At 50.1% G+C, this 230,686-nt stretch carries 170 protein-coding genes, 1 tRNA gene and 1 pseudogene (1 of these 172 cut by a window edge); 108 read left to right on the top strand and 64 right to left on the bottom strand.

What is annotated here, in order from left to right:
- Positions 1-197 precede the first annotated feature (197 nt).
- From HWI92_RS15310 to HWI92_RS15300, 3 genes are all read left to right on the top strand, one after another.
- A complete protein-coding gene (locus HWI92_RS15310) occupies positions 198-1,157 on the top strand; it encodes a YjgN family protein (RefSeq protein WP_204656834.1) in 960 nt (319 codons plus the stop codon).
- A 15-nt stretch (positions 1,158-1,172) separates the two neighbouring features.
- A complete protein-coding gene (locus HWI92_RS15305; protein ID WP_204656832.1) occupies positions 1,173-2,258 on the top strand; it encodes a M48 family metallopeptidase in 1,086 nt (361 codons plus the stop codon).
- A gap of 67 nt (positions 2,259-2,325) precedes the next feature.
- The gene (locus tag HWI92_RS15300) at positions 2,326-3,078 is read left to right on the top strand and encodes an SHOCT domain-containing protein (RefSeq protein WP_204656830.1); all 753 of its coding nucleotides are present in this window, start codon (positions 2,326-2,328) and stop codon (positions 3,076-3,078) included.
- Positions 3,079-3,200: 122 nt separating this feature from the next.
- Here the strand turns inward: HWI92_RS15300 and ahcY are convergent, their stop codons facing one another.
- Positions 3,201-4,517: an adenosylhomocysteinase gene (ahcY, locus tag HWI92_RS15295; protein ID WP_204656828.1), complete on the bottom strand. Its 1,317-nt coding sequence runs from the start codon at positions 4,515-4,517 to the stop codon at positions 3,201-3,203.
- Between the two features lie 367 nt (positions 4,518-4,884).
- On the opposite strand from ahcY, the gene HWI92_RS15290 reads away from it, so the two are divergent.
- The 5 genes from HWI92_RS15290 to HWI92_RS15270 all read left to right on the top strand — a co-directional run bounded on the left by HWI92_RS15290 (position 4,885) and on the right by HWI92_RS15270 (position 8,106).
- Positions 4,885-5,982: a sensor histidine kinase gene (locus HWI92_RS15290; RefSeq protein WP_204656826.1), complete on the top strand. Its 1,098-nt coding sequence runs from the start codon at positions 4,885-4,887 to the stop codon at positions 5,980-5,982.
- Between the two features lie 2 nt (positions 5,983-5,984).
- Positions 5,985-6,707 (top strand): LytR/AlgR family response regulator transcription factor, encoded by a 723-nt coding sequence (locus HWI92_RS15285; protein WP_204656824.1) that lies wholly within the window; start codon positions 5,985-5,987, stop codon positions 6,705-6,707.
- A 144-nt stretch (positions 6,708-6,851) separates the two neighbouring features.
- Positions 6,852-7,064, top strand: a complete 213-nt coding sequence (locus HWI92_RS15280; protein WP_204656822.1) for a hypothetical protein — start codon at positions 6,852-6,854, stop codon at positions 7,062-7,064.
- 2 nt (positions 7,065-7,066) lie between these two features.
- Positions 7,067-7,792 carry a hypothetical protein gene (locus HWI92_RS15275; RefSeq protein ID WP_204656820.1) on the top strand — a complete coding sequence of 242 codons (726 nt, stop codon included), beginning with the start codon at positions 7,067-7,069 and terminating at the stop codon, positions 7,790-7,792.
- Positions 7,789-8,106, top strand: coding sequence for a hypothetical protein (locus HWI92_RS15270; RefSeq protein WP_204656818.1), 318 nt, complete (start codon positions 7,789-7,791; stop codon positions 8,104-8,106). Before HWI92_RS15275 ends, HWI92_RS15270 begins: the two co-directional genes overlap by 4 nt.
- Positions 8,107-8,214: 108 nt before the next feature.
- Here the strand turns inward: HWI92_RS15270 and HWI92_RS15265 are convergent, their stop codons facing one another.
- The 3 genes from HWI92_RS15265 to HWI92_RS15255 form a co-directional block, all read right to left on the bottom strand.
- Entirely contained in the window at positions 8,215-8,805 is a 591-nt protein-coding gene (locus tag HWI92_RS15265; RefSeq protein WP_204656816.1) for a carboxymuconolactone decarboxylase family protein, read from the bottom strand.
- A 100-nt stretch (positions 8,806-8,905) separates the two neighbouring features.
- Positions 8,906-9,457 carry a peroxiredoxin gene (locus HWI92_RS15260; protein WP_204656807.1) on the bottom strand — a complete coding sequence of 184 codons (552 nt, stop codon included), beginning with the start codon at positions 9,455-9,457 and terminating at the stop codon, positions 8,906-8,908.
- 219 nt (positions 9,458-9,676) lie between these two features.
- Positions 9,677-10,981: a UDP-N-acetylmuramoyl-tripeptide--D-alanyl-D-alanine ligase gene (locus tag HWI92_RS15255; RefSeq protein WP_204656805.1), complete on the bottom strand. Its 1,305-nt coding sequence runs from the start codon at positions 10,979-10,981 to the stop codon at positions 9,677-9,679.
- Positions 10,982-11,088: 107 nt separating this feature from the next.
- On the opposite strand from HWI92_RS15255, the gene HWI92_RS15250 reads away from it, so the two are divergent.
- The 21 genes from HWI92_RS15250 to HWI92_RS15150 all read left to right on the top strand — a co-directional run bounded on the left by HWI92_RS15250 (position 11,089) and on the right by HWI92_RS15150 (position 47,129).
- Positions 11,089-13,311 carry a T9SS type A sorting domain-containing protein gene (locus HWI92_RS15250; protein WP_229248050.1) on the top strand — a complete coding sequence of 741 codons (2,223 nt, stop codon included), beginning with the start codon at positions 11,089-11,091 and terminating at the stop codon, positions 13,309-13,311.
- A 145-nt stretch (positions 13,312-13,456) separates the two neighbouring features.
- On the top strand, positions 13,457-14,539 hold the full coding sequence (gene rhaT, locus HWI92_RS15245; protein WP_204656801.1) for an L-rhamnose/proton symporter RhaT: 1,083 nt from the start codon (positions 13,457-13,459) through the stop codon (positions 14,537-14,539).
- Positions 14,540-14,713: 174 nt separating this feature from the next.
- Positions 14,714-15,964, top strand: a complete 1,251-nt coding sequence (locus tag HWI92_RS15240; RefSeq protein WP_204656799.1) for a DUF6786 family protein — start codon at positions 14,714-14,716, stop codon at positions 15,962-15,964.
- Between the two features lie 122 nt (positions 15,965-16,086).
- Positions 16,087-16,692, top strand: a complete 606-nt coding sequence (locus HWI92_RS15235) for an RNA polymerase sigma factor (protein WP_204656797.1) — start codon at positions 16,087-16,089, stop codon at positions 16,690-16,692.
- A 79-nt stretch (positions 16,693-16,771) separates the two neighbouring features.
- On the top strand, positions 16,772-17,848 hold the full coding sequence (locus HWI92_RS15230) for a FecR family protein (RefSeq protein ID WP_204656794.1): 1,077 nt from the start codon (positions 16,772-16,774) through the stop codon (positions 17,846-17,848).
- 51 nt (positions 17,849-17,899) lie between these two features.
- On the top strand, positions 17,900-21,391 hold the full coding sequence (locus HWI92_RS15225; protein ID WP_204656792.1) for a TonB-dependent receptor: 3,492 nt from the start codon (positions 17,900-17,902) through the stop codon (positions 21,389-21,391).
- Between the two features lie 16 nt (positions 21,392-21,407).
- On the top strand, positions 21,408-23,306 hold the full coding sequence (locus tag HWI92_RS15220; protein WP_204656790.1) for a RagB/SusD family nutrient uptake outer membrane protein: 1,899 nt from the start codon (positions 21,408-21,410) through the stop codon (positions 23,304-23,306).
- 32 nt (positions 23,307-23,338) lie between these two features.
- Positions 23,339-26,446, top strand: coding sequence for a SusC/RagA family TonB-linked outer membrane protein (locus tag HWI92_RS15215; protein WP_204656788.1), 3,108 nt, complete (start codon positions 23,339-23,341; stop codon positions 26,444-26,446).
- A 31-nt stretch (positions 26,447-26,477) separates the two neighbouring features.
- Entirely contained in the window at positions 26,478-28,247 is a 1,770-nt protein-coding gene (locus HWI92_RS15210; RefSeq protein ID WP_204656779.1) for a RagB/SusD family nutrient uptake outer membrane protein, read from the top strand.
- Between the two features lie 111 nt (positions 28,248-28,358).
- Positions 28,359-30,086, top strand: coding sequence for a hypothetical protein (locus HWI92_RS15205; RefSeq protein ID WP_204656777.1), 1,728 nt, complete (start codon positions 28,359-28,361; stop codon positions 30,084-30,086).
- A gap of 289 nt (positions 30,087-30,375) precedes the next feature.
- On the top strand, positions 30,376-32,154 hold the full coding sequence (locus HWI92_RS15200) for a hypothetical protein (protein WP_204656775.1): 1,779 nt from the start codon (positions 30,376-30,378) through the stop codon (positions 32,152-32,154).
- On the top strand, positions 32,151-33,203 hold the full coding sequence (locus HWI92_RS15195) for a glycoside hydrolase family protein (RefSeq protein ID WP_204656774.1): 1,053 nt from the start codon (positions 32,151-32,153) through the stop codon (positions 33,201-33,203). The genes HWI92_RS15200 and HWI92_RS15195 overlap by 4 nt, the downstream gene beginning before the upstream one ends.
- A gap of 123 nt (positions 33,204-33,326) precedes the next feature.
- A complete protein-coding gene (locus HWI92_RS15190; protein WP_204656771.1) occupies positions 33,327-33,644 on the top strand; it encodes an OmpH/Skp family outer membrane protein in 318 nt (105 codons plus the stop codon).
- A gap of 12 nt (positions 33,645-33,656) precedes the next feature.
- On the top strand, positions 33,657-34,646 hold the full coding sequence (locus tag HWI92_RS15185) for a T9SS type A sorting domain-containing protein (protein ID WP_204656769.1): 990 nt from the start codon (positions 33,657-33,659) through the stop codon (positions 34,644-34,646).
- Between the two features lie 169 nt (positions 34,647-34,815).
- Positions 34,816-38,379 carry a PVC-type heme-binding CxxCH protein gene (locus HWI92_RS15180; RefSeq protein ID WP_204656766.1) on the top strand — a complete coding sequence of 1,188 codons (3,564 nt, stop codon included), beginning with the start codon at positions 34,816-34,818 and terminating at the stop codon, positions 38,377-38,379.
- A 37-nt stretch (positions 38,380-38,416) separates the two neighbouring features.
- Entirely contained in the window at positions 38,417-39,607 is a 1,191-nt protein-coding gene (locus HWI92_RS15175) for an FG-GAP repeat domain-containing protein (RefSeq protein WP_204656764.1), read from the top strand.
- Between the two features lie 17 nt (positions 39,608-39,624).
- A complete protein-coding gene (locus tag HWI92_RS15170; RefSeq protein WP_204656762.1) occupies positions 39,625-40,473 on the top strand; it encodes a sugar phosphate isomerase/epimerase family protein in 849 nt (282 codons plus the stop codon).
- Positions 40,474-40,553: 80 nt separating this feature from the next.
- Complete coding sequence (locus HWI92_RS15165; RefSeq protein ID WP_204656759.1) at positions 40,554-40,760, top strand: hypothetical protein; 207 nt, start codon at positions 40,554-40,556, stop codon at positions 40,758-40,760.
- 53 nt (positions 40,761-40,813) lie between these two features.
- On the top strand, positions 40,814-44,158 hold the full coding sequence (locus HWI92_RS15160; RefSeq protein ID WP_229248048.1) for a SusC/RagA family TonB-linked outer membrane protein: 3,345 nt from the start codon (positions 40,814-40,816) through the stop codon (positions 44,156-44,158).
- A 12-nt stretch (positions 44,159-44,170) separates the two neighbouring features.
- Entirely contained in the window at positions 44,171-45,814 is a 1,644-nt protein-coding gene (locus HWI92_RS15155; RefSeq protein ID WP_204656747.1) for a SusD/RagB family nutrient-binding outer membrane lipoprotein, read from the top strand.
- 82 nt (positions 45,815-45,896) lie between these two features.
- Entirely contained in the window at positions 45,897-47,129 is a 1,233-nt protein-coding gene (locus HWI92_RS15150) for a DegT/DnrJ/EryC1/StrS family aminotransferase (RefSeq protein WP_204656745.1), read from the top strand.
- 2 nt (positions 47,130-47,131) lie between these two features.
- Here the strand turns inward: HWI92_RS15150 and HWI92_RS15145 are convergent, their stop codons facing one another.
- On the bottom strand, positions 47,132-53,116 hold the full coding sequence (locus HWI92_RS15145; protein WP_229248031.1) for an alpha-2-macroglobulin family protein: 5,985 nt from the start codon (positions 53,114-53,116) through the stop codon (positions 47,132-47,134).
- 315 nt (positions 53,117-53,431) lie between these two features.
- Between HWI92_RS15145 and HWI92_RS15140 the strand changes: the two genes are divergently transcribed.
- Together HWI92_RS15140 and HWI92_RS15135 are read left to right on the top strand one after the other, a co-directional pair.
- Positions 53,432-54,493 carry an efflux RND transporter periplasmic adaptor subunit gene (locus HWI92_RS15140; RefSeq protein WP_204656741.1) on the top strand — a complete coding sequence of 354 codons (1,062 nt, stop codon included), beginning with the start codon at positions 53,432-53,434 and terminating at the stop codon, positions 54,491-54,493.
- 50 nt (positions 54,494-54,543) lie between these two features.
- Positions 54,544-57,663 (top strand): efflux RND transporter permease subunit, encoded by a 3,120-nt coding sequence (locus tag HWI92_RS15135; RefSeq protein WP_204656739.1) that lies wholly within the window; start codon positions 54,544-54,546, stop codon positions 57,661-57,663.
- A gap of 64 nt (positions 57,664-57,727) precedes the next feature.
- Here the strand turns inward: HWI92_RS15135 and metK are convergent, their stop codons facing one another.
- The 3 genes from metK to HWI92_RS15120 all read right to left on the bottom strand — a co-directional run bounded on the left by metK (position 57,728) and on the right by HWI92_RS15120 (position 61,067).
- Positions 57,728-59,008: a methionine adenosyltransferase gene (gene metK / locus HWI92_RS15130; RefSeq protein ID WP_204656737.1), complete on the bottom strand. Its 1,281-nt coding sequence runs from the start codon at positions 59,006-59,008 to the stop codon at positions 57,728-57,730.
- Positions 59,009-59,358: 350 nt separating this feature from the next.
- Entirely contained in the window at positions 59,359-60,237 is an 879-nt protein-coding gene (lipA, locus tag HWI92_RS15125) for a lipoyl synthase (protein ID WP_204656735.1), read from the bottom strand.
- Between the two features lie 59 nt (positions 60,238-60,296).
- A complete protein-coding gene (locus HWI92_RS15120) occupies positions 60,297-61,067 on the bottom strand; it encodes a hypothetical protein (RefSeq protein ID WP_204656726.1) in 771 nt (256 codons plus the stop codon).
- A gap of 213 nt (positions 61,068-61,280) precedes the next feature.
- Between HWI92_RS15120 and HWI92_RS15115 the strand changes: the two genes are divergently transcribed.
- The gene (locus tag HWI92_RS15115) at positions 61,281-62,537 is read left to right on the top strand and encodes a 3-deoxy-D-manno-octulosonic acid transferase (protein WP_204656724.1); all 1,257 of its coding nucleotides are present in this window, start codon (positions 61,281-61,283) and stop codon (positions 62,535-62,537) included.
- A 5-nt stretch (positions 62,538-62,542) separates the two neighbouring features.
- Here HWI92_RS15115 and HWI92_RS15110 read toward each other — a convergent pair whose 3' ends face one another.
- Entirely contained in the window at positions 62,543-63,766 is a 1,224-nt protein-coding gene (locus HWI92_RS15110) for an ROK family transcriptional regulator (RefSeq protein ID WP_204656721.1), read from the bottom strand.
- A gap of 343 nt (positions 63,767-64,109) precedes the next feature.
- Here HWI92_RS15110 and rsgA point away from each other — a divergent pair, with 343 nt between their 5' ends.
- Positions 64,110-65,045 carry a ribosome small subunit-dependent GTPase A gene (rsgA, locus tag HWI92_RS15105; protein WP_204656719.1) on the top strand — a complete coding sequence of 312 codons (936 nt, stop codon included), beginning with the start codon at positions 64,110-64,112 and terminating at the stop codon, positions 65,043-65,045.
- Between the two features lie 115 nt (positions 65,046-65,160).
- On the top strand, positions 65,161-65,907 hold the full coding sequence (locus HWI92_RS15100) for a hypothetical protein (protein WP_204656704.1): 747 nt from the start codon (positions 65,161-65,163) through the stop codon (positions 65,905-65,907).
- 12 nt (positions 65,908-65,919) lie between these two features.
- Here HWI92_RS15100 and tamL read toward each other — a convergent pair whose 3' ends face one another.
- The 4 genes from tamL to HWI92_RS15080 all read right to left on the bottom strand — a co-directional run bounded on the left by tamL (position 65,920) and on the right by HWI92_RS15080 (position 76,835).
- Positions 65,920-68,361, bottom strand: a complete 2,442-nt coding sequence (tamL, locus tag HWI92_RS15095; protein ID WP_204656702.1) for a translocation and assembly module lipoprotein TamL — start codon at positions 68,359-68,361, stop codon at positions 65,920-65,922.
- A complete protein-coding gene (locus HWI92_RS15090) occupies positions 68,351-73,297 on the bottom strand; it encodes a translocation/assembly module TamB domain-containing protein (RefSeq protein WP_204656694.1) in 4,947 nt (1,648 codons plus the stop codon). Before HWI92_RS15090 ends, tamL begins: the two co-directional genes overlap by 11 nt.
- Before the next feature lie 109 nt (positions 73,298-73,406).
- Positions 73,407-74,120, bottom strand: coding sequence for a hypothetical protein (locus HWI92_RS15085; RefSeq protein WP_204656685.1), 714 nt, complete (start codon positions 74,118-74,120; stop codon positions 73,407-73,409).
- 282 nt (positions 74,121-74,402) lie between these two features.
- Positions 74,403-76,835 (bottom strand): TonB-dependent receptor, encoded by a 2,433-nt coding sequence (locus HWI92_RS15080; RefSeq protein WP_229248029.1) that lies wholly within the window; start codon positions 76,833-76,835, stop codon positions 74,403-74,405.
- A gap of 487 nt (positions 76,836-77,322) precedes the next feature.
- On the opposite strand from HWI92_RS15080, the gene HWI92_RS15075 reads away from it, so the two are divergent.
- From HWI92_RS15075 to lolA1, 4 genes are all read left to right on the top strand, one after another.
- A complete protein-coding gene (locus tag HWI92_RS15075) occupies positions 77,323-77,811 on the top strand; it encodes a hypothetical protein (protein WP_204656683.1) in 489 nt (162 codons plus the stop codon).
- An 82-nt stretch (positions 77,812-77,893) separates the two neighbouring features.
- Entirely contained in the window at positions 77,894-78,925 is a 1,032-nt protein-coding gene (locus tag HWI92_RS15070) for a quinone-dependent dihydroorotate dehydrogenase (protein ID WP_204656681.1), read from the top strand.
- Positions 78,926-78,980: 55 nt separating this feature from the next.
- Positions 78,981-81,542: an FtsK/SpoIIIE family DNA translocase gene (locus HWI92_RS15065; protein ID WP_204656679.1), complete on the top strand. Its 2,562-nt coding sequence runs from the start codon at positions 78,981-78,983 to the stop codon at positions 81,540-81,542.
- 126 nt (positions 81,543-81,668) lie between these two features.
- The gene (lolA1, locus tag HWI92_RS15060; protein WP_310589477.1) at positions 81,669-82,319 is read left to right on the top strand and encodes an outer membrane lipoprotein periplasmic chaperone LolA1; all 651 of its coding nucleotides are present in this window, start codon (positions 81,669-81,671) and stop codon (positions 82,317-82,319) included.
- 76 nt (positions 82,320-82,395) lie between these two features.
- On the opposite strand, the gene HWI92_RS15055 is transcribed toward lolA1, so the two are convergent.
- The 5 genes from HWI92_RS15055 to HWI92_RS15035 all read right to left on the bottom strand — a co-directional run bounded on the left by HWI92_RS15055 (position 82,396) and on the right by HWI92_RS15035 (position 87,696).
- Positions 82,396-82,866 carry a ferritin-like domain-containing protein gene (locus HWI92_RS15055; protein ID WP_204656677.1) on the bottom strand — a complete coding sequence of 157 codons (471 nt, stop codon included), beginning with the start codon at positions 82,864-82,866 and terminating at the stop codon, positions 82,396-82,398.
- A 173-nt stretch (positions 82,867-83,039) separates the two neighbouring features.
- Positions 83,040-84,131 carry a DNA topoisomerase IB gene (locus HWI92_RS15050; RefSeq protein ID WP_204656675.1) on the bottom strand — a complete coding sequence of 364 codons (1,092 nt, stop codon included), beginning with the start codon at positions 84,129-84,131 and terminating at the stop codon, positions 83,040-83,042.
- A gap of 191 nt (positions 84,132-84,322) precedes the next feature.
- Complete coding sequence (locus tag HWI92_RS15045; protein WP_204656673.1) at positions 84,323-86,605, bottom strand: ATP-binding protein; 2,283 nt, start codon at positions 86,603-86,605, stop codon at positions 84,323-84,325.
- Complete coding sequence (locus HWI92_RS15040) at positions 86,602-87,225, bottom strand: biliverdin-producing heme oxygenase (RefSeq protein ID WP_204656664.1); 624 nt, start codon at positions 87,223-87,225, stop codon at positions 86,602-86,604. Before HWI92_RS15040 ends, HWI92_RS15045 begins: the two co-directional genes overlap by 4 nt.
- Before the next feature lie 27 nt (positions 87,226-87,252).
- Positions 87,253-87,696: a response regulator gene (locus HWI92_RS15035; RefSeq protein ID WP_204656662.1), complete on the bottom strand. Its 444-nt coding sequence runs from the start codon at positions 87,694-87,696 to the stop codon at positions 87,253-87,255.
- Between the two features lie 243 nt (positions 87,697-87,939).
- On the opposite strand from HWI92_RS15035, the gene HWI92_RS15030 reads away from it, so the two are divergent.
- The 20 genes from HWI92_RS15030 (at position 87,940) to HWI92_RS14935 (ending at position 109,464) form a co-directional block, all read left to right on the top strand.
- Complete coding sequence (locus tag HWI92_RS15030) at positions 87,940-88,503, top strand: DUF4142 domain-containing protein (RefSeq protein ID WP_204656660.1); 564 nt, start codon at positions 87,940-87,942, stop codon at positions 88,501-88,503.
- A 126-nt stretch (positions 88,504-88,629) separates the two neighbouring features.
- Positions 88,630-90,180 carry a sulfatase family protein gene (locus HWI92_RS15025; RefSeq protein WP_204664591.1) on the top strand — a complete coding sequence of 517 codons (1,551 nt, stop codon included), beginning with the start codon at positions 88,630-88,632 and terminating at the stop codon, positions 90,178-90,180.
- A 14-nt stretch (positions 90,181-90,194) separates the two neighbouring features.
- Positions 90,195-91,658 carry a phytoene desaturase family protein gene (locus tag HWI92_RS15020; RefSeq protein ID WP_204656658.1) on the top strand — a complete coding sequence of 488 codons (1,464 nt, stop codon included), beginning with the start codon at positions 90,195-90,197 and terminating at the stop codon, positions 91,656-91,658.
- Positions 91,655-92,743: a formylglycine-generating enzyme family protein gene (locus HWI92_RS15015; protein WP_204656656.1), complete on the top strand. Its 1,089-nt coding sequence runs from the start codon at positions 91,655-91,657 to the stop codon at positions 92,741-92,743. Before HWI92_RS15020 ends, HWI92_RS15015 begins: the two co-directional genes overlap by 4 nt.
- Positions 92,744-92,764: 21 nt before the next feature.
- The gene (locus tag HWI92_RS15010; RefSeq protein ID WP_204656654.1) at positions 92,765-93,322 is read left to right on the top strand and encodes an RBBP9/YdeN family alpha/beta hydrolase; all 558 of its coding nucleotides are present in this window, start codon (positions 92,765-92,767) and stop codon (positions 93,320-93,322) included.
- Between the two features lie 55 nt (positions 93,323-93,377).
- Positions 93,378-93,983, top strand: a complete 606-nt coding sequence (locus tag HWI92_RS15005) for a YceI family protein (protein ID WP_229248026.1) — start codon at positions 93,378-93,380, stop codon at positions 93,981-93,983.
- Between the two features lie 141 nt (positions 93,984-94,124).
- Positions 94,125-95,270: a beta-1,2-mannosidase gene (locus HWI92_RS15000; RefSeq protein ID WP_204656651.1), complete on the top strand. Its 1,146-nt coding sequence runs from the start codon at positions 94,125-94,127 to the stop codon at positions 95,268-95,270.
- Between the two features lie 119 nt (positions 95,271-95,389).
- On the top strand, positions 95,390-95,947 hold the full coding sequence (locus tag HWI92_RS14995; RefSeq protein ID WP_204656649.1) for a fasciclin domain-containing protein: 558 nt from the start codon (positions 95,390-95,392) through the stop codon (positions 95,945-95,947).
- A gap of 307 nt (positions 95,948-96,254) precedes the next feature.
- On the top strand, positions 96,255-96,992 hold the full coding sequence (locus HWI92_RS14990; RefSeq protein WP_229249392.1) for a 3-keto-disaccharide hydrolase: 738 nt from the start codon (positions 96,255-96,257) through the stop codon (positions 96,990-96,992).
- A gap of 77 nt (positions 96,993-97,069) precedes the next feature.
- Entirely contained in the window at positions 97,070-97,921 is an 852-nt protein-coding gene (locus HWI92_RS14985; protein ID WP_204656645.1) for a sugar phosphate isomerase/epimerase family protein, read from the top strand.
- Between the two features lie 29 nt (positions 97,922-97,950).
- Positions 97,951-98,997, top strand: coding sequence for a ThuA domain-containing protein (locus tag HWI92_RS14980; protein ID WP_204656636.1), 1,047 nt, complete (start codon positions 97,951-97,953; stop codon positions 98,995-98,997).
- Positions 98,998-99,022: 25 nt separating this feature from the next.
- The gene (locus HWI92_RS14975) at positions 99,023-99,850 is read left to right on the top strand and encodes a sugar phosphate isomerase/epimerase family protein (protein WP_204656634.1); all 828 of its coding nucleotides are present in this window, start codon (positions 99,023-99,025) and stop codon (positions 99,848-99,850) included.
- A 148-nt stretch (positions 99,851-99,998) separates the two neighbouring features.
- On the top strand, positions 99,999-100,802 hold the full coding sequence (locus HWI92_RS14970) for an alpha/beta fold hydrolase (RefSeq protein WP_204656632.1): 804 nt from the start codon (positions 99,999-100,001) through the stop codon (positions 100,800-100,802).
- A 95-nt stretch (positions 100,803-100,897) separates the two neighbouring features.
- Positions 100,898-101,980: an aldose 1-epimerase family protein gene (locus HWI92_RS14965; protein WP_204656630.1), complete on the top strand. Its 1,083-nt coding sequence runs from the start codon at positions 100,898-100,900 to the stop codon at positions 101,978-101,980.
- Positions 101,981-102,229: 249 nt separating this feature from the next.
- Positions 102,230-103,444, top strand: a complete 1,215-nt coding sequence (locus tag HWI92_RS14960) for a hypothetical protein (RefSeq protein WP_204656629.1) — start codon at positions 102,230-102,232, stop codon at positions 103,442-103,444.
- Positions 103,445-103,616: 172 nt separating this feature from the next.
- Positions 103,617-104,672: a sugar phosphate isomerase/epimerase family protein gene (locus HWI92_RS14955; RefSeq protein ID WP_204656628.1), complete on the top strand. Its 1,056-nt coding sequence runs from the start codon at positions 103,617-103,619 to the stop codon at positions 104,670-104,672.
- Between the two features lie 19 nt (positions 104,673-104,691).
- On the top strand, positions 104,692-105,855 hold the full coding sequence (locus tag HWI92_RS14950) for a Gfo/Idh/MocA family protein (RefSeq protein WP_204656627.1): 1,164 nt from the start codon (positions 104,692-104,694) through the stop codon (positions 105,853-105,855).
- Between the two features lie 49 nt (positions 105,856-105,904).
- A complete protein-coding gene (locus HWI92_RS14945; RefSeq protein WP_204656626.1) occupies positions 105,905-107,395 on the top strand; it encodes a sugar ABC transporter ATP-binding protein in 1,491 nt (496 codons plus the stop codon).
- 170 nt (positions 107,396-107,565) lie between these two features.
- Positions 107,566-108,507, top strand: coding sequence for an ABC transporter permease (locus HWI92_RS14940; RefSeq protein ID WP_204656625.1), 942 nt, complete (start codon positions 107,566-107,568; stop codon positions 108,505-108,507).
- Positions 108,508-108,546: 39 nt separating this feature from the next.
- On the top strand, positions 108,547-109,464 hold the full coding sequence (locus HWI92_RS14935; protein ID WP_204656624.1) for a sugar ABC transporter substrate-binding protein: 918 nt from the start codon (positions 108,547-108,549) through the stop codon (positions 109,462-109,464).
- A 125-nt stretch (positions 109,465-109,589) separates the two neighbouring features.
- Here HWI92_RS14935 and HWI92_RS14930 read toward each other — a convergent pair whose 3' ends face one another.
- A complete protein-coding gene (locus HWI92_RS14930; protein WP_204656623.1) occupies positions 109,590-110,069 on the bottom strand; it encodes a DUF6934 family protein in 480 nt (159 codons plus the stop codon).
- Between the two features lie 170 nt (positions 110,070-110,239).
- Between HWI92_RS14930 and HWI92_RS14925 the strand changes: the two genes are divergently transcribed.
- Both HWI92_RS14925 and HWI92_RS14920 read left to right on the top strand, forming a co-directional pair.
- On the top strand, positions 110,240-111,607 hold the full coding sequence (locus HWI92_RS14925) for a Gfo/Idh/MocA family protein (RefSeq protein ID WP_204656622.1): 1,368 nt from the start codon (positions 110,240-110,242) through the stop codon (positions 111,605-111,607).
- A 160-nt stretch (positions 111,608-111,767) separates the two neighbouring features.
- A complete protein-coding gene (locus HWI92_RS14920; protein ID WP_204656620.1) occupies positions 111,768-112,343 on the top strand; it encodes a DUF4136 domain-containing protein in 576 nt (191 codons plus the stop codon).
- A 136-nt stretch (positions 112,344-112,479) separates the two neighbouring features.
- Here the strand turns inward: HWI92_RS14920 and HWI92_RS14915 are convergent, their stop codons facing one another.
- The 4 genes from HWI92_RS14915 to HWI92_RS14900 form a co-directional block, all read right to left on the bottom strand.
- On the bottom strand, positions 112,480-112,854 hold the full coding sequence (locus HWI92_RS14915; RefSeq protein WP_204656618.1) for a helix-turn-helix domain-containing protein: 375 nt from the start codon (positions 112,852-112,854) through the stop codon (positions 112,480-112,482).
- Between the two features lies 1 nt (position 112,855).
- Complete coding sequence (locus HWI92_RS14910; protein WP_204656615.1) at positions 112,856-113,152, bottom strand: type II toxin-antitoxin system HigB family toxin; 297 nt, start codon at positions 113,150-113,152, stop codon at positions 112,856-112,858.
- Positions 113,153-113,225: 73 nt separating this feature from the next.
- Positions 113,226-117,578: an efflux RND transporter permease subunit gene (locus tag HWI92_RS14905; protein ID WP_204656613.1), complete on the bottom strand. Its 4,353-nt coding sequence runs from the start codon at positions 117,576-117,578 to the stop codon at positions 113,226-113,228.
- Positions 117,579-117,838: 260 nt separating this feature from the next.
- Entirely contained in the window at positions 117,839-119,272 is a 1,434-nt protein-coding gene (locus HWI92_RS14900; protein ID WP_204656611.1) for a TolC family protein, read from the bottom strand.
- Positions 119,273-119,441: 169 nt separating this feature from the next.
- Between HWI92_RS14900 and HWI92_RS14895 the strand changes: the two genes are divergently transcribed.
- Positions 119,442-120,119 (top strand): response regulator transcription factor, encoded by a 678-nt coding sequence (locus tag HWI92_RS14895; protein WP_204656609.1) that lies wholly within the window; start codon positions 119,442-119,444, stop codon positions 120,117-120,119.
- On the top strand, positions 120,116-121,384 hold the full coding sequence (locus HWI92_RS14890; RefSeq protein ID WP_204656607.1) for a sensor histidine kinase: 1,269 nt from the start codon (positions 120,116-120,118) through the stop codon (positions 121,382-121,384). The genes HWI92_RS14895 and HWI92_RS14890 overlap by 4 nt, the downstream gene beginning before the upstream one ends.
- Positions 121,385-121,388: 4 nt before the next feature.
- Here the strand turns inward: HWI92_RS14890 and HWI92_RS14885 are convergent, their stop codons facing one another.
- Complete coding sequence (locus HWI92_RS14885) at positions 121,389-122,846, bottom strand: thioredoxin domain-containing protein (protein WP_204656605.1); 1,458 nt, start codon at positions 122,844-122,846, stop codon at positions 121,389-121,391.
- A gap of 126 nt (positions 122,847-122,972) precedes the next feature.
- Between HWI92_RS14885 and HWI92_RS14880 the strand changes: the two genes are divergently transcribed.
- Entirely contained in the window at positions 122,973-125,945 is a 2,973-nt protein-coding gene (locus HWI92_RS14880) for an FAD-binding and (Fe-S)-binding domain-containing protein (RefSeq protein WP_204656603.1), read from the top strand.
- A gap of 1 nt (position 125,946) precedes the next feature.
- Here the strand turns inward: HWI92_RS14880 and HWI92_RS25335 are convergent, their stop codons facing one another.
- Positions 125,947-126,354, bottom strand: a complete 408-nt coding sequence (locus tag HWI92_RS25335) for a hypothetical protein (RefSeq protein WP_229248024.1) — start codon at positions 126,352-126,354, stop codon at positions 125,947-125,949.
- Between the two features lie 61 nt (positions 126,355-126,415).
- Here HWI92_RS25335 and HWI92_RS14870 point away from each other — a divergent pair, with 61 nt between their 5' ends.
- The 6 genes from HWI92_RS14870 to HWI92_RS14845 all read left to right on the top strand — a co-directional run bounded on the left by HWI92_RS14870 (position 126,416) and on the right by HWI92_RS14845 (position 132,648).
- Entirely contained in the window at positions 126,416-127,156 is a 741-nt protein-coding gene (locus HWI92_RS14870; protein WP_204656594.1) for a hypothetical protein, read from the top strand.
- A 142-nt stretch (positions 127,157-127,298) separates the two neighbouring features.
- Complete coding sequence (thrA, locus tag HWI92_RS14865) at positions 127,299-129,755, top strand: bifunctional aspartate kinase/homoserine dehydrogenase I (protein WP_204656580.1); 2,457 nt, start codon at positions 127,299-127,301, stop codon at positions 129,753-129,755.
- Between the two features lie 84 nt (positions 129,756-129,839).
- Positions 129,840-130,232, top strand: a complete 393-nt coding sequence (locus HWI92_RS14860) for a HEPN domain-containing protein (RefSeq protein WP_204656572.1) — start codon at positions 129,840-129,842, stop codon at positions 130,230-130,232.
- Positions 130,229-131,164 (top strand): homoserine kinase, encoded by a 936-nt coding sequence (locus HWI92_RS14855; RefSeq protein ID WP_204656564.1) that lies wholly within the window; start codon positions 130,229-130,231, stop codon positions 131,162-131,164. The genes HWI92_RS14860 and HWI92_RS14855 overlap by 4 nt, the downstream gene beginning before the upstream one ends.
- 83 nt (positions 131,165-131,247) lie before the next feature.
- Positions 131,248-131,574: a HesB/IscA family protein gene (locus HWI92_RS14850; protein WP_204656562.1), complete on the top strand. Its 327-nt coding sequence runs from the start codon at positions 131,248-131,250 to the stop codon at positions 131,572-131,574.
- Between the two features lie 177 nt (positions 131,575-131,751).
- The gene (locus HWI92_RS14845) at positions 131,752-132,648 is read left to right on the top strand and encodes a nucleotidyltransferase family protein (protein ID WP_204656560.1); all 897 of its coding nucleotides are present in this window, start codon (positions 131,752-131,754) and stop codon (positions 132,646-132,648) included.
- 682 nt (positions 132,649-133,330) lie between these two features.
- Here HWI92_RS14845 and HWI92_RS14840 read toward each other — a convergent pair.
- The 4 genes from HWI92_RS14840 to modA form a co-directional block, all read right to left on the bottom strand.
- A complete protein-coding gene (locus HWI92_RS14840; protein ID WP_204656558.1) occupies positions 133,331-134,011 on the bottom strand; it encodes an SGNH/GDSL hydrolase family protein in 681 nt (226 codons plus the stop codon).
- Between the two features lie 66 nt (positions 134,012-134,077).
- On the bottom strand, positions 134,078-134,971 hold the full coding sequence (locus tag HWI92_RS14835) for a sulfate/molybdate ABC transporter ATP-binding protein (RefSeq protein ID WP_229248022.1): 894 nt from the start codon (positions 134,969-134,971) through the stop codon (positions 134,078-134,080).
- Positions 134,952-135,626, bottom strand: a complete 675-nt coding sequence (gene modB / locus HWI92_RS14830; RefSeq protein WP_204656556.1) for a molybdate ABC transporter permease subunit — start codon at positions 135,624-135,626, stop codon at positions 134,952-134,954. The genes HWI92_RS14835 and modB overlap by 20 nt, the downstream gene beginning before the upstream one ends.
- 180 nt (positions 135,627-135,806) lie before the next feature.
- Positions 135,807-136,562 carry a molybdate ABC transporter substrate-binding protein gene (gene modA / locus HWI92_RS14825; protein WP_204656548.1) on the bottom strand — a complete coding sequence of 252 codons (756 nt, stop codon included), beginning with the start codon at positions 136,560-136,562 and terminating at the stop codon, positions 135,807-135,809.
- Positions 136,563-136,678: 116 nt separating this feature from the next.
- Between modA and HWI92_RS14820 the strand changes: the two genes are divergently transcribed.
- The 3 genes from HWI92_RS14820 to HWI92_RS14810 all read left to right on the top strand — a co-directional run bounded on the left by HWI92_RS14820 (position 136,679) and on the right by HWI92_RS14810 (position 139,713).
- Positions 136,679-137,836, top strand: coding sequence for a pyridoxal phosphate-dependent aminotransferase (locus HWI92_RS14820; protein WP_204656546.1), 1,158 nt, complete (start codon positions 136,679-136,681; stop codon positions 137,834-137,836).
- Between the two features lie 18 nt (positions 137,837-137,854).
- Positions 137,855-138,712 (top strand): prephenate dehydrogenase, encoded by an 858-nt coding sequence (locus HWI92_RS14815; RefSeq protein ID WP_204664586.1) that lies wholly within the window; start codon positions 137,855-137,857, stop codon positions 138,710-138,712.
- Between the two features lie 203 nt (positions 138,713-138,915).
- Complete coding sequence (locus tag HWI92_RS14810; protein WP_204656538.1) at positions 138,916-139,713, top strand: murein L,D-transpeptidase catalytic domain family protein; 798 nt, start codon at positions 138,916-138,918, stop codon at positions 139,711-139,713.
- On the opposite strand, the gene HWI92_RS14805 is transcribed toward HWI92_RS14810, so the two are convergent.
- The 5 genes from HWI92_RS14805 to hflX form a co-directional block, all read right to left on the bottom strand.
- Positions 139,671-140,867 (bottom strand): L,D-transpeptidase family protein, encoded by a 1,197-nt coding sequence (locus HWI92_RS14805; protein ID WP_204656536.1) that lies wholly within the window; start codon positions 140,865-140,867, stop codon positions 139,671-139,673. The genes HWI92_RS14810 and HWI92_RS14805 overlap by 43 nt on opposite strands.
- 199 nt (positions 140,868-141,066) lie before the next feature.
- Positions 141,067-143,736, bottom strand: coding sequence for a permease prefix domain 2-containing transporter (locus tag HWI92_RS14800; RefSeq protein WP_229247993.1), 2,670 nt, complete (start codon positions 143,734-143,736; stop codon positions 141,067-141,069).
- Between the two features lie 18 nt (positions 143,737-143,754).
- A complete protein-coding gene (locus HWI92_RS14795; RefSeq protein ID WP_204656534.1) occupies positions 143,755-144,102 on the bottom strand; it encodes a PadR family transcriptional regulator in 348 nt (115 codons plus the stop codon).
- Between the two features lie 449 nt (positions 144,103-144,551).
- Positions 144,552-144,623: transfer RNA gene (locus HWI92_RS14790), tRNA-Arg, on the bottom strand.
- 166 nt (positions 144,624-144,789) lie between these two features.
- Positions 144,790-146,025 carry a GTPase HflX gene (gene hflX, locus HWI92_RS14785; protein ID WP_204656532.1) on the bottom strand — a complete coding sequence of 412 codons (1,236 nt, stop codon included), beginning with the start codon at positions 146,023-146,025 and terminating at the stop codon, positions 144,790-144,792.
- A 233-nt stretch (positions 146,026-146,258) separates the two neighbouring features.
- Between hflX and HWI92_RS14780 the strand changes: the two genes are divergently transcribed.
- Positions 146,259-147,665 carry an MBL fold metallo-hydrolase gene (locus tag HWI92_RS14780; RefSeq protein WP_204656524.1) on the top strand — a complete coding sequence of 469 codons (1,407 nt, stop codon included), beginning with the start codon at positions 146,259-146,261 and terminating at the stop codon, positions 147,663-147,665.
- A gap of 98 nt (positions 147,666-147,763) precedes the next feature.
- On the opposite strand, the gene HWI92_RS14775 is transcribed toward HWI92_RS14780, so the two are convergent.
- The 8 genes from HWI92_RS14775 to HWI92_RS14740 form a co-directional block, all read right to left on the bottom strand.
- Positions 147,764-148,507 (bottom strand): class I SAM-dependent methyltransferase, encoded by a 744-nt coding sequence (locus HWI92_RS14775; protein ID WP_204656522.1) that lies wholly within the window; start codon positions 148,505-148,507, stop codon positions 147,764-147,766.
- Positions 148,508-148,568: 61 nt separating this feature from the next.
- On the bottom strand, positions 148,569-148,910 hold the full coding sequence (locus tag HWI92_RS14770; protein ID WP_204656520.1) for a heavy-metal-associated domain-containing protein: 342 nt from the start codon (positions 148,908-148,910) through the stop codon (positions 148,569-148,571).
- 4 nt (positions 148,911-148,914) lie between these two features.
- Positions 148,915-149,148 carry a heavy metal-binding domain-containing protein gene (locus HWI92_RS14765; RefSeq protein WP_204656518.1) on the bottom strand — a complete coding sequence of 78 codons (234 nt, stop codon included), beginning with the start codon at positions 149,146-149,148 and terminating at the stop codon, positions 148,915-148,917.
- A 30-nt stretch (positions 149,149-149,178) separates the two neighbouring features.
- Positions 149,179-149,751: a helix-turn-helix domain-containing protein gene (locus HWI92_RS14760; RefSeq protein WP_204656516.1), complete on the bottom strand. Its 573-nt coding sequence runs from the start codon at positions 149,749-149,751 to the stop codon at positions 149,179-149,181.
- Positions 149,752-149,786: 35 nt separating this feature from the next.
- A complete protein-coding gene (locus HWI92_RS14755; protein WP_204656514.1) occupies positions 149,787-152,015 on the bottom strand; it encodes a TonB-dependent receptor in 2,229 nt (742 codons plus the stop codon).
- Positions 152,016-152,100: 85 nt separating this feature from the next.
- Entirely contained in the window at positions 152,101-152,550 is a 450-nt protein-coding gene (locus HWI92_RS14750; protein ID WP_204656512.1) for an HYC_CC_PP family protein, read from the bottom strand.
- A 43-nt stretch (positions 152,551-152,593) separates the two neighbouring features.
- A complete protein-coding gene (locus HWI92_RS14745) occupies positions 152,594-152,803 on the bottom strand; it encodes a heavy-metal-associated domain-containing protein (protein WP_204656511.1) in 210 nt (69 codons plus the stop codon).
- Between the two features lie 112 nt (positions 152,804-152,915).
- Positions 152,916-155,159 carry a heavy metal translocating P-type ATPase gene (locus HWI92_RS14740; RefSeq protein WP_229247991.1) on the bottom strand — a complete coding sequence of 748 codons (2,244 nt, stop codon included), beginning with the start codon at positions 155,157-155,159 and terminating at the stop codon, positions 152,916-152,918.
- Positions 155,160-155,305: 146 nt separating this feature from the next.
- Between HWI92_RS14740 and HWI92_RS14735 the strand changes: the two genes are divergently transcribed.
- A complete protein-coding gene (locus HWI92_RS14735; protein ID WP_204656509.1) occupies positions 155,306-156,406 on the top strand; it encodes a lactonase family protein in 1,101 nt (366 codons plus the stop codon).
- Between the two features lie 18 nt (positions 156,407-156,424).
- Here the strand turns inward: HWI92_RS14735 and HWI92_RS14730 are convergent, their stop codons facing one another.
- On the bottom strand, positions 156,425-157,828 hold the full coding sequence (locus HWI92_RS14730; RefSeq protein ID WP_204656507.1) for a TlpA family protein disulfide reductase: 1,404 nt from the start codon (positions 157,826-157,828) through the stop codon (positions 156,425-156,427).
- A 103-nt stretch (positions 157,829-157,931) separates the two neighbouring features.
- On the opposite strand from HWI92_RS14730, the gene HWI92_RS14725 reads away from it, so the two are divergent.
- On the top strand, positions 157,932-158,708 hold the full coding sequence (locus tag HWI92_RS14725) for a YdcF family protein (protein WP_204656505.1): 777 nt from the start codon (positions 157,932-157,934) through the stop codon (positions 158,706-158,708).
- Positions 158,709-158,710: 2 nt separating this feature from the next.
- On the opposite strand, the gene pfkA is transcribed toward HWI92_RS14725, so the two are convergent.
- Positions 158,711-159,685, bottom strand: a complete 975-nt coding sequence (gene pfkA, locus HWI92_RS14720) for a 6-phosphofructokinase (RefSeq protein WP_204656503.1) — start codon at positions 159,683-159,685, stop codon at positions 158,711-158,713.
- Positions 159,686-160,003: 318 nt separating this feature from the next.
- Between pfkA and HWI92_RS14715 the strand changes: the two genes are divergently transcribed.
- From HWI92_RS14715 to HWI92_RS14695, 6 genes and pseudogenes are all read left to right on the top strand, one after another.
- Positions 160,004-162,490 carry a glycosyltransferase family protein gene (locus HWI92_RS14715; RefSeq protein ID WP_204656494.1) on the top strand — a complete coding sequence of 829 codons (2,487 nt, stop codon included), beginning with the start codon at positions 160,004-160,006 and terminating at the stop codon, positions 162,488-162,490.
- Entirely contained in the window at positions 162,483-163,010 is a 528-nt protein-coding gene (locus tag HWI92_RS14710) for a DinB family protein (RefSeq protein WP_204656492.1), read from the top strand. The genes HWI92_RS14715 and HWI92_RS14710 overlap by 8 nt, the downstream gene beginning before the upstream one ends.
- Position 163,011: 1 nt before the next feature.
- Entirely contained in the window at positions 163,012-163,239 is a 228-nt protein-coding gene (locus tag HWI92_RS14705; protein WP_204656491.1) for a DUF2905 domain-containing protein, read from the top strand.
- A 97-nt stretch (positions 163,240-163,336) separates the two neighbouring features.
- Positions 163,337-163,417 (top strand): annotated as a pseudogene (locus HWI92_RS25640) (Crp/Fnr family transcriptional regulator); the annotation flags it as partial.
- Between the two features lie 97 nt (positions 163,418-163,514).
- The gene (locus tag HWI92_RS14700; protein ID WP_510186000.1) at positions 163,515-163,889 is read left to right on the top strand and encodes a DUF8737 domain-containing protein; all 375 of its coding nucleotides are present in this window, start codon (positions 163,515-163,517) and stop codon (positions 163,887-163,889) included.
- A 77-nt stretch (positions 163,890-163,966) separates the two neighbouring features.
- Positions 163,967-164,725 (top strand): GDSL-type esterase/lipase family protein, encoded by a 759-nt coding sequence (locus HWI92_RS14695; protein WP_204656487.1) that lies wholly within the window; start codon positions 163,967-163,969, stop codon positions 164,723-164,725.
- On the opposite strand, the gene HWI92_RS14690 is transcribed toward HWI92_RS14695, so the two are convergent.
- Both HWI92_RS14690 and HWI92_RS14685 read right to left on the bottom strand, forming a co-directional pair.
- Entirely contained in the window at positions 164,718-165,821 is a 1,104-nt protein-coding gene (locus HWI92_RS14690) for a Fic family protein (RefSeq protein WP_204656485.1), read from the bottom strand. The genes HWI92_RS14695 and HWI92_RS14690 overlap by 8 nt on opposite strands.
- Positions 165,822-165,888: 67 nt before the next feature.
- A complete protein-coding gene (locus HWI92_RS14685; protein WP_204656483.1) occupies positions 165,889-166,386 on the bottom strand; it encodes a hypothetical protein in 498 nt (165 codons plus the stop codon).
- A gap of 108 nt (positions 166,387-166,494) precedes the next feature.
- Here HWI92_RS14685 and HWI92_RS14680 point away from each other — a divergent pair, with 108 nt between their 5' ends.
- The 3 genes from HWI92_RS14680 to HWI92_RS14670 are packed head-to-tail and all read left to right on the top strand — an operon-like array spanning position 166,495 to position 167,567.
- On the top strand, positions 166,495-166,860 hold the full coding sequence (locus HWI92_RS14680; protein ID WP_229247989.1) for a hypothetical protein: 366 nt from the start codon (positions 166,495-166,497) through the stop codon (positions 166,858-166,860).
- Between the two features lie 31 nt (positions 166,861-166,891).
- Positions 166,892-167,380 (top strand): DUF6934 family protein, encoded by a 489-nt coding sequence (locus tag HWI92_RS14675; protein ID WP_204656481.1) that lies wholly within the window; start codon positions 166,892-166,894, stop codon positions 167,378-167,380.
- Between the two features lie 28 nt (positions 167,381-167,408).
- Positions 167,409-167,567 carry a hypothetical protein gene (locus HWI92_RS14670; protein WP_204656479.1) on the top strand — a complete coding sequence of 53 codons (159 nt, stop codon included), beginning with the start codon at positions 167,409-167,411 and terminating at the stop codon, positions 167,565-167,567.
- A 22-nt stretch (positions 167,568-167,589) separates the two neighbouring features.
- On the opposite strand, the gene HWI92_RS14665 is transcribed toward HWI92_RS14670, so the two are convergent.
- From HWI92_RS14665 to HWI92_RS14645, 5 genes are all read right to left on the bottom strand, one after another.
- Positions 167,590-167,799 carry a helix-turn-helix transcriptional regulator gene (locus HWI92_RS14665; protein ID WP_204656477.1) on the bottom strand — a complete coding sequence of 70 codons (210 nt, stop codon included), beginning with the start codon at positions 167,797-167,799 and terminating at the stop codon, positions 167,590-167,592.
- Positions 167,800-168,041: 242 nt separating this feature from the next.
- Positions 168,042-169,808, bottom strand: a complete 1,767-nt coding sequence (locus tag HWI92_RS14660) for a RagB/SusD family nutrient uptake outer membrane protein (RefSeq protein ID WP_374757876.1) — start codon at positions 169,806-169,808, stop codon at positions 168,042-168,044.
- Positions 169,809-169,833: 25 nt separating this feature from the next.
- Positions 169,834-173,352: a SusC/RagA family TonB-linked outer membrane protein gene (locus HWI92_RS14655; protein ID WP_204656473.1), complete on the bottom strand. Its 3,519-nt coding sequence runs from the start codon at positions 173,350-173,352 to the stop codon at positions 169,834-169,836.
- Positions 173,353-173,565: 213 nt separating this feature from the next.
- Positions 173,566-174,531: a FecR family protein gene (locus HWI92_RS14650; RefSeq protein WP_204656471.1), complete on the bottom strand. Its 966-nt coding sequence runs from the start codon at positions 174,529-174,531 to the stop codon at positions 173,566-173,568.
- Between the two features lie 95 nt (positions 174,532-174,626).
- Positions 174,627-175,205, bottom strand: coding sequence for a sigma-70 family RNA polymerase sigma factor (locus HWI92_RS14645; protein WP_204656469.1), 579 nt, complete (start codon positions 175,203-175,205; stop codon positions 174,627-174,629).
- Between the two features lie 1,386 nt (positions 175,206-176,591).
- Here HWI92_RS14645 and HWI92_RS14640 point away from each other — a divergent pair.
- The 9 genes from HWI92_RS14640 (at position 176,592) to nhaA (ending at position 189,956) form a co-directional block, all read left to right on the top strand.
- Positions 176,592-177,170 (top strand): helix-turn-helix domain-containing protein, encoded by a 579-nt coding sequence (locus tag HWI92_RS14640; RefSeq protein WP_204656467.1) that lies wholly within the window; start codon positions 176,592-176,594, stop codon positions 177,168-177,170.
- Between the two features lie 298 nt (positions 177,171-177,468).
- Positions 177,469-178,176, top strand: a complete 708-nt coding sequence (locus HWI92_RS14635) for an HAD-IA family hydrolase (protein ID WP_204656465.1) — start codon at positions 177,469-177,471, stop codon at positions 178,174-178,176.
- Between the two features lie 20 nt (positions 178,177-178,196).
- A complete protein-coding gene (locus HWI92_RS14630; RefSeq protein ID WP_204656463.1) occupies positions 178,197-179,324 on the top strand; it encodes a TIGR03364 family FAD-dependent oxidoreductase in 1,128 nt (375 codons plus the stop codon).
- A 132-nt stretch (positions 179,325-179,456) separates the two neighbouring features.
- A complete protein-coding gene (locus tag HWI92_RS14625) occupies positions 179,457-182,834 on the top strand; it encodes a SusC/RagA family TonB-linked outer membrane protein (protein ID WP_204656461.1) in 3,378 nt (1,125 codons plus the stop codon).
- An 11-nt stretch (positions 182,835-182,845) separates the two neighbouring features.
- Positions 182,846-184,390, top strand: coding sequence for a SusD/RagB family nutrient-binding outer membrane lipoprotein (locus HWI92_RS14620; RefSeq protein WP_204656453.1), 1,545 nt, complete (start codon positions 182,846-182,848; stop codon positions 184,388-184,390).
- 14 nt (positions 184,391-184,404) lie between these two features.
- Positions 184,405-186,075 (top strand): alkaline phosphatase family protein, encoded by a 1,671-nt coding sequence (locus HWI92_RS14615; RefSeq protein ID WP_204656451.1) that lies wholly within the window; start codon positions 184,405-184,407, stop codon positions 186,073-186,075.
- A complete protein-coding gene (locus HWI92_RS14610) occupies positions 186,072-187,421 on the top strand; it encodes an aspartate aminotransferase family protein (RefSeq protein ID WP_204656442.1) in 1,350 nt (449 codons plus the stop codon). The genes HWI92_RS14615 and HWI92_RS14610 overlap by 4 nt, the downstream gene beginning before the upstream one ends.
- Before the next feature lie 21 nt (positions 187,422-187,442).
- Positions 187,443-188,744: a DUF5690 family protein gene (locus HWI92_RS14605; protein WP_204656441.1), complete on the top strand. Its 1,302-nt coding sequence runs from the start codon at positions 187,443-187,445 to the stop codon at positions 188,742-188,744.
- A gap of 33 nt (positions 188,745-188,777) precedes the next feature.
- Complete coding sequence (gene nhaA, locus HWI92_RS14600) at positions 188,778-189,956, top strand: Na+/H+ antiporter NhaA (RefSeq protein ID WP_204656439.1); 1,179 nt, start codon at positions 188,778-188,780, stop codon at positions 189,954-189,956.
- Here the strand turns inward: nhaA and HWI92_RS14595 are convergent, their stop codons facing one another.
- Entirely contained in the window at positions 189,957-190,463 is a 507-nt protein-coding gene (locus tag HWI92_RS14595; protein ID WP_204656437.1) for a hypothetical protein, read from the bottom strand.
- A 61-nt stretch (positions 190,464-190,524) separates the two neighbouring features.
- Between HWI92_RS14595 and nfi the strand changes: the two genes are divergently transcribed.
- Entirely contained in the window at positions 190,525-191,265 is a 741-nt protein-coding gene (gene nfi / locus HWI92_RS14590) for a deoxyribonuclease V (RefSeq protein WP_229247987.1), read from the top strand.
- Here the strand turns inward: nfi and HWI92_RS14585 are convergent.
- From HWI92_RS14585 to HWI92_RS14555, 7 genes are all read right to left on the bottom strand, one after another.
- Positions 191,252-192,424, bottom strand: a complete 1,173-nt coding sequence (locus tag HWI92_RS14585; RefSeq protein ID WP_204656435.1) for a glycoside hydrolase family 18 protein — start codon at positions 192,422-192,424, stop codon at positions 191,252-191,254. The two genes, nfi and HWI92_RS14585, sit on opposite strands and share 14 nt — an antisense overlap.
- A gap of 68 nt (positions 192,425-192,492) precedes the next feature.
- Positions 192,493-193,392, bottom strand: coding sequence for a non-homologous end-joining DNA ligase (gene ligD, locus HWI92_RS14580; RefSeq protein WP_204656433.1), 900 nt, complete (start codon positions 193,390-193,392; stop codon positions 192,493-192,495).
- 23 nt (positions 193,393-193,415) lie between these two features.
- A complete protein-coding gene (gene ku, locus HWI92_RS14575; protein WP_204656431.1) occupies positions 193,416-194,189 on the bottom strand; it encodes a non-homologous end joining protein Ku in 774 nt (257 codons plus the stop codon).
- A 50-nt stretch (positions 194,190-194,239) separates the two neighbouring features.
- Positions 194,240-194,992 carry a LytR/AlgR family response regulator transcription factor gene (locus HWI92_RS14570; protein ID WP_204656417.1) on the bottom strand — a complete coding sequence of 251 codons (753 nt, stop codon included), beginning with the start codon at positions 194,990-194,992 and terminating at the stop codon, positions 194,240-194,242.
- Complete coding sequence (locus tag HWI92_RS14565) at positions 194,989-196,077, bottom strand: sensor histidine kinase (RefSeq protein WP_229247978.1); 1,089 nt, start codon at positions 196,075-196,077, stop codon at positions 194,989-194,991. Before HWI92_RS14565 ends, HWI92_RS14570 begins: the two co-directional genes overlap by 4 nt.
- A gap of 15 nt (positions 196,078-196,092) precedes the next feature.
- Entirely contained in the window at positions 196,093-196,746 is a 654-nt protein-coding gene (locus HWI92_RS14560) for a hypothetical protein (RefSeq protein ID WP_204656415.1), read from the bottom strand.
- Between the two features lie 22 nt (positions 196,747-196,768).
- Complete coding sequence (locus tag HWI92_RS14555) at positions 196,769-198,934, bottom strand: TonB-dependent receptor (RefSeq protein ID WP_204656413.1); 2,166 nt, start codon at positions 198,932-198,934, stop codon at positions 196,769-196,771.
- 380 nt (positions 198,935-199,314) lie between these two features.
- Here HWI92_RS14555 and HWI92_RS14550 point away from each other — a divergent pair, with 380 nt between their 5' ends.
- The 5 genes from HWI92_RS14550 to HWI92_RS14530 all read left to right on the top strand — a co-directional run bounded on the left by HWI92_RS14550 (position 199,315) and on the right by HWI92_RS14530 (position 205,891).
- Positions 199,315-199,527: a hypothetical protein gene (locus tag HWI92_RS14550; protein ID WP_204656411.1), complete on the top strand. Its 213-nt coding sequence runs from the start codon at positions 199,315-199,317 to the stop codon at positions 199,525-199,527.
- 15 nt (positions 199,528-199,542) lie between these two features.
- A complete protein-coding gene (locus HWI92_RS14545; RefSeq protein WP_204656409.1) occupies positions 199,543-199,746 on the top strand; it encodes a hypothetical protein in 204 nt (67 codons plus the stop codon).
- A gap of 151 nt (positions 199,747-199,897) precedes the next feature.
- A complete protein-coding gene (locus tag HWI92_RS14540; RefSeq protein ID WP_204656407.1) occupies positions 199,898-201,127 on the top strand; it encodes a multidrug effflux MFS transporter in 1,230 nt (409 codons plus the stop codon).
- A gap of 14 nt (positions 201,128-201,141) precedes the next feature.
- Complete coding sequence (locus HWI92_RS14535; RefSeq protein WP_204656405.1) at positions 201,142-203,055, top strand: AAA domain-containing protein; 1,914 nt, start codon at positions 201,142-201,144, stop codon at positions 203,053-203,055.
- A gap of 100 nt (positions 203,056-203,155) precedes the next feature.
- On the top strand, positions 203,156-205,891 hold the full coding sequence (locus HWI92_RS14530) for a DUF5686 and carboxypeptidase regulatory-like domain-containing protein (protein ID WP_204656403.1): 2,736 nt from the start codon (positions 203,156-203,158) through the stop codon (positions 205,889-205,891).
- Between the two features lies 1 nt (position 205,892).
- Here HWI92_RS14530 and HWI92_RS14525 read toward each other — a convergent pair whose 3' ends face one another.
- Positions 205,893-206,909 carry a PDDEXK nuclease domain-containing protein gene (locus HWI92_RS14525; protein WP_204656401.1) on the bottom strand — a complete coding sequence of 339 codons (1,017 nt, stop codon included), beginning with the start codon at positions 206,907-206,909 and terminating at the stop codon, positions 205,893-205,895.
- Between the two features lie 168 nt (positions 206,910-207,077).
- Between HWI92_RS14525 and HWI92_RS14520 the strand changes: the two genes are divergently transcribed.
- Positions 207,078-207,725: an NAD(P)-dependent oxidoreductase gene (locus HWI92_RS14520; RefSeq protein WP_204656393.1), complete on the top strand. Its 648-nt coding sequence runs from the start codon at positions 207,078-207,080 to the stop codon at positions 207,723-207,725.
- A 699-nt stretch (positions 207,726-208,424) separates the two neighbouring features.
- Here HWI92_RS14520 and HWI92_RS14515 read toward each other — a convergent pair.
- Complete coding sequence (locus HWI92_RS14515) at positions 208,425-211,388, bottom strand: FAD-binding and (Fe-S)-binding domain-containing protein (protein ID WP_204656391.1); 2,964 nt, start codon at positions 211,386-211,388, stop codon at positions 208,425-208,427.
- A 403-nt stretch (positions 211,389-211,791) separates the two neighbouring features.
- On the opposite strand from HWI92_RS14515, the gene HWI92_RS14510 reads away from it, so the two are divergent.
- The 5 genes from HWI92_RS14510 to HWI92_RS14490 all read left to right on the top strand — a co-directional run bounded on the left by HWI92_RS14510 (position 211,792) and on the right by HWI92_RS14490 (position 223,731).
- Complete coding sequence (locus tag HWI92_RS14510) at positions 211,792-214,875, top strand: SusC/RagA family TonB-linked outer membrane protein (protein WP_229247970.1); 3,084 nt, start codon at positions 211,792-211,794, stop codon at positions 214,873-214,875.
- A 149-nt stretch (positions 214,876-215,024) separates the two neighbouring features.
- A complete protein-coding gene (locus HWI92_RS14505) occupies positions 215,025-216,368 on the top strand; it encodes a RagB/SusD family nutrient uptake outer membrane protein (RefSeq protein WP_229247968.1) in 1,344 nt (447 codons plus the stop codon).
- A gap of 64 nt (positions 216,369-216,432) precedes the next feature.
- A complete protein-coding gene (locus HWI92_RS14500; RefSeq protein ID WP_204656373.1) occupies positions 216,433-217,026 on the top strand; it encodes a hypothetical protein in 594 nt (197 codons plus the stop codon).
- Positions 217,027-217,071: 45 nt separating this feature from the next.
- Positions 217,072-220,368, top strand: a complete 3,297-nt coding sequence (locus tag HWI92_RS14495; RefSeq protein WP_374757903.1) for a VCBS repeat-containing protein — start codon at positions 217,072-217,074, stop codon at positions 220,366-220,368.
- A 24-nt stretch (positions 220,369-220,392) separates the two neighbouring features.
- The gene (locus HWI92_RS14490; RefSeq protein ID WP_204656362.1) at positions 220,393-223,731 is read left to right on the top strand and encodes a VCBS repeat-containing protein; all 3,339 of its coding nucleotides are present in this window, start codon (positions 220,393-220,395) and stop codon (positions 223,729-223,731) included.
- Positions 223,732-223,763: 32 nt separating this feature from the next.
- Here HWI92_RS14490 and HWI92_RS14485 read toward each other — a convergent pair whose 3' ends face one another.
- Both HWI92_RS14485 and HWI92_RS14480 read right to left on the bottom strand, forming a co-directional pair.
- A complete protein-coding gene (locus HWI92_RS14485) occupies positions 223,764-225,062 on the bottom strand; it encodes a hypothetical protein (RefSeq protein WP_204656360.1) in 1,299 nt (432 codons plus the stop codon).
- 70 nt (positions 225,063-225,132) lie between these two features.
- The gene (locus tag HWI92_RS14480) at positions 225,133-225,921 is read right to left on the bottom strand and encodes an SDR family oxidoreductase (RefSeq protein ID WP_204664579.1); all 789 of its coding nucleotides are present in this window, start codon (positions 225,919-225,921) and stop codon (positions 225,133-225,135) included.
- A gap of 151 nt (positions 225,922-226,072) precedes the next feature.
- On the opposite strand from HWI92_RS14480, the gene purH reads away from it, so the two are divergent.
- The 3 genes from purH to HWI92_RS14465 all read left to right on the top strand — a co-directional run bounded on the left by purH (position 226,073) and on the right by HWI92_RS14465 (position 230,343).
- Positions 226,073-227,608: a bifunctional phosphoribosylaminoimidazolecarboxamide formyltransferase/IMP cyclohydrolase gene (gene purH, locus HWI92_RS14475; RefSeq protein ID WP_204656358.1), complete on the top strand. Its 1,536-nt coding sequence runs from the start codon at positions 226,073-226,075 to the stop codon at positions 227,606-227,608.
- An 82-nt stretch (positions 227,609-227,690) separates the two neighbouring features.
- On the top strand, positions 227,691-228,563 hold the full coding sequence (locus HWI92_RS14470; protein ID WP_204656356.1) for a hypothetical protein: 873 nt from the start codon (positions 227,691-227,693) through the stop codon (positions 228,561-228,563).
- A gap of 160 nt (positions 228,564-228,723) precedes the next feature.
- Complete coding sequence (locus HWI92_RS14465) at positions 228,724-230,343, top strand: sodium/sugar symporter (RefSeq protein ID WP_204656354.1); 1,620 nt, start codon at positions 228,724-228,726, stop codon at positions 230,341-230,343.
- Positions 230,344-230,411: 68 nt separating this feature from the next.
- On the opposite strand, the gene HWI92_RS14460 is transcribed toward HWI92_RS14465, so the two are convergent.
- Positions 230,412-230,686: the 3' portion of a peptidylprolyl isomerase gene (locus HWI92_RS14460; RefSeq protein ID WP_204656352.1), read on the bottom strand. 169 nt of this gene lie beyond the right edge of the window; the window shows 275 of its 444 coding nt (coding positions 170-444); the start codon falls outside the window, past its right edge; the stop codon is at positions 230,412-230,414.

Genomic DNA, 230,686 nt, shown 5'->3' with positions numbered 1-230,686 from the left:
CAATTGTGCCGCCGGAACCCGACGATGGCCAGGAGCAGTCTTCCTTCCTGATCCGGGATCATGCCGTGTAACACTGAGCCGCTTAATAAGAAGTTTCCCCCTCAGAATAATCAACAGGCATATCAGCGGTTACATCTGTCCTTAAAGGCAGCATAAAAAATTATATTTGACCGACTTACATCCAAACCAACTTTTTTATGGAAGAAAATTATACGCAGCACCGGCAGGTTACCTTTTATGGAGAAGGCATGAAGCTGCTCGGGATTTATCTTGTGAATGCATTGCTGACCATCGCTACGCTGGGCCTCTACTATCCCTGGGCAAAAGCGGCCTTGCTCCGGTACCTGTATGAAGAATCTGAGTTTGAAGGCAGCAGGTTCACATTCCATGGTACAGGTCGTGAAATGTTCATCGGCTTCATCAAGGCCATCGGTATTTTCATCGTCATCTATGGCGTGCTGGTTGCCTGCATGCTTTCAAAAAATATGACGCTCACGATCATTGGCTTGCTCTTCTTTTACGGGGCATTGCTGCTGCTTATTCCGGTGGCTGTACATGGCTCCCTGCGGTACCGGCTTTCCCGTTCTTCCTGGCGCGGGGTGCGTTTCGGGTACCGGGGCGATCTCAAAGAGTTTATGCGCTTTTTTGTAAAAGGCTCCATTCTCACGATCCTCACCTTAGGTATTTATTCTTTCTGGTTTATCATTGATATCCGCCGGTATGTCATGAAAAATGTGCGTTTTGGCAATGTTACGTTTTCGTATAAAGGCAATGGGTCCGATTTCTTTGTGCTTAACCTGAAAGGTTATCTGCTTTCTCTCGTCACGCTGGGAATTTACTCGTTCTGGTATTTCAGGGATCTTTTTAATTATTACATTGACAATATCCGCATGTACCAGGATGATCACAGGCTGGTTTTCCGGTCTACGGCTACCGCGGGCGGGTTTTTCAGACTGCTGGCGGGCAATTTCCTGATCATCCTGTTTACATTGGGCATTGGTACGCCCTGGGCAATCTGCCGCAGCCTGCGGTTTGTATTTAACAACTCGATCATAGAAGGTACCCTGGACACGGAATCGATCCGCCAGACAGAGGAAAATTACAAGGACGCAACCGGCGAAGACCTGGCCGATATGATCGATATTGGTCTCGTTTAGCAGTAACTTTAATATATGAAGTCTTTCAGGGTCAGGTATTACAATGGGAAAACGTCGGCCATATTCGACGCGATGCTGGAACTGCTGCCTGACCACTGGGTGATTACCTACACCGACCAGGACGGTGCGTTACAGGTATCCCGCTGGTCGCTGGCAGGTATACAGGCCGATCAGAATTTCACAAACATCCGGGTATTCAGGTACGGCGATTTTCCGGAAGAGGTTTTTGAAACCAATGATGACAGTTTGCTGCATGCGATCAGAACGGAATATCCGGACAGGAAATACTTCAGAAGCAGCATCTTCGACAAGCCGGCGGGCCGGAACATGCTCATAGCAGGTCTGATCATAGGTACCCTGGCGCTGATCCTGGCCGGGTACTTTTACATCCTGCCTTTCGCAGCCGAGAAAACCGCCACGGTTGTTCCCGCAAGCGTCGAGGAGCAGATCGGGGAAACCCTGCATGAAAATATCATCAGTGAGGAAAAGGTTAACAAAGAACTATCCGATGTATTAACCGACTTTGCCGCCGTGGTCAGTCCCGGTGAAATGAAGTACCCCGTACAAGTAACTGTGATCCGGAAAAACGAGATGAATGCATTCGCGCTTCCCGGCGGGTACATCGTCGTATATGATCAGATTTTAACAAAAATGAAAACGAAGGAGGAGCTTGCCGCCCTGCTTTCGCACGAAATTGCGCATATCCATTACCGGCATTCACTCAAAAGCCTCTTTCGCAGTCTGGGGTCCTACATGTTTGTTTCGCTGCTGCTTAATGATATCAATGGCATTGTAGCCGTACTGGCCGAAAACTCCAATATGCTCCTGAACCTCACCTACTCGCGCGACCTGGAAACCGAAGCCGACGAGAGGGCAATTGCCTACATGGAGCAGAAGCATGTGGATCTGAAAGGCTTCACCGGATTATTTAACCTTCTCAAACAAAACGTGGCACTACCCGCACAGCTCAAAATATTGAGTACACACCCGCTCACCGACGAGCGCCTGGAATATGCCGGCCAAAAGGTGAAGGCACAAACCGGCATACAGCCGCAGCCCGAGCTGGACAGGCTATGGCAAAAGGTGCTCAATGCCAGGTAGTACGCATTGCATCAGCCTCCATGATGGCACTGTTTTTTTGGTGTTGACGTAAAACAGAATCAGTACCATGAAAACACTCACAAATGAAGGTCGGCAGTATGTTGAAGAGACTGCTGCAAAATATAAGGTAAGTACCGATACAGTAGAAAGCCTGCTCAAGGCCATCGTCAGCGGTGGAGGTACGGCGGCACAGTTCAACATACCTGAGCTTGGCGGCGCGGGTCAGTGGATGCGCGGCGGAATGGTGATGGTAGGGGATATGTTTAACAGCGCTTTGCGTACGCATGTTGAAGAGCTTTGCAATGAACTGGCTGCCAAAGTAAGTACTTCGGTGTTGTTTGAGGAAAACGGTGAAGCTGAGCTGCCACAAAAGCATGCAGGCAACAATGCGGGTAGCTGGCCTGCTATATTCGGAACACCTACCTCAACAGGCTCCCAAAACAATTTCAGATATGCCTACTTTGCACCTGCGCGCAGGCTGGTGATTGAAGAGGATGGCAGACGTACCATTTACGACACCAAGCACCATGAAATATCGGGTGTTTCGCAGCAGCAGGGTTACGGCCAGTCGCACCGGTTTACCAGCCAGGATGGGCCGGTAGACCTGGGCAGCCTTTCGGTGGTATCTGCACCGGGCGAAAAGATGCAGCCTACGCCCGAGATTGCCTACGATGTTACTTCCAATGCAGACCTGCGCTCCTCGGATTCCAGCGATGCCATCATTTCAACCATTGAGAAAATCAATGCGCTTTATGAAAAGGGGCACATTACTGAAGAAGAATTCAGGTCTAAAAAACAGGAACTGCTTGCCAGGCTGTAACCATTGGCCAAAGAGGCCGAAAAGGATGGTTATTGTCAGCTGCTTTTTTTGAAGTAGAGAGACCAGTAACAAGAAAAAGGCTGCCTTTGGGCAGCCTTTTTCGTTTGCATACTACACTGTGCTTAATAGCGGTACGTTTCTGCTTTGAACGGACCTTGAGGCGTTACGCCGATGTAAGCGGCTTGTTCGTCTGTCAGCGTGTCCAGCTTGGCGCCTACGTGGGCCAGGTGCAGGGCTGCTACTTTTTCATCCAATGCTTTTGGCAGCACGTATACTTTCTTCTCGTAGCTCGCAGTATTGGTCCATAGCTCAATTTGTGCGAGCGTCTGGTTAGAGAATGAGCACGACATTACAAATGAAGGGTGACCCATCGCGCAGCCCAGGTTTACCAGACGGCCTTCTGCCAGTACGATAATGTCTTTTCCTTCTACATTGTAAATGTCAACCTGCGGTTTAACCTGAGATTTTGTATGGCCATATGCGCCGTTCAGCCACGCCATATCAATTTCATTATCAAAGTGTCCGATGTTACAAACCACAGCCTTGTCGCGCATTTTGCGGAAATGGTTCTCTGTGATGATCTTGTAATTTCCGGTTGCAGTTACAAAAATATTGGCACGGCTGGCAGCTTCGTCCATGGTAACTACTTCATATCCGTCCATAGCAGCCTGCAATGCGCAGATAGGATCGATCTCGGTTACGAGCACGCGGCAGCCTGCACCTCTCAGGGATTCAGCAGAACCTTTACCTACGTCACCATAACCGGCTACTACTGCCACTTTACCAGCCAGCATCAGGTCGGTAGCGCGGCGGATCGAGTCAACCAGTGACTCGCGGCAGCCGTATTTATTATCAAATTTCGATTTGGTCACCGAGTCGTTTACGTTAATGGACGGCAGGTGCAATGTGCCGTTTTTGTAACGCTCGTAAAGGCGGTGAACGCCTGTGGTTGTTTCTTCCGAAAGTCCGCGGATACCACCGATCAGCTCAGGATATTCGTCAAAAACCATATTGGTAAGATCTCCACCGTCATCAAGGATCATATTCAGCGGCTGGCGGTCTTCACCGAAAAACAGTGTTTGCTCGATACACCAGTTGAACTCTTCCTCGTTCATGCCTTTCCATGCATAAACCGGGATACCGGCAGCGGCAATGGCAGCAGCAGCGTGATCCTGGGTAGAGAAGATGTTGCATGATGACCAGGTTACCTCAGCGCCCAGTGCCGTCAAAGTTTCGATCAGCACGGCAGTCTGGATCGTCATGTGCAGACAGCCTGCAACACGTGCTCCTGCCAGCGGCTGAGACGGTCCGTACTCGGTACGGATAGCCATCAGGCCCGGCATTTCTGCTTCTGCCAGTGTAATTTCTTTCCGGCCCCATTCTGCCAGTGTGATGTCCTTTACTTTGTAAGGAATGTACGTTTCAGTTGATGTTGCCATGCTAAAAACAGTTTTGTTCATTTCATTTGGAATGTACAAAAGTACTCAGAAAAACCACGGAGCCGAAGAAAAGCAGATACAAGTTGTGACTTCGGGCTTTGATTTGGATAAAATATCTTTTTCCCCTGGCTGCTTGCGGGTTATGCGTGTTGACAATGCTTTATTCTCAGGTACTTGCAGATATTTTGTCGCGGGCCGCAGTTAGTAATATAACCAAGTCATTCTGCCTGAGTCCTGCACAGTCTTGTGGCTCCTGCACCGGGCGACGATTCACCTTTCTCAAATGCATTTTGTCGACGCAAGTCCGCCGTATGTCTTCAAAAACACCGCGTCTCCCAATCGACCCATGAAATAATTACTTTTGTACATGCACCTTATTGCCACCCTGTCAGCCCGTTTTTCCGAAAAAAAGGTCGTCCGGCACCTGGCCTTCTGGCTGTTTATCCTTTGTGTGCTCACCTTTGTGTACGGCGCCGGATTGCCGGGGTACTGGTTTGCGATGGGGATTGTAGCCATGTTTATGCCGGTACATGCGCTCTATTTTTATTCGATTGCCTATTTTATCATTCCACGGTATTTCAATGGGGGACGGTATGTTGTTTTCTTCATCTGCCTGTTTCTGTGCGTCGTACTTTCCACCGTGGCATTCCGGCTGATCGAGATTTTTATTGCAGATCCATTGATCTACCGGGCAGTCCTGAAAACCGATCCTGCTTTCATCTGGCACAAGCTCGATGGCACGCCCGGCGAGCAGTTTGCGAGACCTACCTACCTGATCAGTGCATTTGAGCAAACCAACATCTTTGTATGGATTGCCTTGTCGGTAAAGTTTTTTAAAATGTGGTTTGAGCGAAAACAGGCGGCTACCGAGGCGGAGCTGAATTTTCTGAAAGGACAGCTTCATCCGCATTTTTTGTTCAATACCCTCAACAACCTCTATGCCCTCACCCTCAACCAGTCGCCCCAGTCTCCGGCTGTGGTCATGGGGTTGGCCGAGATCCTGCGGTATATGCTGTATGAGGCCAATACGGGGGTAGTAAGTCTGGAAAGGGACATCCGCATTGTTGAAAGCTACATTGCACTGGAAAAAATACGGTACGACGAGCGGCTTGACATTACTTTCAGTATACACGGAAGCTTGTCGGAGCATCGCATCGTACCGCTGCTCATCCTTCCGCTCGTCGAAAATGCGTTCAAGCACGGAGCCAGTGAGCAGGTAGGCCAGGCGTGGATCAACATGGACCTGCGTGTAAAGGACCAGCTGCTCAAATTTAAAATATCAAACAGCAGGCCGGAGTTGCCGGCCCACCCCGATCTGCGGCCTCATCATGTGAGCATCGGATTAGCCAATGTGCGTAAAAGGCTGGAAATCCTGTACCCGCAGGCACACCAGCTGAGGATCTTTGAAGAACCGGAAGTCTTTGCCGTAATTCTCGAAATTGAGCTGAAAAAAACCGAGATCTGACCATGGAAATGAACGTACTCCTGGTAGACGATGAGCCGCATGCGCTCGAAGTCCTGGACAATTATCTGGCTAATTTTGGTCAGGTAAAAATCATTGCGCGCTGTCACCATGCGATCCAGGCATTCCAGGTTTTGCAGCAGCAGAAGGTGGATCTGATGTTCCTGGATGTCAAGATGCCCGGCCTCAAAGGCACCGACCTCCTGCGCAGCCTGAAACATCCGCCCAGAGTTATTTTCACGACTGCCTACCAGGACTATGCCGTAGAGGGGTTTGACCTGAATGCATTGGACTACCTGCTTAAACCCATTCCTTTTGAGCGTTTTCTGCGGGCTATGGACAAGGCATTTGCGGCTTTGCAGATTGAGAAACAGCAGCCCGAGCAAACAGCCGCCGCCGCACCCGGCTCAAACGACGCTTTTCTGTACCTCAAAGTGGACCGCAAGATGGTGAAGGTCAACGTAGAGGAAATTCTCTGGATCGAAAGCATTCGTGATTACGTGAAGGTGGTATTGCGGGATAAGGTGCTTATTTCAAAACAAAAGATCAGCCTCCTGGAAGAGTTGTTGTCCGAAGAGCATTTTGTGCGGGTACACCGCTCATTTATTGTGGCGGTTAACAAGGTAGAAAGCTACCATTCCTACAAAGTCGGGATTGCGGGCAAGGAGCTGCCCATCGGGCGCAACTTTCGCAACGATTGCCAGAAGCGTTTCAGGCAGGCATTCTGAACCTTTTACAGGTGATTCGTCGATAAAAAATGCTGTTTATCGACAGTCGTCTGCCTCCCTGCATATAGCATGCTGATTACCTGTAAAATTGCAGCGCAACCGTCGGAAACGCGGTTTGCAGCCTAATCCATCATTTAATCAGCCATGTTAAAAAGAAAGAAAACCCTCGCAGCTGCGTTGTTCCCGGCGCTGCTGCTGCCCAGCTGCAAAGATGCAGAAAACCCGTCCCGGCCCGGTACCCGCCCGGCCAAACGCCACCCGGATATAAAAGCAGGAAGCTGCATTTACGGTCAGGTCCCTGAAATGCGGGGCGCCGTTGCGGGCAGCACTGCGGAAGGTAACTGGTACAAAGCATAATTATGGACGAACTGATGATACACATCAGCCTGATGTTTGGGCTGGTGGTACTTCTGTGCGCCTTTACTTTTTACAAGGCTACCCATGATTCCTGCATTTATGCGTGGGTTGTTACAGGCTGGATCGTTTTGCAGAGTGCAGTTTCCGTGTCAGGTTTTTACCAGCATACAGAAGGCCCTTTTCCAAGGATCATCCTGGTTGCCGTGCCGCCGATGGCAGTGCTCGCCGGACTGTTTTTTACCAGTCGCGGAAGGACATTCGTTGATACGCTCGATACACATTTACTGACGGTCATTCATGTTGTTCGCGGGCCTGTGGAGCTGGTGCTGTACTGGCTTTTCCTGTGCCGGCTGGTGCCGCATGAAATTACCTTGGGTGGAGGTAACCTGGATATCTTTTCGGGGCTGACGACCCTCCTAGTGTACTATTGGGGCGTATTGAAGGAAAAACTGCACTGGCAGGTACAGGCAGGCTGGCATATTGTATGTACGGGCCTGCTGCTCCATGTTTATTTCAAGCTGCTGTTTTCGGCTCCTTCCTGTTTTCAAATAACCGGGTACGAGTATCCCAATGTAGCGATCCTCCGGTTTCCATTCGTGTTTTTGCCGGGCCTGGTGGTTCCGCTGCTGCTGTGTTCCCACATTGTCCTGCTCCGCAGCCTGCTGAAAGTTCATTCCATAATCCGGCCGCGGGCCGTCAAGTCATTGGTACAAACTGATATTTCATGAACCGTTTTCTATTCATGCTGGCTGCTGCCTGGGTAACGGTCAGCAACCCCGCCGTTGCGCAGCGGGGCCGGCCGGTGCGCCAGCCTTTTCCGGAGCAAGGTTTTTGGGTGGCGCATACGAGCTCCGGGCAACAGGGTACGGTGGTGCGCTACTACGCCAACAGCATTACGCAGGTAAGCGAAGTGCATTACAGCCGTACCCTGAACGTGTCACGCCTTTCAGCCAGGCGTTTTCTGAACCGCCGGCTCAAAGCCGAACTGTGCAGGAGCTCATCCTGCCCCAGAGAGCCGCCGCTTTACCAAATGGACCCATGATGCAGGGTACACCGGTCAATCCAATGCTTTATAAAACAAAAGGTGCCCGGTTTCGCGGGCACCTTTTAAAAGTGAGAACAACCTGCTGCGAGGCATCTCTCTTTGGTTTTATATCAAAACAGAAAAGCTTTTGAAAATTGCGCCTACGCGAACTGCATCGAATATACGCGCCTGTGTGCCGCCATGGTTCAGTACGGATTGTTCGTGAGAGGTCACACACATTTCGCATCCGTTGAGGGACGAAATCACAAGGCTCAGCAATTCAAAAAACTCTTTTCCCAGCACGGGGTTCATCATAATACTCATTTTGATGCCCGCCGGTGCATTGTCATAAAATTCCTTGTGCATGAAGTGACGGAAACGATAGAACACATTGTTTGCATTCATTAACGACACACAAGCTGCCAGCTCAGCCACTTCCTTTTCGTCCGCGCCTTCTGCTGCTGCCAGCTGCTCCAGTGCAGCAATCAGGGCTGCATTTTTTTCATTAATGGCCGTCGCCAGTCCGATCAGCAAAGATTCTTTACGGCTCAAAGTTTGTGTTTTGAGCACATTGCTGATATTGATTTTCAGATCTTTCAGGTAACGGTGGTCGAGCGCTGCAAGCTTGTTGATCAGCACGCTTTCAAACTCAGCGGGCAGGTTAACCTCTTTATACAGCGATTCCTTTGTATTTCCGGTGGAAGTAAATGGGTACATGTTTTATTGAAATTGAATGGGAGCATATCCCGGTGTGTAAAAAAAAACAGTTCACAGGAGGCAAAAGCCCGGGCTGTGAACTGCTGGTGTGCTCAGGAGATTACGCCAGGGTAGCTTCTCCTTTTTGCCAGTTGCAAGGGCAAAGCTCGTCTGTCTGAAGTGCGTCCAGTACACGGATTACTTCACTTACATTACGGCCTACTGAAAGGTCGTTCAGGCTTACCCAGCGAATAATGCCTTGCGGATCAACAATGTAAGTCACGCGGTATGCTACTTTTTCGTTAGCTTCCAGGATGCCCAGTTCTTCAGCCAGTGACTTCGAAGTGTCAGCCAGCATCGGGAAGTGCAGGTCGCGCAGGTCGTCATGGTTTTTACGCCATGCAAGGTGAACAAACTCGCTGTCAGTAGAAGCACCGATCAGGATCGCATCGCGGTCAGCAAAATCTTCGTTGTGTTTGTTAAACTCGGCAATTTCGGTAGGACAAACGAAAGTGAAATCTTTGGGCCACCAGAACATCACCATCCATTTGCCGGCAGCTTTGTGATCTTCGGAAGTAATGTCATAAAACTCATTACCTTTTTCCAGAGATACAACAGATGTTTTCTTGAATTCGGGGAAAGTCGATCCCACAGAAAGGATTCTATTAGCCATGATCGTTCGGTTGTTTAACAATTGTATTTTTTTGTGTTACAAATCTACAACCCGACCTACATGGACACAACCGGTGACATAGCACTATCTCAGGAAAGACTTATCCTAAATGAATGAATTTGGTTTAATTTATCCAATCGGAGTCTTTATAAATACTGTCAATAACCTCATAAATGCAGCCGATAGAATTATACTTACAATTTAGATAATTATACTATTTCATGCTGGTATCAGGTTCACAACTGATTCCAGCGCCATGCCCCGCGAACCTTTTACCAGTATGGTTGTATGATCCTGCGGGTTATCCATCACCCAGTTATGTAATGAAAACTTGTCGGGAAAGTAGTAGGCTTTCGGTAACGCCGGCAGTGCATGCTGCATAAGCTGCCCTGCAAGCAATACCACGTCAAACGGGTAAGTGGCAATGAGCCTGCCCAGGGCCAGGTGCTCCTCTGCCGCCGCATCACCCAGCTCAAACATGTCGCCCAGGATCAGCATTTTCCGCGGTGCTTCCATAGCGGCAAAGTTGGCGATCGCAGCAGCCATGGACGAGGGATTGGCATTGTAGGCATCCATGATGATGGTATTGCTCCCCTTCCGCATCACCTGCGACCGGTTGTTATCGGGCTGGTAGGCGGCCACTGCTTCGCAGGCATCCGCATCCGTAACACCGAAGTGCCTGCCCACAGCCAGCGCCGCACAGATGTTGTCGAAGTTGTAGCTTCCCGGCAGGTAGGTCTCCACCAGCCTTTCCCCGAGCCTGAAAGTGACCAGCGGATTTTCACGGACAAGCACGGGGTTGTCGGCGGCACTTTCCGACTGGTAAAAGATTATGTCACCAAATGCCCGGCGCTTACTGACCATCTCCATAATGGTTTCGTTCTGCGCATTGACAAAGACGGTTCCTTTTGTTTTGGAAAGAAAATCAAAAAGCTCACCCTTCCCGGCGATGATCCCTTTTACTCCCCCGAAACCTTCCAGGTGTGCTTTGCCGATGTTGGTGATGAGGCCGTGAGTAGGCTGGGCAATGCTGCTCAGCAGGGCAATCTCTTCCTGGTGGTTGGCGCCCATTTCCACCACAGCCATCTCATGGCGGGCAGGATCAACGGAGAGTAATGTGAGGGGTACGCCTATGTGGTTATTCAGGTTTCCTTTTGTAGCGTAAGTATTGTATTTCATGGAGAGTACCTTGGCGATCAGCTCCTTGGTTGTCGTTTTTCCATTGGAACCCGTGAGTGCGATCACCGGAAAGCCGAAGGTCTTGCGGTGATGCCGCGCCAGTTCCTGCAATGCGGCAAGTACATTTTCAACCAGCAGAAAACGCTCGCCTGCTACTGCTTCCGGCTCATCCACGATAGCGTATGCGGCCCCTTTCTGCAGCGCTTCGGCCGCATACAGGTTACCATTGAACTTGTCACCTTTCAATGCAAAAAACAAACAGCCCTCCGTGATCTGGCGGGTGTCTGTGGATACCTTGGGGTTGCTTGTAAAGTGCTGGTAAAGTGTTTCGGTAGAAGTGTACATGGAATTATGCAGGCATTATAAGGTAATAGGCGCGTGATTCGTTAGGTTTAAAGATTCAAAAAACGCCCTTTACGTACAAAGTAATAGATTATTCATCACAGATGCGCATGAAATTTACCTCCCTCACCGTGATCGTTTTCTGCCTGCTGGCGCAAAGTGCGATGGCGCAGCAGTCCTGGTTTCGTACCGACTCGCTCACGGGTCTCACCATAAACGGAACGAAGCTCGCCAATCCCTGGGCCGGCGGGCTGAATGCCTCCCAGTTTCTGAAAATGGACCTCGACGGGGATGGTGTGGAGGATCTTGTGGTATATGATCGTACCAACAGCAAGGTGTCGGCCTTTGTAGCGGATGCTGCGCGGAAGGTGTATGTGCATGCTCCTTTTTACGAAACCCTTTTTCCCCAAACTGACAACTGGATGGTACTGGCGGACTACGATGGGGACGGGCTCAAAGATCTTTTTGCAAGTACTTCACTCGGTATCAGCCTGTACCGGCAGGTCAAAAACGGCACGGCCTGGCATTGGGAGCTGATGCGCGAGGTACTTTATACCAAAGGATTTTCAGGAAACATCAACCTGCAGGTTTCCGGGACGGATATTCCGGGCATCGTGGATATTGACAATGACGGTGATCTTGACCTGCTTACTTTCGACTTCTCGGGGACCTACATAGAGCTGCACCAGAACCTGAGCATGGAAAAATATGGCCGGGCTGATAGTCTCGGAACATCTGCCAATCCCGTGTTCCAGCGCAATGGTGATTGCTGGGGTAATTTCCATAAAGGTGATAATGAAGGTTTTGTGTTTGGCGTACCCTGTGGCGTAGTGGAAAATGCCGGCGGAAAGATCATGCATGCGGGCAATTCTATTTTGCTCCACGACCTCAATGGCGACGGCAAGCGCGATCTGCTTGCAGGACACGTCAGCAATGAACACATCTCTTTTTTGACCAACTCGGCTGCCGGGCTGGTGGCTGATTTTACATCCTATTCCAACAATTACCCCGCGGCCGATCCCGTACTGATGCACATTTTTCCTGCGGCATTCATGGAGGATATTGATTTTGATGGTGTAAAAGACCTGCTTATCGCCCCCAATATTCCGTCCAACGATGCCAATTTCACCAACTTCAAAACTTCGGTCTGGTACTATCACAATGCGGGTACCAGTGATAATCCCGTATTTCAGCTGCGTCAGAAGGATTTTCTGCAAAGCCAGATGCTGGACACAGGCGAAAATGCAGCCCCGGCCTTCTTTGATGTGGACGGCGACGGCGACCTGGATATGGTCGTAGGAACAGGAGGGATGCCGCGGAGCAATGGTTTCCGGGGAAGTATGTACCTGCTGAGAAACAATGGAAGCGCGGCCGTGGCAGACTTTACACTCGAAACCGAGGATTACCTTGGCCTCGCCGGGCAGCTCGGCCTCTACAACATCAGGCCGCAATGGGCTGATTTCAATGGAGACGGCGTGCCTGACCTGGGTTTTGCCGGAACCTCAACTTCCACAATCAAACTCGAATACCGCTACATTCCCAATAAAGCTGTCCAGGGCGCGCCGGCCCAGCTGAACCTGGCCGATGCTGTGCAAATTGCTCTTCCGGCCGAGCTGCAGGCGGGAGACTCGCCCTACTTTTACGATGGCGACCGCGACGGTGACCTAGACCTGCTGGTGGGCAAGTCGCAGGGAAATATTTTTTATTATGTCAACAGCGGCAAGGGCTCACAGTATACATTCAGCCTGCAGACAGATGCATTTGCAGGAGTTTCCATCAATTTTACCGGCCGTTTTCCGCAGCTGGCAGTTGCTGACGCGGATCTTGACGGTCGTCCCGATCTGCTAACGGTAGACCATACCGGCAACCTCCGTATTTTTCATTCTGCCGCCTGGGGTGCCTGGACAGAACGTGAAAGTGCACTTGTTGAAATCAATAAACAGCCGGGTGCGCCTGTTTTCGGAAATTACCTCGCGCTGGCTGTGGGCGACTACAATGGCGACAAAAAGCCCGACGTCGCCATAGGCACCAATGCCGGCGGAGTCCGGCTTTTGACCAATATCCTGCCCGTCACCATCACCGGCGTGGAACCCGTACAGCCGGAGGATGTGCGCGTGTACCCAAATCCAGCAGCCGGGTACCTCCGGGTAAGCGCATCCCGGAGCGGAACATTCCGCGTTTACAATGCAGGCGGCACTCAGCTCACCGGCAGTATCCGCACAGAAGCCAACGTGGAAAAAGAACTGCACACCCGTAGCTGGCCTGCGGGCTTGTACGTGGTGGAATGGGAAAATGGGAGCAGCAAGGTAAGCCGTAAAATCGTGGTGCGATAGGAAGTAACCGGGCGGGCAAAACGTGTGACAGCCTTGGAGTAGATACTGCCCTAACTTCCTTTAAGAAATATTGCCCTTTGTATTTCTTAAACCAACGCCCGGACCTGCCCAGGTCCGCTGCGACCTTTTTTACCATCCTGAATCCATGCAAGCTCTTCTAGGCGTCATTTTTCACTTTATCGGAGGCTTTGCGTCCGGTAGTTTTTACATTCCTTACAAGCGGGTCAGAGGCTGGGCCTGGGAGTCGTACTGGATTGTCGGCGGACTTTTTTCATGGCTGATCGTACCTCCGCTGGCAGCCTACCTGACCATTCCCGGATTCACGGATATCATTGCCCATACCGATAGCAGAATTTTATTTTTTACCTATTTTTTTGGCGTGCTCTGGGGGATCGGAGGTCTTACCTATGGCCTGGGTGTGCATTATCTGGGCGTGTCGCTGGGAAGTTCCATTATCCTCGGACTGAGCTCCGTATTCGGTTCGCTAATCCCTTCCATTTACTACCAGTTCAATCCGACGCCGGGCAAGGATACCATTTCCGAGCTGCTGACGAACACCTGGGGGCAAATGGTACTGCTGGGACTGGCCGTGTGCGTACTGGGCATTATGATATGCGGCAGGGCCGGCATGATGAAGGATGCCGACCTGAAAAAACGGGGTGCAGCGTCGCCCGGCGCCAATGAGTTCAAGATCGGGATCGGGCTTACAGTTTCGATCATTTCGGGGGTGCTCAGCGCCTGTTTTGCATTTGGTATAGATGCAGGTAAAGTGATGGCGGAGGAGGCCAATACCGTCTGGAAAGCTGTAAATGCGGATCAGGGCGAGTTTTTGTTCCAAAACAATGTAACCTACGTGGTGATCCTGCTGGGCGGACTTACCACCAACCTCATCTGGTGTATGATCCTGAATGCGCGCAATAAAACGTTTGGCAATTATACCGATACCACAAAGCCTTTACTGGCCAACTACATCTTTTCGGCCCTGGCAGGTATCACGTGGTTTATGCAATTCTTTTTTTATGGAATGGGAGAAAGTAAGCTGGGCAATGGTCCGAGCTCCTGGATCCTGCACATGGCGTTCATCATCCTGGTTGCCAACTCCTGGGGACTTGCACTGAAAGAGTGGTCCGGTGTAACACGCAAGACGCTGAGGACAATTGTGATCGGGATACTGGTGATCATTCTCTCTATTCTTATTGTCGGATACGGCAACTATCTCCGTGAATAGCAATGCAGTAGCATTGTTGTAAGTTTTTTATTAATTTTTACAAGATTATATTGTAAAGTACCGAAGCTTCGGGCAATTTTAGTGCCCGGCAATACCGACCCGGTCTTTCGGGACCACTATTTTTGAAGTTTGACCACTCAACGGCCTTTCAGGCAGACATGACCATTTACAGTAATGAAAAGCTACCCATTAATCCTGGTACTGCTATCTGTTTTTCTGGCTTCAGGCTGCCGTAAGAAATCATTCAGCACAGAAACGACTACCGTGGAACTACATCCGGGCAGTTTTCCAAAAGGTACCTTCGGGTACGACCTCGCTTTTTTGAAAAAGCACATTACGCCCATTATCCTCACCGCACCCGATAATGCCAGCGCCAAGCTCATCGTAATTCCCGAGTACCAGGGGCGTGTGATGACCAGTACAGCAGCGGGCGACGGCGGCAACAGTTATGGCTGGATCAACTATGACCTCATTTCCAGCGGTCGCAAAAATCCCCATATTAATGCATACGGAGGCGAAGACCGGCTGTGGCTTTCGCCGGAAGGCGGCCAGTTTTCGGTGTATTTCAGTAAAGGGGATAGTTTTACCTACCACAACTGGCAAACTCCCGCCCTCATTGACTCTGAGCCTTTTGAAGTCGTAAGTACCGATTCTGTATCGGCTTCTTTCCGGAAAAAAGGATCACTGGAAAATTATTCAGGTACCAAAATGAAGTTCCTGATCGAGCGGAAGGTTACCATGCTAACCCGGCGTGAAATCCAGGAGCTGCTTTCGATCCGATCACTTGAAGATGTAAAAGCGACGGGCTATGCGTCCGAAAATACGCTTACCAATACCGGCCCGGAATGGGAACGTGAAAAAGGGGCTATCGGCCTGTGGATCCTGGGTATGTTTACGCCGGGAGAGAAAACCACCATTGTAGCGCCGCTGTCGAGCCACTACCAGGGAAAGCCGCAGCTTACTGCTGATTATTTTGGTAAAATCCCGGATGACAGGCTGGTGGTACATGATACGGCTGTGTTTCTGAAAGCCGATGGCCGGTACCGCAGTAAAATCGGTCTGGCGCCACTTTCTGCGAAGCCCGTAGCCGGCAGCTACGATGCCGAAAAAAACATTCTAACCGTAGTGCAGTACGATCTCAACATGCAGGGCGAGTACCTCAAATCGGCCTGGAAGCTGCATGAAGAGCCTTTTAAAGGTGACGCATTCAATGCCTACAATGATGGTCCGCTACCCGACGGTACGCAGATGGGCCCTTTTTACGAGCTCGAATCCAGTTCGTCCGTCCGGATACTGGGACATAATGATAAGCTGTCACATACCCACCGCACCTTCCATTTCGAAGGCGACAAAACGATCCTGAACCGCATAGCCGAAAAGCTTTTTGGAATGGATATTGATCAAATCGGAGAAATTTTTAAATAAAAGCATGATAGCGCAGGACAGTTGAGGCACGGAGGTCATACATATTTACATACCGATAATAAGAAATAATTGGATGTAATGAAGTAGGATGACCGACAAACGTAACGAGTGCCTCAGCTTCCGTGAAACATTCCGACCCCTTAGCCGAACCTTATCTGTTTAACCGCTGGCAGCAGTGCTGTGAGGGCGACAAAAGCGCCTTTGCCGAAATTACCGAGCTCAACTATGCAGCCCTGTATCACTACGGTACCCGCTTCACCCAGGACCGCGACCTGATCAAGGATTGCATCCAGGACCTTTTCCTGAATATCTGGGAAAAGCGCGCGCGGCTTTCGCACATCAGTGCATTGCGTCCTTACCTGTTTCAATCGCTGCGCAACAATCTGATACACCGCCTTCGCCGGCAGTCGTTGTTTTCAGATATTGATAACGCTGCCAGTGAGCCGCCCGACGATGTGTCTCCCGAAGCGGACTGGATATTTCAGGAAACGGACCAGCTTAATGCAACCCGCCTCCGCAGTGCCCTCGATACCCTGCCCAAGCGCCAGCGGGAGGCATTATACCTCAGGTACTACGAAAATCTCTCCTACGAAGAAATTGCGGTGATCATGGGATTGCAGCGTCAGGCGGTTGCCAATTACCTGCAGTACGGTATCCAGAAGCTCCGTGAATACTGGCAGCATGCAGCTGTGTCTTTCCTGTTTTTATTTGATTTTTTCCCGAAATAAAAAAAGTTTTCTGCTTCATGGGTACTATCTGCCGGAACGATACTCATCGTATTACCTGGTGAATAGTTAAAATAAATCCATGAATAATTATACGGATTACGAACTGGCAGATTGGCTCGAAGATGCTGCATTCCAGGACTGGGTGTACCATCATGAAAGGGATATCTTCTGGCAGCACTATCTGAATGACCATCCCGGCCAGCGCCCGGTCATGGAGCAGGCGCGTACGATCCTGCTTTCTGTGCGTGGTGAGCTGGACGTGCTTTCGGCTGCGGAAGTTCAGGCAAGGGTAGGAGACATCATGCGTCAGATTTCTGATGAACCTGCACGCCAGTCCGCCCCGTGGTGGGCTGCCGGATGGTTGCGCTCCGCTGCCATGCTCATCCTGGTTGCGGCTCTCGGCCTGGCTGTTTGGAAAATGCAGGACAAGCTTGTCAGGCTGGCTTCCGGTACGGCTTTCTTTTCCCAGTCCGCCACCACAGCACACAGGGAAATCCGGAACGACAACCAGCCCATCAAGCTGGTGAACCTGCCCGACGGCAGCTCGGTCATCCTGAAAAAGCATGCAAGAATTTCGTTTCCGGCTCAATTTGAAAAAAGCAGGCGCGAAGTGAGCATGTCCGGGGAAGCATTTTTTGAAGTGGTCAAAAATCCTGCTCAGCCCTTTTACGTTTATGCCGGCTCCATGGTCACCAAAGTAAAAGGTACCAGTTTCAGCATCAAGGCAAATGAGGGAGAAGATGAAGTCAATCTGGTGGTAAAAACCGGGATCGTGGAAGTTTCTGCCGCAAACAGAAAGCTAAATGGCCCGGTTAATAAGCTGATCCTCACTCCCAACAAGCAGGTAACCTTTCACCAGAAAAGTATGCGGATGATCACCAGAAGTCTGCAGAAGCCAGTGCTGCTCGATATTCCGGCGGAAAAGCAGGACCTTTCATTTAAACGCACCCCGCTGACAGAAGTTTTTACAGCCCTGGAACAAACCTACGGCGTGGATATCCTTTTTGACAAATCTGCCCTGGCGCATTGCACCATTACGGCCCGGCTCGGCGATGAGCCCATATCCGAGAAGCTGGACATGATATGCGCCGTCGTCAATGCAAAGTATGAAGAGCGCGGCGGTGCTATCCATATTGTGGCTGCCGGCTGCGAATAATCGCCACACACACTGCTCAGCATAATCCCGAATTCCTAAACCCCATAACCTATGCAAATACATCGACGTAGCCGAAAGTTTGTACTTCAAATAGCAGGCTGGGCGACCTGGTTGCTGTTGCCTGCCCTGTTATCTGTGCAGGTCTGCCGGGCAGAAGACCAGCGCGTGCAGGAAGTTTTGAGTCAGCGTATATCCATCACAGTTAATGATCTGGATGTAGAAAAAGTTTTAGAGAAGATCGAAGATCAGACGAAAGTCCGCTTTGTGTACAGCGCCGAAATCATCCGCGCCGACCGCCGGGTTTCGGTTGAAATGGTAAATCAGCGGCTGGATACCGTCCTCGAAAACCTGCTGAACCCGCTGGGCATTGAGTACCGTGTTTCCAAAAGAACCATTCTGCTGAAACGGAATGGCGAAAAGAAGCCTGCCGGCATGACCGAGCCTGCCGAAAAAACTGAGGTGACCGAAAAGAACATCACCGGAAAAATTACCGATGAAAAAGGGGACGGGATTCCGGGGGTAAGTGTAGTGGTAAAAGGGACCACCCAGGGAACTTCCACCAACATCGACGGAAATTACCAGCTTTCCGTGCCGGATAATGGTACTGTATTGATTTTCAGCTTCGTTGGTTATATTAGTCAGGAAAGGGAAGTAGGCAGTGCCGCCACGATCGACATACGCCTGGCTGTGGACGAGAAGGCCCTGGATGAGGTAGTGGTAGTCGGATTCGGAGAGCAGAAAAAAGTATCTGTGACAGGGGCCGTGTCGTCGGTTACCTCGGAAGTTTTACAACAAAATTCATCAGCAAGCCTGGCCAATGCCCTCTCGGGGCGCCTTCCCGGTCTGACTTCTATCCAGTCAGCCGGAGGCCAGCCGGGGCGGGACGATCCTACCATGTACCTGCGCGGGGCTGCCACCACCAATGGCCGCAGCCCGCTGATCCTGATAGACGGCGTGCCGCGGGACAATATCCGGACCATTGATGCCAATGAAGTAGCCTCCGTTTCTATCCTGAAAGATGCTTCCGCCACGGCGGTTTTTGGTGTGCGTGGTGCCAATGGTGTCATTTTAATTACGACAAAAAGAGGTACAGCCGGGAAAACCGACCTGACCATCAATGCCGAGCAAAGCTACTCATCCTTTACCCGTGAGCCCGAGCGCCTGCACTCGCTCGATTACATGGCCCTGCGCAATGAAGCCTCAGCCAATGATGGCATCACTCCACTGCCTTTTACCCGGGAACAAATGGACAAGTATGCGAATCCGCTGGCCGGCCTCGACCCCAATGATCCTGAGTATGCCCGCAAGGCTGAGCTGCGCCGCTACATGTACCCCGATCATGACTACTACCGGGAATACATTTCACGGTATGCACCCCAGACCCGTGTCAATATGAACGTCACCGGCGGTACCGACAAGGTTTCATACTTTGTCAATGGTGCTTTCCTGCACCAGGGAGGGAACCTCAAAACGGAACCGAAATCAGTCCTGGGGTACGATCCTTCTTCCAAAATGGACCGGTATAATTTCCGCGCAAACCTGGACTATAAGATCACCAATTCCCTTAAAAGTTTTCTGAACATCGGGAGCTACATTGAGCGTGTGAACATGCCCGCAGCCTGGCTTTACGGGAACGATACCAACTGGATGATGCGCGACCTGCTTTACCAGGCACAAACAATCCTGCCTATCACACCCGGCCCTACCACCATCGACGGGTTCGGGGTTGCACCCGGGCAGATCGTCGATCCGGGCTATATGGACCGTTCCGCCTTTGAGATCATGAACCGCTTTGGCTACCGCAACGAAGTGCGCTCCAACCTGAATGCTTCTTTCGGGATGGAATGGGACCTGAGCAACACGGTGACCAAAGGACTGAGTGTCCGCGGCATGATTTCCTATGACAGCAAAGCGACTACCGCCATGCAGGGCAACAAGTCCGAGCGCCTGTACCTGGCCGAAGTCAATGCAGCCACGGATATGCTGTCCTATGCCGTAAAACGTTCGGATGAGAGCCTGCTGCGGCTTGAAAAAGCGGCTGACTCGCGCTACAACATCAATATGCAGGGAGCTATCAACTACGCCCGCACATTTGGAAAGCACGATCTGGGCGGAATGATCCTGGCACAGCGCGATACCTGGGAAACTATTTACGGAGAAATTCCCTACAACGTACTGGGCGTGGCTGCCCGTGCCACTTACGGTTTTGATGAACGTTACCTGGCTGAGGTGAATATGGGCTACAATGGTTCGGAGCAGTTTGCACCGGGACACCGGTACGGCTTTTTCCCGGCTGTATCCGCAGGCTGGGTAGTGAGTAATGAGCGTTTTCTTAAAAACAATCCGTTTGTCTCCAACCTGAAACTGCGTGCTTCTTACGGAAAGGTAGGAAACGACAAAATGGGTAATTCCCGGTTTTTGTACCAAAGCGATATTACAATCGGCGGGGGACCTCTGGGTAGTCTGGGGCTGGGCCAGGGCGTAAACCAGGGGCTGCTGGGCAACCCCAACATTACATGGGAAGTGGCCCGAAAGCAGAACTACGGTATGGATTTGCAGATCTTCCGCGACCTCACCCTGAACTTCGACTATTTTATTGAAAAAAGGAGCAGTATCCTGATTTCCCGGGGTACTGTCCCCGAGTTTCAGGGTGTAAACCTCAGCAATGTGCCAAAGGTGAACATGGGGAGGGTGGATAATAAGGGGTACGAGATTGAGCTAACCTATAACAAAGCCATCGCCAAGGGTTTCAATATCATGATCCGGGGAAATTACGGCTACAATCATAATGTGGTTAAATTTCTGGATGAGTCGGTCAGGGATGAAACGTATGCACACCGGTACCGCAGCACCGGGTACTCGCTTAACCAGTCGTGGGGGTACAAGATTGATTACAGCAATGGAAACGGCTTTTTCAACTCCAAGGAAGAGCTGGATACGTATTTGTCCAAAACAACCTACGGCTTTGGTGAGCCGCGGGTGGGCGACTTCAAGTATGTGGATCTTAATGGGGATGGTGTAATCAACGACAAGGACCAGGCGCCAATCAAGTACTCCAACATTCCGCGCGTGACCTATGGCCTCTCACTTACTGCAGAGTACAAGGGGTTTGACCTGACCGCATTTTTTCAGGGTGTAGGTAAATACAGCAGCAACTACTCCCAGCAGGGTGTATACGAATACATTATCCGCGGCACCTACTTTGGCTACCACAAACAGGCCTGGACACCAGAACGGTTTGCAAACGGCGACAAAATCACGTATCCGGCCCTGAGTACGCACAGCAACACCAATCATACAGCCAATGATTTCTTTGTGATGGACCGCTCTTTCACGCGGCTGAAAAACATGGTGATCGGTTACACGCTTCCCACCGGTTCACTGAAAGTGGTAGGGGTGCAAAAGCTGCGCATTTACGCCAGCGGTCAGAACCTCTTCACCTGGGACCATCTGAAAATGAACCACCTTGATCCTGAAAACGACGATTCTCTCGGCTACCCGGTTACGCGCATGATGAACCTGGGCGTAAACATCACATTCTAATTCCTGAACCCGCAATATGAAATTAAGAACACTACTTCTCACCCTGCTGACCGTCATCCTCTCGCTGGGATCGTGCAGGAATGTGCTTGATATGGCACCCGACGGCAAGCTGACAATGGATCAGATCTTTTCCGAAAATGACCGGGTAGGGGCTTTCCTCAATACGTGCTACGCCAATATTCCTGTAAAAGGTACCCGCTACTTCTTCTGGAGTCGCGGACCCGTGAACTGGAGTGATGAGTCGTGGGATACGGATGCGGAGGCCGAGTCGTGGATTATGTCGGGCCGGATGTACAATGGGGATGCATCCGCCGGCAACCACCCGGTCACCAACATCAGCGCTGATGCAGGCAATGGTAACTACTGGGCCAGCTACTGGAGTGCAATCCGGAACTGTACGATTTTCCTCAGCCGCATTGATAAGGCTACCGTCAAAAACCCTGCTGACCGCGCCCGGTGGAAAGCCGAAGCACATCTGCTCAGGGCCTACTACTATTCCGAACTTCTCAAATGGTTTGGCGCGGTACTTCCCATTGAGCGCGAAGCCTTTGAGTTTTCCGACGATTTTTCCACGGTGACCAAGGCAAGCTACTACGAAGTGGTGAAGTTTATCATGGAGGACTGCGACGCTGCACTGGCCACTGCGGAGCTGCCGTGGCGCATTACTACAGCCAGCGAAGCGGGGCGTGTGCATAAGGCCATGGCCGAGGCGATCAAATCCAAAATGATCCTTTTTGCGGCAAGTCCGCTGAACAATAACGGGCAGAGCCTCTGGCAGGAGGCTTATCAGGTAAATAAGACTTCACTCGAAAACCTGCGTGCCAATGGCTATGAGCTGTACAATCGCGTGAACCTGCCACAGACCTACCTGTCGGACGTAGCGTTTATTGGTCCTGATAAAAATGAAAAGTCTGCCCTGTACAACGAGTATTTTACGCAGACCATGGCCTACTCCGCCAATCCGGTAGATAAGGAGACCATTTACCAGAGCCGGGAGGGCCAGGGCAATATCTGGGATATCGACGGTATCGGTTCACAGGACGGGTACAAGTCAGGTACCTGCCCCACCCAGGAGCTGGTGGATGCATATGAAACCTCGGATGGCCAGCCGATCCTTGATCTCGACAAGCCTTACCTGGACGACCAGCATCTGCAGCCCAACTACAATGCAGCCAACAAGTTGTACAATCCCAATGATCCCTACAAAAACCGCGACCCGCGTTTTTACGCTTCCATTTACTACAATGGTTCAAAAAGGAAGGCGATGTGGAACTTTGCAGAGGCACCTGAATCGGTTGAAAACTATCCTGCACCCATCGGCAACCGCACCAGGATCATTGCAACCTACATCAACGAGCCACAGACGGGCATTCACCCGACCGTACGGCGTGCTACCCGCACGGGCTACTATGAGCGGAAGTTCCTGCATCCCAACTCCGGCAATGATAATCCTATCGGCGGGGCCAACTGGAAGCTTTTCAGGCTGGGAGAGGTGATCCTCAATTTTGCGGAAGCTGCCGCCGAAGCCGGGCAGCTTGCTGATGCGGTAAAAGCCGTGAATGAGATCCGTACCCGGGCCGGTATGCCTGTTTTGCCTGCTTCCCTCGGTCAGGCAGACCTCGTCAAGCGCATCCGTGCCGAGCGGAGGGTTGAGCTTGCCATGGAAGAGAACCGGTACTTCGACGTGCGCCGCTGGTCGAAACCCACCGACGATCTTGCCAAAACCGACCGCTGGATTACCGCTATGGAAATCACCCGTAATGCCGATGGAACATTCAGTTACAAACGCAGGAACGTACGCGGGACAGAGCGAAAAAACTACACCCAGAAATTCATCTGGGTCCCCATTCCGCTGGATGAAGCCAACCGCCTGCGCTCCATCACAGGGGCCGACTGGCAGAACTTCGGCTGGTAATCAGGTTCAAACCGAATTAGACGATCTTTAACATGAAACATATTTTGGTTAAAACCATACAAATGCTGCTGCTGAGCCTGGTAATACTTACCGGCCGGGAAGCTGCTGCTCAGGACCTTGCCGCCACGATCAATGGCTCCGTCACCGACGACCAGGGCAAACCGCTTGCCGGTGTGGCCATCACCTCAGCAAATGGCCGGAACGGTACCAGTACCAATGGCAAAGGCGAGTTTGCAATGAGCATTGACGATGCGAGCAGCACACTAGTCTTTTCGCTCTATGGATTTCAGGATGTGAGGCTTTCCGTAACCGACAAGCAGGACCTCAATGTGCGCCTGCTGCGTGACCCGCACAGAAAGGACGAAGTGATACAGCTGGGCTACACCAGCCAGAAACGCAGTGAGATTACAGGCTCAGTGGCGACGGTGAAAGGAGACGAGCTGGAACGGGCACCCGTAGCCAACCTCACCCAGACCCTGCCCGGCCGCCTGGCGGGACTCGCTACTTACGAATCGTTTTCGGAACTGTCGCGGGCCACTACCGAGCTGAACATACGCGGACTTTCGGTAGGGCGGCAGAGCGGCCCACTGGTGATGATTGATGGTATTATCAATTCCTACAACAGCGCGCAGACCCTGGAATATATCACTGCCAACGAGATCGAGAGCATTACCCTGCTCAAAGATGCCTCCACCCAGGCATTGTACGGCATACAGGGTACCAATGGTCTTTTGGTGGTAACCACCAAACGCGGCCGCAAGGGACCTTTGCAGATCAAAACACGATTTGACGAGTCGGTACAGCAGGTGACAACCACTCCTGCATTTTACAGCTCGGCCGATTATGCCGCCATGCGGAACCAGGCGGCGCTGAATGACGGACACGGACCCAACTACCTTTTCAGTCCGGCGCAGATAGAAGGGTACCGCTCCGGGAGCAACCCTGAACTTTATCCCAATAACAACTGGTACAAGCATTTCATGAAGGACTTTGCGACCATGCAGCGCGCCAGTATGAACGTGACCGGCGGTAACGACAAAGTGCAGTTTTATTCCAATATCAACTTCATGCACCAGGGAGGGCAGTTCAAAACTGACCAGACGCGCTACAATGCAAATGCAAACAACATCTGGGTCAACTACCGCTCCAATGTGGACATGAACCTCAACCGCTACCTGAAAGCATTTGTGCGGCTGAGCGGAAATGTAAAACGTGAGCGTACACCCGGGGCCGGCAATGCAGAGATTTACGGCAGCATTTTTCAGCTTCCGCCTACGATGTATGGTCCCGTAACCCAGCCGGTTATGGATGCCTCGGGCGAAGTAGTGGATGCGGGCGGCCAGGTAATTACAACCGAGCGCGTCGCTTCCCCCACGTATGGGCTGCTCAACCGGACCGGCTACGTGCGCCATACGGTGACTAATATTACCTCCCAGTTTGGTCTTGACCTGGATATGGGTTTCCTGACGAAAGGATTGAACCTGACGGGTCTTTTTGCTTACCAGACCAACTCCGTAGGGAGCCTTGCTACCCGGCAGGACTATGAGCGGTGGATCCGCACCAATGATTCGACCTCGGTTTCATTTGTGAAAAAAGGCGCACAGAACAACACGCCGCTGGCTTACAGCAAAGGACACTCGTACTATTACCATTTGACATACAACATAGCCGCCAATTACCGGCGCGACTTTGGCCGGCACAGGATAGGGGCGATGGCCTATATGTTTTACCAGAATCTGACCAAGGCAGAAACCGACTCCGCCCGAATGCTGCCGTACAACCGGGTAAGTTCAGGATTTGAGGCTACTTACAGCTTTGACAGCCGCTACCTCCTCAAATTTGACCTCGGTTACTCAGGCTCAGAGCAGTATGCACGCGGCAGCCGGTATACTGCCACACCGGCCATCTCGGCGGGCTGGGTGGTTTCCAATGAATCTTTTTTAAAAAACAATGTCTTGGTGACCTTCCTGAAACTCAGGGCATCGTATGGCAAAACCGCCAATGATATGAGCAGTCTGGCCCGCTTTGCTTACCTGGACAATGTAACCGTAGCGGGTGGCGGACCGCTTGCTTATCTCCAATATGTAGTAAAAGAAGGTCAGGTAGGTAATCCCAACATCCGGGCGGAAGTATCCATGAAGCAGAACTATGGCCTGGACCTGGGTATCGGCAATGCACTTACCATTTCGGCAGATGTGTTCAAGGAACGCATGAGCAACATGATTATCAGTGCTTTGTCAACAATTCCCGAGTACCAGGGCATCCCGCTGGAAAACTACCCGCGCCTCAATACCGGGACTTTTGAAAACAAAGGGGTGGACCTTACCGTCAATTACAGCAGGACGCTCGGCAAAGACCTGAGCTTTCACGTGGGTGGATTGCTGGGATACGCCAGGAATAAGGTTGTCAACTGGAACGAAGCTCTGCGCACCGCAGACTATGCTTACCGTAAATGGGAGGAGGGTTATTCCTTCGGGCAGGAGTTTGGCTACCTGGTTGATTACAGCAATGGAAACGGCTTCTTTAACTCACAGGCTGACATCGATAACGCCGGCCTGGCTTATAACTTCGGTACCCCGCGCCCCGGCGATCTCAGATACCGCGACCTGAATGCTGACGGCAAGATCGACGAGCGCGATAAGGCCCCTATCGGCAACGGAATGCCGCGCACCAGCTACGGGATATCAGGGGGTATTACTTACAGGGCATTGGAGCTCAACGTGCTTTTTCAGGGAGTGGGCAAATACATGACGATTGAAAGAGGACAGGGTGTTTATGAAACCGACTACGACGGCGTGTTCGGCGAGCTGCACCGCAATGCCTGGACACCTGAGCGGTATGCAGCGGGTGAAAAGATCACTTCGCCGGCACTTTCGCTGGGTCGTACCGTGAACCACGAAGCCAGTGACTTTTACGCCTCCAACCGTTCCTACCTGCGGCTGAAAAACGTAGAGCTGGCCTACACGCTCCCATTGAGCCTTTCGAAAGTAATCCTGGCCGAAAAGATCCGCATACTTCTCAGCGGCCAGAACCTGATTACCTGGGATAAAATGAAATCCAGCGACTACGGACCCGAGGGTACTTACGCCACGTTTCCCGTGTACAGGGTGTTCAATGCCGGTATCAGCGTGATTTTCTGATGATTTTCCATTTACCTGAACCTTTACGTTTATGAAAAAATATAATGCTTTGTTCCTTACCGGAGCCCTGGCTGCCATGCTGCTCTCCTGCAACGAGCAGCTGGACCTTCCTTCTGACGGCAGGATCACGATGGACCAGGTTTTCAGTGATTATAACCGCACCCGGGGTTACCTAAACTCCTGCTATGGATATTGTCCCAAACCTTACATGGACCGCGCCTCCTACACGGACGAAGCGCAGGATGCGGATGATGTGACGCCGGCATCAAAATACATTGTATGGTATGGCGGAAATGTGACTTCACTCACTTACGGCGACATTTCGGCCGACGGCAGTCCGTGGGGTGACCTGTATGAGGGTATCCGTAAATGCAATGTGTTTATACAAAATATAGCTACGGCCACGCTGTACGCTCCTGAGGGTGAAAAGGCTTCCTGGACAGCGCAGGCACATGCTTTGCGTGCATTGTACTACCTGCAGCTGATCAAGCGGTACGGCGGGGTGCCCATTTTTGACAAGCCTTTGGAAATCGGGCATGATTTCGCGAAAGACGAGCGGGCAACCTTCTCGGAGGTAGTCACTTTTATCCTGGCAGATTGTGACAAAGCATTGTCTTATCCGGCCACCCGCGACGGTTTGTCCTGGGATATTTACGACAACCAGTACGGCATCATGACCCGGGCAGTGGCTTATGCAATCAAGTCGCAGGCGGTTACGTATGCTGCCAGTCCGCTTTGGTCGGACGGGACTTATACCTGGCAAAAGGCCGTGCAGATCAATGCGGAGGCACTGGGCCAGTGCCTTGCAAATGGTTATAAGCTTTTTGATGAAAAGCCGGCCGCCTCTATCGCGCAGAATGCGTATGCACTTTACTTTTTTACAAGCTCCAATGATCAGCGTGCTACGGACAAGGAGACGATTTATCATGTAGGGGATGCCATGCAGGTATGGCGGTTTGCAGGTATGCCTACCAATCCGGGTATGGAAAGGACAGGCCCTTGCCCCACGCAGGACCTGGTGGATGCCTATGAAATGGCAAACGGCCAGGCGCCGGTTACCGGCTATTCCGATGCCAACCGCACCGTTCCCGTAATCAATGCGGCTTCGGGGTATAAAGAGGCGGATCCCTATGCCGGTCGCGATCCGCGGTTTTATGCGTCGGTTTACTACAATGGAGCTGTCAGGAACCTGGATCAGCCTGAGGGTAAAAAGGTCGAGACTTTTGTGGGCGGAGCCGAGGAGATTTCGGATATCAACAGGAAGTTTACGCGGACAGGGTATTATTTGCGAAAATTCAACAACTATAAATCCGGTCAGAACAATGATGCTGACGGTGCTATCAGGCTTTTCAGGCTGGCAGAGCTTTATTTGAACTTCGCGGAGTCGGCCTACCAGGCATCAGGAGCCGACGTACCTGTGCCGGTAGGATCGCAGACGCTGAGCGCGCGCGAGGCGGTGAATGTAGTACGGGCGAGGGCCGGGATGCCGGGATTTGCTGCGGGCCTGTCCAAAGATGCATTTGAAAAAAAATACCGCAATGAGCGCCGCATTGAGCTGGCATTTGAAGAGCACCGCTTTTTCGACGTGCGCCGCTGGAAAATCCTTCCCGAAACGGACCGGTTTGTAACAGGTATGCGGATCACAAAAAATGGCAATGCATGGGTTTACAAACGTTTCAAATTCACAAATCGCAACAGCTTTCAGGACAAATACCTGATGTATCCCATTGATCAGCGCGAGGTCAACAAGGTCATCGGGCTGTCGGGCTCCGACTGGCAGAACCCGGGATGGCTGGAATAATTCTCCGGCTGCCTGGCATCCAGCGGCATGGTAGTGCTTCGGCCGGCAGCCCAGAAGCATTTCCATGCTATTATCCCACTGTAAGCCACCATCAATCCAAACCCAACCACAATGCTGAAACCCCTGATCCTGCTACTCACCTTAATTACCACCACCTCCCTCGCACAGCCGCTGGCAGGTACCGATGACCTCGGCCGGACGCTGCCGCTGAACGATGCCGTGGGCAATCCCAAACCAAACCGGCAGGTGGGAATTTTTTACTTTCTCTGGCATGATACGGCGCCAGCCCGCCACTGGGACCTGCACGAAATCGTAAGCAAACACCCCGAAGTACTCGAAGACTTCGACCATCCCGAGTGGGGCGGCGATCCGAAAAGCGGGAGCGTGGGCATGTACTACTGGGGCCAGCCGATTTACGGTTATTACAAGGCTGATGATTATTGGGTACATCTCCGCAGCATGCAGCTCCTTACCGACGCCGGGGTAGACTTTGTGGTCATTGACGCCACCAACCGTCTGACTTACGGAAAGCAGGCCGATGTGCTTATGCAAGCCATGGATGCCGTGCGTGCGCAGGGCAAAAATCCTCCGAAAATTGTTTTTTATACCAACACACAGTCGGGTGAGACGATGCAGGAGGCTTATGATATTTTTTACAAAAACAACGCGCCCTACCGGCATCCCGAATGCTGGTACCAGCTCGACGGCAAGCCGCTCATCATAGGGATTTCCAAAGAGGCCGGGGGTAAGGACTTTCAGCAGTTTTTTACATTCCGGGAATCACAGTGGCCGACCGAAGGTCAGAAAAAGAACGGCTGGCCCTGGATATCTTTTACCCGCCCTCAGAAGGTACATTATAATCTGCAAGGTGAGCCTGAGATCATCAACGTGTCGGTAGCCCAGCACCCCAATCCGACCGCGGGAATGGGCGGTTCGGCTTTTTACGGGAACAAAGACAACTGGGGCCGCAGCTACCGCCAGGGCACGATGGGAAATCCGGAGACGGATATGCTTAAGGGTTATAACATTCAGGAACAATGGGACTATGCCATTCAGCAAAACACACCTTTTATTTACATCACCGGCTGGAATGAATGGATCGCGGGCAAGTTTGAAACTCACGACAAAAACCCGGAACACTCCTGGTTCTGCGACCAGGCGAGCCCGGAGTACAGCCGGGATATCGAACCTACGCTGACGGCCGGCCTTAAAGACCATTATTATATGCAAATGGTCGCCAACATCCGGCGGTACAAAGGCATTGAATCCAATCCCTCTCCCGGACAGGCAAAAACCATCCGGCAGCTGGACGATTGGAAGGACGTTGCATTGACCTACCGCGACTACACCGGAGATACCCGGGAAAGGAACCATCCCGGTGCCCAGACTGAACCTGCCATGATGTACGTCAACAAAACCGGCCGCAATGATTTTGATATCCTGAAAGTGGCGCGGGATGGTAAACACCTTTACTTCTATGCGCAGACTGCTGCCGGCATTTCGCCCAATACCGACAACAAATGGATGCGCCTCTACCTTGATACCGACCGCAAACCTTCCACCGGCTGGAAAGGCTATGACTATCGCGTGGTAAGCGGCAGCACATTGCAGGAGTACCGCGGCAATCAGTGGCGCGATGCAGGAAAGGTAACGCACCAGGTACAGGGCAACCGCATGATGATCTCCATCCCGCGCAGCAGCCTGAAAAACCTGAACACACCCCTCAACCTGGAATTCAAATGGTCCGACAACATGCAAGCCGACGACGAACCCCTGGACTGGTACGTAAACGGCGACGCAGCGCCGGGAGGGAGGTTTAACTTTTTAATGATTGAATGATTGAATGATCGAATGGGAGTGGGGAATTGGTTCAGTTGTGAGTGAGTGCCCTTCGACTCCGCTCAGGGTGACAAGGAGACTTGCTAACTTCTTGATAAGGGGTCTTGGCAGTGCTAACTTTTTGACAAAGCCCTTGGCAATGCTACCTATTTGAGAAGGCACCACTCACCTTTGTCACCCTGAGCGCAGTCGAAGGGCAGATGCGGCCACCAGGAGCTCCCAGGGACAACGCTTCTCACCAGCAAACTGAACGGACCAACCATTCATCAAAACGCCTAAATTGTACCAAATGAAGTACTTACTACTATTCCTGACAACCCTGATCACCACCCACCTCCGGGCTCAAAGCTACTCTGGGGACATAACCGCTACGGATGCCGTAGGTCGGAAGCTGCCTGGTCACCAGCAGGTCGGGCCGCTGAAAAAGGACAAATTTGTGGGCCTTTTTTACTGGACCTGGCACACGCAGCAGGCCAAAAACAATCCTGCGCTGAATGTCACCGAATACCTGGCACGTGATCCTAAGGCAGTTCATGACTATAACAACCCCATTTGGCCGGCACGGAAAAGTCCGTGGTTCTGGGCTGAGCCGCTGTTTGGTTACTACGTAGATACCGATGCCTGGGTGCTGCGCAAACATGCCGAAATGTTGGCCGATGCAGGCGTAGATATGATCATCTTTGATTGTACCAATGGAAATATCACCTGGAAGGAATCTTACATGAAACTCTGCGAGGTGTTCAGCCAGGCCAGGAAAGATGGTGTAAAAACCCCGCAGATTGCTTTTATGCTGCCTTTTTGGGTTAGTGACGGCGGGAAGGAAATTCTGCGCGAAATTTATACAGACCTGTACAAGCCCGGAAAATACAAAGATCTCTGGTTCAACTGGAAAGGCAAGCCGCTGATCATGGGCTCGCCGGATTTTGCGACTGCATTGAAAGACAAACCGGCGAATGCCGCATTGGAAAAGGAGTTGAAAGAATTTTTCACATTCCGTCCCGGCCAGCCGGTGTACAACAAAGGCCCTGAAATACCGGATCACTGGGGCTGGCTTGAAATTCATCCGCAGCATGGCTTTAAGAAGAATCCGGACGGCAGCTTTGAGCAGGCGACTGTGGGCGTAGCTCAAAACTGGACCAAAGAGCGGGGGCTTACTGCATTGAATGCGACGGGTTCGTTCGGACGGAGCTATACGAACAAGAATGGACAGATTACAGAGCCGGGTGCGGTTAACTACGGCTACAATTTTCAGGAACAGTTTGACAGGGCTATGGAGATCAATCCCGAGCTGATTTTTATTACCGGATGGAACGAGTGGATCGCCGGCCGGTACGATGTGTGGCAGCAGCAAACCAACGCATTCCCCGACGAGTTTGATCAGGAAGGCAGCCGCGACATCGAGCCCATGAAGGGAGGGCATGGCGATAATTATTACTACCAGATGGCTGCCAATATCCGGCGCTTCAAAGGACTGCCGGCTCCGGCCCCCGTGTCGCCTCCGGCAACGATCGCGATGGACGGCAAATTTGGCGAGTGGGAGCAAGTCACGCCGGCATTCAGGGCCTACAAGGGAAATACCCTCCCGCGCAACAGTCCGGGCTGGGGTAGTCTGGTGTATCAGGACAAAACAGGCCGCAACGATATTGTGCTATCCAAAGTCGCCCGTGACCAGGACTATATTTATTTCTATGCAGAGACTGCCGCGCCCCTCACGCCGAAAACGGATCCGGGTTGGATGCGGCTTTTTATTGATACGGATAAAAATAAAAACACCGGCTGGGAAGGCTATGACGTGGTGGTTAACCGCCTGAGTCCGGCTCAGAAAAGCATTATTGAAAAGACGGATGCTGCCTGGAACTGGCAAAAGGCAGGGGAGGCGGACTATGCCGTACAAGGTAACAAACTCGAAATAAGGATTCCGAAGTCGCTGCTGGGTATTACCGGTGAACCGGATTTTGAGTTTAAGTGGAGCGACAATATGCAGGAGCAGGGCAACATTATGGATTTCTGGCTGCATGGAGATACGGCTCCGGCTGGACGTGCCAATTATATTTATCGCGCTCAATGAAAAAGGCCTGCATCGTATCCGCATTGATGTTAATATTTCAATGCAGTCTTGCTTTTGCGCAGACGTATATAGACGGCCGGCCCGGCGTCACCCGCCGCGTCGCGTGCATGGAAGAAGGCATTGTGCTGATGTACCGGGATGGTCCCGACAGCTGCGATACATACGGGGCGCGGGAAGCAGTGCTTAATCGTGAGGGCGATACGTGGTACCTGTTTTATGACGGAGCCGGCAAAGATGGCTGGGTCGCCTGCCTGGCTGAAAGCAAGGATTTGATCAACTGGGAGAAAAAAGGTCCGATCCTTTCACTCGGCGCACCGGGCAGTAACGATGCAAAAAGCGCCTCCTCACCCTGGGTGATCCGCGACGGTAAATACTGGCATATGTTCTACGTCGGTACACCCAATACGACCCCGCCGCCCTACCGCATTCCGGCATTTCCATATCTGACGATGAAAGCGCGGGCAAAATCCCTCCGGGGACCGTGGGAAAAGCAATACGATGTGGTCGCATTTCCACCTAAAAAAGACAGCTACTATACAGTTACATCCAGCCCCGGCTATGTGGTTAAGCATCAAGGTACGTTTATCCAGTTTTTCAGTGCGGCGACCGAAGATGCAACCGGCATCAAAAGGACACTTGGCATGGCACGTACCAAAGATCTGAATGCATCCTGGGAAGTATCGGAAAAGCCGATTTTCCCGCTGAGCGAGCAGGTGGAAAACTCATCTGTGTTTTTTGATAAAAATAATAAAACCTGGTACCTCTTCACCAACCACATCGGCATCAACGACAAGCGGCAGGAGTACACCGATGCGATCTGGGTATACTGGACTAAGGATGTCAACCATTGGAATGCCGCCGACAAAGCCGTTGTCATGGATGCAAAAGCTTCGTCCTGGGCCAAAGGAGCGATCGGAATGCCGACAGTTGCGCAGGTGGGTAGCCGCCTGGCCCTGCTGTACGACGCCGCCGAAGGTACCAGCATTGACCACATGTACCGCAGCATCGGCCTGGCCTGGATCGACCTCCCGATCCGGATTTCAGAGTAGTCATCGGTGCATGTTTCCTGTAAATAAAAAGCGCTAGCCACTCATTCATTCATTTTGCAGAATTCGGTTGATCCGGAGCAGATTCGAAAGGTTTATCGATTCACGAATCTTTCCCGGATCAAAATGAAAACAAAACTTCAATTCCACTTTCCCAAGCCGCTGGTGATCGCCTTGCGGCTTTTTAGTTTTTCCGCTCTGCTGTGTTTAGGGTCTGCGGCTTTTGCGCAGGTAGGCATCGGTACACAATCGCCCGAGGCACGGCTGTATGTGTATGATGGGTTTATCCTTGGCACGACCGCCTGCCGGAATTTAAAAATGGAAGAACTGCAACGCACCAACACTGATCTGCTAATCGAGGTAGCGACATTGAAGCAGCAGGTAGCGGCGATGGACAAAGACAGTTTTCGTAAAAAAAGACGCACTCTTTTAGGTAAAAAATAACACACACGATTTATGAAAAAGTCACTCATTTTCTTCGGAACGTTACTCTATTTTTCGTTCCAGACATCGCTGGCGCAGCTGGTCGCCAACAATCATTTCTATATCAAAAGCGGTACCATTGTGTCCATGAATGGACTGGTGATGACGCCGTCTGCTAATCTGAACCTGATCGGAAATACGTTGCAGGTCTCCAGTCAGCCAGCTGCCGGCGCGCCCGTCCAGACCATCAAGCGCGTGTACACTTTCACTAATCCGGTCGCATTTTCGGGTTCAATGGGGGTGCAGTATCTGCCTGCCGAGCTGAATGGAATTAATGAAAACAATTTACAGGTTGGCTACTCGTCCACGCTCAATGCCAACATCGGCGCGGATGCTGCAAGCGTCAGGGATTTGCCCAATCATTTTGTTTCCGTAAACCTGGCCGGTAAAAACGTACGCGTCGTTTCGCTGGTAAATGGTCAGGGTGCATTGCCCGTGAAGCTCGCCGACTTCCGGGCGGCTGCAAAGGAAAACAGCATTGCATTGGACTGGACAACCACGTCGGAGATCAATGCGGATCACTTTGAAATCGAGCGTGCGGCGGACGGAAAAACATGGTCGCAGATCGGCAGCGTGGCCGCAAACGGAAGCGGGCATTCTCTGGAAAAATATCAGTATCCGGATAGTCGCCCACTGAGCGGAGCCAATTTTTACCGCCTCAAAATGGTCGATCAGGACGGTACATTTGCATTCAGCCAGATCCGGCAGGTAAGGTGGGAAGGGTCAGATGTTTTCCATGTTTTTCCAAATCCGTTTGTCAGCGAACTTTCGATTCATCCCGCGATCGTTCCTGACATTCGATCCGTCAGTCTGGTTGATGCGCAGGGCAAAGAGGTGGTTGTGACGCGTGATGTGGACCGGAATGGCGTAATGCATTTGTCACGTTTTTCTGCCGGGATTTATGTGGTAAAGCTGACACTACAGGATGGTTCGGTCAGAACTTTCAAGGTGGTTAAAAATTAGAAAAGTCTTCTTTCCAGTTTTGACCCCGGATAGGCATATCCGGGGTTTTTTTATGAACAAACATTGTCAATGCGCAGTAAAAACACTGGTTTTGACGGTTTTAACTCTGATGCATTTGCACAATGCATTTTCCTGAACCTTGAAAAAATCAAAAAACCTTTCGTCATGTATGTTCACATCCAACACGGTTAGAAGGTCCGGTGCAGCATTGGTTGCCGCTTCGTTATTACTCTACGCCCAGGGTTGCAGCTCGCCGCGGAATCCGTCCGCAAAGCAAGCTTCGGCCACCGGCACAACGTCCGACATTTATGCTGAACACATTCGTACAAGTCAGTTCAGAACCCCGGAAGAGGAGCGGCAGGCGTTCAAAGTTCCGCCGGGATTTGAAGTCACCCTTTTCGCCTCCGAGCCCGACATTACCAAGCCCATCAACATGGAGTTCGACGACCGCGGCCGGCTTTGGGTCACGCAGTCATCGGAGTACCCGGTGGCGGCGGGAGAGGGGGAGGGCAAAGACCGGATTACCATTCTGGAAGACAAAAACGGGGATGGCAGGGCAGATACCTTTACGCATTTTGATGACAGCCTGAATATTCCCATCGGCATCATGCCGGTTGCTGACGGCGCCATCGCATACAGTATTCCCAATTTGTACCATATCAAAGATAAAAATGGCGATAGCAAGGCAGACAGCCGCAAGGTACTCGTCGCCAATTTCGGGCATAAGGATACGCACGGCATGGTCAACAACCTCGTGCGCGGATATGACGGCTGGTTGCATCTTTGTCACGGATTTTCCAACACTTCCAATGTAGCCGGGGCCGATGGCGACACGATCAGGATGGTGTCAGGGAATACGTTCAGGATGAGAACGGATGGGAGTCACGTGGAGCAGACGACCTTCGGGCGTGTCAATCCGTTTGGTTATGCATATGATGAAAAAGGCTTCCTGTACTCGGTAGACTGTCATACGAAGCCCATTACACAACTGATTTTCGGAGGTGAGTACCCGCATTTTGGTAAAAAGTCACCTGTCGGGCTGGGATTTGCACCGACCATGATGAGCTATGACCTCGGCTCCACAGCACTGGCAGGGCTCGTGTATTATACAGGTACCCAATACCCTGAAAAGTACCGCCAAAGTTTCTTTACCGGAGACGTGGTTACCTGCCGCATTGACCGGAATACCATCACCTATACCGGCTCCACGCCGGTTTCTTCCAAACAGGAGCCGCTGCTCGTAAGCAACGATCCGTGGTTCAGGCCGGTGGATGTGAAGCTCGGACCGGACGGTGCATTGTACGTCGCCGATTTCTACAATCGCATCATCGGACATTATGAAGTGGCATTGAACCACCCTGGCCGTGACCGGATCAGCGGTCGGATTTGGAAAATTACCTACAAAGGCACCGAGCCTCACCAGGATATGCCCGTCACCGATTGGTCAAAGGCCGATCTGCCTGCACTTTTGAAAGGACTTACGCATCCGCAGCTAAATACCCGCCTCAAAGTAGCCGACCGGATCGTCGATACGTGGCAACAAAAGGCGATCGGGCCTGTGAAGGATCTGCTCGCGTCAAACCCTGCCGAAGCGCCGGTGTATGTGCATGGCCTGTGGGTATTGCACAGACTTAATGCATTGGACGACGAAACCTTGGCTGGCGCATTTACGCACAAGGAAAGAGATGTGCGCATGCATGCGTTCAGGATTTTACGTGAAAAAGAAAAGCTGACCGACGCTCACCGCACACTGGCGATCCATGCGCTGGAAGATCCCGATCCATTTATCCGGCGCACCGCTGCCGAAGTGCTCGACCGCTTTCCGGCCGCAGCCAACCTGGCTCCACTGATGGCATTGTACGAAAAAACAGATCCGCAGGACACGCATTTGCACTACACGGCCATGCTGGCCGTCCGCAATAATCTTCGGGATAAAAGTGTGATGTGGCGGCTGCCGGGCATGAAATGGAATGACGCCCAGCTGGGATTGCTCACCCGCGCACTGCTCGATGCGCCGTCGCCTGCGGCAGCTTCGTTTGTGCTGAACTACACGCTGACGCACGATTTGCCGGCGGATATGCTCGTCGATAATCTCGAATACATTGGCCGGTACGCGTCGCCTTACCAGATGGACAACATCATTGACCTCATCAACCGCAAGTTTCCCGACCAGCCGGCTACGCAGCTTTCCCTTTTCAAAACCATTCAGGTTGGCATCAGGCAGAGCGGCGCGGAGCCGGGACCGAAAATGAAAGAATGGGGACAAAAACTGGCTTCGCATTTCCTTTCGGACATTTCGGAGCAGACGGAAATATGGAAAAATAAGCCAGTAGGTAAAAGTGCTGATGCTGGAAATACCTGGACCGTTTCCGAAAGTTTTCTGACGGAAATCATGCCGGCATTCCGCATTGTGCTGAGCGAGGGCGCAGGTTATCTTCCGCAGGCGGCGCTGTATTCGGTACCGTTCAAACTGCCTGCATCGCTGAGCATGCATGTGTTTGATAATGATATTGAGAATGCACCCTCGAAAAAAGGCACTTCCCGTAATGCGGTGCGCATTAAACTGGCTGATAGTAACCAGACAGTTGGGGAGTACCGCCTGAATCAGACCGAAACGAGCGAATTCAAAGATCTGATCAAAAACACCACGTTTAATCTCGGAAAATACGCCGGACAAATGGGCTATATTGAAGTGGTGGACAGCTCGGCGACCGGCTCGATGGGTATCGGCAAGCTGGAACCCGCGGTGGTGGAGATCCCGCCAGTGGCACCGGCATTGGTTGCAGACCAGCGCATGGCGGCTGCGGACATCGCAGGAGCATATCAGCTGCATGTATTGGAGCCTGAGCTAACCAAAGTGTTGAAAACCAAGTGGATGGATTATAAAGTACGCAGTGCGACCGCCGGGGCATTGATGAATATGGATGCAAAAAAGCACGTGGCTGATCTGGAACAAGTGTTCAGCGATCCGTCGGAACTGCCTTTGCTGCGTGAAAAACTGGCGGTTTTCATGGGCCAGGCTGCGTCGCCGCCGGTATACGAAGTGCTGAAAAAACAGCTGGCGAGCGGGGCAAGGAACCTGCAAATTGTGATTGCTACGGTGCTCGCCAATACTTCACAGGGCATTGATTATCTGCTGAGTGCATTCAAAGATGAGGCGGCCAGTCCGGAAATTGCCAGTGAAATTCCCGTGCGGGAGCGGTTTGCGATCAATGCGACGCCTACGCAGCAAAAACAGATGGACGGATTCATGGCCAATGGTGCCGATGAACGTTTGGAAAGACAAAAACTGATCGATAACCGTCTATCGGCATTCAAGCCGGATATTGCCAATACGCCAGCCGGGGAAGCGATTTTCAGCCAAAATTGCAGCACCTGCCACCAGATTCAGGGCCAGGGCGGCATGGTAGGTCCGCAGCTCGACGGGATTGGAAACTGGGGTCCAAAAGCATTGACCCAAAAAATTCTCGATCCGAACAGGAATATAACCGAGGCCTTCCGGACTTATAACATTACCCTCAAAAATGATAAAACAATGACCGGTCTTTACCGCCGGGCTGAGGGTGAAACCATTGTTTTTGCAGATCTTACCGGTCAGGAGTTTTCTGTTTTAAAAAGTGACCTGAAAGAATACAGGGCGTCCAAATACACAGTGATGCCCGATCAATTCAGGAATATCCTGCCGGAGAAGGATTTTTATGCATTGCTGGATTATCTGCTCGGTGTAAAGTAAAATGTTGTTTTCTAAGAAAAAATCTAAATCCTTGATAATGAAATTTATTGTAAAACAAGTACTTGCAGGAAGTTTGCTAATGCTTGCGCTGGTTAGCCCCGCGATGTCGCAGACCAAAAAGGGACGTGCGGTAACATTCAAAAAAACGGAGCTCACCAAAAAGTTTATAGCGGAAGGTGCCGCTATGGGAGATGTAAATAAAGATGGTAAGAAAGACGTGCTTTCCGGTGCATACTGGTTTGAGGCGCCCGACTGGAAGGCGCACGAGCTTGCCAAGCCCGACTCTTTTATTGTAAACGGAAGTTACAGCGACTCTTTCCTGGACTTTGCCATGGATGTAAACCAGGACGGCTGGATAGACCTGATCCGCATTGACTGGCCGGGAAAAGCAGCCATGTGGCATGAAAATCCAAAGAACAAGGCCGGCCACTGGCAGACGCACCTCATCCACGCCTCGGTAGGAAACGAGTCTCCGCGGCTCCTGGATATGGACGGCGACGGCCGCATGGACCTGCTTTGCAATGATCCGACGGCCAAAAAGGTGATCTGGCTGAAATCGCCCGGTAAAGGTGAAGCCCAGTGGACACAGTACCTGATCAGCAGCGATGAGAAAAATTCAACCCATATGTATACGCACGGACTGGGTTACGGAGACGTAAATGGCGATGGCCGTAAAGATGTACTTGTGAGAAGCGGCTGGTGGGAAGGTCCGGCCGGAGGTGCCGGCAAGCACCCGAAGGATGCCGACTGGAAATTTCATGCGGCCGACCTGGGTAAGGATTGCTCGCAGATGTATGTGATGGATCTCAATGGTGACGGCCTCAACGACGTGCTGAGCGCGTCTGCGCATAATTATGGCATCTGGTGGCATGAGCAAACGAAAGATGCGCAGGGCAATGCAAGCTGGACACACCATGATATTGACACTACTTTTTCACAAACCCACGGCCTGGAAATGGCTGATATCAATGGAGACGGGAATCTGGATTTTGTGACGGGCAAACGTTATTTCGCCCACAATGGCAACGACCCGGGTGAGTTTGAGCCCGCGGTGATCGTGTGGTATGAATACAAACCCGGCAAAACACCTTCCTGGACCAGACATGACATCGACAATGATTCAGGAGTAGGATTGCATGTGACCGTGGAGGATATCAATAAAGACGGTTTGCCCGATATTGTGACGGGAAACAAAAAAGGCGTACGAATTTTTACACAGCAGCGCTGACAAAATCCGGGTTCTTTATGCAGTTTGGTATCAACACGTATCTGTTTTCATCCCCGTTTACAAACGAAAGCGTCTCTTACTTTCCGAAGTTCAGGGAATGGGGTTTTGATTTTGTTGAAATTGCACTGGAAGATCCGGACCACATTGATCCTGCTTTTATCAGAAAATCACTGGATGAGAGCGGATTGACCTGCCGGTCGGTATGTGCCGCTACCGGTCCGGGCCGTGACCTGCGCGGAACCCGGAAAGACCAGCTCACAAGTCTCCGCTACGTAGAAGCCCTAATCGACATTGCACCTGTACTCGGCAGCCGCCTGGTTGCGGGGCCGGTATATTCCGCAGTAGGCCGGGCCGACCTGGTGCCTGAAGATGAAAAGGTGCGGCAGTATGCAATGGTTGTTGAAAACCTGAAAATACTGGGAGATTATGCGTCGTCGCGGGGCGTAAAGCTGGCCCTGGAACCGCTGAACCGCTATGAGACCGATTTTGTAAACACCTGCGCACAGGCGCTGCGCCTGATTGATGATACAGGCAGTGAAGCCCTGCAGGTGCACCTGGATACGTTTCACATGAATGTGGAAGAGAAAGATCCGGCCGAAGCCATCCGCCTGGCTGGTCATCGCCTCGGTCTGCTCCATGCCTCCGGAAGCGACAGGGGCACGCCCGGCAAAGACCAGATCAACTGGGCCAGGATCATGGAAGCATTAAGGAGCATTTCCTATGGAGGAGATATTGTGATTGAATCATTTACCCCGGACGTGAAAGTTATCGCCAAAGCCGCTTCTATCTGGCGGCAGGTGGAACCCTCGCGCGAATCCATTGCCATTGAAGGCCTGCGTTTTTTGAAATCGCAGGCTTATTCATGATCTTACCAAAAAAATATTGCAGACAGTAGCCTGAACCAGTATGCCGAAAGTATCCTAGGCATACCAAACCAGCTACTAAAATGCCACTTTCCCGCGCTGAAACCCTGATTCATAAACTGATCAGCAACAAATTGAGCGCGGAAGAACTGTCTGAACTCCTGGAAGGTATCGCCAGCGGGGAAGAGCAGCAAAATTACTCCGACGTCCTCGAAAATTACTTTAATCGCCTGCTTGAAGCACATCAACCGAATGGTCGTGGTACCACCGGGAAAGATGCTGATTTGTAACCCTGTTCCATATTAACCGTTACCCATCGATAAGTATGAATTCAAACTTTACAATGCACAAATCCGTAAAGCGCCTCCTGCTGGCCATGATCATGGTCGGGGCCTTTATCTGTCATGCCTCGGCTCAGGGCGTCGTCAGGGGAAAAATCATTTCCAGGGAAGACGGCCAGGTGATGCCGGGCGTAAACGTTCTCATCAAGGGTACCCAGTCTGGTACTACTTCCAATGTTGCCGGCGAGTACTCCATCGATGTGGCGTCCCCGGATGCCGTACTGGTGTTTTCATTTGTTGGCTACGAGCAGCTGGAAGAAGCCGTGAATGGAAGGAGTATTATTGATGCGACGATCAGCCCGAGCGCTGAAAACCTGAAAGAAGTAGTGGTAACAGCCCTCGGCATTACCCGCGAATCGCGTAAGCTGGCATATTCCGTGAGTGATATCAAGAATGAGGAGCTGGTAAAAGCCGGTAATCCCAACCTCATGAAGGCGCTGGACGGAAAAGTGAGCGGGGTTAACCTCACCAGCCTCAGCAGTGACCCTACTTCGTCCGTACTGGTAAATATCCGGGGTACCACCGCGATGCCCACAACAGGCGATGCCAATGTGGCGATCAAAGGTCAGCCACTCTATGTAATCGACGGTATACCTGTTGGTACACAAACATTTACCTCCAAAGATGGTGTTGATTTCGGGAACATTCTCTCTCAGCTCAACCCCAATGACGTGGCTTCCATCACGATCCTCAAAGGTGGAAGTGCCGGGGCTCTTTATGGCGCCGAGGGCGGAAACGGAGTGGTTATGATCACAACGAAGTCAGGCAAAGGCGCGCGAAAAGGGCTGGGGGTATCATTTTCAACCATGGCGAGTGTTGAAAAACCTTACCAGTTCATAGACAGTCAAATGGAGTTTGGCCAGGGCGAACGTGCTTATGAGTGGCAGTACGACAATACAGATACCTGGGGCCCGAAACTCGACGGATCTTACACGGCAGATTACTGGGATGTTAAAAATAAAACCTGGGCAAACGGCCCCATGCGCTCGTCCAATGAAAACCGCGTGAAGGCCTACCTGACTACGGGTAGTACCATCACCAACAACATCGGCGTCACGGGTAACTATGACAAGGGTGCGTTCCGGTTATCGCTTTCCAATATGACCAATAAAGGCGTCATGCCGAATACCAAAACCCAGCAGAAGTCGGTCAATTTCAATTCACAATACAACATCACAAACCGCCTGTCGGTGTCGGTTAATGCGAGCTACATTAACACTTACAATCCCAACAAGGCCAATACAACAGGCTCCAACAGCGTGCTGAACAGTTTGTTGTTCAACATTCCCAGCAATCTTCAGCCACTGGGCGATATGAAAAATTACTGGCTTGACGGCTTTGAGGGTGCCCTGCAAAATGGCGCGATCATGAAGGATAATGGTGTGGATGTTTCGGAAAATAACCCCTGGTGGACGACTTACGAGAAGATCCACCGGTTTGGCCGCGACAACTTTTTTGGAAAGCTGCAGCTCAACTGGCAGCTGGGCGAGAACTTCGCACTTTTACTCCGTACAGGTATGGAAAACGTGAAGGAAAACTATGAGCTGCGCAAGTCCTGGGGTGAAAAAGGTGATCCGCTGGGGCAGTATGTATCGGGTAATAACAGCAGTATTGAGGCGAACACCGACGCGATTTTAACCTATAATAAAAACTTCGGTAAAGTATCCCTGTCCGTAGCAGGTGGTGGTAATTACAGGTACACCAATACGGCAAGTATGGAAATTGCCGGCGGCGACCTCAATTCACCTTCTTTGTTTAATCTTGCCAACATCAAGGCAGGTACCATGACGGTAGCCGGCAGTCCGTTCACAACTGGCCAATCGTTCAGCGCGTATGGTACGGCTACGGTAGGATGGGATGAAAAAGTGTTTCTCGACGTAACCGGACGGAACGACTGGAAGGGCATTCTCAACGAGGAAAAAATCCATTATTTTTATCCTTCTGCCTCCCTGAGCTGGCTGGCTTCGGAGACTTTCAGGATGCCTGAAACTTTCAGCCTTCTGAAGTTCCGCCTGGGCCTTGCTGATGTCGGAAACGGACTAACACGCAGGCGCTCCATTGATACCTACAGCTATGATCCCAGTCCATGGGGAGCGATCAACACGGTAAGTCTTAATGCTACCATTGTTGACCCAAACCTCAAAGCGCAGCATTCCGTGACGCAGGAGGCAGGGGTGGACATATGGCTTTTCCGGAACCGTTTGAAGTTTGATTTTACATATTTTATCAAAGATCAGAAAAACCAAATCGACAACATTCCGTTGGTACAGGGTACCGGCTACTCGGGACTGCTCACCAACATCGGCGATGTGCGGAGCAAGGGTTTTGAATGGGGACTGAACTTTTCACCCATAAAAACCAGAGATTTCTCCTGGGATGTTTCGGCCAGCTTTACGCATTACAAAGCAACCATCACGCGCCTGTCGGACAGCTTTGCTCCCAACGGATATGTGTTTGCAAGCTATGATGGAAAAACCAAAGTGAAAATTGCGGAAGGGGAAACCATTGGTAACATTTATGAAGAAAACCCGATACTCCGCGTTAAATCCGGGCAATATGCAGGCATGCCTTTGCTGGATAGTGAAGAGGGTAAAATCCAGAAATCAGCTGACGAGCGCGACCGCGGCCAGCTGGGCAACTTCAATCCCGACTTTATTCTTGGATTAAATACGACCCTGCGCTACAAAGGTTTCTCTCTCAACATGGTCGGCAGCCTTCGCGCCGGCGGCAAGTACATTTCGGTCAACCAGCAGTACCTGGAGTCGAACGGCCGGGCGATCAGTACCCTGGGATCAGGCGAAAACAATACCTGGTGGGTAGGTGGCCGGGATGCTGACCATGGCGGTATGGTATGGCCGGCCGCCGGTGCAAGCCAGTACGATGCCATCAACAGCAACAACGACGGCAAGCGGTCCGATTTCCAGGATGCGAGCTATGTAAAGGGTGTTTTTCTCAATCCCAATTACGAAGGTAACCCCGAGGATGCCAAGGATTCGGATTACATCGTAAATGGTGCCGATCCGAAAAATACGTTTTACGACTTTCCGTACAATGGTTATGGCGATGTTATATGGAACTTTACAGCAACGCGTACTTACGACGCAACCAACTTTAAAATGCGCGAGATCTCATTTTCATATACTTTGCCGATCGGTTTGACCAGAATGTACAAGCTGAACAATGTAACCTTGGGGCTGGTAGCGAGAAACCTTTTCCAGTGGAATAAATCGGGCCGGCATGAAGATCCCGAATCGGCATTTTCGGGTGTGGGTTCCAGCCAGGGCGTCCTGCGTGCGACTTTACCCAGCATCCGCTCATACGGTTTCAAACTTTCCCTCGACTTTTAACATCTACCCGATATGAAATTACGTCTAAAAATATGTACCCTGGTTGCTCTTGCCGGACTATGCTCGTGCAGCGACGACGAACTCAGGACCTACGATTCCCTTCAGCAGAAAAATGCGGTGGAGTCTGTGAATGATCCTTACCTGCTGGCCTCGATCATTAAAAAGACCACGCTGTTTTACCAGAAAATGGGTTTTGACAACCGCATGCTGCCGGGTGCCGTGCAGCATATGGAAAGTAACTACCAGAGCGGCGATAATTTTTATTCAAACTTCAAATCGCCGGTGACGGATATGTACACGGCCATGGATATCCTGAAACTGATCGACGGCTCCATCGGGCTGGCGGAAGGAAGGAACTCCAAAACGCATCAGGGAATCTTTAAGATTTTCCGGGTGCTTCTCTTTTCCTACATGACTGACTTTTACGGAGATGTATATTACTCCGAGGCATTGAAGGCGCGCGAAGGGATTCTTTATCCCAAATATGACAAGCAGCAGGATATTTACAACGGACTGCTTGCGGAGCTGGATGAGGCCAATGTACTGATGGATGCGGGTACTGAACCCATTTCGGAAAGCTACGACCTGATGTTTGCGGGTGACCGTACCAAATGGAGGAAGTTTTCGAATTCACTGAGGCTGAGGCTGCTCATGCATGTGTCTGCTAAAATGGCGGATGCGGGAGCGAAGCTTTCCGCGGTGGCCGGCCAGCTGCTCCTGACCGAGGCTGCTGAAAATGCTTCTATTGAATATGTGGGCACAACCGCTGAAAACTCCTGGACAGGCGGACCGCTGAGCTGGGGTACGATTGATAATTTTGACACGCGCCGCCCCTGCAAAACGCTTGTAGACAGGCTTGCGTCCCTGAGCGACCCGCGCATGCAGGTATGGTTTGCCCCGGTAGAACAGCCATGGACAAGTGATCCTGCCAAAAACGGCGTTTCCTTTAATACCACTGATCCCAATGGTTACACGTATACTTCTACCTGGGAGTATATCAACCGGAAAAACGCGGACATAGCCCAGTACGCGACCAAAGATGTGCTGCTTGATTCTAATAAGGTATATGTGGGCTTTGTAGCCGGTATGCTCTCCGACTGGAAAAATGGGAATGGTCACTATAATGTGGCTGCCGGAGGTACGGTAGGAAACTTCAAGGTATCGAAATTTTCAAAACTGTTCCGTGAAAACAAGCATCCATTATTGAGAGCGATGATCATGAACAGTGACGAGGTACAGTTCAATCTGGCGGAAGCTGCTGCAAAAGGACTGATCACCGGCAGCGCGGACACCTACTACCGCAAAGGAGTTGCCAACTCACTCCTTCGCTGGGGTGTAAGCCAGGCAGAAGTGGACAAGTACCTTGCCCAGGCAGCTGTAAAATTACCGGCCGATAAAGCTGGGCAGCTCACTAAAATCGCCGAACAAAAATGGATTGCCCTGTTCCTGGTTTCTTCCGAAGGTTACCTCGACCTGCGCCGGACAAGGCTGCCGGATATTTTTGCCAACGGTCGTCTGGGCGGGTTTCAGTTTCCTGAACGTTACCGCTATCCGGGCAATGAGCTTGGACAAAACAAGTCGGCTTATGACGCGGGCGTCGGTTCGCTTACTCCGGCTGTGGACGACCAGTTTTCTAAAATGTGGCTCATTAAATAGCTTGTTGCTCAACGTTTGTTTCCCAGGGAAAGGTCCGGCCGGACCTTCCCCTGTTTTCATCCAAAGCAAATAATGTACACGCATGCAACCTACCAACCCAGCCGCCACGCTGGCCCTTCACGGCGGACCCAAAACAGTCACCAGAACATTTCCCTGGTCGATTTACGATGAAGCCGAGACTGAGGCAGTGGCCCGGATTGTACAAAGTGGCAAATGGGGTAACCCGGATTGTGGTGACGAGATTGAGCGCTTTGAGCAGGCATTTGCATCCTATTGCGGCAGCAAATATGCGATCACGTGTGTAAATGGTTCGGTATCGCTGCGGCTTGCCCTGATGGCGTGCGGCGTGAAGCCGGGCGACGAGGTGATTGTGCCGCCATATACTTTTATTACCACTGCCACGTCCGTCATTGAATGCAACTGCGTTCCGGTTTTTGTTGACATTGATCCGGATACCTACAACATCAGTCCGGCGGCTATTGAAGCTGCTATAACGCCACACACCAAAGTGATCATTCCCGTGCATTTTGGCGGGCTGGCCTGTGATATGGACGCGATCATGGACATCGCAACCCGGCACGGCTTGAAAGTGATTGAAGACGCTGCGCATGCCCACGGTGCTGAGTACAAAGGCAAAAAACTGGGCTCTATCGGTCATGCAGGGAGTTTTAGTTTTCAGTCTTCTAAAAATCTGACTTCCGGCGAAGGTGGCATTGTAATTACGGACGACGACGATTTGTATGCGATGATACATTCGCTGAGAAATGTGGGCCGCGTGGAAGGCGGGCAATGGTACGATCATTACAATCCGGGCTGCAACTACCGGATCACGCAAATGCAGGCGGTACTACTCTCGGAACAACTCAAAAGGCTGGACGCCCAAACCCGGAAGAGAAATGAAAATGGCTTGTACCTGAATCAGTTGCTGGCAGAAGTGAACGGTATTACGCCACTATCCCGGAGCGGGGACATTACGCTGCATTGCTATCATATCTACATTTTCAAATACGACGCAGCCCATTTCGGAGGTTTATCCAAAACCGAATTTGCCGACATGCTGGCGGCCGAAGGCGTACCGAGTTTCCGGGGCTACCCGCACCCGCTCTACAAGCAGCCGCTTTTTCAAAACAAAAACTTTATGTGCTACGCCATCCCGGAAACGGCAGATTACAGCCAGACCCTCTGCCCGGTGGCAGAACAAGCCTGCGCGACAGATGCGGTCTGGATTCTGCAGCACGCCATGCTGGGAGAAAAGGAGGATATGGAAGCTTTCGTGCGTGCGATTTTGAAGATTCAGGAGGCGGTGAATGCCTGAAATCATCTATCCACCGTCACCCTCACTCCCTCACTATGCGCCGTGAACTCAGGCGCGTACATGCATTGGATCGTCGTTATACCATTGCTGAATTCACCTTCATGCGCCACAAAAAGCGGGTATTCAAACACGTAAGTGCCTTTCCGGAGGGAGCTGAAAAAGAAGTTGGTGCTGGCGTCTTTGGTACTTTCATAATATCCGAGTCCATCCTGCCATTTGTAGCCGCTGAGTACATTGACAGGTTCCAAGCTTGAGGCGCGCATGTCTTTCATATGCACATACTCCATGTCGCGGTCGGCACGGAGCTCAATGCGGACGATCACCTTATTGCCAATGTGGAGTGCATGACCTTCATCCACCGGAACCAGTACAGGTCCCTGGTCTGAATTCTGCTCGATAAACAACTTTTTGGCTAGTTTCAGCGGGGTTTCTGCGAAGGTAATTTTATCCAGATCTTCAAAATACTGCCAGTACACCGCTCCCCAGCCAGGATTACCGGCATTGCTGCCGGCTGTATTAACCGTGATATTGCCCAATTCAGGTTTTACATCTTTCCCCGGAATCGTTTTGCTGAAATACCCGGTGCCTGCTTCGGGGCTTTCCTGATCCGCTGCAACACTTACGTCTCCCATTTTTATACTTACCTGCTGGTCAGCCGCAACCCAGTTGCTGCCGCTCATCAGCAATACATAGCAAGCCTCGGCTGTTGCCCGGGTACTTTCCCAGCGATTGGTCTGCTTGTTTTTCAGCAGCCAGCGTTTTAGCGCATCCACAGTTTGGGGGTCGCCGTTGATCTCCTGAAAAGCTTCCGCCAGCAATGCCTGACGTTCAATGGGAGCTTCGTGCCATCGCCATCCATACTGGTTGTCTTTCCAGTACATGCCCGTCTCTGCATTTCTGACAGCACTTTCTGCCAGCGATTTCAGGATTGCTTTTGGCGTCTGGTTGTCTCCCGACCGGTGCAGGGCTAATGCAGTAAGCCCCTGCAGGTACTTCGATTGTGACAGCCATGTTTTTGCGGCTCTCTGAAGAAAAAACCGGTATGCCTTTTCCGATTTATCTGGTATTGGATCGGTACTGAAAAAACCCCGCATGTACAGGTATTGCAGCTGAACAGGGCCCGGAACGTACTTTTCCAGGTTTGTTTTATCTTTTAGCAGTACATCATAATCCATCCGCAGCTGCGCATCAAGAAATTGTAAAGCAGGCCCTACAATGCTGTTCAGACTTTCGGAATGTACCCGGTCACTTCCTGCAAGTTTACGCAAATGCCCCATGCCCGAGAGTATGTACTGCGTGATATACCGGTCGTTTGGGCCACCTTTAAACCAGGCGAATCCACCCGACGCACTTTGCATTTCGGCTAGTTTGCGGGCATTGGCGGAAAGTTCTTCCGACATGCTGGTAAGATCAAACAGCAGGGCGATATTCTTTTTTTGCTCCGTTTCAGACTTTGCAGCCAGTACCCAGGGCGTTTCTTCCAGGATAACGGATTTAAGCTCCTCATTCTTCAGCAGGTTACTCACCAGCGCAGCGGTATCTGTTGTTTTCCAGCTTTCGAAAACTTTCGCGATCCGTGGTGAGCCAGCAATCACGTGCGAAGCCAGGGCATTGGCGTAATACCGGTTCCAGGTTTGCTCCGCACATTCATAGGGATACTCCATCAGATATGGCAGCGCCTGCACTGCATACCATCCCGGATTGGATGAAAATTCCACCGTAAGCGCATGGTTCGCCAGGGTGGAAGAGGCACGTGACGTCAATAGTTTTTCAAAACGATAGGTCTTGTTTTCACTTCCATCGGTATCCAGTGGCAGGCTCTCGGTCACCAGCATTCGGTTGGACAGGACAGGTAATGTGTTTTCCTCACCGTCGGCCAGGTCTCCCGCTTTTGCAATGGTACGCCAGGTAATGGTTTTGGTAAAATGATCGGGTACCTGCATTGCGAACAGTACCGTCGTACTCTCTTTTGCTTCGATAGAAAACGGTTTTTCACGATCCGCCTGCAACAGTGCACTAATATTTTCTCCCGTGTCCGTATCTGCCAGCTCCAATGCAGCCATACCGGAGAGCGGCCTGTCCGTGAGGTTAACAATTTTCATAGGGAAAACAAAATGATCTTTTTCGCGCAGAAACCGTGGCGGATTGGGCTGTACCATCAGGTCCTTTTGGGTAACAATATCCCGTGAACTATAACTAAACGCCAGCTCAGCGGTATGCGCCAGTGCCTGAAACTTCCAGCGTGTAAGTGCCTCGGGCATGTCAAAGGAGAAGGTTATGTCACCATTTTTACCGGTTTGAAGGTCCGGAAAGAAAAAGGCAGTCTCATTGAGATGGGTACGCAGGGAGGAGCCGCCTCTTTGCAAAGGTTTTTCTTCGGGTAAAATGATACTGTCAGTAGCTAATTCCTGAGCTTCCCGGTCGTATTTGACCTGATCAGCAACTACTGCTTCCTTAATTTCTTCCATGCCACCTCCCGAAAATTGAGCTTCCATTGGCATTTCGACGGTCATCCCTTTCTTAAATACAGACCTGTTCCGGTAACGGCGTGACCGTGTAAAAAAGCCATCAATTTCATCATAGCTTTTTTCGAAAACCCGGTAGGTACCCTCCGATACCGTGCGGCCGATTGCCTGGTCGGCGAAGAAGTTCCGGGCAGTGTTCCATGCCGTGACCTCGTTCCGCATCGACCAGATGGCCGGTTTTTGCCAGGGTTCGGCATAAAACTGGTCAAGGGAGGCGTCGTACATCCCAGCGAGCATCTCTGCTGCTATACTTTCTTTTTTACTTCCCGAGATCCGCACGGTCCATTTTTCCCTGCTGCCCGGCAAAGTCTTATCGCGAAAGCTGAGGTACTCCACTCTTAGCTCCTTGTTGGTCCAGGGTACCTCGATCTGCTCGCGATGGTGGTAAATGCGGTTGTTTTTTACAAACATAAACTCTACCCAATACCCGCCGCGATCCGCCTCGGTAGCATTGAAATGGAATGTCCCCGGCGAGCTGCCCAATGATTCGTACGTAAATGCGCCGGACTTCCGGGGCACATTCCTGATTACAAACACATCCGGTGCCGAGGATGCAATACGGATGCTGGTCGATTCGCCAGGCTCTATGGGCTTGGTTCCTGCCACCCACAGGTACTGGGGACGCAAAGGTCCGGGGCCGGCAGGATCGGTGAGTTCAATGTAGCGTATGTCCTTGATCTCTTCACCGTTCGGGTCCGTGGTGCTGATCTCAATTTTATAATAGCCCGGCTCAAACCGGCCCGGCAATGGAAATGCCTCCTGGCCTGTCATTCTGCGCGTACCTTCAAAAACCATTTTGTTCACAGGCCAGCTTTCCGGCATGGTTTCGTCATGGTAGGGATCGTTCGGGAAGGCGGTAATAAATTCTTCCTTTGGCATGACAAACACATCCGGGCGCTCCCAATAGCGGCTCCGGAGCAGGCGGAGCTCAGCCCTGAGGATTGAAACCGTGACTTTCACATCTGCAGCAACATGCGCTCCATTCATGTTTTCGGCATGAACGTCAAGCTTCCTCAGGCTGTCGGCAGGAAGCTGGCCGGGGATGGAAGCTTTGATGACAATGGATTTGTACCCAACCGAAACCTGCATTTCACCGCTTCGGGTTTCTCCATTACTATCAGTGATGTCTGCATATATGGTAAAATCAAATGCAGGGTCCAGCTTTTTGTCGATTTTCAGGTCAGGTATGGCTTCAAATGTGATCGTAAATTCACCGGCAGTGTCGGTAACTGTTTCGCCGTGTGTAATTTCCATCGTGGAACTTGCTGGCATCCACCAGCGCTTGGCTAGCCAGGGATAGATAAACCGGGGCGTACGCGAAACCCGGTAGGTCACTTTCGCACTCCCGATCGCATTACCTGCATAGGCAAGTACCCGGCCGGTAGCCCGTACCATATCATGAACCTGGTAGGGGTTTTTCAGGGTATCAAAAGTTACCTCAAACTTGGGCCGCTTGTACTCTTCTACGCGGAAATCTGACTGTCCGCCACTCGATGCAGCGATGCGGAAGGTCCCATTGAGCATGTTGCGTGGCAGCTGGAACTTGCCTGAAAAACTTCCGTATGCATTCGTCTTGTGAGCTGCCGAGTCTGTCTTTTCACCGTTTGCATTGAAAAGGATTACGTAAAAATCGGTTTTAGAATTTGCCAGCACATTTTTACCGGAAGCGACAATGCCTTTGTAGTACACTGTCTGTCCGGGCCTGTAAATGCTGCGATCCGTGAAAACAAATGTTTGTACTGCAGGCTTTTCGGGTTCGGCCGGGTCGAGATAGTATGTAATGATATGCTGGTTCATGGCCAGGCTGTCATTTCCTGCCGTAATTGCAAGCACCTCGTTTGTCACGCGTTCCACTTTCAGCTGGTTGGGTCTCCTGAAATGTCCGTTTTTGTCGGTCTTGTAAGTTCTTAAATCAGTCTTTTTAGGTATTGAAGGCCCATAGTTGTCATGTACGTTGAAGACTTTAACCACTGCATCGACAACAGGCTGGCCGGTTTCGCGGTGGAGGACAAAATAGTCGTCGCCCTTTATGGCGTAGCTGAGGTTGGAAACATACAGGCTGCGGGCGGCCAGTACATTGTTCCTTTCGATAAAATCAACCGTCGTGCTTAGCAGGATAATGTATTCACCCACCGGCAATGCTGCCATTTTAATCTCCACACGATGTTCCTGCCGGTCTTTGGTATCCGGAAGGGATTGTACCCAGCTTTGCAGCGGGCGGGTCTGCCGTGCCTGTGCCCAGAACTTCGCATCCGTATGATAATCTATTTTAGCCTTCAGTGCGGGTGTAGCCGGAAGTATGCGGATGTACAGGTTGCTGACATTACGGTAAGTAGCAAGCGCCAGGAAGGGTTTGCCGGGAATGGTCACATTTTCGGTTGTGAAGCGTAATGACTTCTGCCGGATGGTCAGCAGCAGGTTCGCAGCATGAATGCCTCCTTCGGATGCCGGGTTTGCAGCCACTGTTTTTTCACAGATTTCCTCCGCTTTGATTCTGAAAAAACGGGTCGTGGTGTCTTCAAGCGGGCGGTACGTACTGGCTTGCTGATCGTACCAGGCGGCAGCCAGGTACCAGGCTTCGGCAGCTGCGGGGGTACTTTCGTACTGGTGTGCAACATGATTGACAGCCTGAAAGTACAGTTCATCCGCCTGCGGGTGCACCGATTTTTGTTTTACATATTGCAGCCTGAGCAAGTCAGCGTCGATCAATGCATCGGGTTGGGGATCGTTGAGGTGAAATGCGATGAGTTTCTGGTATAGCAGCAATGCCAGGTACTCGTTGGAAGTGGTATCCTGCGTTTCAAATTTTCTGTGAACAAAGTCGGCTGCCGGATCAAAGGCTGCGGCCTGCGTGATCTCGAATGCATAAGCGGGCCTGATCGTAGGTACTTCATCCTGAGAAAAATACCTGAGTGCCTGGTGCACCAGCAGGTCGAACAGGGTAGGTCGCAGGTTCCGCGTGTTTCCTTTGGTGATAATCGCATCAAAATCTTTCAGTTTGGTCGCTTTCAGCAACTTTTCATCCTGAATGGCGTGCAGCAGCAGGCCGGTAATCTCCTGATGAAAATCGGCCGCATTCCACGTGGTCATATCATCGCTTTTGGCTGCCTGCACAGTAGTACGCTCGTACAACTGCCATCTTACCTGTTCAAAATAGCTGGTGTAAAACCTGGCCAGCAAACTTTGCAGAACAGCTTTGGCTGCACCGGAATGCTCGCTGATCTCTTTCTTTAACTCCTGCGCTGACAGTACTTCATTGTTTTCGCGGGTGTCGTCCTGCAAATTGATCATATAGACGACGGCCTTGATCAGCTCGGCCTGCTGCTTTTCTTTTTTTGCCAGATTGTAAATCTTCCTGACTTCTTCATGGGCTGTGGCAGGCAATCCTTTTTGCAAGGCATTTTCAACGGCTTTCCATTCATTAGCATACGTTTTGGAGGGTACTTGTCCGTGGGTTTTCATGGGTGTGTATAGGATAAGGGATATATAAATGAAGATGAAAGAGCTGAAATTTTTCATAGCGAGATCAGGTATCGTATAGGCGAGCGCAGCAGTTGCCTGGCAAGTTCCGGATGCGGAGTACGTGGTGATAAGTTTTGAAGAAAGTCGCAGCTTTCCAACAATCCAGGTCCCGTAACCATGAATTTAAACGTTTAATAAAAGTATAAAATGGGCAAATTGCCGCTTTGGACAATATGAAGTATCTTCAATCAGACACCTTGTGAAATAGAATTAATCATTATTTAAGTTGAACAAAATATACTTTACAACTGAGTTATGCGTACAATAATGCTGGTTGGCGTGGTCATCGTCGCGCTGGTACTTGGAAAGCTTTTTATCTTTTCAAAGCCTGGCGACAAGGTAGGGGATGGTAAGAAAGATACCGGTGCATCCAAAAGCGGAGCTGGCGGAGTACCTGTGAATGTGTATGTAGTGAGACGTGAATCCATTGAAAACCAGATTTTCGCGGCGGGTACCGTGCTTCCCAATGAAGAAGTAAACCTCATGTCGGAAATATCGGGCAGGCTTGTGAAGCTGGATATCCGGGAGGGCGCATCGGTGCGGAAAGGACAGCTCATTGCCAAGATCAATGACCGGGAACTGAGAGCGCAGCTGCAAAAAGTCGCCTACAACCAGGATCTCAGCCAGAAAATCGAAGCACGTCAAAAGAAGCTCCTGAATGTGGAAGCGATTAACCTGGAAGAGTATGACGTAACTTCCAACAATATACGCCTGCTCGATGCGGAAAAGGAGGTGATTGAAGCACAGCTGGAAAAAACGGAAATCCGTGCGCCTTTTGATGGCAGGATCGGGTTGAAATACATCAGTGAAGGTGCATATATGGCTCCGGGTACGCCCATCGTGACCATCGTTCAAAGCAATCCGGTCAAAATTGATTTTACCGTACCCGAAAAGTACACGCCCAACATGCGCATCGGGAACGTAGTCAAGTTCAGCCTCGACGGCGATCCTTCCACGTACCATGCCAGAATCCTCGCAGTAGATCCCAAAGTGGACGAAAACCTGCGCACATTGAAGGTGCGGGCCATTGCACAGAATCCTTACAGCCGCTTTGTACCAGGTATGTTTGTGAAGGTACTCGCCGATCTGGATGCCGATAAAGCCGCTATGATGATCCCGACCGAGGCAATTGTGCCGGTTTTGAAAGGTAAAAAGGTTTTTGTAGTTAAAAATGGAAAAGCGCAGGAGAAGATGGTTACGACCGGCCTGCGTACCGACAAGAAGATCCAGGTAATTGATGGTTTGCAGCCCGGCGACTCGCTGATCACGTCGGGTATCATTGCAGTGAAGCCCAATAGTGCGGTCAAAGTAAACTGAGGGGGCGGTAATTTTTGACATTCATTCCTGCCTGATTTTACATTACAACTATGAGTATATCTACACTCTCGATCAAGCGGCCCGTTCTGGCCATTGTGATGAACCTGCTGATCATCCTGTTCGGTTTTCTGGGCTACAAGTTCCTGGGCATGCGGGAATTCCCCTCCATTGACCCGCCTGTCGTATCGATCCGCACAAGCTATACCGGCGCCAATGCCGATATTATTGAGTCGCAGATTACAGAGCCGCTCGAAAAACAGCTCAACAGTATCGAAGGTATCAAATCCATCAGTTCCACGAGCAGTCAGGGTACCAGTCAGATTACCGTCGAATTTGATATCGGCGTGGATATGGAGCGGGCTGCGAATGATGTCCGTGACAAGGTAGGCTCGGCCTCGCGTACGCTGCCGCTGGATATAGACGGTCCGCCGGTGGTAGCCAAGGCAGATGCCAACTCCGAGCCGATCATTGTCCTCACCTTTAAAAGTAATACCCGCTCACACCTGGAAGTAAGTGACTATGCCGAAAACGTAATTGCCCAGCGCCTGCAAACCATTGAGGGTGTGAGTGAGATCCGGATTTTTGGTCAGAAGAAATATGCCATGCGCATCTGGATGGACCCGGTAAAAATGGCTTCGCTCGGGATTACCACGCAGGATGTAAAGATCGCGCTTGACAAGGAAAATGTAGAACTTCCCAGCGGCAAGCTCGCCGGTGACAATACCGAGCTCACCGTCAAAACGGTCGGGCGCTTTCGTACGGAGGAGGACTTCAATGAAATGATCGTAAAGAATGCGGCAACCCAGACGATCCATTTGAAGGATATCGGTTTTGCCCAGCTGGGTCCGGAGAACGAGGAAACAATCCTCCGCCTCGACAATGAACCGATGATCGGACTGGCGATTTCGCCTATGCCCGGCGCCAACTACCTGGCGATTGCCGAGGAGGTCAATAAGCGCATGGCCGATATCAAGAAGGAGCTGCCGAAAGATTATACGCTGGATACGCTGATCGACAATACGGTTTTTGTGGAGCGCTCCATTGAGGAGGTAGGCGAGACGCTGCTGATCGCCATCGTGCTCGTGGTGATTATCATTTACCTGTTTTTCCGTGACTGGCTCATCGCATTCCGGCCGCTGATCGACATACCGGTTTCGCTGATCGGTACATTCTTCATCATGTACATAATGGGGTTTTCTATCAATGTACTTACGCTGCTGGCGATCGTACTGGCCACCGGACTGGTGGTGGATGACGGAATTGTGGTGACGGAGAATATTTTTAAGAAGATAGAGCAGGGTATGAGCCCCATTGAAGCCGCGATCAAAGGCTCCAATGAAATTATTTTTGCAGTACTGTCCACTTCCATCACGCTGGCGTCTGTGTTTTTGCCGGTGATCTTTATGGAGGGTTTTGTAGGTAAACTTTTCAGGGAGTTCGGGATCGTGATCTCTGCTGCGGTACTGATCTCCGCATTCGTTTCCCTCACGCTTACTCCCATGCTGAATGCCTATCTGGTGCGTAAAACACATAAGAGAAGCTGGTTTTATGAAAAGACCGAGCCATTTTTTGAAAAGATTACCAATGATTACGGTACCGCACTGGGCAAGTTCCTGAAAATGCGCTGGGTGGCTGCACCACTGGTAATTGCGACAGTTGCGATGATATGGTTTTTTGGAAAAGGATTACAATCCGAGCTGGCGCCCCTTGACGACCGCAACTGGTTTCGCCTTACCATTACAGCGCCCGAGGGATCTTCCTATGAATTTACGGATCGCTATGTGCAGCAGGTAGGACAAATGCTGATGGATTCCATGCCCGGCAGAAAAGGCCTGATGCTCATTACTTCGCCCGGCAACTCGGGCCTTGGTGCGGCCAATACCGGCAGCGGGCGCATTGCATTGGTGGACAAGAAGTTGAGGAAAGAGACACAGCAGGAAATTGCAGAGTACATCAACCAAAAGCTGAAACAAATGCCGGATGCAAAATCATTTGTGGTTCAGCAGCAGACAATTTCTGTGGATTCCCGCGGCGGGTTGCCGATCCAGTATGTGATCCAGGCACCGGACTTTGCAAAGCTGCGCGAGTACCTTCCCCGGTTCATGGAAGAGGTATCAGCCGATCCTACGTTTGCGATCACCGATGTTAACCTCAAATTCAGCAAACCTGAAATCCAGATTACCATTGACCGTGAAAAAGCCAAATCACTGGGGGTGTCTGTACAGGATGTTGCGCAAACCATGCAGCTGGCATTTGCAGGCCAACGTTTCGGGTATTTTACAATGAATGGCCGCCAATACCAGGTCATCGGTCAGTATGACCGCATGAACCGCGACGAGCCGCTGGATCTGAAAAGTATGTTTGTAAAAACAAATACAGGCGCGCTGGTGCAGCTGGACAACATTGTGAAGGCTGAGGAAGAGAGTAGCCCGCCCCAGCTGTTTCACTACAACCGCTACATGAGCGCCACCGTGCAGGCGGCACTCGCTCCGGGCAAAACCGTTGGTGATGGGATTGCTGCCATGGATAAAATCCGTGATAAGCTGCATGACGAGGCGATCCAGACTGCATTGAGCGGGTCGTCCCGTGACTATGCCGAAAGTTCATCCAATACCATGTTCTCGTTTTTCCTTGCATTGTTGCTCATTTACTTCATTCTGGCTGCGCAGTTTGAAAGCTTTGTGGATCCGTTTATCATCATGTTTACGGTTCCGCTGGCGATCGGCGGGGCTGTGTTCTCGCTCTGGTTGTTTGATCAGACGCTGAACATATTCAGTCAGATCGGAATGATTATGCTGATCGGGCTGGTGACCAAAAACGGTATTCTTATCGTAGAGTTTGCCAACCAGCTTCGTGAGCAGGGGAGGAGTATCCAGGAGGCAGTACTGGAAGCCGCTACCCTGCGTTTCCGCCCTATTCTGATGACCAGTCTGGCTACAATCCTGGGGGCACTCCCGATAGCGATGGCGCTGGGATCCGCTGGCCGCAGCCGCATGTCGATGGGGATTGTGATTATGGGCGGACTGCTTTTCTCGCTGGTACTTACCCTGTATGTGATCCCGGCGATTTACACCTTCTTTTCAAGATCCAGAAATTACGAGAAAATGAGAATGATCGACCGTGTCGCCAGGGATAGTGAGCTGGAAGAATCAGCGCATGGAGTTGTGTAGTAACTTGCTACAAACGACAAAAACCGGCCTCAGGCCGGTTTTTGTCGTTTAAAGTACTAAAATATCAGATTGCGAACTTCTCTTTGATCGCGTCAACGAAGTCCAGTTTTTCCCAGGTGAAAAGCTCTACTTCTACTTCTTTTTCCTCGCCGTTTGCACCTTTGAAGGATTTCTTCACAACCTCATTCTTGCGCCCCATATGGCCGTAAGCAGCTGTTTCAGAGTAGATTGGATTTCTCAGTTTTAAACGTTGTTCGATCGCATATGGGCGAAGGTCAAATACCTCTGCTATTTTGGCCGCAATTGCTCCATCATTGTCACCCACTTTGGCAGTTCCGTAAGTATTTACGTACAAGCCGCAAGGCTCAGCCACACCGATCGCGTAAGAAACCTGTACCAGCACTTCGTCGCACAAGCCCGAGGCCACCATATTTTTGGCAATATGCCGCGTAGCGTAGGCCGCAGAGCGGTCTACTTTGGAAGGATCTTTACCTGAGAATGCGCCACCGCCGTGTGCACCTTTGCCACCATAAGTATCCACAATGATCTTGCGGCCTGTAAGACCAGTATCACCATGTGGCCCGCCGATTACGAATTTTCCGGTCGGGTTAATGTGGAAAGTGATTTCTCCCGTAAACAGCTTCTGAAGCTCAGGCGTAAGTTTTTCTTTAACCCGAGGAATTACGATGTTAATGATATCTTCCTTGATCTTCGCGAGCATGGTTTCTTCAGAATCAAAGTCGTCATGCTGTGTGGACACTACGATCGTGTCGATACGCAAAGGCACATTCTCGTCACTGTACTCGATCGTCACCTGTGATTTTGCATCCGGGCGAAGGTAAGGGATCAGGGACAACTCATGATTCCGGATGTACGACATTTCCTGCAGGATCTTATGGGCAAGGTCCAGTGCGAGTGGCATATAGTTTTCAGTCTCACGCGTAGCGTAACCAAACATCATACCCTGGTCACCTGCTCCCTGTGCATTTGCTTTTTCTTCAAAGCTGCTGGAAGAAACTGCCCGGTCAACACCCTGGTTGATATCGGCACTCTGGTCATGGATGGCTGACAAAATACCGCATGAATTTGCTTCAAACATGTATTCGCTCTTGGTGTAGCCTATTTTCCGGATTACCTCGCGGGTAATTTTTTGAACATCCAGGTAAGTATTCGTTTTAACTTCCCCTGCCAAAACAACCTGTCCGGTTGTTACCAGCGTTTCACAGGCAACTTTGCTGTCGGTATCCCACGCAAGAAAATTATCAATCAGGGCATCTGATATCTGGTCGGCTACCTTGTCCGGGTGTCCTTCCGATACGGACTCCGAAGTGAATAAGTATGGCATTTTGTTGAAATAAGGTTTAAAAAACGGTATGCGGATTATCTGTGCTCTTTATAAAACTTCCTGCTTTCTTTCTTTTGGCAAAAATAGGTAATCATTTATAAAATGGCTTTCGAAGTGTACTGTGCTGCCATAAATATTAAGTACCGGATCAGGCTGTACAAAGATGCCGGAGACCAGGATCAGTACATGAACAGCTATAAAATGCGTCCGCTAAACCTACATAAATTTGTCCGATCAATCAAAAAGGATTTTCCTGTGGCAGAAAAAAATGGGATAGCGGAAAGTCTGCCATAAATGAGAAAAGACAGGCGCTGCGCCTGTCTTTTCTCATTTATCATTTCTGCAAAGCCTCAGATGGGAACATTCACGTGGCGCTCCGCATGGTAGCTTGAACGCACCAGCGGGCCTGATTCCACGTATTTCAATCCTCTCTTCAAACCTTCTTCCCTGTACTGGTCAAACATATCGGGCGTAATCCATTCGATTACTTCATGGTGCATCTTGGTCGGCTGCAGGTACTGGCCCAGGGTCAGGATATCCAGTCCGTTTTCGGCCAGGTCGTCCATGGCTTTATGTACTTCATCCCTGGTTTCACCCAGTCCGAGCATAATACCCGACTTCGTACGCTGACCGTAGTTCTTGGTGCGGCGGATCTGTTCAAGGCTGCGGGCGTATTTGGCCTGTGGCCTCACGGACCGGTACAGTCGCTCTACAGTTTCCATATTGTGCGAAACCACTTCCTGACCACCCTCGATCATGCGGGTCAGGGCATCCCAGTTGTTTTTGACATCAGGGATCAGCGTTTCAATGGTAGTTTCGGGTGTATTCTGCTTTACCTGCACCACCGTCTGATACCAGATCTCGGCACCGCGGTCTTTCAGCTCGTCCCGGTTTACCGAAGTGATTACGGCATGTTTTACCTGCATCAGCTTGATTGCTTCGGCAACCCTGCGGGGTTCATCGGCATCGTATTCATTGGGCCTGCCCGTCGCTACCGCACAAAAACTGCAGCTGCGCGTACATACATTACCCAGTATCATAAATGTAGCAGTGCCCGCTCCCCAGCATTCGCCCATGTTCGGGCAGCTGCCGCTTTCGCAGATGGTGTGAAGCTTATAGTTGTCCACAAGTTGCCTTACTTTCCGGAACTCGGGACCTGCGGGAAGTTTAACTCTCAGCCAGTCAGGGCGTTTTTTTCTTTCCGAAGGAATAACCGGTAATTCAATCATAGGATTTGTAATCAGTGGAGGACCGGCGTAATTGCCAGCTTGCTCAACATAACAGTAAATTATCGCTTTTTGCTCCCGAAATATAAGGTCAGAAAGCCTGAAGTAAATACACTCCGGTTTTCAGCAAAAGCCATGATCTGTGTTTTTCTGGTAAAAGCTTCCGCCAGAAACCCGATCTCGACGCCTGTTACATTGTCACGGAATGCACTCAGCTCGAAGCTCATAGCTGTTTTGATGTGAATGCCGGGAACGATCTTGGACTTTCCGAAACCCTGAAAAAAGCTGCCTGCGCCGATCACGCCTTCGCTCTGGGAACCGCCGGTATGTTTTACAGGATCAAAAGGTACGGTAGCCACGCGGCCGTCAGAAGTTTGGTACTGCACCATATAAGGCTTTTCGATGCCGATGGATGGACCTGCGGCCACAATCGCGCTCACGGCAATGCCTTCGTCGTCCTGGCGGCTGAAAAGATTCAGCTCTCTGCCGTATTCGGGCCGGAGTACAAACAGGTAGTTCTGTTTACCCCAGACCAGCCTTGCGCCGGTCATAAAATCCTGCTGGGAGAGCTCTTTGGGATGCTTCACATTGACAAGTTCAAGGGCCAGGTAGCGGTATTGGTTTTTGCCGAACAGCTTGGACGAAATGGCAGAAGATTGGCGGAACACTGCGCCACCCAGGATACCGGAATTGGTATTGGTTGTAATGCCTACTGAGGTAAAAGTCTTGTAGCTTTCTTCCTTTTCCTCGTTTTTGGCGCGGCGCTGCGCATATATTTCGGTCGTCAATGACAACAGAATCGCTACTGATAGTAAAAGTCTTGCAGGGATCATGAATTATAGAATTCTTTAAATAGCTATGTGTTGCAGGAAAAGTGAAAGTACAAAATATTAGTGGAAGCTGATGTATGCCCGGAGCACTTTCCCTGATTTTTGTACATTTATAATCTTTAAACGAATAAAGTGAACAAATAGCTTGCCAGTTCCCCTTTTTGAGCCTGGTACCTGCACAATTTATTTTTTGTAACCTGCTTTTAATCAGAAACCTTGCCGGAATTTTTTTACCAGATCGTGATCAGTGTGGCGGCATTTGCTTTCCGGATCGCAGCCCTGTTCAGTCCTAAAATCAAGCTGGGCCTGGAAGGTCGCAGGAATGTTTTCTCACAGCTTGAAAATGCCCTCCGCAACAAGCCCGCCGCCCGCCCGGTAGCCTGGTTCCACGCAGCTTCTCTGGGGGAATTTGAGCAGGGCAGGCCCGTGATCGAAGCATTACGCCAGTCTTACCCCGATTATTTTATTGTACTCACCTTTTTCTCGCCCTCGGGTTATGAAGTCAGGAAGCATTACAGCGGGGCCGACCATATTTGCTACCTGCCGCTTGACACCCGGGCCAATGCAATGCAATTTGTGAAAATCGTGAACCCCCGGATTGCATTTTTTATTAAATATGAATTCTGGTTCAACTACCTGAAAGCGCTCCGTGAAAATGGGTCGAGGATCATTTCTTTTTCCGCCAAATTTCGTCCCGGCCAGATCTTCTTCAAACCTTACGGCGGTTTTTTCAGAAAGATACTCCGGTACTTCGATCAGCTTTTTGTACAAAATCAGGAGTCGGTGGATCTCTTGCAGCAGGCGGGGATTATGCATTCCCATATAGCCGGCGACACCCGTTTTGACCGCGTCAAAATGATTGCTGCTCAGGCACCGGATCTGGCTGAGATGCGTTTTTTTGTCCAACATAAACCCTGCCTGGTGGCAGGATCCGTATGGGAGGCGGATATGCAGGTGCTGATCCCGGTACTCAATCAACTGGGCGGTTCCCTGCAGGCGATTATTGCGCCCCACGAAATTCATCCGGAAGAGATCAGGCAGTGGCGGCAGAAGCTCACAGGAACCTCGGTCCTGTACTCGGAGCTGCGGCATGCACAGGAGCTGGTCCAGGCAGATTATCTGATCGTGGATAACATCGGGCTGCTCTCGGCACTTTACCGTTACGGAAGCATGGCGTACATCGGCGGTTCTTTCGGAACTGGTTTGCACAATATTCTGGAAGCAGCCACCTTCGGGCTTCCGATTGCATTCGGCAACAGAAAGTACAGTAAGTTCCAGGAAGCTGCTGACCTTACTGAGCAGGGTGGGGCGGTAGCCGTAGCGGACGCGCGGGAGTTATCCCAAGTACTGGATAAATGGGTAAGGTACCCCCAGGCAGCTTTCGAAACAGGCGCTGTCAACAAAAGCTATGTAGCATCCGGCGCAGGCTCCACGGAGCTGATCATGCAGACAGTGCGCCAGATGCTCGCCTGACTATTTCAGGGAAATTCCTTGGCAATCAGGTGTTCAAACAAATGTGCCTGTGTACCCAGCAGCCTGGCTTTTGCACCCAGCTTGGAAATGTGGATAGAAAGGGAATTTTTAAAATCCGACAGGCAGTACTTGTTAATCGCCTGCTCAATGGGGTTTGAAATAAAAGGCCCTGCCTCTGCCAGCAAGCCACCCACAATAATCACTTCCGGATTAAACAGGTGAACAGCCGTTGCCAGTCCTTTACCCAGCTCAGTCCCTACGGTGCTCAGCAGATCAATGGAGAACTCGTCACCAGCGTGTACCGCCTCGATGATATGCGATGTATCCAGCTTTTCAAGATCATTGTTGACGATCTGCGAGAGGATTGTGGCCTTACCCGCAGCAATGCCCGCTTTGGCCTGGCGGATCAATGCGATGGCGGAGGTAATCGTATCCAGGCAGCCTACCTTCCCGCAGTGGCACAGCATACCATCGGGTTTGACCTGAATGTGTCCCAGTTCACCAGCAAAGCCGGACGCACCATTAAAAACTTCTCCTTTGATAATAATGCCCAAACCTACACCCCAGTCGATATTAATGGTCAGTACCTGCGATTTGTCAACCGCAAATCCAAACCGGTGCTCACCGATGGTTGTGGCCTTGGTATCATTAAAAAGGCATACCGTTAACCCGAAGTGTTTCCGGAGGTACGTCACCAGCGGCATATCCGGCGGGGTAAGATTGGGGTAGGTCAGGTTAATGCCCTGCGAGGTATTGATCAGTCCGGGCATGGACACACCAATGCCCCAGAGCTTGTCTTTATCAATATCATTGCTTGCCAGGAAGTCGTCCGTAGCGGCAAAAAGTGCTTCCAGGTAATCATTGGAATCATCCAGCCGGAGGTCAACCCTTTTTTTCAGTACGATCTGGTTATGCAGATTAAAAATGACGAGTTGCGTATCGTGGCGGTTGATGTCCATGATGAGGGTCATGTACTTTCTGGCATTGCGGCCGTAGAGTACGGGAGGTCTGCCAGCCCGTGCAGGACCCGTGCCGGTTTCGGTAATCCAGCCTTCCCGGATCAGCTCGTTGACAATGCCCGTGGCCGATGGAATGGAGGCATGAAAGAGCCTCGCCATTTTGTTGATCGAAGTGTCTCCTGATTGATACAGGTGAAGCAGTAACTGACTACGGATCCGGTTTTTTCGGATATCAATCACCGAACTCGGCTCTTCTACAACAATGTCCATCTTGCGGAGGTATAGTAAATGTTAGGAGATATATTAAGAATCTTTAATAATACGGGGTACTAATATATGCAATATCGACTTAAAGGCGTAGCGATATTAAAATATATTAGGATGTGGGTGTAATAATCAAAGCAATATTTCGTAACGCTATACTTGCTTATGGCCCGGTTTGCAGCAGGAAGTGCAGATATTATGCAGGGTGCCGGGGAAAATCTATATTTGGAATAAAAACACGTCAAAGAAAAAACTACTTGATTGGCAAAAACGAATTTAGCGAACGCTCATGGGGGAACGTACTTCCCCCGAACCGCTGAATTTGCATTAACGATCTGACTTTTACACGATGATTTTAGCAAAAGGTTTGGTTCTTCGTTCTACCGGCTCGTGGTATGATGTGAGGGATAGTGAGGATGGGCATGTATGGCAGTGCCGGCTCAAGGGAAAGTTCAAAAATCTAGGCCTGAAGGTTACCAATCCGATTGCGGTAGGTGATTATGTCCGGTTTGAGGTAGAGGATGAGGGGGAGAATTTCGGGATCATCCATGAAATTCTTCCGCGCGAAAACTATGTAGTGCGGAGGTCGGTCCATAAAACAGCCCATGCACACCTGATTGCTGCGAATGTGGACCAGGCGATTCTGATCGCTACGCTCGTATTCCCCCGGACTTCGCTGGGGTTTATAGACCGTTTTCTTGTGGCGATTGAGTCCTTCCGCATTCCCGGCGTGCTGGTGTTCAACAAGCAGGATTTGCTGAGTGAGGAATTTGTCGGCTTCCAGGATGAGCTGATGGAATTATATGAAGGCTTGGGTTACCGCTGTCTGGCTACTACGGCCCTGGATGCAGACAGCCTGCATGAGTTTGCTGCCTTGCTGAAAGGCAAAGTTTCGCTCCTTTCCGGACATTCGGGAGTAGGTAAATCGACACTGGTAAATGCAATTGCGCCCAACCTGGACCTGAAAACACAGGAGGTATCCACATTTGCAAACAAGGGTGTGCATACGACCACATTTGCCGAAATGTTTGAGCTGGAAGCGGGTACTTTCATCATCGACTCGCCGGGGATCAAGGAGCTCGGACTGGCGGATATAGCGCCGGAAGAGATCAGTCACTATTTTCCCGAAATGCGGGACCTGCTCAACCAATGCCGGTTTAACAATTGCCAGCATATCAACGAGCCCGGCTGTGCCGTGAAAGATGCTGTAAGCGAGGGAAGACTTGCATTGAGCCGGTACGAAAGCTACCTCAGCATGGTAGGAGGTGGGGATAACAGGCGGTGATGTCGCTAGAAATGTATGTTGACCTTTTGATAAATGCTTCTTAACCGTCGGGTAATTGTAAAAAGAAGATTGCAAATATCATTTTAGAATTAGCATAAACTAAAATGGTATTCAAATGAAAAAAGCATTTTTACTAGCAATTGCACCGTTCTGCTTCCTTTTGTCCTGCCAGTCTGAGGACATCGTTTTGAAAGAGGGGGCCGCTTCCTCAAGATCTGGTCTTGTATCCGAGGGTGACGCTTCTTTGCCAGCTCAGGCAGTTGGTTCAGATCCGAATTTCATAGAACCCATTGATCCGGAAGGTGGTGGGGGCGCTGGTGGAGATATAAACTTTATTTTACCTACTTCGCCAACCATTGACAATGGAAATCCTCTGATAATAGGGGGCAAAGCAGGAGCTGCATTTACGCAATCAGGTAGTCCTGATGGTGAAATGATTTTATTTGCAACAGCTGAGCCATCAATACCCAGGCCTCTTACAATTATGTCTAATGCAAGAGGTCTTAAAATGGGTGTTAGTTTTATATATAATGGACTTCGTCATATTGTCAGATTCTACCACTCAGTAGCTACGTATAATGGAGGAATCTATTTCTGGACAGAGGCTCAACCAGTTCAAGTGTTAATAGGTACTTTACAAAACCTACCAAAATGGCAACCTTCTGTGTGGAGTAACTCAGGTCAACTAGTCAAGCCAAGTCAATGGGCACTTTACAATGGTCCAGTTGGCGAATCTAATGGGCAATTGGCTATTTCAGAACTTAGCGTTAATGCTCAAGGTAAGGTTACGCTAAAAGCAGTATTAACAATGCCCGGTAAAACTATTCCAATCAACTATGTTAATTGGAATAGGTGGGAGTAGACATCTATAGAACTAGAAAGGTAATCCTACTGCAATATTCAGGATCAGATTCTCTCTCCGCCAGGCTTTGCTGCCAAAATCAATTTCCTTAAACACCCAAGGGTTCCGGGTTTTGGTGGGGTCATCAGGCGTATTGGGATCAGACAGAGTAGTGTACCAGGGCTTTCTGAACGGTGTGGCTAAGTCAAGACGGAAGACGAGGTAAGAAAAGTCAAGCCGAAGACCAATACCACCGCCTACTGCAATTTGCTTAGTGAAGTTCTTGCTGATCAAACCCCGTTTATCATATCCAGCCCGGAGTGTATCACCAAATGCCCAGATATTACCGGCATCCACAAATACAGCTCCATTTATAATTTTAGTGAAAATAAAGCGCAACTCAGAGTTAATTTCCATACGGATATCGGCAAATTGCTGATATCCGTAGAGATTAACCTGAGCTGTATCAGGTGGAATGGAACCAGGTCCCAAGGCACGTGCCCTGAATGCCCTGATGCCTGTGCTACCTCCCGCAAAATATTGCTTGAACTGCGGAGTTTGCATTGTGATAGAGTTTCCGTATGGACGAATTGCACCCAGAAGCAATCTATTTGCCCATTTGATACTGGAAGAAATATCCCGGTAATATCTTAGGTCTCCATCAACCTTTACGTACTGAAAAACTGGAACACCTAGGAATTCCTTTGGCAGGGTATCCTGAGCAGGCCGTTTTGCAAAAAGGCTCAACAGGTTACCACCATAATCAATCCCACCGGTAATTGCGAACTGATTTCTGCTGAACGGGCGCTTTGTAGGCCGATATGATATGTTGTAGTTCGTTCCTGCAATAAGATACTTCTGCTGAAGAAGATCCAGATAACGCTTCGAATCAAGCGGGTTCGTGTTTGGATTGAAGATAATGTCAGTTAAGGTCTCGCTATTTACATTTGATGGTTGAATAAAGTTTATAGAAATAGGTGTTAAAGTATGTTCAACTTCCCTGTTTCTGCTCCATATGTAAGACCATTCTCCCCTTATTGATGTAGTAGTGAAAAAGTTGCGTTGAACTCTGTTCTCATATATCAGGGAAGCTACTGTCTTTGGCAATACCTGGCTTTTTTCTGGTCTGATTGTGACAAATGGAATAATGAACCTTGGAAATGACAGATCCGCGCGGGCACCATAACGGACAAACTCGTTTCCGATTTTAGTTACATTTACATCTCTCTCCCGGTTACCTCCAATTTGAACGTCAAATCCGAAAAACGCATTGACTGAGAGCATTTCTGCTCCCTTGAAGAGGTTTCGGTTGCGCCAAGTGACATCAACCTGCGAGCCGCCAAGGTTGTTGGACTTGGTGCTGGCACTGATCGTGGTCTGGATCGACTTCTTTTTCAATGGGGCAAGCTGATAATGTACATCCAGCAAAGCCGAGTCGGAGCGGGGCACGAGGTCAAACCGGTTTCTGACGAACTTGAAGTTCTGCAAATTCACCAGCCGCGAAAGCGATACCTGATGCATGGTATTAGTATACATATTTCCCCTCCTGAAACCAATCGCGTCGTAGAATATCCGTTTCCGGTATAGTCTGCCCGGATCAGTAATATTGATACCCCGGCGTACAGGACCTTTTTGTACCGATACCGTATCAGCCAGCAGGCTTTCCTCTGTTCCGGTGTTTACATAAATACCATTGATGAAATACTGCTTCAGGGAAGTCTGCGCAGTTTCGGGTTTTACCTGTAAATAAAGGTTTACCTGCTGCGGTACCATCGTGGAGTCCGCCCGGCCAATGGTCGAATCCACTTTGATGATCAGGTAATCGGGATTGAAGAAATAGTACCCTTTCCCTTTCAGCTCCTGGTCTATGCGTATCCTTTCGGATGAAATGACATCCAGCCGCACCGGATCACCTTTTCGCAACAATGTTTTTTGCTGCGCCATCACGAGGTCGCGGTTAAAGAGCGAGCTGTCGCCCACGACATATTTTACCTCATTGATCACATAGCGCGGCATGATGTAAGCATCAAACTCATAAATAGCCGAGCGACGCTTCTTCTTTTTGGTAGGTACCACCTTACCATCGACGGACGACCTGTAATAACCTTCATTATCCAGGTACGATACCATATTGGCCGCATTAATATCCGCCACACGCTCCGTAGCAAAGCGCGGAGGTTCGCCGAGCTTGTTGCGGAACCAGCTTCTCAGACCACCCTCATCCTTAGGCTCGCCGATCCAGTAGTAGAACCAGACTTTGTAAGGAAACCCGAAAAGGGTTTTGTTGGGTGGTGGCTTTACAATGCTTTCCAGTTGGCTGTCCATCCCTTTTACCTTGGGCTTCGCCACGCTATCCGGAGTAACATTGACTTTGCTGCCTACATACAGGCTTTGTCCTTCCGGCACATACTTGTTGACCGAACAACTGCCCAGGAACATTGAAACTGCCAATATGACCAATAAACTATTCTTCATTTCTTCTTTTTTGGAAAATTTCACGGAACAGGTCGTAGTCCGCAGTGATGATAAAGCTGACACCGGTTTCAATGATAAAACCTTCAAGAATGGACTGGTACTGGTTTTTGCGGTAACCGCGGAACAGGTACCTGCCGTCAGGCGTGATCGAGTAGTCGAGTGCAATGTTGTCTACCACTTCCGTAGAACTTGGCGTGTTGCCCTGGTTTTCGATCTCAAAGTTTTTACCTACTGATATTTTCAGCCTGTCGTTCAGGAATGCTTTGCTGAGACCTACATTCAGGTCGGTGCGGGCGCCGGTAGTCTGGTCAGCGGTGGAGTTAAGGCCAATGTTGAGGTCAACGCCTTTAATGAGGTCAGATGCAAGATTGTTGAGCTGGTCAGTCAGCAGCTGGCTCACACTCTGGCGGGCTACGGCTTCTGCGCTGGCACCCAGGTCAAACCCGCCCGACGAGGATTGATCTGTGATAAACTTACCGGTGATCAGCAATGCAAATGCCTGCTTGTTCATCTCGGAAGGATTGTTCTGCATATCCGACCAGAATGTCTGCGCCGTAATGTCGCTTTTTACCTGCTCGTCAATGCCTGATCCCGGTACAATGTTGAATGTAATATTGGGAGTAGTCAGGTTGCCTGTGATAATCACCTGAACCTGAATCGGTACTTTGCTTGCTCCCTGGAATTTGGACGCAATCGAACCCGGGTCTACCTCTACGGTATAGCCCGCAGTAAGGTTCAGATCTGCCTTCATCGGGTCACCTGTCCAGATCAGGTTACTGCCTTTCAGGATTTCAAACTGACGTTTCAGGATTTGCAGGGTGAGGTCGTAGGAACCTTCCGTCAGGTCGTAGGAGCCCAGCAGGAAGAGCTGACCATTGGGCGCGATCCCTGTATTGAGCTGCGCATTTCCTTTCAGGCGGATGTTGTCCCCGTTCAGCTCATCAATCACTACCTTGAATTCAGACTGGTCGTCCACAGAGATATCCATCGAGATCTCAGAGGCAAAACCCATGTTGATGCCCTGCGGAGTGGCGATGGTATCCATTTTCACGAGGCGGGTAGAGTCGCTCATGTCCACAAACTCGATGATGCCTTTGGAAGCATCGCCGGCTTCTGTAGCATCGTTAGGCAGCACGACGGTAATGTTGCTGCCTGGATCCACTTTCAGATTTCCATTGACCACGGAGTTGGCACCCTGTCCTTTTACAGAAATGTTGGCATCAATATTCGCTTTCCCGAAAAACAGCTCATTCTGTTTCTGGGTTGAGTTAAGTACATTGAAGTTCTTTGCATTGATGGTCAGGTTATAGCCTACATCGGGAATCTGCGCGATGTTTACATTACCGTCGATTTTCATTTGCTGGTTCAGCGAATCGGCGATGACGAAGTTGTTGAAAACAATGTTCTGGTCGTTAAACTGTATTTTCTGGTTGGCCAGTGAATACCGCGAGCCCAGCTGGGTTGCATTGAATGCCACGCCGTCAAAGTTGATGGCACCATTTAGCCGCGGACTGGTAGTGGATCCGGTAATGGCCACCTGGCCGGTCAGGTTGCCTTCTGCCCGTTGCAGTTGCCCCATACTGAATGCCTCCACGGTTTTGCCGCTGAGCTTTTTCAGGTCAAGGGTGAAATCCATAGGCGAGTCGGATTTTAGGTTGTAGCTGCCGTCCACATTTACTTCATTCACGCCACTCACGAGTGCCATATCCACTCTGATGAGGTTTTCAGTTTCGTTAGTGGATTTCAATGAAAGATTTCCAACCGGAATCTGGGTAAGCGCAAGACTGTCAATGGTAAGTTCGCCGGTATAAACAGGCGCAACCATGTAGTTACTTAGCAGGATTTTTCCATTCAGGGTACCCGAAGCCATGGTCGAGTCCTGGATCGCGATCGCCGCCATTTCACTGATGTTGATATTGGCCAGGGCTATATCCAGAGGACTGTTCGGTGCCTCGCTGGTGGAGTTGACAGTAAGCGACTGTTCGCGGCTTTTGATTACAAAATCTTTGATATACAAACTGTCGGGCGCATAGCTGATGTACCCCGCAGTATCTGTTTCCCACTGGCGGTAATCGAGCAGCAATCCCTCACGCAGGTTCAGGCGGTATCTATTACCAAGCATTGCCAGCTGCGCTTTTATGGCATGGCGGTCGGTGTTCACGGAATCTCTGACTACAAAGTCAAACTTCACATTGTTGTCCACCATTTTGCTTTGTAAGGAAGCATTCTGCACCACAAAGCCGCCGGTATTCACGGAACCCACAAACGCATTTAATGAAACATTGTCTTCCACATTACTGAAGTCGACAAGTACCCGCTCCGTACGGATGCTGTCAAAATCCACCACGGGTACCGTCAGCTTTGCCACAATAGACGAATCCTTTTGGTTGTCCATTTCGGCGTGCAGTGTTACCGGATTCAGCTCGCGAAGCTGCGGAACGAACGTCTGGATCAGCGGATGGTTGGTGAGCGTAGCGTCAAAGGTAAAGTTGACAGGCTTCGTAACTTCTTTATAGGTCAGCGCGGGAGACTTAAAGTGCTTGCCTACCTCGGTGAGCACAGCGTCGCCCAGCTCGGTATACACGTAGTTGCCTTCCATTCTGGCTTTCAGGAAAGGCGCATTGATGGTAGCTTGTTTGAGATTGTTTGAGTCCGTAAGTGCCACGGTCATATCCGGAATGTCCATGGGCCGGCGGTGATGCGTAATACGCAAACCGTTTACCGTGACGGTACCCAGCGGATTCGCAGGATTTGTGGAAGGCATGTCCACCGCAATGTTCCCCTTGATCTGCAAAGAGTCCTGGTAAAGCTTCAATGCATTCAGGTCCAGGTTATCGATGGAAACATTCGCCTTTACCGATGGGAATTCTTTGGACAGGTCAGCCTGGGCAGTGAGGTTGAGGTCAATGTTCTGATCTGCAATATCTGCGCTGATGTTGGCATTTCCGTGATCTACATCCCCTTTTAGGCGCAGGTTGTTGTACACATAGCCTTTGATATCAGCACTGGCGATGGTACCATCCAGGCGGGCCTTCATAGAGGAAGGCGCATAGCCTACACCCTGCAGGTCTGTACGCAATGTCAGTTTACCCATTTCAGCAGGCGACTGCTTCGTCAGTTTACCCAGGTCAAAATCATTGAAGGCCAGCGTACCATTGTACTGCGCCCGAAGGCTGTCTGTAATGTTTTTGAGAGTACCCGAGAATGTTCCGGTTCCGAATGAAGTATTAATCGTAGTGGTCAGTGTCACGTTTTCCATGGACCCTTTGACCTTGCCTGTAATTTTAAGGTTTTCGGGCAGCTCAATGGAGGCAGGTACGGCGCTGTCCGGCAACATTTTCATCAGGTCCCTTTTGGTAGACGAAATTTCGTTGATGGTCAGGTCCATGTTCAGCTTATTGGGGTCGGGCAGGCCTTGTACGCGGCCACTGGCAGCCAGTATCGTTCCGCTGAGCATACTGAAACGCGCATTCTGGATCAGCATGTCGTCTACCGATCCTGTGATGGTTCCCGAGCCTTTCAATACTCCATTGGGTTCCGTGTCGAAAGGCGGAGTCTTGGCCAGGTCGGGTGCCAGCAGCAGTACATCTGCAAATGCAACCCGGCTGTCCGTCAGTCTGAGTTTAAGTTTAACTTTTGCTATGTTTTTGGTCAGGTCGTCGAGGCTGTTGTAGCGGAGGCTCAGCTCGTCGCGCAGGGTAGTGCCGGGCGTACGTACCAGCAGGTTACGCAGGTAGGTTTCTTTTTCACCATAGGCAAAATTGGTATGAAATTCTTCCAGCTTAAAGCCGCTTTTCTCACTGAAAGAACCCGAAGTAAGTGCTCCTGCAATGTTTTCAGGAGAAAAAAGGAAATTCTGTAAAGCAATGTTGAGGTCTTTGATATTTAAATGCGCGAAGTCCATCCCTTTGGGCAGAGCCGGACTGTTAAAATCGTCGTAACGGATATCGTTGTTAACCAGCCTGATGTCGCCCACCTTAACATGCCATCCCGGATCCGTGGCAGCAGCAGCGACCGTGTCTTTAATGGCTTCTTTAGGGCCTTCTTTTGCTTTTTTTGCAAACTCGGCATACAGCTGCATGTTTTCAAGCGCCAGGTTTTTTACATCCACCTGCTGGCTTTCCATGAACAACTGATTGATATGTCCGGCCAGTTTGCCTACTGTAATGCCATTTTTCAATCCCGAAGTTTCGTCTGTAAATTCCCATTTGAAGCCCTGAATATCTATATCGCCCAGTTTCAGGTCGAGTGAATCGGAAGTTTCAGGCTCGGGAGGAGGTGCTGCGGCAGCTACCTTCAATGCATTGTACATCCGCACCTTAGCCTGGCTGTTCAGCAGCGCCACTGTAGTAGGATGGTATTGAGATTTGGAAGGATTAAACTTGTCAAACTTCACTACGGCCGAATCAATGTTGGCAGCAGCATCGGTACCAATTACCGCATCACGGTATGAGAGTCTTACGTTTTTGAGGGAAATCCGGTCCAGCCGCATTTCCATATCGGAGGTGGTAGTGTCTGCTACGGTCGTGGTGTCGGTTCCGGCAAATGCATCCACGATAAACTGGAAATTAAAGGTAGTGTCCGGAAGTACCCTGTTGATATTGGCAACTACACCCTCCACCTCGATCTTGTTGATACCCACATTTCCCTTGATGAGTGAAAACATATCCAGATCCACGTACAACCGCTTTCCTGCTACCAGGGTGTCGCCGTGCTGGTCTTCAAAGTAGACGCCTTCGAGCAGTACCCAGTCGGGAATGTCGAAGCGTACCTTTTCAATATTGACCTTGGTTTTGAGTTTTTTCCGCAGGAAGCTGTTGGCCTGGGTAGTAAGGAAGTTTTGGCCGAAGGGCGTGGTAATACCCCATATCAATACCCCCACCAGTATCAGCAGGGTCAGAATAACAATGGCAAATACTTTTAGTGCTTTCTTCATCCCGGGCATTTGATACTGCTTGGCAAGCAGCAGATGTTAATAATTGTGAGGTTGTCGGAAAAGCCGGGCAGCTCTCTGAACTGCCCGGTAAGTAATAAATTACTGTATACTAGCGCTGAAACAAAGCTGCGCTCACCTGCTCATTCACGGTCATGGTTGACTGGATGGTTACAGGCTTTTTATCAATACTGTTGGTTTCCACGATTTTGGCCGGGTACATGATGCCATACGCAGACTTTGCATAGTTGGAGTAGTCTGCCACGGTTTCAACACCTGCCAGTACATTTTTCTGGCGCAGCAGCAGGCCGGATTTTGCATCAAAGTACAGGTTGTACCGGATACCCTGTCCCTGCAGCTCCACATTGTTGACCTGTGTACCATTCAATGTTTCGGTACCGACCGTGGTGGCAATCAGTCCGCGGTTTTTGTAGTCTGCAAAAGGTACAAGTGCTTCATATACTTCAAAGCGCATCTTCTGCTGCTCGGCGGAACTCAGATCTTTTACATCCATTTTACCGCCGATCGGTACTTTGATCCAGCCCTGGTTGCCCTTTACTGCGTATACGAAGCTGCGCTTCATGATGGTTTTGTTCTTGTAAATGGACTTGTCAGGCACGGAGACCGTAATATCGGCCGTGTAAGGAGCGGCGGATGCAGCTGTGTAGCTGCGTTTGAGATTGACGGACTTAACGCCCTCCCATAGTTCCTTGCCGCCGGTAGCCTTGTAAAAACTGGCGAAAATGCTATCAGCAGGTAATTTCTGTCCAAAGGAAGCTGCTGAGATGAGCAGCATAGCGCAAACGGCTTTCAAACACTTTTTCATTTCAAATTTGGGTTTTATGTTACAACCTTGTACTGCCCGGAAAAACCGGGATGTTCTTCCTGCATTAGATATGGTTGGCAGTGTGAGGTTTAATCGTGGCGTATATACGCAACCAGACGTGTTTATGGCAAAAACCATTCCATACCCGGGTAATTGCCTCACCATATACGTTGGAATAGGCGCTTTTGAGGCAGGTTTCTGGTACTTTGTAAAAGAGGAAATAAAAAAGGGAAGGATACTTGTCGTACCCTTCCCTTTGTCTTTCAAGCTTTTTAGCTTCTTTTATGCATCATCCCCGCCACCGGCAGATATCTTCCCGAATCTGTACTGAAAAGTAAGGTTAACCAGTCTGTTGGTTTGCTGCCACAGTGAATTTTGGGTGTAGGTAGCGGTAGCCAGCTGGCTTTTGTATGCACGTGAAAGGAATATGTCCTGCACGTTGAACGAAATTGTAGCTTTTTTTTCCAGCAATTCTTTCCGTATTCCCATATTGGCGATAAACACCCCTTCACGCGTACCCTGCGCAATTGCACGTGGTCCTTCATAGTTTACATAGGCCGACGCCCGGAAATCGAGGGGCAAAGTCACAAACGCATTCAGGTTGCCGGAGTAGCTCCATGTACGGTTGTCGATCTGGGCTACGGTGGATACTACCTCACTGCGGTAAACGCGGCCGCTGCCGTTAACTTTCAGCACGTCACCAAAAAACTTTTGGGTGAAATCCGTTTCAAAACCGTAGGAAAGCTCCCGGCCCACATTGTCAAAACGGGTAAGTGATACGCCCGTCTCATCAATGGTACGGATGCGGGTGATTGCATTATTGGAGTAATCCATAAACAGGGACGGGCCCCAGCCACCATTGGCTTCGTAGTTGGAATAGCCCATTTCAGCCTTGTGGGTAAATTCCGGACGCAGGTTCGGGTTACCTGATTGTATGTTACGCGGGTCGGAAACATCCGTGTATGGATTGAGCCAGTCGGCTTCCGGGCGCTGTACGCGGCGGCTGTAATTGAGCTTTACCTGCGAGGTCTCACCCAGCTTGCGGGTAAGTGCCAGGGTAGGCACGAGCGTCAGGAAGTGTACGCCGAATGCCTTGTTGATGCTGATCTGATTGATGTCCTGATTGTAGTCTGTAACGCGGAGTCCCGCACGCATTCCCCAGAGATCCGTTTTTTGTGAGAAAGTCATGAAACCCGTGTAGGTAGCATCCTTATAGCCGAAAACATTACTGATGCTCGGGTTGAACGTGTAGCTGCCGGTTTCCCGGTTCAGGTCGTAAAATGCATTGGTATTATCATTCGAGCTCATCCGCGAGCGCAAGCCCACTTCCAGCGTCGACTTGTCGGTGATAGGCCAGGTATAATCTGAATTGAGGTAGAGGGAGTGGCGCTTGTTGTCGCGGAAATTTTGCTGGTTGCGCAGCAGGCTGTCGATCACGCTTTCCTGGTTATAGTACGACTCACCATCCGAGCCTCCCAGGGAGTAGCTGGAATTGAAGTTGAGCTGGTGATCCTTTTCTGCAAATTTTTTACGAAAATCCAGACTGAAATTCACGTTGTCGCCCGATCCTTTGCTATTGTTGAGGCGTGTAAATTCTTCCAGTACGATACCCTGCAAACCACTAGTTCGGTTGAGGAGGTTGCTGAGATTGCTGCTCTGGTCACGCGAGTAGTTTACACCGGCTTCCAGTGAATTTTTTTCGTTAAAATCATAATTGACACCCACCCTGCCAAACAGGTTTCTTCCTTTATTACCGCCTGTGCCATTTTGTTCCAGTACAGATGCATTCTCGGAGATCAGGTTCTGACGGGTAAGATTTCTTTTCCAGATCATGTTGCGGTTTTGCCCGCTTACAGATGCATTCACGCCCAGCTTACCCGCGCGGTAGCTGATATTGCCCGAAGCATTATGGTTATTTCGGTTACCCAGCGACAGGCGCATACCACCATTGGTGCCCCGGATCCTGGTCTTTTTTGTAATAATATCAATAACCCCCGACGCGCCTTCCCCCTCGTACTTGGCCGATGGCGTGGTCATAACATCAATGCGCTCGATGAGGTTGGCGGGAAATGACTGCAGAATAGTTGGGAGGTCGGAGCCGTACAGGTTGGAAGGCTTGCCATCGATCAGCACCACAACATTGCCCTTGCCGCGTACCTGCGGGTTACCATTTTCGTCCAGGGACACTGCCGGTACCTTTTCGAGCAGGTCGCTTACATTGTTGCTGGTAGCCAGCATATCTTTGCCGATGTTGACGATCTTCTTGTCGATATCGTCCACAATCATGCTCTTTTCTCCTTTGATCGTCACCTCGTTGAGCTTCTGCGCCTCAGGCTTGATCACGATGTTGCCGAGGTCAGTCATGTTTGCCTCCGTAGCTACGCGTATGTTGGGCATATAGCGGGTTTCGTACCCCATGTTGGTGACCCGCATGATGTAATTCCCCGGGGTAACATTGGCAATGGTAAATACGCCGTTTTCATCGGCTACGGCACCACTGGCCAAGCTGGAATCCCTGGCCGCAAGCAGCGCCACGGTAGCAAAGCTGACGCCCGCAGCACCAGGGCCTTCCACTACTTTTCCTACCAGTTTCCCTCCTTCGGCAAACCTTGGATTTGGGATATTTTCGGGAAAAGAAATGGCTGCATAAGAGGCAGGGGCAATGGTAATGGCAGAGACAAGCGCAAGCAGGTTAAGAAAAAAGGTGCCTTTCACGGGTATAGGTTTTAGGAAATTGTTAGGAGTTGATTGTTTACACGATTAAGCCTGAACAACATACGGAGCAAAATGAATTTTGGATCAAATATTTCCGTCAACGTGCCCGTAAGTAGGGACAACGCGAGCCGGCTTTGAATAATTACATAAAATTATAAAAAAATAAGGATCGGGAATATGAAAGTTTATATCTGCCGACTGCCACAGGAGTTTCGATGGCTATACCCAGATCGTACTTCAGAGGGAGTTTTGCAATGGAGCTTTTGTTATATTTGTTCAGGAACAGACTATAAGATATGAAGAAGCGAATTCAAATTTTCAGAAGTTTTGAAGAATTGGAAGAAGAAAACTTTCGCAGCAATACAGAGGCTACTCTGCAAGAGCGTTGGGACACTTTTTGGAAATTGAAGCGACAGCACAGGTCCATTTTCTACTCACAACCAGAATCCAGCCAAATTAAGAAACGTATTACAATCAGCAAGCCTTCATGGATTTAGAAAATTCCGAGTTTCTAAAATTCGTAAAAGCTGCCGGGGATAACAATCTCGAATACTTGCTGATCGGCGGCCTGGCCCTCGCAATGCATGGTATCATCCGCTATACGCAGGATGCCGACATTTGGGTGAAGCCAACAAACGAGAATCGAGATAATCTGATCAAAACACTCAGCGCGCTGGACTATGAAGACGACGATTACAGAGAAATTGCTAATCTCGATTTTAGAGAGCCTCAGATCGTCCGGCTGGAAGGTCCAATTGACATTTTGACGAGGGTACATTTTCGCATGGGATTTGACGAGTGTATGGCAAGAGCCCGGGAGTTTACGTCCTCAATCGGATACAAACTTTATTTTGTACATATCAATGATCTCAGAGAATTCAAAGTCTGGGCACGCAGGCCGAAGGATCTTAATGATATTCTGATGATTGATGAGCTCATAGAAAAGATAAATCAGCAAGATTCCGAGAAGTCTTAGCTCTATCAAAGTGCATTCCGTTATTAAAATAAAAATCCCCCCTTGCTCCCCCGGCTCCTGCTAATCCTTCTATTTTTGCAGCATGTACAAGATTCTGATCTCCCCGCTGCTTTTTTTGTTTGACGCCGAAAAGGTGCATCATTTTGTTTGCGAAATACTTCATCTGGGCTTTAAAATCCCGTTTGTACCGCAGCTGGTCCGGTCAGTCTATACCTTTGAACATCCCGACCTGGTACAGGAAGCAGCCGGACTGCGGTTTCGGAATCCCGTGGGCATGGCCGCCGGGTTTGATAAAAATGCGGAGCTTGTCGATGAGCTGGAAGCATTGGGCTTCGGGTACATTGAAATTGGTACCGTCACGCCCCGCCCTCAGCCGGGAAATGATAAGCCGCGCCTGTTCCGCCTGAAAAAAGACAAAGCGCTGATCAACCGCATGGGTTTCAACAACAAGGGTGCGACCGTGGCGGCTGCCAAGCTGCGTCACCGCAAGTCGAGGATTCTGGTAGGAGGGAATATTGGTAAAAACAAGGATACACCCAACGATCAGGCATTGAACGACTATCTGATCTGCTTCCGCGAGCTGTTTGATGTCGTCGATTACTTTGTGGTCAATGTAAGCTCGCCCAACACGCCGGGTCTGCGCGATTTACAGGAAAAAGAACCCCTCACCAGGCTGCTGCTCTCTTTGCAGGAAAATAACCGGTTGAAAAGTAATCCAAAACCTATATTTTTAAAGATTGCTCCTGATCTGACGGAGACGCAGCTGGACGATATCGTGGACATTGTGCAGCATGCGGGCATAGCCGGTGTTATTGCTACCAATACCACCATCAGCCGTGCCAACCTGCGCTCAGATGCGGCCGAAATCGCGCAATACGGTGCCGGAGGACTGAGCGGGGCACCCCTCAGAAGCAGGTCAACTGAAGTAATTCGTTACCTTTGCGAGAAGTCGGGAAATGCTTTTCCCGTCATTGCCGTAGGCGGTATCGACTCTCCGGAGGCAGCCATCGAAAAGCGGAATGCAGGAGCAGGATTAGTCCAGCTGTATACCGGGTTTATCTATGAAGGCCCGGGGATCGTCAAACGGATCTGCAAGGCACTCGTGAAACAGTAAACGAGAGGGCGGGTCCGGTCAGGAATATATATCACGCATCTCTGAAATATTATAAATGTCAGTTAACAAACCGAGAGCAAACGCACCGCGCCCGAAAGAAACAGAGGAGAAAAGACCGCGATTCCGTGTTTCTCTGGACTGGGAGCATATTTTTAAAAGTCCCAAAAACACCCTCTCGTGGGGTACGTTCTTCATCATTCTCAGCATTATTCTCGAAGTATCTTTCTTCTCACACATTGTTACGGGTCTTTCCGACCAGAGTGTTATTGATAGTCTGGGCAACGAGTCCATCCGCGATGCAGGCCGCCAGACGCGCAACTTCTTCGGGGTACTGGGGGCTGTACTTTCCCATTTCTTTGTGTACCGGTGGTTTGGGATCGGTGCACTGCTGATTCCCGTAGTCCCTTTTATGGCGGGCTGGAAAATGGCTTTCGGCAAGGAGCTGCTCCCGCTCGGGAAAGTGACCAAAGAGGTTATTTTCTTTGCATTGTGGACCAGCCTGCTCATGGGCTATGTAATCCTGATGAGCAATACGGAGAGTAATCTGAGCTTCATGGCCGGTGGAATTGGTTACATCAGCAACATCTACCTGTTTGACTGGCTGAAATGGGGAAGCATTATACCCATCATTTTCGCACTCTTCGTTTTCTCAGTTTCCTTTTACAATGTAAAATCGGTGATCGATACCTGGCAGCAGAATAAGGCAGCCAGAGAGCCGGAGCCGGTGGAGCAGCAGGAAGAGATCCCGGAAGTGGAAGTACCCGCCGAAGCAGAGATAGAACCTGTGCATGAAAGCAGCATTGTCGCAGTCGTAAATGATACGTATGACGATGACGACGAAGAAACGGAGGAGGAGGCAGGAGAGCTAGTGGAGGCCGAAGCGGCCGAAATGAAGGTGACCATGCTTGCGGCATCGGAGCGGAAAGAAGTTGCAATGCCCCTGGAGATGGCTGTAAAGTCGGACCCTGTCATTCCGGTACTGCAGGCCGCAGGACCACCTTCGCTTGAACTGGAACTGGAAGATACCACCCATGCGGAGTCAGCACCTGCCGAAGACCTGGAAGATGAAGATGTGAATGCGACGATCCTGCGTGAGTTCGGCCAGTATGACCCGCAGCTGGACCTGCCTTCTTACCAGTTCCCGAACATCGGGTTGCTGAATGATGCGATCGATAACCAGCATGAAAAGGTTACCCAGGAAGAGCTGGAAAGCAACAAGATCAGGATTGTGGAAACCCTGGGCAGCTATGGTATCAACATTTCCAAGATCAAGGCGACCATTGGCCCTACGGTAACATTGTACGAGATCATTCCGGAGGCGGGGGTACGTATTTCAAAAATCAAAAACCTGGAAGGTGACATTGCCCTCAGCCTCGCGGCACTGGGTATCAGGATCATCGCACCGATGCCAGGCCGCGGAACCATCGGGATTGAAGTGCCGAACAAGAACCGCGAGACGGTGTTTATCCGCTCGGTACTTTCCAATGAACGTTTCCTGAAAGCCAATTACGACCTGCCGGTAGTACTCGGGAAAACGATTTCTAACGACATTCACATTGCCGATCTGGCCAAGATGCCGCACTTGCTCATGGCAGGGGCCACCGGTCAGGGTAAGTCGGTGGGGCTGAACGTAATCCTGGCTTCCCTCATTTATAAAAAGCACCCTGCTGAGCTGAAGTTTGTACTGGTAGATCCCAAGAAAGTAGAGCTGACCCTTTTTAACAAGCTGGAAAGACACTTCTTGGCCAAGCTTCCCAACTCTGAGGAGGCGATCATCACCGATACCAAAAAAGTGATCTTTACCCTGAATTCCCTTTGTATAGAAATGGATTCACGGTACGACCTGCTGAAAGAAGCCGCCGTCCGGAATTTAAAAGAATACAATGCAAAGTTCGCCCAGCGCCGGCTAAACCCCGAAAAAGGCCACCGGTTCCTGCCTTATATTGTGCTGGTGATTGATGAGCTTGCCGATCTGATGATGACTGCGGGTAAAGAGGTGGAAACACCCATCGCACGTCTGGCGCAGCTGGCACGGGCTGTCGGTATCCACCTCGTGGTCGCTACGCAGCGTCCCTCGGTGAAGGTAATTACCGGTCTAATCAAGGCCAACTTCCCGGCACGGCTTTCGTTCCGGGTTACGTCCAGCATCGACTCCCGTACGATCCTGGACATGGGTGGAGCAGAGCAGCTGGTAGGACAGGGGGATATGCTGCTGGCGATCAACTCGGAAGTGATCAGGCTGCAATGCCCTTTTATTGATACCCGTGAAATTGAGGACGTTTGCGATTACATCGGCGGGCAGCGCGGCTACGACGAGGCCTATGCATTGCCGGAATATGAAGGTGAGGATGCCGCAGAAGGCCGCGGCGAGCTGAATCCCGATGACTTTGATGGTTTGTTGCCCGACGCTGCCAGACTGATCGTGACGCACCAGCAGGGTAGTACCTCACTCATTCAGCGCAAGATGAAGCTGGGTTACAACCGCGCCGGCCGCATTATGGATCAGCTGGAAGTACTTGGCGTAGTAGGACCCTTTACAGGCAGCAAGGCGCGGGACGTGATGTTCCACGATCTGAGCGGACTGGAAGAACATCTGCGGGTAATGGGTATTTCCTAGCCGCAGCTTTATGGGATGTTTTTCAATTTCTGCAAACCTGTTTTCGTTATCCAGCTTTATTTGCGCCCCCGGGCATTTATCAACAGAACCAAGTCAGTAACTCACTAAAAACCAAACTCCGGAAACATGCTGAATTTCAAAACCAATGTACTTCGTTTGTCCTTTATGCTGGTGGCTTCACTTTGCTGCATAGACGCCAGCGCGCAGGGCGATAAAAAATCCTCAGAGATCCTGGAAGCCATGAGCGCCCGGTACCAGAAAATCAAATCGTTCAAAGCGGTATTTACCTATAAACCCACAGGCGAGAAGCCGCTGAAAGGGGAAGCTACCGTAAAAGGCACCAAATTTCGCCTGAAAATGGCCGGTCAGGAAATCTTCAATGATGGCAAGCTGATGGCAACCTACATTAAGGAAACGAATGAAGTGAACCTGCAGGATTTTGACCCGACACAAACCGGTGACCTGGATCCTACCAAGATTTATTCAGCTTATAAAAAAGGATTTAAATACAAATATCTGCAGGAAAAGAAAGAGGGAGCCAAAACGCTGGATGTGGTAGAACTGACATCCACCAATAAGAACAGCCAGGTGGATAAAGTGCAGATTGAAGTTGAAAAAGCCACCAGGGCTATCAGCAGCTGGAAAATTTTCCAGAAAAACGGGCAGCAGGTTACCTATAAAGTGGACCAGTTTCAGCCTGACGTAAAAGTTGCCGACAGCTACTTTGCATTCAATACCAAAGATTACCCCGGTGTGGAAGTGGTCGATTTGCGATAAGTGCAATATTCTGCATGACTCAAATAAAAAGGGAAGTAACATGGTTACTTCCCTTTTTATTTGAGGTAGTGTGTGTTTACCGGCTTACTTCCTGGTGCAGGTCACGGTATTTTTTAATCAGGTTATGCGATTCAAGCAGTTCTGCTTTTTGATTGGCGATCAGCTGACGAATGCCTACGGGCAGGTCTACATCGGTAGCCAGTGCATCGTCATAGGCTTCCTGTGCGGCATCTTCCCCATACTCACAGCTTTCCAGGGCCGAAGTCCTGTCGTGACCTGTGAAGGTAGCCTTGATATCCATCCAAACTCTGTAGATCTTGCCCGATCCGGTAGTTCCGGAGGCTACTTCACCACCCAGGCTGCGGATTTCGGCACTTAATTCACTTATATTTTCACGGCTCTCATTGGCCATTTTCTGGAAAATTCCTCTCAGATCAATATCAATGTCTTCTACTTCGGTGAGTGCTCTTTCATAACCTTCAATCCGGTCATTGTTAATCCTGACAAGGTCGTTCAGTACCTCCACGAGATTTTCATTGGTTTCCATAACGAGTTTTTCTAGTTTGATGATGTTTGTAATCTGACACTCGTTCTGCAGTTAAAATCCTGTGCCATGCGACGCGAATGCAGTTGCAGGTACATCAGCATTGTAAGGTATGACGTATATGTAGCAGATTTTTCCCCAACCTTTCGGGCCTGCTGCCTGTGGAAATAATAAGCTTACGTTTGATGCGACAGCAGGTATTTCACCCGCTGCTCGCTGGGTGAGAAGTACGTCAGTTCTTCCACATCCCGTCCTGCAAGGCGCGTGATCTTGCCGCTTTCGTATGACCGGAATACGGCAGGATGCACATAGTACTTTTTACAAACAGTGCGCGTATTGCCGAGGTGGGCCGCAACAACGTCCAGGCAGGTATTCAGCGTGCGTGTAAGCTGGCGCTTGGTGGTATATTTTTCCTGAACCGACAGGTACTCGAATGCCGTCACTGTTCCCATCCAGGTCCTGAAATCCTTGGCCGAAAAGTGTGCTCCCGTATGTTCCTTGATGTAGTCATTGACCTGGTGTGCATTCAGCGAGCATTTAACCCCGTGATCAGAGTAGTATTGAAAAAGCCTTTTACCCGGCATTTCCTTATATGTTTTAACCAGTCGGGCCAGCTGTGTATCGCGGAGGGATATATCCTGTTTTACCCCTTTTTTTCCGGTAAAAACAAAACGGATCCTGCTGCCTGTAACGGTGGCAGCGCGCGCGTCCAGCGTGGTAATTCCTGAGGAACCGTGTTTTAGCTTGTAGCGCTGGTTACCCACGCGGATGCAGGTTTTGTCCATAAGCTTTATCACCAGTGCTATTACTTTCTGCAGGTCGTATTCCTTGTGCCTGAGGTCACGCTCTACCTGCTCGCGCAGCAGCGGCAGGGCTTCCGAAAACGTCAGGAGGCGATAGTACTTGGTTTGATTGCGGATCAGGTTCCAGTGCGGATGGTACCGGTACTGTTTGCGGCCAGCCTCGTCAATGCCCGTAGCCTGTAAATGGCCCTCAGTATCCTCACTGACCCACACTTCTTTCCAGGCTGGCGGCAGTACCAGCGCCCGGATCCTTGCAATAACACTTTTGTCACGTACGCGCTCGCCCTGAGAGTCCAGGTAAAAGAAGCGGGGCGACTTGCCTTTGCGGGTATAGCCTGGTGCACCGGCTGTGATATAGTTCAATCCCACTGCAGCCGCTGTGGCCGCAGGGTCTTTTTTCAGTTTTTTAATTTGCCTTGCTGAAATGATTGGTTCTTCCGTCCCGATAACTGATACTTCGGACATATTCTGATTTGTTAAACACTGTGAGTGCTCTTTATAACAAACCAGTACCAGCATGTTTTTTCAGGAAAATGGAATCAAACACTGGTGAAAAGTGCCTTGCGGCTATGTTCACGCGTCTTCCTTAAAATGAAAATCCTCAGCATGGCTGCCATGCTGAGGAACATTCTACTCATGACCAAAGCCATGCGTGCCTATGCTACCGGGAAGTACAGGCTGAAAATGGCGCCTTGTTCGAGCTGACCTTCTGCCTTGATATATCCCCGGTGGTTTTCCATGATTTTCTTGCAAATGGCGAGTCCTATGCCGGTACCGGGGTACTTGTGTGCTGGGTTCAGCCTTTGGAAAATGTCGAAAATCCGGGTTTCGTATTCTTTTTCAAACCCAATTCCATTGTCTTCAAATGTGATCCGGTAATAAAGTCCGTCCTGCTGGATTTTCTCCGTTCCCGCATCCGAGCCTGTCACGGAGAGCAGACGTATCTTTACGCTGGGAGCTACACCCGCCTTCGAAAATTTGATGGCATTCCCGAGCAGGTTTACAAATAGCTGATGTATCTGGAATGGAATCACCTGAAGTTCGGGAAGTCTGTCTGCCTCCACAGTTACCTGTTTTTCCCGGATCTCATCGGCCATCTCGGTCAGCACATTCTCGAGGATAATGTTCAGGTCTTTTACTTCAAAGCTTTTCTCCATGTTCCCGGCTTTGGAGTAGGAGAGTATATCTTCGATCAGCAGCTGCATCTTCTCGGCTGCAAAGCGCATTCTTTCAACGGAATCTTTGACCTGCAGCGAAAGGTCGGGATCTTCCCGGTCGAGCACTTTGGATGCAAAGATCTGGATCTTGCGCAGCGGCTCTTTCAAGTCGTGTGTGCTGATCCAGTTCAGGTTTGCCAGTTCCTTGTTGGCGGTTTTCAGTTCTTCGTTCAGGATGCGGTTACGATCTTCCTGCCTGCGTATCACCTGAAAGTTGATATGGCGCTGCAATGCATAGGAAAAGCTGGATGCTGCATTCAGCTCGGATTTTTTCCATTTCCGGCTTTTACCTTTTACAACCTCTCTCCAGAGTTCAAAGGACTTGCGCGGCGACAGGCGGAAACCATCTTCGTTTTGTAAAATAGCTTTATCTGGATTTCCTGCCCAGTTAATGGTCTCTATCTGTTCATTCCGAAACCAGAGAATAGCATTGGAGGTACCGGAAAGGATCCGGTGATAAATAATCCCCGCAGCATGGCGGGAAAGATTTTCACGGTCATAAACCGATGCGAGAAAGTCGGTTTCAAGGCTTTCGGCGCGGTACTCCTCACCCAGGAAATGCACCAGTGCCAGGAGCTCGTCTTCCGGAGGCACAGCCCCGGAGGTGTAAAGCCGCCGGTTGTAATAAATAGCCATTCCGGTAGCATTGGCCAGTTCCAGGAGCAAAGGTGATATGTGGCAGGCTCCGATGAAGTCTTCATGCTGATGCAAAAGTTCAAGGGAGCTTACCAGCGCTTTGTCCACATGCTGTCCTACCTCGAACTCTTCCGATACTTCGCGCACTGCAATCTGGGAAGTAAGGAAATGCCCCTGCAGCAAAGCCGACAGGCGGGTATAATGCGGTAAAACTTTGGGTGAATAGTGATGGCACGCAATCAGTCCCCAGAGCTTCTGATTCTGAAGGAGTGAAATGGTCAGTGTGGCACCCACACCCATATTTTTCATATACTCGATATGAATGGGCGATACACTCCGTAAAATGGAGAGACTAAGATCCAGAGATTGGTTGCTTTTGTTACCAGCCTGGTCCAGCGCAAGCAGCGGTACCGGCTCGTAATGTATATCAGCGATCATACGCAGCTGATTTCGGATGTAAAGCTCACGCGCCTGCACCGGTATGTCGCTGTGCGGATATTTTTGTCCTGAAAACGAGTTCAGATCCTCACGCCTGCTCTCGGCGATGACTTCCCCGTTATAATCATCGTCAAACCGATAAATCATGACCCGGTCGTAGCCGGTAATATAGCGGGTCTCCGTAGCAATATCCTGGCAAAGGTCGAGCAGGTAGCTCGACTTTTCCATAATGGAAACAAACTTCCGTGTTTGGTTATAAAGATTGGGCAGGTTAAGTGTGCCGTCGGGGAATGGTTCCAGCTCAAGAATAAAGGTATTCCCGCTCTTGTGTACCGTCGTATTGAAAGGAGTATCGTTGATCTCAAAAACGAAAGGCTTTGCAGTGTCGATTTCTGCAGTAGCGTACGCGTGGAACTGCCCGGCAAGTTCATCCGTAAATATTTCTGACAACCTTTTCCCCAACACCTGCTCAGGAGGAAGTGCTGTATAATCAGCCGTATTCTGGCTGCAGTATTCAATGAGGTAATCGGGCTGGGTGACACCTAGCAGAAATCCATGTGGCTGAATGCTGCCCGGGATATGGATTGGCTCACTTTCACAGTTTGTAAGATTAACAATCTCACGGTTTACGATATTCCTGATATTCATCTTTTGCTTTCAATAACTGCTTCGCTGAGCCAATTGTCAATAAGGGTGAAAGTTTGTGTTGCGCTTTCGATGATTTTACCGGCTTTTTCCGGGCTGTCAGCATAGGCAGTAAGGCGGGAAACAAAGGCTTTCCACATTGAGCCGGTCTGTGGACCGTACCCGCAAAAGTAGGAAGCGCCATGCTCGCACGTCAGGCCGAGATGCTGCTGAACGTGCTTGTAAATCACTCTGCCGCCCAGTGTTGATCCTTCCAGCACATACATGACACCAGCCGCACCGGCCTGTCCGGTGAAAGGCAGTTCTGGGACCGGGATATTATCCACTTCTTCTGCTGAAAATCCGGTTACAATGAGGTCATTCTTGATCCGTGCTGCACGGTACCTTTCCGCCAGGTCGGGGAAGATGGTTGCTATGGCAGGAAATACATGGGTTTCGCAGCCAAGCGTAATACTGTACAATCGGGAAAGATAGGTCTGGTAATCTGCAAGCGATACTTCGGGCAACAGCAATGCTTTTGATAGCATATTTTCTTCCAGTTGCTGATGGCTTTCCGATGTCTGCGTTCTCAGTTCATTAATAAATGTGTTTGGGTCTATCCCTAAACCTGTACTATCCTGCATAAATTCGTGTTAAGGAGGTGACCAGTTTCAGGTCGTTAACAAAAATTGTTCCACGGCTGTCTGCCTGGTCAGTTCCGACTTCTGGCTAAGGCATTTTTGAAGGATATCCACAAGGGCAATAAAGCTGTTCGGCTTTTGTACGTACAGGTTTGCACCACCTTTATAGGCGGATTCCCAGAGATATTTGGCAACGGAAGTGGAGAGTATGACTACGGGCGTATCGCCGAATTTTTTGGAATTGCGGATTTCTTCCAGGCATTCCAGCCCGTTTTTTACCGGCATGTTCATATCCAGAAAAATCAGGTCGGGAGCCTCTTCTGAACTGTAAAGCAGATCCATCAGCTTCATTCCATTATCTGCGATCCTCAACTCGGTATTTAGCGGGACTTGTTCAAGCGCCTCCTGAAATAGAAAGGTATCATCATCATCGTCGTCAGCGAGAAGGATCCTAAACGGTTTTTCCTGATTCATTCTATTTTTTAAAACGGACTTAATCCGTTGGTCTGATAGTTTGTTGAGCGAAGTAGGCAGTCAGAGGAACTGAGCAAAAAGCGCAACGCCATGAAAAACAAAAATAACAGAACTTTTCATGAAACCAGCAAATGATAAAAAAACAAGAAATACAGCAAATACCGATTCAATGGTAAATTATCAGCTTTATTGCAGGGTTTGGCACGCTTTTTTCTTCTTCAACAATAAAAAATGAAATTGATTATGAAAAAGATGATATTGAGTGCCATGCTTCTGAGCTCCGCACTGATGTTTTCAGCCTGTAACACCAACAAAACGGAGGATTCTACCGAAGTAGCGGAAGAACAGAATGAACAGAAATTAGATTCTACCGATATGGACGATGACGCGGAGTTTGCCGTGGCAGCTGCCGACGGCGGACTTATGGAGGTGAAGCTCGGAGAGCTCGCGCAAACCAACGCAGCGGATCCCAAAGTAAAGGAATTTGGCAAGAACATGATCACAGACCATGGTAAAGCTGGTGAAGAACTGCATGCTGCGGCCACCAAGAAAAATATTACGCTGCCTACCGGGCTGAGCGACGAAAAACAGAAGAAGTACGATGAACTTGCTGCAAAAAAAGGCGCCGAATTTGATAAGGCATATGTCTCTTTCATGGTAGATGACCATAAGGATGACATCAGTGAGTTTGAAAAAGCAGCAAAGGAATGCAAGGATCCCGACCTGAAAACCTGGGCGGAAGGTAAATTACCTACATTAAGGCACCATCTTGAAATGGCACAGAGCTTGGACGAAACGAAGAAATAAACCGTAATCCTCCATTCTTGGCAGCCAGGCCGGTATTCCGAAAGGGATACCGGCTTTTTTGTTGAATAAATTTGCGAATCCGTACGAACCTAAGTTAATTTGTCTACCAGTTTAATAGAGTATTCCATGACGCGCCTTAAAGTCCGACCCCTGCTTTCATCCTTCCTTTTGTGTTTTCTGCTGCATACCAGCGTTGTTGTACTGGCTCAAAGGCCCAATATCATCTTCATTTTTTCTGACGATCATGCCTACCAGGGCATTGGCGCTTATGGGAACAAGCTTGTCAAAACACCAAATATTGACCGGATTGCCAGGGAAGGTGCTTTGCTGACCAATAACCTGGTCACCAATTCCATTTGCGGCCCGAGCCGTGCGACCCTGCTGACCGGCAAGTACAGCCACCTGAATGGATATAAACGAAATGACCGTACCCGGTTTGATACCGGCCAGACACTTTTGTCGGAAACGCTCCGCAAAGGAGAATACCAGACTGCCTGGGTCGGGAAAATGCACCTCAACAGCCTGCCTGCCGGCTTCGATTATTGGAAAGTACTGCCCGATCAGGGGCATTATTACAATCCGCAGTTTATCGGTCAGCCCAATGATACCACCGCATACACCGGCTACGTATCCGACCTGATTACCCAATTTTCAACAGAGTGGCTGGAAAAGCGCGACCAGTCCAAACCATTTTTTCTGATCGTAGGACATAAAGCTACCCACCGCGAGTGGATGCCCGATCTGCAGGATCTCGGCGCTTATGACAATGTAGACTTTCCGCTGCCTAAAACCTTCTGGGACGACTATAAAGGTCGCGTGGCAGCAGGTCAGCAGGATATGACCATTGATAAAACCATGCGCATGAAGCTTGACCTTAAAATGGGTATCGACTATGACAAGGATTTTGGTTACCGCCGTCTGAATGCAGAGCAGCGAAAAGTATTTAAAGCTTATTATGATAAAGTTGAGAAAGACCTTGCAGCTAAAAACCTGAGCGGAAAAGCATTGATAGAATGGAAGTATCAACGTTACCTGCGCGACTATTTTTCAGTCGCTAATTCGCTGGACAGAAACATCGGGAAGTTGCTCGACTATCTTGACAAATCAGGTCTGGCCAAAAATACCGTGGTGATTTATGCCTCTGACCAGGGATTTTATCTGGGCGAGCACGGTTGGTTTGACAAGCGTTTTATTTATGAACAATCACTCAAAACACCTTTTGTGATCCGGTATCCCGGTGCTATCAAACCAGGTACGCGGGTGGAGGAGCTGATTACGAACATCGACTGGGCACCCACCGTGCTGAATATTGCCGGTGTGAAAGTACCTGCCGATATGCAGGGAAAATCGTTTCTGCCGTTGCTGAAACCGGGTACTACCGCTGCTGTACCCTGGCGCAAGGAGGCATATTACCATTACTACGAGTTTCCGGAGCCTCACCATGTTTATCCGCATTTCGGGGTGCGTACAAGCCGGTACAAGCTGGCGTATTTCTACGGCGGAGCCGATTCCTGGGAGTTGTATGATCTTGAAAAAGACCCTGACGAAGTAGCAAACCTGTACGGTACCAAAGGCACCGAAGCGCTCACTGCAGACCTCAAACAAAAGCTGAAAGGCCTGATGCAGTCGTACAAGGATGAAGAGGCATTGAAGATACTGGCAACAGCTAAAAAATAACCATTTCTGAAAAAGTGCGGCAGACAAAATTCGACGCGGTGGTGGTAGGCTCAGGCCCGAACGGGCTTGCGGCTGGCATTACCATGCAGCGCGCCGGCTTGTCGGTACTGATTGTGGAAGGAAAAGAAACCATCGGCGGCGGCATGCGCTCGCTGGAACTTACATTGCCGGGTTTTGTCCATGATGTTTGCTCGGCTATCCATCCGTTCGTGCAGCTGTCCCCGTTTTTCCGGTCGCTCCCTTTACAGGATTTCGGGCTGAAGATGATCCGGCCCGGCCTTTCCGCTGCGCATCCGTTTGAACATGGCGGGGCTGCTGTCCTTGATGGTACAGTGGCCGCCACTGCAGCGAGGCTCGGCAGGGATGCTGACCGGTACACCGCATTGATGCAGCCCGTTGTGGACATGCTACCGGGCTTGCTTCCCCAGCTGCTCGGACCATTTTCGTTAAAAGGCAATCTTGCTGACCTGCTCAGGTTTGGTTTGAAAGCCCTGCCGTCTGCATTATCTGCGGGTGAAAAATTTGTGACGGCAGAAGCCCGCGGTTTGTGGGCCGGAATGGCCGCACATGCCATGCAGCCGCTGCAAAATGTCGCAACATCGGCCTTTGCCCTGATGCTCATGGCAACTGCTCATCTGGGAGGCTGGCCGGTAGCCGCAGGAGGAAGTCAGTCCATAGCGGATGCGATGGCTGCTTATTTTAAATCTTTGGGCGGAACCATTGAAACCGGCCACATGGTAACCGATCTGCGGGAACTTCCGTCAGCGAACGTGGTGCTGCTGGATGTTACGCCCCGCCAGTTGCTGAGCCTGGCCGGCGATCGTTTGGGTAGTTTTTACCGGAGCCGGCTGCAGCGCTACCGTTACGGGATGGGTACTTTCAAGATAGACTGGGCGCTGGAAGCTCCCGCTCCCTTTGAAGCTCAGGAGTGTCGCAGGGCTGGTACCGTGCATCTTGGCAATACTTTAGAGGAAATCGCACAATACGAAAAAAGTGCATTTCGGGGTCAGGAAGCAGACAAACCCTTTGTACTCTATACACAAAGCAGCGTCTTTGATCCGTCGCGGACACCTGATGCCCGCCACACGGCCTGGGCATACTGCCACGTGCCGCATGGCTCTACCCGAGATATGACCACGGCAATAGAAAGTCAGGTGGAACGGTTTGCGCCCGGTTTCAGGGACCTGATCATCGACCGCCATACCATGAACACCGCTGCATTGGAACAGTACAATCCCAATTATATCGGTGGTGATATCAACGGAGGTTTGCAGGATATTTTTCAGTTATATACGCGGCCGCTCATGCAGTTTTCACCTTACCGCACCTCGGCACCTGACATTTTTCTGTGCTCATCGGCGACACCGCCCGGGGGAGGCGTGCACGGAATGTGCGGCTACCATGCAGCGAAGCAGGCGTTAAAGGATGTTTTCAAAATCAATAGCAGCGACGCTATCGTCAATAGTTTAATGATATGAGTTTTTATCAAAATAAAATAAAGCGTGCACTGGTGTGCGTACTGGCCGGAGCAGCCCTGCTGGCTTGTGAAAAAAAACAGACCGCTGAGCAAAAAACAGCCGACAGCCTGGCCATGTGCATGGCCGACGGCATGCCATCCCGTGCGGCGGCCATCCGCAATGCGAGCTTTGAGCCGGGCAAAAAAGACGATACTACCGGTATGGTCTGGATCAATGGCGGCCGGTTTCTGATGGGTGCAGACGAATTTCCCGATTCGCGCCCGTTGCACAATGTAACCGTAGGCGGTTTTTTTATGGACGAGCACGAGGTCACCAATGCCGAATTTGCGGCATTTGTAAAAGCTACTAATTACAAAACCATTGCTGAGCGTCCACTGAACCCGGCCGATTATCCGGGCGTCCCGGCCGACAAGCTGGTACCCGGCTCGGCAGTGTTTACGCCTACCACTACACCTGTTTCGCTCGACAATCCGCTGCAATGGTGGAATTATGTGCCCGGAGCCAGCTGGTCGCACCCTGAGGGGCCGACGAGCTCCATCAAAGGCCGTGAAAATTTTCCCGTAACACACGTGTCATACGAAGATGCTGCTGCCTATGCCTCCTGGGCGGGCAAGCGGCTTCCTACCGAAGCGGAGTGGGAGTTTGCAGCCCAGGGCGGCAAAGGCAATCATACTTACTACTGGGGCGATGAGCTCAAACCCGGCAATAAATGGGTAGCCAATATTTACCAGGGCAGTTTTCCTGATAAAAACACGCGGGAAGACGGCTACCTTACCGCCGCACCCGTCAAATCCTTTCCGGCCAATCCATATGGTTTGTACGATCTGGACGGTAATGTGTGGGAATGGTGCGAAGATCTTTACCGACCGGACTATTATGCCAAAAGCCCTGGTGCAAACCCAAAAGGTCCCTCGGACAGCTATGACCCGGACGAGCCCGGTGCCGTAAAGCGCGTACAGCGTGGAGGATCTTTCCTGTGCAGTGACGATTATTGCATTCGTTACAAGGCAGGCAGCCGCGGAAAAGGCGAAGTAACCAGCGGCAGCAACAATCTTGGCTTTCGTTGTGTAATGGATAAAAAATGATTGCCGCTATCTTTAAGCATCATGAACGTGCACTTTTTAACCGTACCCGGACTCGCAAGCTCAGGCCCGCAGCATTGGCAGACCATCTGGGAAAAGCATTACCCTGATACTTTCAGCCGTGTGCAGCAGCATAACTGGGATTGGCCCGTCAAAGACGACTGGGTTGGCCAGCTGCAAAAGCAGGTAGCAGAACTTGCACAGCCAACAGTACTTGTGGCGCATAGTATGGGCTGCATTACTGTGGCACACTGGGCGCAGGAATATGCGCCCGGGCAGGTAGTCGGTGCATTGCTGGTAGCTCCTGCCGATGCGGAACAGTCGAAGCGGTTAAGTTTTGTGGTTGGTTTTTCACCGATTCCGCTTAAAACGTTACCTTTCAAAAGCATTGTCGTCGCAAGTACCAATGACCGTTATGCTACCCTCAGCCGGTCGAAGCATTTTGCAGATCATTGGGGAAGCGAGTTTATTAATCTTGGTAAAAAAGGGCATATCAACGCCGTTTCAGGGTTGGGTGACTGGCCCGAGGGCAAGGAGATCCTGCAAAAGCTGGGCAGTGTTACACCCGCAGCAAGCTTCTGAACCAGGTTGTTATTCATTTTCAGCGTAATTGTTTCACTTAAATCAATACAGGATTATGAAAAAAATGTTCGTTTACTCGGTTGCAGCCTTGTTCTTCAATGTAGCCGCAATTGCTGGCCCGGGAAAGGCCGCCGCTGACAAGACCCTGCCGGTTGACACGAAAAGCAGCACGGTTACCTGGGGTGCCAAAAAGGTGACAGGCACGCATGCCGGTACCGTACCCCTGGAAAGCGGTTCGCTGATCGTGGACAATGACAAGCTGAAAGGAGGAAACTTTGTAGTGGATGTGAAATCACTGGTAGTTACCGATCTTACCGACAAGGAAATGAATGGAAAACTGACCGGTCACCTGAAAAGTGATGATTTCTTTTCCGTTGAAAAGCACCCGCAGGCTAAGCTCGTGATCACTTCTGTGACACCCAAAGGTGCCAATGCTTACGATGTGACGGGTAAACTGACGATCAAAGGCATTACCGAGGAAGTTAAGTTTCCCGCTACGGTGAAGGCTGATGCCAAGAAAGTGGTGGCTAATGCAAAAGTTACGGTCGACCGCACCAAGTATGATATTAAGTTCCGGTCTACCAACTTTTTTGAAAACCTGGGAGATAAGGCTATTGACAATGACTTTACGCTGGATGTGAACCTGGTAGCAAACAAGTAAGAAGTAGAGACACTGGATTAAAAAGCCCGACCTGCATGCAGGTTGGGCTTTTTGGTACCACCGTATTCCTGTAAATGATACAGATATGCCATACCAGTGACAAAATCCTATATTTGGGTTTTAAAACATCTCAGAAAATTTATGAAAAAACAGATATTGCTGCTGGCCTTCTTCACTGTAATGCTCTCCCGCATGGCGGCTGCCCAAACTGTCAACAAGCTCCCGGACTGGGCATTCGGCGGATTTGTGAGGCCTGCGGGGCTCAATCCGGTGATCTCACCCGACAGTACATCTACTTTTTTTTGCCCGATGAACCAGAAGCAGGTCGACTGGGAATCTAATGATACCTTCAACCCCGCTGCGACCATCAAGGATGGAAAGGTCGTTGTACTGTACCGCGCCGAGGATAAAGCCGGCAAGGCAATCGGCAAGCGTACCTCGCGCCTAGGCTATGCTGAAAGTGAGGACGGATTTCATTTCAAAAGGCGGAAAGAGCCGGTGCTGTACCCGGCTGATGATAGCCAGAAAAGCAATGAATGGCCCGGTGGCTGCGAGGACCCGCGCCTTGCCGTGACGGAGGATGGGCTTTATGTCATCATCTACACCCAGTGGAACCAGGATAAGGCACGTCTTGGTGTGGCAACTTCCCGCGATCTGGTGCATTGGGAGAAAACAGGCCCGGCTTTTAAAAAGGCTTACAATGGAAAATTCAACCAGATCTGGACCAAATCGGGGTCAATGGTGACGAAGCTTGTCAATGGAAAACAGGTACTTGCCCGGATCAATGGCAAGTACTGGCTGTACTTTGGTGAAAACCATGTAAATGTGGCAACCTCCACGGACCTGACCAACTGGGAGCCGGTAGTGGATGCCAAAGGAGAGCTGATCAACCTCATTTCGCCCCGTAAAGGTTTTTTTGACAGTAACCTTACCGAGTGCGGCCCGCCTGCGATCCTGACCGACAAAGGGATTGTGCTGATGTACAATGGCAAGAACGACAAAGGCGAGGATGGCGATAAGCGGTTTACACCCAACAGCTACTGTGCGGGGCAGGTATTGTTTGACAAAAATGACCCTACCAAACTACTCGCCCGCATGGACGTTCCTTTTTTCAGGCCGATGGAAAGTTTTGAAAAGAGCGGACAGTATGCGGCAGGCACTGTCTTTATTGAAGGAATGGTTTATTTCAAAGAAAAATGGCTGCTCTACTATGGCTGTGCAGACTCCCGGGTAGGGGTAGCTGTATTTGATCCCCGTAAAAAGACACCGGGAGATCCTTTACCCTGAAAAAAATAAACCATCTCTCAGGGTCTGATTGGGGGTTTTCAGCATTTATTTTTTGCGGATCAATCCAAAGCGAAATTCAGCGGCGTATATCGGAACACAGGACAAATTTAAATCCGGATATGAAAACGACGATGAAATTCAAAGGTTTACTGGTTGCGGCTATGTTGTTGACCGTAAGTGCATTTGCACAGAAAGAAAAGACAGTAATGGTAGGCGGAGCAGCGATGTACCCCTCTAAAAACATTATTGAAAATGCCGTAAATTCCAAAGACCACACTACGCTCGTAGCAGCCGTAAAAGCTGCCGGCCTTGTGGAGACACTTTCGGGAACAGGTCCGTTCACAGTGTTCGCTCCGGTGAACTCGGCATTTGATGCACTGCCTGCCGGTACCGTGGACAATCTGCTGAAACCTGAAAACAAGTCGACGCTTAGCTCGGTACTTACTTACCACGTGATCCCGGGTAAAGTGGATTCCAAATCCGTTGCAAAAATGATCAAGGACGGCAACGGTAAAGCAATGGCCAAAACTGTTCAGGGTGAGGAGCTTACTTTCTCAATGAAAGGCAAAGACCTGATCGTAACGGATTCAAAAGGAAATATGGCGAAGGTGACAACTGCAGACGTGTACCAGTCGAACGGCGTGATCCACGTGATTGACAAAGTGCTGATGCCATAATGATTTAGTGTGCAGGAATGGACGTGGAGCGGGAGCTCAGAAGATGAAGCGCAGAACGGATGTTCTGCGCTTTTTTCATGCCCCGCGTGGCTGATCTTTTCTGTTTACATGAAAATCATTTTATTGTACCGGCAGGCAAGTACAGGACAGTCGCCCGGATATTTTTAGGAATTTTTGGATATTATTTTCATCTTTTTCGAGAGTATTAAGCTGAAAAGTCCCGCTTGTTGTAAGGGAAACCTTTTTGTCAAAAGTCACTAAACCTGTAAATACCGCTCAAATGAATTGCAGAATAATACCCGCCGGCATGCTGCTGGCCCTAAGCCTGACTTTCGCTACACCATCGCACGTCAATGCCCAGAAGAGTGAAAAAGGATTTGTAAGTATTTTCGACGGTAAGACGCTCAAAGGCTGGGATGGGGATCCCAAGTACTGGAAAGTCGAAAATGGCAGTCTGGTAGGGCAGATCACCCCCGAAACCCTTCTTAAAACCAATAGTTTCATTATCTGGCAGGGTGGTGAGCCCGGTGATTTCGAGCTCAGGGGATCTTTCAAAATTGCCAAAGACGGCAACTCCGGCATTAACTACCGCAGCGAGCAGCTGACCGATGTTCCCTATGCCCTGAAAGGCTACCAGGCAGACATTGACGGTAAAAACAACTATACCGGCCAGAACTATGAGGAAAGGAAACGGACAACCCTTGCTTACCGCGGGCAGAAAACGGTAATCAAAGAATATACAGGTGACAAAACGCCTGACGCAATCCGCGCCAATGTGAAGAACAATGCCTGGACAGGCTTTGAGGTAACCGGCTCGCTCGGTAGTTCCGATTCGCTGAAAACACTCATCAAAAGTGAAGACTGGAATACCTTCCGCCTCGTAGTGCGCGGCAATCACCTGCAGCATTATATCAATGATGTGCTCATGAGCGATGTTACCGATAATGATACCTACAATGGTGCGAAAAAAGGCAAGCTGGGCGTGCAGGTACATGTGGGTCCGCCTATGAAGGTAGAGTACAAGGATTTGAGAATCAAACAGTAACTGGCAGTCGGCTATCAGCAGTCAGCTTTCGGTTTTGAAAAAAACGGCTGCCGATAGCCGACAGCCCTACATCAACTATGAACAAAATCGGATTCAACGTATTGGCATGGACGGCAGCAGTGTCGGACGAGGTTTTTCCCATTGTCGAAAGGCTGAAAACCATTGGGTATGATGGCGTCGAATTTTACCTGGGTACCCCGGAAGCTGAGCCTTACCAGCGCATGGGCAGCTTTACCCGGGATCTGGGGCTCGAAACAACTGCCGTAGTTACGCTGGGAAAAGATGAAAACCCCGTCAGTGAGTCGGTGCAGGTGCGGGAAAAAGCTTTGGAAAAAATCAAATGGGCCGTGGACCGCGCGCACCAGCTGAATGCAAAGATCATTTGCGGACCTTTTCATTCGGCCCATACCATTTTTGTAAACCGGCCTGCTGAGGACTGGGAGTATGCATTGGCCGGAGAAGTACTGAACGCTGCAGGTGACTATGCCGCCCAGGCAGGCATTACCTTCGCGCTCGAAGCCCTGAACCGCTTTGAATGTTACCTCTGCAACACAGCCGTGCAGCTGCACAAGCTGGTGAAAGCCGCAGACCATCCCCATGTTCAGGCCATGTTTGATACACACCACGCCAACATTGAGGAAAAAAAATACAGCACTGCCATCCAGACCCTCGCTCCGGTACTTGCCCATGTACACATCAGCGAGAACGACCGCGGCACACCCGGCGACGGGCAGGTGTTGTGGAACGATGCATTTTCGTCCCTGGCAGCAGCAGGATACGGAGGCTGGCTAACCATCGAGGCATTTTCGCGCAATGACCCTGCATTTGCCAATGCAATCGGTGTGTGGCGGGAGTTTTCCGATCCTTGGGACATAGCCGAAAAAGGATACACTTTTATCCGTGATATGAGCCTGAAACACGGCCTGTGAACATGCACACCAATTTTTCAACCCGATTTATGAAGCATTCAGTCAAGCTCATACTGGCGTTCGGCGTCCTGCTCCTGTCGTGGACGAGCAAAGCAGATGATCACAGCAGGTACCGCGTTGTTTACAAAGGCGATAAAGGTCCGGGTGTGGGCAAAAACATTGTTTTCATTGCTACCGACCATGAGTACCGGAGCGAAGAATCACTGCCTGCCCTGGCGCGGATCATGGCCAAACGTTACGGGTTTACCTGTACCGTGGTATATGCACTGGATGATGAAGGCTACATTTTGCCGGGAAGCTCCAATCTGAAAGGACTTGATATATTGAAAAAAGCAGACTTGCTGGTCATGTTTATGCGGTTTGCACATCCTGAAGATCAGGAAATGCAGCATATTGATGATTATGTAAAAAGAGGCGGTCCAATCGTGGCATTCCGTACTTCCACGCATGCATTTGAGATTAAAAATGATCCTAAGTGGGAGCACTATACCTGGGACTACAAAGGGCCGAAAACAGCCTGGAAAGACGGCTTTGGCGAATATGTGCTGGGTGAAACCTGGGTATCTCATTATGGTACGAACCACAAGCAATCCTCCAAGCTCGTGATTGAACCTGCTCAGGCAAATAACCCCGTCATGACCGGCGCCAAAGACATATGGGTGCAATCCGGAGGTTATACGGCAGAGCCCAAAGGTACGGTAATCGCCAGGGGACAGGTTCTGAACGGCATGACTTCCGACTCCAAACCCGACCCGACCAAAGAACTCCTGCCGGTAGCATGGACAAGGGAGTACCGGATAGAAGGCGGCAAACCCGGACGTGCATTTGTAACCACGCACGGTGCGGCCGAAGATCTGCTCAATGATGGTTTCAGAAGAATGGCGCTCAATGCCATGTTCTGGGGAATGGGTATGGAGAAAAATATTAAGGCAGACAACGACATTGCATTCGTGGGACCTTACAAGCCTACGACCTTCAATTTCAGCGGATACAAGGCACATGTAAAACCTTCGGATCTCGCAGGTTGGGATTCGGTGATCATGCCGGGCGAAGTCGTCAAAAAGAAAGCAGAGTAAACATTTTTACACAACAAAAATTAAAATGGCTGAGCAGCTTCCATTTCGTTTCGGGTCAGAGGTGTACACCTGGTTTATGAGTAATAATGGCAAAACCCATGAAGGGCGCCTGGGACATATGATCGAGGTAATTGCCAAATCGGGCTTTACAGGCATTCAGCCGATATTTACCTGGATGGGCGACCTGATCGATCCCGGCAAGCTGAGGGCTAAGCTGGATGAGCAGGGCATAGAGCTCGCCGCACTCGCACTTGCACTCGAATGGAACGGAACGGAAGAAACCGAGCAGGAACGTGCCACAGCGGATCATGCAATCAGCGTTTTGCAGCAATTTCCCGGCGCTGTCCTGAATACGGTACAATATCCCACAGGTCGCCACGACCTGGCGGAGCGTCAGAGAAGGCTCGTCAATATTGTGAATACGGTGTCAAGAAGGGCAGCTGAAAAAGGTATTCCATGCAGTTTTCACCCTAATTCACCGCACGTGTCGATCATTCGCACGGAGGAGGACTATAAAGTAGTGCTTGAATCGCTGGACATCTCCGCTACCGGCTGGACACCCGATGTGGGGCACATCATCAATGGAGGTATGGACCCGCTCGCCAAAATGAAGGAGTACCAGCCGCTGATCAACCATGTTCATTTCAAGGACTGGGACGGTGCGCCGGAATTCACATTGATGGGGAAAGGCAGGGTAGACCTGCCGGGTGTCACGCAGTGGTTAAAAGATATAGGTTATAAAGGCTGGATTATCTGTGAAGATGAAGGGGCCGAAGCGCTTGATGACCCTGATTTTGTCACCATGCACGATGGTAAGTGGATCCGGGAAACGCTGGTGCCGGGATTGAAGTGACTTTGGGGGCGGCAGTCGGCAGTCGGCTTTCGGCGATCAGCTTTCGGCAGTCGGCAATTTACTTTAAGCTGGTGCGATACCATTTTCATTTTCAAAGTCAATAATTAAATAAAAAAGGCCGACAGCTGACGGCCGAAAGCCCAAAGCCATGCCCTTCACCAAAACCAACGGAATCAACCTCTACTATGAAGAGCGCGGCTCGGGTGAGCCGTTACTGCTGATCATGGGCATTACCGCGCCGGGAACCGTATGGAATGTACACCTGGCCGATTGGAAACATCATTTTCGCTGCATTGCCGGGGATAACCGGGGCGTGGGTCAGACCGACAAGCCTTCGGGGCCATATACCACGGAACAAATGGCGGACGACTATGCCGGCCTGCTCGACTCCCTTGGATTGGATCAGGTAAGGGTGGTGGGTTGCTCCATGGGCAGTACCATTGCCCAGCAGCTGGCGATCCGGCATCCGCAAAAAGTAAAGTCACTGGTACTGATGTGTCCCTGGGCGCGGTGCGACAATTATGCAAAAGGCCTTTTTCAGCATATCATGAATGCCAAAGCAAGGTTCAGGCCCGAAGAGTTCAGCCTGTACATACAGCTTTTAATTTTTTCAAAATCGTCGTGGGATGATCCCGAGCAGCATCAAAGTCTGGAAAACGGACGTATGCAGGATGCATTCGGTCCTTATCCGCAGCCACTTCACGGACTGGAAGGACAGGCTGCTGCGTGCATAAATCACAATGCATTGTCAGACTTGAATAAGATCCGGAAGCCTGTGCTGGTGATCGGCGGACGGGAGGATATTTTTACGCCGGTGTGGATGGCCGAGGAGGTTGCGGGAGCGATTCCGGGTGCCGAACTCTTTCTTTACGAAAAGCTCGGGCATGCTTTCCACTTTGAAAATACTGCTGATTTCAATGTAAGGGTCCGTGACTGGCTGCTGGCTAACTAAGCAGCAGAAAACGGATTTTTGCATGCAAATACATTAAAAACGGGCTTTCTGCGCCTTTTTCTGATTTAGACAATGGAAAGTTTAAATACTAAATAATGGAGAGTACGGATTCAGTAAGCCAGGATTGGAAAGAAAAGGTATCGCATCATCAGCAGGTAGGCGGGATTGAAACATCAGTCCTGGACAACGGACCCGGCCGCGGAACACGCATTGCATGGGTCAATACCGGTACCGGCCTGCGCTTTAAAGTCGTGCTGGACCGTGCGATGGACATAGCCGACGCTTTTTTCAATCAGCATAGCCTGGCGTGGATCAGTCATACAGGTACCACATATCCGCAGCCATTTTCAGACAAAGGCATCGACTGGCTCCGCACTTTCGGTGGGGGGCTGCTTACCACCTGCGGACTGTCGCACGTGGGCGGACCCGAATCCGATAACTTCGGCGACCGCGGACTGCACGGGTTGATCAGTAATACACCCGCAGAAATCATTTCCATTGTTCAGCCCGACCTCCGTGCCGGCAAGCTCGAAATGAGTATTACCGGTATCATGCGCGAAACCAAACCGTTCGGCCCGAGCCTGGAATTGAAAAGGACGATCTCTGCCACCCTGGGACAACCCGGCCTGCGCATTCACGACGAAGTGACAAACAAAGCCAATACGCCCGCTCCGCATATGCTGCTCTACCACTTTAACTTTGGCTGGCCGCTGGCTGACGAGGGCACGGACATTCTCTGGAATGGAAAGTGGTTTCCAAGGCACGGGGAGGAGAATGCAAAAATTTTTAAAGAAGGAAATAGTTTTAAAAAGTGTCCGACCCCGCTGGACGATCACCTGGGTACGGGCGAGGAGGTAGTATTGGTGGATATAGATGCAGATATCTTCGGGGACAGTATTTGCGGGCTGCACAATGAGAAACTGGGGCTTGCCGTGATGATGAAGTTTAAAAAAGAGCAGCTGCCCTGGTTTGCCAACTGGCAGCACTGGGGTAAAGGCGAATACGTAACCGGCCTCGAACCCAGCACGCACCCGCTCACAGGCCAGGCAAAAGCACGTGAGGATAAAACGCTGATTTTCATTGAACCGGAAGAGGTGAAATCATACGATCTGGAACTGAACGTACTAACCAGAAAAGAAGACATCGACGAGCTTGTGCTGAGTGTTAAGGTGGTGTAAAACCACTGCCCCTGTCACCCTGAGCCGAGCGACCTTTGTCACCCTGAGCGCAGTCGAAGGGGAGAATAAGGAAATGCGTCTTTTTTATGCAGTAAAAAGCTTTGATTGAGCAAGTAAGTGCATTTTGGTGGCCGCGTCGGCCCTTCGACTCCGCTCAGGGTGACAAAAGAGGGGAGTGCCGGCTTTTTAGACAAAGACATCAAAAATTTTTTTTCAAGTAATCATCTAAACCACTTTTTGATAAAAACAATGGGACTTTCAAGTATCGCTGAGAAGGCATTAGAGCAGGGAAAAGGGATTTTGAGGCTTGCGCCAACGTGGGTGCCGCGCTCATTTTGCGTTCCTGGTCGCAGGATCAAATTGCACCCCGACGATTATTATATACTGGGTGGCGAGCGTGGCGGGATCGATGAGCGTTGGTTGTCGTCCACAACTCCTGCGGAAAACGGGCCGCTGACAGGCGAAAATGAAGGTTTGAGCCAAATCGTTCTGGAAGATGAATCAGGAGTTCAGAAAGTAACATTGCGCGATGCGGTAGAAGAGCTGAAAGGTCAGATCATTGGCGACAGGCTTTGGGACCAATACAAAAGCTGGCCGATGTACTCCAAGTTTTTTGACAATATGGGGCCGCTTCCACATCATATTCACCACCGGGATGAGCACGCCGCCATGGTGGGCCAGAACGGCAAGCCCGAAGCCTACTACTTTCCGCCCCAGCTGAACAATCACGGCGGCGATTTTCCATACACTTTTATTGGTATCGCTCCCGGCACTTCAAAAGAGCAGATCAAGGAGTGCCTGATGAACTTCACCAAGGGCGACAACAAGATTACCAACTACTCTCAGGCATTTCGCCTGGAACCGGGAACGGGCTGGGACGTGCCTCCCGGCATGCTGCATGCGCCGGGCAGCTTGTGTACTTACGAGCCTCAGAAAGCATCCGATATTTTTGCAATGTACCAGTCGCTTGTAAATGAGGCGGTAATTCCGGAAGAGTTGCTCTGGAAGGGAACGCCGAAAGACAGGATCGGCGATTACGACCTGCTGATGGAGGTGATCGACTGGGATTTGAATGTAAATCCTAACCTGATGGAAAAACATTTCATGCGTCCCAAACCGGTGAAGGATGTTGCAGAGATGGAAGCAGAAGGATATAGTGAAAACTGGATCTGTTATAAAAACGAGGCTTACAGTGCCAAGGAACTGACCGTATTTCCCGGACAAACCGTCACCATCAAAGATGCCGCAGCTTATGGAATGATCGTTATGCAGGGCCACGGCAAGTTGGGTGAATGGGATATCGAAACTCCCGCACTGATCCGCTACGGACAGCTGACCAATGACGAATATTTTGTAAGTGAAAAAGCAGCCGTTGAAGGCGTCGTCATCACCAATCCATCCAAAACCGACCCAATCGTTATATTAAAGCATTTCGGACCGGGAAATCCGGATCTGGTTTTATAGGCAGTCGGCAGTCGGCTGTCGGCCGTCGGCTTTTTAATATTTAATCTGTTGATGCCGGTAGTGTGAATTAATGGCTTCAACTGACAAAAGCCGAAAGCCGAAGTAATCTTAATAAAAAGCCGACAGCCAATTGCTGAAAGCCGAAGTATTCACTTATAACATTTCTTAAACCATGCCAGAAAATAATTATCCCAAACTGCACAATGCCACTTGGCCGGGTATTGTGGGAAAAGGCCCGGACTCGGAGCCTGTGATTTCTTTTGATACCATGCTGGAAAAAACGGCCTCAGCCGAAGTGAACGGCGTGAAGTTCGATGGTGTTGATCTGGGCCTTTTTGATCCGCACATCGATCTGGATATGAGTGACGACGGCATTAAAAGGCTGGTGGACAAATTAGGCGGGCTCGGACTGGAAGTAGGCTCCCTGGTAGCGCCCATCTGGGGCGGACCGGCCATGGGCAGCAAGGAGGAACGTGATACTTTTGTGGAGATGGTTCGTAAATCATGCATTTTCGGTCAGAAGCTGAGAGAGCACGGCATTCGTCCCAATGGTGTGGTGCGCATTGACTCCGCCAGTAAGCCCGATCTCTGGGAACTGGACCCGATCAACAATACCAAACTGATTGCCGATACTTTCAGGAGAGCCTGCGATGTAGCGGCAGATTATGGTGAAAAACTCGCAGCTGAAGGTGAAATCTGCTGGGGTGGTATGCACAGCTGGAAAACGATGATCGACACCATGGAAGCAGTAGATCGTCCGAATATGGGCTTCCAGGCTGACATGTCGCATACGTTCCTGTATTTGCTGGGTTACAACCGCCCCGAAGACAGGGTACTTCCCGAAGATTTTCAATGGAGCGACCGGGCTGCCCTGGAAGAAGGTTTGAAAAAAATGACAGCTGCATTGCGCCCGTACACCATCGATTTCCACGTTGCGCAAAATGATGGTACCGTACACGGAACCGGCTCTCATGATAAAACCGGCCGGCACTGCCTTGCTACCGACCCGAACGGACGGCTGGACATCGTTCACGATGCCGGATACTGGCTGCGCGATGAACATGGTAACCTCACCAAAGCATTCCGCCACATCTGCTGGGACGGATGCATGTTCCCGAACTCAGTCATGGAAAACCAGCAAACCTGGAACGATATCCTGGCTGCAATGATCAAGGTGCGCCAGGCGCATGGCTGGTACCAGGAAGAGAAAGTGTCAGCCAATTTCTAAACCCGTATTTAAAAGTAACATGTCAGACAAGAAATTAATCAGGATCGGATTGATTGGTACCGGTTTGATGGGCCGCACGCATTCCAATGGTTATAAAAGAATAGGAGACTTTTTTCCGGACCTCGAATACCGCCCTGTATTGCAGGCCGTGTGCTCCCGCAATCCCGAAAAAGTCCAGGCATTTGCTGAACAATGGGGCTATGCCTCGGTGGAGACAGACTGGAGAAAGATCATTGAGCGTGACGATATCGATGCAGTTGATATTTGTACCCCCAATGATTCCCACGCCGAGATAGCGATCGCAGCCGCAGCAGCAGGTAAAATGATTCTTTGCGAAAAACCACTCGCCAGAACACTGGAAGAAGCCAAAAGCATGGTGGAAGCCATTGAAAAAGCAGGCGTGCAGAATACGGTTTGGTACAACTACCGCCGTGTACCGGCTGTGACGCTGGCCAAGCAAATTGTTGATTCCGGCAAGCTGGGCAAGATTTTTCATTATCGTGCCAACTTTTTGCAGGACTGGACCATCAGCCCGGACGTACCGCAGGGCGGTGCTGCTACCTGGCGGCTTGACGTGGATGCGGCTGGCTCCGGCGTAACCGGCGATTTGCTGGCGCATTGCATTGACACTGCGATGTGGATTAACGGAGGCATCAAAGATGTGTCGGCAGTTACAGAGACTTTCATCAAAGAGCGCGTGCACCAGGGTAGCGGTGAGGTGAAAAGGGTGGGCATCGACGATGCCTGTATCTTCCACTGCCATTTTGATAATGGTTCGCTGGGATTGTTTGAATCTACCCGCTATGCCCGCGGCCACAAAGCCCTTTATACTTTCGAGATCAATGGCGAGCATGCTTCCATCCGCTGGAACCTGCACGACCTGAACAGGCTGGAATACTTTGACCATGGCGACGAGTCCGTCGTACGCGGCTGGCGCTCCATCCTTGTGACCGACAGTGATCAGCCTTACATGAAAAGATGGTGGATACCGGGCACCAGCATCGGATATGAGCATTCATTTATCCATCAGGCAGCCGACTTTTTTGAAAGTCTGCAAACCGGCGAGCCTTGCCAGCCTACTTTCCGGGACGCCTACGAAACCCAGAAAGTGTGCGAGGCTGTACTGGAATCCGCTTCGTCCCGCAGCTGGAAAGATACCGGCGTCGTGTGGGAAGGAAACTAACACTTGCGATAGCAGTCTGGCGACGGGCTGCTATCTTTTTTTAAACCGTATGTCCGATTTTATTCTCAATGTCCGTCAGCTTTCCAAATCCTTTTCCGGTGTAAAAGCACTGGACCAGGTACAATTTGATCTCAAAAAAGGCGAAGTACACGCATTGATGGGTGAAAATGGCGCAGGGAAGTCGACATTCATGAAAATACTGGTTGGGCTGCTGGCGCCTGATGCCGGGGAAATTATTTTTGACGGCGAGGCTGGGATCAGCCGGAAATCGCGCCAGCGTGGGATCTCCATGATCCACCAGGAAATGCTGATTGTCCCCGGCCTTACAGTAGCCCAGAACATTTTCCTGGGCCGGGAAAAGGAATTTACGGTGGGTAAAATGTTCAGGAGCTGGCTTGATGATGCAGCGATGAACCGGCAGGCAGCACAGTTGCTGGATCAGATGGGCGTTGCTATTGCGGCTGACGCCAAAATGAAAGACCTGAGTGTAGCGCAGATGCAAATGGTGGAAATTGCCAAAGCCATTTCAAATGATGCCCGTGTGATGATCATGGACGAGCCTACTTCGGCCATTTCGGATCGGGAGGTAGCAATATTGTTCAGGATAATCCGGGAGCTGAAAGCCAAAGGGGTGGGCATCATCTACATCTCGCACAAAATGGACGAAATTTTCCGTATTGCGGATATGGTCACCGTGCTGCGCGACGGCCGATACATCAGCACCGATCCCATATCAGTCATGGATCAGGCCGGACTGATCAGCAGGATGGTCGGACGGGAGATCGGACAGATGTTCCCGGAACGTAGCGTGAATTTGGGTGAAACAAGGCTTAGCGTAAGAGGTTTGGGTAAAAAGGGAAAGTTTGAGGGGATTGATTTTCAGGTACGGGCAGGAGAGATCCTGGGACTGGCAGGTCTGATGGGCGCCGGACGCACCGAAGTCGCGAGAACAATCTTCGGACTGGACCAGCCGGATGAGGGTGAAATGGAGATAAATGGGCAAATCTGCTTTTTGAAAACCCCAAAAGAAGCCATTGCAAGAGGCATTGGTTACGTAAGTGAAGACCGGAAAGCATTGGGGTTTGTCCCCAAAATGTCTGTGAGGGAGAACCTGACCCTTTCCAGTATACATACACACAAAAAAGGTTTTTTTATCAATGATAAAAGTGAAGATGAAACAGCCGCACGCATGATCCATGAGCTGCACATCAAGGCTTCCGGTCAGGAGCAGGCCGTAACTTACCTGAGCGGCGGCAACCAGCAGAAAGTGGTTATCGGTAAAATGCTGCTTGCCTCGCCTAGCATTCTCGTACTCGATGAGCCTACCCGCGGTGTAGATGTTGGTGCCAAGTTTGAAATATACAAGCTGATCACCCAACTGGCCGAACGCGGCATTGCTATCCTGATCATCTCTTCCGAGCTCCCCGAAATTCTTGGGTTAAGCGACCGGATCGTGGTATTGTCAAAAGGGAGGCAAACAGCCCTGCTGAGCCGGCAGGAAGCAACCCAGGAGCTGATTATGAAGTGGGCGGTGGCTTAGGGCTGTCGGCTGTCGGCAATCGGCAGTCGGCTTTTGAGCGGGTGTTTTACGGTATGTTTGATTAATAAATCGCATTTGTTTTTTGTATATAAAATTTAAGATTAACTAAAACAGTCTACAAAGCAACCGTCCAAAGCTGATTGCCAACGGCCGACTGCCGAGAGCCTCCCATGAACTCCCTACCCACTGCCCGCTTTTCCCGATACGGTATTTTTATCGCTTTTGCGGCTATCTGCCTGATATTGTCGCTGAGTACGCCACGGTTTTTCACGGTAGGTAACCTGCTGATCATCGGTACCCAGGTGTCGATCAATGCCCTGCTGGCATTCGGTGTAACTTTTGTGATCATTACCGGCGGCATAGACCTTTCACTGGGTTCCATGGTTGCTGTAACAGGCGTGGTGGCGGCTACTTTCGCACATCCTGATACTTACCCGCTGGCAGTACCGATCCTGGCAGGGCTTGGTACCGGTCTGCTCCTCGGCGCATTCAATGGATTGGTGATTACAAAAAGTAAGGTACCTCCATTTATCGTTACACTGGGCACCATGACCATCGGCCGCGGACTTGCATTGATCCTCAGCAAAGGGCGGCCTGTTTCAAATCTGTCGGACACTTTCAATTTTATTGGGGGCGGAAACGTGCTGGGCATACCCGTGCCCATACTTATTTTGCTGGTTGCTTTTGTGATATGCAGCATGCTCCTGAAAAAAACCATCCTGGGCCGGTACATGTATGCGGTAGGTGGCAATGAGCCCGCTGCCCGTGCTTCGGGAATCAATGTTGCCAGCGTAAAAATGTGGGTTTACATGATTTCCGGCTTGCTTTCGGCTTTGGGAGGTATTGTGCTTACAGCACGCATCACGACCGGGCAGCCCAATGCAGGTGCCGGTTTTGAGCTGGACGCGATTGCGGCTGCGATCATTGGTGGTACCAGCACTTCGGGCGGCACCGGCACGATGACAGGAACGATGATTGGTGCGCTGCTGATCGGCGTGATCAGCAACAGCCTCGACCTCCTGAATGTGACTTCGTACTATCAGCAGGTGGTGATGGGTGTCATCATTATCGGAGCTGTGGTACTAGACGGTTTGGGTAAAAAGACAGAATGAAATTTTCCAGTTGAACCAGCAGTAACATTTATGATCAATATGAAATCAATATATGCATTGGCATTGGCCGCCTTGCTGGCAGGTTGCGGTCAGGGTAGCTCCGATGGTGAAAAAAAGCTGGTGATCGGCGCGACGATGCTGAGCATGCAGAATGAATTTGTGGTGAGCGTGGCAGACGAGATGGAGGCAAAAGCCAAAGCTGCCGGTATAGAGCTGATCGTGGTAGATGCGGAACGGTCTGCGCTCAAACAGGTGGAGCAGGTAGAAAGCTTTATTGCACAGGGTGTTGATGCAATCATTGTGAATCCGTGCGAAGTGGAGGCAAGCTCTCCGGCTGTACAAGCGGCGCTGAACGCTAAGATTCCGGTGATCAATGTGAATTCTGAAACAACCGTGAAGCCAACCTCTTTTGTAGGTTCCGACGATGTGGAATCAGCCCGTATTGCGATGCGATATCTGGCCGAAAAGCTCGGCGGAAAAGGAAATGTGCTGATGATGCATGGTTTTATGGGGCAGGCTGCCCAGATCAAGCGCGATAAAGGAGCCAGGGAAATCCTGAAAGCAAACCCAGGACTTAAGTTGCTGGCGGAGCAGTCGGGCGAGTGGGACAGGGCCAAAGCCATGTCACTGACCGAAAACTGGATACAATCCTATGGGTCTCAGATCCATGCTATTTTCGCCCAAAATGATGAAATGGGCATGGGCGCAGTAAAAGCCCTGGAAGCTGCCGGTCTGAAAGATAAGGTGATTGTGGTGAGCGTGGATGCGATACCTGATGCATTACAGGCAGTAAAAAAAGGAACGTTGAATGCTACTGTTTTTCAGAATGCGAGGGAGCAGGGCAACAAAGCCATAGAAACTGCAGTGGCCGCCATTCAGAAAAAACCATTTGAAAAAGAAGTACTTATTCCTTTTCAGCTGGTGACGAAGGAGAATGTGGGGACTTTTTTGAAGTAGCAGTACCACTTTTTTCTTTTAAAAAACTCAGGTCCACACCTTCAAGCGACTTACGGGCAAACTCAAGATGTGCTTGTACAAGTGCTTCCATGGAAGGATAGGTTGTTTTTTCTCTTGGTCTTCTTCTAACACTCTTGTCTCTTGTTGTTTCCATCATGTACGTTAATTAATTTTTTAATAATGAATGCCCGGTATTCCTTTCCCGGAATATAAATCTCCGGTTCGAGATCTTCAACTCCATAAATCTCATAATATTTCTTCAATTCTGCCAGTTTACGGTTTATAATTATTCTGTAAAGTCTCGTTTTAGCCCGGCTGTTTCCTGCAAGATATACAGATGCATTTTGGTGTTTGGCAAGCATTTTCAGAAGGGTTCTTATCACTGTTGCTATCACCTTCGGCATGTCCCCGTTGTTAGTGATGACCTCATCATCAAAGTCGTTGCCATCCTCAGAATCGCCCAATGCAAGATTGTAGAGAGGAGGGTCTTTGGTAAGCAGGGTATATACGACCAGTTTTTGTACGGTTTTTCCTTTTCCTACACTCTCAAAGCAGAACCGGGTCTTTCCGGCATTCGTAATGAATGGATAATGCGCGTCTTTCATTATTCGTATGGGTTCTTTTTTAGACGGCAGGAGCAGGTAAAGGTCATCATGCACGAAAGTCTTTGATGAAGAAAACAGCTGTCCTGCTAGTATAGGAGCCTGGTGTAATCCTTTTCAAAGCGTCCGCACAGGGAGCACTTTAGATTTTTTCCAAAACAAACATTTCACGCATGAACAGTTTCAATATCAACCGGCGTAACTTTCTTTATGGTGCCACAGCCACCATGGCCTTGTCTGCTTTCGGCGCGCAGGGTATGGACCTGATTTATCCCGATAAAATCTGGAAAGTGGGGCTGATCGGTACAGGCTGGTATGGAAAGAGCGACTTGTTCAGGCTGATACAGGTAGCGCCAGTGGAAGTAGTTGCCTTGTGCGACGTTGACCAGAACCAGCTGAGTGAAGCCGGAAAGCTGGTGAGTCAGCGACAAAAGTCGGGTAAGACTCCCAGGCTCTACGCCGATTACCAGAAAATGCTGTCGGAAAACGAAATGGACATTGTCCTCATCGGTACACCCGACCACTGGCATGCATTGCAGATGATCGATGCCGTAAAGGCCGGCGCGCACGTGTATGTGCAAAAGCCGATCAGTGTGGACGTACTGGAAGGGGAAGCCATGGTGGCCGCCGCCCGCAAATACAAGAAAGTAGTACAGGTAGGAACCCAGCGCAAGAGCACCCCCCACCTCATTGATGCGAAAAAGAACATTGTGGATGCCGGATTACTCGGTAAGATTTCCCACGTGGAAATGTGCTGCTACTTTCACATGCGTAACAACGGAAATCCACCTGTGGAGGCAGTTCCTGCATTTCTCGATTATGAGAAATGGACAGGACCGGCTCCGCTGCGGCCTTACGACGGCTTACCGCATGTACGCTGGTGGCGCACGTTTATGGAGTATGGAAACGGGATTACGGGTGATATGTGTGTCCATATGTTTGATACGGTACGCTGGATGCTGAACCTGGGCTGGCCCAAAAAGATCAGCTCGACCGGCGGTATTTACGTACAAAAAGAAGGTAAATCAAATATCTCCGACACGCAGACAGCCGTTTTTGAATATGACGGGCTCAATTGCGTGTGGCAGCACCGAAGCTGGGGTACGCCCAATAATCCGGATTATCCCTGGTCATTCACCCTGTACGGCGAAAAAGGTACTTTATGGGGCAGTACGATGGCTTACGACTTCATACCGGCAGGAAAGGGCGAGAAAATCCATAAGGATGTTGTTTACGAAAAAGAAAAATATCCGGAGGATCTTAAAGAAGACAAAATTGAGCTGAATGCAGCACCCGCCACCCGCCTGCATATGCTGGATTTTCTGAAAGCAATCGACAACAACAGCCGGCCTGTGGCTGATATAGAGCAGGGGCACATTTCTACCGCAAGCTGCATTCTGGCCAATGTTTCCATGAAGCTGGGCAGGGCAGTGGTATATGATCCGGTGAAGAAAGAGGTTGTCGGTGACCGGGAGGCCAATGCATTACTTGCCCGCTCGTACCGTGCACCTTACAAGCATCCCGATTATAAAAGTGTTTAGAATGGGCTATGTGATGGCACGATAATTTGCCAGTCGCCGGAATTTTGCAGGTGATATACGAATGGCGTTTGTTTACCAGTTAAATAGATGTTTTCGCAGTCGTTTAAACCATTTGCCTGCGTAAACTGTCAGATAACCAGATAACCAAACGTTCAAACAAATGAAAAGGATAGTGAAGATGATAAAAACCACCTGCCTGGTGGTGGCGGCGGGAATGCTTGTGCTGGCTTGCAGCCAGGCTTTGCAGGTAAATTATGATTATGATTCATCGGTAAATCTTAAACAGTTCAAAACCTTCAAAGTAGAGGCTGAACATAAGATCGAAGAAGATCCCTTGCTGGGCAGCGAGCTCAACAGAAGGCGCCTGGGTGATGCGGTAGTGGAAGTAATGGAGTCAAAAGGGTATAAGTTTGACCAGAACAATCCCGAGATTATCGTACGCTTTATGACCGATGTAAAGGAACGTCAGCAAGTACGTTCCAACAACATGTATTCGCCTTATATGTGGTGGTACGGCGGTGGAAACAACATTTCCACCTATAACTACCAGGAGAGCCGGTTTATCCTGAACATCTATCAGAAAACCAGTGACAAGATGGTGTGGCAGGGATGGGCCTCCGGAAAAGTAAAGGCACCGAGCAAAAAGGATGATCGCGAAAGCATGGTAAAAAACACCATTTCCGACATCCTGCGCACTTTTCCGGAAGCTACTGCGGATACGTACAGCAGGAAGTAGCAGGTACAAAAAGCCCGCTGTGTAGTAAAATCAGAAGGCCTCCGGCCGAGAGCAGTTCAAGCTTTCAGTCGGAGGCCTTTTTAGTAAAATATATACAAAGCCAACTTTGCCGACCTTGCCTGCTATTGCATTGCAATCAGGCTGTATTAAGATTTTTCGGTTCTGCAATGAGTACTTCCAAAGGAAATCCCAGGCCCTTATTCAACTTTCTGATCATATCAATGGATAGGCCGCGCTTCCTGTTCAGGACTTTGGAAACATTGCCTTTATTACCCATGTAAGGTACAAGGTCACTCGCAGTAAGCCCCATTTCCTCCATTCTGATCTTGATGTATTCAATGGGATCAGGTTCGTCAATCGGGAAATTCTCTTCTTCATATTTATTGACGAGCAGTGAGAGCACTTCCAGCTCCTTGGCTTCCTGGCTCCCCGGCCGGGCGTCAAATACTTCATCAATGCGTTTGATGGCCTTGTTATAGTCCTGCTCGGTTTCTATCAGCTGTATTTCCATATCATTCAACATTTACCGCATCTATTTTGTCGTATTCAGCATGTGTGCCCAGCCATTTGATCATAAGCCTTTTGTGCTCATAGCTAATCCTCGCAATCAGTCTGTAATGATTTCCTTTTATGTTGAAAATTAATCGGCTATCGCCCACCATGTCTACGGTCCGGAAATCCTTTTTTACCGCATTAAAATCTTTCCAGCTTGCCCTTTTCACTGTTTTAAACCACGCTGTCAGGTAAGTCTTTGCATCAGGATGTACCTCATAGAAATCCCGTATTTTCTTGAAGCTGATCACATTCATGTGTGTAGGTTTTTACAAAAGTAAGAAGGGGTTGTCGAATTGACAACCCCTTTCTGCCAGAACTTTGTACGAACTACAAATTCTGCCCGTTCCGCACTTCTTCCGAAGCCTTCTTCACAATGGCGTCGCCTTCGTGCAGGTTTCCGAATACCTCTACCAGCGTGTCAACCACATTGCCGGTCTTGACTGTCACCCATTCCGCCTTTTTGTTTTTATCCCGGATCACAAAAACCTGCTCGCTGCTGCTTACTACGGCAGTAGTGGGTACAAAGAGCGTTTTGGAGCTGCGCTCCGTATTCAGCCGGACCTGCGCGTACATGCCGGCTTTGAGCTCGTGGCTGCGGTTGTCTACATCAAACTCTGTCATCATCGACCGATTTTCTTCCGAAAGTGTCCGGGAACTTCTTGCGAAAACCGCCTTGTAAATCTTTTCAGGACTGGCTGAAACCGTGAAGTTGATCATGCCTTTCGCAGGTACCGTGCCCGACAGGTTTTCCGGGATGGCCAGCGTAAGGCGCAACTTTGTGTTGTCTTCCAGGATAAACAAAGGCTTTGCACCACTTTCGCCAGGGCCCACCAGTGCTCCCGGACTAATGTTCCGCTCCGTAATAATCCCGTCAAAAGGTGCTGTGACCGTGAGGTACCTGGCCAGTTCCGACTTTGTTTCCATGAATGATTTCGCTGCCTCCACGTTTCCCTGCGCCACGGCCATCGCAGAACTGTCGGCCTGTGCTTTGGCACGGGATACATCAAGCTCATTCAGCGACACAGCGCCTTCAGTATGATTGGTACGTACCATCCTGTTGTAGGTGGAGGTACTTACTTTGTAGCGGGTCGTTGTTTGCTGCAAGGCCGCCTGTGCGGCAATCAGCTGCGCTTTGGCCTGGCTGAGTTCCGACATGACTTCGGGCGCTTCGAGCATTGCCAGTACCTGTCCTTTCCGTACCATGCTGCCACGGTCTACATGCAGGTGTTTTACAAAACCTTTGACCTTGGGGTAAATAAAAACCTTGTTCCATGGCTTCAACTCGCCGGGCAGCGCGACCTCTTTGGCTGGCTGTAAACTTTGCACATAGGCAAGCTCCGTCACAGCGGGAGCATCCGGCTTTGATTCGGCGGTTTCGCGGGCTTCGGAGCTGCACGACATCATGCCTGCGGCTGCTGCAAGCATGATAAAAAGGGATTTGACGGTATTCATGGAGACGGATGTTTGAAATTTTTGACGAAAGAAGTTGCTCTCGGGATCTTCCGGATCCATGGAGAGGGAGTGTATGGAAGCTTTTTTCTGCATCAGCATAAATACTGCAGGCAGGATCAGCAGGGATGCAAGCGTAGAGGCAATCAGTCCGCCGATTACCGCCTGACCGAGCGGTGCAATCTGGTCGCCGCCTTCACCCAGGCCCGAGGCCATCGGCACCATACCCGCAATCATGGCAATACTCGTCATCAGAATCGGGCGGATCCGGCTTCCGGCTGCCATGATTACCGCCTCACGGGCATTATCAAGTTTTAGACGCAGGTTTTCGGCATTGGTCACCATTAAAATTGCATTGGCCACTGATACCCCCACAGACATAATGAGGCCCATATAGGATTGCAGGTTTAGCGTAGCGCCGGTAAGCAGCAGCATGCCGATCGAGCCGAGTACCACCGCCGGAATGGTGGATAGTACCACAAGCGACAGTTTGAAAGACTGATAGGTAGCCGCCAGAAGAAGGAACATAATTACCACTGCAATCAGAAGACCCGCCTGAAGGCTCGTCAATGTCTCGGTCAGGAGGTCGGTTTGTCCTTTGAGTTCCACGAGCACGCCGCGCGGAGGTTCTCCCGCATTTTTGATCGCCTGCTGAACCGACGTACTCGCCGCGCCCAGGTCTTTGTTGAAAATATTGGCAGTGACTGTCACCAACCGGTTCGGACCAGCCCGGTCGTATTCTCCGGGGGCGGTTTTTTGTGAAAAAGTGGCAACATCCGAAAGCAGCGGGTTGCTGGCGCCTGTTTTCAGGGGTATTGTACCAATATCCTGCACGGAGGTCATGCGGTATTCGGGAATCTGCACCTGTACCTGGTAGGCAAGCCCTTTGGCATCGTCCAGCCACAGGTTTTTATCCGTAAACCGGCTTGATGAAGTTGCCGCCACCATGGAGCGTGCGACCTGCGTTGAAGTAATCCCCAGCTGCCCAGCTCTTTCACGGTCAATATCCACTTTCAGGATAGGATATGCGAGTGGCTGCGCGATTTGAACATCACGCAAAAACGCGATTTTCTCCATCTCCTTCTGGATCCTGCGTGCAAAACGACCGGCTTCCTCCACATCCTTGGCCGCCACGCTCACCTCAATGGGCGTGGAAGCACCCTGGCTCATGATTTTGTCCACCAGCTCGATCGGCTCAAACGATATCCGCAGTGAAGGCATTTCCTTCGAGATCCTGGCCCGCAAAGTCTCTTTCAGGCCGTCCATTCTCACGGGATAATCCTCATGCAGGGATACCTGCAATACAGCTTCGTGCGGCCCGCTGTTGAACACGAAAATATTGGAAGTACCATAGCTCGAAGGCACTGTACCCACGTAGGCTGATGATATTTCCACATTTTTTCCGCCTACTTCCCGCCTGATCAGGTCCAGTACTTTAAGGGTTGCCTCTTCTGTACGTTCTACCCTCGTACCATCCGGCACGCGCAGCCGCATCTGGAACTGGTGACTGTTGGCTTTAGGTAAAATGTCGGTACCGATGAGCAGGAACCCGCCCGCAATCAGGGCAACCGCAATAATAAGGTAGGCAGGTACTACCAGCCGCCCACGTGCCATAATGCCCGTTAATGCCCGCACATAGCGTTTTTTGAATTTTTCAAAACTACTGTCAGGCACACTTGGGTGAGCCGACTCTGCAATCACATCCTTTACTTCCTGATTGTCAAGTGCGAGGGTAGGAGCTTCGTGGTGCGGATGGTTTTTGAGCAGCCAGTTGGCGAGTACCGGTACCAGGGTCTGCGAAAGCAAAAAGGAGGCGATCATGGCAAAGCCTACTGCCAGCGAAAGCGGCAGAAACATGGATCTTGGAATGCCGTTCATGACGAACGAAGGTGCAAAAACCGCAAGAATGGCAAGCAGGATCAGGAACTCCGGAAATGCAATTTCCTTGCACGCATCCCAGATCGCCTGCTCCTTGGGCTTACCCATTTCCTGGTGCTGATGAATGTTTTCAATGGTCACCGTGGCCTGGTCTACCAGTACACCGATGGCCAGTGCAAGTCCGCTAAGGGTCATGATGTTGATGGTTTGCCCAAACAAATTCATCAGGATCACAGCCGACAGAATGGAAATCGGAATGGTGACGATCACAATGATCACGCTCCGCCAGTCGCGCAGGAAAAGAAGTACCATTAACCCGGTGAGCAATGCACCCAGGATACCCTCGGTGATCAGACTTTTCAGCGAGTTGGTTACATACACCGACTGATCAAATTCGTAGGAAATTTTTACATCTTCCGGTACCGCATTGCGCAGCTGAGGGAGGGCCGCCCGGATGTTGTTGACCACATCCAGCGTGGAGGCATCCGATTTTTTTACTACCGGAATGTATACAGCCCGTCGCCCGTTTATCAGCGCGTAGCTTACCGTCACGTCGGCCCCGTCTTCTACAACACCCACATCCCGGATAAACACGGTAGGGCCCGCACCTACCCGGATCGGAATGTTCAGGAAGTCTTCTGGTTTGCTGATGAGCGAGTTTACGGGTGTCATCAGCGTTTTGTCACCCATGCGGATGTTACCGGCCGGCGAAGGCTGGTTGTTGGTGACAATGGATTTGATAATTTCTTCGGGCGTAAGATGATAGCTGCGAATGCGCTCAGGATCCACGCGGATCACGATGGTACGCTGGTTACCGCCAAATGGCGGCGGGCTCGACACTCCCTCAATACGGCTGAACATGGGCCGGATGCGGGACGACGCAAAATCCTGGATTTCATTTAGAGAGCGGGACGCGCTTTCAAAAACCATTTGTCCGATCGGTACCGAGCTCGCGTCAAAGCGGACTACCTGGGGCGGTACGGTTCCCTCGGGCATGTAAGCCTTGGCCCGCGATACGTTATTGGCGACTTCGGCGGCGGCCTGGGCCATGTCTGTGCCCGGATAAAAGGATAGTTTGATCAGCGAAAGTCCCTGAATGGTTTTTACATCGACATCACGGATCCCCGACACGTACAGGAAGTGGTCCTGGTAGCGGGTCGCAATAAAACCATCCATCTGGTCCGGCGCCATACCCCCGTAAGGCTGCACAACATAGATCGTCGGCAGGTCGAGGTTCGGAAAAATATCGACAGGAATACTCCGGATCGACAGTACGGAGAAGAACAGGATACCGATCACCACCACCACAATAGAAATGGGTTGCCGGAGTGCAGTTCTGATGAGTTGATACATGAGTATGTTTTATTTTTTGTTTGTTAAATGGGGTTGCTGATTGCGGGTATGATGCTTTTGCTTTTTCTGGATTGTAATGCGGGCGCTGCTCACCTTTGTCACCCTGAGCGAATCGGACCGGCGGGCGAAGGGCAGATGCGGCAGGTAAAGCGTCGTTCCGGCGACCTCCTTGCTTCGACTGCGCTCAGCATGACAAAGGTGAGAGGGCTCCTCGCCTCTGTCACCGTGAGCATACCGGGCCGCCGGGTGCTCGAAGCGAACTACCGCTCCGCCTCGTTCAAAAACATCGAAAGATCACCCGCCGCCGCGGCTTTCATCAGCAGTGAGCGCCAAACGTTTCCGTTGGTGATAAAACGGTCAATTTCTGCCCTGTTGAGTGTATTGACACTTTGCGCCAGTGTAAAGAGATCGGTCATGCCGCTTTGGTAACGTGCCTCCGCCTGCCCGAAAGCCCGCCGGGCAGCGCCGAGCTGCACGGGCGTGAGCCGGGCCTGTTCGAGGCTGAGCTGTAACTGCATGTCAGCTTCACGCGCCTGCCGGTCCAGCTGAAGTTTTTGTGTCTGGTAAATAGCCTTGAAGCGTTCCGCCTGGAACTGCTCGCTTTTATAATCATTGCGGACGCGCACGATGGAAGTCAGGTTCCAGCGGGTGGAAATACCGATGAGGTAGTTATAAACCTGGTAGTTGACGCCGCTGGCAAAGTCGGTACGGAAGCTGTCGTCGCGGTTGGACACGCCCGATCCGCGAGCCCAGCCTGCACCTACAATGGAAACAGATGGCAGGAATGCGCGCCGGATGGCCAGGCTCCTGGCTTGCGAGGCATCAATCTGCGTCTGGGCCAGGCGCAATGCAGGGTTTTTCAAAAAAGAAGTTTCACCCAAAGTAGATGCCGGCAATCTGGAATAAAAATCGAGCGTATCCACCTGAATGCTGTCGCGGAGCTCGCCGGTCAGTTCGGAAAGCCTTAGCCGCTGTGCTTTTTCAGTCCGCTGACTTTCCAGCAGCAGCAGCCGGGCTTTGGCATATTCGGCGGCGGCGAGGGAGCTGTCTACTCCCGGGCGCATGCCTGAGCTTACCGCAGCATCCGTGACACGTTTGAAGACCAAGGCTCTCTGAAGGTTCTGCCGCTGGGCTTCCACCAGTTTCTGATTGATCAGCAGAAGCAGGTAGGCATCTATGGTCCTGACCTGATGCTGAAAGAGCTCATTGTCGAAATCAGCCTGACTGCGGCTTACCTCGGCTTTGGCAGATTTTACATTTGCTTTTATTTTACCAAAATTAAAAACCTTCCAATCGACCATCAGGGTAGTAAAGCTGCCGAAAACACCTGTATAAATGTTGTCAGGCCTGATCCCGCCGGAAGGCGACAGGGCACTTCCTTCATTGGGAAGAAAAGCACCGGCAACACTGTTATTGGTGGAAAAGGTGTACTGATCCTGAACGATCAGGGAGGGCAGGTAATCGGATTTGACGGATCTGACGCGCTGCTCGGCACTGCGTACTTCGGCCTGTTTGGATTTTAGGAAAGGAAAGTTGCGCGTACCTTCATCCAGCACCTGCTGCAGGCTGACGGTCTGGGCACTGCTCTTTAAACAGGGAAAAAAAGCAATCAGCAGGAGCAATAAGCAGAACGTCCTGATACGAAAACGCCGGTAACTGCCGGGCGGATATTTCGGAAGAATTGAACGAAACATAAAATGTCAGATGTGATTTCAATGATGGGATCTGACAGCGAAAGTAGAGGCCAATTCTGGAAACATTTGGGAAAACGATTGTGGAAAGGGCTTGGAGCAGAATTTCTTACCTTCCAGAATGTTTCCAGTTTCTCCTCCTAATTTTGTCCCGCATTCTGAATAGCAAAGCATGAAAATATTAGTAGTGGAAGACGAAAAGGGCCTTGCGGAAAGCATTGTGGACTACCTTTCAAGGGAGGGCTTTGTGTGTGAGGTCGCAAACACGTTCTGGCAGGCAGATGAGAAGATCAGCCTGTACCAGTACGACTGTACCATTGTAGACCTTACCTTGCCTGATGGTGACGGGTTTAACATCATCCAGACCCTGAAAAAGATTGCGGCGGCTACGGGGATAATCATTATTTCAGCACGTAACACATTGGAAGACAAGATCAGGGGCCTGGAAATCGGGTCCGATGATTACATGACCAAGCCTTTCCATTTGTCGGAGCTCAATGCGCGCCTCAAATCGCTCATCCGCCGCAGGAACTTTGGCGGGAATAATGATATGATCTGGAAGGAATTCAGGGTTCAGTTGCAGGCCAGGAAGGTTTTTGTGGGGGAAAAAGAGACAGTGCTCTCGCGGAAGGAATATGACTTACTGCTTTATTTTTTAGCCAATATTGATGTCGTACTGACCAAGGAATCGATTGCCGAGCATCTCTGGGGCGACCATATGGACTCTTCCGATTCGCTGGATATGGTGTATTCACACATCAAAAACCTGCGACGCAAGATCGTGGAAAAAGGAGGAAAAGACTACATACAGTCCATTTACGGAATCGGATACAAATTCACGACACCTTGAAGCTGCTCGAAAAAACCAGCCGTATTTACCTCATTGTTTCGCTGATCACCTACCTGGCAGCGGGCTTCGCTTTTTACTGGCTGATCAAATACATGATCTACGACGAGGTCGAAAGCCGCCTGATGGTCGAAAAACGGGATTTTGAAACCTATGTGCGAAGTCACGATACCTGGTCAAACAACAGTTATTTTGTAGAAAACAAGATTGAGGTTGTGCCGGTATATGGCACTTACAGCAAGCAGGTTACCTTTACGGATACGCTCATTTACGACCGGTACCAGGAGGATATGGATCCATTCCGCCAGCTGACCTTCAATACCATCATCGGCGGAGCACCTTTTAAGGTAGAAATACGTAAGTCGATGATCGAAACCTATAAGCTGATTGAGGCGATTTCGGCGGTAATGGTTACTTTTCTTGCGCTGCTGATGATCATCATGTTCTTTTTTCAGCGTAGTCTTTCGGGTAAATTGTGGCGGCCGTTTTATGATGCATTGTCCCGCATCAAGGATTTTGACTGGACAAAAGATAAGAAGCTGGAACTCGCCCCGAGCGAGATTACGGAGTTCAACGAGCTTCGGGATGTAATGGTCAAAATGGCTTTCAAAATGCAGCACGACTATAAAAGTCTGCGCGAATTCACTGAAAATGCCTCCCACGAAATCCAGACGCCCCTTGCCCTGATCAATGCCAGGGTGGAACAATTTATACAGGCCAAAAACCTGGATCAGGAGCATACCTACTGGATCGAGGAAATTTACCATGCCGCACGCCGTATGTCGCGGCTCCACCAGGGACTGCTGCTGCTTGCCAAAATTGAAAATCAGCAGTTTACGGCTCAGGAGGAGCTCAACCTGTCGGAGCTTGCTCGTAGTAAAGCCGGCGATTTCGAGGATATTTTATCTCACAAACAAATCCGGGTTGAGTTCCGGCACAAGGGTGATTTTCTGAAAACCATGTCGCCCGCGCTGGCTGATATCCTGCTCACCAACCTGATCAGCAATGCCATCAGGCATAACCGGCCAGAAGGCCGGATCGAGATCACAGCTGATGCCGAGTCTCTGCAAATCAGCAATACAGGAGCACCGCTGAAGGTTGATCCTGAGCGATTATTTGAACGTTTCAAAAAAGATTCTGCTGTCGCCGAGTCGCTCGGACTTGGGCTGGCTATCGTCAAGCAGATCTGTGATAATTACGGATTGCAGATCCGGTACGAAAATGCGGGTTCCCTGCATAGTATCCATATTACCCTGCGCGGCAGCTAATCGCCTATTTAGCGGCTTTTTGCAATGCAGCATCGAGCGATCGATTGTTTGGAAATTCCTGCGGAATGTAACGTTCCACAATTTTTCCCGATGCATCCGCTACCAGAAAAGGATAGCGGATATCAATTGCGTATTTTTCCTTCAATGTCTCAATGGTTTCATCAGAAGCCCAGAGATGCTTTCCATTGGGACGGTCTTTGGCGTAGGTTTTCCAGGTAGAAAGCGGAATTCCGGGTGCTACGGATACATACACAAAGCTTACTTTTCCCGCATATTTATCTTCCAGCACTTTCAGCCCTGGCTCATGCTGACCAATGCTGAATGAGAAAATCATGCAGAAAGGTTTGCCTTTGAAGGTACTTACCGCTACTACCGAACTGTCGGGAGCCAGCAGCTTCACATCAGACAACGCTGCGCCGGGCTGCAATGCTTCCTTGGTGGCGAGCAGCTTCGTGAGGTACTCGGTATATGGCGATTGGGGAAAAGTTGTTTTGTAGTCTGCCAGCAGGGTTTTTCCTGTTTCAATGGTTGGAATGGCAGTGATGGCGTAGTTGAGCCAGTAAGTCAGCAGGTACTCTTTCTGGCGGGGGTAGGAGGCCAGCTTTTCCTTGCTTGACGCATATACTTCCTTCAATGCATCCGGGCTGATCTCGTACCGGCTTTGTGCATCCAACGGAAACTTGCGGGTTGCCGGAATCAAAACCCAGTTGCGCAGCTCGTCCCGGTAGGCCTGGCTCAGCAATGCATCGTCGGGGAACAGTTTGAATTCTGCAAGTGTAAAGTCTTCCAGCTCTTTCCGCTGTGCGGCATCCAGCTTCATAACCCGGTTGCGGCGCATGATTTTTTCCTGTATCAGCCTCCTGATCAGCATCGGCTCTGTGGCAGTGGTAGCCAGTACATAGGCTTCAAATGCCGGGTTCGCCGGATTGGCACTTTTGAATTTTTGGTATGCATTAATACGTGTCTGCCGAAGGCTGTCGCTTTGCTGTACTACGCTCTGATTTTCTATTTGTGAGGGTTTGTAACCAAAAACTGGCAGATACTGATAATGGTTTTCAAGAAAGTAGTTTTTCAAAAAAGTCTGGTAACCCGCATTTTTGCCTGAAAAACTCACCTCCATTTGATCTCCGAAGCTGGCCGTCAGGTCATCGCCAGGCTGGACAAACAGCATCCAGGTTTTACCCGCCCCATCTCCATTGTATTGCAGCCGCAGGATAGTAGGTTTTGTCAGCTGCAAAACCACCTTCTCAGACTGGGTTTCTGCGAAGTTTACAGTTCCTGCCGGATCAAGCTTCACATCGGCCAGACCGGCTCCCAGATTGGGATGAAAATGAACATCTTCCTGCACGAGCGTGACCGACGCTTGGCTTTTTGCCGGGGCCGTCAGGGTGATGGTGGCGGTGTTTTGTGCAAATGTTTCCAATGCACTCACAAGCCATAGCAGCAGGATCAATCGTTTCATTTTTGTGTATCTGTAAGTTGGAGAACTGTGTTGGGTTTGTAAAAAGTATGCCAATATACGTTCCCCGCAGCTACCATAACTCTCCCGGTCTTTCTAACTTAGCCTTTCCAATTCTGACTATTCCGGATGAGCCGCATCACCCCGTTACAATTTAATGCCCTGCGTTCACAGTTTGAAGGTGAGCTGTATTTTGATGATTCAACCCTTCATGCCGCCCAGAAGGCGGTTTATGCTACCGACGCTTCTGTGTACCAGGAGATGCCCGCAGCCGTGGCACTGCCCCGCAGCGAAGCGGATCTGCGCAAACTGATCACCTTTGCGCGTGAGCGAAAGGTCACCCTCATTCCCCGAGCGGCCGGCACTTCGCTGGCAGGGCAGGTAGTAGGTAGCGGCATTGTAGTAGATATTTCAAAGCATTTCGGTAAGCTGCTGGAAGTCAATGCGGCAGAAAAGTGGGCGCGGGTGCAGCCTGGCATCATCCGCGATGATCTTAACAAACATCTTGCGCCCTATGGTTTGCTTTTCGGTCCCGAAACATCTACGGCCAACCGGGCAATGATCGGTGGAATGATCGGCAACAATTCCTGCGGGCTGCATTCCATTACCTGGGGTGATACGCGCGGGAACCTGCTGGAAGTAAAAGCATTGCTCTCGGATGGTACCGTGGCGACATTCCGGAATGAGCCGGTCGCTGAGTATATCTCGGGCATGAGCAGCAGCAAAGACAAAGGTCAGCGCGAGCAGGCTGTCCGGGCAGGCATGTTCGGGCTCGTGTCCAACCCGGTAGACCAGGCGTTAATCCGCAAAAAGTTTCCCAAGGCAACGGTCACCCGCCGCAATTCGGGCTACGCGCTGGATGCCCTGGTCGGTAAGTTTGAAGAAGGCAATATCAACCTTTGCCATCTCATAGCCGGTTCGGAAGGCACATTGTGCTTTGTACTGGAAGCAAAGATTGCACTCGTCGATGTACCTCCTGCGGCAGTCGGTGTGGTTTGCGTCCATACCTCGTCCGTGGCTGAGGCGCTGCATGCCAACAGGGTGGCCATGCAGTTCAGGCCCAAAGCTTCCGAGCTCGTAGACAAGTACATCATGGATTTTACCAAAGACCATACCGTATATTCCCACAACCGTTTCTTCATGCAGGGCGACCCGGCTGCCATGCTGATGGTCGAGTTCTGGGGAGAGGAGCAGGCAGTAGTTACCGGGCAGGCTGAGCGACTTACAGCTGCATTGCAGGCTGAAAACCTGGGCTATGCCTACCCGCTGTTGTTCGGGGATGATGCAGCCAAAGCCTGGGACATTCGCAAAGCCGGACTCGGGCTGATCCGGAACCTGCCGGGCGATACCCAGCCTGTAAATCTCATTGAAGACTGTGCGGTAGCCCCGGAAGATCTGCCTGCGTACATTGCCGAGCTTGAACAACTTCTGAGAAAACACGACCTCCATGCTTCCTATTATGCCCATGCGGGAGCGGGTGAGCTGCATGTGGAGCCCATGATCAACCTCAAAACCACCGACGGAAAGGCACTTTTCAGACAGGTACTGGCCGAAACTGCGGCTTTGGTGAGGAAATATGACGGGGCATTGTCCGGGGAGCACGGCGACGGGCGGCTCCGGGGTGAATTTATCCCTTATATGATGGGGGAGGAAGTGTATGAAATGTTCAGGCAGGTCAAACGGATCTGGGACCCGGAAGGTATTTTCAACGCGGGCAAAATTGTGGATACGCCGCCTATGAATGAGTTTTTGCGGTATGAGCAGGACAAGGTACAGCCAGTGATTCCTACCACCTTTGACTTTTCGAAGCAGGAAGGAATGCTCCGGCTGGCTGAGAAATGCAGCGGCTCAGGCGACTGCCGCAAAACCCAGCTGACCGGCGGTACCATGTGCCCGAGCTATATGGCCACAGGCCGTGAGCGTGATACTACCCGCGCCCGTGCCAATATTTTACGCCAATACCTGACCGCGCCATCGGTAAGAAACGAACCCGCACCGACGCAGGAGATGGTCAAAGAAATTCTGGACCTGTGCATTTCCTGCAAAGGCTGCAAGTCGGAGTGCCCTTCGAGCGTGGACATCGGCAAGATGAAGGCGGAGTTTACCCAGCAGTATTACGAAACACACGGTGTACCGGTCCGAAGCCGGCTGATTGCCAATTTTTCAAAACAAATGAAAATGGCTTCCCTTGCACCGTGGGCATTTAATGGGATATTCGGCAATACCGCTTTACGGAAAGTTGCCAACAAAATAGCCGGTTTCCATCCTGAAAGGTCTATGCCTTTTTTGCATTCGGAGACTTTGGAGCAGTGGTGGAAGAGGAGGAGTAGGGAAAAGGGAGGAATGGAGGAAGGGAGTAGGGGGGATAGGAGGAGGGTTTATTTGTTTTGTGACGAGTTTACCAATTATAATGATGTTGAAATTGGTAAAACGGCCGTGCAGCTGCTTGAAAAGCTGGGCTATGAGGTGATCATACCGGAACATACCGAATCGGGACGTTCGTACCTTTCCAAGGGTTTTGTAAAAGAGGCACAGAAGCTGGCGATCAAAAATGTAGAGCTGTTGCAGGATATCATCACACACGATACGCCGCTGATCGGCATTGAGCCAAGTGCTGTTTTGTCTTTCCGGGACGAGTACCTCGACCTGGTACCGCAGCATCTGCAGGCGGGTGCCCGCCGCATTGCAGACCATGCATTGCTTTTTGAGGAGTTTATCGCCCGTGAAATAGATGACAAGCGTATTGACCGCTCTATATTTACACAAAAAAAGCAGCATATCAAGCTGCACGGACATTGTCACCAGAAAGCATTATCAACACTTACCGCTTCGAAAAAAGCATTATCGCTGCCTGTCAACTACCAGGTACAGTTAATCCCCTCGGGCTGCTGCGGTATGGCAGGTTCATTCGGGTATGAGGCCGAGCACTACGATGTTTCCATGCAGATCGGTGAGCTGGTACTGTTTCCTGCGGTCCGGCAGCAGCCCGAAGATGTTATTATCGCAGCTTCGGGGACCAGTTGCCGCCATCAGATTAAAGATGGGACAGGACGTAAATCGAAACATCCTGTCGAGATCTTGTGGGATGCGCTGCTCCGGTAAATTACTCAGTGCCGCGCACGTGCTCCATGGTGGAGTCTGTATGTAGTTCCATAATAGTATCCGATGCACTGGAGTCAGCTACTCCTGCCGCACTTTCAGATGGTGTTTCTGACTGACGGAACCTTTCATCATGGTTGAAAAATCCGCCGAGCCAGGCAACAAGTGAAAGGACAATTCCGACTCCTAGAATCCATTTCCAGACATTGCCTATGTTTTTGGTCGCTCTGGCTTCGTGATCTGTTTCTTCCCTATTCATTTGGTTCAGTGATTTAGTTTCAGAAAAGAGTACTACCATTTTTATACCAAACCCAAAAGCCGGTTCCTGCCGGTGTTCGTATAACATTGTGTTGATAAAATTTCCCCAAATCAAGTACGTGGCCGAAAATGTAATAAACCGGGTAAGATTCATGTTACCTTTGATGAAATGTTGTTCGGCGAAATCTGCTGAGCGCTGTTATTAGGCCAGAATCATGAAACTCACATCCCTACGTTCCATTTCGTTACTTGTACTTTTCTTATTTGCCTGCATTTCCGCAGAGGCACAGAATACCCGCAACTTTTTTTCCGTGACAGGAGGTTACAGCCTGCCGGTAGGCGAAATGGCCCGGGAAAAACTTGATGATCCTTTTGCCGGTATAGCCGGCTCGGGTTACTATGGGCAGGTTAATTATGACTTCCGGATTGCACGCTGGCTGGGTTTGCGGGCATCAGGGAGCATGAACAGGAACAAAACCAACTCGCAGCCGATTGTGGACAAAGCTTCAAAGTATGCCAAAATCCTGGGCGAACAATATAACTGGGAAAGCAGTGTATCGCGGTGGACTTTGGACGCCGTCCTGGTGGGCCCTGCCCTGTATATCAATATGAACCGCGTGCAGCTGGAACTGCATGCGCAGGCGGGCAAAGTCTGGGCCGAAACGCCTGCGGTAAGCCTGGTAGGTAACTCGGAAACCGGCGGCGCACCGATTCATGTCGATTTGCGGCCGGTTTCAACCAGCGCATTTGGTATTGCAGGAGGCATGAGCCTGCGTTTACCGCTTGCAGGCAGCCTGTTTTTTCAGTTGACCGGCGATGTGATCGGGGCTGAGGCGGAGTTGAAAGATGTTGCCATAAAGGCTGTCAGAGGAAGTTATGATCTTTCTGAGCGGATTAATGAGAAGCGCTTTATCGGCGTGGTGAACGTAGGCGCAGGGCTCGGCATCGCATTCTGACATAAATATATCGGGTAAAAGGCCGGGAGAATCGCTCTTCCGGCCTTTTTTGTGACTGCCGGGCGTTTGAATCCTTATATTTGCAACCATTAAAAAAGAAGGACTTAAAATCCTCCCTGTACAGCATTCGAATATAGCTTCAATGAAGGTTCTTAAATTTGGTGGCACCTCAGTCGGAACGGCCGACAGCATCAGGACGGTGATCGGTATTATTGAAAATAACCTCACGTCCGGTGAGCAGATCGCCGTGGTATTTTCAGCCATGGGCGGCGTCACGAACCGCCTGATCGAAATTGGCAAAATGGCCGCTGCCGGCAATACCGAGTACATCGAGTTCCTGAAAGGCGTTGAGGAGCGCCACTTTGCCGTAGTACGCAGCCTCATCCCTGTTAAAAATCAGAGCAGCACATTTGCAGCCGTCAGGGGGCTTTTCAATGAGCTGGAAGATATTCTCCGCGGTGTTTCGTGGATCAAAGAGCTTTCCGAACGTACGCTCGACCTGGTCATGAGCTTTGGAGAGCGGCTGTCGACCCTGGTGATTACGGAAATCCTGAAAAGCCGCAATGTGCATGCCGAGTTCTGTGATGCACGCCAGATCATTCATACCAATGCTACATACGGCATGGGCGACGTCAACTTTGAGATTACCAACCGCCAGATCCTTGAACATTTTGCAAAAACAGCTGCATTGCAATGTGTAACCGGGTTTATCGCCTCCACAGCCGAAGGTATCACCACCACGCTTGGCCGCGGCGGCTCGGATTATACGGCTTCCATCATCGCAGCTGCGCTTGATGCGGAGGTGATCGAAATATGGACGGATGTGGACGGGATGATGACGGCGGATCCGCGCAAGGTGGCCAATGCATTCACGATTCCCTCCATTTCGTATGCAGAAGCTATGGAACTGTCGCATTTTGGCGCAAAGGTGATTTATCCGCCAAGTCTGCAGCCTGCATTTGCCAAAAATATCACACTCAAAGTACTGAATACCTTTAATGTAAACTTTGAGGGAACATTTGTACAAAAAGCGGCAAATGGAAAAGATTACGCCATCACGGGGATTTCGTCCATTGATGAGATCGTGCTGGTCAATATCCAGGGTAGCGGGATGATCGGTGTGGCCGGTATTTCGGGCCGGCTGTTTACGGCTTTGTCCAACAATGCGATCAGTGTCATCCTCATTTCACAGGCATCCTCAGAGCATTCGATCTGTTTTTCCATTGATCCGAAAAATGCTGTAAAAGCCCGCGAAGTGCTTGAAAAAGAGTTTGCCGTGGAGATCGGGCTCGGGCACATTGATCATATTGCCATTGAAAAAAGCCTTTCCATTATCGCGATCGTGGGTGAAGGCATGAAAAAGAGCACCGGGGTTTCGGGCAAGCTGTTTTCTGTTTTGGGTAAAAACGGGATCAACGTGGTGGCTACGGCACAAGGCTCTTCGGAGCTGAACATTTCCGTAGTAATCGCAAAAAGTGACCTTTCCAAAGCGCTCAATGCAATTCACGGCGTCTTTTTCCAGTCGGAAACACGCTCGCTGAACCTTTTTATCGTGGGCGTGGGACTGATTGGCGGTACCCTGCTTGAACAGGTAAGAAACCAGGCCGGATACCTGCGGGAGGAAAAGCTCCTTAACCTGAATATCGCCGGTCTTACCAATACCAAGAAAATGCTGCTGGCACCGGAAGGTATCAAGCCCGAAGGCTGGCGCGACCGGGTCATGGATGAAGGCGTAAAAACCAGTCTCCCGGCATTTGTACAGCGCATTATCGAGCTCAACCTGCCCAACAGTGTTTTCATCGATTGTACTTCGGACAAAGACATTGTACAGTACTACCACGTGCTCCTCGATGCGAGCATTTCGGTGGTGACACCCAATAAAGTGGCCAATTCGGGCTCCTACTCGGAGTATATTTCATTGCAGCGCACGGCTTTGCAGCGGGGTGTCAAATTTTTGTACGAGACGAATGTAGGGGCGGGTCTGCCAATCATCAATACCATCCAGGGACTGATTGCCAGCGGCGACAAGTTCCTTAAAATCGAGGCGATCCTTTCAGGCACGCTATCCTATATTTTCAACAACTTCGGGCCGGGTGTCAGGTTTGCGGACGTTGTGCGCGAAGCCAAGGCCAAAGGATTTACCGAGCCCGACCCGCGCGATGACCTGAGCGGAGCCGACGTCGGCCGGAAAATACTGATCCTTGCCCGGGAAGTAGGCGTCCCCCTGGAACCCGAAGAAATCAGGATTGCGAAAATTTTGCCTGAAAACTGTCTGGCAGCAGCTACTGTGGATGCATTTTTTGCAGAACTGGAGATTTCGGACAGCTATTTTGCCGGAATACAGGCCGAGGCCGAAGCCAGGGGTGAAAAGCTCAGGTACATTGCCACGCTTGAAAACGGCAGGGCCAGTATTGAGCTGAAAACCGTAGGGCCGCAGCATCCTTTTTACACACTTTCAGGCAGCGATAACATTGTGTCCTTTACCACGGAGCGCTACAAAGACCGCCCGCTGGTGATCAAAGGCCCCGGCGCCGGCGCCGAGGTGACAGCATCCGGCGTGTTTGCGGATATTATGAGCATTAGTAGCTATTTGGGGTGATGCCAGTTGCCGCAACATTTCAGTGCATTAATTTAAAATACTCACGTTCCTTGGTCGATTTATCAAATCAATCCATGGACCTCAATGAAAAAAGTCGGAGTACGAGACATCTTAGCAAAGTCACTAAGATTTTTGACGGATGCGCAGAACGCACTGGAAAGGGATCGATATGATTTTGCCATAAACCGGTCATATTATTCGATGTTTCACAGTGTGCAGGCGCTGCTTTTTACAAAAAGTATACAAACCAGAGCGTATGGAAAAGCGCACAATGCTTTTAATAAAAAACTAGTTTTCACTGGTGAAATGAGTGGGGATCTGGGAGCAATTTTGAAGAAAACATTCAAGAAAAGTCAGCAAGCTGATTATAGTTATGCCAAAATGGAAAAGGCAGATGCGATGGAGGCATTTGCAAATGCAGAAATCTTTTTTTGTGCTACCGTTCAATATTTGATAGCCAACAACCATTTACAGTGAATTCAATAAAAGCTTTTGCGCCTGCAACCGTGGCTAATGTAGCCTGCGGCTTCGATATTTTTGGTTTTGCAATTGAAGAGCCCGGGGATGTGGTGGAACTGCGCAGGCGCGACGAGCCGGGCATTGTGATTACCAACATTACTGGTGACGAAGGCCGGCTCCCACGAAATCCGGAGAAAAACTCCGTGACGGGCGTAATGTTGCATTTGCTTAAACATCTGGACATTAAAGACTTCGGTTACGAAGTCATTTTACATAAAAATATGCCCTTGGGCAGCGGAATGGGATCCAGTGCCGCCAGCGCTGTAGCCGGCGTAGTGGCTATGAACGAGCTGCTGGGTAACCCGCTTACGCGCCAGGAACTCCTGCCTTTTGCGATGGAAGGCGAGCGCATTGCATCCGGCTCGGCGCATGCCGATAACGTGGGGCCTTCCTTGCTGGGGGGGTTTGTGGTGATCCGCAGTTACCATCCGCTCGATATTTTCACCATTCCGGTGCCCGACGATCTGTACTGTACGCTGGTACATCCTGATATTGAGATTAATACCAAAGATGCACGCTACATTCTTCGCAATGAGGTTTCGCTCAAAAATACCATTGCGCAGATGGGCAATGTGGCCGGGCTGGTAGCCGGACTGATGAAAGCCGATTACGATCTGATTAGCCGCTCCATGGTGGATGTGATCATTGAGCCCGTACGCTCCATTCTGATTCCCGAGTTCAAGGAAGTGAAGACTGCTGCGATCTCAAACGGTGCATTGGGTTGCAGCATTTCGGGTTCGGGACCATCGATGTTTGCATTAAGCCGGGGCAGGGACAATGCGATCGCCGCCGGACAAGCCATGCAGGCCAGGTTTGCCGAAGCGGGGATTGACTCGGCCCTGCATATCTCAGGCATTAACAAAGGGGGCGCCAAGATATTGGAGCATTAAAAGGCAATGCAATTTGCCCCCAGGCGTGAACTTTCTGGCACCTGCGGGGCGTTTATGAAAAAGTATAAACAAGTAAGAAGATCATGGTAACAGTTAGTGACTCCGCCAAAAATAAAATCGTAGAGCTCCGCCAGGCAGACGGATTTGTAGATGACTTTCAGATCAGGGTAGGGGTTTTGGGAGGTGGTTGTTCCGGGTTGACCTACAACCTTGAATTCAATTCCGATTCCAAGCCTAACGACATGATCTTTGAAGATAAAGGCGTAAAAATTATTGTAGACAGGAAAAGCCTGCTCTACCTCGCCGGTACCACGCTCGACTTCACGGATGGGCTTAATGGTAAAGGTTTTCAGTTTATCAACCCCAATGCAACCCGTACCTGCGGATGCGGTGAGAGCTTTGCGGTGTAGGTTTAGCCGGCATATTTTATTTTAAGAAACGCGTTCCTAAAAAGGGAGCGCGTTTTTTTTATCGTAACAGATGGTTTTACTTTGCCACCGGATAATACAGATTTTTATACCAGAAATTACTTAAATCACCGGAATCCTGCGCATTACTTTACAGGCCAGGATACCCTAACATTTTCCATGAAACCAACGCTTTTAATTTTAGCAGCCGGCATAGGCAGCCGCTACGGCGGTATTAAGCAGCTCGACCAGTTCGGGCCGCATGGTGAAACGATCATCGATTATTCCCTCTACGATGCCATCCGCAGCGGGTTCGGCAAAGTGGTTTTTATTGTCAGAGAAGAAATCAGGGAAAGTGCGGAAGCGATTTTTGCGCCGAAACTGACCGGTAAGATTGATTTTGATTTTGCAATTCAGGGTATTCAGTCCTATGTGCCCGAAGATCTGGGGACGGTTGAGCGTACGAAGCCCTGGGGTACCGGCCATGCCACACTTTGCGCCTGGAAACATACGGAGACGCCTTTTGCGGTGATCAATGCAGACGATTTTTACGGGGCAGATGCCTTTGCAACCATGTCGCAGTTTCTGCAGACCGACCAGAATGATAATCAGCATGCGATGATCGGGTACGAGCTAAAACGTACTTTGTCTGAAAACGGTACGGTTTCGCGCGGCATTTGCGTGGAGCGCGAAGACCATAACCTGGAATCGGTCGTGGAGCGTACCAAGATTTTTGAAGAAAACGGAGTGATCTATTTTGAAGAAGACGGTCAGCGTACACCACTTGCGCCTGAAACACCGGTTTCTATGAACTTCTGGGGTTTCAAGCCATCGATGTTCCCGATCACCGCAGAGTTGTTCAAAACATACGCAAGAGAAAATATCAACACTCCCAAAGCCGAATTCTATATCCCGACCGTGATGACGCACATCATCAAAAGCGGCCTGGGCGACTGCCGCGTATTTCGCAGTTCATCGGATTGGTTTGGAGTGACTTACCCAGAGGATAAGCCAAAAGTGCAGGCGTCACTGAATGCACTGCATGAGAGTGGGGAGTACCCGGGGAAGTTGTGGTAGTTTGATATTATAAATTAAAAGCCTTCTGAATCAATAGATGCAGAAGGCTTTGTCTTTTTACTATTTACAGGAAAATTACCTTTTCAACTTATCAGAGTCTTCCGGTTTAATGCTTACAATTTCGTTAGGTCTATATTTTGAAGCCAAAAGAACACTAACAGTTAATAGAGGTGTGTAGCTCATGCTTGTCGCCATAAACCACTTTTAGCGTTCAACCTTTGTCATGTTTGGATATTTAACCTTTGTCATGCTGAGCGCAGTCGAAGCACGAGGTCGCCATGAAGCACTTTTTAGTGGCCGCATTCGCCCTTCGACCGCCCGGCGGCCCGGTCCGCTTAGGGTGACAAAAACAAAAGTGGTAAGCAATTGATTCTGTTGCCAAAAAGCACTTTTGGCCCTTCAACCTTTGTCATGCTTGGGCAACCAACCTTTGTCGTGCTGAGCGGAGTCGAAGCACTAAGTCGCCGTAACGCCGCTTTACCTGCCGCATCGGCCCTTCGACTCCGCTCAGGGTGACAGAGGAGTGAGTAGGTAACTGCCGCTGTCGCAATAAAGTACTTTTGACCAACCAACCTTTGTCATGCTGAGCGCAGTCGAAGCACGAGGTCGCCGTGACGTACTGTTCACCTGCCGCATCGGCCCTTCGACTCCGCTCAGGGTGACAGAGGTAAGGGTACCACCCCTACTTCTGCTCCAAAGCCTCCAACATCCGTTCCGCCAAAAACTTATTCCCCTCCTCCGTCAAATGCACCCGGTCGCTGGTGAGAATGCCTTTTTCGACATTCTGGGGGTTGTTTTTTAGTAGATAATCCTGAAACTGCTTGCGAAGGTCGAGGAGTTGCAGGTTGTTTTTGGTGGCAATTTCACGGATGAGGTTGCTGTACAGGTTGAGGTCGCCATCCTGCGGATTGGAATTATCGTTGCGCTCGCCGATCACCGTGGGCGTACATACGATTACGCGGATGTTCTGCGCCTTCATTTTCCGGATCAGTGCTTCGTAAAATCTCACGTATTTGTCGGGATCTGTTCCGGTACCATAGGACGATTTGTGCCATACGTCGTTGATTCCCACATAGATGAATACCACGTCAGGCTTTTTAGACAGTACATCGTCTTCAAGCCTGAGGTACAGGTCATACACTTTGTTTCCACCGATTCCGGCACCGGCAAGTTCATAATCGACGTCTTTTCCTTTGGCTTTCAGCATTTCGCCTACTTTGGTGATGTAGCCCGTCGGACTTACGCCCGCCTGGGTGATTGAGTCGCCGAAGAAGATCACCTTCAATGGTTTATCCTGCCGCATCGCAAGGAGAGGAAGTGCGATTACCGCAATCTGAATGCATTTAAGTACAAATCTGGTCATGTTTTTTATCAAATGTTTTCTTTAAAAAGACGATGAAACGGTAAAGCTACCGTCGTATAACAGCGGCTAACTTTCAGGAAAACGCAGGCTTGTCACAATGCCGTCGTGTAAAAGCACAAACTGAGTGCCGGGTACAAGCTTTCCGGCATAGTCCAGCGGCAGCCGCAGGGTTTTTACCTGATGGTCAATCAGGGCCTTTACCAGCAGGGTTTCGGATAATATGGTACATTCCAATACTTTTCCCAGTATTTCCAGTCCCGGCTGCGATTTCACGATACCGGCATATACCTCTGCGGGCGTCCCTGAACTGATTATTTGCCCTTGGTCGAGTACAAGTACCCGGTTGGCAAGCCTGAAAATCTCAGCCAGGTCATGTGTGACGATGATGATCGTAAAGCCATAGCGCGTATGAAACTCCAGCAGCAGATCCTGAATTTGCCGGCGCATCCGCGAATCGAGTGCATTGAAGGGCTCATCAAGCAATAATAGGTCGGGTTTGCGTACCAAAGCCCGCGCCAGCGCCACGCGCTGCTGCTGGCCGCCCGAAAGCTGGTAGGGCCGGCGATCTGCCAGCTGGTCCAGGCCGGTAGCCTCAAGTAGTTCAGTCGTGACGGATGCATCCGCTCCTTTCGGGAGGGCATACCTGAGATTTTCCAGGATTGTCATGTTGGGAAACAGCGCATAGTCCTGAAACACAAAGCCCGCATTTCTTTGCTGAGGAGGCAGATGGATGTGCAATGCCGTATCCACCCATGTTTGTCCCCCGACTTTAATGCGCCCATACTCAGGATTCGCCAGGCCGGCTATTTGTCGCAAAAGTGTTGTTTTACCTGCCCCCGATGGTCCGGTAAGCGCAGTAATGCCTCCCAGCGGAATGTGCAGCAATACCTCCATGGCCGCCACACCGGTGGCAGTTTTCAGCATATGCCGGATTTCTATTTCAAGCTGGTTGTCGGGCACGGAGCAGGCTATGGTTGACGGAGTACACCACCAGCAAAATAGCGAATGTAATCGCAAAAAGTACCATGGCGTATTGATTGGCAGCAGGGTAGTTCAAGGCTTCCACCTCGTTGTAAATCGCAACCGATGCTACTTTGGTAACACCCGGAATATTCCCGCCAATCATCAGTACTACCCCGAATTCGCCCACGGTATGCGCAAAAGTCAGGACGAAGGCGGTCAGGATTGCAGGCTTGCAGTTAGGCAGCAAAACTTTAAAGAATGTCTCTGCTGCACCTTTACCCAGTGTAAATGAAGCCTCCCGCAAAGTAGGAGGCAGGGACTGCAGACCGGCCCGGATCGGATAAACCGTGAATGGCAGGCTGTATAAAACAGAAGCAATTACCAGCCCGGGAAATGAAAATACCAGCCGCAGTCCGAATGTGTGCTCGACCCAGCTTCCAAACCAGTAGGAGGGGCTGAATGCCAGCAAAAGGTAAAACCCGATCACGGAGGGCGGCAGCACCAGCGGCATCCCGATCAATGCTTCTACCACACCTTTTCCGCGGAACCTGCTGTAAGCCAGCCAATAGGCAACCGGCATCGCCAGCACCAGCAGCAGCGCCGACGTGATCGTCGCAAGCCGGAAAGTGAGAAAAAGCGGTTGGGGGTCCATGGGGAGGTAGTTGGTGGTGAGTTAGTGAGTTAGTGAGTGAGTGAGTGAGTGAGTGAGTGAGTGGAGGGATGATTGAATGATTGAATGATTGAATGACTGAATGACTGAATATTTTTACTATAAATGACCCAATGACCTAATGACCCAATGACTAATAATCCACTGACCCACTGACTTTCCCTACCTATACCCATATTTCCTGAAAATCGCCTTCGCTTTTTCGGAATAGAGGAAGTTGTAGAATTTTTCGCTGATGGATTTTTTTGGGGAGGTGTTGGTGTGTTTCAGGAGGAGGGCGGCTTGTTGTATGGGGTGGTGGAGGGAGTCGCTGATGATGGTGTAGTTGCCTTTTTGTTTTGTTTCGGGAGCCAACACGATGGATAATGCATTGAAACCTGCTTCCACGGAGCCGGAGGTGATGTATTGTGCGGTTTGGGCGATGCTTTCTCCGTACACAAGCTTTGATTTTACTTTTTCAAAAACATTTGCGGCTTTCAATGCTTCTATGGCCGCGCGTCCGTAAGGCGCTGTTTCGGGATTTGGGATGGCTATTTTTCTGATTTTTTCGTCGGCAAGCATGGCCAATGTGAGCTCGTTTTCAGAAATGTTCTTTGACCAGAGGATGAGCGTTCCTGAGGCATATACTTTCGGTTTCTCTTCTGCACCGCCATTTTTGAAAATCTCTTCCGGGTACCTGGTGTCGGCAGACACAAACACGTCAAATGGCGCGCCTTCGCGGATCTGGCTGGTCAGCTTGCCCGACGAAGCAACCACGATGTGGATGCTGTCCGTTGATCCCTTTTCAAATTCAGCCTGAATTTCCTTCATAACATACTGCACGTTGGCGGCAGTGGCCACGATAATCTTGTCGGAAGGCTTGGAGCAGCCAGCCAGCAGGATGAATAATAGAAAGGTGAGCGGACGAAGGAACTGCATAGACGGGAAAGGGATGGTGCTTGGAAGTTACAAAACAAACATCTTTCAGGGCGCGTAAAAAGAGGCACTGCCAAATTAATCGTAAATTGCGCCCCATTTTGTAAATAACCATATAAATGATCATCGAAACTGCCCTGCGCACCCGGCAAACCTCCGAGTACTACTTCTCGGTGAAGCTGGCGGAAGTGCGCAAACTAATTGCCGAAGGGCACGATGTAATCAATCTGGGAATCGGAAACCCGGACATGATGCCTTCGGAGGAAACATTACAGGCTTTGTCACAGGCTGCATTGAAGCCCCAGGCTCATGGTTATCAGCCTTACGTGGGTACAATCGCCTTCCGGAATGCAATTGCACGTTTTTACGATCATACTTATGGTGTCAAACTGGATGCCAATACTGAAATATTGCCCCTGATCGGCTCGAAAGAAGGGATTACCCATATCTCACTTACTTTCCTCGATCCGGGGGATGAAGTACTCGTACCCGAACTGGGCTACCCGGCTTACCGGGCCGTGAGCCAGATGGTGGGCGCGGTCGTTAAAGAATATCCGCTGCGTGAGGACCACGGCTGGCAACCCGACTGGCAGGCTATGGAGTCGCTGGTGACGCCCCGTACCAAACTGTTGTGGCTCAATTATCCGCACATGCCTACCGGCGCGCCGGCCACGCTCGCCTTGTTTGAAGAAGCCGTGGCATTTGCCCGCCGTAACCGGATATTGCTGTGCCATGACAATCCGTACAGCCTTGTTCTCAACAAACAGGCTCCGCTCAGCCTGCTCTCGGTACCGGGTGCGATGGATTTGGCAATCGAGCTGAATTCCATGAGCAAGTCGCATAATATGGCGGGATGGCGCCTGGGCTGGGTGGCGGCTGCAAAGCCTTATATTACAGCTATACTTACTATTAAAAGCAATGTGGATTCGGGCATGTTCTGGGCCATGCAGGAAGCAGCTGTGGCAGCACTCGGTAACTCTGACGACTGGCACCGTGCCAGAAACGAGGTGTATCAGGGCCGGCTGGATGCTGCTCAGGCGTTTTTACAGGCATTGGGCTGTACCTGGGACAAAACACAGGAAGGCATGTTCCTCTGGGGCAAGCTGCCCGACAGCGTGGAGTCGGCGGAATCACTGGTCAACAGGCTGCTGCTGGAAAAGCACGTTTTTATTGCCCCCGGCTTTATTTTCGGGCCCAAAGGTCAACGCTACATCCGCCTCTCACTATGCATGCCGAAAGAGCGCATCTGGGAAGCCGTGGAAAGAATCAGAAGTTAGAACATCATTTGCATGGCTATGATCATCAGTGTAACAGGCATTGGATTGCTGGGCGGCTCGCTGGCGCTCAGTCTCCGTGAAAAATATCCCAATGTGCGCTTTGTGGGGGTGGATACCTCGGTTGTAAACCAGAAAATTGCCCTGGCCAAAGGTATCGTGGATGAAATTGTATCGCTGGAAGAAGCCCTGGAAATTGCGGAGCTCAACGTGCTTGCCACGCCCGTGGACGCCATTCAGAAGCTTCTGCCTATCATGCTGGACGCCATTCCGGAAGGACGCACGATCATGGACCTGGGCTCTACCAAGGAGCTGATCTGCAAAGCAGCGGATCAGCATCCGAAGCGCGGGCAGTTTGTAGCGGTACATCCGATGGCAGGTACAGAAAATTCCGGCCCGGGTGCAGCTTTCAAGGAACTGCTCGGCAATAAGAATGTGATTATTTGTGACAGGGATAAAAGCAACTCCGACTCACTGGCACTCGTGGAAACCTTCCTGAGAGATGCAGGGATGAAAATTCACTACATGAGGCCTGTTGAGCACGATCTTCACCTTGCATATGTATCTCATTTGAGCCACATCAGCTCATTTGCGCTCGGGCTGACCGTGCTGGACAAGGAACAGGACGAACAAACGATCTTCGACATGGCGAGTACCGGATTTTCTTCTACCGTCAGGTTAGCCAAAAGTTCTCCGCAAATGTGGGCGCCGATTTTTGATCAGAACAAAACCAATGTTTCAAAGGCCCTGGGTGACTATATTGAGCTGCTTAAAAAGTTTAAAGACGCTATCGATAACAAAGACCTCGATACCAGTCTTTCTTTCATGACAAGAGCAAATGAAATCGGAAGGATTCTTGCCGGGATTGAAAAGAAGTGATGTTTTTATGTATGCTAAGTTGCTTATTGCTAATTAGTTGCAAGCGTCTTGTTTGCTTTTAGGAACCAAAGCAATCAGGCAGGCTGTTTAACTTTCACTTGCAACAACAACGAATACTCTTTTTAGAAACGCCCGTTTCAGGCTCTGTTTTCTCCCGGATTTATCCATCAGTCTAAACGGATTCTTCATTTAAACGATTCGAAATGACAAAAGCTCAGGCGGTAATTGCAGCGGTTTTAGTGACGCTTAGTGTTTCCCTCGGATTCAGACAAATCAATCCATTTACAGCGCTTTCAGCTACCCAGAACCTTTCAGTCAAAGCTGACTCTGTCGTTCCCAAACCCGAGTGGGTAGCCTTGTATGACTCACTTGACCTGAAAAATCAGGGACTGTCAGAAAAAGCTTTTTTCTATGCCTGGTATGGCTTCCAGAAAATGAAGTCGACCAACCAGGTACTGGCGATTGCTGATTTCAGCCAGTCATCGCGTAACAAACGCTTGTATGTGATCGATTTGCTGAAAAAGAAAATGCTGCTTAATACTTACGTTGCGCACGGTCGCAATTCCGGCCAGGAGTTTGCAGAGCGTTTTTCAAATGATAACTCTTCTTTCCAGTCCAGTCTTGGTTTTTACAAAACATTGGGCACCTACCAGGGTAAGCACGGGTTGTCTCTTCGCCTTGAAGGACTCGAAAAAGGCATCAATGACCGCGCGTTGCAGCGAGCCATTGTTATGCACGGAGCGGATTATGTCAGCGAAGCCTTTATCAAAAATACCGGCCGCTTAGGCCGCAGCCTTGGCTGTCCCGCTGTTTCCATTGCCGATTCGCGCAAGCTCATCAGCCTGATGTGCAATGGTGCCGGATTATTTATTTTCTCCAAAGATCAGCGGTACGAAAAAGCTTCCAGCATGCTGGCAGGCCTTTCTTTCGACCATGAAGCCAAACTTGCTGCCGCGCCTCAGGCGTCGGGTGAGCCTTTGCTGTACACATCCGGAAAATAAAGCAGCTCGCCTTTTTCATTACAGTCTGCTCCCAGGTAAAAAAGGAATACCGGAATACGAACCTGCAATTTGTGCCATTTTGGTGGTACAGATACGGTGTCTGGCTCGGTCAGAAAGTCGCTGCTGAGCAGTTCTGTACCCGCCATGTAGTTCGCCAGGTCGGTAGGTCGTTGTACGCGCACACAGCCGTGGCTCCTCCAGCGCTGGTCGAGGTTGAACAGGTAGCGTGCATTGGTGTCGTGCAGGTATATCGCCAATGGATTTTTAATTTCCACTTTCAGCAGCCCCAATGAGTTATCGCCACCCGTCTCCTGCCTGAATCGGTATGGGAAACGGTCAGCTGTATACTCTTCCCAATCCACATCTTCAGGATCCACAGCCTCGCCTTTTTGATTAATCAGCTCAATGCGGTTTTTGGCAAGGTACTCGGGATCGCCCGCAGCCTTGGGAAATATCTCTTTGATCGCAATGCTTTTGGGCACATTCCAGTACGGGTGTGTTACAATACTGGTAGCATACGTATCAATAGTAGGTGTCTGCGTATCACTTTTCCCGACAACCGTGCGCATGGTCAGCACGTTTTTACCAACAGAGTCCATTGCTGTAAGGTAAGCACCGCGAATGTTGACCATGACAAAACGGGGAGCGCCTTTGGCCTGGCGGTGAATCCAGCGATAGGCATTCAGCGCATCAGCCACGTAGGCAGCACTGTCTTTCTGGCTGGCTTTGGTCAGGCGGGCGTAATGTTTTTTCAGGTTTGTATAAACAGGAAAAGCAGGTTCCAGTTTTTCAAGCACCCCACTGGCAGCTTCGTCATTGTATAACATTTCCGCAGCATGACGGATAACCGACGTATCCGCTTTTACGACCTTCTGGATATAGCGGAGCCTGGGCTTGTGCCCAAAGCCAATTTCTTCCAATAATGCAAAAACATGGGCCGGATCACCCGTCTGATTAAACTTTGAAATATCGATCCCGGCTTCGGAAGATAGTTTCAGTAATTCTTTATAACTATCCTTTCCGACAATCCCCTCGGCTAATTCCTGGTTGTTCAGTTCTTCCGCTTTTTTATTGCAGGATTGAAGGAGAGCAAGGGTTAAAATGGGTATTAAAAAAAGGTATTTGGAGCGGCCGCGGCCAGACAAGATTCGCATTGAACATTCATTTTAGTACTGAATGCATAGAGACAATTGCTGTGCTAGGCAGTCCTGACTTTTTCGGGATAGTACAAGTATTTGATTGTTAATGTTTTGAATAAAAAGGTGTGTTCAGGCTGCATGGTTGTGAGTACAGGCGGTGGGGAATTTCGGTGTCAATATTTTGCAGCAAAACTCCCCTCAAAGGCCGCAGGTTTCATTCATTCCGCAAGCTTTTAACCGGATTACTCAAAGCAGTGCGGGCAGCTTGTACGCCCACGGTAAGGACGGTAATGAATAATGCGCCGGCACCTGTCACTGCAAAGATCCACCAGTGGAGCTGCGTGCGATAGGGATACCGTTCAAGCCAGTTTTGTAAAGTATACCATCCTACCGGTGTAGCCAGCAGGATCGCAAATACGACCAGCCGCACGAAGTCTTTGGTCAGTAACGTAACGATCCCCGTTACCGAAGCACCCAGTACCTTGCGGATGCTCATTTCCTTGGAGCGTTGCTCACCTGCCTGCACAACCAGACCGAAAATGCCTAATGCAGACAAGAACATGGTAAGTCCGCTGAAAAACAGGAAAAGCTGCCGTAGTCGTCCTTCGGCTTCGTATTGTTTGCTGAGGAGCTCTTCCACCGGGTTTATCGTGAGCATTTTGGCCGGGTAAAATTTTTTCCAGAGACTTCTGATTGCGCGAGTCGTTTGCTTTTCTGTGCCGGGAGTGATCCGTATGAACATACCGCCATATTGTACATCCCGGTGCCCGACAATGATCGTGGGCTTGATCGGCTCATACAGCGACTCATTATTAAAGTCGTCGATCATTCCCACAGGTACCGTTTTAGCAGACGGGATCATTCTGTTCAGTGTTTTAATATTCAGGATACGGGCTGCGGAACGGGTGATCAGGGAACTTTGGCGGGTTGCAGCTTGCTCAAATGCGCCGAAGTCGGCGCGCTGCATAGAGTCCGCATTGATTGCGTCGGCACCAAAACCGGGGCTCAGCAGCCGGCCGCCGGAAAGGCGCAGACCCAGCGTTTCAGCCAGGTCCAGGTCGCCGGCAATAAACCATACCCTGATCCTGCTTTTGGTATCAGCCGGGTCATCCACCTCTTTGGACATGTAGCCGCCGCCATCCGTAGGCCGCCAGAGCGAAATACTCGCACGCTGCGCACCGGCAATCCGGAGCAGCTCACTTTTAAAAGCAGCCCCTTTACCGTCCCAGGATACCTGATCGATGCTGAGCAGGTTTTTCTTATCATATCCTAAATCCTTATGCTCCATGAGGCTGAGCTGCCGCCAAACCACGATCGTTGCCAGCAGTACCACAATGGAAATGGAAAACTGCATGACTACCAGGCCTTTTCTTAGCGTGTTTAATCCGAAAGTATGGCTGAGCAGGCCGCGCAAAGTGTGGGAAGGTTTGAAACCCGAAATCAGCCAGGCAGGATAAATGCCCGTGAACAATGCCGTGATCAGCACCAGGAGCACAGCCCATGCAGCGAGGTGGGTGTGCGTAGTGAATGTTTGTACCAGATGATGACCCAGAAAGCCCTCCACTTCCTGCAAAGAAAAGAAGTACGCGATCATGGCGATTGCTACTGCAACTGCAAAAATGGTCAGCGTTTCGGCCAGTGATTGCATGATCAGCTGCATACGCGAGCCGCTCAGGATCTTGCGCACACTTGCTTCCTTGATTCTCGTGAAAGCGCGTGCAGTACTGAGGTTTACAAAATTGACGCACGCAATAAAAAGCAGCAAGGCCGCTACTCCCATGAAAATGTAAATGCTGTTCGCATCAGCCCTGACAGACTGCCCTTCGGCAAAATCAGAATGCAGGTAAACGTCTTTGACCGGCTGGAACTCAAACCCGGAAAGGTCATTTCCTTTCATGAAACCGGTATACCATTTGTTTACTTTCCGGGCAAGGCTGGCTGCATTGGTCCGGGGGTGAAGCAGGATATAGTTGCGCTCAAACGACATATAGCCCGTATTGCTCAGCACCTGCGGTTTGGTCTGGTTCAAATGGATCGCGTCCGTACGCAGGTGACTATTGTAGGGCAGGTCTTCAATCAGCGCTGTGACCTGGTAGGCATTCGCTTTGTCGCCGTACTTGGGTATTTGCCACAAGGTCCGGCCAATGGCATCCTGACCGGGAAACAGTTTTCCGGCAACTGAGCGGGTTAGTGCAAGATTATTACCATCCGTGCGCAGGCTGCCTGCCACCACCTTAATGCCGAGCATTCCTACAATGCCCGAGTCAGCAGAAAGTACGTGCGTGGTATGCCCGGCCGGATCATCGGGATGTACTTTAAAATAATAATCATATCCGTTCACGGAAGACCAGGAAACTACTTCCGGAAATAATTTCTGCATTTCCGCCGGCAGTGCGGCAGGTGACGATGTGGAGCGTTCGAGCAGTCCTTCGCCCATTTTCCGGACATGAATCACCCTGTAAATATCATCGGCATGCGTCCATTGCCGGTCATACGACAGGCTGTCGATCACCACCGTTGCCACGATCATACACGCCCAGAGTCCAAGTGCGAGCCCGGTAAGGTGAATGAGGGTGTATCCACGGTTTTTGATCAGCACCCGTCGTCCGATCCGAAAGTAGTTGCGCAGCATCCGGAAATGGTAGGCCGGGGCAAAGCCTGCGCTCTGGCGACGGACAATGCACCAGCGGACTAACCCCAGCGTTTCCCGGGCAAACAGCAGGCGTGCTTTCGGCCCACCATACTTGCTGACATACACCGTAAACCGTTCATGCATGTCGCCGATCAGCTCTTCGCGCAGGTGAGGAGCACAAATGGCGGTGGCCAGGCGGACGAGCCAGTTGGGCGGGTGTGGTTGCCGGGGCAGGTTTTGATTTTTCATCATAAAACGAAAAGGTAGAGGTTAGGAAAAGCGCAATTCTGTATCAGTGAGTGCACTGGCGTCAATGCGGTTCCAGAAATGGTCACGAACGGTCCTGACATCCTGAAGAACTTTGAGGCCGTAGGGGGTTACTGTAAATATTCGCTTTCGCCTGCCGCCACGTTCGGCAGTGGGCTCACCCATGGATGACCGCAGGTAACCTTTCTGTTCCATACGTTGCAAGGCAGCATGCACCGCCCCGATGCTGACCGCATGTCCGGTTTGCTTTTCCAGCTCTTCGGCTATGGGTACCGAGTAAGCGAGCGGGCTCATCGCCGCCACAGCCAGCAGTACAATTTCTTCAAACTCACCCAGATCGCTTCGTCTCATCAGGTTCAGATTTATTATATCTATTTCCGTATATCAAATACTTTGCCTGAGACAAAATGGGCTATTACGTTCAATCTGGCTGCATTTGTAAGTAAAACAACGTTCAAAACCGAACACTGTCCGGCCAGTGTTTAGGCCGGGGTCGCGTTCGACAACTCCTGTTCTATCCGTTGAACCAGGCTGCATATGAAAAAAAGGCCAGACATACATCTGACCTCTCAGTGACCGCGACGGGAATCGAAGTTGTACGCAACCCCGGCCATATCTAGTGTTTAGGCCGGGGTCGCGTCCGACAACTCCTGTTCTATCCGTTGAGCCAGGCTGCATATGAAAAAAGGCCAGACATACATCTGACCTCTCAGTGACCGCGACGGGAATCGAAGTTGTACGCAACCCCGGCCATATCTGGTGTTTATGAAAAAAGGCCAGACATACATCTGACCTTTCAGTGACCGCGACGGGAATCGAACCCATATCTAGAGTTTAGGAAACTCCTATTCTATCCGTTGAACTACGCAGTCAATAATTCATTAGAAATTGCGACCGCGTCGGGAATCAAGTCGGACGCGACTCTGCCCATATCCGGAGTTTAGGAAACTCCTATGGGGCGGCGATCCGCTCTATCCGTTGAACTACGCAGTCCAATTGGGCTGCAAAGCTGGCAAAAAATCAGGCGAAATACAAAAATTACTCCTCTGATTTTACGGCCGTGTAGCCCAGATCCAGCCAGTTCGGATAAATTGAGAAGTGTTTTTCCTTCACCAGTGAAAAGAGTACATTTTTGAGCTCGTCCATGTTTTCTTTCTTTTCAGCTGATATAAAGACCACATGCTCGGCCTTGTCGGCTACGTAGCTATTTTTAAGCTGCTCCAAGATATCATCGGGAGTGGCTGCGGGTTCCTCCTCCGTTTCTTCGTTATTAAAAGCAGGTTTGTACAAGTCTATCTTGTTGAACACAAGTATGGTAGGCTTGTCGGCAGCACCAATTTCCACCAGCGTTTTATTGACAATATCCACATGCTCTTCAAACGAAGCATGCGCAATATCGACTACATGCAGCAGTATATCAGCCTCGCGCACCTCATCCAAAGTCGATTTGAATGACTCAATCAGCGTAGTAGGCAGCTTGCGGATAAATCCAACCGTATCTGTAAGAAGAAAGGGGATATTTTCCATATTCACCTTCCGCACCGTAGAGTCAACCGTGGCAAAAAGCTTGTTCTCGGCAAATACATCGGCTTTGGAGAGTCCGCGCATAAGGGTAGACTTGCCTACATTGGTATAACCCACCAGGGCCACCCGCACAAGGCGGTCGCGTTCCTTGCGGCGCGTCATACTCTGGCGGTCCACCTTGTCGAGCTTTTCTTTCAGGAATGCAATGCGGTCTTTTACAATCCGGCGGTCAGTTTCGAGCTCAGTTTCACCGGGACCACGCATACCCACCCCGATACCCGATTGCCGGCTTAAGTGCGTCCACATGCGCGTCAGCCGAGGATAAAGATATTGGTATTGGGCAAGCTCAACCTGTAATTTGGCCTGAGCCGTCTGGGCGCGCATTGCAAAAATATCGAGGATCAGCAAGCTCCTGTCTATCACTTTTATTTCCTTGAAAACAGCTTCCAGGTTTCTGACCTGCGAAGGCGTCAGATCGTCGTCATAAATGATCATATCCACCGGGTTGGCCGTCACAAACGTGACGATCTCATCCAGCTTGCCTTTGCCGGTGTAGGTGCGTATATCTGCTCTTTCCAGGTTCTGAGTAAATGTTCTTACCGTTTCCACCCCCAGCGTTGTTGCCAGAAAAGCGAGTTCGTCAAGGTACTCACGTGTTTTTTCGGCAGACTGCTTTTGTGTACTCACCGCAACAAGCACGGCAGTTTCCACTTTGGCAGCAGTAGAGTGTAATTTCTTTTTATCAATCATGCATTCAAATTTTGGTGTATGGGCGGCACATTGAGCAACAATCATGCCGCCGCTTCTCAAAAGAAGTAGAAAGTCAACGGATTAACAGACCCAAAAGTTCAAAAAGCAAAGCGGCATAGGCATACGGTAGTGGTTATATGCGATGAGTTGCTTCTCTGCGGGAGGTTTGCGATTTTAGTACAAGAACTAAAACCCGGTTTATCGCCTTATTGATTAGAACCATTTTAACAAAGATGAAAATAGAACAGCTATATACCGGTTGCCTGGCTCAGGGAGCCTATTTTATTGTTTCCAACAATGAAGCGGCCGTCATTGATCCCCTGCGTGAAGTAAGTACTTACATGGCCAAGGCAGAGAAGATCGGGGCAAAGATCCGGTATGTATTTGAAACCCATTTTCATGCTGACTTCGTGTCGGGGCACCTCGACCTGGCAGCCAAAACCGGTGCGAAGATCGTCTATGGTCCTGGTGCAAAAACGGCTTTTGAAGCCTACAATGCCGTAGACGGAGAGGAATTCAGCCTCGGAAATGTATCCATCCGCGCATTGCATACGCCGGGCCACACTCTGGAATCCACCAGCTACCTGCTGCTTGATGAAGCCCGGAAGCCCGTAGCACTTTTCAGCGGGGACACCCTGTTTATCGGCGATGTGGGCCGCCCTGATCTTGCGCAGCAAGGCGACCTGGATAGGGAGGACCTTGCCGGAATCCTGTTTGACAGCCTTCGTACCAAAATTATGACCCTGCCTGATGACGTGATCGTGTATCCCGCGCATGGGGCAGGATCGGCCTGCGGGAAGAATATGAGCAAGGAAACCTCCGATACATTGGGCAACCAGAAGCTGTTCAACTATGCGCTCCGGGCAGATATGAGCTGGGAGAAGTTTGTCCGCGAGGTAACTGCCGGTCTGGCGGAGCCGCCGCAGTATTTTCCTGAAAATGTAAAAATGAATCGCGACGGGTATGAAAGCATTGACGAAGTGCTGGAACGTGCCGATGAAGCACTCTCACCGCAAGCATTCGAGGCCAGGGCCACCCAAACCGGTGCACTGGTGCTGGATACCCGCAAGACCGCTGACTTTACGAAAGGTTTTATCCCGAACAGCATTAACATTGGGATTGACGGCAGTTTTGCACCCTGGGTAGGTGCATTGATACCTGACCTGAAACAAAATATACTGCTGGTAACCGAGCCTGGAAGGGAGCAGGAGGTAGCCACGCGGCTCGCCAGGGTAGGATACGATCATGCGATCGGGTACCTGGATCGCGGATATGCCTCCTGGCCGGAAAGCGGCATGGAGGCCGATGCAATTGAGTCGGTATCGCCGCAGGAGTTTGCGCAGCGTTTTGCGGAAGGACAATTGGAAATCATCGATGTAAGAAAGCCCGGCGAATACGAAGCAGGCCACATTGAGGGAGCTAAAAACCTGCCGCTGGATTATATCAATGATTTGATGCCTGAATTTTCCCGGGACAAAATGCTCTATGTGCATTGTGCGGGCGGGTACCGCTCCATGATCGCCGCGTCGATCCTCAAATCACGTGGTTTTGAGCAGGTAGTGAACGTGGAAGGAGGCTACGCCGAAGTTGCAAAAACCAGCGTACCAGTGGTACAGGAATCAGATCAGCAGGCACATTGATAGGTAAAAGCCGAAATTATTTCATGATTCCGCACTCAGGAGCTGGCTTCATTTCACATGTACGGCGTGATTGACTCTGGCCGCGTCGCCGGCATTGATCAGCGCTTGCGGGCAAGCAGGTACAGGTGTTCGTCGCCCAGCTGAAAAGGGTCTGCTTCAATGTTGGCAAAAGTACCGGTCACCTCGAAGCCCGCATTTTCCAGCATAAAACACAACTCCGCCAGGGTATAAATGTGCTGGTGCACGGTGTGGGTCACTTTTTCTTTACCCGAAATAAATGTTTGCTCCGACTCAATGTAACCCTCCAGGGGCTGGTACACATTCTCTGCCAGATAAATGATATCATCTTGTACGGGCATCCAGTTGCGGCCCTGAAAGTTCGGCAGAATGCTTTCGGCCAGGTTCTCGGTATGCAGGGAAAACATACCGCCGCTTTTTAATGCACGACTGATATTCTCCAAAAACCGCTGTAAGTCGGGCCGTGGAAAAAAGCTGAAGCTGTTGCCAAAACAGTAAGCAGCATCAAATGTATTTTCCGGGTAAACATGCGACAGCACATCCGCGCATACCACCGTCACAGGCAACTTTTTGCGGCCTGCCGCAGCGGTAAGTTCCTCACAATATTCCTCCGAAATGTCGATACACGTAAGCTGAGCCCCACTAGCAGCCAGTGGCAGGGCATGCCGGCCATATCCCGCCAGCACGTCCAGTACCTGGTCACCTGGCTTTATTTCAAGGACATCCTGAAGGAAGTCCACTTCAAATTCCGTATGCTCATCGTCCTGGTGAAGCTTCCAGGCGCGCTGAGGGAGTCCCTTAAAATAGGAATGATACCAGGCCACAGTTGTAATGTTTAGATGCGGCAAAGCTAAACAAAAGCATTTACAAGGCAGTTTTTCAAGATCAATGCGCAGCGGCAGTCTTGCGGCAGCACTCCGGCAGCTTATCGTGGGCCTTCTGGCTGGCTGGCTGCTCATCGGCGTCGTAGCCGGTGTTGCGGATGGTTGCCTTGATGGCTTCCGGGGTGGTTTTGTCCGGATTGTACTTCACGGTCACCACTTTGTTGTTCAGGTCCAGGGTGGATTCCTTCACGCCTTTGGACAGGCCCAGGTTACGCTCTATCCGCGCCTTGCACATTTCGCATATGGCCGAAGTTTTGATCTTTACTTCTTTGGTACCGTCTGCAAACGTGAACTGCACGGTCAGCAGCATGGCTGTGAGAGTCAATAGGATGGTCTTTTTCATTGTCTTAATGATTATGTTGGGTTGAATCTGTATCGTTCAGGGCTACTTCCTGCAAGTCCATTTTACAGATGGGGCACTTGCCGGCCTGTGCATAGGTTTTTTCGCCCTCGCAATGCATGGGGCATGCATAGGTTTTGGCTGCTGTATTTTCCACTTCCGTCACTGTTTCTGTTTCCTCTTGTTTCGTGTTACAGCCCGCAGCAAACAGGATAAGGCAGGCAAGCAGTAATTTGTTCATTTTCATCGAAGGTTTATAGATGTAACATATTCAGCTTCCTACCTGGTCGAGGGCTTTGCGGAGGCTAGGATGGTTTTTGCGGAATTCGCCGGGCGTCATGCCCGTCACCTTTTTAAACTGGTTGCTCAGGTGCGCCGAGCTGCTGTACGAAAGCCGCCACGCCATCTCAGACAGGGTAAGCTCGTTGTAGGTCAGCCATTCTTTTACTTTTTCCACTTTCTGGGCAATGATGTACTGCTCAATGGTCTGCCCGGTTTCGGATGAAAACAGGCTGCTCAGGTAGGAGTACTCATATCCCGTTTTTTCAGACAGGTAATCGGAAAAGTTCATCGCCGCGGGCTTGCTGCCTTTCAGGTTCTGCACTTCTTCTATCACCAGCGTTTTTATATGTTCTACCAGGGCCAGCCGGCGGTCGTCCAGCAATTCAAAACCGTTTTTCAGGAGTACTTCCCTCACGGTTGTAAGCTGCTCCGGCCCTACTTCGTCCACCGTCTCAACACTTCCCAGCCCTACATGCTGCAATGTGATGCCCAATGCTTCCAGCTCGTCACGGACGACCTTCTTGCACCGGTCACAAACCATATTTTTGATATCTAATTTCATCGTCGGGTTGTTCTTAAAGCATGTACCAGGAATGCTTAGCGTACAATCTTATAACGTATTCCGGCGTAAATCATTCGGCCTGTCACCGGGCCCCATGCCATACCTGCATCAAAATGGTCTCCAAAAGGCTCATTTGCACCCATTATAGGATTTTTCTGGCGAAAGTCAGTGAGGTTTTCTCCGCCCAGGTATATATCCCATTTAGGAAAAGTACGCGTAACCTGCGCATTCAGATTGTAGAAAGAAGGCGAGTAGGTCAGTCCGGCATTTTCGGGCAGGTGCTGCTCGTGGACGGGCTCCATATAGGGTAGTCGGCGTTTTCCATTCCATTGCACAGTGGCATCAAACTTCCATTTATCATAGGGGAGCGCATACCCGGCATTGAACAGGATACGGTCGCGGCTCACCATCGTACGCGGCAGGAGCACATTCTCGCCGTAAAGGTTTTGAATGTTTTGTTTTACGTCAAAAAGGCGGTAGGCCAGTTTAAGATCAAACCGCTTTACAGGCGTCAGGTTAGCCTCAGCCTGGAAACTGTTGGCAAAAGCTTTTCCTTCCAGGTTTGAAAAGCGGATGTAGCGGGGATCTTCAAAATTGGCAACCAGCTGGTTTTCAAAATAAGTCCTGTAAAAATCGACTACAAAACTGCCCCGCATGCTACCCAGCTGATACTCCTGGGTAAGGCTTGCGCCCATATTCCAGGATATTTCGGGCCGCAGGCTTTCGGTAAAAACAACACGCCGCGCACTCACCAGGTTGCCGTAGTACTCTGCCAGCGGATTGGCCACCCGGAAGCCGCGGCCTACGGATGCCCGCAGGGTTGTTTCACCGGTCAGGTTATATTTCAGATGCAGGCGCGGAGTCCATTGGGTACCATACAGGTTATGCAGGTCAACCCTTCCGCCCGCTACCAGCACAAACTTGTCGAGCTGGTTGTAGGTATATTCAACAAATGCACCCGGGACCGACTCATTCCTCCTCCGCAGACTTTGTGCATACTGCTCATCGTAGTTGTCGAGCAGGTAGCTCAGTCCCGTTTTAAAAGTATGGTTCGTATTGCCGATGATCGACTGGTAGATCAGATTTCCATACAGCGTTTTCTGACGGCCATTGTAAACGGTTTGCCCGAAAAAGGATCTGGAATCGTACAATGAGGCATTGACGATCAGCCCGAGTCCCTTGTAGGGCTTGTCAGGAAAGAGGCGCGCCAGCTTGGAAAAGAATTCGTACTGGCCCACTCTGGCTCCGAAACCATACACCTGGTCTGAGCCTTTCATGTTGCGGGTAAATTGTTGCTGCCCGCCAAGCCGGTCTTCGTACAAAGCCTTCACACCAAACTGTGCCATAAACCTCTCACCCTGGTATTTCCAGCGGTTCAGCCCGTTGAACTGTGTGTACAGCGGAAGGTCAAGAAAACCGTCATGATTTTTGTCAAACCGGTTACGGAGCGTACTTGAATGTGTCAGCAGCCCTGTACTCCATTTTTTGCTGAGCTGGTGCGCCAGGTTGAGGTTCACCTCAGCCCGCCCGAAACTGTTGACGTAGGTATTGAGCAGCAGCTTTTCCCGGATGTCCGGTTTTTGCAGCTCCACGTTGATCTGCCCGGTCATGGACTCGTACCCGTTTACCACCGAGCCGGCACCCTTGCCGATGTCGATAGACTGGATCCACGTGCCCGGCACGAAGTTAAGTCCGAAGGTAGATGCCAACCCGCGGATCGAAGGAATGTTTTCGACGTTTGTCTGGATATAGGTCCCGCTGAGCCCAAGCATCTGGATCTGCCGGGCACCTGTCACGGCATCGCTGTACGAAACCGAAACGGATGCATTGGTTTCAAAACTTTCAGAGAGATTGCAGCAGGCAGCTTTGGCCAGTGTGCGGGTCGTGATCACTTCGGTTTGGTGCGGCGACAGCCGGTCGATGGACGACGCCTGCTCACGAACGGTTACTTCATGAAGTGTTTGCTCATTACGCAGGATGATCTGCAGTTCACTTTCGCCGCCGATCTGGATCGTATCGTTTGTATATCCCACAAAGCTCACCACCAGCCGCTGCGACTGTGCGCTGCGTGGGATGCTGAAATGTCCTGAGGTGTCGGTGGCAGCGGTGAGGCCGGTACCGAGCCAGTACACATTGGCTCCCGGCAGGGGAGCTGGCTTGGTGGCACCCGCAGGCTGCTCGTATACATGTCCGCTGAGCCGCTGGGCTGCCGCAGGCAGTACCAGCAGTAGGATGGCTGCGGAAAGCAGAATTCTGATTGTCATGATCTTGAAACTTTGATAAAAGAAAATTACCCGGCATACCACTGCCAAAGGCAGCGAATGCACGTCATTCAGCTTTAATCAAGGTTCAGATAAGAAATGACTGGATATGAGCGAGCATACTTCGCCCGTGAAAAAGTGAAGAAAACGATTGATCCGGTTTTGCAGGCCTGTCCGGCGGCAGTATTCTTTCTGCATTCAGAAACAGGAAGGAAACCGATGTCCACACAGTGCCGTGTGCCAGCGCCTTGAACGATTTCGCAAGCATTTGCGAAAACGAGGCTACTTTGAGATTTTCAAACCGCTGGGTTTCCTTGCAGCAGTCTGTCTTTTTAAAAAAAGTACCCTTTCCTTCCCTGGCTGCCTTCGCACGGGCGCAGCAGGATGACCCTTCTTTTTTGTTTTTCTGTTGTGCCACAAGCTGCACCGAGGTCCCGCGCACCAGGCATTGGTGCTCCACGAAAGCAAACCCCGTACTGCTCAGCAGTACGAGCACGGCCATCGTTACGGTCAGAAATCGGTGCAGTTTGTTTTTCATTGTATTACCGGCATGGCCGGATCTTATTTCAAAGATAACCCAATCAATTAAGTTCCTGAGCCGTATACCCGGCTTTTTTCAGAATACCGGTCACCTCGGCAGCTGAATGCGTGGTTTCTACCTGTAATACCCGGTCCGGACTTTTCAGGTCTACCACCCAATTTTTTATGGCTTCATCCTGGTTGAGAAAAGGGGAGATGGTGTCCACGCAGCCCCCGCATTTGATATTGGTCTTGAATTTAAGTGTTTCCATTGTTCAGCCGGGCTGTCTGCCCATTGTTTTATCTTTTACAAATATCGCTTCCACTAGCCTGCGGTGCATTACATAATTCCCGGAATGTTTTACAGAGTTTTGGTAAAATCATTTACAGACGCGCACTTTTCAGGCGCAGACTGTTCATGACAACCGATACCGAACTCAGCGCCATGGCAGCTCCCGCAATCATGGGATCGAGCAGGAAACCATTCACCGGGTACAAAATACCTGCCGCGACCGGAATGCCGATGATGTTGTAAATAAATGCCCAGAACAGGTTTTGCCGGATGGTCTTCACTGTGCGGGACGAAAGTTTCAGTGCCTTGGGCAAGGCCAGAAGGTCAGAGGTGATGAGGGTCATTTTGGCTACGTCCATGGCAATATCCGACCCGCGGCCCATCGCCACGCTTACGTCTGCCTGCGCCAGTGCCTGGGAATCATTAATCCCGTCGCCCACCATTGCTACGGTCTTACCCTCGTGCTGTAATTTTTTAACAAACGCCATTTTATCCGCAGGTTTTACGTGCGCCTCAAAAGACTCAATGCCGGTCTGCCCGGCCACGGTACGTGCGGTTTCCAGGTTATCACCGGTGAGCATGTACACTTCAATACCCTGCCTCTTGAGCCTGGCCACCGCTTCCCGGGAAGTTGGTTTGAGCTGGTCGGCAATCGCGATTATACCAATGTGCTGCCCGTTTGCTGCAATGTGAACCACTGTTTTGGCCGCACTCTGCAGGTGTGCCGCATGGTCTTTCAGTTCCTGGTTCCAAAGTACATTTTCCTGTTCAAGAAAAACGGCTGTTCCAACCAGGTAGTCCTTTCCTGCGACGCGCCCGCGTATTCCCATCCCCGTCACCGAGCTGAACGTTTCAATCGTGGCCGGATCAGAAGATCCGGTATGGGCGATAATTGCCTGAGCGAGGGGATGCTCGGACCGGCTTTCGAGTGCTTGTACTGCCGCTGTGTGGAAGAGTGTATTTTCAAGATTTTTTTTCCAGATCCACTCACTTACCGTGGGTTTGCCCTCGGTGAGGGTTCCGGTTTTGTCAAGCACTACGGCATTCACTTTATAGGCTTTTTCAAGACTTTCGGCATCACGGATCAGGATGTTGTTTTCGGCCCCTTTTCCCATGCCCACCATCATAGCCGTAGGAGTAGCCAGGCCAAGTGCACAGGGGCAGGCAATCACCAGTACCGACACGGCGGCGAGCAATGCGTGGGTGAGTGCGTTTTCGCCTCCCAAAACAAGCCAGGCCAGGAAAGTTGCCAATGCAATGCCAATCACCACCGGCACAAACACGCCCGCAACCCGGTCTACCAGCTGCTGCACCGGCGCCTTACTGCCCTGCGCGGCCTGGACAGTTTTGATGATCTGACCCAGTACCGTGTTTTTGCCAACCTTTTCAGCAATAAATGTAAAGCTCCCCTGCTGGTTAATGGTGCCGGCATATACGGCATCCCCGGCCTTTTTTTTCGCAGGCAACGGCTCACCGGTCATGAGGCTTTCGTCCACGTAGGAGCTGCCGCTCACCGCTTTTCCATCAACCGGGATCTTTTCTCCCGGGCGGATCACCACTTCCATTCCGGCTTTTACTTCCCGGACCGGCAGCTCGGTTTCAAAGCCGTCCTGTACAATACGCACGGTTTTTACTTGGAGCCCCATGAGTTTCCGGAGGGCTCCAGAGGTGTTGCTCTTGGCGCGTTCTTCCAGCGTTTTTCCAAGAAGAACAAAGAAAACGATGATTGCAGCGGCTTCAAAATACACATGCGGCATAAGTCCGCGTGCATGCCAGAACTCCGGAAAAAACGTGTTGAAGGTACTGAAACCAAAGGCTACACCTGTGCTGAGTGCTACCAGCGTATCCATGTTGGCTTTCCGGTGTGTGGCCTGTTTCCATGCGTTGATAAAAAAGTTCCGGCCGAAGACAAAGAGTACCGGGGCTGTCAGCACGAGCATGATATAGTTGGCAAAGGGAAGGGGAGTATCCGCGTGAGCAGAGAAAAACATTCCGATCACCATCACCGGCACGGAAAGGACGCCGGCGCGGATGGTGTTGCTGGTAAGCGCGCGAAGGTGTTCCGCCTGCATTTTTTCCTGCCCGGCGAGCGCATCTTCTTCGTCGTCCTCTATAATCAGCCCATACCCAACGTTCTGCAGTACTTCATCCAGTTTTTCGGGCGAGGTAATGTGCGGATCGTAGGCCAGGGACACGGTCTGGCTAGCGAAGTTGACAGCCGCATTTTCCACACCTTCAACCTGTTTCAGGGTCGACTCCACGCTGGCAGCACAGGCAGCACACGACATGCCTGTAACCGGAAGATTTGCTTGTTGTGTATCGGCAAGGATGTTCATGATTTCCAATTTTTTACAATACAAAAATACAGGTACACGCCGGTGGAGCTGTTACACAATTATGGCTGTACTATGCAGGATTTTTTGCTGAGGGTAAAATCAGCTCCGTTTTTGACTTTTACAGGCAAACCGAACAGTCCAGCTATATGATCAAGACAATTTCTGCCGCGCTTTTGCTCCTGCTGAATGCATTTTCAGCTTTCGCATTTCAGGATAAGGTTGCATTTTATGTCGGGTCGCAGGATAAGGATCCGCAGGCTTCCATTACCCTCGCCGAGCTGGACCTGTCCACCGGCGGCATCACGGTCGTGGATACTTTCAGTCATGGAGCCGGCCCGGGCTACCTGGCCATCTCGCCCAACCGGAAGAACCTGTATGCAGTGTCAAGTGAAAACAAGCTGATGTCTTTTTCCATTGGTACTGATAAAAAGCTCACTTTCCTGAACAGCCAGTCTTCGGAAGGTGAAAATCCGTGCCATGTAGCGGTACATCCGTCCGGGAAAATGGTGCTTGCCTCCAACTATACAGGTGGCAGCTTTACGGCATATCCGGTAGAGGCGGGCGGGAAGCTGGGCGCGCCAATTTACAAAGAACAATACTCGGGTACCGGGCCCAACACCAGGCGTCAGGAAAAGTCGCATGCGCATTTTTCTGCGGCTACGCCCGACGGCCGGTTTGTGTTTGTGACGGACCTGGGCGGCGATAAGATCATGAATTATGCAGCGGATGCTAAATCCGGCAAGCTGATGCCCAATCCGGCACAGCCTTTTTTTATGGCAAAACCCGGCTCGGGGCCGAGGCATTTTGTCCTGAGTGCATCGGGAAAGGAGTTGTACCTGCTCAATGAACTTGAAGCTACCCTCACCACCTGCTCAGTGGACAAAAATGGCGTGATCAAAGCATTAAACACTTACCCGACTATCCCGGCAGATTTTTCGGGTACCAATACCAGTGCAGCCGTGCATTTGCACCCGAACGGAAAGTTTGTGTACGTGTCCAACCGTGGTCATAACTCCATCAGTGCATTCAGGATCAAAGGCGGCGGTGTGCTTGAGAAGACAGACGAGCAGACGCAGAACATTTCAACGCCCCGGGACTTTAATATTGACCCCAGCGGTAAATGGATGATCGTGGGAAATCAGACGGGCGATAACCTGGTAGTGTATGCGGTAGACCCGCAAACGGGCAAGCTGACATTCAAACAGGAAGGTGTGAAGGTCAAGCTGCCGATCTGCATTGTTTTTTAAAAGCAAACGTAAAACGGATCACAGCTTCCGCGCGACTTTGTTCTGGTAGTACTGGAGAAAATCTTCCAGCTGCTCGACGGGCATTTTGCGCGCAATGATCTTTTTGTTTTTATCAAGAACGTAGATCGTAGGTGTGGTTACCACATCAAACTTCCGGTAAAAGTCGATCTGGTTGAGCGAATCAAAGCTATTGATCATGCTGTCGAGGTGATAAGTGGAGATAAATGACTTCCACTCTTCCATATTATGTTCCGTCGAAACAGCCATAACTTTAATTCCCTCGGCTTTTTTCTTGTCGTAAAATGCTTTCAGCAGTGGTGAGGCTTCCTTGCAATGCCCGCAGGTAGGGGAGTAAAAGAAGAGTATGGTATAATTGGCCTGGATCGTCTGCACACTTACTTTTTTGCCGGCAGGGTCTGTCAGCGTCAGGGCCGGGAAAGGCTTGTTGACGAGCAGATCCTTCATGGTATTCACCTTTTCTTCCACCCTTTTACGCACATCTTCCGATATGCCCATCTCGCCCGACAGGTAGTACCTGGTGGCCATATGCACCCATACAGCCTCTGTACCCACGGTCTTTGGCGTTTCGTACTGATTGGTGATGTAGTATACCACAAATGACTTTACATCTTTATTGGCCGAAGCTTTCTTGATCAGGTTATCGGCATTTCGGATCAGCGAGTCGGGTGTCTGCACGACCAGGTTTTTGATGTACCGATCCAGGCGGGGTTCCAGGAAGGGTGTGTTCATGATACGGCCGTCGGCAAAGTTAAATGCGTCCCAATAGTGTGCCTTGTAGTAGTTAAATACCCAAATGGAATCCGTTTTTCCATTTGGCAGCTTGGGAGCAGCAGGGATTTCGGGATCGGCAGACATTTTGAGCAGCTGCACCGTGAAGGTACCTGCATTGTCCTGCAATATTTTCTGCCGGTAAGTTTTAAATGCATCCTGTAACTGCCGTACTTTGGCCTGGCTCTCAGGAGACTTGTCGGCCGCCATTTTCTCGATCTCCATGGTACGTTCTTTCAGCTCTTTCTGGTAGGTATAAAAAAGCTGATTTTCAGGGGAGCCTGTAATTTTCATTGAGCCAACCACGTCTGCAGTATCCGTAGCAATGGAAAAATTCGTTTCCTTGCCGGAGTATACCAGTTCGATCCAGCGTTTGTTGCCGGGAAAAAGGATGACGTACAAGCCGCCGGGAAGATCTGTTTTTCCCTCAAATACCACTTTTCCGCTGGCATCCGCGCGGGAAGTATCTTTGGGTACAAAAAGGGTACTGCTCCGGTTATAATGCCCGATCACGAGCGATGAGTCCTTTAAACCTGTGATTGTTGCCTCAATGTGGTACCCCTGCGCAAGCAGGCGTGAGGCGGTCAGAAAAAGAAAGCATAGCAGGATAGTAGTGCGGGTATACATTTTCATGAGGCACAATCTTTTTTTAAAAGCAGATATTCAAATCATTTGAGCACCGTCAAAGGTTACAAATTAACTCCAGAACGACAATCCGGGGAAGCTTCTTATCCAAATGTTCTTTTTTCTGTCCAAAGCCATCGACTTCCTGGCCATGCCGCTGAGCATCATTCTCTGCGTGTTATTGTTCGGGATTTTTACAAATAACAAAAAACGAAAACAGGTAAGCCTGCTGATCGTATTCGTACTCCTGTTTGTGATATCAAACGGATTTCTGGTCAATAAGGCATTCAACTTGTGGGAGCCTGATCCTGTGAACCTCAGCACTATACGCAATGCCTACGATGTGGGTATTCTGCTGTCGGGCGGACTGGTTGACGCGCGTGATCCCAATGCAGATCAGGTGTACTTCGGGCGGCATGGCGACCGGCTTTTACAAACCTTTCTGCTTTACAAGGCAGGGAAAATCCGGAAGGTACTGATCACGGGTACCAGTGCCGACAGCATGATCATCGCAGGCAAAGGTGAAACCAGGCAGGCGGCGCAGCTGCTGGTGCAATGGGGCGTACCGGCGGGTGATATACTATTTGAGGAAAAAGCCCGCAATACGAGGGAAAACGCAATGTTTTCCTCCACAATACTGAAAAGCCGGTTTCCCGGAGGAAAGTTTCTGCTGATTACGTCAGCCTTCCACATGCGGCGCTCGGTAGGATGCTTCCGGAAGTTCGGCATTGAGACGGATAGCTATCCGGCCGATTTTTATGGCGGATATTATCCGTTCAATTTAAAAAGTGTACTGATCCCCAATGCCGAGGCCGTAGCCGGTTCGGGATTGTTGTGGCACGAATGGATTGGTTACACCGTGTACAAAGCGGTAGGTTACAGCAAATAACCCTACACGCTCAATATTTTCACCATTCTCAGCAGGTCTTCGCTGATTGGCTTCGGAAGTCTGATGGTATCTTCAAACGGCGTATACACCAGGTCATTATTGACAATACCCGCCATTACGCTTTTCTGACCGGCAATGAGGCCTTCCACAGCGCCCAGTCCCAGTCGGCTGGCCAGGATACGGTCATAGGCAGAAGGCTGGCCGCCGCGCTGCGTATGTCCCAGGGTCGTTACACGGATATCCGCATTTTCGTCTACCTGTACCTTGATTTTATCCGCTACTTCCTGTGCGCTTCCTTCCTCGTCGCCTTCCGCTACAATGATGATGGAAGATGATTTGGAGCGGCTCCATCCCTGTTTCAGAATTTCGACCACTTCCGAGATCGGGGTAAGTACTTCCGGAACCATCACGAGCTCGGCACCGCCGGCAATACCCGACTGTACAGCTATGTATCCTGAGTCACGGCCCATCACTTCAATAAAGAAAATGCGGTCGTGGGAGCTCGCCGTGTCGCGTATGCGGTCAATGGCATCTAATGCCGTATTTACCGCGGTATCAAATCCGATGGTGTAATCGGTTCCGTAAAGGTCGTTGTCAATGGTACCCGGGGCTCCTACGGTCGGGATACCGTATTCATTGCAAAATATCATGGCACCGGTGAAAGTACCGTTTCCGCCGATCGCTACCAGGCCTTCAATGCCCAGGTCGATCAGGTTGTCGTATGCTTTTTTTCTGCCCTCGGGAGTCATGAACTCTTTGCTCCGGGCTGATTTGAGAATGGTTCCTCCTCTTTGTACTATGTTGCTGACTGAGTGTGACTCCATTTTATAGACGTCGCCCGCAATCATTCCGCTATATCCTCTTCTGATTCCAAAAACTTCAACACCGTGATAGACGGCTCCACGCACTACCGCCCTGATACAGGCGTTCATACCCGGGGCGTCTCCTCCTGAGGTAAATACTCCAATTCTTTTCATTTAATTTCGGGTTACTTCGATCTGTCTCTGTATAGTTCCTTTGAAACTTGAAAGGAATGATTTCCGCAAATTTATCCGGTATTTTCTTAAAATATATGACTCAATTCTTAATTCTGTCAAAAAAATGCCGATCTAAGTTTACGTATTTACACTTCAAACATATATGATTACACATATATTTGCGCCCATTAATATAAATTTAATATACCTGAAACGACGGTTTTTAAAAATGTTCATTACGGAAAAGTGATATTTGGCCCGACCTTCGTTTTGAGTTAAAAAACCTGCGGTTTGACGCCGCCAGCTTAACCATCTCCAATGAAAAATCTGATCTCCTGGCAACGTGCCTGGCCGCACCTGGTTGCAGTAATCGGCTTCATGATCCTGGCCATTTTATACGTGCCGCCTACCCTCCAGGGCAAGAAGCTCAACATGCACGACGACATTCAGGCACAGGGAGCTGCCAGAGAAGTACTTAATTACCATAAACAAACAGGGGAGTGGTCAGGCTGGACCAACAGCATGTTTGCCGGCATGCCAGCCTACCTGATTGCAGCGGATTATCCGACGAGCATTTCCACCAAGCTGGGCCAGCTGGTCAATAAGATACTGCCTGCCCCGGCCAATTACTTCCTGATCGGCATGGTAAGTACCTACGTGCTTCTGCTGGTGGTGGGAGCAGGCGGATGGCTTTCGGCCATTGGAGGAGTTGCTTTCGCTTTTTCGGCTTTCAACGTCATCAATCTTGAGGCAGGGCACGTATCACAGGTAATTGCCGTGATGTACGCTCCCGGAGTACTTGCGGGCGTATTGCTTGCATTTCGGAAAAACTGGCTGGCTGGTGCAGCACTTACAGCCTTATTCCTTTCTCTGGAGCTTTATGCAAACCATGTGCAGATCACCTACTACCTGGGTATCGGTATTGTGATTCTTGTGGTGCTGGAAAGCATTTTGTTCATCCGGAGCGGTAAGGCTAAGGCACTTGTACCTATACTCGGAGGCTTGTTGTTTGCTGCTATCATTTCTGTTGGAACGCACACAACACGTCTTTGGAATGCGTATGATTATACCAAGGAAACCATCCGCGGTAAGTCCGAGCTTGCTGCTGATCCCCAGGCGCAGGCAGCTACGGAAGGCAGCGGTCTGGGCAAGGATTATGCTTTTGCATACAGCTACGGAGTCGGCGAGCTGCTGACCTTGATCATACCGAATGCATATGGTGGTACTTCGTATGGTCCGCTGGGCAATACTTCCGAGACTTACAAAACGCTCACTACCCGCGGTGTGGAACCCGCTGCTGCATTGAGCTTTTTACAGCAAAAACCACTCTATTGGGGAGAACAGCCCATTATGGGTGGCCCCAACTATGCCAGTGTCATTGTAGTTTTTCTCTTTATACTGGGTCTTTTTATTATCAAGAGTCCGGTAAAATACTGGGCCGCCGGCGTGGTGCTGCTCTATATTGTGTGGGCACTTGGCAAAAACTTCGCCTCCCTTAATTACTTGTTCTTCGATTACTTTCCGATGTTCAACAAGTTCCGTGCAATGACGATGGTTGTGTCACTGGTGCAGATGTTGATGGTACTGATCGGTATGATGGGATTGGCAGCCCTCGTGCAGAAAAGAGTGAGTTGGAACGATTTCCAGCGTCCGTTTCTGATCTCTTCCGGGATCATGGTCGTGATCACGCTGCTGCTTGCCCTGATGCCTTCAGTGTTTTTCAGCTTTCAATCTGCCAATGATCCTGCCTTTACAGAACAGTTTGCACAGCAGACCGGGGATAAGGTTTTTGCGCAGCAAATCATGAGTTCAATTGTTGAGGACAGAGTGGGCTTGATGAAAGCGGATGCATTGCGCAGCCTGATTTTTGTGCTGCTTACAGCCGGGCTTGTGTGGTTTTGGATGAAAAATAAGGTAAAACCGGTGGCATTTTACACGGTATTGCTCTTACTGGTCATCTTCGATCTTTTTGGTATTGACAAACGGTACCTTAACAGTGACGATTTTGTAGGAAGCTATGCAGCCCAGGGGCCTACCACCCCGTCGCCGGCCGACGAGCAGATACTCAAAGATCCCGACCCGGATTACAAAGTACTTGATGCTTCCACCTCTCCGTTTCAAAGTGCGGAGGCATCCTATTTCCATAAATCCATCGGGGGGTACCATGGTGCCAAGCTGAGGCGCTACCAGGAGTTGTTTGAGCGGCAGATTGCCAAGCAGAATGCCAATCCTGGTATGCTCAATATGCTGAATACCAAATATATTATTACTGCCGACCAGCAGGGCAACAAGCTGGTTCAGCCCAATCCGCAGGCATTGGGACATGCATGGTTTGTGAGCAGCTACCGCATTGTCCCCAATGCAGATGCCGAAATGCGCGCGCTGGATTCACTCCGGCCGCGGGAAGAAGCTGTGCTCGACCAGCGCTTTGCTGCCGTGCTCAAGGGACTTGTCCTCAAACCCGACTCCACAGCCAAAATCAGCCTGATCAGCTATAAGCCCAATGAGCTGGTGTATGAAAGCAATGCATCAGGCGAGGGCCTGGCGGTTTTCTCCGAAATTTACTATAACGTGCGGGACGAGTGGAAAGTGACGATCGACGGAAAACCGGCCCCCATGCTTCGCGCCAACTATGTGCTGCGTGCCTTGCGCGTGCCGGCTGGTAAGCATACGATTCAATTCAGTTTCGAGCCGGTATCAGTAACTGCGGGCAGCAAAGTGGACCTGGTGAGCTCCATTTTATTGCTCGCGCTGATTGCAGGTGCTGTTTTTGTTCAGGCTAAAAAAAATTCTCCAAATGACTGATCCCAGATTCCCCATCGGGCCGCTGGCACTTCAGGAGCAATATTCCCGCGATGAAGTTGCCGCACTGATAGATATTATTGCAGACGCGCCTGCGCACTACCGCACCCTGGTGCAGGATCTTGACAATGAGGACCTCGCCAGGACTTACCGCGAAGGTGCATGGACTGTCCGCCAGCTCGTTCATCATGTTGCTGATCTGCAGTTTGTGCATTACTTCAGGATTAAAAAGGCCGTGACCGAGCCGGATTACAAAGAGCCCACGCTTGTAGATATGAATGCCTGGGCGCATGCTGCCGACTCACTGGCAGCACCGGTGGAGGATTCACTGCGGATATTTGAAGGGGTACACAGCCGCTACGCTTTTTTTGCGCGCACGCTCACAGACGAGCAACTGGCCATCAGCTACTTCCACGGGCTGCGGAAAATCTGGATAACGCAGGCGCAGGCACTGGCCATGTCGGCCTGGCACGTACAGCACCATTTGGCGCACATCAAAATTGCACTGGGTTTGCCAGTATGATATGTCGCAGGCCACAGGAAAATATATTATACTGATCGGACTGGCCCTGGTACTGGCAGGCATTGTCATTTACTTTCTGAGCGACAAGCTGCACTGGCTCGGCCGACTTCCCGGAGATATCCGGGTAGAGAAAGAGAATTTCAGATTTTTCTTTCCAATTACAACAATGCTGCTCCTCAGCGCACTGCTGAATGCGGTCATCTGGATTGTACGGCGGTTTCTTAATTGATAGCCTTTATGGTAGATATGAATTCCCTGGCCCGGTACATTCATCAGACGGTTCCGATGGATGAATGTACCGGGCCGTAGAAATCGCCTCCAGATTCCCCCTGAAATATATTGCGTCATATCTTGGGGTGACGGATACCTCTCTCAGCAGAATTCGGAAGGAGTATGCCAAAAAATGATTTCTTGTCATTTGGTAAGTAGGGCAGCCTGCATGAATACAGTTTTACCTTGCTTCCGGCAAATCCGCCCGTATTTTGGCATTTACGATTGCATATCGTGCGACTGCCTGTAGAGATTGTTCTCTACTATATATTCATTGCGGGGCTGATTCCGGACTTAATGACTTTCGAAGGCCGCAATTTTGATATTCTTTCAGGCATATCGGCTGGGGTGGTCTATTATTTAGTTTTTGTAAAAAAATCGGCCGGGAACAGCTTGCTGCTGATCTGGAATGTCATTTGCCTTTTTTTACTGATCAATATCGTAAGCATTGCGATCCTCTCGGCTCAAACTCCCTTCCAGCAACTTGCATTCAAACAACCTAATATCGGCCTCACTTATTTTCCATTTTTGCTGCTCCCATCGCTGGTCGTTCCGATCGTCCTTGTTTCGCATCTTGCCGCAATCCGGCAACTTCTTTCGAGGAAATAGGGTATAAGCGTGCTGACAGGTGTTTTTTGATTTGATTTAAAACTACCGGTAGCATTCAACACAAACTCCCGATCCGCATGAAAACCATTTTTACAACCTTTATCCTCTCCCTGCTGATCGTTTGCAATGCATTGGCACAGCAAAAGCTTTCCATTGTTTTTATCGGCAACAGCATTACGCAGGGAAAAGGGGGCGACAATGGTTTCCCACCTCCCACACATGCAGTTAATTACCTGAAAAAACAAAAAGGTGTGGAGGATGTTGCATTTGTAAACGCAGGCCGCAGCGGCTCTACCACGGTAGACTGGCTGCCGGGAAGCGGAAGATACTTTGCCTTGGCCACACAAGCCGCCGACAGTCTCTTTAAAATGAAAGATCATCAGCTCGTGTTTTCCATGAAGCTTGGCACCAACGACAGTGCAATCCAGGGTCCGAACGGATCGCCGGTTTCCAAAGAAAAGTACAAGGCAAATGTGAAGACGATCGTGGATGAGCTGCTTGGTAGGTACCCGGGCAGCAAGGTCGTGATCCATCATCCGATCTGGTACAGTACCAATACCTACAATAGTTCCAGCTATCTTGCCGAAGGTCTCGAAAGGCTCAACAGCTACATTCCAGAAATTGACGCATTGACCTCCGAATACAAGTCTGCCCAGCCCGGACGTGTGTTCAAGGGAGATACGAAGGCATATAAGTATTTCAAAAAGCGCGCAGAAAAACTGTTTAAGCCGGAAAATGGTCAGCAGGGCGTATTTTTTCTCCACCCCAACGAAGAGGGCGTAGCCATACTCGGCAAGTTCTGGGGAAAAGCATTGAAAAAGGCGGTGCTCAGATAATGAGCCGGTAATTGGTACTCCTCCCGCCGGCCGCCTCTTTTTCCAGAATACCTTTTGTAACCAGGTCCTGAATGTCACGGCTGGCCGTATCCTGTGAGCATTTCATCATTTTTGCCCATTTGGATGACGTCAGTTTGCCAACAAAATCCTCCTGCATCCTGTTGATCATCCGGCGCTGCCGGTCACTCATGGGAGTTTCTGCATGCTTATCCCAAAACTGGACACGTTTCACAACCGCTGCCGATGTTTCCTCCGTGTGCTTCATGGCATCGCGCATGCACGCCAGGTACCATTTCAGCCACTCGGTAATGTCGAGTGTTCCTTTTTGTGTTTTTTCCAAAATGGAATAATACTCACTTCGTTGCTGGCGGATCTGCGCGGACATGCTGTAAAACCGCTCCGGACTGTCCTCGGCCCGGGCCAGCTGCATATCCGCAATCGCCCGCGCAATGCGTCCATTTCCGTCGTCAAATGGGTGAAGTGTTACAAACCACAAATGTGCAATACCCGATTTGATTATGGGATCAATGGTAGTTTCAGTGTTAAACCAGTCTAGAAAAACCTGCATTTCAGTATCAAGCATGGAAGCATCAGGTGCTTCAAAATGCACAGTTTCACGTCCCATAGGTCCGGATACTACCTGCATGGGGCCTTTCTCGTTATCGCGCCATTTGCCGACCATAATTTGATACATGCCGCTGCGGCCTGACGGGAACAAAGATGACTGCCAGCCGAAAAGCCGGTCTTTGGTAAGGGGCACGGTATAGTTCTGCGTAGCATCCAGCATCATTTCCACCACACCTTCCACGTTACGGTCGGCAGGTATGAGGCCTGCTGCATCCAGTCCCAGCCGCCTGGCTATGGAGGATCTGACCTGTTCCGGATTCAGTATTTCGCCCTCGATCTCAGTGGATTTGAGTACATCCTGGGTCAGCGTTTTCAGCACAGCATCTGATCTTACCGAAAAACCCATTGCGTTCATCTGCCCGATGATCTTACCCTGAACAAAACGCAGCTCAGCCAGCATGGGGGACAGGCGTGCCGTATCCCATTTGAATGCAGGCCAGTCTTTTTTCTGATAGATGTACTGCGGCATATGCGGAGATTATACAGCCTAATCTCCGTATTTCTGCGGAGATTAGCTAATTTATTCTCCGCAAAACTCAGCGCTTTCTTACAGGCTTGAAGCCGGTCAGGGCTTTTGTGCCGATCGTAGTTGCCTTGTTGACGGGTGTCAGCAGGGATTCGGTCGATTGGGGAAATTCGCGGTGATTTTCGAGGTACCTTTCTGTAATAAATGCTTCTTCACGCTCGAAGACAATCTCCTGCAAACCCATATAGGTGGTAATGTCGTAGAGCTTTTTGTGCCAGATCGCCGCTTCCAGGTTGCCGTCAAAGGCATAATAATTTTCAAAACCACGGTCAAACTTAAAATGAATCGGCTTGCCGGCATTGGCAAGCAGGCTTTCGGGGGTACCTGTGAGGGTAATGGGAATGTAGGTCTGCTTGTTATAGATAAATCCTCCGTACCTGGTTTTGATCAGCTCGCGCATGTTGCGGGGCGTATCACCTACAAAAAGTGCATCAACCAGAAGGATCATGCCGGCAGCATAAAATTGTTCGGCACTTTCAATGAGCGGGAGGCGGGAAATCGTAATCATGCTTATCTTGGTTATACCCTGCAAAGGTAGGCAAGTTTTCAGGCGTCGCGCGGTATGAAAGTTTTACAGAACGTTTAAATTGGCAAGTCCCTTAATTTAACAGCTATAATGAAACAGTTCAGGTTTATTGCATTGCTCGGCGACGGCCGGGAGAAGTTCAGCGACAAGGAGCTCGACGCAGAGTGGCCCACAGAGCCGATCGTGATCGACGCATTTGGTTTTTCAGACGTTTACAGATACTCCGGAGTGGTTTTTCTCAATGAAGAATGGTTTGAGAAATACGATAAGAACTGGAAAACGGGCACATCGGTAATCGACAAGCTGCTGGTGGATCTTGTTAAATACGCGGTAAAGGATGTTGCATCCGAAAACCTCATAAAAATCAAAGAGTACCTTTCGTCCCCACCTGAGACCACTGAAGAAACGATCCGCGTATGGCGCAGCTTCTACGACCCGGAGTTGAAGCGGATTTAAGAGCTTTGCTGCCGGTTTAAACCGGCAGCCTATGACCTTGCATAAGTACCCTGTCACAATTGTTGATCCTCGTGAGTACCCCGAACATTTCAATCTTATCGATGTTCTGGGCGCCTGGAAATTTTGCAGTGAAGGGAGAAACGGACGATTTGAGTTGAGAGTACTTATCACACGCTCAAAGCAGCAGGTGAATAAAGCCCGATGCAATCTTGGCTTTGGCGTTTTTAAAGACGAAGGCATTGACGATTTTATTGAAACTAGGAATGGCGATATGCAACATATTCTTGCAACGGTTGCGGCGATTGCGGTCAACTTTCTTGCTGAATATCCGGAGCTTGAACTGTATGCGGAGGGAAGCACGCCTGCGAGAACGAGGCTTTATCAAAGAGAAATTGCAAAAGTCATTGACCAGCTACCACCTGCCTTAGCGATTTATGGTCTTGTACGCGGCATCCACGGAGGTTTTATTAAGTTCCGGAGAGGTGTTAATTTCGACGCATTTTTGTTATTAAAGTATTAGTGGTAAATTCAATACAAACATTTGTGCTATGTCAACTGCTCAAAAGATTAACCGCGCTGTTTCAAAATCTCATGAACCGACTCTCGTCCGGGAAAATACAGCGGCCAGCAATATTGTTCGCAAAACCTTGCGGATGGCTGAGACAATCGAAAAGTATCCTTCCCCTGTGAAGAAAAAAATGGCTTAATGCCAGAAAGACCGGCGAGTTTTTATGGCTTTGTCTTGACCAGCAATTCTCTTACGTCAACATCCAAAATGTAAGCAATTCGCCTTAGTACCTCAATGCTAGGCTGTGCGTTGTTGTTGCAGTAGTTTGTAACAACAACATAACTTTTTTCCAGCTTTTCAGCCAGCCATGCCTGACTTCGCCCTTGCTCATTCAAGATTTCCTTAATCCTGTTTGCTTCTACTTTCGACATTTGAACACCGATTTTTGATGAGGCTCGATAACTTAGATGCAATGCATGATTTACTTAAAATCATGAAAGTGCAAAATGAGCTTTCAGACTGTGTTAATAACAATCTAAGAAACCAAGTAAAGTCATTTTGAGAAAAAAAGCTTACAGGCTTGATAAATAGGCCAGGTTCGCCAAGGGGCATTGAAAAAGCCTCCGCAATCGTTGCGGAGGCTTTTTCAATGTATTCATCTTTTGAAAAAAAACTAGTTATACCCCGGATTCTGTTTCAAAAGCGGCGCTCCGCCTGACATACTCATGTCGATCTGGTACTGCGGTATGGGGAAGTAACTGTTTCGGTTACTGAGGAATTTTGCTCCTGCCAGATCGGTCGTGATCTTGGACTCATAGTTGAAAAATGCATTCAGACCCGTTTCTGCAATACCCCAGCGTACCAGGTCGAAAAAGCGGTGGCCTTCCATGGCCAGCTCAATCCCCCGCTCGTAGTAAATCGCACCCAATACGTAATCCTTTCCTTTGGCAGCCAGCGTTCCTGCGGGGTAAGGTTTGATCACGTAGTTAGCCGCAGGTACCGCAGAATACCCGCCAAGCGGATTTCCGTCATTCACATATTTGTATAGCCAGCCGCTTTTATCCGCTGCACGCATCCGTACCCGGTTTACATATTCCTCGGCTTTGGCCAGGCTACCTGCATTAGCTTCAGCTTCGGCAGCCATGAGCAGCACGTCGGCAAAGCGGATTACCAGTACGTTGATCGCATTACCCGGTGCCCAGGAGCTCAGGTCGGCGTAAAGTTCCTGGTTTTTTTGCCGGTGAATGTTCTTTTTGGGTGCATACGGACCGCCGTAAGGCTGGTCACGAACCCAGTTCATGCCCGGAAACAATCCCCAGTCATGGTACGGAATGCCGCGGCGGCCCACTGTCCAGTCCAGGCGCGGATCGAGCGTGCCGGCGTCAGGCGTAAATGCAGCAGCGGAATTCAGGCCCATATCATTTTTGACGGCATGCGCATTGAAGTCGGTCAGGTAGGGGAGCCCGCTCGCATCGGTGCGGTACATGTTGACGAGCATCTGGGTCGGCTGGAAAAATCCGCAGCATGCAAACGGAGCGCCGGTACCATACGGAAAGTTGAGCATACTGCCCTGATTGGCATTCGTAATATCAAGCGTTCCGTCATTAGCTACCATTTGTATTGCAAATACCGATTCTGCATTGTTCTTGGTAGCTGCGTCGAAGTTATCCTTGTAGGATACCAGGTCATACTTCAAACCATTCGTAGTGGTGCCGCTGGCAATTACCTCGGTGAAAATCGTTTTGGCATCGCCGAATTTTTTCTCATACAGGTAAGTTTTGCCGAGATAAGCACCCGCAGCCCACTTATTAACACGACCCACCAGACTCTGCGTCATGGGAAGTTTTTCATAAGCAGCCTTAAAATCGTCCTCGATCATCGGCCAGATATCCTTATCATTGGGCTGGTTGAAGTCCGTCGTGTTCTCGTCGATCCACGGCACCATGTTCCACATTTTTTTCAGCTCAAAATAATAATGTCCCCGGAGGAAGCGGGCCTGACCTTCAATGTTCGCCTTCTCTTCGGCTGGCATATCATTCAGCGATTTCAGTACCCGCAGCACAGTATTGGCCCGGGTAACCCCTTCGTACAAGGCCTTCCATTTGGTATTGAAAAAACCATTGTCTGCGCCGCTGGCGAAAGTAGCAATCGCATTGATGGGCGTCTGGTCGCCGCCGTCGCTGCCTTTATGGGCTTCGCCTCCGGTAATTGCGCCGTAGATCCAGTTGTCGGGTGGCGACTCCCAGCCGTTTCCGCCTGTAAAGTCACCCTGCCCGTCGAGCGCAGCGTAGGCACCCGTCAGCAGACCGTCTATTCCTTTTGCATTGGCCAGTACCTCATCACCCAGCACACCCTGTACCGGTTTGTCCAGAAAATCATCCTGGCAGCTTTGCAGCAGGCAGCCTGTCAGCAGCAGGGCAGCCATATATCTTGTGTACATTCTCATATCGCTTTGCAGATATTATTTAAAAAGTAAGATTCAGACCCACTGTGTACTGCCTGGACGTCGGGTAAGAGCCCTCGTCAATCCCGAACACGATCGGACTTCCGCCGGTATTGCGGCTCACTTCGGGATCCAGGCCTGAGTATTTAGTGATCGTAAACAGGTTGGTCGCCTGCAGGTAGAAGCGCAGCTGCTGCATTTTCACTTTTTTCAGGAACGAAGGCGCCAGCGTGTAGCCCAGCTGCACATTCTTGGCGCGCAGGTACGATCCGTCCTCTACGAAATAAGAGTTGGGTACATTGATGGTGCTGAATGAGCTTGAATTCTCCTGGATCGGGGCTTTGGCATTGTGGTTTTCAGGCGTCCACGAATCATACAAAGCTGTTTTGCTTTTTGCCCCTGAGCGCGACGAATTAAAATCGCTCCACCATCGCGTCTGATTCCAGATCTGATTGCCTTGTACACCGTAGAAGAAAATGCTGAGATCCAGTTGCTTGTAGTTGAATGCAAGATTGAGCCCGTAGCTGAAATCAGGATTGGGGTTGCCCAGCATCTGCCGGTCGGCAGCGGTAATCTGCCCGTCACCATTGATGTTCTCATAACGGAACCTCCCCACGCCTGCACCTTCCTGGTACACAGCATCTGCATTGCCTGTTTGCTGGGCGGCCTGCGCATTGGCTGCAGCAATTTCTTCCTGAGAGTTCCAGAAACCGGTCACTTTATAGCCGAAGAACTGCCCGATGGAATTTCCTACGCGGTTGCGGACAATAGATGCGCCGTCAAAGCCGCGGCCTTCCAGGTCAAAATAATTGGTGTTATTCGTTACTTGCAGGATTTTGTTGTTGTAGCTCGTGAAAGTCAGCGTTGCATTCAGTTTCAGGTCGCGGCCGATGTCGAACTTCGAGTTCAGCTGCAGGTCGATCCCTTTGTTTTTCATCTGACCAATATTTACAAAAGGTACCGCACCCCCGCCGGCCGTGCCGATCAGCGACGGATTGAAGAGCAGGTCTTTGATATCCTTGATGTAATAGTCGGCGATGAGATCCAGCTTTCCTTTGAAAAATGTAGCATCAATCCCGATGTTGGTACTGATATCCTTTTCCCATACCGCATTCGGGTTGCCGATCTGGCTTCTCTCAAATCCTTCCACCGCGCCGTTTCCGCTTGTTCCGCCCAGATCATAGTAGGAACTGCGGCGATTGGAGGTGTAGGTCGTAAATGCATTTCCATTGCCTACGTTGATCTGGTTGCCCATCACACCATAGTTTGCCCGGATTTTCAGGTCGTCAATCCAGGGAACCGACTGCATGAAGTCTTCCTTGGAGATCCGCCAACCCGCACTCACCGCCGGGAAGTAACCGTAACGCTTGTTTATGAACTTGGAAGAGCCGTCGCGGCGCAGGATTCCGCCCAGGAGGTATTTGTCATTAAAAATGTAATCGACCCTGCTGATCAGTGAGTAAAGCGCGTCGGTAGAGCGGCTGCTGTAGTTGCTCCTGGTACCTGAGCCGGTATTCAGCGTCATGTAGTTAGGGTCAAAAGAAAAGTATCCCTGTGTACTGCCGCCCACTTCATTGTAGCGGTTGTTGTAAGCTTCGGTACCGGCCGTCACGGTCAGCTCGTGTTTTCCAAATGACCGGTGGAACGTCAGGATGTTGGTCCAGGTCCAGTTAAATCCGCTGTACGAGCCTTCCGAGTAGGTATTGGTGTTGCTGTTTTCCTTGTTTTCATAGCTTGGAAATGCAAACGAGTTCCAGCGGCCCGAGTAATTTTCCCCTCCGAAGCTGGTCCTGAAAGTAAAGTCTTTGAAAAGGTCCACTTCTGCAAAAACATTCCCGAAGAGCCGGTTATCCAGACCTTTATCATATCGTGTACGATCACGCATGGCTACCGGGTTAAATGCATCTCCCATACCCGTCGCCCGGCTGCCCGCGTAGTTGCCCATGATGTCGTACACAGGTACGATCGGCTGCATGCGGAAAGAAAATGCAATGGCTGAGCCTCCGTCGGAAGTACTGGATTTCGGATTATCGGAAATAGAGTAGGCCAGATTTTCACCGATGCGTATGTGCTTTCCAATGTTATACTGACTGTTTGAACGCAGGGTATAGCGTTTGAGGTAAGTATTGGTCAGCGCACCTTGCTGGTTGAAATAGTTCATAGAAAACAGGTAGCTGCCCTGGTCACTTCCGCCGCTGAGCGACAGGTTATGACTCGTGGAAGGTGTCGGTTTGAAAATTTCATGAAACCAGTCTGTTCCGGCCTTATTGGCTTTGACGATCTGGTTAAATGTGTTGAAGTCATCTACCGAAGTGTAGTTCGGGTTGACGTAGTAAAGGTCAGGGTTGGTAGCCGGGTCTCCTTCTTTGGCGCCGGTAGGAAGGATATAGTCGGGCAGTACGGGAGAGGCTCCGTAACCATACTGGTCGTCGCCTACGCTCAGTCCCGAGTTGCGCTGCACCCTGAATTTCAGTTCGGCCTGCTCCTGGGGAGAAAGCGTGTTCCAGACGTTCCCCCGGGGCGGTGTCTGCATACCAAACCACGCGCTGTAATTTACTTTTACCTTATCCTTACCTTTTTTAGTAGTAATAATGATGACACCATTGGCAGCCCGCGAACCGTAAATAGATGCCGAGCCTGCATCTTTCAATACCTGCATGCTGGCAATGTCATTGGTATTGAGGTCGGTGATGGAGGTAGTAGGTACCCCGTCGACCACGTAAAGCGGATTGTTGTTCCCGAATGTATTAAGTCCGCGGATGCGTACCTGGGGAGCATCGCCCGGCTGGCCGGAGCTGACCACAGTCACGCCCGAAGCACGTCCCTGCAGCTGATTGGTTACCTGTGCATCCGTGGTTTGTTTCAGCTGTTCCACATCTACTACCGATACGGCACCGATCAGGTCTTTCTTGCGCTGGGCTCCGTATCCGGTTACAACCACCTCTGAGAGCGTGGACACGTCAGGATCCATGCGGATATCGACCGTAGAGCGGGATCCTACCATGATTTCCTGGCCCACAAAGCCGATGAAGCTGTAAATCAAAATGGATTCGTCCCCGGTTACCTCAATGCTGTAATTACCATCCACGTCGCTCATGGTACCATTACTGGTCCCTTTTAAACGGATGGAAACAGAGGGCAGCGCTTCTCCTTTCTCGTCAGTTACTTTACCTTTTACCGTACGTACCATGCGCTCACCAACAGCATTCTGAATTTCCGGTTGTTCGGCTGCTGTCAATCGTTCCGTTACCCCGATCATTTTACCCACCTGCCTGAATTCCAGGGAGGTTTGCTTTTCAATCATTTTCAGGATTTCGGGGACAGAAGATTCCGGGGCGTACAAGGTGACCTCAGGCGCTTTGCGGATGAGCTTTTCGTCGAATGCAAAAGTGAGTCCCGTCTGGGCTTCTATTTGTTTAAAAACAGTCCTGACACGCGTCTGGCGGACGTCCATGCTGATGTGCTGGGCTTCGCTGGTTCCCGCCAGCAGCAGAGCCGAACTGAGCAGTTTAAGGCCAAGAATAAGCGAGGAAATGCGCATGAATTTTTTGAATAAGGGGATCCCCCTATGGTAATATTTCACCATATTTGTCTGATGTTTAATGGTTAAGCGTTAAACTCCTCCGTACTGACTGTTCATGGTTCCAAGCATTGCACAGCAGCGGAAAATCAAAAGATGCCGGGGACATTCGCATTGTTCCCGGTACTCTTCAGCCAGCCTTCCTGGAAAGCCCGCCGGTAACTTCTTTGCCTTTTATCTGATCACAATCGTACTGTCATTTAGCTGTGAGTAATTGAATTTTTTAGAAAAGCTCAGGACTTTCAGGACGTCCGCTACGGGCTGGTTGTCCAGCGTCAGGGTAATTCTTTCTGCCGGCAGCATGGTATTTTCAATCACGATGTGCTGGTTGTATTTTCTTTCCAATGCATGAAAAACCTCCGAGAGCAGCTCATCCTCAAATACGAGCCGGTTATCTTTCCAGGGTGCTATAGCAGGTTTGCTGACCTCACTCACCCGTACTTCAGCGCTCTTTTCGGGAACAACAGCCTGCTCGGCGGGTAGCAGCATTACAGCCGGCCGGCCAGGCTCGTCACGCAGGGTAACGCCTACTTTTCCGGTTTTTACGGTCACTTTGATATCGGGATCATTCCGGTAAGCCTTTACGTCGAAAGAAGTGCCCAGTACTGTGATGTTGAGTGTTTTGGCATGTACAACAAATGGCCTGGCCGATACATGGACAATATCAAAGAATGCCTGTCCCTCTTTCAGTACCACCTCTCTCGTTTGTGATGAAAAGTTGCGGGGGTACATCAGGCTTGATCCTGCATTGAGCCACACCCGCGAGCTGTCGGGCAGAGTGATGCGCAATGTTTTACCGAGGGGCGCATGTACGACGCACATGGCTTCGCTGGCCGACTGGTGCCCGGTAATCCGGAAAAACACCGTGATGAGCAGCATGGCCGCCGCTGCACCCCATAGCCACACGCTGCCGGCTTGCCACCATTTGCGGGCGCGGTGCTGCTGCATGTCCTGAATGTTCGCAAACATGCGTGCTTTGACATCGGCAGCATGTTCGTCCTGGCGTGTCAGCACAATCTCGGGCTCGCTCTCATCCTGCCCGTTCCGGTCGTACCATTGGTGCAGCAGCAGCTTTTCCTCCTCCGTGGCAGTCCCTTCCAGAAATTTCCGGGCGATGATCCTGATGTAGTCCTGTGTCATTGCATAGGGTTTATGCCTTTTGAATGCATAGAGGAGATCAGGAGTAAAAACCCCTTAGTTCAAAACAAAAATTTTTTCTTTGATAAAAAACCCGCTTACAATTTTGCGAAAATGAGAATCTGTAAAAGAAGATGCATGGCGCCTGCCAAGCTTGCACGAACTACCCTGAGGGCTTTGGTCAGGTGGGCTTCGGCAGTTTTGGGTGAGATCTGAAGTTCTTCGCAGATGTCTTTCAGCGGACGGTCCTGCAACTTGCTGTACTGGAATACAAGCCTGCATTTTTCGGGCAGGCGGTTGCTGACGTCGGTGATCATCTCGATCAGCAGCCGGTCCTCAATTTCCTGGTCAATGGATACAGACAGCTCGGTTGCGAGCTCGGTACTTACCTCGGGCAGCTGCCTAGACTTGGCCAGGTGCCGGTACGTTTCATACCGCAGCATGGCGGCCAGATAGGGTTTGAGGGACTGAATATGCAGCGTATTCCGCTTGATCCAGAACAGCATAAACGTATCCTGCGTAACCTCCTCGGCCACTTCGGCAGACTTCACAATGCGGTGAGCGGTATAATACAGCTTGTCCCAGTAGCGGTTATATATTTCATCAAAAGCACCGTACTCTCCGCGCTGCATCAGGGCGGTCAGTTCCTCATCGGAAAAGCTCTCGAAACCGGTCATGTGTCGTCAGGGCAAGGATTGTCTTACCAAATATAAATGATTTTGCTTGCTGTCCTACTGTAATTATTGGTTTATGCAGAAGTAAAGATGGCGTATATGTCTTGGTGTAAGCTTATTTTCAATAAAACCTTAGTATTTCCATATTTTATTTTGATTTTTCCATCACGAGCTCTGATACTGAAGGTGTTTGGTTGGGGGCAAAGGATAGTTGTGCACTTCCGAGATCAAAGGCATATATTTTCTAGATAATTCTGGCCTAAAACCACATCTTTTCTGCTTTTCATATTGGGGGCAATTGGATGGTTCAGTCGGTTGTCTTAAATCAATCTAAACCAAAGAGGTCGATATTGGATGCAGGATTGTTGCCGATATGATTGTAGGGCGGCTCAGAAGCGCTTCTCCGCCATCGGATCCACCTCATTCCCCGGCCTGATCTCGGGCATATACATCCTGGCTCTACAATCCAGGTACCCACTCCCGACTTACAGCTTCTTCTAATTGTACAATCAGCTAGAGATCATTTAAATATTTTTGTGTTAAGACAGGTTTAGTAAGGCTTGGTAAGTGATGTCATAATGGACGGAGACAGCATACCTGCCATCTTTATCAACCATACTAATTGGGTTGTTGTTGCCATAGGTAAAAGGGCTGAAAATCAAAGTTTTCTCGTCCATCGGATCGACCCCATTCTACCGCCCAATCTCGTGCATATAGAACCTGGCCCCATAATCCAGATACTCGCTCCCGACTGTAACTCCTTGCCATTATACAAATACCTGTTCACCCCATTCCTGACCTTCTGCGAAGCCCCGTCTCGGTTAATACTCAGCCCAAAAGGATAATAATCCGTCCGCTGCAACACATTCCCTTTCTGATCAAAAACGATGCGGATGTTGCCCAGATGATCTTTAAGGTAGTACTCAAAGACCGGCTTGCCATTCCGCATCACGGCCTAGCCTTTACGTGATTTTAATGCTAAAAAGCAGTACGCCGTGTAGCTGATTTCCACTTTGCTACAATACGAGAAGCCCTCAAAACCCATCCGTGAGGACATGCTTTGAGGGCTTCTTTTTGATCTCAACAGACTTTCTTTACAAATGAACCCCGTTTTTGAATCGTATGAGCACTTTACTGGTGGAGTCGACGCTTAGATAAACCTATAAAGGCTACGCTCCGCCTAGTCAGATCGGATTAAGCATGGCCGGCAATGAACCTAAAATCTGATCCGGGAAGACTCGGAAATGATCAGCCGGCAGAACTCATTGATCCTGTGGCTTGATTGTGACGAATTGTGCTATTCTGCGTATATATATGCCTTTCATCAGAAAATATAATTTACCTTGTGCCGACTTTGGCGAACGATAAGGAAAAACAAAAAAACGCGGTATGCAGGAAGACATTCTTTTTCAGATCAGCAACAAGCTGAAAGAGATCAGGAAAGGCAAGGGTGTAACATTGCAGGAAATTGCCGACCAGGCGGGGGTGACCAAAAGCCTGGTTTCTCAAATAGAAAACAGCCGGACCATCCCGTCCCTGCCCGTCATGCTGGGGCTCATCCAGGCTCTTGATATCGACCTGAATGCCTTTTTCAAAGATATCATTTCTAAATCACCGGGCGAAAACGTCCTCATCCGCCGGAAGGAAGAATACCAGCCTTTCACCAAGGAAAATGCGAAGGGTTTCTTCTACCAGCGCATTTTCAGCAAGCAGTTCAAAGACAACCACATTGACGTAGTGCTGCTCCGGCTTGAGAAGGACGCGCGGCGGCCGATGGTCCGCACCAATGCACTGGAGTTTAAGTATGTACTGCAGGGAGCTGTTGAGTATACGGTTGGTAAAAACAAATACGTGCTCCGCCAGGGAGATTCCATGTTTTTTGATGCCAACGAACTCCACAATCCCAAATGCATTGAAGGCAATGAGGTACTCCTCCTGGTGATCTACTTTTTCAACGAAGCGCAGTAGCCAAGCTTCTTCCCGGGTTAAGTATTAATTAACATCGGCTTAACATTCTCCTCCACATTTCATTTTACCTTTGAACCGGATTAAAGAAAAATAAGGCAAATATTAAGTATTTGTTAACTTTTGTTTGTGTATTTAATAAAAGTACGATATTTTTACTTTGCTGCCGGCAACTTCTACATAGTATTGTTGATGTTTTAAGTTCAACCTTACTTTACAGTACGCGGGCTTTTTCAATTTGGCTTTTCCTAAACCCTTATTGTTCTTTAATTCCATTCATTCACTAATACACGAGCAAAAAATGCCGATCGAACTGGTTGTATTTGACATGGCGGGAACCACTGTCAAGGATAAAAATTATGTCGGGATCGCTTTCCAGGAGGCGATGATGTCTTATGGCTACACCGTGGCCCTGGAAGATGTAAATCCCCTGATGGGCTACGAAAAGCCGCTGGCCATCAGGATGATGCTGGACGTTTTTGAGTCGGATAAAAACCTGATCGCAGGCGACCTGATCGGCAGGATACACCATGATTTCGTAGAAAGGATGATCCGCTTCTACCGGACTACCGATGAGCTGGCACCTTTGCCCCATGTGGAAGAAACCTTTGCAAGGCTGCGTGAAATGGATGTGAAAATTGCATTGAACACGGGTTTCTCACGTGATATCGCTGATATTATCCTGTTCCGGCTGGGCTGGGAGGATAAGATAGACCTGCTGGTAGCCAGTGATGAAGTTAGCCAGGGCCGGCCCTATCCCGAGATGATCCAGAAGATCATGCGTGAACTTCAGGTTGCTTCCCCCGAGCTCGTGGCCAAGGTGGGCGATACGGAGGTGGATGTAAATGAAGGCAGAAATGCAGGCTGCAAATACGTGATCGGCGTGACGACTGGAGCATTCACCCGCGAGGAGCTGGAACCTTACCATCCTACACACATCGTGGACAATATCTCGGAAGTGCTCGCGATTATCGAAAGCGAAGTGTATTCAACACCAAAAAGCGCGTAAGCTGCATATTAAACTGAGTAATGGGCAAGTCTGCAATTGTGATCGGTGCGGGTATTGTGGGGCTGGCGACAGCCCGGGCGCTGGCTGTAAGAGGGTATGCAGTAACCGTCATCGAAAGATCTGAAAAGGCAGTGGGAGCATCCATCAGGAACTTTGGAATGGTGTGGCCCATCGGCCAGCCCGAAGGAAACCTGTACGAGCGTGCACTGCGTTCCAAAAGTATCTGGAAAGAGGTACTCATAAGCGCAGGCTGCTGGCACTACGAAGGCGGCAGCCTGCATATGGCCTACCAGCAGGACGAGCTGGAAGTGCTCGAACAGTTTGCCGGAGTGAGCGGCTACAGACCTGTACGGGTACTCAATGCGCAGCAAACCCTGGACGCTTCGCCGGCTGTTAATCCGCATGGCTTGCTGGGCTCCCTATTGTCCGAAGACGAAATGATCGTTGATCCGCGTGAGGCGATCGCCGGTGCCGCCAGGTACCTCAGCGAGCAGCTGAACGTGCATTTTATATGGAATACCGCTATCTCACGGATTGATTTTCCAAACATTTATTCAGGTGGTCAAAGCTGGCAGGCTGACGAAATATACGTATGCAGCGGCCAGGACTTTGAAACGCTCTATCCTGAAATCTTTTTATCCTTGCCCATCACAAAGTGCAAGCTGCAGATGCTCCGGCTCGAAGCCCAGCCTGAAAACTGGAAAATCGGGCCGGCGCTATGCGGCGGCCTTTCCCTGATCCATTACCACGGCTTTAAGGCGGCAGCATCCCTGCCGGGCCTGAAAGCAAGGTACGAAAGCGAGTACGCCGACTACCTGAAATGGGGTATCCACGTGATGGCCTCACAAAATGGCCTGGGCGAAATTACAGTAGGGGATTCGCACGAATATGCCCTTACTTTCGACCCGTTTGACCGTGAATTTATTAATACCATGATCCTCAGCTACCTGGCGAAGTTTGCAACGTTCAGGTCGCCCAGGGTATTCCAGACCTGGCACGGCATATATCCCAAAATGACCAATGGTGCCACCGAAATCGTGATCAGGCCCGAAAGCGGCGTAACAATAATCAATGGACTCGGCGGTAACGGTATGACCCTCTCGTTCGGATTGTGCGACGAGGTGATAGGCGGAACGTACCAGGCATAGTACTACACACTTTTTATTCCATACAGAAGGGGCGTTGAGCGGTTTTGGCATCGGCCAGAAGCCGGTATTCAGTAAGGCCCGGACCGGGAAAGGTCTGGCTATTCGGTCAGTATCACCAAAAACCCAAACTATATGTTAACCAGATCTCCCCAACGCATGCTGATGAAGAGGTGCGGGCTGCTGGCGCTCGGAGCGCTGTTTACAGTCCATATACCCCTCTCGGCAGAAAAAGTGTTCAAAAACCCGGCTGCAAGGCCGGTCCATGCGCCTGAAACCGAAAAAAGAAATGCTGCGTATAAGCGTGTACCGTTATTGAAATACGATGCTTTAATAGATGTTAGCGGGAAGGTTACTGATAAAAACGGCCAGGCACTGCCCGGCGTGAACGTGGTGCTCCGGAACACGCAGAAGGGAACAACCACGAATGCAAACGGAGAGTTTTCCCTGTCGGCTGAAAGTGCGTCCGACGTGCTGGTTTTTTCATTTATCGGTTATAAAACGCAGCAGTATACGGTGGGTACCCAAACCACCATCGCAATTATCCTGGAAGAGGATACCAATGTACTCGACGAGGTGGTAGTGACCGCATTGGGGATCACCCGCGAGAAAAAATCATTGGGTTATGCGACCCAGCAGGTTACCGGCGAAATCATCAATGAATCGCCGGCCACCAACTTTGTCAACAACCTGTCCGGCAAGGTGGCGGGCGTGAACATCAGCAGCGCGGGCGGTGTGGGCTCCTCGTCACGGATCACGATCAGGGGCGAGTCGTCGCTCTCGATCATGAGCAACCAGCCGCTCTTCGTGATCGATGGGGTGCCGATCGGGAATGATGGCACAAATAACTCAGGCAGTGCTGATTATGGTAACAGTGCCTCCGAGATTAACCCGGCTGATATTGAATCGATCAATGTGCTGAAAGGTCCGGCTGCGGCGGCCTTGTACGGCTCGCGGGCTGCGCGGGGTGCTATTGTGATCACCACCAAAAAAGGCAGCAACCGCAAAGGGCTGGGCGTGAGCTTCAACTCGTACCTGTTTGTGGAACAAGTAGGGCGTCTTCCTAAATTTCAGAATGATTTTGGCCAGGGGAACAATGGTAACTATGAAGGCTCCAACTTCGGGGCGAGCTGGTCGGGATATCCAAACGGAGACAATGACGATTACGATGAAAGCTGGGGACCAAGAATGAACATTGGTACTACCAAGGCACAATTTGATTCTCCTACCACCAATGGTTTCCGAGGCGGCGACGTAGCGATCCGCAACCGGGGCGACATCATCAAAACCCCCTGGATTTCACAGCCCGACAACATCAAGGACTTTTTTACACAGGGAAGCAAATACTATAACAACCTGGCTTTCTCCGGCGGCAATGAAAATGGCGACTATCGCCTCTCGCTCACGTCACTGAATGAAAAAGGCGTGATCCCCAACAACAACCTGAACCGCTACCAGGTAAACCTCAACAGCAGCTACCACCTGACCAAGAGGCTGACCTCATCCATCAATATCAATTACGTTAAACAAAGCAGCACCAACCGTCCTGATAATGGTTATGGCCGCAATACCTTCATGTACTTTTTCACCTGGATGGGCCGGAATGTTAATATCAACAGTCTTAGAAACTACTGGCAGCCGGGGCTGGAAGGTGTGCGGCAGTTCCAGTACAACTACGGCGAAAACCACAACAACCCGTTTTTTCTGCAGTATGAAGATACCAAGGGGCAGAACAAGGATCGCGTTTACGGAAATATAGCGCTCGAATATGCTTTCAATGATCATCTAAAACTAAAACTCCGCTCAGCGGCCGATCTGTACAATGATTTCAGGCCAATGCGCTGGGCAGTCAGTACGGTAGATGTGGAAAGCGGCAGCTTTTCAACCACTTCTATTAAAAACGAAGAACGTAACACCGACTTCCTGCTGACTTACACCAATGCATTCGGTGGCGGGGACTTTGGTTATACCCTGTCTGCGGGCGGCAACCGGTTCGACAACTCGGGCCATAGCGAAACCACCACAGCACCGCAGCTGCTCATCCCGGGTATTTACACCATTCAGAATACCGCCAGCCCGCTCACCGGCTCCTCGGGCAGTTACAAAAAGCGGATCAACAGCTTGTACGGTGTGGCTAACTTCAACTACAAAGACCTTTTTTACCTCGATATCAATGCGCGGAATGACTGGTCAAGTACTTTGCCAAAAAGCAACAACTCCTACTTTTATCCTTCGGTTGGCGCCAATGCCAACATCAAAAGCATCCTCAGCCTGCCCAAGGCATTCAGCCAGGCTCAGCTGAGGGGAAGCTGGGCACAGGTGGGTAATGATACCGGTCCGTACTCGATTTACAATACCTATGGCAATGCCAGTCCGTGGAACAATTATTACGCGCTGGTAGGCCCGGGTTCGCTCCTGAACCCGAATCTGAAACCTGAAATCACCTCTACCTACGAGTTCGGGGCTGCACTGGGTTTCCTGAACAACAGACTGGGACTGGACGTAACTTACTACGATATACGTTCCAAAAACCAGATCATCAGCCTCCCGCTCGTACAGAGCTCCGGTGCCACCTCGAAGCAGATCAATGCCGGGCAAATCCGCAACACAGGGGTTGAGGTCATGATCAATGCGACGCCGGTAAGTACGGCCAGTTTCAAATGGAATTTCAATGTCAACTGGTCGCATAATACGGGCAAAGTGGTGTCCCTGACCAGTGAAGTAGACAAAATTGTGCAGGCAGCGCCGGGTGAAGATGCATCCGTCCAGGCCAGGGTAGGCGAAAAAATGGGTGCGATCTGGGGGCCCGGCTACCAGCGCGTGGCTGATGGCGCAATGAAAGGTCAGGTGATTATTTTCAATGATGCCTATCCGCGGCCGACCAGCGAGGATATTCACCTCGGCAATTACAATCCTGACTGGATCGCAGGTATTTACAATCAGCTTACCTACAAGAACGTCAGTCTCAACTTTGCTTTCGGCGGGCAGTTTGGCGGGGAGTTTATTTCGAGGTTTTTCAACAAAGCCGCAGGCGCCGGGCAGCTGGAAGAAAGCGCTTTGGGGCGCTCGGCAAGGACACCCGGCAGCGAGTACAAGGATCCGTACTACATACCGGGAGCGGCCCAGATGGAAGACGGCAGCTACCAGCCCAACAACACCAGCACCGACGGGACTTACAGCCAGGGAGTGTACGGTACCAATGCGCGTTATTTTATCAAAAAACCACTCGATCACATTTCCGAAGCACAGATTTTCAGCTCTACCTACTTCAAGCTGCGGGAGCTGTCGCTGGGTTACAGCCTGCCTTCCAGCTGGGTTACGGGTAAATACATCAAAAATGCACGCATTGCTGTAACCGGCCGGAACCTGTTCCTTTTTACGCCTAAAAGCAACAGGCATTTTGATCCTGAGGTCGCTACCGCAACATCAGGAGGCGGCCTGATCCCCGGCTTTGAAAACATGAGTACACCGTCGACCCGGGAAATGGGAGTAAGCCTCAACCTGAATTTTTAACCTGAACGATCATGAAAAAGCTGAACTATATATTCCTGTTCATTTTGCTGCTGGGAGTGGGTTGCACCCATGATTTTGAAGAAATCAATACCAATCCCAATTCTCCCGATAAGGTAAATAATGCCGGGCTGCTGCTGCCCAATGTGATCCGTTCGTCGGTAAACAGCCACTTTGACAATTCTTACAACCGCGGAAGCATTGCGGCCAACCTGCTGGCTTCGGACTATGCGAGTAATTTCAGCAACTGGGCGCGCTCGGATGCAGGAAGCTATTTTTTCTGGAATTTCTACGACTACATCCGCGACCTGAACGAGGTCATCAGCATTGCCGAGGCGCAGAACCAGCCCAATTACAAAGGGATCGCCCTCGTGCTCCGCTCCTGGATGTTCCAATGCCTTACCGACCTTTACGGCCCGATCCCGTTCCGTGAAGCTGCCAGCGCCAAGCTCACGGGCATCAGCTCGCCAAAGTTTGAGAAGCAGGAAGATGTATATGCCGGCCTCCTGGCAGATCTTGAAGAGGCCAATAATTTGCTGGGCAGCGGTAATGAGCCTGTTACTGGTGACATTCTTTTCAATGGGGATCTGACCCGGTGGAAGAAGTTTGCCAATGCATTGCACCTGCGCCTGCTGCTGCGCCAGTCCAAGCAGGTTGATCCATCGGCTGCCATGAAGGCAATTGTAGAGAATCCTGCCAAATATCCGCTGTTTACTTCTTACCAGGACCAGGCTGCACTGCAGTACCTCACCGACCGGACCTCCAATGAATCGCCTTTTTACCGTTCCGGAAACGGAGGTACCAACACCAAGGTTACCAAACAGCTGATCGATTACCTGAAAAGCTGGAACGATACGCGCTTATACGTATATGCATTGCCCACACCTACGAGCAGTGCCATTGATGCTGCCGGTAACCGTCCTGATCCCAAAAATTTTAAGTACACGGGCGATCTCAATGGAATCGGTTCTTTTCCTGATAACAATGCCACTTCGCCTTCGGGAATGCTGTGGATGTCTATCCAGTACTCGCCCGACCTGGCTTCTCCCATCGCAGGGCAGGCCATCATCATCAGCTATTCAGAGGTGCAGTTTATCCTTGCAGAGGCAGCGGAGAAGGGCTACATCAGCGGAGGCTCGGCAGCGGCGGAAACCTATTACAAAAATGCGGTCAAAGATCAGTTTGCGTATTACAGTACCCGTATTCCTGCCAACTATGCAGCTTCCTACCTGCGGCTGACGCCTGCCAGTGTGTCTGTTAACGATGCTTATTTTGCGCAGCCTGCCATTGCCTATACCGGTACCCAGGCGCAAAAGCTTGAAAAGATAGGCTTGCAGAAATGGGTTTCGCTGTACCTTGTAGGATACGAAGCCTGGTCGGAGTGGAGACGTACCGGCATTCCCAACATTCCTGTGGGGCCCATCGGGCCGGGCTATGTGCCCCGGCGCGTGCTGTACCCGGCCGACGAGATCCGGATCAATGAAGGACATTACAGCGAAGCAGTTACCTGGCTCGGCGCCGACGATCTCAAAACCCGCGTTTGGTGGGACAAACCTTAATCTTATTTGCATTCATGACTCGAATAACCCTTCTGGGCATGCTGTCGTCAGCTGTTTTGCTGATGACGGCATGTTCCCGAAACGAAACAGAAAAGCCCTCAGGCATTGATCACGTAATTGTTATCGGAGTAGACGGACTAAGTCCCGACGGTATCAAAAAAGCCCCTACACCCATGCTCGACAGTATGATTGCCGGCGGCAGCGTCAAATGGAACGTGCGCACGGTACTTACGTCCAGCAGCAGCCAGAACTGGGCCTCCATGATCATGGGCGCAGGACCGGAGCAGCACGGGATTACCAGCAATGACTGGGAAATGGACGATCACACGCTTCCACCCATTGTACAGGAATCCGACGGTCGTTTTCCCACTATTTTCAGCATCCTCCACAAGCAGCGGCCTGATGCTGAGATTGGTACAGTGTACCATTGGGGCGGGTTCGGACGGCTTTTTCAGAAAAATGCTGTGAATTATGATAAACATTTTGAAACCGAGGATTCGACCGCGGCAGACTTTGTCCGCTATATCAAAGCCAAAAAGCCGGTGCTCGGCTTTTTACATCTCGACCATGTAGATCATGCCGGCCACCACGACGGCCATGGTTCTCCTGCCTATTACCAGGCTGTTGCCAAAACCGACTCATTGGTAGGCCAGGTACTTCAGGCCATCCGGGAGGCAGGCATGCAGGATAATACGCTGGTAATCATCTGGGCCGACCATGGCGGTATCGGCTATGGGCACGGCGGCGCTACACCCCAGGAAGCCGAGATAGCGGGTATATTTTACGGGAAAAACATAAGAAAAAAGTATGAGGTGCAGCAGCAGGTTTATACCTACGACCTCGCTGCCACCATCGCATTTGCATTGGGTCTGCAGCAGCCGTATGCCTGGATCGGGCGACCGGTCAAAGCAGCATTTGAAGGATTTAACGAGCCCGACAATCTCTGGCTGGGTGTAAAAACGATCGCAGCTCCCACCATTTATCCCGACAGAAAACTGTATCAGCAGGCGGGCGGCTTGTATGTAGACAAGCAAGCGACGGTAACCATGGCATCCAAAATTCCCGGTGCCATCGTACGCTACACTACGGACGGTACCGAGCCCGACAGTACTTCGCCGGTTTATTCCAAACCTTTCACCCTGGACAAAACGACCATTGTCAAGGCACGTGCATTTGATAAAGAGGGTAACTACAGTCAGGTGATGCCGGCTTATTTCAGAGTGGTAAAGTCGGGTGCGGGCAATGGTGTTACTGGTACCTTCTATGCGGGCGATAACCTGAGCAAGCTTCCTGATTTTACCAGGATGAAAAAAGGCGTATCGTGGACAAGTCCTGAGTTTGTAACCGATCTGCAACATATAAATGGCTTGCTGAAAGGCGGCAATGCAAGTTTTGCATTAACTTATGATGCATTTATCCAGATCGACAAGGCGGGCAGCTACACCTTTGCAACCCAGTCGGATGATGGCAGCAGGCTGCTTGTGGACGGCAGGGAGGTGGTGGATAACGACGGCAACCACGGGGTTACCGAAGCCACCGGCTCCGTGAGCCTGACCGAAGGCCGGCATGCGATCCGGGTGGAGTATTATAACAATGGGGGAGGATTCTGGCTGGAAACGTTCTATAAAGGTCCCGGTACGCCCAAGCAGCTGATTCCGGCTGATAAACTATTTTTAAAACAATGACAGATACCCACAACCGGACGGAAGGCGACATTAACCTCTCGGCCGCACGCCAGGAATGGTACGCTGTGATGAGCGACGAGGATACCGCCACTTACCTGGAAGCTGACGCTTCCTGCTTCCTGCACCAGGCACTGTCGACACCCTGCCTCGACGTGCTTGTGGAAAGTGAAGGTATTTACCTGACCGACATGCAGGGAAGGAAGTACATGGATTTTCACGGCAACAATGTCCATCAGGTAGGATACCGCAACCCTTATGTTTTGCAAAAAGTAAAAGAGCAGCTCGATATCCTGCCTTTTTCTCCCCGCCGCTATACCAATCTGCCCGCGATTGAACTTGCTAAAAAGCTGGGCGACCTGATGCCGTCCGACCTGCAGCGTGTACTTTTTGCGCCGGGCGGTACCTCCGCGATCAGCATGGCACTGAAGCTTGCCCGCATTGTTACCGGCAAGCACAAGGTGATCTCCTTGTGGGATTCCTTTCACGGGGCTTCGCTGGATGCGATTTCTGCGGGTGGTGAGCTGGACTTCCGGAAGGATATGGGGCCGTTGATGCCCGGTGTGGAGCGTATCCCGCCGCCGATGACCTACCGTGGCCCGTTTGCAGCTGCCGGAAACGGTGACCTGGCTTATGCCGATTACCTGGAATATGTCATTGAAAAAGAGGGAGATATCGGCGCATTTATCATTGAAACCATTCGTAATACCGATGTGCAGATTCCGTCCCAAGCCTACTGGGACCGGGTACGGGCCATCTGTACCAAACATCGTGTGCTGCTCATTCTAGACGAAATACCCATTGCCTTCGGCCGTACGGGCAAAATGTTCGCCTTTGAGCATTACGGCATTGAGCCGGACATTATTTGTCTGGGAAAAGGGCTGGGCGGCGGCGTAATGCCTATCGCAGCTATTGTGGCGCGGGAAAGCTATAATGTGGCCAAAGACGTATCGCTCGGACATTTTACGCACGAGAAAAGCCCGCTGGGAAGCGTGGCTGCACTGGCCATGCTCGAATTTCTGGAACAAAATCATATCCTTGCAAAAGTAGCCGACGACGCTCTTTTCATGGAACAGGAGCTGGGCAGGCTGAAAGATAACTTTCCCTTAATCGGTGATGTGCGCGGCGTAGGCTTACTTTGGGGAATTGAGCTTGTAAAAAGTCGCAAGACCCGGGAAAAAGCCGTGCGCGAAGCTGAGGCAGTTATGTACGAATGTCTCAAAAACGGGCTGAGCTTCAAGGTGTCACAGGGCAATGTAGTGCAGCTTTCCCCTCCGCTCACCATATCGCGGGAGGAGCTGCAGAAAGCCATTCATATTCTCGCAAATGCATTGGAAACTGTCTCCTGATCAATTCTAAAAACCGTCACAATGCGAGCTAGGCAGCTGTTGGAACGCAATCAGGTCTTGTTTATCGTGTGGGCGGTAGCAGCTTCCTTCGGCTGTTATTTCTGCATGTATGCATTCCGCAAGCCTTTTAGTGCGGGCTTGTATCAGGGGCTCGAATTAGGGGACGTCAGCTACAAAGCCGTGCTGATCATTTCGCAGGTGGCAGGATACACCCTGTCGAAGTTTGCCGGTATTAAAATCATCTCCGAACTGCAGCACCGGATGCGCATCCCCTTTATTATCAGTCTTATTTTTATTGCGGAAGTTGCCCTGCTGCTGTTCGGTATTGTGCCTTTTCCATACAACTTCATTTTTCTTTTTATCAATGGGCTGCCGCTGGGCATGGTATACGGCGTGGTGTTCAGCTTTCTCGAAGGCCGCCGCTTTACCGAAATGCTCGCGATGGGGCTCAACATCAGTGTAGTAGTAGCTTCCGGGATACTCAAAACCACCTACATTGAGCTGCATCAGCTGTTGCCGTTTGTATCGGAATTCTGGATGCCGGCATTGATGGGACTGCTTTTTCTGCCGCTCTTCCTGGTATTCGTGTGGATGCTTTCTGTCCTGCCCGATCCAACCAGCGAGGATATCCGCCTGCGTACTGAGCGCCAGCCCATGACCCGGGTCGACAAGCGGCATGTCATGCGGGAGTACGGGCTGCCGGTTATTTGTCTTGTTGCCTGCTACGCCAGCCTGGTGGTTGTGCGTGACTTCCGTGATAATTTTACGATCGAGATATGGAACGAGATCGACGCAAACTGGTCGAGCAGTGTACTTTCCACTACTGAAATGATCACAGGCATCATTGTTCTTATTGTGGTGGGCGCCCTGGCGCTGGTACGCGATAACCTGACGGGCTTCCGGCTTACCAACCTGATTCTTCTTTCGGGCATGTGCATGACCGGTTTCGGCACCTTCCTGTATGCCCACGGCCTCATCAGCGGTTTTTATTGGATGTTACTGGTTGGTATGGGGATGTTCCTGGCTTATACCGTGCTGCAATCGGTCGTTTTTGAAAGGATGATTGCATTGTTCAGGATCAGGGCCAATGCAGGTTACTTTGTATATACCTGTGAGAGTATAGGCTATCTGGGCAGCGTAGGGCTGCTTTTGTACAAAGAATTTTTTATGAAAACCATTAGCTGGTCCACGGTACTGATGGAGTTTGCCTACATCCAGTTTGGGTGTGGTGTGCTGCTGCTGGCCATCAGCAACATTTATTTTGAGCGTCAGCGCAGGCGCAGCATGGTGGAGAAAAATACACCTGTATTTACTGCACTTTGATCCCGCGGGCGGGTTTTTTCTTACTTTTACCCCATGCCCCAGCTCATTAATGTCAAAGCTTTCCGGGACTTCTTACGTTCCGGCTCCATCGGAGGGCTGATCCTGATCGCCTGCGTTGTTATTTCAATGGTCATTGCCAATACCGCTGCCGGACCAGCCTTTGAAAGCTTTCTTTCACAGGAACTCGGTTACCATTCCGACACGATTCACCTGCGCTATCCTTTGCTATTATGGATCAACGATGGCCTGATGGCCATTTTTTTCCTGATGGTCGGGCTTGAAATCAAGCGTGAGCTGGTGGAAGGGGAGCTGTCTTCTTTCAAAAAAGCGGCTATGCCCGTGTTTGCAGCATTGGGGGGCGTGCTGGCTCCTGCCGGCATTTACTTTTTACTGAACAAAAATACGCCGACTGCTGGCGGCTGGGGAATCCCGATGGCGACGGACATTGCATTTGCGATTGCGGTGATCACCATGCTGGGTCGCCGGGCTCCGTCTTCGCTGAAGATTTTCCTGTCCGCCCTGGCCATTGTAGACGATCTGATGGCGATCCTGGTGATTGCATTGTTTTACTCGTCCGACCTGCATTACCAGTACCTGCTTTATGCCGGGCTGATTTTTGTATTTCTCCTGGTGATGAACAAGTTAGGTGTGAAACATCTCGCCGCGTACCTTCTTCCCGGTATGCTGATCTGGTATTTCATTCATCATTCGGGTGTGCATGCGACCATTGCCGGCGTGCTCACCGCCATGGCCATACCCACTACGCCGGGCCCGGAAGAGTCGCCCCTCGAAAAGCTGGAACATATACTTGTCAACCCCGTCAATTTCCTGATCATGCCGGTATTTGCACTGGCGAATACCAATATCCATTTGGAACCTGGGATGGCTCAGGGACTTACCACCATGCTTGGGCTGGGCATTATGCTGGGATTGATTGTTGGAAAACCATTGGGTATCACCCTTTTTTCGTGGCTGTCGGTAAAGCTGGGCATTAGTGCACAACCGGCAGGTGCTTCCTGGAAGCACATTCTGGGAGCAGGAATGCTTGGCGGCATCGGATTTACAATGTCCGTCTTTATTGCATTGCTGTCATTTTCGGGGCAGTACCTGATCCTGGCAGAAGCCAAGTTCGCCATTCTTACGGGATCGGTACTGTCAGGTATGCTGGGGTATTTTACGCTGAGCCGCCTAGGGCGCAGGGCACGCAGCTGATCATTCTTCCTTCGCCTTGACCAGGATGTAGTCGATCTTGCCTTTTTTCTCAAATGCAGAGATCTGCGTGTATTTTTGATAGTTGTCCCATCTTTTCAGATTATCTTCCTCGAAGGCAGGTTCGATGTCTTCTTTCAGGTTGAGTGCGCCCAGGATTGATTTATTATTAAAGTCCAGCTCTTCGGTACCGCGAACGATAATGCGGTCGGCGATTTCATTGATATAAATAATATCTACTTTTCCCTCACGGTAAAGCACCCGAGGACACTTTTCGCATTTGGTTTTTTCGTCCCTGAAATAACTTTCCAGCTTACCTTCGCCGAGTACGGCTTCTACTTCTTTTTCATTCCGGAACGCTACCTGTTCCAGGTCGAGTACCACCACGGCCGGGGTATTTTCATTGGGCTCGTCGATCACAAAGAATTTGATAAAAATGGCAATCAGGATTACGACGAACGCAATGAATTTCCAGTTAGCCCACTTGCTCTTGAAGGTAGCGCGGTCCATGCGGATGGTTTGGTTTTTTTAAGTAAATATTTAAAATTACTAACCTGTCCAGAGAAATATCGTGCCAGTAACACCTTCTGAAAATCCGAATATACCTTCCTCGGCATACGACAGCCTGAGCATACCCGAGGCCACCCGCGTTCAGGAAAGCCTGCGCGGACGCATAGACCTGAATCCCATGCGCAGCGGCATCCGGACGATTGCCGGAGCGGATATTTCGCTTTCACTTTACAGTCAGACGGTTTTTGCCGGCATTGTCGTACTCAGCTTTCCCGAAATGCGGGTGCTTTCGTACTCGCTGGTACAGGGTACGGCGCGGTTTCCGTATGTGCCGGGCTACCTGGCTTTCAGGGAGGTGCCCACCATTATGGAAGCCTGGGAGCAGCTGCCCGAAAAGCCTGACGTCATCATGTTTGACGGAAACGGGATTTTGCATGCGCGGCGCATGGGCATCGCATCGCACTTTGGGGTGCTGGCGGATTGCATTACCATGGGTTGTGCCAAAAAGAAACTCGCAGGTAAGTTTGATGAGCCGGGCGAGGGCAGGGGACAGTTCTCAGAAGTGATCGACAAAGGAGATACCATTGGATTTGCCCTGCGCACGAAGGAGCGGGTCAAGCCTGTTTTTATTTCGCCCGGGCATGGTATGAGCCTGGAAGACAGCCTGAATATTGCCATGCAGAGCGTCGGCAAGTATCGCCTGCCCGAACCTACCCGCCGTGCACACGAGCACGTGAATCTGTTCAGGACAGGCGCTTTACCGGCCGGCTACCATAAGGTGGATACCCTTACTTTGTTTTAATGGATTCGTCGATGGCATTGAGCAGGTAATTTTTGGAGTCAGAGTCATACTCCCAGAACATGACGCCGCCCAGCTTGTGATCCAGCACGTAGCGGCACTTTTCTTTCACGGAAGTCTCGTCCTCGTAGCTCAGGATCTCGCCGGTTTTTTCATTGACAAGGTAAGGCACCTTTGCCACATCGTCCCTGAACTCCTTGAAACCCTGCTTGTTTACAAGGCTGTCCTTGATAAAAGTATAGCCGTCCACGTAGCGCTGGGAAACCTGTTTTTGTCCCAGTCCCTTTTCCAGTTTCGCTACTTTAAACATCCGTCCGTAAAAAGGAAGTCCCATCACCAGCTTTTCCGCAGGTACACCCGCAGCTTCAAATGCCTTCACGGTATTGTCGCCTCCATGTGCGGCATTGTATAACTTGCTTTTGTACAAGGGAGCATGGTGCACCACGGTGTCACCCTGGAAAAGGTCGTAGGTCATCAGGTTCACATAGTCAAGATACTCCTGAGCCTTGCCCATTTCGGTTACGTTCAGGAATGGGATAAAGCCGGCTACTGCGGTAGTAAGCAGCTTCTTCTGCCCGCTTTCTTTTTCAAATACGTCGAGCTCCTTACGGATTGCCTCAAACATCAGTGTGAAGTTCTGCTTGTCCTCGGGACGGTATACGTTGCCTTCTTCGCCGGGCATGCCGGGATACTCCCAATCAATATCCACACCGTCCAGCTTGTACTTCCGGATGATTGCGACGGAGCTTTCCGCAAATTTCTTCCGCGACGAGTCGGTCAGTACGGCATCGGAAAAGTTTTCGCTCCACGCCCAGCCGCCGATGGAAATCAGGATTTTAAGCTCAGGATTGGTTTGTTTCAGCAGGTTCAGCTTTCTGAAGTTGGTAGAATCTGTCTTTTCATTGGAGAGGAAAGCCTTGCCTTCCTTCACATCAACAAAAGCATAATTGATGTGTGTGAGCTTGTTGGCCTGGATGTTTTCGGTTTTCAGCAAACCGTGAAAACCTCCTACATACCCGATCACCACCGGCTTGCGGGTACTATCGGTAGTCTCGGCTTGTTCTTTCTTTTCGGATTGGCAGGCAGTTGTGAGCAGAAACGGGGTCAGGGACAATGCCAGTGCATAGGGGCGGCATTTTTTCAAAAGTATTGAAAGCTGCATAGGAAAGGATTAAAGTTGAAGTATTAAAGTAAATACTACTTCCAAACTTCTCCTAATAACCCTGCATGTTACCCTTCACTGAGTGATTCGAGTTTGGCCAGGACCTTTTGCATATCCATGCCTTTGCCCAGCACACCTTTAAAAAGATCCCCTTTTTGCTTCACCCGGTCCGCCATGTTTTTGATGGTAAAGTCGGTGGGTCTCAGGCCATGTTTTACTTCTTTCCATTCCAGCGGAGCGGATACCGTCGCACCGGGTTTGGGCCGGGCACTATAGGCGCAGGCAAGCGTCTGGGCAATGCGGTTTTGCAGGAAATCGACGTAAATCTGGTTCTTCTTTCTTTTGGAAAGTGACCGCTCCAGTGTCGTCAGTTTGGGGAGCCTTTCAGTAACCATCCGGGCCAGGATTTCTGCAAAGTCACGGCTTTCATCAAAGGTGTATTTTTTATGAAAAGGAATGTACACATGCAAGCCGCTGGACCCGGATGTTTTACAAAAACCCTCTATGCCAGTCTGATCCATGATTTCTTTGATCACCAAAGCCACGTCAACCACATCATCAAAGGTGTTTTTATCCGACGGGTCTATATCCATAACAATGTAGTCGGGATAGTCCAGCTTGCTGATTGTGGAGTTCCACGGGTTCATTTCTATGCAGCCCAGGTTCGCGGCATACAGGAGCGTTTGTACGTCATTGCAAACCATATAATGCACCATTTTACCCGTTGATTCGGCCTCAATGGCAAATGTCTTCACCCAGTCGGGTGCTGAATCGCCCACATCTTTCTGAAAAAAGCTGGGCTCCGTAATACCATTGGGGTTGCGACGCATGGAGAGCGGACGGTTTTTGAGGTAGGGCAGGATGTAGGGCGCGATATTGGCGTAATATTCCAGTAGCTCACCTTTCGTGATTTGCTCTTCCGGCCAGTAAACCTTGTCCAGGTGGGTAAGTTCCGCTTCCTTTTTCATGGTATTTCAGAAAATGGTTGATCCTAGGATGCCTTGCGTTTGGGCGCAGCCAGGCTCTCTTTGAGCTGGGCCATCAGATCGCGGCTTTTTGAATGCACCACCTTCATTTTCGGACCGACCGGCTTCTTGCCTTTTGCCTTCGCCATGATCAGTTTAAGCAGGTTTTCATTGTAGGTATCCTTATAGTTTGAAATGTCGAAATCCGTAGTCAACTGCTTGATCAGCTGCACTGCCATGTCCATTTCAGCGGGTTTGATGGTCACCTCCGGAATATTGAGCTCGTCGGTATCGCGGATCTCATCCTGGAACCGGATTTTATTGAGAATCAGCAGGTCTCCCACGGCTTTGATCAGTACCAAGCTTTCCCGGTTACGGAGCACATACGTACCCAGCCCGCATTTCTTTGTCTTTTTCAATGCTTCCCGCAGCAGGGCGTAAGGCTTGGCGCCCGACTTTTCGGGCTGCAGGTAGTAGGGCGTTTCGTAATAAATGGTATCAATGTCGCGCTCTTCCACAAATTCCTGGATCTCAATGATCTTGGTTTTTTCGGGACTGGCTTTTTCAAAGTCGCTCTCTTCCACGATCACGTACTCATCGTCTACCTTAAAGCCGCGCACAATATTGTCCCAGTCCACCTCCCGGCCCGTATTGGCGTTAACGCGCTGGTACTTGATGTTGGCGTGATCCTTTTTGTCCAGCATGTCCAGGTCCAGTTCCGCGGCCTGCGTGGCACTAAAAAGTTTGACGGGAATATTAACAAGGCCAAATCCGATGGCCCCTGACCATATCGCTCTCATATCCTGTGCTGTAATGCGTTTGGAAAGAGCGCTTTCAAAATCTGTGCCTGTCAGCCGCCGAGCCAGCTTTTGAAGCTCCCCATTTTTTCGCGGCTGATCAGGATATCCTGGTCGGGGCAGTCGTGCAAGATTACTTTAAGCCGGCTGTTGGAGTAGGTAAACACATCTTTAATTGCCTGTATGGCGCTGATATACTTACGATTGAGTCTGAAAAACCGCTCGGGAGCGACCATGTTCTCGATTTCGTCCAGGGTAAAATCAACCGTGAACTTCCGGCCCTGGCTGGTCTGAAGGAGGGTTACTTTATCTTCACTGTAAAAAAATGCAATGTCCCGGGTTTCAATGGTGAGGATACGCTCGCCCATTTTGACCAGAAATCGTTCCTTATAGCTCTTTACCGGCGCGTACAGCAGGTCCCGGAGCTGGTCAAGGGACAGGGCAGGCTCCCTGCGGCCGGCTTTGAACTTGTCAAGGGCATGCCCGAGCTCGGCAGGGTCTACGGGTTTGAGCAGGTAATCGATGCTGTTGTGCTTAAAAGCCCTGATCGCATACTGATCGTACGCGGTGCAGAATATGACAGGCGCATCCACTTTCACCTTTTCAAAAATTTCAAAGCTGATTCCATCTGCCAGCTGGATATCAAGAAACACGAGGTCGGGGGGCAGGTTTTGGGCAAACCAGGCTGCGGCCGCGCTGATGGTGTCGAGCGCAGGCAGGATCTCGGCCGCAGGCTCCTTTTCCTTAATCAGTTGTGCAAGCCGGCGGGCAGCGGGTTTTTCATCTTCAATCAACAATATTTTCATAGCTGCGCAACAGGGGAATTCTTGTCGTAAATGCGGGTAAGTACCGGAAGTCTGACTGTAAAATAACCGTCATTGTTTCCGATTTCAATGGCTTTGTCACTCAGCAGCTCGTAGCGCTTGCGGATGTTAGAAAGCCCGATCCCGGCGGATTCATTTGGCTGGCTGGTTTTCATCTGCAGGTTGTTACGCACCATCAGGCAGCCATCCTCCGCACTGATTTCAATGCACAAAGGCTGTTCAGATGACGCAATGTTGTGTTTGATCGCATTTTCCAGCAATAGCTGCAGGGAAAGCGGGGGAAGGTACCCTGCAGTTTCCGGCACGTTGATCCGGTATTGTAATGCATCTTCAAACCGCATCTTCTGCAGAGAAAGATAGCTCTCCGCAAAACCGGCTTCCCGGCTTACCGCTACCAGCTCTTCCTGTTGTACGTCGAGCACGTACCTGTAAATCCTCGAAAGCTGGCCGATGAACCTTGCCGCCGTATCCTGATTTTCGTACACCAGATTGCTCAGCACGTTCAGCGAATTAAAAAGGAAGTGCGGGTTCAGCTGGTCTTTGAGCGACTGGTACTGCTGGGCCAGCTGCTCCGTTTTGAGTTGTTCGGCTTCGATAGCGGCCTTTTTCCATTCCATTAAAAATGAACGGCTGATGAAAATGAATGACAATACGAAGGCAACCTGCATGGGAAACCAGGTCCACGCGACGAGATCCTTCCAGGGAATGTTGCCAGGCGTGAACCGCTCCTTGATAAGGAGTGAGTAAAGAAAGATGATTATAAAACTGGTGCAGAAAACATAAACGAAGTACACCAGGCAGGTCGTGACGAGTCTTCTTACCGGATACTGTATCCATGAAATACGTTCATCAAAATAACTTTCCGACAGGAAACCGCCGTAGCTCAGTGCTACTGAAAGCAGGAAAGAAATGGAAAAGTCGTCGGCTACGGCAGCCATTCCGCTCAGGCTGCTCAGGCATGAAGGCTCCGAAACAATGGTAATACCCGCTGCAACCAGCGCATTGATCCCCAGAAAACCAGGTGAAAAATTCCAGAACTTGCGCGAGCCTTTAGAGGATACCTTCATGTTTTTTGTAATAAATTACTTGCAATGCTGCATCACTTTTTCGGCAAGATGGGAGCCCCAGGCAGGCTTTAATGCTGCTTTCAGGGCTTCGTTGTCTTGGGCTGCGAACAATGCCCTGCTCCGGCTGGCGAGCACACAGGCCTTTTCCGTGGACGAGCCGAAAAACTGCGCTATACCCCATTCCATTTGCGCCATCAGTGCCAGTGCGCGCGGATTGTTTTCGTCGAGCGCAATCGCGCGCCCAAAGAACTGTAATGCTACCGGCGAAAGGCTCTGCCCGCGGCTGCCGGGGTCGGCGCTCAGCTTTGCCATCGTAACAAAGCCCTGCATGGCCACAATTTCAGAATTATCCGGCGAAATCGCAGCTGCTTTATTTACAAGATCCCAGGCTTGTGCCAGCCATGCATCTTTTTTGTCCAGGCTCAATGATGCGGCCAGCCCCTGGTAGGTGCAGGCCAGCGCTCCGTAGTACAGCGGCTGCCACTCACCGGGATTGAGGGCTGCAATGCGCGCAAATGCATTGACAGACTGGCGGAGTTGCGGCAGCGAATCGGCAGTGGTCAGGGTTGCAATTTCTTTTTTCATTGCAGCCTGGTAGGGGGAGTCCTGCGCATAAACGCCAGCATGCATCAGCAGGAACAAACAGCAAAGTACAGTCAGGTTTTTCATGGATATTTATTTAAATGGTGAATTACAGGTTGTTCAGCTGATTGGCATTTTTGTCTTTTGAAAACGTGATGAAAATGGCCGCAAATGCAAACCGGCTCGCTCCCTGGCCCACCGGCAGGCTGGCGTATGTCCCGTCCGTATCGGGTGCGGCCGCATACCGGTACCCGAAAATATTGGTGCGGCCGAGGACGTTGGAGCAGGCCAGGTGCACGATGACGTTGGGACGCGGCAGATAACTCCAGCTCAGACTCAGGTCGCTGTATGCTTTGGTTGTCTGCTGCATTTCACCCGCAAGATTTGGATTGGAATAGGGGTAGCCGCTGTTCCACGACCACGACGCACCAAGCTGTGATTTCAGGCGCGGTACAAAGCGCTTGACCACCACCGAACCATTGTGCCGCGGCGCAAACGACGGACGGACAGGCGACTGGTAGGACGCAAACCTGCGTTTACTGTCGATGTAGCTGTATGTGACCCAGTAATCGGTGTTCTTCCATGTTTTTTTATCACGAAAAAAGAAGTCGGCACCCCGTGCATAGCCAAAACCGCTGAGCCGGAGGTTTTGCGGAGCTGCGGAGGTCCCTTCAAAGGTCACCAGCTTGTCGTAAATTTTGTAAAATGCCTCGGCCCGGAATGTCCGGCTGTTTTTGATCAGGAAGTAATTGAGGATATAATGCCGGGCGGCGGTGTTTCCGAGGTTTGTGGCTGCTATGCGCAGTTTTTCTTCCGGGAGCTGGCGGAACGCACCCGCTGCCAGGGAAAGCTGTCCGGCCTCGTGCAGGCTGTACGCCAGCGACAGGCGGGGAGTAAGCCAGTACTGGCGTGCCAGGGAGCTGTACCCGCCCCTGAGTCCTCCGGCTATCACCAGATGGTTGCTGAAATAGTAGGTAGCCTCAGTAAAATGATGCACCTGCCGATCCGTATAGGCCCGCTGCCGCTGCTCGTTTACCAATCTTTCAGAATATGCCCGGATGAATCCTTCCAGGCCATTTTTGATGGAGAGCCTGGGTGAAAAATCTTTGATAGTGACCAGTTTGGCATGGCCGAGCTGGTTTACCTGCCGCACTTTCAGGTCATTCAATGCATAGGCATCGTGGTTGCGCGAAAATGCGCCTCCTCCATAAAGCGTCCAGCCACGGCCGGCGGTTTGCCGAAATGAGACATTCCCGTAATTGTACCGATTGTGCATGCCCGTACGATCGCCGCGCCCCTCCTCACCCGGTATCTTCTGCCAGATGGTCATCCGGTTTCCTTCCGTGTGGTAATAGACTTTCAGAATACCAGCCCTGCTGCGGGACGCGTTGCCCCACTTTTGTCTGAATGAAATTTCCGAATCCCAATTTACCGGGCTTTGTTCCCAATCAAAATGCTGCCTGACCACCGACTGGTAAGGGGCCAGGTTATAGTAGTTGGCCGAGGCCGTAAGTGCCCGTCTGGCTCCGGTGAGGGTATGCGTGTAGCCGCCGCCTACCGACATGATGCTCAGGTCGCCCTGGTTGCGCAGGGGCAGGTCGATGGTGCTGAGTGCCAGGGCCGAGGACAATGCCTGGCCGTATTCCGCTGAATATCCTCCTGTACTGAAATACGATCCTTTGAACAGATTGGGGCTGAATCTTGTGCGGGTTGGTACATTGGCGATCGTGCTGCCAAATGCATTGCCGGCCAGCAGGCCGTCGATGTAAATGGCCGTTTCAGAGGCATCACCCCCGCGCACAAACAGCCGCCCGTCATTTCCTACGGTGGAAGTACCGGGCAGGGTGAGCAGCGCAGCCGTAATATCGCCGATGGCTCCGGAGGTGGTCACGATGTCCAGGGGTTTCAGTACCACCGATTTTTTCTCATCGCTGGCCTCCATGGCGCCTGCGGTAATGGTCACCGCATGGAGCATGCTGATACTTTCGGTGAGGATGAATGTGAGTACCACAGGTTGTCCGCCACACATCACACGGGTTTCCCGCACTTCAAACCCCAGTGCCTGCACGGTAAGAAGCTGTGCACCGGCCAGGTCGGTTACCAATGTAAAGCTTCCGTCTTCGTCTGACGAAGTTCCATCGTAGGAGCCTTTGAAGAATATGTTAGCCCCCGGAACCGGTCTGCCTTTGGGATCGGTAACCTTGCCGGAAACCCGGGTTTGGGCTGCTGAAATAAAGGCATATAACAGGAGCAGGGCAGTGCAGAAGGCTTTCATATGGGCGGACATTTATGCAAAAATGAAAGCCGGTAAACAGATTGAAAAATGAGCTCCTCCCAATACCCGGAAAGACCGGATGAAGTACAGGATTTAGCGTCCGGAGTGTCGGGCTGAATGGCTGTGGAATCACAATCCGGGCAGGGAGCTGATATTTTTTTGAAAAAAATACGGGTATGCTTAAATGGTCAAAAATTTTTCTATAAAGTGGTAATTTAACTCAATATCAGCTATTTGCAATTTGGCGTAGAATGTGCTTCTGCCGTGTGGCGGGGGTATTTCTAGCCTGAATTAACCGTCTTCCAAATTTTTGGCACGCTTATTTATGAGCAGACATCAAACGATTCAAAAACGCTGACTAACTCTAACCGGAAATAATCATGATCGCATCACTTGGACACAACGACATTTACACTCTGAAACCAGGCGCAGTACTTACCGTTACAGGCGCATCAAACGAATTGGAAGCACAACAGGAAGTAGCGGATCTGCTGCAATCAGCTAACCGCGGCGACCTGGGTTACTTCGCAATTTCCAAAGATTATTTCCTGCTCTACATGAAGTCGGGCAACGCGCTGAGTGCAGTCGCATAATGCATTAATTCTTTTATGAAAGAGACAGTACAATCAGGTACATTTCAACTACTTGGACAAAAGCTTATCAATATTATCATTCACCGCGACGACGTAATGAAGATCGCACCGATCAAGAGGGGACGTGGATGTGTTATTTATTTGAAAAACAAAGTACCCTATGCAGTTGACGAATGCGAAAGGGAAGTTTATAAGAAACTGGATTGGATAGCAGCATGATGTCGTCATTTTTCAGTTGCCAGAAAATCTACAAAAAGGGCTCCGGTTTATACCGGAGCCCTTTTTCTTTGCCCGTAACCAGCTCCGGTCCGAACCGTGCCGGCTGCAATGCTGTTATCTGGACTGCGCAAAAATCCCTAACACCACATTCATGTCCCGGAAAACTTACGTATTTTTAATCCTGATCCTGGGCAGCCTCACAGCCCTTGCCCCATTTTCCATTGATATGTACCTGCCGGGTTTTCCGGCTATTGCCAAAGATCTGCACACCACGTCGGCCAAAGTGTCCCTATCCTTGTCCGGCTTTTTCATCGGCGTCTCGCTGGGCCAGTTGCTTTATGGTCCGCTGCTGGATCGTTTCGGCCGGAAAAAACCCTTGTTTATTGGTCTGACGGTGTATATACTGGCTTCGGCAGGCTGCGCAGTAAGTAACAGCATTGAGACGCTGATCCTGATGCGGGTCATACAGGCGGTCGGTAGTTGTGCGGCTTCGGTTGCCTCGGTGGCGATGGTACGGGACCTTTTCCCGGTGAGTGAAAGTCCGAAAGTTTTTTCGCTCTTGCTGCTGGTGGTGGGAGCATCGCCCATGATTGCACCTACGGTAGGCGGGTATGTTACTTCGGCATTTGGCTGGCATGCGGTATTTATCATTCTCACGGGAATGGGCGTGGCGATCCTGCTGGCTACGGTACTCTGGCTGCCCGATACCTATAAACCCGATCTCACCATGTCTCTGCGGCCTGCTCCCATATTAAAGAACTTTCTGAGTGTTGTGCGCGAGCCGCAATTTTATACCTATTCACTGGCCGGTGCAGTAGCATTTGCAGGTTTATTTGCTTACGTATCCGGTTCGCCTCTGGTGTTCATGGAGGTTTTCCATACCGACGAGAAAGTTTACGGGTGGATCTTTGCATTCCTTTCGGTCGGCTTTATCGGGTCGAGCCAGCTGAACACCTGGCTGCTGCGCCGGTTCAGGAGCGAGCAGATCGTGCATGTGGCGCTGATTTGCCAGGTACTGATCGGGTTTTCGTTCCTGGCTACCGCATTAAGCGGGATGCTCACATTGCCTGTGCTAATTGTGTTCCTGTTCCTTTTCCTTTGCTGCATTGGCTATACATTCCCCAATGCATCCGCATTGTCACTGGCCCCTTTCACCCGCAATGCCGGCAGCGCATCGGCTTTGATGGGTGCATTCCAAATGGGAATGGGTACGCTGATTTCAATTGTAATCAGCCTTTTCGAAGTGCCCAGCGCGATTCCTATGGTTACAGGTATGGCCGTGTCCGCTTTACTCGCCCTCATCATTCTTACGCTCGGCAAGCGAAATATCACCAATCTTGTATCTGTATCGGAAGATGCCGGTGCAGGGGTAATGCATTGAGATTTATATTCTAAATGACCTATTTCAAGAATCTTTCAGACCTGCTCAAAGTAGAGCGGGAGGAGGACAGGCAATCGTACCTGCGCCTGACCGAAACTTCCTCAGTGAGCGACCGCCGTGCGGGCGGACTTACCTGGTACCCAATTGCGATCCGTGGCCAGGAAATGAGCCGGGGTGACTACCTGACCGTGGAAGTGGAGCGTACCACCCACCAGGATGTTCCGCATCAGCTGCGCTTTGGTGTTCCGGCAGCCCTTTTTTCCAATCACGATCCCAAGACAGATCGTGTGGAAGGTGTTATCTCCCATTTGAGCGGCAACAGGCTTAAAATCACACTCCGTACAGACGAGCTGCCCGAGTGGTCGCGTCAGGGCAAACTGGGTATTGACCTGCTCTTTGACGACAATAGTTATGATGAGATGCAAAATGCCGTGAAGGCGGCAGGTGAACTTCTGGAAAAAGAAAAAGAAGGAAGGCTCATCCGCATCCTCACCGGCCAGGATGCTCCTGCATTTGATCTGCAAAACAACAACACAAATATTCCCGCACTCAATAGTTCTCAATGGTCGGCAGTGGATAAGATACTGGCTGCCCGGGACCTGGCGATTGTGCACGGCCCGCCCGGAACCGGCAAAACGACCACGCTGGTGCAAGCGATTAAAAAGTTGTGGGAACGTGACAGAAAACAGATCCTGGTGGTGGCGCCCAGCAATACGGCCGTAGACCTGCTGAGTGAAAAACTCACCGACGCCGGCTTGAATGTACTGCGGGTAGGCAACCCGGTGCGGGTGTCAGAGCGGCTGATGTCGCTTACGCTCGACAGCCGCATGGCAGACCATCAGATGAACAAGGATATCAAAAAGCTGAAAAAGCAGGCATCCGAATTCAAGAACATGGCCCATAAGTACAAGCGTAATTTCGGGAAGTCGGAGCGCGACCAGCGCAAGGCATTGTTTGATGAGGCGCACAGGATTATGAAGGATGTGGGCCAGATGGAGCAGCATATTATTGATGATGTTGTGTCCCGCTCGCAGGTGATCACCGCTACGCTTGTCGGTGCCAATCATTATACCGTACGAAACCTCCGTTACAATACCGTCGTGATCGATGAGGCCGGGCAGGCGCTTGAACCGGCCTGCTGGATTCCGATCCTGAAAGCTGAAAAAGTAATACTTGCCGGAGACCATTTTCAGCTGCCGCCCACCATCAAGTCGCCCGAAGCGGCACGTGCCGGGCTGAGTACCACCCTGCTTGAAAAGTGCGCGATACTGCACACAGAGGCAGTGACCTTGCTCGAAGAGCAATACCGGATGAATGAGGCGATTATGGGATTTTCGTCCAGGGAATTTTATGGAAACAGGCTCAAAGCACATGCATCGGTGGCTACCCGGACTTTGTTCCCCGGCGATGCACCGCTTGCCTTTATTGATACTGCCGGCTGCGGCTACGATGAGCAGCTGCAAGGTACCAGCTCCGTGAATCCCGACGAGGCAGCTTTCCTGCTCAGACATCTCTCGGGCCAGGTGCGGGATGCGGATCATGCATTGAAAAACAAAGACGGGGAGTTTCCGTCGGTGGCGGTGATTTCGCCTTACAAGGAACAGGTTAATTTGCTCAGGTCGGGGCTGGCGAACTTCCCGGAACTGACGGCCAAAGGTGACCACATTTCCGTGAATACCATCGACAGCTTTCAGGGGCAGGAGCGTGATGTGGTGTACATCAGCATGGTCAGAAGTAACAGTGAAGGTGAAATCGGGTTTTTGTCGGACATACGCCGCATGAATGTTGCCATGACCCGCGCGCGGAAGAAGCTGGTGGTCATCGGGGATAGTGCTACGCTGGGCAGGTTTCCTTTTTACAGTGATTTTATCACCTATGCCGAAGGTATCGATGCGTACCACAGTGCCTGGGAATTTGCAGATTTGTGAGTAAATTTTTCAATCGGTTACTTACAGGGATATGCAACCTTGCGTCCCGGTAAGTCATCCGGGTAGTAATACTCACCTGTTTTCAAAAAGATGCACGCCTATGCGCCACTGTTACCTGATGCTTGTTTTGGTTTTTTTGTCCGCTATGCAGACGCTTGCACAATCCGGTGGGGGCGTTAAAGGCATTATCAAAACTAAAAAAGGCGAGCCGCTGCCTTTTGCTGCTATTGTGGTAAAGGGTACAAGCATAAGCACCATATCCAACGAGGAGGGCCGCTACCAGCTCGATCTTAAACCCGGATATTACGAGGTGATTTTCCAGTACCTGGGCTACAAGACAGGGGAAAGAGGTTTTACCATTGAAAACAAAATGGAAACTTTTGACCTCACGATGGAAGAGCAGGCGCTCAGCCTGGGTGAGGTACGGATCGGAAACAAGGGAGAAGACCCTGCCTATACAATCATGCGCCGTGCCATCGCCAAAAGCCGCTACCACTTGTTACAGGTCGACAGCTATATCGCAAAGGTTTATACCAAATCGTCCGTGGTTATCACAGATCTTCCGATGGAGTTTTTATATAAAAAAGAACTTAAGGAGATCGAAAAGGAAAGTAACTTCAAAAAGGGTGTGCCGATCCTGAATGAGAGTGTTTCGGAGGTGACTTTCAGGCAGCCCAATACTTACAAGCAGCGCGTGATTGCGGCGCGGAACAGTCAGGATAAAAATTTTGCCAGTCCGAATGCATACCTGCTCACAAGCTTTTACCAGCCCGAGGTTGTCAAGGCGGTTTCACCTTTGTCACCGCGGGCATTTGCTTACTATAAGTTTGAGTATCAGGGTTCTTTCAGGGAAAAAGGCATAGAAGTCAACAAGATTAAGGTCACCCCGAGATCCTGGGGAGAGGGGGTTTACAGGGGTACAATCCACATCATCGAGGACGAATGGAGCATTTACAGTCTCGACCTGCAAACCGTGAACACGGGTTTTACGCTTGATATCAAACAGGTATATAGCCCGGTTCAGGATGTCTGGCTGCCGGCGAACCAGCAATTCCATGTTGCGGGCGGCATTTACGGGTTGAAGGGAAAAGGTGACTATGTGATTTCGCAATCGTTTTCCAATGTAAAAATCAACCCTACTTTCAGGCCGGACATTGTGGTAGTGGATGGTAAAAAAGAGAAGGACGAGGCCAAAAAGGTGAAGCTGAGCAACCGCGAGATCAAGTCGCAGAAGATGGAAGAGGTAGTCAGCAAGCAAAAGGAATTTTCGGCCAAAAATCTGCGCAAGCTCATGAAAGAGTATGAAAAGCAGGATGTACAGGCCAAAAAGGATAAAGGTGAGGATATCGACCAGAACTTCACGCGGAATGATTCCACTTCGGTCGATTCGCTTGCAAATACCCGGAGTATGGCTTTCTGGGACTCTATCCGCACCGTACCGCTGACTACGGCTGAAACCAAAAGCTACACGCGCCTCGACAGTATTGTAGTGGTGCAGGAGAACAAAAAGCCCGACAATGAGGGTGGGAAAAAGTCACCTTCCGATTCAACAAAAAGCAGTAATAAAAACGGAAACTTCCTGGGAGCCCTGATTACCGGCCACAATTTCCGGCTTGGTGAGAAGAGTCCCTGGCGACTGCAGTATGTAAGTCCCATTTTTGGTTTGCAGGTGAATACCGTGGAGGGCTTGGTACTGAATGGAGGCGGGCTGAAACTGAGATACAGCGGCCGTCCGGATTCATCAAAAGTGAAAAACGCAGGCAGAAGGGAGCTGACTTTCAATGCATTGACCAGGTACTCGTTTGCCAGGAACAAGCTGTTGGTTTACGGAGGGGCTGATTACAGCTGGAAGAGGAGCCTGTTCAGTGTGTCGGGCGGCCAGAACGTTGCACAGTTTAACCCTGATGCCATACATCCGCTCCTGAATACTTTTACGACGCTGTTCCTGGAACAGAACTTCATGAAAATTTACCAGAAGGATTATGTTCGTCTGGATTTTAAAACAGACCGCGAACACGATCATTTTGAATTTAAAGCCAATATTGAATACGCAGACCGGTCTCCGTTACGGAACACAGGACACCTCAAACCCTATCGCTGGATTGAATGGAAGCGGAGAAATTACAGCGACAATGCGCCGGATATAGCCGAATACCGCGATGTGATTACAACGGATTTTATAGAAATGCGCCGGCACAAGGCATTGACACTGGGCTTGTCAGCGTCGTACAAGCCGTGGCAGAAGTACAAGGTGAAAAATGGGAAGACAACGTACTATGACGATGAATCCCCTAAGTTTTCACTGACCTACCGTAAAGGTATCGACGGCATTTTCGACAGTACGGTTGATTTTGATTTTCTTTCGATCGGCATTGAGCACGGCTTTGATACCGGGATCAGGAGCAGGCTGCGCTACAAACTGGCGGCGGGAGCATTCCTGAATGATGCCAACGTGCAGCTCCCGGACTTTCAGCATTTTGCCGGCAACCGGTTTTTCTTTCAGATGGGCGATCCTGTGGGTACCTTCCGGATGCTTGATTATTACGTTTACAGCACATCCGAAAGGTTTTTTGAAGCGCATGTGCTTAGTGAGTTGCGGAAGTTTCTCCTAACGCAGATCACCTGGTTCCGTATCATGGGCATCAAGGAAAACTTCTTCGCGCATTACCTTGCTACGCCCTATTCAAACAACTATGCAGAGCTTGGCTACGGCCTCGATGTCGGTATCCGATTTCCGTTCCGGGTAGAGGTGGCAAATAGTTTTGACGGTTTCAAATACAAGCACACGGTGTTCCGGATCGGGACTACGATGAATATTAATATTGGGCGGAATTAAATTAATCTTTGAAAAGCAATTTTAGCTTTTCGGTAATTTCCTGTTCGCTCGGCAGCAAATTATGGTATTGAGAAGGCAGTACATTTGATGTGCTGTAAGTGGCCACGCCGATCGGGAGTGTTGAATTTTTTAGCGAGTATTCGACAATCGTCCTGTTTTTGCTTTTACAAATAATAATCCCGATTGACTCATTTTCGTGTGCGAGCCTGACGGTGTCGTTGAGTACCGCTAGGTAGAATTCCATTTTGCCTTTGTATTCAGGCTCATAGTCACCGATTTTTAATTCAATAGCTACAAGGCACTGCAGCTTGCGATGATACAGGAGTAAATCGATCCAGTAATCACGGTCAGCAACCTGAATCCTGTATTGGCTACCCACAAAAGTGTAGCTACTTCCCATTTCAAGCAGGAAGTTGCGGATGTTGGTAGTTAGCCTCAGTTCAAGTTCTGCTTCGGAATGTTCAGCGCCGAGATTCAGAAAATCAAACGTGTAATTGTCTTTCACCGCCAGCAGCGCCTGGCTTGAGTGGGTCGCAGACAAAGAGTTTTGAAAATTTGTTTGATTGAGAAGGTAACCTTCAAACGCTTTGTTCTCAATCTGATTAATTAATACATTCTTAGACCAGCCATTTTTCTTAGTCGACAAAATGTAAAACTGACGTTCCTGATTACCCTTACATTTGGCTAGAACGATCAAATGTTTAGCCCAGCTAATTTCTCCAACCAGTGGTTGGAGATTTATATCTTCTTGATAATCATTATAAAACTGAACCATATACCAGAGATTGGTCGTAGAAAAACCACCAATTCCCGGAAATTCCAGCTGCAATTCTTTTGACAGCATTGGCACGATTGATTTGCCCCAGCCTTCTGCTTGTTTCTCGCTTAGCGACTTACCAATTTCCCAATAAAGGTTGATTAGTTTGACATTGACTACTTTCAGCGCTTCGTACTGCGCTGCCCGGATTTTCCCTTTAATGTCTGCAATAAATTCCTTTTGAAAACTTTGCTGATCCATGTTTTGACGTAATTTTTATTAAGACGCCGAATGATGCATTTGGTAACGTATTATCTTTGCTTTATCAAAATCTCCTGATAAAATATCTCAACTGCGTGATAGCACGCACATTGTTGACCTTAGTTGAGGTCAGCTTAGCGCGTATTTTCAAAATTTATCAGCGAGAAAATGAAAAACATTCAAAACATTGCCATCATAGGCGGAGGCGGCCGCACAGGCCGGTTTCTGGTGGAAGCCCTGCTTCGCCAGGGTTACCTACTTCAATTGCTGCTCCGGCATCCTGAGCAGTTTTCAATTCAAAATCCTGCAATTACCACTATACAAGGCGACGTGCTCGATCCGCAGGCGGTGAATGCTGTCGTAGCGGGCTGCGATGCCGTGATAAGTGTCGTCGGTCAGCGGAAAGATGAGCCCCTCGTCGCATCACAGGCGACTATTAACATTCTGCATGCAATCCGGTCGCAGCCAGCTGGTAATGACATTCGGTATATTGCACTGGCCGGCCTCAATGTAGATACACCTTCCGACCGGAAAGGTCCCGAAACGCAGCAAGCCACCAGCTGGATGCGCGAAACATTCCCCGACATCCACGCTGACCGGCAGAAATCGTATGCCATTTTGGAAGAAAGTGACGTAAAATGGGTGCTTGTCCGGGTACCTTTTATTGAATTCATTCCCGCAAAACACAACCTGCAAATAAGCCTGATAGACTGTCCGGGCACGAAGGTGACGGCAGGGGATATTGCGGAGTTTATGATTGGGTTGCTGGATGGAGATCAGTATTGGAGGAAGGCGCCATTTGTGGCAAATGGGTAAGGTTGGGGAAGTAACCTTTAACCTGGCTTGTTTGTGAGATGGTTGGTCGTTCGCCCACCTCTGTCACCTGAGCGCACCGGGCCGCCGAAGGGCGAACTGCCAACCTCATTTGCATTTCCCCGTTTTTCTCAAAATCTTCGGGCTCCTAATCAATTGTAACATTATGAAGAATCTTGCAAGAAATGCCCTGTTATGGTGGGGGTCGGCGAAAGCTCCCGAGCGGTGTTACATCTGCTAGGACACCTTCAACAGGGCTCTTTTTATCCTAGAAATTGTAACAGTATGCAAACACTACCAATTTCCGGCGAGTCACTGACTCTCGGTACCTGGCTTATGGCCGGGAAGTTGCGGAATTGCTCAGCCAGGGCAATCCTGCTACCTGGGTCAATGACCTTTGGGACATTTACAGCGGGTACGTCATGGCCCAGCAGCAGCTTGGCCACAATCCCCGGAGCAGCGATGTTTTTACTTCTTTTAAGGAGTTGTTTTCTTTTTCCAGCGTGTGCAGGGGTTGAAAACGTAATTTTTGATTTTGCAAAAGTGAAAAAGCCAGGCAATCGTTAATGACTGTCTGGCTTTCCCATTTGTCACCTGAGTGGCCCGGGTGGCGGCGTGGTTGCAGAAGTTCGGGCAACGTAAGTTGCTTCACCTCCTTTGTCACCCAGGGCGAAAAAGGCTTATATTAAAACAATTTCAGCCTCAAAGCAACGCCTCAAACAAGATCTCTGCCGGGTGCAGTGCCTTCCGCCCAGTGCCGTCGTGGATCTGGTGACGGCAGCTGGTACCCGGAGCAGCGATAATTACTTCTTCGGGCTGCTGGCGCACTGTCGGAAATAGTACCAGCTCACCGATCTGCATGGATATATCGTAATGTTCCTTTTCATACCCAAACGACCCCGCCATCCCGCAGCAGCCCGAAGGGATCAGCTGTACTGTGTAGTTTTCAGGAAGCGAAAGCATTTTCTTGGTAGGTACCAGACTGGAAATTGCCTTTTGCTGGCAATGTCCGTGTAGTTTGATCAGCTTTTTTTCTTTGGTGAAAAGTTGTTTTGAAATGTTTTTCAGCTCGATTTCGCGGGCAATAAACTCGTCAAATTGCAATGCATTCTGAGCAAGCTTTTTGGCATCTTCCAGCAGCTCGTCGCTCACCAGGTCGGGGTACTCGTCGCGGAAGGTGAGAATGGCCGAAGGCTCAATGCCGATGAGGGGGGTCTCGTGTGATATGATATCCCTCAGCAGGCGGACATTCTTTTCGGCGATTTTCTTGGCATCCCTCAGCAATCCTTTGGAAAGCTGCGGCCGGCCTGAGGGCGCATGCTCCGGAATGATCACTTCATAGCCAAGTTTTTCAAGAACAGCCACGGTAGTTTTACCAATCTGAACATCATTATAGTTGGTAAATTCATCGCAGAAAAGGTACACTTTGCGATCCGATTTAAGCTTGTCCTTTCTTTTTCTGAACCAGGATTTCAATGTCGTATCATGGAGTACCGGCATGGTGCGCTCGGGGTGAAAGCCTACCATGCGGTTGGCCAGCTTGCGCAGGGGCGCATTTTTGTAAATCAAATTATAACCCCAGGGTACGTAGCTGGCAAGACCCGTCATTTTTGAAAAATTCCCAACCAGCCATGAGCGGAGCGGCAGTCCGTTGGCATCGTGATACTGCTGCAAAAACTCCATTTTCAATTTGGCAACGTCCACATTGGACGGACATTCGCCTTTGCACCCTTTGCAGGCCAGGCACAGGTCGTATACCTCTTTGATCTCGTGGTTGTCAAACCGGTTTTCCTTGGGTGACCGCGTAAGCATTTCACGCAGGATATTGGCGCGGGCGCGGGTGGTATCCTTTTCATTTCGCGTGACCATGAAGCTCGGACACATGGTGCCGCCGCTCAGCTGGGTTTTCCGGCAGTCGCCCGACCCATTGCATTGCTCGGCATGTTGCAGAATATCCTGGTCGTAAAACCGGAAATTTGTCTTGAACTCTGGTGTTTTCTGGTCGGCTTCGTAGCGCAGGAAGGTGTCCATCGGCGCCGTATCCACGATTTTGCCGGGATTAAAGATGTTGTTTGGATCCCAGGTTTTCTTGATTTCCTTGAAGAGGCGATAATTATGTTCTCCCACCATTTTCGGGATAAACTCGCCTCTGAGGCGGCCGTCGCCATGTTCACCGGAAAGTGAACCGTCATATTTTTTCACCAGCTCAGCAATTTCTTCCGCGATCATACGGAATTGCCGGTGTCCTTCGGTCGTTTTCAGGTTGATAATCGGCCGCAAATGGATCTCTCCGGAGCCTGCATGCGCATAATGCACAGCCGACATGCCATGATTTTGCAGAATCAGGTTGAAGTCGCGGATATAATCGGGCTGGTCGTATACATCCACAGCCGTATCCTCAATGACTGCCACTGCCTTGTCATCGCCCGGAATGTTGCCCAGCAGTCCCAGACCGGCCTTGCGCAGGGTCCATATTTTTTTTGTGTCATCCCCAAACAGCAGCGGATAGTGAAAGCCCATACCGGCCTGCGAGAGTTCAGCAACCATGTCTGCTGCTGCCGCTTCTACTTCTTCCTTTGTTTCGCGGGAAAGGTCTACCACCAGAATGGCCGGGAAAGAGCCATCGGGTTTATTTTTTACAAAAAACGCATTCTTCTTTTGCTCCACATTCATGGTAGCACATTCGAGCACATAGCTGTCGATCAGCTCCACGGCTTGGGGTTTGTATTTGAGCGTGAGGATGGTAGCACGCAGGGCCTCGTCAATGGTGTCACAATGTACGCATACCAGCCCGGGGGTTTTGGGCGGGAGCGGGACAAGGTTAAGCTTAATTTCCGTCAAAAAACACAGGGTACCTTCCGACCCGGCGATGAGGCTGCACATATTGAACGGAGCCTCCGCTTCCGGATCATACTGCCTCGTATTCAGGAGCATATCAAGCGCATAGCCCGTATTCCGTCGCTCAATGGACGGTTTCGGAAAGTTCCTGCGGATCTCTTCCTGGTTGGCGGGCAGGGCCAGTATGTCGTGGGTATGCAGGTAGATCTTTTCAAGCAGGCTGGCACTGCCGTTTTTCTGCCGTGCAGCTTGTACCATTCTGTCAAGTTCTCCCATAGGCAGCATTTTGAATTCAGCCTCGGAGCCATCCGTCAGGATTGCCTTTACTTCGAGCAGGTGCTCGCGCGTACTCCCATATACAATAGAGTTGGACCCACATGAATTATTTCCTACCATCCCGCCGATCATGGCGCGGTTGGCTGTGCTCGTTTCAGGTCCGAAGTACAATCCGTAGGGTTTCAGAGCCATATTGAGCTCATCCCGTACAACGCCGGGTTGTACGCGCACCCATCGTTCTTCGGCATTGATTTCAATGATTTTATTGAAATACTTTGAAACGTCTACTACTATACCGTTACCCACTACCTGTCCGGCCAGGGATGTGCCTGCGGTACGAGGTATCAGCGATATGTGATTCTGGGCAGCAAAGGAGATCAGCAGCTTAATATCCTTGATCGTATGCGGGATAGCCACTGCAAGTGGCATTTCCCGGTAGGCAGACGCATCTGTCGCATAGAGCGTCCGCATGGTATTGTCGGTAAAAAGGTCGCCTTCAAGGTGGCGGGCCAGTGTACGTAAGTCGGGGTTTAAAGCAACCGGAGGTGTCATACAATAACTTCAGGCAATAACTAAGACTCAAAGTTAACCAGAAACCGAGGAGCCTGCTGCAGTTTTTTAGCCTTTCCGGAGATTATTGCGGTGTAACCAGGGTGGTTTCAGGCTAGTGGCTTGTGCATCAGTGATTTGTAACCATAGTTAGACTTATGTGCTAATTAGCTGATTGTGAAATGCATGGATTTTTATGAACATTTTTTAGCAAGATGATATTGTATTATCCGGACTATTTATATTATTTTGTACTACCACCCGTGTATTATTCTAAATTTTTCCTGTTTTATTATATAAAAAATGGCGTTTACAGTGAGTATTGGCCTTTTTTTGCAAGTAACCGGGAGAACGTCAAAATGCTACAATGGTGGTGCATACAGGCCTAATTAATTTTATCTAACCTATGATGAATGTATCCTTACGAGTATTTTGCGGACACGGCTACCCAGGCACTGGCGTCCCTTACGCAAAACAAATCCTGCTCTCAGTAAAGTCCGTCATGCTGTTGCTGCTGGTGGTTCTTACATCGGTTTCTGTTTCTTTTGCCCAGGATGTAAACGTTTCCGGAACTGTCAAGGACAGTAAAGGAGGTGGGGTACCGGGTGTGACGATCACGGTAAAAGGCAGCACCAGAGGAACGAACACGGATGTAGACGGTAAGTACCAGATTGCAGTTCCTGCAAACACCACATTGTCTTTCAGTGCGATTGGCTTTGTGAGCCAGGATGTTTCCGTGGGAAACAAATCTGTTGTTGACGTAACAATGTCCGAAGATGTAAAAGCCCTTGAAGAGGTGGTTGTGGTTGGATATGGTACTGTCAAAAAATCGGATGCAACAGGTGCTGTCTCAGCATTGGGATCCAGGGATTTTCAAAAAGGCATTGTAACCTCTCCCGAGCAGCTGATGCAGGGCCGTGTTGCGGGGGTACAAATTTCTCAATCAAGCGGCGAGCCAGGTGGCGGAATCAACGTGCGTATTCGCGGTACTACCTCTGTTCGTGGTGGTAATAACCCATTGTTCGTGATTGATGGTGTTCCACTTAGCGGCGACGATGTATCTGGTGGCGGCGATGCAGCTGGTGTAGGGCGTCAGCCGGCTAAAAACCCGCTGAACTTTCTGAATCCTGATGATATTGCAAGTATTGATATCCTTAAAGATGCGTCAGCAACCGCTATTTATGGTTCACGCGGAGCAAATGGTGTTGTGCTTATCACAACTAAAAAAGGAAAAGGAAAAGGAACTTTGGATTACGGCTACTCTTTGGGTATCAGCAACATTACTAAGAAATATGATCTTCTTTCGTCATCAGAATATGTAGCAGCTGGCGGACAAGACCAGGGCGGATCCACGGACTGGCAAAAAGAACTTTTCAGAACTGCTTATACTAACCAGCATAACCTTGCTTACGGCGGCGGCGATGCTACCGGAAATTATCGTTTCTCGCTGGGATATCTTAATCAGGAGGGTATTGTTCTAAAATCCGGTATTAAGAGATACAGTGTCGGATTTAGCGGATCAAAAAAATTCATTCAGGACAGACTTACTATTGGTAGCAACCTGAACTTTGCCAATACGCTGGACTCAGGTGTTCCGATTTCAGAGAACTCAGGTTTTTCTGGTGATTTGCTGGGTGGTATCCTGAAAACAAATCCGACGCTCCCAATTTACAGAACAGTTGCCGGTACTCAGGTTTTCAATCAGCCCGGTCTTACGGAACCTAACCCGCTGGCTTTTGTAAATCTGACAAGAGATAATACAAGTACACTACGCGCATTGGGAAACATTAATGCTGAGCTGGAAATTTTCAAAGGTTTCAAATTCAAGACGATTCTTGGCTTTGATAAATCCATGTCCAGCAGAAAATCGGTTTATTCAGGAGACTTGCTGATTGCCGGCGTAGCGAAGCAAACCACTGATCTTGAAACTTATCCAACAGGAATTGCACCAGAAGGACGCGTTTACATTCGTGATATTGAAACGAATAACCGTTTGATGGAAAATTACTTTACCTACGAAAAGACATTTGGGAGTACTTCACTAAATGCTTTGCTGGGCTATTCTTATCAAAGTTTTGAGACATCTTCGAAAAACCTGGCAGCCCATAAGTTCAATACAACCAACATGGACCTGATGCTAAATAACATGGCATCGGTAACAAATCCTGGTCCGGGTGTGATTATCCAAAACTCATCCGCAGTTAAAGATGAATTGCAGTCGTATTTCGGACGTCTTAATCTGGGTTTTTCTAACAAGTATCTTTTCACGGGTACATTGCGGATTGATGGTTCATCCAAATTTGGAGGTAATAACAAATACGGTTATTTCCCGTCAGGTGCATTCAAATGGAAGCTGATTGAAGAAAACTTTGCACCCAAAGAAGTATTTGACGACTTGGCAATTCGTGTAGGTTATGGTGTTACAGGTAACCAATCTATCCCACACAATTTGTTCGACCAGAGAAAGCGTTACAACGATTGGAACTATGACGATAATGGTAATATCAACGGAGGAGCATATGCTGATGTCGCGTTCCGTAATTACGATTTGAAATGGGAAACGACTAAGGCATTTAACGCTGGTATTGACTTTGCCTTTTTCAAAAATCGTTTGAGCGGTAGTTTGGATGCTTATGAAAAACATACAAGTGACCTGCTTTTCAACGTCGTTGCTGCGCAACCTGCATCCAATCCGTTTCAATGGAATAACCTTGATACAGATATCCTTAACAGAGGGATTGAGTTGAGCCTTAATGCAGTTGTAGTAGATCAGAAAGATTTTGGATGGGATATCGCATTGAATACTTCCTACAACAAGAATCTCGTTAAAGATCTGAATGGTGTTTACGATACAGGAGAGATCAATGGACAAGGCTTGTCAGGTGCGTTTGCACAACGTATTTCGGCCGGTCAACCTCTTTTCGCATTTTTCCTTCGTGATTTTGTAGGGTTTGACGAAGCAGGTAACAATGCTGTTCCACCAACAGGAGATGTTCAGAGATTTCAGGATGGAAAAAGCCCGCTTCCAAAAGTTACAGGTGGTTTGACTAATAATTTCCGTTATAAAGGATTTGACCTGAGCATATTCTTTAATGGAGTATTTGGTAACTATATTTATTCAAACACTGCCAATGCATTCTTTACTGCCGGCTCATTTGCAAATGGAAGAAACGTCACTAAAGATGTAATCACAAACGGAGAAGGACCAGTTAACAATCCGGACGTGTCAATGCGATTCCTGGAAAAAGGAGACTTTGTAAGATTGCAAAACATGACCCTGGGATATCGCCTGCCTGTTGTGACAAAAGTATTCTCAGCATTCAGATTGTATGTTACAGGACAAAATCTTCTGACTTTTACAAAGTATAGCGGTCAGGATCCAGAAGTAAGTACTAATAAAGCATTAAATGGAATTCCATCATTTGGTATAGATTACACGGCGTATCCAAGAGCAAGAACCTGGACTATTGGCGCTAACATCTCCTTTTAACCATTAAGACAATGAAAAATTACATATCATATATTATCACAGGATGCATGCTGACTACACTGGCATCCTGCACGGATTTGGAAGTGGACGAGAAGGACTCCGTGGTACAATCTTCGGGAGCTGGTTTTACGCCTGGTGACCCTACCGCTTTGCTGGCATCAGCATACAAGGATCTTGGAGCTTACACAGATCAGAATAACATTTATGCACTTGGCGAACATACTACTGCTGAAATGTTTCCGCCAACTCGCGGGGTAGACTGGGGCGACAATGGTGTATGGAGAACACTTGATTCGCATACCTGGGACGCAACGCACTCTGCAATCCGTGAAACATGGAACCAGCTTAATCAGCGTGTTTATAAAGCAACTGAAATCCTTGCTTCAAACCCATCAGCAGCTCAGGCAGCTGAGGCTAAGTTCCTACGAGCTTTCCATATGTCCCACGTAATGGATTTTTGGGGTAAGGTACCTTTCCGTGAGGTGACAGAAGCTGATGATGTTAATCCAAGAGTTATGTCACGATCAGAAGCGTTTGATCTGGTAGTGAAGGACCTTGAAGAAGCATTGCCTAATCTTAGAAAATTAGGACCTGCACCTACAAACGGGGTTGCTTCAAAAGCTGCTGCTAATGCCCTATTAGCGAGACTTTATCTTAACAAGGCGGTTTACAAAGCTGCAAATCCTGCCGGACCGTATACCTTCGACAAGGCAGACATGGCAAAGGCAATCCAGTATGCAGATGCAGTGACTGCTGATGGATACAAATTTGAAAAAAACTACTTTGACAATTTTTCTGATGCGTCTACTTCGGAGGTAATTTTTGTAAGTAATGAAGGTACTGCTCAGAACCGGTGGTTTATGACTTTGCACTATAACCAGAACCCATCCGGATGGAATGGCTTTACAACTTTGGCGGACTTTTATGATACGTTTGACAAAGATGATTCCCGGATTGGTATCAAGCCGGCCGCAAACGGTAAGCAGTACTCAGGTATTGGATACGGGTTCCTTGTAGGTCAGCAAGTTGATGATGCAGGTAAAAATATTGTCGATACGAGATCGAAAAAACCTCTGGTATTCAGCCGCGATGTGCCTTTGGCAGGTGCTGCAACTGAAAAGGGGATCCGTGTTATCAAATACCACCCTGCAAATTCAGGTAAATACATTTTGCTGCGTTATGCAGAGGTATATCTGGCCAAGGCAGAAGCATTGTTCCGCTCAGGAGACGTTCCTGGTGCATTGAAGTTGATTAATGATCTTCGGATAGCGCGTGGAGCAAAAGCGATGACTGCGCTGACTGAACAATCATTCTTCGAGGAAATTGGTCGCGAAATGTATTGGGAAGGTGGCAAAAGGACTGTTGAAGTTCGCTTTGGTAAGTATACTACCGGAACTGGCGTAACTGTAAATGAGCCATACACTATTTTGTTCCCGATTCCGGCTACTGCTATCGTTTCCAATCCAAATCTGGTACAGAACGAGGGGTATTGACTGAAGTTTAAACTTTTATCAAAAATGCTCGATACCTTCGAGCATTTTTGTTTTATATGATAGTATGATGACGCGTAATGTTTTATGGCTGTTTGGACTTCTTTTTATTACCATAATCCACAGCTGCCGGCAGAAAGATACCCTTGAACAAAAGGCGGATGATTGGTATGCTTCGCTGCATGACAATCAGGCACGCATTGAGGTCAAGATCGGTGACACCGAGTTTTACGGGCAAAAAAGCCTTTTTACCGGTCAGGTGACCCTGTTTGAAGATTTGTTCAGCACTACGCTGACTGACCAGTTTCAGGGTCGCATGATCATCAGTATGGGCGGAAAAGACTGGTATCGCAATAAACCCATTATCCGCAAAGTTGTAGCAGAAAATGAGATCAATGCCAGTGTGAAAATGGGCAAAATCATTGACCAGAAACAAATGGTGGGAGAAGGTTACATGATGGCCGACGGTCAGATAGAAGCACTGACATTTACAGAAGATAAAATTGTCTTGAAAATAACAGGAAAAGCAGGCAAATACAGTGATTTTGCCGCTCCGGACCACTACCTGCCTGTGGAAGGTCTCATCGTATATAAAAAACCATCTATCAATACAGGCGGGCTGAGCAAAGAAAAAGTCTTTGGCCCAAATACCTCCAAATAAATGATTACACCAGCATTGAAGCTTGCACAAACCACCCTTTTGGCAATGCTGCTTTTTGCATTGTACGCCTGCGGCGATAAAAAGAACCCCGACGGTCTCTTTGAGGAGCTGGACGCCTCCCAAACCGGTATTTCATTCGTCAACAAAGTTGAAGACCGGGAGGATATCAATATTTTCAACTACCGGAATTTTTATAATGGCGGAGGTGTGGCAATCGGGGATATCAACAATGATGGGCTGCCCGACATCTATTTCACCGCCAACATGGGTGAGAACAAGCTGTACCTTAACAAGGGAAACTGGCAGTTTGAGGATGTTACGGCCAAGGCAGGCGTAGGTGAGCCCGACAAGTGGAGCACCGGCGTGGTGATGGTGGATGTAAATGGCGACAACCTGCTGGATATTTACGTTTGCAATGCCGGCTACCAGAAGTTTGTCAACAAGCAGGGTAACTCGCTGTATATCAATAATGGCAATATGACTTTCACCGAGTCGGCTGCCCAATATGGCCTGAATGAAACCGGTTACACTACGCATGCTGCATTCCTGGATTATGACCTGGATGGCGACCTGGATGCGTACATTCTGAACAACAGTTTTATTCCCGTCAATACCCTTAATTATGCAAATGACCGGAATCTGCGCGCCAAAGACTGGCCGGTGAAGGATTTTCTGAAAGGAGGGGGCGCCAAGCTGCTGCGTAATGACGACGGAAAGTTCGTGGATGTCAGTGAGGAAGCAGGTATCTATGGCAGTCTGATCGGATTTGGCCTCGGTGTAACTGTCGGGGATATCAATGGAGATCAGTATCCTGACATTTACATCTGTAATGATTTTTACGAAAAAGATTACCTCTATATCAACCAGAAAGACGGTACTTTCTCCGAAGAGCTCGAAAAAAGGATCAAGCATACCAGTCTGGCCTCGATGGGCGCAGACATGGCCGATATCAACAACGATGGCTATCCTGAGCTTTTTGTAACCGATATGCTGCCGAGGGATGAGTACCGGTACAAGACGACCACCTCTTTTGAAAACCACTATCTTTTTAACCTCAAAAAAGAAAAGGGTTTTTACAACCAATACATGCAGAACAGCCTGCAATTCAATAATCAGGATGGGACATTCAGCGAGATCGCCAACTTTTCAGGTGTAGCCGCCAGCGATTGGAGCTGGGGCGCGCTGCTTTTCGATGCCGACAATGATTCAAAAACGGATATCTATGTCTGCAATGGTATTTATCACGACATTCTGGATCAGGATTTCATCGACTTTTTTGCCAACGAGGTGACTCAGCGCATGGTCATGTCGGGCGAAAAGGAAAACATGCAGAGCATTATTGACCGCATGCCGTCGACACCAATTGCCAACAATTTCTTCCATAATGAAGGCAATCTGCAATTCAGGGAGCGTGCGCAGGAATTTGGGTTTGGAACAAAATCCTTTTCTAACGGAGCAGCCTACGCTGACCTCGACAACGATGGTGACCTTGACCTTGTGGTGAACAATGTAAATCAGCCTTGTTTTGTATACCGCAACAAATCGGAAGCGGCCAAGGAAAAGAATCATTACGTCAAGTTTAAACTCACCGGCGAAGGCAAAAATACCCGCGCTATCGGGTCGAAAATTGAGGTATTTGCAGGAAAGCAGATTTTCAGCCGCCAGGTAAATCCTGCACGCGGTTTCCAGTCAAGCACCGAGTACCCGGTTACAATTGGCTTGGGCAAAATCGCAATGATTGACTCAGTACGTGTTACCTGGCCTGATCGCAGGATTACTGCCATGGCCAATGTACAGCCGGATACCACGCTTCAGCTAAGCGTAAAAAATGCATTATCAAGGTCCGGCAGTGTGCCGGTACGGCCGGCAACTTTGTTAACCTCAACTTCAAACGCAAGCTTTGAGGCACACAAGGAAAATAAGTACGAGGACTTTTACAATGAACGAAATATACCCATAATGCTCTCGAAGGAGGGCCCGAAGGCTGCGATCGGGGATGTAAACGGGGATGGTTTTGATGATATATACATTTGCGGCGGCAAAGGACAGGGCGGGCAATTGTACCTGCAAAAAGCAGGATCTTTTATCAAATCGGCCCAGAAAGGATTTGCGGATTTGTCGGGCTTTGAAGATACTGCCGCTTTGTTTTTTGATGCGGATGATGATGGTGACCTGGATCTCGTGGTAGGAAGTGGAGGCAATGAAACCTCACCCAAAAGTCCCGACCTGCCCACGCGCCTGTACTTTAATGACGGGAAAGGCAACTTTACAATTCGCATCGGCGCAATACCGCCCAATGCAATGAATACGGCCGTACTTGTGGCGCATGATTACGACAACGATGGCGACCAGGATCTTTTTGCAGGAAGCCGGAGCGTACCCCGCGAATATGGTTCTACTCCGAAGAGCTACCTTTACCAAAACGATGGAAAAGGTAATTTCAGGGAAGTGGCGGCAAGTATTGCGCCTGATCTGGCACATGTAGGTATGGTACGCGATGCTGCCTGGGCGGACATTGACGGTGACAAACAAAAGGAGCTGGTCGTCACCGGCGATTGGATGGCGCCCGCCGTTTTCAAATACCAGGGCGGTAAACTAGCGAGGCAAAAGTCGGGGCTGGATGCTTACACCGGCTTTTGGGGTTGTGTAAAAATTGCTGATATGGACGGGGACGGGGATCAGGACCTGATACTGGGCAATATCGGAGAGAATTTCAGTCTGAAAGCTTCGGAAAAAGATCCGTTAAAAATCTGGATCAATGATTTTAATAAAAATGGCACGATTGAAAAGGTGATGACGCATACCGTCAAATCACGGGACGTGCCTGTACTCCTCAAACGCGAGCTTACCACTCAGTTTCCATTGCTTAAAAAGAAAAGCATCAAGCACTCGGAGTATGCTACCAAATGCATTCAGGACCTTTTTCCGGATGATGTGCTGAAATCGGCAGTAGAAAAGTCTGTGACTTACCTGAAATCGGCGATTGCTGTGAATGATGGCAAGGGTAATTTCAAGCTGGCCGAGCTGCCGTATATGGTTCAGTTTTCGTGTTTGAACGCAATCCAGGCAGAAGATGTGAATGCGGACGGAAAAACTGATTTGATCGTTGGCGGTAATTTCTCGCATTTTATCCCGCAACTGGGCAGCCTGGATGCCTGCCGCGGTAATGTGCTGCTCAACAAAGGTGCCATGCAGTTTGACGTGCTGCTCAGCAATCAAAGCGGTTTTGCGGTAGACGGCGAAGTTAAGCAGATCAGCCCGATCAGCATTCAGGGTAAGCCTTACCTGATCAATCTTATCAACAATGCACCACCAGCGCTCTTCCGGGTCAACAAACTATAGGAAAGCCTGCACTATCTTTTGCGAATGTTTCTGAACAGATTTCTTTTCAATTTGCTGCTTTCAGCCATAAGCTGCCTGGTCTTTTCCTGTTCAACCGAAAGGGATCCGGAGGAGTACGATTTTGACCTGCTTACTGCTGAAAAAACCGGGATCAACTTTGCCAATGTGCTGAAACCAACCAAGGATTTCAACATCTTCTACTACATGTACTTTTACAATGGAGGAGGTGTAGGTGCAGCAGATCTGAATAATGACGGGCTTGTAGATCTTTGTTTTACTGCCAACCAGGAGGCCAACCGCATTTACCTGAACAAATCGGGGCTGAAATTTGAAGATGTGACCGATAAGGCAAATTTCAAGGGAGGTAAAGGCTGGTCCAATGGTGTCTCCATCGTGGACATCAATCAGGATGGCCTGCTTGATATTTACGTCAGCCAGGTAGGAGGCTTCGAGTCGATGAAGGGCCGCAACCTTTTGTTTGTTTGTCAGGAAATCACCAAAGAAGGGGTACCTGTTTATGCTGAAAAAGCGGCGGAGTATGGTCTTGACCTGGAAGGCTTCGGTACCCAGGCCCTGTTTTTCGATTTCGACCTGGATGGTGACCTGGATATGTTCCAGCTGAACCATTCCGTGCACCAGAATGGAACCTTCGGCCGCCGTGAGCTTTTTACCAATACCTATCATCCGCTGGCAGGCGACAAGCTGTTCAGGAATGAGGATGGAAAATATGTGGAGGTGACGAAAGAAGCGGGGATTCACAGTACTGCACTCGGTTATGGATTGGGGCTCGGGGTAGGGGATATCAATTTCGACGGCTACCCCGACATGTACATTGGAAATGATTTTCACGAAAATGATTACCTGTACATGAACCAGAAAAACGGAACATTTGCAGACCATACCGACTCGTCGCTCATGCATACCAGCCAGTTTTCAATGGGTATCGACGTGGCGGACCTCAATAATGATATTTATCCCGAGATCGTCTCCCTGGATATGCTGCCCTCAGACTATGAAATCCTTAAAAAGTCCGAAGGGGAGGATGTTTACAGCATTTTCAAATATAAAATCCGGCAGGGGTACAACTACCAGTTTGCCCGTAATAACCTGCAATTTAACAATGGAAATGGTACTTTCAGTGAAATCGGCATGTACTCGGGCGTTCATGCCACGGACTGGTCATGGGCCGCACTTTTTGCTGATTTTGACAATGACGGACTGAAAGACCTGTTCATTTCCAATGGTATTCCTAAGCGGATGAATGATACAGATTATATCAAATTTGTATCTGATGATGTGATTCAGGACCGGATCCGCAATAAGAATTTCGATGAAAATGATCCCGGCCTGGCAGATAAATTGCCGGAGATCAAGCTCTTCAATAAGTTTTTCGGAAATAAGGGCAAGGTAGCTTTCCATGATCTTGAAAAACGCATTCACAACAACCAGATCTCCTACTCGAACGGTGCCGTGTACGCTGACCTCGATAACGACGGCGACCTCGACATTGTGACCAATAATATCAATGAAAAGGCATTTGTATACGAAAACCTCAGCCGGCAGAAGGCTGCGCATGGCGATGTGATCAGGCTGTTTTTAAAAGGAAAAAAAGGAAACCTGAATGCAATCGGAGCTAAATGTTTGATTTTCAAGAAAGACGGCGTACTCAGCTATGAAAAATTTCCGGTTCGCGGATTTCAGTCGAGCATGGAGATTCCTTTGCAGATTGGCCTGGGCAGCAAGGCGGAGGTCGATTCTATGGTGCTCATCTGGCCCGACAATCATTACCAGAGCTTTCAACCGGGCAGTTTTAAAGATTCATTGGTTGTCCGCTACCAGGAGAAATTACCTGTTTTTGACTACGAAAAACTGAAAGCCGGCAAGGCAAACGATACTTACCGGTTTGAGGATGTGGCAGCCTCGCTGGGCGTAGATGTGCGCCACGAAGAGAATAACTTTGTGGAATTTGATCGTAATTCGCTGATTCCGTTCGAGGTTACTGCCGATGGCCCTGCGCTGGCCATAGCCGATATCAATCATGACGGACTGGATGACATTTTTGTGGGTTCGTCCAAAATGCACCGTAACCATTTGTTTTTGCAGACACCGTCGGGCAAATTCCGGGAATTGGTGCAGCCCGCGCTCACCCGCGACAGCACTTATGAGGAAGTAGCTGCATCCTGGCAGGACGTAAATGCCGACGGACATCCGGACCTGCTGGTCGGCACCGGGGGCAATGAGTACAGCAACAACTCAGAATACCAGCGGCCGAGATTGTACCTCAATGATGGGAAAGGTAACCTGACAGCCAAAGAAGATGCATTTAGCGGTATTTACGTGACGTCGTCTTCTATCATCCCGTTTGATTTTACCGGCGATGGTCGCCCTGATCTTTTCATTGGCGGGAGGGCTGTGCCGGTTAATTATGGTGAAGTACCACGCTCGTATCTGCTCAAAAATGACGGTACCGGCAAGTTTTCCGACGTAACTGCCCAATATGCCCGCGAGCTCAGCCGCATAGGTTATGTAAAAGATGCCCGCCTGACCGACCTGAACCGGGATGGTAAGCAGGATCTGCTGCTGGTACTGGAGTGGGACGGGATTTGCGTGCTGGAATCGAGTGGAAAGCAGTTTGTGAAAAAAATGATCACGGACAAAAAAGGCTGGTGGAATTTTGCCATGCCGTATGATCTGGATGGTGACGGTGACCTGGATATACTTGCAGGTAACCTGGGCGAAAACAGCCGGCTGACTGCCAGTCCTGAGGAGCCGGTACGCATGTATATCAATGATTACGACGGAAATGGGAGAAAGGAACCGCTGATGACCTATTACCTGCATGGAAAAGAGGCGCTTTTTCCCACCAAGCTGGAAATGGAAAAGCAAATCCCTATGATCCGCAAAAAGTACATTTATGCACGGGATTTTGCCCGGGCAAGCACGGCTGATATCGTCGGGGCCGACAAACTGGAAAACGCGCAGGTGCTGTCCGCAGATTACTTCCGGAATGCTATTTTTGTTAATGACGGCAAAGGTAATTTCACTGCGCAACCATTGGATTACAAAGCACAATGGTCGCCCTACTACGATGCACAGATTGTGGATGCCAATGGAGACAAGCTGCCGGACGTGCTCATCATGGGTAATTTCTACAATTGCAACATTCAGATGGGCCGCTACGATGCGGATTTTGGGACCTTGCTGATTAACCAGGGGAAATGCAACTTCAAACCGCAACCTTTAAATGGCTTGCAGGTCAAGGGTCAGGTCAGGAAGCTGCGCAAAATCCGCCTGAAAACCGGTGAGGCGATCGTGGCAGCGCGGAATGATGACAGGCTGATGGTAATCCGGAAAGCTGATTAGCCGGCTTCGTGCCTTTTGCAATTGTGCATTCGTCAGAATTGGTACATCAGCGAAATGCCTCCGCTGACTGAGCGGATGTATTGATCAAAGTTTGTGATAAAAATCGTGTCGAATCTTCCAAAATTCTCTGCCTTTACACTCGTATTGTTTTCCTCCCGTACCAGCTGGTTTTCAGCATGAACTTTCGGAAACAATCCCCGGCTATACTGGGCAGACAACCGCAATGCCCACTTGTCGGTAAGTGCATACTTTACCCCAAAACCACCATGAAATGCGATCATAAAAGCACGGGCGTCTGATTGGTACGAGCGTGTGATGTAAGTCGCCGGTGCATTGGCACTCTCCCGGTAAGTTGCAGAAAAAGCGGCTTGGTAGCTGAATAACTGGGCGATTGCCGGGCCGGCAAAAACGTAGGGCTTCAAACGCGCATTCTCCTTTTTATTCAGAAATACGGAAAAAGACAGGTCGGTGTGCCACATCGTAGAAGCATATTCCGTAAGCTTCAAATTCGTATCATATCGCTCAGGGTGAATTAGTGATTCCGGGAATGAAACAAGAAAGGTTCCTGCCTTGTCCACTGCTATACCCTTGACGCTGCCTTTGTTCATATATACATTCAAATCAATGCTGACCCTACGAAACGGCTGTACAGCAAACCGCAGCCCAACCGGCACTGACGTGTACCAAAAGAAGTCAGTAGGGCGGTACACCGCAATCCCTTTTTCGTAATCAGAGAAATAGTCAAATGCAGTTGAGTTGCTCGCAATGCCTACATACACTCCCGCGGATACCGTAGTTTTAAACCCTTTCAACGCTTCCTGGTAAACAGTTTGTTTTACGGCTGTTCCCTGGTTGACAAAGCTCGTCAGTCTGGTGAGATACTGGGCGCTGTATATCGGTTTGACATGGGAGGAGGCATAGTACTCCTGTATGCGCTTTTCTCCAAAAATGATAGGCAAAGCCCGGACGATGTGATCTTGCAGTACCGTAAAAATGGAATCGTTTCTCTCGAAATAAAACTGCTTTTCCGCCCGGTCAAAAAGTAGGGAGGTTTGTCCGCTAACCAGGATTTCGAGGAGGCGCTCCTGCTCACGCGCTACTTTACTAACCACTCTGCGGCCGGAAGTGAACCGGATTTCACGGATTTTATCAAGCGGGATTAGCTGCGATTTGCCATGCACCGGTTTTACTGTGACACGCTGCTTTTTAAATTGTACTTCTGCTGTGCCCAGTAAAAAGTCAGGCTGTTCTTTCAGGAAAATGGTGTCGGATTGGGCAAGAGAAGAAAATGCCGGCAAAATCGCCAGGCAAAGAAGTACTAGTCGGAACATGATTAGAGGTAAGTTTATCCAAATGTAAAACCACACACTGGATAAACTTGACCGCTTAGTAAGTCACCTTCTACAAACTTTCAGTCCGGCCGCCGTCTACCGGGAGGTTAATGCCATTGATGCTCGCCGCGGCAGGGGAGCAGAGGAAGGCCACGGCAGCGCCGGTTTCTTCGGGTTGGACAAAGCGGCGGGTCGGGATGCTCTGTCGCAATTGCTCCGCTACTTCTTCTTCTGTTTTTCCCCAACTTTTGGCACGCATGGTGAAAACACCTTCAAGGCGGGCAGTGTCGGTGTAGCCTGGAAGCACATTGTTCACTGTAATGCCAAACTCACCCAGCTCCAGCGAAAGTGTTTTGGCCCAGCTCGCCACAGCACCGCGAATGGTATTGGATACGCCCAGTCCCACAATGGGCTGCTTCACCGAAGTGCTGATGATATTAACAATACGGCCAAATCCTTCCCGCTTCATAAAAGGTACTACCGACTGCACCAGAAACTGGTTGTTGACCAGATGCATTTCAAAGGTTTTTACAAACTGGTCTGTGTCGGCCTCAATAATCGGCCCGCCTGCCGGCCCGCCCGTATTATTGATCAGGATATGCACTTCCGGGCAAAGCCTCAGGTAATTACCAATCGCATCTTTCAGCTGGGCATGGTCGGAAAAGTCGGCCACTACATACCGGTGCAGCTGCCCCAGCGAATTATCCAGCGACTCTACGGCATCGCGTAGCTTTTCTTCATTTCTGGCAATGAGGGTCACATTGGCGCCCAGCGAGGCGAGCTCGTTGGCCGCAGCCAGACCAATGCCCTGCGTACTGCCGCATACAAGCGCTGTTTTTCCTGTCAGGTCAAGATTCATGATGGTTTGTTTTTGTACTTGAAAGTCAAAAATAATGCCCGGCATTTTCAGGCTCCGGTTTTCGGGCATCATTCCGATTTTCAGCTATCTTTGCGGTTTATTTTTCATCAGGAGCATATTTCTGCGCCAAATTCTAAGTCAACATTTCGCAATGTCTAAAAAAATCCAATCCGCACTTATATCGGTGTATTATAAGGACGGACTTGAACCTTTGGTCCGCCTGCTGCACCAGGAAGGTGTAAAGCTTTATTCTACGGGAGGTACCCAAACGTTTATAGAAAACCTGCAGATCCCGGTGACAGCCGCAGAGGAGCTGACAGGTTATCCTTCTATTTTTGGCGGCCGGGTAAAAACCCTGCATCCTGCCATTATGGGCGGAATCCTGTACAGAAGGGATGATGCAGGTGATGTGGAGCAAGCCCGGCAATACAATATTCCTGCGATTGATATGGTGGTCGTCGATCTGTACCCGTTTGAAGAAACGGTGGCTTCCGGAGCAGGCGAAGAAGACATTATTGAAAAAATCGACATAGGAGGTATTTCGCTGATCCGCGCTACCGCCAAAAACTTTAAGGATACGCTGATCGTTTCGTCGCGCAGCCAGTATGCAGAGGTTGTGGAGCTGCTGACGGCCAAGGCAGGTGTCACTGATCTGGAAGATCGCCGCTACTATGCAGGGCAGGCATTTGCAGTATCCTCCCACTATGATGGAGCCATCAACCGTTTCTTTACAGCCGGAAAAGAAGGCTCTGACCAGGCGCTTTTTGACTTTACCAGTCTTCCGTCCCAAACGCTGCGTTACGGCGAGAACCCGCATCAGACGGCCACTTACTACGGGGATCTGGATGGGATTTTCGAAAAGCTGCACGGAAAGGAACTCTCGTACAACAACCTGGTGGACGTAGATGCCTGCGTTAACCTGATCGACGAATTTGCGGAGGCTGATCCTACTTTTGCGATTATCAAGCATACCAATGCTTGTGGTATCGCCACAGCTGCCACTGCAAAAGCTGCCTACGACAATGCGCTGGCCTGCGATCCGGTGTCGGCATTCGGCGGCGTGGTAATTACCAATGCAAAGGTGGACCTGGCTACGGCCGAGGAGCTCAATAAACTGTTTATGGAGATCCTGATTGCGCCGGAATACGATGAAGAAGCATTACAGCTCCTCAAATCGAAGAAGAACCGTATTTTGCTGAAAAGAAATCCTGTCGAACTGCCACAAACAATGTTCAAGACCGTATTGAACGGGGTGCTGGTGCAGGACAAGGACCTGTCTACGGAAGTAGCGTCTCAGTTTACTACCGTGACCGAAAAAGAACCGACTGCGCAGGAGCTCTCGGCACTTGAATTTGCTCTGAAGGTTTGTAAGCATACCAAATCCAATACCATCGTGCTGGCAAACGAAAACCAGCTTCTGGCCAGCGGCACCGGGCAAACTTCCCGCGTGGATGCATTGCGGCAGGCCATTGAAAAAGCGAAAGCATTCGGTTTTGACCTGAATGGGTCTGTGATGGCCTCGGATGCATTTTTCCCTTTTGCCGACTGCGTGGAAATCGCGCATCAGGCTGGTGTTACTTCGGTCGTACAGCCGGGCGGTTCCATCCGCGATAAGGATTCCATTGCGTATTGCAATGCCAACGGGCTGTCCATGGTAACCACGGGTATCCGGCACTTCAAGCATTAATCTTTTTGCCACTGATGCACGGATGAACACGAATACAATCCGTGAAAATCCGTGCATTCGTGGCGGGAAAACATAGTATACATTGAAAAAAAATCATCCGGTCAGAGCCATTTTCCGCACAGGTAAAATTCTTCTGACCGGATTTTTTGTGCTTGCTGCAAGCTTCTTCTTCCTGTACCCGCAGATCTTTTATTGTGAAATGATCCGGTTTTCCAGCTTTCAGGAAGCGGGCGACCGGCATTATTTCAGTCCCGGCATATCTCCTAAGCATTACAGGAAAATCAACCGTACCATCGCGCTGGCCGAAGCCCGGGTTGATTCATTTTACCATGGAAAAAAATCCAAACCCGTCTTTATCATTTGCAATCGCCCCGACGAGTACCGCAGGTATTGCAGCAGCAATGAAGGTGCCGGGTGCAGTATAGGTACGCCCTGGGGCAGCGGGTTTGTGGTGCTGAACGGGCAGGATGCCAATGTGGATGTGGCCAGTCACGAGCTCAGCCACATGGAGCTGCTGACGCGCCTCGGATGGTGGAAAGTAACTACCCGGGTGCCGCAATGGTTCAACGAAGGCCTGGCGCTCATGCTCGACAAACGTTTTGTCAACAATCCCGATCCTATCGGCCGTTATCTGGATTATATGGATGAATGGCAGTACTACACAGGCGGCGGGCAGGAGCTGACCGAGTTGCGCGATATGGAGTGGCTCAATGATTTTTTTAGCGGCGGGCAGCGACAGGTCATGCTCGCCTACATGTCTTCCGGGATGGAAGTGGCATACTGGCTTGTATTATCGGAGGCTAACGGGTTATCGGTATTCTTAGAGCAGATGCAGCAGGGCAAGTCATTTGAAGACGCTTATGAGGCTGTACAAAGCAGACGAAAATCTATCCTGTTCAAAAAGCTGCCTACTAACCCGCTCCGCTTTCCCGATGGTAAGAAAATATCCGGGTAACGCTTTCCTAAACTCATGGAGTAGCTATATTTATGAGCTGCTTTTTAAAATTACAAACGGGCAGTATACGGATGATTTCATTTTGTACTATTTTCGGAAATTAATGTACCTTTCGGCTCAGGCCAATCCGGTTTTCTCATTCATTTACTTTTAAATATCAATGCAACAATTACAAACCCTTGACTACATCGTCTTCTTCTTCTATTTCATTGTAGTGTCCGGATATGGGTATTGGATTTATCAACGTAAGAAAACGCAAAACGAGTCGACGACTGACTTTTTTCTGGCCGAGGGTTCACTGACCTGGTGGGCTATCGGGGCTTCGCTGATTGCGTCCAACATTTCGGCCGAGCAGTTTATCGGAATGTCGGGTAACGGATTTTCAATGGGGCTTGGAATATCAACCTATGAGTGGATGGCTGCCGCAACGCTGGTGATCGTAGCGGTATTTTTTATGCCTATTTACCTGAAAAACAGGATCTACACCATGCCGCAGTTTCTTAATCAGCGGTACAATCGTACGGTCAGCCTTATTATGGCGGTTTTCTGGCTTGCACTTTACATTATTGTTAACCTTACGTCCATCCTTTACCTGGGTGCACTGGCCGTTTCCGAAATTTCCGGACTCAATTTTCAGGTTTGTATGATTGCGCTGGCTGTTTTTGCAGTCATTATTACGATAGGCGGTATGAAGGTAATCGGCTTTACAGACGTAATTCAGGTGTTCTTCCTCGTGATCGGAGGTTTGGCAACAACTTATCTGGCCATCAATCTTGTATCCGACAATGCGGGAGTTCAGGGCGTTCTCAATGGAATTAAGGTGATGCGTGAAAACCACGATGATCACTTTCACATGATCTTCCCGAAAAGCAGTCCGTTTTATATGCAGCTGCCGGGATTGGCAGTACTGCTGGGTGGTATGTGGATCGTGAACCTGAACTACTGGGGCTGTAATCAGTATATTACCCAGCGTGCGCTCGGTGCCGACCTGAAAACTGCGCGGAATGGAATTCTTTTCGCGGCTTTTCTTAAACTGCTGATGCCTGTGATCGTGGTATTGCCGGGTATTGCTGCTTATGCATTGTACAGCAAAGGAATGTTTCAGGCCGAAATGCTTGGTTCAGATGGTACAATCAATGCAGACAGAGCCTATCCTGTTTTGCTCAACCTGCTTCCGTCGGGCTTGAAAGGACTTTCTTTTGCGGCACTTACAGCGGCCGTGGTCGCATCGCTGGCCGGAAAAGCCAACAGTATTTCAACCATCTTTACACTCGATATCTTTAAAAATTATATCGGCAAGGATGCGAGTGAGCAAACATTGGTACGCATCGGCCGGCTCGTAGTCGTGATCTCAATGATCCTGGCTATTGTGATTTCTCCTTACATGGGCATTGACAAAAAAGGTGGTTTCCAGTTTATTCAGGAAATGACTGGGCTGCTGTCGCCTGGGATTTTTGCTTCATTCATTATGGGCTTTTTCTGGAAAAGGACCAACTCTGCCGGAGCATTGTTTGCGATCGTGGGCGGGTTCCTGATCGCGCTGGCCATGCATAACAACGTATTTCCATTTGCCGACTGGTCGCAGGTGCCATTCCTGGATCGTATGGGGATTGTGTTCCTGATCTGCGTGGTGGTGATGGTGATCCTCGGACTGGTATTGCCCGACGAGCGCAAAGGTCTGGCGATTGATTCTTCCATGTTTATGCCGCACAAATCCTTTGTGATCGGAGCCGTGGTGGTCATTACAATCATTTCATTCCTCTATGCACAGTTCTGGTAGAAAGGTTAGTCATACAGCATAAAAAAAGGCCCGGAAGGGCCTTTTTGCATTTAATCAGACGGCGGAAACTATGCCTCTTCTTCAATAATCGTGATCTTCTGGATTTTGTCGCCCTGACGGATCTCGTCTACTGTTTCCACGCCTTCCACTACTTTACCGAAGCATGTATGGTTGCGGTCCAAGTGAGCGGTGTTTTTGCGGCTGTGACAGATAAAGAACTGTGAACCACCGGTATCCCGTCCTGCATGAGCCATGGAAAGTACACCACGGTCATGGAATTGCTTTTCGCCGGTAAGCTCGCATTTGATCTGATATCCAGGTCCCCCGCGGCCTGTGCCGGTAG

Origin of the sequence: Dyadobacter sandarakinus (assembly GCF_016894445.1) — a bacterium.
Taxonomy (GTDB): Bacteria; Bacteroidota; Bacteroidia; order Cytophagales; family Spirosomataceae; genus Dyadobacter; species Dyadobacter sandarakinus.
Note: the sequence above shows the minus strand (reverse complement) of the source record. Positions and strands in the feature narration are given on the sequence as shown.

Excerpts from the sequence above, each read along its gene's own strand:
- tamL (WP_204656702.1), bottom strand. The coding sequence starts at position 68,361 with ATGAAGAATAGTTTATTGGTCATATTGGCAGTTTCAATGTTCCTGGGC.
- HWI92_RS15305 (WP_204656832.1), top strand. The coding sequence starts at position 1,173 with ATGAAGTCTTTCAGGGTCAGGTATTACAATGGGAAAACGTCGGCCATA.
- HWI92_RS14545 (WP_204656409.1), top strand. The coding sequence starts at position 199,543 with ATGAAAGAGACAGTACAATCAGGTACATTTCAACTACTTGGACAAAAG.
- ligD (WP_204656433.1), bottom strand. The coding sequence starts at position 193,392 with ATGAAAAAGGAAGCGGAACTTACCCACCTGGACAAGGTTTACTGGCCG.
- HWI92_RS14625 (WP_204656461.1), top strand. The coding sequence starts at position 179,457 with ATGTTAACCAGATCTCCCCAACGCATGCTGATGAAGAGGTGCGGGCTG.
- HWI92_RS14670 (WP_204656479.1), top strand. The coding sequence starts at position 167,409 with ATGTCAACTGCTCAAAAGATTAACCGCGCTGTTTCAAAATCTCATGAA.
- HWI92_RS14565 (WP_229247978.1), bottom strand. The coding sequence starts at position 196,077 with ATGAAGGTATCCTCTAAAGGCTCGCGCAAGTTCTGGAATTTTTCACCT.
- HWI92_RS14570 (WP_204656417.1), bottom strand. The coding sequence starts at position 194,992 with ATGAAAATATTGTTGATTGAAGATGAAAAACCCGCTGCCCGCCGGCTT.
- HWI92_RS14925 (WP_204656622.1), top strand. The coding sequence starts at position 110,240 with ATGAACAGTTTCAATATCAACCGGCGTAACTTTCTTTATGGTGCCACA.
- HWI92_RS15185 (WP_204656769.1), top strand. The coding sequence starts at position 33,657 with ATGAAAAAGTCACTCATTTTCTTCGGAACGTTACTCTATTTTTCGTTC.
- rhaT (WP_204656801.1), top strand. The coding sequence starts at position 13,457 with ATGCAAGCTCTTCTAGGCGTCATTTTTCACTTTATCGGAGGCTTTGCG.
- thrA (WP_204656580.1), top strand. The coding sequence starts at position 127,299 with ATGAAGGTTCTTAAATTTGGTGGCACCTCAGTCGGAACGGCCGACAGC.
- HWI92_RS15230 (WP_204656794.1), top strand. The coding sequence starts at position 16,772 with ATGAATAATTATACGGATTACGAACTGGCAGATTGGCTCGAAGATGCT.
- HWI92_RS15140 (WP_204656741.1), top strand. The coding sequence starts at position 53,432 with ATGCGTACAATAATGCTGGTTGGCGTGGTCATCGTCGCGCTGGTACTT.
- HWI92_RS15025 (WP_204664591.1), top strand. The coding sequence starts at position 88,630 with ATGACGCGCCTTAAAGTCCGACCCCTGCTTTCATCCTTCCTTTTGTGT.
- HWI92_RS14650 (WP_204656471.1), bottom strand. The coding sequence starts at position 174,531 with ATGACACAGGACTACATCAGGATCATCGCCCGGAAATTTCTGGAAGGG.
- HWI92_RS15035 (WP_204656662.1), bottom strand. The coding sequence starts at position 87,696 with ATGAATCAGGAAAAACCGTTTAGGATCCTTCTCGCTGACGACGATGAT.
- HWI92_RS14850 (WP_204656562.1), top strand. The coding sequence starts at position 131,248 with ATGGTAACAGTTAGTGACTCCGCCAAAAATAAAATCGTAGAGCTCCGC.
- HWI92_RS14645 (WP_204656469.1), bottom strand. The coding sequence starts at position 175,205 with ATGACCGGTTTCGAGAGCTTTTCCGATGAGGAACTGACCGCCCTGATG.
- HWI92_RS15190 (WP_204656771.1), top strand. The coding sequence starts at position 33,327 with ATGAAAACAAAACTTCAATTCCACTTTCCCAAGCCGCTGGTGATCGCC.
- HWI92_RS15000 (WP_204656651.1), top strand. The coding sequence starts at position 94,125 with ATGAAAAAACAGATATTGCTGCTGGCCTTCTTCACTGTAATGCTCTCC.
- HWI92_RS15110 (WP_204656721.1), bottom strand. The coding sequence starts at position 63,766 with ATGGACATTGTTGTAGAAGAGCCGAGTTCGGTGATTGATATCCGAAAA.
- HWI92_RS15085 (WP_204656685.1), bottom strand. The coding sequence starts at position 74,120 with ATGAAAAAGTGTTTGAAAGCCGTTTGCGCTATGCTGCTCATCTCAGCA.
- HWI92_RS14680 (WP_229247989.1), top strand. The coding sequence starts at position 166,495 with ATGAAACAGTTCAGGTTTATTGCATTGCTCGGCGACGGCCGGGAGAAG.
- HWI92_RS15180 (WP_204656766.1), top strand. The coding sequence starts at position 34,816 with ATGTTCACATCCAACACGGTTAGAAGGTCCGGTGCAGCATTGGTTGCC.
- HWI92_RS14480 (WP_204664579.1), bottom strand. The coding sequence starts at position 225,921 with ATGAATCTTGACCTGACAGGAAAAACAGCGCTTGTATGCGGCAGTACG.
- HWI92_RS14705 (WP_204656491.1), top strand. The coding sequence starts at position 163,012 with ATGTCGCAGGCCACAGGAAAATATATTATACTGATCGGACTGGCCCTG.
- HWI92_RS14985 (WP_204656645.1), top strand. The coding sequence starts at position 97,070 with ATGAACAAAATCGGATTCAACGTATTGGCATGGACGGCAGCAGTGTCG.
- HWI92_RS14930 (WP_204656623.1), bottom strand. The coding sequence starts at position 110,069 with ATGAAAGACGCGCATTATCCATTCATTACGAATGCCGGAAAGACCCGG.
- HWI92_RS14660 (WP_374757876.1), bottom strand. The coding sequence starts at position 169,808 with ATGTACACAAGATATATGGCTGCCCTGCTGCTGACAGGCTGCCTGCTG.
- HWI92_RS15065 (WP_204656679.1), top strand. The coding sequence starts at position 78,981 with ATGTCAGTTAACAAACCGAGAGCAAACGCACCGCGCCCGAAAGAAACA.
- HWI92_RS15015 (WP_204656656.1), top strand. The coding sequence starts at position 91,655 with ATGAGTTTTTATCAAAATAAAATAAAGCGTGCACTGGTGTGCGTACTG.
- HWI92_RS15055 (WP_204656677.1), bottom strand. The coding sequence starts at position 82,866 with ATGGAAACCAATGAAAATCTCGTGGAGGTACTGAACGACCTTGTCAGG.
- HWI92_RS14665 (WP_204656477.1), bottom strand. The coding sequence starts at position 167,799 with ATGTCGAAAGTAGAAGCAAACAGGATTAAGGAAATCTTGAATGAGCAA.
- HWI92_RS14995 (WP_204656649.1), top strand. The coding sequence starts at position 95,390 with ATGAAAACGACGATGAAATTCAAAGGTTTACTGGTTGCGGCTATGTTG.
- purH (WP_204656358.1), top strand. The coding sequence starts at position 226,073 with ATGTCTAAAAAAATCCAATCCGCACTTATATCGGTGTATTATAAGGAC.
- HWI92_RS15075 (WP_204656683.1), top strand. The coding sequence starts at position 77,323 with ATGGATTTAGAAAATTCCGAGTTTCTAAAATTCGTAAAAGCTGCCGGG.
- HWI92_RS15155 (WP_204656747.1), top strand. The coding sequence starts at position 44,171 with ATGAAATTACGTCTAAAAATATGTACCCTGGTTGCTCTTGCCGGACTA.
- HWI92_RS14920 (WP_204656620.1), top strand. The coding sequence starts at position 111,768 with ATGAAAAGGATAGTGAAGATGATAAAAACCACCTGCCTGGTGGTGGCG.
- HWI92_RS14770 (WP_204656520.1), bottom strand. The coding sequence starts at position 148,910 with ATGAAAAAGACCATCCTATTGACTCTCACAGCCATGCTGCTGACCGTG.
- HWI92_RS15005 (WP_229248026.1), top strand. The coding sequence starts at position 93,378 with ATGAAAAAAATGTTCGTTTACTCGGTTGCAGCCTTGTTCTTCAATGTA.
- hflX (WP_204656532.1), bottom strand. The coding sequence starts at position 146,025 with ATGATTGATAAAAAGAAATTACACTCTACTGCTGCCAAAGTGGAAACT.
- HWI92_RS14915 (WP_204656618.1), bottom strand. The coding sequence starts at position 112,854 with ATGGAAATACAGCTGATAGAAACCGAGCAGGACTATAACAAGGCCATC.
- ahcY (WP_204656828.1), bottom strand. The coding sequence starts at position 4,517 with ATGGCAACATCAACTGAAACGTACATTCCTTACAAAGTAAAGGACATC.
- HWI92_RS15215 (WP_204656788.1), top strand. The coding sequence starts at position 23,339 with ATGAAACATATTTTGGTTAAAACCATACAAATGCTGCTGCTGAGCCTG.
- HWI92_RS14845 (WP_204656560.1), top strand. The coding sequence starts at position 131,752 with ATGAAACCAACGCTTTTAATTTTAGCAGCCGGCATAGGCAGCCGCTAC.
- HWI92_RS15045 (WP_204656673.1), bottom strand. The coding sequence starts at position 86,605 with ATGAATATCAGGAATATCGTAAACCGTGAGATTGTTAATCTTACAAAC.
- HWI92_RS14765 (WP_204656518.1), bottom strand. The coding sequence starts at position 149,148 with ATGAACAAATTACTGCTTGCCTGCCTTATCCTGTTTGCTGCGGGCTGT.
- HWI92_RS14500 (WP_204656373.1), top strand. The coding sequence starts at position 216,433 with ATGATGACGCGTAATGTTTTATGGCTGTTTGGACTTCTTTTTATTACC.
- HWI92_RS14840 (WP_204656558.1), bottom strand. The coding sequence starts at position 134,011 with ATGACCAGATTTGTACTTAAATGCATTCAGATTGCGGTAATCGCACTT.
- HWI92_RS15135 (WP_204656739.1), top strand. The coding sequence starts at position 54,544 with ATGAGTATATCTACACTCTCGATCAAGCGGCCCGTTCTGGCCATTGTG.
- HWI92_RS15300 (WP_204656830.1), top strand. The coding sequence starts at position 2,326 with ATGAAAACACTCACAAATGAAGGTCGGCAGTATGTTGAAGAGACTGCT.
- HWI92_RS14535 (WP_204656405.1), top strand. The coding sequence starts at position 201,142 with ATGACCTATTTCAAGAATCTTTCAGACCTGCTCAAAGTAGAGCGGGAG.
- HWI92_RS14610 (WP_204656442.1), top strand. The coding sequence starts at position 186,072 with ATGACAGATACCCACAACCGGACGGAAGGCGACATTAACCTCTCGGCC.
- HWI92_RS14520 (WP_204656393.1), top strand. The coding sequence starts at position 207,078 with ATGAAAAACATTCAAAACATTGCCATCATAGGCGGAGGCGGCCGCACA.
- HWI92_RS14640 (WP_204656467.1), top strand. The coding sequence starts at position 176,592 with ATGCAGGAAGACATTCTTTTTCAGATCAGCAACAAGCTGAAAGAGATC.
- HWI92_RS14970 (WP_204656632.1), top strand. The coding sequence starts at position 99,999 with ATGCCCTTCACCAAAACCAACGGAATCAACCTCTACTATGAAGAGCGC.
- HWI92_RS14630 (WP_204656463.1), top strand. The coding sequence starts at position 178,197 with ATGGGCAAGTCTGCAATTGTGATCGGTGCGGGTATTGTGGGGCTGGCG.
- ku (WP_204656431.1), bottom strand. The coding sequence starts at position 194,189 with ATGAGAGCGATATGGTCAGGGGCCATCGGATTTGGCCTTGTTAATATT.
- HWI92_RS14880 (WP_204656603.1), top strand. The coding sequence starts at position 122,973 with ATGAGCCGCATCACCCCGTTACAATTTAATGCCCTGCGTTCACAGTTT.
- HWI92_RS14900 (WP_204656611.1), bottom strand. The coding sequence starts at position 119,272 with ATGTTTCGTTCAATTCTTCCGAAATATCCGCCCGGCAGTTACCGGCGT.
- HWI92_RS15100 (WP_204656704.1), top strand. The coding sequence starts at position 65,161 with ATGAAAAAAGCATTTTTACTAGCAATTGCACCGTTCTGCTTCCTTTTG.
- HWI92_RS14905 (WP_204656613.1), bottom strand. The coding sequence starts at position 117,578 with ATGTATCAACTCATCAGAACTGCACTCCGGCAACCCATTTCTATTGTG.
- HWI92_RS14760 (WP_204656516.1), bottom strand. The coding sequence starts at position 149,751 with ATGAAATTAGATATCAAAAATATGGTTTGTGACCGGTGCAAGAAGGTC.
- HWI92_RS14685 (WP_204656483.1), bottom strand. The coding sequence starts at position 166,386 with ATGATTACGATTTCCCGCCTCCCGCTCATTGAAAGTGCCGAACAATTT.
- nhaA (WP_204656439.1), top strand. The coding sequence starts at position 188,778 with ATGCCCCAGCTCATTAATGTCAAAGCTTTCCGGGACTTCTTACGTTCC.
- HWI92_RS14555 (WP_204656413.1), bottom strand. The coding sequence starts at position 198,934 with ATGAAAGCCTTCTGCACTGCCCTGCTCCTGTTATATGCCTTTATTTCA.
- HWI92_RS14975 (WP_204656634.1), top strand. The coding sequence starts at position 99,023 with ATGGCTGAGCAGCTTCCATTTCGTTTCGGGTCAGAGGTGTACACCTGG.
- HWI92_RS14910 (WP_204656615.1), bottom strand. The coding sequence starts at position 113,152 with ATGAATGTGATCAGCTTCAAGAAAATACGGGATTTCTATGAGGTACAT.
- HWI92_RS14870 (WP_204656594.1), top strand. The coding sequence starts at position 126,416 with ATGAAACTCACATCCCTACGTTCCATTTCGTTACTTGTACTTTTCTTA.
- HWI92_RS14550 (WP_204656411.1), top strand. The coding sequence starts at position 199,315 with ATGATCGCATCACTTGGACACAACGACATTTACACTCTGAAACCAGGC.
- HWI92_RS14885 (WP_204656605.1), bottom strand. The coding sequence starts at position 122,846 with ATGAAACGATTGATCCTGCTGCTATGGCTTGTGAGTGCATTGGAAACA.
- HWI92_RS14740 (WP_229247991.1), bottom strand. The coding sequence starts at position 155,159 with ATGAACATCCTTGCCGATACACAACAAGCAAATCTTCCGGTTACAGGC.
- HWI92_RS14510 (WP_229247970.1), top strand. The coding sequence starts at position 211,792 with ATGATGAATGTATCCTTACGAGTATTTTGCGGACACGGCTACCCAGGC.
- HWI92_RS14710 (WP_204656492.1), top strand. The coding sequence starts at position 162,483 with ATGACTGATCCCAGATTCCCCATCGGGCCGCTGGCACTTCAGGAGCAA.
- HWI92_RS14530 (WP_204656403.1), top strand. The coding sequence starts at position 203,156 with ATGCGCCACTGTTACCTGATGCTTGTTTTGGTTTTTTTGTCCGCTATG.
- HWI92_RS14735 (WP_204656509.1), top strand. The coding sequence starts at position 155,306 with ATGATCAAGACAATTTCTGCCGCGCTTTTGCTCCTGCTGAATGCATTT.
- HWI92_RS15240 (WP_204656799.1), top strand. The coding sequence starts at position 14,714 with ATGAAAAGCTACCCATTAATCCTGGTACTGCTATCTGTTTTTCTGGCT.
- HWI92_RS15250 (WP_229248050.1), top strand. The coding sequence starts at position 11,089 with ATGAAATTTACCTCCCTCACCGTGATCGTTTTCTGCCTGCTGGCGCAA.
- HWI92_RS14490 (WP_204656362.1), top strand. The coding sequence starts at position 220,393 with ATGTTTCTGAACAGATTTCTTTTCAATTTGCTGCTTTCAGCCATAAGC.
- HWI92_RS14990 (WP_229249392.1), top strand. The coding sequence starts at position 96,255 with ATGCTGCTGGCCCTAAGCCTGACTTTCGCTACACCATCGCACGTCAAT.
- HWI92_RS14750 (WP_204656512.1), bottom strand. The coding sequence starts at position 152,550 with ATGAAAAACAAACTGCACCGATTTCTGACCGTAACGATGGCCGTGCTC.
- HWI92_RS15205 (WP_204656777.1), top strand. The coding sequence starts at position 28,359 with ATGCTGAAACCCCTGATCCTGCTACTCACCTTAATTACCACCACCTCC.
- HWI92_RS15290 (WP_204656826.1), top strand. The coding sequence starts at position 4,885 with ATGCACCTTATTGCCACCCTGTCAGCCCGTTTTTCCGAAAAAAAGGTC.
- HWI92_RS14805 (WP_204656536.1), bottom strand. The coding sequence starts at position 140,867 with ATGCGAATCTTGTCTGGCCGCGGCCGCTCCAAATACCTTTTTTTAATA.
- HWI92_RS15210 (WP_204656779.1), top strand. The coding sequence starts at position 26,478 with ATGAAAAAATATAATGCTTTGTTCCTTACCGGAGCCCTGGCTGCCATG.
- HWI92_RS14945 (WP_204656626.1), top strand. The coding sequence starts at position 105,905 with ATGTCCGATTTTATTCTCAATGTCCGTCAGCTTTCCAAATCCTTTTCC.
- lipA (WP_204656735.1), bottom strand. The coding sequence starts at position 60,237 with ATGATTGAATTACCGGTTATTCCTTCGGAAAGAAAAAAACGCCCTGAC.
- HWI92_RS15285 (WP_204656824.1), top strand. The coding sequence starts at position 5,985 with ATGGAAATGAACGTACTCCTGGTAGACGATGAGCCGCATGCGCTCGAA.
- HWI92_RS14495 (WP_374757903.1), top strand. The coding sequence starts at position 217,072 with ATGCTGCTTTTTGCATTGTACGCCTGCGGCGATAAAAAGAACCCCGAC.
- HWI92_RS15200 (WP_204656775.1), top strand. The coding sequence starts at position 30,376 with ATGAAGTACTTACTACTATTCCTGACAACCCTGATCACCACCCACCTC.
- HWI92_RS15195 (WP_204656774.1), top strand. The coding sequence starts at position 32,151 with ATGAAAAAGGCCTGCATCGTATCCGCATTGATGTTAATATTTCAATGC.
- HWI92_RS14780 (WP_204656524.1), top strand. The coding sequence starts at position 146,259 with ATGAAAATAGAACAGCTATATACCGGTTGCCTGGCTCAGGGAGCCTAT.
- HWI92_RS14690 (WP_204656485.1), bottom strand. The coding sequence starts at position 165,821 with ATGCCGCAGTACATCTATCAGAAAAAAGACTGGCCTGCATTCAAATGG.
- HWI92_RS15030 (WP_204656660.1), top strand. The coding sequence starts at position 87,940 with ATGAAAAAGATGATATTGAGTGCCATGCTTCTGAGCTCCGCACTGATG.
- HWI92_RS15255 (WP_204656805.1), bottom strand. The coding sequence starts at position 10,981 with ATGTACACTTCTACCGAAACACTTTACCAGCACTTTACAAGCAACCCC.
- HWI92_RS14635 (WP_204656465.1), top strand. The coding sequence starts at position 177,469 with ATGCCGATCGAACTGGTTGTATTTGACATGGCGGGAACCACTGTCAAG.
- HWI92_RS14540 (WP_204656407.1), top strand. The coding sequence starts at position 199,898 with ATGTCCCGGAAAACTTACGTATTTTTAATCCTGATCCTGGGCAGCCTC.
- HWI92_RS15280 (WP_204656822.1), top strand. The coding sequence starts at position 6,852 with ATGTTAAAAAGAAAGAAAACCCTCGCAGCTGCGTTGTTCCCGGCGCTG.
- HWI92_RS15220 (WP_204656790.1), top strand. The coding sequence starts at position 21,408 with ATGAAATTAAGAACACTACTTCTCACCCTGCTGACCGTCATCCTCTCG.
- HWI92_RS14515 (WP_204656391.1), bottom strand. The coding sequence starts at position 211,388 with ATGACACCTCCGGTTGCTTTAAACCCCGACTTACGTACACTGGCCCGC.
- HWI92_RS15225 (WP_204656792.1), top strand. The coding sequence starts at position 17,900 with ATGCAAATACATCGACGTAGCCGAAAGTTTGTACTTCAAATAGCAGGC.
- HWI92_RS14620 (WP_204656453.1), top strand. The coding sequence starts at position 182,846 with ATGAAAAAGCTGAACTATATATTCCTGTTCATTTTGCTGCTGGGAGTG.
- HWI92_RS15090 (WP_204656694.1), bottom strand. The coding sequence starts at position 73,297 with ATGAAGAAAGCACTAAAAGTATTTGCCATTGTTATTCTGACCCTGCTG.
- HWI92_RS15265 (WP_204656816.1), bottom strand. The coding sequence starts at position 8,805 with ATGTACCCATTTACTTCCACCGGAAATACAAAGGAATCGCTGTATAAA.
- HWI92_RS15040 (WP_204656664.1), bottom strand. The coding sequence starts at position 87,225 with ATGCAGGATAGTACAGGTTTAGGGATAGACCCAAACACATTTATTAAT.
- HWI92_RS15260 (WP_204656807.1), bottom strand. The coding sequence starts at position 9,457 with ATGGCTAATAGAATCCTTTCTGTGGGATCGACTTTCCCCGAATTCAAG.
- HWI92_RS14895 (WP_204656609.1), top strand. The coding sequence starts at position 119,442 with ATGAAAATATTAGTAGTGGAAGACGAAAAGGGCCTTGCGGAAAGCATT.
- HWI92_RS14800 (WP_229247993.1), bottom strand. The coding sequence starts at position 143,736 with ATGATGAAAAATCAAAACCTGCCCCGGCAACCACACCCGCCCAACTGG.
- HWI92_RS14745 (WP_204656511.1), bottom strand. The coding sequence starts at position 152,803 with ATGGAAACACTTAAATTCAAGACCAATATCAAATGCGGGGGCTGCGTG.
- modB (WP_204656556.1), bottom strand. The coding sequence starts at position 135,626 with ATGGACCCCCAACCGCTTTTTCTCACTTTCCGGCTTGCGACGATCACG.
- HWI92_RS14655 (WP_204656473.1), bottom strand. The coding sequence starts at position 173,352 with ATGCGCATTTCCTCGCTTATTCTTGGCCTTAAACTGCTCAGTTCGGCT.
- HWI92_RS14820 (WP_204656546.1), top strand. The coding sequence starts at position 136,679 with ATGATCATCGAAACTGCCCTGCGCACCCGGCAAACCTCCGAGTACTAC.
- HWI92_RS14980 (WP_204656636.1), top strand. The coding sequence starts at position 97,951 with ATGAAGCATTCAGTCAAGCTCATACTGGCGTTCGGCGTCCTGCTCCTG.
- lolA1 (WP_310589477.1), top strand. The coding sequence starts at position 81,669 with ATGCTGAATTTCAAAACCAATGTACTTCGTTTGTCCTTTATGCTGGTG.
- metK (WP_204656737.1), bottom strand. The coding sequence starts at position 59,008 with ATGCCATACTTATTCACTTCGGAGTCCGTATCGGAAGGACACCCGGAC.
- HWI92_RS14725 (WP_204656505.1), top strand. The coding sequence starts at position 157,932 with ATGTTCTTTTTTCTGTCCAAAGCCATCGACTTCCTGGCCATGCCGCTG.
- HWI92_RS15175 (WP_204656764.1), top strand. The coding sequence starts at position 38,417 with ATGAAATTTATTGTAAAACAAGTACTTGCAGGAAGTTTGCTAATGCTT.
- HWI92_RS15310 (WP_204656834.1), top strand. The coding sequence starts at position 198 with ATGGAAGAAAATTATACGCAGCACCGGCAGGTTACCTTTTATGGAGAA.
- HWI92_RS15070 (WP_204656681.1), top strand. The coding sequence starts at position 77,894 with ATGTACAAGATTCTGATCTCCCCGCTGCTTTTTTTGTTTGACGCCGAA.
- HWI92_RS14525 (WP_204656401.1), bottom strand. The coding sequence starts at position 206,909 with ATGGATCAGCAAAGTTTTCAAAAGGAATTTATTGCAGACATTAAAGGG.
- HWI92_RS14585 (WP_204656435.1), bottom strand. The coding sequence starts at position 192,424 with ATGCAGCTTTCAATACTTTTGAAAAAATGCCGCCCCTATGCACTGGCA.
- HWI92_RS14935 (WP_204656624.1), top strand. The coding sequence starts at position 108,547 with ATGAAATCAATATATGCATTGGCATTGGCCGCCTTGCTGGCAGGTTGC.
- HWI92_RS15120 (WP_204656726.1), bottom strand. The coding sequence starts at position 61,067 with ATGATCCCTGCAAGACTTTTACTATCAGTAGCGATTCTGTTGTCATTG.
- HWI92_RS14950 (WP_204656627.1), top strand. The coding sequence starts at position 104,692 with ATGTCAGACAAGAAATTAATCAGGATCGGATTGATTGGTACCGGTTTG.
- HWI92_RS14695 (WP_204656487.1), top strand. The coding sequence starts at position 163,967 with ATGAAAACCATTTTTACAACCTTTATCCTCTCCCTGCTGATCGTTTGC.
- HWI92_RS14810 (WP_204656538.1), top strand. The coding sequence starts at position 138,916 with ATGACAAAAGCTCAGGCGGTAATTGCAGCGGTTTTAGTGACGCTTAGT.
- HWI92_RS14940 (WP_204656625.1), top strand. The coding sequence starts at position 107,566 with ATGAACTCCCTACCCACTGCCCGCTTTTCCCGATACGGTATTTTTATC.
- HWI92_RS14755 (WP_204656514.1), bottom strand. The coding sequence starts at position 152,015 with ATGACAATCAGAATTCTGCTTTCCGCAGCCATCCTACTGCTGGTACTG.
- HWI92_RS14615 (WP_204656451.1), top strand. The coding sequence starts at position 184,405 with ATGACTCGAATAACCCTTCTGGGCATGCTGTCGTCAGCTGTTTTGCTG.
- HWI92_RS15165 (WP_204656759.1), top strand. The coding sequence starts at position 40,554 with ATGCCACTTTCCCGCGCTGAAACCCTGATTCATAAACTGATCAGCAAC.
- HWI92_RS15050 (WP_204656675.1), bottom strand. The coding sequence starts at position 84,131 with ATGTCCGAAGTATCAGTTATCGGGACGGAAGAACCAATCATTTCAGCA.
- HWI92_RS15270 (WP_204656818.1), top strand. The coding sequence starts at position 7,789 with ATGAACCGTTTTCTATTCATGCTGGCTGCTGCCTGGGTAACGGTCAGC.
- HWI92_RS14795 (WP_204656534.1), bottom strand. The coding sequence starts at position 144,102 with ATGAGACGAAGCGATCTGGGTGAGTTTGAAGAAATTGTACTGCTGGCT.
- HWI92_RS15145 (WP_229248031.1), bottom strand. The coding sequence starts at position 53,116 with ATGAAAACCCACGGACAAGTACCCTCCAAAACGTATGCTAATGAATGG.
- HWI92_RS14675 (WP_204656481.1), top strand. The coding sequence starts at position 166,892 with ATGACCTTGCATAAGTACCCTGTCACAATTGTTGATCCTCGTGAGTAC.
- HWI92_RS14595 (WP_204656437.1), bottom strand. The coding sequence starts at position 190,463 with ATGGACCGCGCTACCTTCAAGAGCAAGTGGGCTAACTGGAAATTCATT.
- HWI92_RS14860 (WP_204656572.1), top strand. The coding sequence starts at position 129,840 with ATGAAAAAAGTCGGAGTACGAGACATCTTAGCAAAGTCACTAAGATTT.
- HWI92_RS14730 (WP_204656507.1), bottom strand. The coding sequence starts at position 157,828 with ATGAAAATGTATACCCGCACTACTATCCTGCTATGCTTTCTTTTTCTG.
- HWI92_RS14715 (WP_204656494.1), top strand. The coding sequence starts at position 160,004 with ATGAAAAATCTGATCTCCTGGCAACGTGCCTGGCCGCACCTGGTTGCA.
- HWI92_RS14965 (WP_204656630.1), top strand. The coding sequence starts at position 100,898 with ATGGAGAGTACGGATTCAGTAAGCCAGGATTGGAAAGAAAAGGTATCG.
- HWI92_RS15150 (WP_204656745.1), top strand. The coding sequence starts at position 45,897 with ATGCAACCTACCAACCCAGCCGCCACGCTGGCCCTTCACGGCGGACCC.
- HWI92_RS15275 (WP_204656820.1), top strand. The coding sequence starts at position 7,067 with ATGGACGAACTGATGATACACATCAGCCTGATGTTTGGGCTGGTGGTA.
- HWI92_RS14465 (WP_204656354.1), top strand. The coding sequence starts at position 228,724 with ATGCAACAATTACAAACCCTTGACTACATCGTCTTCTTCTTCTATTTC.
- HWI92_RS14815 (WP_204664586.1), top strand. The coding sequence starts at position 137,855 with ATGATCATCAGTGTAACAGGCATTGGATTGCTGGGCGGCTCGCTGGCG.
- rsgA (WP_204656719.1), top strand. The coding sequence starts at position 64,110 with ATGATTTTAGCAAAAGGTTTGGTTCTTCGTTCTACCGGCTCGTGGTAT.
- pfkA (WP_204656503.1), bottom strand. The coding sequence starts at position 159,685 with ATGAAAAGAATTGGAGTATTTACCTCAGGAGGAGACGCCCCGGGTATG.
- HWI92_RS15160 (WP_229248048.1), top strand. The coding sequence starts at position 40,814 with ATGCACAAATCCGTAAAGCGCCTCCTGCTGGCCATGATCATGGTCGGG.
- modA (WP_204656548.1), bottom strand. The coding sequence starts at position 136,562 with ATGCAGTTCCTTCGTCCGCTCACCTTTCTATTATTCATCCTGCTGGCT.
- HWI92_RS25335 (WP_229248024.1), bottom strand. The coding sequence starts at position 126,354 with ATGAATCTTACCCGGTTTATTACATTTTCGGCCACGTACTTGATTTGG.
- HWI92_RS14955 (WP_204656628.1), top strand. The coding sequence starts at position 103,617 with ATGCCAGAAAATAATTATCCCAAACTGCACAATGCCACTTGGCCGGGT.
- HWI92_RS15170 (WP_204656762.1), top strand. The coding sequence starts at position 39,625 with ATGCAGTTTGGTATCAACACGTATCTGTTTTCATCCCCGTTTACAAAC.
- HWI92_RS14485 (WP_204656360.1), bottom strand. The coding sequence starts at position 225,062 with ATGTTCCGACTAGTACTTCTTTGCCTGGCGATTTTGCCGGCATTTTCT.
- HWI92_RS14605 (WP_204656441.1), top strand. The coding sequence starts at position 187,443 with ATGCGAGCTAGGCAGCTGTTGGAACGCAATCAGGTCTTGTTTATCGTG.
- HWI92_RS15010 (WP_204656654.1), top strand. The coding sequence starts at position 92,765 with ATGAACGTGCACTTTTTAACCGTACCCGGACTCGCAAGCTCAGGCCCG.
- HWI92_RS14560 (WP_204656415.1), bottom strand. The coding sequence starts at position 196,746 with ATGAAAAACCTGACTGTACTTTGCTGTTTGTTCCTGCTGATGCATGCT.
- HWI92_RS14960 (WP_204656629.1), top strand. The coding sequence starts at position 102,230 with ATGGGACTTTCAAGTATCGCTGAGAAGGCATTAGAGCAGGGAAAAGGG.